The following is a 228,697-nucleotide window of genomic DNA, read 5'->3' as shown; positions in this document are numbered from 1 at the left end:
AGGGTCCCGGTCTCACCCTCCACCCACAGCAGCGTCCCCCGGGCGTCGCACACCGCCAGCAGGTGCGCCTCGTGCGCCGCGAACGCCCCCACCAGCTCCCGGAACACCGGCATCACCCGCGCCAGCGGATGCCGCTCCCGGTACGCGCGCAGCTCCGGCTCCGCCAGCTCGACCCGGGCCGTGCACTCCGGGCTGACCCGGGCCCGCGCGCAGCGCCGCCAGGACTTCGCTATCACCGCCCGCACCGGAGCCTCGACCCGCCCGTCCAGCGTGAACGCCTCGTGCGCGCGCCGCAGCACCCGCCCCCGCTCGACCGGATCGGCCCCGCCCGGTAACGCCACCGAAGGGCCGCCCGGCTCGCCCAGTCCGCCCAGCCCACCCGATTCGCCCGGAGCCCCCGGATCACCCAGGTCGCCCGGATCGCCGAGATCGCCCATGTGTCAGCCTCCCCGGTGCAGCGGTACCTGGCGCGCCCCATCGTCGTACCGGCCCGGACCCCCGGCAAGCCGTGCGTCGGCCACTCCCCGGAACGTCAGGGACCCCCGCGGCCGGGAACGAGTGGCCGGACAGCCGCGTTGTAGAGGGAGAAGCAGTCGGAGCACGCGAAGAGAGGGGTCCAGATGTCGACGAGTGGAAAGATCGCCGCTGCCGGAGTCGTGGCAGCGATCATCCTGTTCTTCACGGCCGGATTCTGGGTCGGCCTGCTGGTCCTGGTCGGGGTACCGGCCGCCGCCTATCTGATGCTCGATCCCTCTCAGCGGCGCCGGCTGCGCGGCGTTTCGAAGAACAGGAAGCGAATAGGGCGCTGAAGGCGCCCGAGGGGGGAAGTCCTGATGGGTCACGGCCTGGTCATGGCGGTCAGCAGCAATGACGTCTACTCGTTCACCAAGCCCACGCGCGAGAGCATCACGCTGCTCGCCGGACTCGGTGTCGAGGGGGACGTGCACGCGGGGGTCACCGTCAAACACCGCTCCCGGGTCGCCCAGGACCCGACGCGGCCCAACCTGCGACAGGTCCACCTGATCCACCGCGAACTCTTCGACGAGGTCGCGGAGGAGGGCTTCGAGGTCGCACCGGGCCAGCTCGGGGAGAACGTGACCACCGAGGGCATCGACCTGCTCGGCCTGCCCACCGGCGCGGTCCTGCGCTTCGGCGAGGACGCGGTCGTCGAGGTCACCGGCCTGCGCAACCCCTGCCTGCAGATCGACGGGTTCCAGCAGGGTCTGCTCAAGCAGCTGGTGAGCCGGGACGCGTCGGGGAAGCTGCTGCTCAAGGGCGGCATCATGGGTGTGGTCCGCCAGGGCGGCACGATCCGTCCCGGCGATGCCATCAGTGTCACCCTTCCCCCGGAACCGCACGTCCCGCTCGAACGGGTCTGACGCCGGGGCCGGGGGCCGGCCCGGGCCCGCCCGCTCACACGGGCCCGCTCACACGGGCCGGGTCATCCGGGCCGCGTCACGCGGGCCTGACGGCGACCTCGTCCAGAGCCGCCAGCAGTCCGGGCAGGTCCCTGTCCCCGTCCCCACCTGCGGCCCCGTCCCCGTCCCGGGGCACCGGAATGACCTCGCTCGGCCCCTCGTCCAGCAGGACGAAGGCCATGTCGTCGGTGCGGGCCACCAGCGACCACCCGGGTCCGTCGACCCGCAGGGTCCTGGCGCCGTCGCCCGCGAAGGCGGACCGCACCCGTCCCGGCGGCGGCGGAGCGGCGGTGTAGGCCCGAGCCTCCTCCAGCACCCGGGCCAGTCCGGGATGCAGGACCGGCTGACCGCCGCCGTCGGACGCGAACCGCTCGCGCCACTCGGCCCACTGGCGGGCGATCTGGTCCGCGCCCATCCGCCGCTGCACCGGCCCCCACGCCTCGGCGGACGGCGGAGCGAGCGGTACCCGCCCCGTGCCGTCGGCGCCCTGCTCGGGATCGTGCGGCTCGGGGATGCCGGGCGCGGCGACCGACAGGGCCAGGGGCCAGCCCGCCAGGGAGACCACGATGCTGCGCTCGTCCGGCGAGAGGTCGTACTCCATGCCGCAGTCCCAGGAGGCGATGGCCGTCGCGACGAGCGCGACGTCGTCGACGACCACCGTCCAGCGCGCGCCGTCCTCGTCCTGGCCGAGCACCAGCCCGTACCCCTCCCGGGCGGCGGGCACGCCGAGCAGCGAGCAGGCCTCCGGGTAGTCGTCTCCCAGGATGCTCGGGAACTGGGCCGGGGTCAGCAGTACGGCGGACAGCACGTACAGCGAACCGTCGCCCTCCTCGTCGGACACGTACCCTCCCGGTGGCTCATCTGTCGGCGCACCCTAACCAGCTGGTAACCCGCGCGTCGAGAGCGGGAGTGCACCGATTTCCAAGGCCACTGCCTGCACGTAGAGTTGGGAGCCCGCCACAGAAAGGGTTCCTCGGTGCAGCGTTACGACCGGCTGAAGGAGATCCTCCGGCTCGATCCGGAGCAGGATTTCCTGGCCATCTACCGGCTCACCGCCACCTTCGAGTTCCCCTGGGACTTCGCCCGGGCGCTGGAACTCGCGCTCTACCGGACGTATGCCGTACCCAGCATCGGCCGGCTGCTCGCCGAGACCGGCGAGTTCACCGAGCGCACCCAGAAGCGCTACGACGACACCGCGCTGCTCCTCGACGCGGTGGTCGAGCACGGCTTCGAGAGCGACACCGCGCGCACCGCGATCCGCCGGGTGAACCAGATGCACCGCGCCTACGACATCTCCAACGAGGACATGCGCTATGTCCTGTGCACCTTCGTGGTGATCCCGAAGCGCTGGCTGGACGTCTACGGCTGGCGCTCGATGACCCACCACGAACAGCGGGCGATCGCGCGGTACTACGCCACCCTCGGCCGGCACATGGGCATCACGGACATCCCGGACTCATTCGAGGAGTTCGAGGCCACGCTGAACGCTTACGAGGAAGCCCACTTCGGCTGGGACGAGGGCGGTCGCAAGGTCGCCGACGCCACCCTCGACCTGATGGCCTCCTGGTACCCGGCCCCGATCGCCCCGCTGGTGCGCGGCGCCGGGCGGGCGCTGCTCGACGAGCCGCTGCTGCGGGCGTTCCGGTACGGGCGCCCGCACCCCCGCGTGCGCGGGCTGGTCCGGGGCGCGCTGCGGCTGCGCGGACGCGCGGTCCGGCTGCTGCCGCCCCGCGCGCAGCCGCACTACACCCGGCAGAACCCGGAGATCAAGGGCTACCGCGGGGGCTACGACGTGGGGGAGCTGGGCACCTTCCCGCTGCCGGGCGCGGGTGGCTGCCCCGTCCCGCACCCCCGCCGGCCGCAGGGCGCCGACGTGCCGCCCCCCGGGTAAGGGCGCTCCCGCGGGCTCAGGGGCGGCGTACCGCCAGGGCCAGGAAGCGGGCCTCTTCGTCGGCGTACGAGGTCATGTCCCACCCGGAACCGGCGAGGAGCGGGCCGAGATTGTGCTCGGCCCGCATGTCCCCGGGGGTCAGCTCCCGGCCCTGGCGCGCCGCGAGGGCGGCGCGGCCGATCGGATGGAACAGGGCGAGGCGCCCGCCGGGGCGCACCACGCGGGCGAGTTCGCACAGGTTCGCCCCGGGGTCGGGCAGGTGGGCGATCAGCCCGGCCGCGAACACCGCGTCGAGGCAGGCGTCGCGCAGTGGCAGCCGGGCCACGTCCGCCAGCAGCAGCGCGCCCGCCGACCGGCGCCCGGCCCGCGCGGCCTCGGCGAGCATCTGCGGGGTGAGGTCGGCGCCGAGCACCGTCCCCGAGGGGCCGACGGCCGCACGCAGTTCGGTCAGCGCCCGCCCGGTCCCGCAGCCCGCGTCGAGCACCCGGTCCCCGGGCCGCAGACCGAATTCGGCCACGGCGGTGGCGAAGGCGGGCCCGTCCCCGGGGAACTTCCGGTCCCAGTCGGCCGCTCGCGCTCCGAAGAACTCCTGCACGTGTGTGTGGTCTTCGCTCATGCGCCCATGATCCCCCACCGGCCCATGCCTGCGGACAGTGCGCAGGATGACACCCGGTGTGATCGAAGATGAACGTCTCTCTGTCATATTCCAGCAGTTCCAGCGGCTTTCGAAATGCTCCCCCTGTTCGTGGCCTCACCCGGACTAGCGTCCGGTGGCCATGGGACACCTCGACCACGCGGCCTACGGCTGGCTGACACCCGTACTGTCGTATGTGATGGCATGCATCGGCTCGGCCCTCGGGCTGCGCTGCACCGTCCAGGCGCTCGCCGCCACCGGACGCTCCCGCCGCAACTGGCTGCTCACCGGCGCCTCCGCGATCGCCACCGGCATCTGGACGATGCACTTCGTCGCGATGCTCGGATTCGGCGTCACCGGCACCGAGATCCACTTCAACGTGCCGCTCACCCTCCTCAGCCTGCTCGGCGCCCTCCTGGTCGTCGGCGCCGGGGTCTTCGCCGTCGGCTACGGCCGGGACCGCGGCCGCGCCCTCGTGCTCGGCGGCCTCACCACCGGGCTCGGCGTCGCGAGCATGCACTACCTCGGCATGGCGGCGCTGCGCATGCACGGACGCGTCTCGTACGACCCGCTGACCGTCGGCCTCTCCATCGCCATCGCGGTCGTCGCGGCCACGGCGGCGCTCTGGGCGGCGGTCAACATCAAGTCCCCGGTGGCGGTGGCCGTCGCCTCCCTGGTCATGGGGGCCGCCGTCAGCAGCATGCACTACACCGGGATGCTCGCCGTCTCCGTCCATGTGACCCCCTCGGACGCGCCCCTGCCCGGGGCCCCGCTCCTGCAGTTCGTCTTCCCGCTCGCCGTCGGCCTCGGCTCCTACCTGTTCATCACCTCCGCGTTCGTCGCCCTGTCCCCGACCGCCGATGAGCGCGCGGCATCGGCCTCCGCGCAGAGCCTGGGCGCCCACGCCCCCGCCCACTGACCGGCCCTCCGTACGCCCGTACGTACGCCTGTACGCGCCCCCAGGCACCGCACCGCACCGCACTCACGCACCGCCCCGTCGCACCGCACCATCGCACCGCACCGGAACGAGGACCCCATGCGCAGACCCCGCAGGAAACCGGACGCAGCGGCGCCGCGGCACCCCGCGCCCCCGGCGCGCGGCCGCCGGGCGCACGCCGGGCCTCCGGCCGATGAGCCCCGCCCCGGGCCCCGGGACACGCCACCCGCCCGGAGGCAGGGACGTGCACCGGGCCCGGCGCCCGCCCCGGGGCAGGCGTACGCCCCCGGCGCCCGCTCCTCCCTTCCCCGCCCTGAGCACGCGCCCGCGCAGGGCCCCGCGCCCGCCGCCTTCGCGGTCGGACCCGCCTTCGCCGGAGCCCCCGCACCAGGAGGTCCGGGGCCCACCGCCTACGGCCACGGCACCTCCGGATTCGCCGCCGCGGCCGCGGCCACCACGGGTCCCGCGCCGTTCGTCCGGCGCGGATCGCGGTCCGCGCGCGCCGGCACGGTGCGCGCGAAGGTCGTCTCGCTGCTGATGGTCCCGGTCGTCTCCCTGCTGGCCCTGTGGGCCTTCGCGACGGTCAGCACCGCCCAGGACATCGCCCGGATCGCCCGCGCCCAGCAGCTCGACGACCGGATACGCACCCCCGTCGATCGCGCGATCGCCGCGCTCCAGGCCGAACGGGCCACCGCGGTCCGCTTCCTCGCCGACCCGGCCGCCGCCGACCAGGCGGCGGCCCTGCAGGAACAGGGCCGCAAGACCGGCGCCGCCATCGACGGACTCCGCCTCGGGGACGCGCACACCGTCGCCGACTCGGGCGGCTATCCGGCCGAACTCGCGGGCCGGATGCGGGCCTTCGTGGCCGCCGCCGACGCGCTCGGCACCGCCCGTACCGGGCTCACCGACCGGAAGACCGCCCCGGACGCGGCCTACGCGTCCTACACCCGGGTCGTCGACTCGGCCCTCGCCGTCGGGGGTGCGCTCAGCGGCGGCCAGGACGCCGAACCGGGCGCCGACGCCCGTGTCCTGCTGGAGTTCGGGCGGGCCGCCGAACTCCTCTCCCGGGAGGACGCGCTGCTCGCGCTGCCGGGGCCGCGCAGCGCGGAAACGCTTCGCCAGCTGACCGGCGGGATCGAGACACGCCGGATCCTCACCGATGCCGCCGCCCGGGATCTGCCCGCGGCGCAGCGGGCCGCCTGGCAGACGGTCGCCAAGAGCGCCGTCTACGCCGACCTCACCGCGGCGGAGGACCGGGCGCTCGCCGCCGGGACCGGACGCGACGCGCACGGCGCCCCCACAGGCTGGGAGCCCGCGTACGCCGGAGTGAGCGACTCGATGCGCGCCATCGCGAGCGCCGCGCACGCCGGGTCCACCGACCACACGGCTCCGCTGGCCCAGGGTCTGCTCAGCCCCTCCGGAGCGGCCGTCCTGCTGGGCTTGGCCGCCGTGGCCGCCGCCCTCGTCATCTCCGTGCGCATCGGGCGCGGCCTCGTCGTCGAACTGGTCTCGCTCCGCAACGGCGCCCTGGAGATCGCCCACCGCAAACTCCCGCACGCCATGGACCGGTTGCGCGCCGGAGAGGACATCGACGTCCTCGCCGAGGCGCCGCCCGGGCGCCCGGCGGAGGATGAGATCGCGCAGGTCGGCGAGGCCCTGTCCACCGTCCACCGGGCCGCGCTGAGCGCCGCGGTGGAGCGTGCCGAACTGGCGAGCGGGATCTCCGGGGTGTTCGTCAACCTCGCCCGCCGCAGCCAGGTCCTGGTCCACAAGCAGCTCACGCTGCTCGACTCGATGGAACGGCGCGCCGACGACCCGGGCGAGCTGGGAGACCTCTTCCGCCTCGACCACCTGACCACCCGGATGCGGCGCCACGCGGAAAGCCTGATCATCCTGTCGGGGGCGGCCCCGGGGCGCGCCTGGCGGATGCCGGTCCCGCTGACCAACGTCGTACGGGCCGCCGTCTCCGAGATCGAGGACTACCCGCGCGTGGAGGTGCGCGGGCTCGCGGAGGCCGGCGTCATCGGCGGCGCCGTCGCCGACCTCACGCACCTGCTGGCCGAACTCATCGAGAACGCCGCCCAGTTCTCCCCGCCGCACACCAAGGTCCGGGTCAGCGGCGAACCCGTGGGCGCCGGTTACGTACTGGAGATCGAGGACCGGGGCCTCGGCATGGGCCGGGGGTCCCTCGCCGACGCCAACCGGCGGATCGAACAGTCCGAGTCGCTCGACCTCTTCGACAGCGACCGCCTCGGCCTCTTCGTGGTCAGCCGCCTCTCGGCCCGCCACGGGGTCAAGGTCCATCTGCGGACCTCGCCCTACGGCGGCACCACCGCGGTCGTCCTGATGCCCAACGCGCTGCTCCAGGGGGCGCTCACCGCGGGCGACGACACGGACGGCGGTTCCATCGAGCGCGCGGGCGAGGACGCGGGAACTCCGGGCGAGGAAGCGGGCACCCCGGCCGGGGGTGAGGGCACGCCGGGCGGGGGAGTGGCCGTCTCATCGGCCGCCGCGCAGGCGGACCAGCCCGAGGCCGCGGCGGTTCCCCCGGCCTTGCCGGGCTTCCCGGCTTTCCCGGCCTCCCCGTCGCCCCGGCCGGAACCCGCCGCACCCGCCGCGCCCGCCGTGGAGCGGGACCCCCGCCCCGCGCCGGTGGCCACGCTCCGGCCCGCCCGCGACCCTGCCCGCGAGCCCGTCCACGGGCCCGAGCCCGTCCTGGCCGGGGTGACCGAACTGCCCCGCCGGGTCCGCCAGGCCAGCCTCGTCCCGCAGCTGCGCGAGGCTCCCGCCGCCAAGGCCCCGCCCGGGCCCGGCACCCCGCAGGACCCGCCGGGGCGGAGCCCCGAGGAGGCCCGGGACCGGATGGCGGCGTACCGGGACGGATGGGCCCGCGGCGCCCAAGACATCACCTCCACAGCCAACGAAGGAGCAGAGTGATGATCGAACACCAGCGGATCGACCTCGAGGGCGTCCGCCGGTCCGGCGAGCTGGACTGGCTGCTGGACGACCTCGTGGTCCGGGTCCGGGAGGTCCGGCACGTGGTGGTCCTGTCCAACGACGGCCTGGCGGTGGGTGTTTCCAGTGCGCTCGGCAGGGAGGACGCCGAACACCTGGCGGCGGTGGCCTCCGGCTTCCACAGTCTTGCCAAGGGCGCGGGGCGGCATTTCCACGCCGGGGGCGTGCGCCAGACGATGGTGGAGATGGACGAGGGTTTCCTCTTCGTCGCGGCGGCCGGGGACGGTTCCTGTCTGGCCGTGCTCAGCGGCGCGGGCGCGGACATCGGGCTGATCGCTTACGAGATGGCCCGGCTGGTCAAGCGGGTCGGCGAGCACCTGTACACACCGGCCCGGTTCGCGGCGCACCCGCCGGCCGCGGGTTGAGAGCGGCGGCCCAACGGTGAACGGCCAAAGAGCGAACGGCCAGACGGTGAAAGGCCAGTGGTACGACGCCGAAGCGGGCCCGCTGGTGCGCCCGTACGCCATGACGGGCGGGCGCACCAAACCCGGCCCGCACGGGGTGCGCTTCGACCTGATCGCGCTGGTGGTCGTCGAGCCGGGCGCCGTGGACGCGGCGGAGGAATCGCTGCTCGGACCGGAGCACCGGGCCCTGCTCGGCCTCTGCCGGTCGGAGACCCAGTCGGTCGCGGAACTCGCCGCCGACGCGGACCTGCCGGTCGGCGTGGTCCGGGTGTTGCTGGGGGACCTGCTGGAGGCGGGCCACGTCCGCGTGAGCAGGCCCGTACCGCCTGCCCGGCTGCCGGACGAGCGGATCCTGCGCGAGGTCATCGAAGGACTGCGGGCGCTGTGACGGAACGAGCCGTGACGGCACGAGCCGTGACCGCACTAGCCGTGACGGCACGAGCTGTGACGGCACGAGACTGAGGGGACGACTGTGATGGGACAACACGTCCAGGGGCCGGAAGCGGAAGAGGAACTGGCCGCGCTCGCCCTGAAGATACTCGTGGCCGGTGGCTTCGGGGTCGGCAAGACCACGCTGGTGGGCGCGGTCAGCGAGATCCGTCCGCTGCGGACCGAGGAACTGCTCAGCGAGGCGGGCGAACTGGTCGACGACACGGGAGGGGTGGACCAGAAGACCACCACCACGGTGGCCATGGACTTCGGCCGGATCACCATCCGCGAGGGCCTGGCGCTGTACCTGTTCGGCACGCCGGGGCAGGACCGGTTCTGGTTCCTGTGGGACGAGCTGTCGCAGGGCGCGCTGGGGGCCGTCGTGCTCGCCGACACCCGGCGGCTGCAGGACTGCTTCCCGGCAGTGGACTACTTCGAGCACCGGCGCATCCCGTTCGTGGTGGCCGTGAACTGCTTCTCCGGTGCGCGGGGTTACGGCGCGCACGAGGTGTCACGGGCGCTGGACCTGGAGGCGGGGACCCCGGTGGTGCTGTGCGATGCGCGGGACAAGGACTCGGGGAAGGAAGTGCTGATCAGGCTGGTCGAGTACGCCGGGCGGATGCACACCGCCCGGCTCCTGGACTCGGTGGAGCCGCAGGCGGATTCCGTGTGAGGCCGCGGTGATCCTCGGCCGGTGATGCCGACCGCACCCCGTTCCTCTTGAGTCATCTTGCTCGCCACGGGGACATCCTCCTTGCCGGAAAGCCCCTGGTGGGGAAGGCTGGCGAGACGACGGTGCGGGGGTGGGCGCGGCCGGGTCGGCCGGGTCAACGGGGAGGGGCGGAATATGGCACTGGACAAGCAGCTCGACTGGCTGCTGGATGACCTGACGCGCAGGGTGCAGCAGGTCCGGCACGCGGTGGTGCTCTCCAACGACGGCCTGGTGACGAGCGCCAGTGCGGGTCTGGCGCGGGAGGACGCGGAGCACCTGGCGGCGGTTTCGGCCGGACTGCAGAGCCTGGCGAAGGGCTCAGGGCGGCACTTCCGGGCCGGGGAGGTGCGTCAGACCGTCGTCGAGTACGACGAAGGGGTCCTGCTGGTGATGGCGGCCGGCGCGGGCAGCTCGCTGTGCGTCCTGACCGCGACCGAGGCGGACTACGTGCAGGTCGCGTACGAGATGACCCTGCTGGTCAACCGGGTGGGCGAGCACCTGGGCGTCGCGGAGCGGCGGATCACCGGCGGCTAGACCATGATTCCGTGCGGCGACGACGGCGACGGCGACGGCGACGACGGCGTGGCCGCGGTGGTGGCGGCGGTGGTGGCGGCGGTGGTGGTCCACCGCCGTCCACGGAGACCTCAGCGGGCGCCATCCGACGGCTCGTACCAGAGGCTCGCCATCGGGGAGCGCGTGGTCCAGCCCATCGAGGAGTAGAGCGCCCGGCCGTCGGGCGTGCCGACCAGGAGTCCGGTCCGCGCACCGGCCTCGTACGCGGTGCCCTGGAGCGTGCGCATCACCAGGCCGCCGAGGCCCTTGCGCCGGTGCTCGGGGGCCGTCTCGACCTGGTCGACCACGGCGTGGTCGCCCACCTGGGCGATCTGTCCGCGGGCGGCGAAGTGTCCGTCATGGGTGCGGACCAGCACGCGCCTGACACCGCCGCGGGTCCACTGGGTGAGTGTGTAACCGGCCGGCACCTCAGGGCGCTCGGACGTCAGCCGGCAGGTCATCAGGAAACCGGGGATGTCGCACCGCCAGCCCGGCCCGACCCAGGGCAGGACTTCCTGGTCCTCGGCGAACAGCTTGAGCCACGTCCCGGGCGCGCTCGTCGCAGCGACGATCTTGCGCACATCGCCCTCGGAGGGCTCCGGCAGCACGTGGCGGGCGACGTGTTTGGCCTGCCCGACGTCGATCGTCCACCCCCACGGCTCGTCGATCGGGTCGGAGCCGCCGCGCGAGACGACCCAGCCGTCGATCCACATCCGCACGAGTTCGCTGATCCTGCTGTCGTCCGGGGTCCTGCTGTCGTCCGGCATCGTTGTCCGCCCCCTGGGTGGTAATGGCTGATAGTGCGAAAGGAACCTTACGTGACGGGGGTGTGGTGTGGCCATAGGGCTGATGGGGGTGGGGGGAGAGGGGAGGGGGTGACGGCCGGTCGGACGAACCCGCCAGCCGCCGCCCAAGCCGGTCCGGGTGTCCCGCGCGGATGGCTGCACGGATGGCCGCACGGCGCTTGTGTGCGAGGAGGTGCGGTGCCTCACGCCCCGTCATACAACGGTCGTGGCGGGCGAGGTCCGCAGCGAGTGCAACCGTGAGGAGTTCCATGGCGCGCAAGAGATGGTCCGGCAGGCTCACGTCGTGCGCCGTGGCCGTGGTGCTGGCGGCGGCCGCGCCGGCCGCCGCCCACGAGGGGTCCGAACGGCCGGAGGAGTCGGCGGCCCTCGGCCAGGAGCACGCCCACGAGCATGCGCGCCTCCGTGAGTCGATGGCGGCGTTGAGCGGGTACTCGCAGCTGACCCGGATCGACAGCCTCAAGGACCTCACGAGGTCCCAGCGCCTGGCGAACGCGAAGTTCGGCCCGAAGGAGTACGGGCGGTTCGCCGAGTACTTCCCGTCGCCCGATTTCGCCGCGCACATCGCGATGCTGCCCACCGGGAAGGTGCTGCTGTTCTCCTTCGAACGGATGGAGGACAACCCGACCCAGGAGCCCGCCCCGACCGGGACCATCGGCAAGGCCAACGCGGGGCGGGCGTACCTGTGGGATCCGTCGAAGGGCACCACGGCCCTGGCCTTCAAGAAGGTCACCCCGCCCACGGTCTTCGTCCCGGACGGTACGTACCAGGCGCGCCCGGCGCCCTTCTTCTGTTCCGGGCACGCCTTCCTGCCCAACGGGATGCTCGGCGTGTTCGGCGGCAACCTCGGCTTCGGCGGCGGCGCCGGCGCCAGACTGTCCCTGGTGTTCGACCCGTGGACGGAGACCTGGGCACTCAACAAGGACATGGCGGTGGGCCGCTGGTACCCCTCCGTGGCGACCGCCCCCGACGGTCGGCTGCTGATCATGTCCGGGCACTCCGCCACGGGCTGGGGAACCGCCACCTCCCTCATCGAGCGGTTCCCCGCCAAGACCCACCCCGTCCCCTTCGAGAAGACCGCCATCCCGCGCGGCGTGCCGACGGACAGCCTCCGCGTCGACGCGCCCTTCGGTGCGGAGAGCGACTATCCACACCTGTTCACCTTGCGCGACGGCAAGGTCTACGGGCTCGGCCGCGACTCGGCCAAGCAGTTCGCCTTCGACCCGGTCGCCGAAACCCGCACCGGCCTGCCCGCCCGCCCCGACGGCATCGACCGCGGCTACGGCTCCGCCGTGCCCCTGCCCGCGGGGCTGCACGGCCCGGACTCGGTCCTCGTACTCGGTGGCGACCGCGACGATCCGGACACCTACGAGCTCGCGAACGGCGCGTGGGAGAAGCAGCAGCCGCGCGCTTTCGGCCGGACCCAGGACGACACCCTGCTGATGCCCGACGCGACCCTGCTCACGGTCAACGGCGCCTACGCGATCCGGGACTACGGCAACGGCCCGTACAACCCCGAGGCCGACCTCAAGTACCGGCAGACCGAGACCCGGGACGCGGCCGGCCAGTGGCGGCTCGGCCCGGTCCAGCGGCTGCCGCGCGGCTACCACTCCAACGCCGTCGTCCTGCCCGACGGCCGGATCCTGGTCACCGGCGACGAACTCCAGCAGCTCGCCAACGACCCGAACATCTCCGACAGCATGAACGGCAGCATCGAGATCTTCGAACCCGCCTACCTCCATCAGGGCGGCAGCCGTCCCCAGCTCGGCACGGTGCCCGACAAGGCTGTCGGCTACGCCTCCCCCTTCAGGGTGACGACCTCGACCCCGGAGCAGGTCAAGAAGGCCGTGCTCCTGGCGCCGACGACCGCGACGCACTCCGTGAACACAAGCCAGCGCCACATCGAGCTGTCCATCGTCAAACGCGACGGGGTCACGCTGGACCTCCAGGCCCCGCCCACGTCCGCGGACGCACCGCCCGGCTTCTACATGCTCTTCCTGCTCGATGAGCGAGGCGTGCCCAGCACGGCGAAGTTCGTACAGCTGCGATAGGCGTGTCCGATGGCTCCTGCCTCGGCCGCTGCCCGCCGCCTGCCGCCTGCCGCCTGCCGCCGGAGGGTGGTCGCGGGAGTTATCCACAGGCTTTGCGGGGCCCTGTCGCACCGAGTTACGGTCTTCACGCAGAGTAATCAACGCGTGCGGGGGAGGACCGTCATGGAGGTCAAGAGCAGGGTCGTGACAGCGGTGCCGGGCATGAGGCCGGAGCCCGGGTCGAGGTCGGGGTCGGAGCCCGGGTCGAGGTCGCGGTCGGGGCACGGAGGGGTGTCGGGGGCTGTCGGCGGCGGCCGGGCCGCCGAGGAACTGGGGCTGCGGCGGAGCGAGTTGGCCCGGGCCGTGCAGCTGGGCATGGTCCGGGCCGGGCCGTGCGCGCCGAGCGGGGCCGCGCGGTTCGCGCGGGCCGAGCTGGACCGGGTCAGGGCGGCGGAGGGGTTCCCGGACGCCCTGCGCGAGCGGGTCCGGACGGTGGGCGCCGCGGATGCGGCCGAGCTGCTGGGCATCAGCCCCGGCCGGTTCACCCGGCTCGCGCGCTGCGGGCGGGTCACACCGGTCGGCTACCGGATCAACCGCTACCGGGCCGTCGTCTGGCTCTACCTCGCCGCGGAGCTGGCCGCGTTCGCCGAACGGGAACCGGGGTTGCTGCGCGGGAGCGCGCCCCCGGAGGACCGCGCGCTGGTCGAGGCTCGCGCGGACCTGCGGCCCCGGCGCTGGCGCGGCCGGCATGTGGGGCTCCTGCTGAGACGTACCGCGGATCCCTGGGAGCGGGCGGCGGTACTGGCTTCCGTGCTGCCGGAGGAGGAGCTGGAGCGGGCGGTGCCCGACCGGGCCGAGCGGATCCTGCTCACCGGGCTCGCGCCGCCGCCGCCCTACGGGCACCCGCAGATCCCGGCCGCCGCGGCCGTGGCGAGCGGGTTGCTGTTGGCGGAGCCCCCGGACGAGCTGCGCTGGTACCGGACCAGTCTGGAGTTCGCGCTCGCCGGGGCGCGGGATCAGTCGAAGACGACGGGGGAGAGGGGGCCGACGTAGACCCAGGCACCGCCCTCGCGGGAGAAGGTGCTGTGCTCCAGCAGCGACCCGGTGTGCCCGCCCTCGCGGTAGTGCGCCCGGAACTCGACGGTGCCCTCCGTCTCGAACATCCCGCCGCGCTCGGTACGCAGGATCTCCAGCCGTTCCCAGCGCTGGCCGGGATCCAGGTCGAGCCGCCCCGGGCGGGTCGAAGGATGCCAGGAGCGCAGCAGATAGGCGGTGTCGCCAACGGCGAAGGCGCTGAACCGGGACCGCATCAGCAGCTCCGCCGTGGGGGCCTGCCGTGTGCCGGAGTGGAAGCGCCCACAGCAGTCGGGGTAGGCGGCGGGCAGCCCGCAGGGGCAGGGGAGGGCCGGGGTCGGCATGGGCGCACTCAGCTCTTCGGTGACGGTTCGGAAGGCCGGGGGTAGGGACGGAACAGTCCCTCCTGCACGACGGAGACCAGCAGGCGGCCCTCCACATCGTAGATCCGGCCACGGGCCAGCCCCCGGCCACCGTGGGCGATGGGGGACTCCTGGTCGTAGAGGAACCACTCGTCCGCCCGGAACGGGCGGTGGAACCACATGGCGTGGTCCAGGCTCGCCATGTCGAAACCGCGCATGCCCCACAGCGGCTCCACGGGAATGCGCACGGCATCGAGGAGGGTCATGTCGCTGGCGTAGGTCAGGGCGCAGGTGTGCACGAGGGGGTCGTCGCCCAGCGGGCCGACCGCGCGCATCCACACGGCGCTGCGGGGATCGGCGTCCTTGAGGTCCTCGGGGGTCCAGCGGAGCCGGTCCACGTACCGGATGTCGAAGGGCTGGCGGCGGGCCATCCGCTCCAGGGCCTCGGGCAGCGCCCCCAGGTGCGCGCGGATCTCGTCCGCGACCTTCGGCAGCGTGTCGGGGTGCGGAAAGTCCAGACGAGGAGGCAGCTGGTGCTCGATGCTGCCGTCCTCCGGCTGATGGAAGGAGGCGGTGAGGTTGAAGATCGTCTTGCCCTGCTGGACCGCGGTGACGCGGCGGGTGGTGAAGGAGCGCCCGTCCCGCACCCGCTCCACCTGGTACACGATCGGCACTCCGGGGATACCGGGGCGCAGGAAGTACGCGTGCAGCGAGTGGACCGGGCGGCCGCCCTCAGTGGTCCGGCCGGCCGCCACCAGCGCCTGGCCGGCCACCTGGCCGCCGAAGACCCGCTGGAGGGACTCCTGCGGACTGCGGCCGCGGAAGATGTTGACCTCGATCTGCTCCAGGTCGAGCAGGTCGACCAGTCTCTCGGCGGGGTTCGTCATCAGGGGTTCTCCACTGAGGTCGGGGGCGGCGGTGCCGGTGGCGTCGAGGGCGCCGGACGGATACGGGCCGGACGGATGCGGGCTGAACCCATACGGGCCGGACGGGTGCGCGGCCGGACGGGGCCGGGGACGGTCAGAGTTCGCCGACGGCGGTGACCCGGACGACCGCCCGGCCCTCCTCGTCGGAGGCGGCGAGGTCGACCTCGGCGCTGATGCCCCAGCCATGGTCGCCGTTCGGGTCGGCGAAGGCCTGGCGGACGCGCCACAGGCCGTGCTCCGCGTCCTCCTCGATCATCAGCAGCTTGGGGCCGCGCGCGTCCGGGCCGGTGCCGAGGTCGTCGTACTCGTCCCAGTACGCGTCCATCGCATCGCCCCACGCGTCGGCGTTCCAGCCGGACTCGGAGTCCAGCTCGCCCAGCTCGTGCAGGTTGTCCAGGGCGGCCAGTTCCACCCGGCGGAACATGGCGTTGCGGACGAGGACGCGGAAGGCGCGGGCGTTCGCCGTGACCGGCTTGACCTGGTCGGCCTTCTCCTGGGCCTGCTCCGCCGTCTCCACCTCCGGGTTCGCCAGCTGCTCCCACTCGTCGAGGAGGCTGGAGTCGACCTGGCGGACCAGTTCGCCGAGCCAGGCGATGAGGTCCTGGAGGTCCTCGGACTTCAGGTCGTCCGGGATGGTGTGGTCGAGCGCCTTGTACGCGCCCGCCAGATAGCGCAGCACGATGCCCTCGGTGCGGGCCAGCTCGTAGAAGGAGGTGAATTCGGTGAAGGTCATCGCGCGCTCGTACATGTCGCGGATGATCGACTTCGGGGAGACCGGGTGGTCACGGACCCACGGGTGGCTCTTGCTGTACACGTCGTAGGCGTGCAGGAGCAGCTCTTCGAGCGGCTTGGGATAGGTGACGTCCTGGAGCCGCTCCATCCGCTCCTCGTACTCGATCCCGTCGGCCTTCATCGCGCCCACGGCGATGCCGCGCTCCTTGTTCTGCTGCGCGGCGAGGATCTGGCGCGGGTCGTCCAGCGTGGACTCCACCACCGAGACCATGTCCAGCGCGTAGGAGGGCGACTCCGGGTCCAGCAGGTCGAAGGAAGCCAGCGCGAAGGTGGACAGCGGCTGGTTCAGCGCGAAGTCCTGCTGGAGGTCGACGGTGAGCCGGATGGTGCGGCCCTCGGCGTCGGGGGTGTCGAGCTTCTCGACCACGCCGCCGTCCAGCAGCGAGCGGTAGATCGCGATGGCCCGGCGGATGTGGCGCAGCTGGTTCTTGCGCGGCTCGTGGTTGTCCTCAAGGAGGTGGCGCATCGCCTTGAAGGCATCCCCGGGCCGGGCGATGACCGACAGCAGCATGATGTTGGTGACCTTGAAGCGCGAGGTCAGCGGCTCCGGGTCGGCGCCGATCAGCTTCTCGAAGGTGATGTCGGACCAGGCGACGAAGCCCTCGGGGGCCTTCTTGCGGACCACCTTGCGGCGCTTCTTCGGGTCGTCGCCCGCCTTCGCGAGCGCCTTCTCGTTCTCGATCACGTGCTCGGGCGCCTGGGCGACCACATAGCCCGCGGTGTCGAAGCCCGCGCGCCCCGCGCGGCCGGCGATCTGGTGGAACTCGCGGGCGCGCAGCGTGCGGACCCGGTTGCCGTCGTATTTGGTGAGGGCGGTGAAGAGCACGGTGCGGATCGGGACGTTCACGCCGACGCCGAGGGTGTCGGTACCGCAGATGACCTTGAGCAGACCGGCCTGGGCCAGCTTCTCGACCAGGCGCCGGTACTTCGGCAGCATGCCCGCGTGGTGGACGCCGATGCCGTGGCGGACGTAGCGCGAGAGGTTCTGGCCGAACTTGGTGGTGAAGCGGAAGTGGCCGATCAGCTCGGCGATCTTGTCCTTCTCCTCGCGCGTGCACATGTTGATGCTCATCAGCGACTGCGCCCGCTCGACCGCCTGCGCCTGCGTGAAGTGCACCACGTACACCGGTGCCTGCCGGGTCTCCAGCAGCTCGGTGATGGTGTCGGTGATCGGCGTGGTGACGTATTCGTACGACAGCGGGACGGGCCGGGTCGCGGAGCGGACCACCGAGGTCGGGCGCCCGGTGCGCCGGGTCAGGTCCTCCTCGAACCGCTTCATGTCACCGAGGGTGGCCGACATCAGGACGAACTGGGCCTGGGGGAGTTCCAGCAGCGGGATCTGCCAGGCCCAGCCGCGGTCCGGCTCGGCATAGAAGTGGAACTCGTCCATCACGACCTGGCCGATGTCGGCGTTCCGGCCGTCGCGCAGGGCGATGGAGGCCAGCACCTCGGCCGTGCAGCAGATCACGGGGGCGTCCGAGTTCACCGAGGCGTCGCCGGTCAGCATGCCGACGTTCTCGGTGCCGAAGAGCTTGCACAGCTCGAAGAACTTCTCCGACACCAGGGCCTTGATCGGCGCGGTGTAGAAGGTGACCTTGTCCTGGGCCAGCGCGGTGAAGTGCGCTCCGGCGGCCACCAGGCTCTTGCCGGAGCCGGTCGGGGTCGAGAGGACCACGTTCGCCCCGGAGACGACCTCGATCAGAGCCTCCTCCTGCGCCGGGTACAGGGTGATGCCCTGGTCCTCCGCCCACGAGGAGAAAGCCTCGAAGAGGGCGTCGGGGTCGGCGTTCGGCGGGAGCTGATCAATGAGGGTCACACCCCCCATCTTGCCTGGCTTCGCGCCGGATGAGGGAACCGGCGGCGGGAAAGAAGATCATCGACGGTACGCTGTGCCGTCGACCGGGTCCGAACGAAACCGTCAACTGGGCCCGACTTCCACAGCACTGGGGCGAGAACGAGCATGATGGGTCCGGCGCACTCACTCTCCGGGGCAGCGGCCTGGCTGGGGGTGGGCGCGGCGACCGCGGCCGCCGGTTACCCCATGCCCTGGCCCGTCCTCGTCGTCGGGGCGCTCATCTGCGCGGGCGCGGCCCTGGCCCCCGACCTCGACCACAAGTCGGCGACGATCTCGCGCGCCTTCGGACCGCTCTCCCGCGGCCTGTGCGAGGTGGTCGACAAGATCTCCTACGCCGTATACAAGGCGACCCGCGCCCCGCGCGACGCCCGCCGGACCGGGGGGCACCGCACCCTCACCCACACCTGGCTGTGGGCCGTCCTGATCGGCGGCGGTTCCTCGGCGCTGGCGGTCACCACCGACCGCTGGGGCGTCCTCGTCCTGCTCTTCGTCCACCTGGTGCTCGCCGTCGAAGGCCTGCTCTGGCGGGCCGCCCGGATGTCCAGCGACGTCCTCGTCTGGCTGCTCGGCGCCACCAGCGCCTGGATACTGGCCGGGGTGCTGGACCAGCCCGGCAACGGAGCGAACTGGCTGTTCACCGGCCCCGGCCAGGAGTACCTGTGGCTGGGCCTGCCGATCGTGCTCGGCGCGCTGGTCCACGACATCGGGGACGCGCTGACCGTGTCGGGCTGCCCCGTCCTGTGGCCCATTCCGATCGCGGGCAAGCGTTGGTACCCGATCGGCCCGCCCAAGATGATGCGCTTCCGCGCGGGCAGCTGGGTCGAGCTGAAGGTCCTCATGCCGGTGTTCATGCTGCTCGGCGGCGTGGGTGGCGCCGCGGCCATGGGCTTCATCTAGCCAGTCGGTCGGCTACGCGGTCGGCTACGCGGTCCGTCGCGTATCGCCTCCCTTTCCCTCCCGGCGTCACGTCAGCCGACGGGCCGCCGCAGCGATCGGACGTGCCGTCCGGTCGGACAGTCTCACGGCGACTCCCGGCCATTGCGGCCGCATCCGATCCCCGAACTCCGTTACGCCTGGGTAACGTCGGCTGGGGCGCCGCCCGCTGACGCGGCGGCGGGAACAGGGGGGACCGTGAGCGGGATCGTCATCTATCTGCCGCAGGGGAGCGACGGCGTCGGCGAGGAGCCGTTCGGCGACGCGGTGACGCTGCGGCTCGGGCCGGGCGAGGCGGCCCGCTTCGGACGGGGCTGCCCGACGGCTCCGGTCGAACTCCGGCTCAACGACCCGGCGATCTCCCGGCTGGCGGGGGAGATCCGGGTGACCGACGACCACTGGCAGCTCAGCAACCACAGTACGGACCAGAGCTATCTGGTGGAGAACCCGGAAGGTGCGGGGGAGTACCTGCGGGTACCGCCCCGCCGGGCCGGGGCGCCCATCCCCTTCGAGTTCTCCCGGGTGGTGCTGCCGACGCGCGGCACCGCCACTGTCTCCTTCCAGGTGTTCGCGCCCGACCACGTCTACCTGGATCCGGACGTCATGGGAGCCATGGCGGGCCGGGGCGGCCACGGAGGGAGCCGTACCGTCACCGCCTACTCCCTGGACGAGACGGCCACGTACTTCCTCGTACTGGTCGCGCTCTGCGAACCGCGCCTGCGGGACGAGTCCCCGGTCGCGGTGCCGACCACCCCGGAGATCGTCGAGCGGCTGGGCGGGCACGCGGCCTGCGCACCGTTGACGGCCCGGGCGGTCAGCTCCCACATCGACTACCTCGCCGAGGAGAAGATGAGGATCAGCGTTCCGGCCGAGTCGGACCCCCGCAGGAGTGCCCGGCGCAACGGCAAGCGGGAGGCGATCGTCGGACTCGCGCTGCGGTTCGGGCTCGTACGCGAGGAGCACCTCGCCCTGCTGCCGCCCCGGTTCGCCGCGGGTGCGCGCAAGCGGGAGGCGGTGCGATGACGGGCCTGCCCACGGCGGGCGGCGGTTCCCCGGACGGCGGACCGTCAGATGGCCACACGGACCGACAGGGCCCCCGGGCCGGAGGAGCCGACGGTGCGCGTCTCGGCCGACACACCCGGAAGTGAGTACGCGCAGGTCCTCCCGCGCGGCTACCGCGTCGGCGGCTGGGAGGTCACCGAGCCGATCGCGACGGGCGGCCGGGCGACCGTCTACGCGGGACGGCGGGTCGGCGGGAGCCCGGGCGCCCCGGGCATCACCGGCACGCCGGGCACCCCGGGCATCCCGGGCGAAGGAGGCGGCGGCCGGATCGGCCCCGACGACGTCGCGCTCAAGTTCCTGCCCACCGCCGGGCTGTCCCCGCGCCAGGCCCGCGACTTCGCGGACGCCGCGCGCCGCGAGGCCGAACTCTGCGGCAGGTTCCACCATCCGAGGCTGATCCGGCTCCTGGACACCGTCGTGCTCAGCGAACCGGACCGGCCGTTGCTGGACGGCGCGATCGTCCTGGTGATGGAACGGGCCCGGTGCAGCCTGCGCGACCTGCTCGACGGTCCGGTGAGCGAGGCCGAGGGAGCCAGGCTGATCGCCGAGGTCTGCGAGGGCCTGGCCCATCTGCACCGCACGGGCTGGGTGCACGGGGACCTCAAACCGGACAACGTGCTGATCATGGCGGACGGTTCGGTCAAGCTCGCGGACTTCGGGATCGCCACGGAACTGACCGACGACGACGGCACCTGCGGCTACGCGCCCCCGATGGGCACCTTCGACTACCTTCCGCCCGAACGGTGGAAGGCCCCGCTCGGCGAGCACGGAGTGGAGGTCCGCCCGAGCGCCGACATCTGGGCCCTGGGCATCGTGATCCACGAGGTGTTCGCCTCCGGCTCCTCGCCCTTCCCCGGTGCCACGCCGATGGCGCGCGGCGCCGGAGCGCAGGAATACGCCGACGGGCGCATGCCGTTGCGCCTGGACACCGCGGTGCCGGCGTTCTGGCGGGCGCTCGCCGTCGACTGCCTGGCCCCGACCCATGCCGCGCGCGCCGCGCACACCGCGGGGAGCCTGCACACGCGCATCGCGGCCCGGACGGTCGCCGATCACGTTGTGGTCGAGCCTGCCGCGCCGCGGCGGCGCGGCAGGGCCCTCGCCGTCCTCGCGGCCTTCGCCGTGTGCGGGACGGTCGCGGCCGGCTGGGCGTACGCCGTGCACGGGGACGCCGGGCCCGCGGCGCCCGGCGGATCCGGCACGCCGACGACCGCCCGGGTGACCGATGTCGCCGACCGGGTGCGGGTGTTCAACGCCGAGCAGGGCTGCCGGGCGCGGACGGACCGCGACGCGCAGTGCAGCCTCGGCCTGGCGATCGACCCGCTGCGGCCCTACACCGCCGAGAACGTCGTGGCGACACGGGTCTGGCACGGGGACGTCCTCGACGCCGACTGCCAGCTCCCCGAAGGGATGCCCATCATCGACGAGTCGGGTGAGCTGTCCACCCGGTGGTTCCACGTCCGGCTCGCCCCCGGCTCGGCGCGCCCCGACGCCTGGCTGCCCGCCGTACGCACCCAGGACCGCCCCGCGCTGCCGCCGTGCCCGCGGCCCGCGCCCACGAGCTGATCCGGCACCCGGCTCCGACTCCCGGCTCCGGCACCCGGATTCGGCCGCGGGCCGTCGGTCCACCCGGCGGCCCGGCCCGCCCCGGCCGCCCCGGTAGCGGAGCCCGTCGGGCGCTGTCACTCCGGATCGTTCCGGATGAGGAACCGCCCCGCCCCGGCCGTACGTTGTGGCCCGTCGGTCCGCGGACCGCACTCATCCCCCACACGACCGCCGCCGCGAGGCGGAGCGGAACGAAGGAGCAGGCTGGTGCGTGGCGTAACGGCACGACGCACGAGAACGACGACCATGGCCGTGCTGGTCTTGACGGCCGTGTCCGCCCTGGGCTTCCCGGCCCGGGCCCAAGGGGTGAAGGACGTTCCCGGTCCCCTCGGCCACACCGCGACCGCCGAGTTGTACTGCGACATACCCGCGCAGCGGGACATCGCGGTGACCCGCAAGGTGTACGAGGTCGGCCAGCGCATGAACGTGTCCGCGAAGGTGATGCTCGCCGGTTTCGAGACGGGCTGGGTCGAGTCCCGCATGAACAACCTCAATTGCGGGGACCGGGACTCGCTCGGCGTCTTCCAGCAGCGGCCCTCGCAGGGGTGGGGCTCGCCGGAGCAGATCCTCGACGTCGACTACGCGGCGGGCAAGTTCTTCGAGGTGGCCCTGCAGATGGAGCCCGGCATGGAGGGCAGCAGCGCCGGTCAGCTCGCGCAGGCCGTCCAGCGCTCCGCCTATCCGGACCGCTATGACGCGGCGGAGGGCACCGCCCGGGCGCAGCGGGACGAGGCCTTCCAGCCGTACGGGGCGATCGGGGCGAAGTACGACGGCACGGGCGGCCACGACGGCCCGCTGGGCTGGCCGGTACGCGCCGAGGAGGCGGCCCTGATGGGCGGCCGCTTCCAGGGGTTCCAGAACGGGATCATCCTCTGGCACCCGGACGCGGCCTACGCGGTCTACGGCGACATCCTGGCCAAGTTCTGGGCGACCGACGCGGAACGGCGCTGGGGCTTCCCGACGATGGACGAGGCGGCCGCGGCCGCGGCACCCGACGGGACGCGCGGCCGGTACCAGTTCTTCGAGCAGGGGCTGTTCATGTGGTCCCCGCAGACCGGCGCGCACGTGGTGCACGGCGCGATCTACCAGGCCTTCCACACGGGCGGCCACGAGGCCGCGCTGGGCTACCCGGTGACCGACGAGGTGGACGAAGCGGGCGGCAAGGCCCAGCGGTTCCAGAAGGTCACGATCCACTGGAACCCCGACCGGGGCACCTGGACCACCGCCAACTGACCGGCGGACAGCGGGCAGAGCACACATCTGACATCTGACGGGAGACAGCCATGAGACCGCTGATCCTTCGACGTGCTATCGGGGCGCTGACGCTGGTGCTGGCGGCCACCGCGGTCACGTTCACCACGGCGCCGGCCGCGACCGCCTCGGACCGGGGCGGGTCGATCGGGCGCGGTGAGGCGATGGACCGCGCGTGGTCGTGGATCGCCGAACAGGTGCCGTACAGCCAGAGCGGCTGCCACGAGAACCAGTTCGGGTGCTACCGCCCCGACTGCTCGGGCTTCGTCTCGATGGCCTGGCACCTGGACTCGTCCCTGACCACCTGGTCCCTGTGGAACGTGACCTTCGACATTCCGGCGGGCGATCTGCAGCCCGGGGACATCCTGCTCAAGGACTCGGGCGGCACCGACCACGTGGCGCTGTTCGTCCGCTGGGCGGACCCGGGGCACACCCAGCCGGTGGTCCGCGAGGAGTACGACTTCGGGCACGTGGCCGAGGAGCGGGTGTGGGGCGACGGGCTGCGCGGGTTCACGCCCCGCCGCTACAACCTGCTGGACGACCTGATGCCGTACGGCGCGATCGGCGCGAAGTACGACGGCTTGGGCGGTCCCGGCGGCGCGCTGGGCCGGCCGACCACGGGGGAGCGGGACTCCATGATGGGCGGCCGTTTCCAGGCCTTCCAGAACGGGATCATCCTCTGGCACCCGGACGCGGCCTTCGCGGTCTACGGCGACATCCGGGACAAGTTCTGGGCGACGGACGCCGAGCGGCGCTGGGGCTTCCCGACGATGGACGAGGCGGACGGCGCGCAGGCACCGGGCGGGACGCGCGGCCGTTACCAGTTCTTCGAGCAGGGGTTGTTCATGTGGTCCCCGCAGACGGGAACGCACACGGTCCACGGCGCGATCTACCAGGCCTTCCACGCGGGCGGCCACGAGGCCGCGTTCGGCTATCCCGTGAACGACGAGGTGGACGAGGCGGGCGGCAAGGCCCAGCGGTTCCAGAAGGTCACGATCCACTGGAGCCCCGACCGGGGCACCTGGATCACCAACAACTGACGATTCCCCCTTGCTATGTGATCAGGAGATCATGGTGAACGAGCACCGTCCCACCCGCAGGAACGTCCTCAAGACCGTCGGCGGTCTCTCCGCCGCGGTGGCCCTGGGCGCCGGAGGCGTCCTCGCGTCGGCCTCGGCGGCCGCCGCCGTCGGCGACGCGGGCGGCCTGCACATCGTGGACCGTGGCGAGGGCGACCCCCGCATGTGGTACTACCGCTTCCAGACCGACGCGATCGGCTGGCAGCCCGCCGTCAACGTGCTGCTCCCGGACGACTACCACTGGAGCGGGCGCACCTACCCCGTCCTCTACCTGTTCCACGGCGGCGGCACCGACCAGGACTTCATCACCTTCGACCGCCTCCGCATCCGCGAATTGACCCAGGGCAAGCCGATCATCGTCGTCATGCCCGACGGCGGGCACGCGGGCTGGTACTCCAACCCCGTCACCTCCAACGTCGGCCCCCGCAACTGGGAGACCTTCCACATCGGGCAGTTGATCCCCTGGGTCGAGGCGAACTTCCGGACCTTCGCCGAATACGACGGCCGCGCCGTCGGCGGGTTCTCGATGGGCGGCTTCGGCGCCCTGAAGTACGCCGCAAAGTACTGGGGCCACTTCGCCTCGGTGAGCTCCCACTCCGGCCCGGCCAGCGTGCGCCGCGACGGCGGCGCCGTCGTGCACTGGGCCAACCTGTCCTCCGCGGCCCTGGACCTGGGCGGGGGCACCGTCTACGGCGTGCCGTGGGACGAGGCCAGGGTCACCGCGGACAACCCGATGGAACGCATCGAGAGCTACCGCAACAAGCGGGTCTTCCTCGTCGCGGGCACCAGCCCCGACCGGACGAACGCCTTCGACACCTTCAACGAGACCCAGGTGCTCGCCGGTCAGCGCGAGTTCCGCGGGGCGCTCGACCGGGCCGGGATCCCGCACGAGTGGCACGAGGAGCCGGGCGGCCACTTCGTCCGCGACTACATGTTGACCCGCGACCTCGACGGGATCATCGACCGGCTCCGCAAGGCCTGAACCAACCGTTCGTGACGAACCGTGCCCCCACCGCCCGTGAAGGCGGTGGGGGCACGGCCGCGCTCAACCGTTCGGTCGTCCGGTCCCGGCTCAGCCGTGCCAGGAGCGCCACAGCGCCGCGTACGCGCCGTCCGCCGCGACCAGTTCGTCGTGCGAGCCCAGCTCACTGATCCGGCCCGCCTCGACCACCGCGATCACGTCCGCGTCGTGCGCGGTGTGCAGCCGGTGGGCGATCGCCACGACCGTACGGCCCTCCAGCACCCGGGCCAGCGAACGCTCCAGGTGCCGGGCCGCCCGCGGATCGAGCAGCGAGGTCGCCTCGTCCAGGACCAGCGTGTGCGGATCGGCCAGCACCAGCCGGGCCAGCGCGATCTGCTGCGCCTGCGCCGGGGTGAGCGCCGCGGCGCCCGAGCCGACCTCGGTGTCCAGCCCGCTCTCCAGCGCCCTGGCCCAGCCGTCCGCGTCCACCGCGCCCAGCGCCGCCCACAGCTCCGCGTCCTCGGCGCCCGAGCGGGCGAGCCGCAGGTTGTCGCGCAGGCTCCCCACGAACACGTGGTGTTCCTGGTTGACCAGCGCCACGTGTTCGCGCACCCGCTCCGCGGGCATCCGTGACAGCCGCGCCCCGCCGAGCGTGATCTCGCCCGACCGTGGTGCGTAGATGCCCGCGAGGAGCCTGCCCAGCGTGGACTTGCCCGCTCCCGAGGGCCCGACCAGCGCCATCCGGGTGCCCGGCGGCACCGACAGGGACACCTGGTGCAGTACGTCGACCCCCTCGCGGTAGCCGAACCGGACCCCGTCGGCCCGTACGTCGCGGCCGTCGGGCACCACGTGCTCGTCGCCCGCGTCGGGCTCGATCTCCCGCACCCCGACCAGCCGGGCCAGGGAGACCTGGGCGATCTGGAGTTCGTCGTACCAGCGCAGGATCAGCCCGATCGGGTCGACCATCATCTGTGCCAGCAGTGCGCCGGTGGTCATCTGGCCCACCGACATCCAGCCCTGGAGGACGCAGTAGCCGCCGATCAGCAGCACCGAGCCGAGGATCGTCACGTAGGTGACGTTGATGACCGGGAAGAGGACCGACCGCAGGAACAGCGTGTAGCGCTCCCAGGCGGTCCACTCCTTGATGCGCTGCTCGGACAGGGCGATCCGGCGCCCGCCGAGGCGGTGCGCCTCGACCGTGCGGCCCGCGTCCACCGTCTCGGTGAGCGCTGCGGCGACGGCCGCGTAGCCCGCCGCCTCCGACCGGTACGCCGAGGGCGCCCGCTTGAAGTACCAGCGGCAGCCGAGCACCAGTACCGGCAGCGCCACCAGGGCGGCCAGCGCCAGCGGCGGCGCGGTCACGGCGAGCGCTCCGAAGAGCAGCCCCGCCCACACCACCCCGATCGCCAGCTGGGGCACGGCCTCGCGCATCGCGTTGGCGAGCCGGTCGATGTCGGTGGTGATCCGGGACAGCAGGTCACCGGTGCCCGCGCGTTCCAGCACGCCCGGCGGCAGACCCACCGACCGGACCAGGAAGTCCTCGCGCAGGTCGGCCAGCATCTCCTCGCCGAGCATGGCCCCGCGCAGCCGGACCATCCGCACGAAGAGCGTCTGGACGAGCAGGGCCAGCGCGAAGAGCAGCGCGACGCGCCCCAGGTGCAGTTCGCGCGCCCCCGCCGAGAGATCGTCCACCACCCGGCCGAGCAGGTAGGGGCCGATCATGGAGGCGACCACCGCGACCGCATTGACCGTGATCAGGACGACGAACGCCCGTCGGTGCCGCCGCAGCAGCCCGCGCACATAGCCCCGTACCGTCGTCGACGTGCCCACCGGAAGGGTGGCGACGGTCTCGGGGGCGGCCGGATCGTACTCCGGCGCCGCCACGCCGATCATGCCGATTCCTCGATCTCTGTGAGTTCCCGCAACGTGTCGAGCCCCCGGGCCGCCCCGAGCAGCTGTTCCTCTTCCGTGTCGCGCGTGACGACCGCGCGGTAGCGCGGTTCGCCGTGCAGCAGTTCGCGGTGTGTACCGACCGCCGCGACGGTGCCCCCGACGACCAGGACGACCCGGTCGGCGCGGTCCAGCAGCAGCGGCGACGAGGCCAGGACGACCGTCGTGCGCCCCGCGCGCAGCGCCGCGACGCCCTGCGCGATGCGGTCCTCGGTGTGCGAGTCGACCGCCGAGGTCGGCTCGTCCAGCACCAGCACCTCCGGGTCGGTGACCAGCGAGCGCGCGAGCGCGAGCCGCTGGCGCTGGCCGCCCGACAGCGAGCGTCCGCGCTCGGTGATCCGCGCGTCCATCGGGTCGTCCACTCCGTCCGGCGCGGACTGCGTCAGCGCGTCCAGTACGTCCGCGCACTGGGCCGCCGCCAGGGCCGCCGGGGCCTCGACCGCGGCGGACGCCGGTACGTCGAGCAGCTCGCGCAGCGTGCCGGACAGCAGCACCGGGTCCTTGTCCTGGACGAGCACCAGCGTGCGTGCCGTGTCCAGTTCCAGTTCGTCGAGCGCGACCCCGCCCAGCAGCACCGACGGGCCGCCGACGGCGTCGGCCGGATGCCCGCCGAGCCGCTCCGCCAGCCGCCCCGCCAGGTCCGGGTCACCGCAGACCACGGCCGTGAACAGGCCCGCGGGGGCAAGCAGTCCGGTCTCCGGGTCGTACAGGTCGCCGCCGGGGGTCGGAGCCGTGGGCGGCTCCTTCACCGCCGCTTCCGGTTCCGATTCCGGTTCTGGCTCCGTTCCCGGTCCGGCGCCCGGTCCGGCTTCGGCGCCGGGGTCCGTGCGGGTCAGCGACAGCACCCGGGCGGCCCGCTTGGCCGAGGGCCGCGAGAAGGAGTACGCCATGGCGATCTCCTCGAAGTGCCGCAGCGGGTACAGCATCAGGGCCACCGCGCTGAACACGGCGACGAGTTCACCCACCGTGATCCGCGCGTCCAGGACGAGCATGGCGCCGTACCAGACCACCGTGATCAGCAGCAGACCCGGCAGCAGTACCTGGATCGCCGAGATCAGGGCCCACATCCGGGCGCTGCGCACGGCCGCCTTGCGGACCTCCTGCGAGGCCTCGCGGTAGCGGCCGAGGAAGAGTTCCTCGCCGCCGATCCCGCGCAGCACGCGCAGTCCGGCGACCGTGTCCGAGGCCAGTTCGGTGGCCTTGCCCGCCTTCTCGCGCTGGATGTCGGCACGTTTGGTGGCGCGCGGAAGCAACGGCAGGACGGCCAGGGCCAGTACGGGTACCCCGACGGCCACGACCACGCCGAGCGCGGGCGCGTAGAGGACGAGGCCCACACAGATCACGACGACGGCGAAGGCGGCGGCGAGGAAGCGGGAGACCGCCTCGACGAACCAGCCGATCTTCTCGACGTCCCCGGTGGAGACGGCCACCACCTCGCCGGCCGCGACCCGCCGGGTGAGGGCGGCGCCCAGCTCGGCGGTCTTGCGGGCGAGCAGTTGCTGGACGCGGGCGGCGGCGGTGATCCAGTTGGTCACGGCCGTCCGGTGCAGCATGGTGTCACCGAGCGAGATGGCGATGCCGAGCAGCAGGACGAGCCCGCCGACCAGGATCAGCCGGGTGCCGTCGCGGTCCACGACCGCTTCGACGCCGAGGCCGACGGCGAAGGGCAGGCCCGCGATGCCGCAGTGGTGCAGCAGCCCCCAGCACAGGCTCTTGAACTGTCCGGCGAGCTGATTGCGCCCCAGCCACCACAGGAACCGGGGACCTGACCGAGCGTCGGGTACCCCTGGGTCCGGATACGGAAGATCGCTGATCTGCATGACGCCCCATGACTCGGTAGTGGTTCAAACCGGGTGCAAGGTTCGCCTTTGAACAGCATGCGGGGCAATCGGTTTTCCGTTGTTCCGACGAGAACCGGCCATGGTCGGCTTGGGCCTGCCGGGTCGTGTCAGGGGCGCGTGGCCCGTTCCAGTTCGAGCAGCGCCGAGTGGTACTCCTGTCCGGTGGCCCGGTCCATGCCCACCTCGCACATCCGGTTCGCGGACAGGTGGACGTCGTAGGACCGGGCGGTGACCTCCGCCGCCTCGCGCGCCGTCGCGGAGTCCGTCAGCTTCGGATGCAGCATCCCGCGGTCGCCCGCGAAGGCGCAGCACCCCGCGTCGTCCGGCACGACCACCTCCCGTGCGCAGGCCTCGGCCACCGCACGCAGTTGCGCTTCATCACCCAGATGGCGCATCGAGCAGGTCGGATGCAACACCGCCGAACCGACCGTGCGCAGCACCTCCAGCCGCGGCAGCAGTTCCTCCGCCGCCCAGACGACGGAGTCGACCACGGTCAGTTCGGCGTGCAGTTCGCGGTTGTCCGGGGTCAGGTACGGGACCACCTCGTGCGCGATGCCGAGGGTGCAGGAGGAGGCGTCGACGACCAGGGGCAGCCGCCCGCCCGCCGTCCAGCCCCAGGCGGCCGCCACGATCCGGTTGGCCATCAGCCGGTTCCCCGCGTCGTAGCCCTTGGAGTGCCAGATCGTCGCGCAGCAGGTCCCCGTCACGTCCTTCGGGATCCACACCGGCCTGCCCGCCCGCTCGGACAGCGCGACGACGGCCTCGGGCAGCGACGGGCCGTACGGACCGCCCGCACCCTTGGTGTCCTTCGGGCCGCTCGGGCCGCCGAAGATCCGGTTGACGCAGGCCGGGTAGTACACGGCCGAGGCCCCCACCCGTCGGGTGACGGGCAGGGCGCGGGCGGCCGCGCCCGGGATCTGGGGCAGCCACTCCGGGACCAGGTCCGGCCGTACGGCCTTGCGCGCGACCCCCGTGACCAGCCGCAGCGGACCGTCCCCGAGCCGGCCGGTGATCCGGTCGGCGGCGGCGACCGCGAGCCGGGCCGCCGCCTCCACCGCGCCGAACCGTTTCGCGACGACCGCGGCCGTCCGCTCCTCGCGCGGGCTGTGCCGTCGGTGGCGGAAGTCCTTCATCAGGGCCCCGGTGTCGATCCCGACGGGACAGGCGAGCTTGCAGGTGGCATCGCCCGCGCAGGTGTCCACCGCGTCGTAGCCGTAGGCGTCGAGCAGCCCGTCCAGCACCGGGGAACCGGGCTGCTGGCGCATCATCTCGCGGCGCAGCACGATCCGCTGGCGGGGCGTGGTCGTCAGGTCCTTGCTCGGGCAGGTCGGCTCGCAGAACCCGCATTCGATGCAGGGGTCGGCGACCGCCTCCACCCGGGGGATCGTCTTGAGTCCGCGCAGGTGGGCCCGCGGATCGCGGTCGAGCAGGATCCGCGGCGCGAGCACCAGGTCGGGGTCGACGACCCGCTTGGTGCGCCACATCAGCTCGGTGGCCGCGGTGCCCCATTCGAGTTCCAGGAAGGGGGCCATGTTGCGGCCCGTGGAGTGCTCGGCCTTCAGCGATCCGTCGAACCGTTCGACGGTCAGCCGGCAGAAGGCGTCCATGAACGCCCCGTACCGCTCGACGTCGGCGGGCAGCGCCGCGTCGAAGGCCAGCAGGAAGTGCAGGTTGCCGTGGGCCGCGTGACCGGCGACGGCGGCGTCGAAGCCGTGCTCCGCCTGGAGTTCCAGCAGCGCCTCGCAGGCCTCGGCGAGGCGGGAGGGCGGGACGGCGAAGTCCTCGGTGATCAGTGTGGTGCCCGACGCGCGGGCTCCGCCGACGGCGGTGACGAAGGCCTTGCGGGCCTTCCAGTACCCGGCGATGGTCCCCGCGTCGGTGGTGAAGGCGTTCGTCACCGAGGCCACCGGCGCGACCAGGTCCAGCCCCGCGACCACCTCGGCCGCGAGCCGCTCGTACGCCTCCCGGCCCGCGGCGTCCGGCGCGCGGAACTCCACGAGCAGGGCGGTCGTGTGCCTGGGCAGCGCGGCCCAGTCGGCGGGTACGCCCGCCACGCTGACCGAGGCGCGCAGCGTGTTGCCGTCCATCAGCTCGACGGCGATCGCGCCCGCCGCGTTGAAGAGCGGCACGGCGGCCGCGGCGGCGGGCAGCGAGGGGAAGAAGAGCAGGGCGCTGGACAGCTCGCGGTCCAGCGGCAGGGTGTCGAACACCACCTCGGAGATGAAGCCGAGGGTGCCCTCGGACCCGACCATCAGCCCGCGCAGGATCTCCACCGGGGTGTTGCCGTCGAGGTAGGCGTCCAGCCGGTACCCGGTGGTGTTCTTGATCTCGTACTTGGCACGGATCCGGGCGGTCAGCCGGTGATCGGCCTCGATCTCCCGCTTGATCTCCATCAGCCCGTGGCACAGGGCCGGCTCGGCGCGCGCCAGCTCCTCGTCGGCCAGCGGGTCGGCGGTGTCCACGACGGTCCCGCCGGGCAGCACGAAGGTGAGCGAGGACAGGGTGCGGTACGAGTTCCTCGTGGTCCCCGCGGTCATCCCCGAGGCGTTGTTCGCGACCACCCCGCCGAGCGTGCAGGCGATCGCGCTGGCCGGGTCGGGGCCGAGCACCCGGCCGTGCCGGGCGAGCGCGGCATTGGCGCGCAGGACCGTGGTGCCGGGGCGGATCCGGGCGCGCAGCCCCTCCTCCAGCACCTCGATCCCGGCCCAGTGGCGGCGTACGTCGACGAGGATGTCCTCGCCCTGCGACTGGCCGTTGAGCGAGGTCCCGGCGGCCCGGAAGACCACCTCGCGCTGCTTCCCGTGGGCGTAGGACAGCACGGCGGAGACGTCGTCGATGTCCTCGGCGACCACGACGACCTGCGGCACGAAGCGGTAGGGGGAGGCGTCCGAGGCGTAGCGGACCAGGTCGGAGACCTTCCACAGCACCTTCTCGGCGCCCAGCAGGGCGATCAGCTCGGAACGCAACGGCTCGGGGGTCCCGGCCGCCAGCCGCTCGGGCACCCGGTCGGGGGCCGGACCGCTGACGGTGCGCGGGCGCAGGGCCCCCGGTTTCGGCTCCAGCAGCGGCATGGGTGCCCCCTCGGCTGGGCGGAACCGTTCAGCAGCCGCGCCGCGCCGTACCGTCGGCCGGTCCGTCCGCCGGTCCGTCGGCCAGGGCGTTGAGCAGCCCGCCGAGCAGTCCGCGCTGATCGGTGGTCAATGGAGCCAGGATCTCCTCTGCGGCGCCCGTTCGCGCGTTGCGCAGCCTGCGCAGCGTGGCGCGGCCGGTCTCGGTCAGCTCGATCCGGATGACCCGGCGGTTGGCGGTGTCCGGCACCCGCCGCACGCACTCGGCCGCCTCCAGGCCGTCGACCAGGGTGGTCACCGCCCGGGGCACGACCTCCAGGCGGGCGGCGAGATCCGCCATTCGGGGGGGCTCCACCTCGGGATAGTGGGCGACCGTGCGCAGCAGCCGCGACTGGGCCGGGGTGATCCCGAGCGGCTCCAGATGGCGCTTCTGGATGCGGTGCAGCCGACGGGTCAGGCGCAGCAGCTGCTCGGCAAGGACGCCGTCCGAACTGTCCGGGCTGTCGGTCTCGGAAGCGGTGCTCATACTGGGAAGGGTATCAGGACCAGATTCATTGTGAGTATAGGTAACAATGAGCTATGCTCATTCGAGTCTGTCAGGGTTGTCCTGTCAGGAGTCTTCAAAAGTCTTCGAAGGAGGCGCATGCGCCCCGAAGGAAAAGAACCGAACTGGACGCCATCGAAGGAAGCCCTCGACCCCAGTCGTCCCGCCCCCGCCGACCAGCCGCGTGAGCTGCGCCGGATCGCCCGCCTGTTCCGCCCCTACCGAGGCCGGCTCGGCGTTGTCGGCCTGCTCGTCGGCGCCTCGTCGCTGGTCGGCGTCGCCTCGCCGTTCCTGCTGAAGGAGATCCTGGACGTCGCGATCCCCCAGGGACGCACGGGGCTGCTCAGCCTGCTCGCGCTCGGCATGATCCTCACCGCGGTCGTGACCAGCGTCTTCGGCGTGCTCCAGACCCTGATCTCCACCACGGTCGGACAGCGTGTCATGCACGACCTGCGCACCGCCGTCTACGCGCAGCTCCAGCGGATGCCGCTGGCGTTCTTCACCCGGACCCGCACCGGAGAGGTGCAGTCCCGGATAGCCAACGACATCGGCGGGATGCAGGCCACCGTCACCTCGACGGCGACCTCCCTCGTCTCCAACCTGACGGCCGTGGTCGCCTCCGTGGTCGCCATGCTCGCCCTCGACTGGCGGCTCACCCTCGTCTCGCTGCTCCTGCTGCCGGTGTTCGTGTGGATCAGCCGCCGGGTCGGCCGCGAGCGCAAGAAGATCACCACCCAGCGCCAGAAGCAGATGGCGGCGATGGCCGCCACGGTCACCGAATCGCTGTCCGTCAGCGGCATCCTGCTGGGCCGCACCATGGGCCGGGCCGACTCGCTCACCCGCTCGTTCTCCGAGGAGTCCGAGAAGCTCGTCGGGCTCGAAGTCCGCTCCAGCATGGCCGGCCGCTGGCGCATGTCGACCATCGGCATCGTCATGGCCGCGATGCCCGCGCTGATCTACTGGGCGGCGGGCATAGCCCTGCAGTCCGGCGCACCCTCCCTCTCCGTCGGCACCCTCGTCGCCTTCGTCACCCTCCAGCAGGGCCTGTTCCGGCCGGCCGTGAGCCTGCTGTCGACCGGTGTGCAGATGCAGACCTCGCTCGCCCTGTTCGCCCGCGTCTTCGAGTACCTCGACCTGCCGGTGGACATCACCGAGCGCGAGGACGCCGTCCGGCTGGAGCAGGCCAAGGGCGAAATCCGTCTGGAGGGCGTGGACTTCGCCTACGACGCCAAGCACGGCCCCACCCTGACCGGCATCGACATCACGGTCCCCGCGGGCGGATCCCTCGCGGTGGTCGGCCCGACCGGCTCCGGCAAGAGCACGCTGAGCTATCTGGTGCCCCGGCTGTACGACGTCACGGGCGGCCGCGTCGCGCTGGACGGCATCGATGTCCGCGACCTGGACTTCGACTCCCTGGCCCGCTCGATCGGAGTGGTCAGCCAGGAGACCTACCTCTTCCACGCCTCGGTGGCCGACAACCTCCGCTTCGCCAAGCCGGACGCCACCGACGAGGAGATAGCCCAGGCGGCCAGGGCGGCGCAGATCCACGACCACATCGAGTCCCTGCCCGATGGGTACGACACCCTGGTCGGCGAGCGCGGCTACCGGTTCTCCGGCGGCGAGAAGCAGCGCCTGGCCATCGCCCGCACCATCCTGCGCGACCCGCCGGTGCTGATCCTGGACGAGGCCACCAGCGCACTGGACACGCGCACCGAACACGCCGTGCAGAAGGCCATCGACGCGCTCTCCGAAGGCCGCACCACCATCACCATCGCGCACCGGCTCTCCACCGTCCGCGATGCCGATCAGATCGTGGTCCTCGACGGAGGAACGATCGCCGAGCGGGGTACGCACGAGGAGCTGCTGGAGGCTGACGGGCGGTATGCGGCCCTGGTCCGCAGGGACAGTGAGCTGGCTCCGGCCGCCGTGGCGGTGGAGACACCGACCGTGCCCGTCAGCGTGTGATCGTATGACCGCAACACGGGTCGGGTGCCCGGATTACGACAGTTTGCGGGTTAGCGTTTCTTCATGCGTCAAGAGCACCGGCCGCCGAAGCGGCCCGGGACCCGCGTCACCCGCCGGGGCCGACTGGCGATCTTCATTGGTCTGCTGGTCGCGACCGGAGCGGCGGCCCTCGTCCCGTTACTGCTGAACGGCGGCGCCCCGGAAGCGCCCCCGAAGCCGCGCCGACTGGTGATTCCCGAAGGCTGGCGGGCCGCACAGGTGTACACGGCGGTCGACCGTGAGCTGAAGCTCCCCGCGGGCTCGGCCAAAGCGGCGGTCGCCGGAGCGGGACTGGCCCTGCCCGCCGAGGCCAAGGGCAACCCGGAGGGCTTCCTCTTCCCGGCGACGTACCCCGTGTCCCAAGGGACCACCCCTGCCTCGCTCCTCGCGTACATGGTGCAGACGGCCAATCAGAAACTGGCCGCCAAGCCGGTCGCCACCGCGGCCAGGGCCCAGGGCATGACCCCCTACCAGACGGCCACCCTGGCGAGCATCATCCAGGCGGAGGCCGACACCCCGGCCGACATGGGCAAGGTCGCGCGGGTGGTCTACAACCGCCTCGCCAAGTCGATGCCGCTCCAGATGGACTCGACGATCAACTACGCGCTGAACCGCGCCACCGTGGACACCGCCCTGCGCGACACCCGGATCGACAGCCCCTTCAACACCTACGAACGCCAGGGCCTGCCCCCGACCCCGATCGACAGCCCGGGCGCGGCGGCCGTGGCGGCCGCGGTGGCCCCGACGCCGGGTGACTGGCTGTTCTTCGTCACGGTGAAGCCGGGAGACACCCGCTTCTCGGCGACCTACGAGGAACACAAGCGTCATGTGGCCGAGTTCAACAAACACCGCGCAGTCGCCCGCAAGGCCTGACGCCGGTCCTGCTGCCCCCGCTCCGGCCCGGCCCTACCCGACGGCGACCGGGGCCGGCCGGAGCAGGCGGCGCAGTTCGCGGGTGGCGGCGGCGCCCGCGCGGTTGGCGCCTATGGTGCTGGCGGAGGGGCCGTAGCCGACGAGGTGGACGCGCGGGTCCCGGGCCGCCCTGGTGCCCTCCAGGCGGATCCCGCCGCCCGGTTCGCGCAGCCGCAGCGGGGCCAGGTGGTCGATCGCGGGCCGGAAGCCGGTGGCCCACAGGATCACATCGGCGTCCACGCGCCGGCCGTCGTCCCAGGCCACGCCCGAGGGGGTGATCCGGTCGAACACGGGCAGGCGGTCCAGGACCCCGGAGGCCAGCCCGGCCCGCACGGCCTCGTTCAGCGGCAGGCCGGTCACGCTGACCACGCTCTGCGGGGGCAGCCCCCGGCGGACCCGCTGCTCCACCAGCGCCACCGCGGCCCGCCCCTCGGCCTCGCCGAAGGAGCCGTCGCGGAACACCGGGGGCCGCCGGGTCACCCAGGTGGTCCCGGCGGCGACCTCGGCGATCTCCAGCAGGTGCTGCACCCCGGAGGCGCCGCCGCCGACGACGATCACCCGGGCTCCGGCGAACTCCCGCGGCCCCGGGTAGTCCGCCGTGTGCAACTGGCGCCCCCGGAAGGTCTCCTGGCCGGGGTAGCGCGGCCAGAACGGCCGGTCCCAGGTCCCGGTGGCGTTGATCAGGGCCCGCGCCGACCAGTTTCCGGACGGGGACTCCACCAGCAGCCGCCCGGCGGCCCCCTCGCGCACCGCCGTCACGTCCACGGGGCGCCGTACGCGCAGCGCGAAACGCTCCTCGTAGGTGGCGAAGTACTCCCCGACCACCTCGGAGGACGGGCGCCGCGGGTCGGCGCCGGTCAGTTCCATCCCCGGCAGCGCGTACATGCCGTGCACTTTCCCGTAGGTCAGCGAGGGCCAGCGGAACTGCCAGGCGCCGCCGGGCCGGGGCGCGTGGTCCAGGACCACGTGGTCCAGTCCCGCCCGCCCCAGGTGGTAGGCGCTGGACAGGCCCGCCTGCCCGGCACCGATGACCACCACGTCCACGTTCACGGCCGCGTCCACGGCATTCAGCGAATCGTTCACGGTTGTACCAACTGGCGGAGGGTCCGGGATCTTCCCGCCCGTAGCCCGTAGCCCGTAGCCCGTAGCCCGTAGTCCGCCGTCCGCCGTCCGCCGTGAGCCGGACCGTCGGGTCCCTCAGCTTCCGGCCGCGCGCAGCACCCCCGGGACCGGCCCGGTCGGCTGGAGGGTGAGCCCGGGGAACACCTTCGCCCGCTCGCCCCCGGTGTCCAGATGGAACCGCTGCCCCAGCACCGCCAGCACCAGCGCCGCCTCGACCAGCGCGAACCGGGCGCCCAGACAAGCCCGCGGGCCACCGCCGAAGGGGAACCAGGCGTGTTCCGCCACCGCGGGCACCGCCCCCGCGTCCCACCGCTCCGGGCGGAAGGCCGTCGGTTCGGGGAACCACCGCGGGTCACGGTGCACGGACCACGGGCTCGCCCACACCAGCGTTCCGGCGGGCACCTCGCGCCCGCCGATCGTCGCGCCCCGCGTCGCCACCGCGGAGATCAGCCAGATCGGCGGGTAGATCCGCAGCGCCTCCTTCACGATCTGCTGCGTCCACACCAGCCGCGGATAGTCGTCGTGGGTCGGCAGCCGCCCGCCGAGCACCCGGTCCAGCTCCTCCGACAGCCGGGCGCGCGCCTCCGGCGCCTCCGACAGCAGCTGCCACGCCCAGGTCAAGGTGGTCGAGGTGGTCTCGTGCCCGCCGATGTACAGCGTGATCGACTCGTCCCGCAGCTCCTCGCGCGAGAGCGGCCCGCCGTTCTCGTCACGGGCCGCGAGCAGCCGGCTGAGCAGGTCGTCCCGCTCCTCGCCCGCCGCCGAGGCCGCCTCGTGCTCCCGTATGACGTGCGCGATCTCCCGGTCGAGGACCGCCACGGCCGCCCGCATCCGGCGTCGCCCGGGCGTCCGTACCCAGGGTGGCAGGAACAGGGTCAATCCACGGAATTCCGCCCCCAGTTCCCGCTGGGCCGTGGCCATCGCCGCACTGATGGGCGCCTCGCGCCCCGCGGCGTCGCCGCCGAACAGGGTCCGCACCGCGATCCGCTGGGTCAGCCCGGCCATCTCCCGGTGCACGTCGATCCGCTCGCCCTCCCGCCAGCCGCGGGCCAGCGCGTCCGCGCACTCCACCATCGTGGCGGCGTACGTACGGACCTGGCGCGGCCGGACGGCGGGCTGCACCAGCGCGCGCTTGCGCCGCCAGTCCTCGCCGGTGGCCACCACCACGCCGTTGCCCAGCAACTGGCGGAACGCCCAGCCCAGTTCGGAGGGCTTGAAGCTGCCCTCAACGGCACCGAGCAGCTCACCGGCGTGCTCGGGGCGGGAGACCAGCACATTGCGCTGCGGCCCCAGCGTCCAGGGCGCCCAGTCGCCGTAGTCGTCCCGCAGGGACTCGAAGAAGGCCAGCGGATCGCGTGCGAAGGCGGGAAGGTTCCCGAGCAGGGGCCACCGGCGCGGTCCGCGCTCGGCTCCCACGGGCGGCAGGGTGGCGGTCACGCGGGCATGGTGGCAGCGCCCCCGCCAAGGCGCCAGAGCCGGGAACAGTGGACGCCGTCGTTCCGGCCCCGCGTACGCCGTCGTTCAGGCCGCGCGGCGGGCGCTGAGCCAGTCGTGCGCCGCGTCCGCCGAGAATTCCGCCTGCCCGGACGGGAACAGCAGCGCCGCCGTCGCGAAGGCCGGGTCACCGGCCGTCTCCGCCACGTACGGGATCGCCACACAGGCCATCCCGGCAGCGTGCGCGGCCCGCGCGCCCGGGGCGGCGTCCTCCATCACCACACAGTCGGCCGGCGGTGCGCCGAGCTGCCGCGCCGCCTCCAGGAAGACGTCCGGCGCGGGCTTGCCGTGCGGTACCTCTTCGGCGGAGACGACGGTGGTGAGCAAGGTGTCGAGCCCGGTCCCGGCGAGGACGGCGTCGATCGCCTCGCGCGAGGAGCCGGAGGCCACCGCCATCGGAATGCCCTCGCCGTGCAGCCGTTCCACGAACGTCCGCATCTGGGGGAAGGCCTCGGTCCGGGCGCGGGCCAGCTCCAGGTAGGCCGCGTTCTGCTCGGCGAGCAGCTGCTCCACCGGGGCCCGCAGGGCGTACCGCTCGCGCAGGATCTCCAGCGTCTCCAGGGTGCCGATGCCGATGAAACGCGCGTGCTCGTCCCAGGTGAAATCGGGGACGCCGTGCCGCTCCAGGGTGAGGCGGCCGGACTCGTAGTAGTTCGGCTCGCTGTCCACGAGGGTGCCGTCGAGATCGAATATGACGGAAATCATCCGTTGTGCCCGTCCTGCCGGTCGTGTGCGTATCCCTTCCATCCTGTCAGGGTTTGCGCGCGGACCGGCCCACGGCCTCGACCAGCGGCAGCAGCCGGTGCGGCACCCGCTCGCGCAGTGCCACCTCGGTACGGGTGCGCACCACGCCCGGCAGCCGGATCAGGCCCTGGATCACGTCCTCCAGGTGCGCGTTGTCCCGGGCCGCCACCCGGGTCAGCAGGTCCCCGCCACCGGTGATGGAGAAGGCCTCGATGATCTCCGGCACGGCGGCCAGCGCCTCGCCCACCTCGTCCAGGTGCCCCTGCGTGACCTCGATGTGCACGAACGCCAGCACCGGGTGCCCGAGCGCCGCGGGGGAGAGCACGGGACCCGTGCCGGTGATCACCCCGGTCCGCTCCAGCCGGTCGAGGCGCGCCTGCAGGGTGCCGCGCGCCACGCCGAGGCGGCGCGCGTACTCGCGCAGGCTGGTGCGCGGCTCCTCGATCAGCAGCCGCAGGATCCGGGTGTCCAGCTCGTCCACGGCCATGGTCCACGGGCCTTCCGTCGGCAGTCAGGAGTGCCCCCGGACTGTACCAATGGCCCACAAACCGACCCTTCATCGGACAGGGCCGCCCACGTCGCATCCGTCCTCCCCCTGCGCCGCGAATTACCGTGAGAGGGTCCGACCGACAGGGGATCCGGGGCGGGGGCCGGAAGGGAGAGAGCCATGGACGACCACGCGACCACGACCGGCGGCGCGGCGGCCGCACCCACCACCGGCGGGCTGACCTGCCTGGTCACCGGCGCCACCGGATACATCGGCGGCCGCCTGGTGCCCGAACTCCTCGACGCGGGCCACCGGGTCCGCTGCCTGGCCCGCTCGCCCGAGCGACTGCGCGACCACCCCTGGGCCGACCGGGCCGAGGTGATGCGCGGGGACGTCACCGACCCGGACGCGGTGGCGGCCGCCCTGCGCGGAACCGACGTCGCCTACTACCTCGTGCACGCGCTCGGCACCGGCGCGGGATTCGAGGAACGCGACCGGTCCGCCGCCCGGATCTTCGCCGGACGGGCCCGCGCGGCCGGGGTCCGCCGGATCGTCTACCTCGGCGGCCTGACCCCGGCCGGGGTCCCGCCACAGGACCTCTCCCCGCACCTGCGCTCGCGGGCCGAGGTCGGCGAGATCCTCCTCGGTTCGGGCGTGCCCACCGCCGTACTGCGCGCCGCGGTCATCATCGGTTCCGGTTCCGCGTCCTTCGAGATGCTGCGCTACCTCACCGAACGGCTCCCGGTCATGGTCACCCCGAGCTGGGTCGGCACCCGCATCCAGCCGATCGCCGTCCGCGACGTGCTGCGCTACCTCGTCGGCGCCGCCACCCTGCCCGCCGGGGTCAGCCGCGCCTTCGACATCGGCGGGCCGGACGTGGTCACCTACGAGCAGATGATGCGCCGCTACGCCGCCGTCGCCGCCCTGCCGCACCGGCTGATCCTGCGCGTCCCGATGCTCACCCCGCGCCTGTCCAGCCACTGGATCGGCCTGGTCACGCCCGTACCACGGGCGCTGGCCCGGCCGCTGGCCGAGTCCCTGCGCCACGAGGTGGTCTGCCACGAGCACGACATCGCGCGGTACGTGCCCGATCCCCCGGGCGCCCCGATCGGCTTCGACCGGGCCCTGGAACTGGCCCTGCGGCGAGTGCGCGAGGCGGACGTCAGCACCCGCTGGTCCTCGGCCTCGCTGCCCGGCGCCCCCAGTGACCCGCTGCCCACCGACCCCGACTGGGCGGGCGGCAGCCTCTACACCGACTCCCGGGAGCGGGCGGTGGACGCCTCGCCGCAGGCGCTCTGGCGGGTGGTGGAGGGGATCGGCGGGGCGAACGGCTGGTACTCCTTCCCGCTCGCCTGGGCGGTACGGGGCTGGCTCGACCGGCTCGTCGGCGGAGCCGGGATCCGGCGCGGCCGGCGCGACGCGGCCCTGCTGCGGGTGGGGGACTCCCTCGACTTCTGGCGCGTGGAGGAGATCGAACCGGGGCGGCTGCTCCGGCTGCGAGCCGAGATGCGGCTGCCGGGGCTCGCCTGGCTGGAGATGTACGTCGAGCCGGGCACCGGCGGGGCCCGCGGGTCCGGAGCCCGGTACCGCCAGCGCGCCCTGTTCCATCCGCACGGGCTGCTCGGACACCTCTACTGGTGGAGCGTGTCCCCCTTCCACGCGGTGGTCTTCGGCGGCATGGCCCGCAACATCGCCCGCGCGGCCGCCGCCCTGCCGGCAGCCCCGGACCCCGCGCGGGATGCCACTCCCTGAGCCGTGACCCGGGCCGGACGCTGGACCCCGGCCGGACGCCGGGACTCGGACCGGACGCCGGGCCCGGAGCCGGGGGCGCCCCCGCATCCGAACCGCGGGTCCGGGGCGAAGTACCGCACGACAGCAGTCCCCGCCCCCCACCCTGACACGGAGCCCGTCCATGAACGTCGCGGTCGTCCTCTACACCTCGGACCTGCGCCTGCACGACCATCCGCCGATGCGGGCCGCGCTCTCCTCCTCCACCGAGGTGGTGCCGCTGTTCGTCCGCGACCGGGGCGTCGAAGCGGCCGGCTTCGCCGCCCCCAACCGGCTGGCCTTCCTCGCCGACTGCCTGGCCGCCCTCGACACCGGGCTGCGCGAGCGCGGCGGCCGCCTCGTCGTCCGCTCCGGGGACACCGTCGCGCAGGTGTGCGCGGTGGTCCGGGAGGCCGACGCCGACGAGGTACACATGGCGGCCGGGGTCAGTGCCTACGCCCACGGACGCGAGGAGCGGCTGCGCGCCGCGCTGGAGCGGGAGGGGCGGCGGCTCCACGTGCACGACGCGGTGGTGACGGTCCTCGCCCCCGGCGCCGTGGCCCCGGCGGGATCGGACCACTTCGCGGTCTTCACCCCGTACTTCCGCCGCTGGTCCGAGCAGCCCCCGCGGACCCCGGCGGTCGCCCCACGCGCGGTCCGGGTGCCCGCGGCCGTCGGCTCGGAGCCGCTGCCCGACCGGGGCGCCGTACGGGGACTCTCGCCGGGCCTCGCGCGCGGCGGCGAGCCCGAGGCCCGGGCCCGGCTCACCGGCTGGCTGCGCGACGGCGTCGCGCGCTACGAGGACACCCACGACGACCTGGCCGGGGACGCCACCTCCCGGCTCTCCCCCCACCTGCACTTCGGCACCCTCTCGCCCGCCGAATGCGTCCACCGGGCGCGGGCGGCGGGCGGTCCCGGCGCGGCGGCCTTCGTCCGGCAGCTGTGCTGGCGGGACTTCCACCACCAGGTGCTCGCCGCCCGCCCCGCCACGGCGCACGAGGACTACCGGGCCCGCCACGATCTCTGGCGCACCGACGCGGCGGCCGCCGAGGAGACCGAGGCGTGGAAGGCGGGCCGCACCGGCTATCCGCTGGTCGACGCGGCGATGCGCCAGCTGCGGCACGAGGGCTGGATGCACAACCGGGGACGGCTGCTCGCCGCGAGCTTCCTCACCAAGACCCTCTACGTCGACTGGCGGACCGGCGCCCGGCACTTCCTGGACCTTCTCGTCGACGGGGACCTCGCGAACAACCAGCTCAACTGGCAATGGGCGGCCGGGACCGGCACCGACACCCGGCCCAACCGGGTCCTCAACCCGGTCCGGCAGGCCCGGCGGTACGACCCGCACGGCCACTACGTCCACCGGTGGGTGCCGGAGCTGGCCGGCTTGCCCGCGCCGGACGTCTTCGAGCCCTGGCGGCTGTCCGGGCTGGAGCGGGCCCGGTACGACTATCCGGATCCGGTGGTGGACCTCGCCGACGCGCTGGGCCGGTTCAAGCGGGCCCGCGACGCATCGTGACCGGCCGCGCGGCGACGGGCCGCATCGTGACCGGCCGCCCCGCGCGGGGTGCTCCGCTCCGGGTGCTCCGGGTCCCGCCGCGTCGGCCCGTATCGTGACGGGGGTGGACCGTGCGCATTCCGCCCCGGAGCCGCCGGCCGCGGCTACGGCGTGGCCGCTGAGCACCGGCGCCGTCGCCCGGCGCGTCTCGCCCACCACCCTGCGCTCCTGGGAACGCCGTTACGCCATCGGCCCGGCCCGCCGCGAGGACGGCAGGCACCGCCGCTGGACCCCGGACGACGTCGCCCGCCTGGAACTGATGTGCCGGCTCACGTCCCAGGGGGTGCCCCCCGCCGGATCGGCCCGCGCGCCGTCGTGCTCTGGTCCCAGGTCCGGACGACCGCGGACCGTGCGCTGGTCCGGTCGGTCTCGGGCATCGAATGGTGGCTGCGCGGGGCCCGCGCCCACCCCCGGGTGCTGCTCGCGGGCCCCGGCTGGGGCGCGGCCGGCGCGCCCGCGCCGCGCGCGGAACGGCTGTACGCGCTGCGTTCGGCGGTCGACGTCATCGAGTCGCTGACAGCGGCTGGCCCTGCGGCTGGGCCTGCGCCCGCAGGGAGTACCGCAGGCGGTACAGGGCGCGCCGCATGTGGCTCTTGACGGTCCCCAGCGGCATCCCCGTGCACGCCGCGATCTGGGTCTGGGTCAGGTCCCCGTAGTACGCCAGCCGCAGGATCCGCTGCTGCGCCGACGGCAGCCGGGCCAGCTCGCCGAGGACGAGCACCCGGTCCAGGGCGCACTCCGGTTCCGCCGTGGCCCCGGGCGGCCACGTGACGTCGTACTGCGCTCCGGCGGCGGCCACCGCGCGGGCCCGCCGGGCGCGCGCGGCCAGCGCGTCCGCCACCTTGTGACGGGTGATGCCGACCAGCCAGCCGCCCAGGTCACCGCTGCCGGGCCGGTAGCCGCGGCGGCCCCGCCAGGCGGCGAGGAACACCTGCTGGGTGACGTCCTCGGCCTCCCGGTCGTCGCCCAGCCGGCGGCGGGCGAAGGTGTGCACGAGGGGCCGCCAGCGGAGGTAGACGGCCGTCATGCCGTCCTCGTCGCCGCCCAGGAAGAGCGCCACGACGCGTGCGTCGGCCATTCCGTCACCGCCGGCGGTGTCTGCCGGGCCGGGGTCCACAGGGTCCGTGAGGTCCATGGCCCCAGCCTCGTGAGCACCACCGCCCCACTCAACGCGCAGCGTTTCCGCATCGAATTCCCGGGTTCCGGACGGCGGAGGTCAGCCCGACCGTCCCGGTGTCACCACCGCATGAGCGAGCTCGCGCTCTCCGGCCGCCCGCAGGCCGTCGTCCTCGCCCACGCGCACGGCCCCGCCGCCCGGACCGGCTGATCCGTCCTGCGGCGTACGGTCCGCCACGGGCCGGGGGACCACCAGCAGGGCGACGCCGAGCAGCGCGGTCGCGACGGCGGCGTCGAGCCAGTAGTGGTTGGCCGTGCCGACTATCACGGTCAGGGTCAGCAGCGGGTGCAGCAGCCACAGGTACCGCAGGCGCCCGCGGGTGGCCGCGATCATGCCGATCGCCAGCATGAGCGCCCAGCCGAAGTGGAGCGAGGGCATCGCCGCGAACTGGTTGGCCATGGTGTCCGCCGCGGGCGCCGCGCCGTAGACCGTGGGCCCGTAGACCTGCCCGGTGTCGACCAGGTGCGCGGCCCCGAGCAGCCGCGGCGGGGCCAGCGGGAAGCCGAGGTGCACGACCAGCCCGACGGCGGTGAGCGCCGCGAGGACCCGGCGGGCCCACAGGTAGTGGCCGGGGCGGCGCAGGTACAGCCAGATCAGGAAGGCCGCGGTGGCCGGGAAGTGCACGGCCGCGTAGTAGGTGTTCGCGAGGTGGACGACGGTGTCGCTGTGCAGGAGCAGGTCCTGGACCAGGCCCTCGCCCGGCAGGTGCAGGGCGCGCTCGGCGTCCCAGACGCGGCCCGCGTTGCGGAAGGCGTCGTCGGTGTGGCCCGCCGTCAGCATCCGGCCGCCCTTGTACACGGCGAAGAGGACCGCGACGAGCAGCAGCTCGGGTATCGCCCGGGGCCGCCCGACGGCCGTGGTGCGCTGGGTCATGCCGCGGTTCTCTTTCCTCTGCGACTACCGATACGACAATGTATCGATACGAGAGTGTACCGATACGCCTGCGTTCCGGTACGCTTCCGTATCGAGAACCACTCGAAGACCGCCACCGCCGGAGGGGAGAGCCGCCCATGACGACATCGGCATCGCCGTCGCCGGCCGCCGCCGCGCGCCGCTCCAAGATCACCCCGGAGCGGGAGCAGGAGTTCTACGACGCGGTCCTCGAACAGCTCCGCGAACACGGCTACGAGGCCCTGACCATGGAGGGCGTCGCGGCCCGCGCCAACTGCGGGAAGTCCACGCTCTACCGGCAGTGGAAGACCAAGCCCCAGCTGGTCGCCGCGGCCCTGCGCTCGGCCCGGAGCGGCCGCACCCTCGCCGCCGTCGACACCGGCACCCTCGCCGGAGACCTCCGCGCGGCCGCCCGGATCGCGGCCGGCACCTCGGGCCGCGACACCCGCCTCACCCAGGCCCTCGGTCACGCCGTCATGAACGACGAGGAACTCCAGGGGGCCCTGCGCGAGGCGCTGGTCGAACCCGAACTGGCCGCCTTCGACGCGATGGTCGCGCGGGGCGTCGCGCGGGGCGAGATCGCCGCGGGCCACCCCGCCGTGGAATTCCTCCCGGCGCAGCTGATGGGCGTCCTGCGGATCCGGCCCGTTCTGGAGGGCCGCTACGCCGACGCCGACTACCTGGTCCGCTTCGTCGACGCCGCGCTGCTGCCCGCACTGGGCCTGGCTCCGGGCCCGGCTCCGGGCCCCTGAAGACCGGCGGGCGGCCGTCTCCGATGACCGGACGGACCGCCTGCCCGCGCTGCCTCGTGGGGACGGTGGCAGCGCACCCCCGCGGACCGGGTGGCGGACGCTCCAGCAGGAGCGGCCGCCATCCGGTCCGCGTCTTTTCAGGAGGGGCCGGCGGCGGGGGTGTCGCCCATGATCCGGAGGTATTCCTCCGGTCCGGCGTCCACACCGTGCACGGCCGGGTCCAGGGACCACGCGCCCGCGGCGTCCCGCGTGAACACCGCGACCGTGGCCGCCGCGACGCCCGCCACGCCCGCGACCGGACCCTCGGCCACGAGGTCGGTGTACCCCTCGCGGATCCGCAGGGCCATGCCGCCGATGTCACCGAAGGTCCGCGTGCCGTCGTCGCTCTGGACGACCACGCCCACGACCACCCGCCGCAGCCGCTCCGACATCCGGTCGAGTTCGAGGGTCATCACCTCGTCGAAGCCGAACCCCTGACCGGTGCGGCTGTCCCGGTTCAGGGTGATGGTGCCGTCGGGAGCCCGATGGTCGAAGTACACGACATATTCGGGCGTTCCCCGCACATCACCCTCCGCGTACACCGCCGCGATGATGTCGAGGTCATTGGCGGGCGAACCGGGCGCGCTGGGATCCCATTTCAGCGCCACCTCCACCCGGGCCAGGCTCTTGCGTACTCCGCTCACCGAACTCCCCCTCCAGGTCACGTGCGTTGCCCCCGTACCCCGTCATGCTGCCATGAGGATCTTCGGGCCCGCCCGGATCGTTATCCTCAATTTTTCCTCAGATGTAGTGACGCTGCGCTCATGGCTTTCTAGCTTCTCCAAGCAAGCCGTTTCCATCGGAGAGAGTCCAGCATGAAGGTTTCCCAGGCCGGTGCGGTCGCCGCAACGATCGCTCTAGCCCTGACCACCTCCGGGTGCGGCGCGAACGATGACGCCAAGCACACGATCCCGATCGGGATCAAGTTCGACCAGCCCGGCCTCGGGTACCGGGCGGCGGACGGCACGTTCTCCGGGTTCGACGTGGACGTCGCCCGCTACGTGGCCAAGGAGCTGGGCTACAAGCCCAGCGAGATCGAGTTCAAGCAGGTCTACAGCGCCGACCGGGAACTGCTCATCCAGTTCAACGAGGTCAAGTTCGTCGCCGCGAGCTACTCGATCAACGACAAGCGCAAGACCAAGGTCGACTTCGCCGGACCGTACTTCCTGGCCCACCAGGACCTGCTGCTCCGCGCCTCCCAGACCGACATCACCAAGCCCGAGGACCTCAACAGCAAGCGGCTGTGCTCGGTGACCGGCTCGACCTCGGCCGAGAACATCAAGAAGAGCCTCGCCCCCAAGGCGGACCTGCTGGAGCTCCCGGGCTACTCGGAGTGCCTCATCGCCCTCCAGGACAGCCAGCTCGACGCGCTGACCACGGACAACACGATCCTCGCCGGGTACGCCGCCCAGGAGGGCAACCAGGGCAAGTTCAAGCTCGCCGGGCTGAACCTGAGCAAGGAGAACTACGGCATCGGGCTCAAGAAGGGCGACAAGGCCCTTCAGAAGAAGATCAACGACGCCCTGCGCAAGATGGTCCAGGACGGTTCCTGGGCGAAGTTCGTCAAGAGCAACTTCGGCGCGGCGAACTACAAGAACGAGCCGGCCCCGGCGATCACCGAGGGTGGCTGACCCGCGGCGCACCGGCCGGTCGGCTCCCCCCGGCCCGACCGACCCGGCCCCCGGTCCCGCCGCCGTTACGCGGTCGGGACCGGTCCCCGCATGTGCCGGCTGATCCACTGGATCAGTCCGCCGTTGTACATGCCGGGGACGTAGCTGTAGGCGTCGTGGCCGCCGCCCTGGTCGACCTGGAACCTCGTCTTGACGGGCCCCTTCCCGTACTCCTTGATGAAGTTCTCGATGGGCGGCCGGTTCTTGACGTCGCTGCCCTTGGTGCCGACCTGGAAGCCCAGGTAGACCTCGGGGCCGTTGCGGTCGAGCAGTTTCCGCGCGAGTTCCGGCGGGCTGTTCTCGGCCTTCTCCCTGGGGTGCCCGTTCCACAGCCGTGAGTCGGGAACGATGTCGGGTCCTCCGGCGATCACGGCCTTGAACTGGTCCGGCTTCTGCAGCACCGCCTTCAGTCCGGCGAAGCCCCCGGAGGAACTGCCCATGAAGGCCCATCCGTCGCGCGAGCCGATGGTCCGGAAGGTGGAGCGGACGAGGTCGGGGACGTCTTCGGTCAGCCAGGTGCCCATCTTGGGCTGGCCGGGGATGTCGCTCCCGTCCCAGTACAGCCCGCCCTTGTCGGTGTCGGGGTTCAGGACCGGCATGGCGAGGATGAAGGGCAGGCTGCTGCCCTCCCGGGACCACTTGGAGATGCTGGACTCCAGCTTGAGGTGCGGGTCCATCCAGTAGTTGTTGGGGTACCCCGGGCCGCCGGGCAGGGCGATCATGACGGGGAACCCGCTGTGCGCGTACCGGGGGTCCTTGTACTGCGGCGGCACCCAGAGCCAGACCTTGCCGGTGAACCCGGACTTCTTCCCCACCAGGGTCGTGACCATGACCTTGGTGCCGTCCTCGGGGACGGTGGAGGCGATCCGCAGCTCGGGCTGCGGGCCGGTCGGCATCCGGGTCAGCGGATCGGCCGGGGCCTTGCCCGGGGTGCCCGCCTGGGCCGGTGACTGCTCCTGGTCGAAGCGTACGACGTCACCCGTGTCCGAGAAGACGTCGTAGTAGGAGAGCGCGCACCCGGTCGCGACCCCGGCCACCACGACGGCGGCCACGGCCCCCGTCCAGCGGCGCCGGGACGCCCCGCGCCGTGCCTGCCCGGGCTCCGCGGGCTCCTGCCGTCGCTCTGTGCGGTGCTTCATCCTGTGCCACTCCCGATACCCGCCATACCCGCTGTTCCGAGCCGACCGGTCAGGCCGTCACGGTCCTCAGGGTCGTCACGGTAGGAGAGTGACGGCCGAATGCCGTGGTTCGCCACCAAGAGGTATGTACAGGGCGAACGGTGAGTCAGATTCCGGCCAGGGGTGACGTGCTCGAAGCTGCGCGATAACACGTCACTTCGAGCAGCTTCCTTCACGTGAACCCTGTGAGCGCGCTATGTTGCCGGGTGCATGCCAAAGAGCTGTGTCCGTGTCCCGGACCGCAGAGGAGCTGCCCCATGAGACTCACCCCCCACCTCCTGCCACCGCTCCCACCCCTCTTCCGGCGCTCCCCGCGCCCCCGGCGCCCCGGCCGCCGCACCCCGCTCGCCGCGCTGCTGGCCGGCGCCCTCGCCGTGGCGGGCCTGGCCGCCGCCGGACCGGCGGCCTCCCTGGCCGAGGCCGCGTCCGCCGCCGTGCCCGCCGCCGCGGCGGCTTCCACGGCGGGCAACGCCACCGGGCTGAGCCAGTCCGGGAACACCTTCACCGTGACCTCGACCAGCGGCGCCAAGGTCCGCGTGGTGGTCGCGCGGGCCGACGTCTTCCGGCTCTGGCTCTCCCCGGACGGGGCCTTCACCAATGACCCGGCGGGCTCCGACCTGGCCCCCACCACCGACTTCGGCCCGGTGAGCACCGGATACACCGACGCGGGCAGCTACTACAAGATCACCACCGGCTCCGTGTCGATCCGGGTCAACAAGGCGCCGTTGCAGTTCTCCGTCTACCGCGCCGACGACTCCACCCTCGTCTGGCAGGAGACCCAGCCGACCAGCTGGACCGGCAGCCAGACCACCCAGTACCTGGCCCGCGGCGCCGACGAACAGTTCTACGGAACCGGCCTGCGGCTGGGGGAGTGGGCGCTGCGCGGCAAGACCGTACCCGTCGCGGTCGACAACAAGTGGCGGGAGAACAACAACGCCAGCCCCGCGCCCTTCTACATGTCGACCAACAACTACGGCGTCATGCGCAACACCTGGGCCCCGGGCTCGTACTCCTTCAACGCCCCCAGCACCCTGACCCACAACGAGAACCGCTTCGACGCCTGGTACTTCACCGGTGACTCCCTCAAGTCCGTGCTCGACGCCTACACCGATGTCAGCGGCAAACCGTTCATGGCACCGATGTGGGGCTTCGAACTCGGCAACGCCGACTGTTTCAACGCCTCCAACCCCGCATACCAGGGCGACCACAACCGGCTGCGCCACCAGACCACCCCGGACGTCGTCGGCTACGCGACCGACGCCCGCGCCGCCGACATGCCCTCCGGCTGGTTCCTGCCCAACGACGGCTACGGCTGCGGCTACACCGCGCCGCTGAAGTCCACCGTCGACGCGCTGAAGGCCAAGGGCTTCCAGACCGGCCTGTGGACCTCCACCGGACTCGGCTCCATCACCGACGAGGTGTCCGTGGCCGGAACCCGCGGGGTCAAGACGGACGTCGCCTGGATCGGCGGCGGCTACAAAACGGCCTTCTCCGGCGTCCAGCAGGCCGTGGACGGCATCGAGAAGAACTCCGACGCCCGCCGCTACGTGTGGACCGTCGACGGCTGGGCGGGCACCCAGCGCAACGCCGTCGTCTGGACCGGCGACACCAACGGCACCTGGGACGACATGCGCTGGCACGTCCCCGCCATCGCGGGCGCGGGCCTCTCCGGCCTGAACTACGCCTCGGGCGACATCGACGGCATCTTCGGCGGCAGCCCCAAGACCTACGTCCGCGACCTCCAGTGGAAGGCCTTCACCCCGGCCTTCATGACCATGTCCGGCTGGGGCGCGACCAACCCGGCCGCGGGCTACCAGGACAAGCAGCCCTGGCGGTTCGCCGAGCCCTACCTGTCCATCAACCGCAAGTACCTCCAGCTCAAGATGCGGCTGATGCCGTACCTCTACACGATGAGCTCCATCGCCCACGACACCGGCGTGCCCAGCACCCGCGCCATGGTCCTGGACTACCCGGACGACCCGGTGGCGCGCGGCAACCTCACCAGCGGCCAGTTCATGGCCGGGGACTCCTTCCTCGTCGCCCCGGTCGTCTCCGACACCGCCGTCCGTGACGGGATATACCTCCCCGCCGGCACCTGGACCGACTACTGGACCGGAAAGACCTACGCCGGGCCGGGCTGGCTGAACAACTACGCCGCCCCCCTCGACACCCTGCCCCTGTTCGTCAAGGGCGGCGCCATCGTGCCCATGTGGCCCCAGATGAACTACGCGGGCGAGAAGCCGCTCTCCACCCTTACCTACGACATCACCCCGCGCGGCGACTCCGCCTTCTCCCTCTACGAGGACGACGGCCTCACCCGCGCCTACCAGAACGGCGCCTCCGCCCACCAGCAGGTCAATGTCAGCGCCCCCACCACCGGTTCGGGCAAGGTCACCGTCTCCGTCGGGGCCTCCACGGGCGACTACACCGGCAAACCCGCCTCCCGCGGCTACGAGTTCACCCTCCACGTCGCCTCGGCCCCCGCCGCCGTCACGGTGGACGGCGCCGCCCTCACCCGGCTCGGTTCCAAGAGCGCCTACGACACGGCCGCCACCGGCTGGTTCTTCGACCCGGCCGACCGCGCGGGCGTGCTGTGGGTCAAGACCAGTGCGAAGTCCGGCGCGTTCACCGTCTCCGCCACCGGTACGACGATCCCCGCGGCCCAGCCGATCCCGTCCTCCGGCGCCCCGATCCCGCAGACCGGCTGGTCCCTGGTCTCCGCGGACAGCCAGGAGACGAGCGCCGAGAACGGCGCCGCCACCAACGCCTTCGACGGCAACCCGGCCACCCTCTGGCACACCGCCTGGTCCTCCGGCACCCCGGCGGCCCTGCCGCACGAGATCAGCATCGACCTCGGCGCCCGGTACGCGGTGGACGGTCTCGGCTACCTGCCCCGCCAGGACGGCGGCAGCAACGGCCGGATCGGCGGCTACGAGGTGTACGTCTCCGACAGCAGCACCGACTGGGGCTCCCCGGTGGCCACCGGCACCCTCCCCGACACCGCGGCGGCCAAGACCGTACCGCTGGCCGCGAAGACCGGGCGCTACCTGCGGCTGAGGGCGCTCACCGAGGCGGGCGGCCGGGGGCCCTGGACCAGCGCGGCCGAAATCACCCTGACCGGGCGGCCCGCACCGCTGCCCACCGACGCCACCCTCGTCAACGGCGCCTCGGGAACCTGCGCGGACCTGCCGCACAGCGCCACCGCCCCGGGCACCGAACCCACCCTGTACACCTGCCACGGCGGGCCCAACCAGCGCTGGACCCTCCAGAGCGACGGCCGGATCACCGGTCTCGGCGGGGTCTGCCTCGACGCCACGGCCGGGGCCACCGGCGCCGTGACGGTACGGGCCTGCGCCACCGCGCCGGTCCCGGCCGCCCAGAACTGGCAGCAGGGAGCGGACGGCAGCCTGCGCAGCGGCGGCCAGTGCCTGGTCCCGACGGGCTCGGGCACCGCCAACGGCACCACGCTGGGCCGGGCCGTGTGCACCGGCTCCGCCGCGCAACGCTGGACCTTCACTCCCTGACGGACACCGTGTGCGCGGCGGCCGGGGCGGGATCCACCGCCCCGGCCGCCGCCGCGTCCGGCCTCCCGCCCTCGCCCGCGTCCGCCTGCGCACCCGCCTCGGCGACCAGCTCCCCGGTCAGCGCCTCGACGTACGGCTGCGGCGCGCGCCGGCGCACCGCGATCACCCCGATGTACCGGGCGGGCCGCGGCGGTTCCACCTCCACGGCCACCGCGCCCGGCCCCGGCGCCAGCGAGATCCGGGGCACGAGCGAGACGCCCACACCCGCCGCGACCAGCGACTGCGCGAAGAAGTAGTCGGTCGAGGAGGCGGCGACCCGCAGTTCGAAACCGGCCTGGGCCGCGTACCGCCGCAGGTACGCCTCCGTCTTCATGCAGCCCAGCACCCAGCGCTCGGCGGCCAGCTCGCGGAGCCCGAGCGAGGCACGGTCCGCGAACCGGTGACCGCGCGGCAGCACCACCGACAGCGGGTCGTCCATCAGCGGCGTCCAGTCGAGTGCCGGACGCGCCCCGGAGCCCGCGACCGCCGGAGCGTCGAAGCGGTAGGCCAGCGCCAGATCGGCCGCGCCCCGGCGGACCATCGCCACCGCCTCCTCCGGCTCGGCCTCCAGCACGGTCAGCTCGACCTCGGGCCACGCGGCCACGAACCGCGTCAGCGCCGCGGGCAGCAGGTGACGGCCGCCGCTGGTGAAGGTGGCGAGGGTCAGCCGGGGGCGGGGCGAGCCGAGCCGGTCGATCCGCCGCCGGACCTGTTCGAGCTCGTCGGAGATCGTCTCCGCCGTCTCGACCAGCAGCCGCCCGGGCTCGGTGAGCGTGACCCCGCGGGTGCTGCGCACCGCCACCGGGTGACCGAGGGTCCGCTCCAGCGCCGCGATGTGCTGTGAGACCGCCGACGGGGTCAGCAGCAGCGCTCCGGCCGCCTTGTTGAAGCTGCCGTGCTCGGCGACGGCCCGCAGCACGCGCAGCCGCTGCACATCGATCATCAGTTTTCCTTACGACGGGTTCAGCAAGTGGCCGGTTCCGCTGGGGACCGGACGGCGGCAGAGTCGGCGGCATGCGAAACATATGCGTCATCGGCGGAAGCCGGTACTTCGGCAAGCACCTGGTCGAGCTGGAGCGGGAGGCCGGGAACAAGGTCACCGTCATCAACCGCGGCTCCACCCCGCGACTGCCCGGAACCACCCGTCTCGTCGCCGACCGGGACGACGAGCGGCAACTGCGCGAGGCCCTCGGCGCGCGCACCTTCGACGTGGTCTTCGACCAGGTCGCCTACACCCCGGAGCAGGCCGCGACCGCCCGCCGCGTCTTCGAGGGCCGCACCGGGCGGTACGTGATGACCTCGACGATGGAGGTGTACGACCCGGCCACCTTCGCCGCCCTGCCCACCGGCCCCGAGGGGCCCCTGCTCGCCGAGGACCGCCTCGACCTCGCCGCCCTGCCCCCGGCGCGGGAGCCGTCCCGCGCCGGGGACGCGCCGGATCCCGCGACCGCCTACGCCGAGGGCAAGCGCCGGGCCGAGGCCGTCCTCCTCACCGACCCGGCCTTCGACACCGTGACCGTCCGGACGGCCCACGTGCTCGGCGGGGGGTCCGCGGACTTCACCGGACGGCTCGCCCACTACGTCGAGCGGATCGCCGCGGGCCGGCCCGTCGACATCCACGCCGACCCCCGCCCGACCTCCTTCGTCCACCACGAGGAGATCGCCCGCTTCCTGCACTGGACGGGGTCCGGGACCTTCACCGGACCCGTCAACGCGGCCTCCCACGGAGCGCTCACCGTGACCGAGCTCTGCGACCTGATCGCGGCCGGGACCGGCCGGCGCCCCCGCTACCGCACGGTGCCCGGCGGCGGCGCCGCCTCCCCGTTCTCCTTCGACCGCTCCTACGCCATGGACAACGGGCGGGCCGCCCGCCTCGGCTTCGGCTTCGGCCGGGTCGAGGACTGGCTGCCGGGCGCCGCTGCCGAGGCCCGCGCGGACGCCCTCGTACGGACCGGCTGAGAAGCTGGACCGTCGGCCCGCCCCTGGCCACCCGGAGCGCCTCCCGGCTGTGCCAATGGCCCAGTCGACGGACCCTGAGTTGAGCCAGTGGGCCTCAGGGTGGTTATCTGTGCCGTATCCATGTACTTACGGCGCCGTGCTGCGCCGGACGGCGACGAGGCCGCTCCGGACCACGGTGCCTTCGCCGTGTCCGCCCACGCCCACCACCCCGGGCCGTCGCGGGACCGGCGAGCGCACCATCGCAAGGGGGGCGGCACACCGCCGTGAAGAGGATGTTCGTGGCTCCGGATCCGGGGCGTCTGAGACTGCGCAACTCACTGCGCGCGGTGACCGGGATCGGCCTCGCCGTCACCGCCGCCGAACTGTGCGGCCTGTCGCTCACCGCCTCCATCACCGGGGGCCTGACCGCACTGCTCGCCCTGTTCACCGTCACCGACCCGAGCGTGCGCGCCCAGCGGGTGACCACGGCCCTGCTGCCGGTGGCCGGATTCCCGGTGCTGGCCCTGGCCACGTCCCTGCACGGGGTCCCGCTCGCCCGCGACGCGGCCTTCCTCGCCGTCGTCCTCGGCGGGGTCTACGCCCGCCGCTGGGGTCCGCGCGGCCACGCGCTCGGCATCTTCGCCTTCATGAGCTTCTTCATCACCCAGTTCCTGCACGCCGTCCCCGCCCAGCTGCCCGAGCTGTACGCCGCCGTGGCGCTGGCCCTGCTCGCCGCGGGCACCGTGCGGTTCGTGCTGTGGCCCCTCGAACGCCGCTACCCGCCCGCCGCCGTGCCCCCCGGGCTGCCCGGGCGCGGCCTCGCCCGCACCACCACGCGCCAGGCGTTCCAGGCCACGGCCGCCTGCGCGGTCGCCCTGTCCCTGGGCCAGTTCTTCTCCGAGGACCGCTGGTACTGGGCCGTCGGCACCACCTGGTGGATCTTCGTCAACACCACCTCCCGGGGCGAGACGCTGGTCCGCGGGTTCCGCCGGGTCCTCGGTACGGTCATCGGCATCGTCGTCGGGCTGCTGATCGCGATCCCGCTGCACGGCGCCCCCGCGCCCACCGCCGCGCTGGTCGCCGTGTGCGTCTTCGGGATCTTCTACACGGCCCCCGTGTCCTACAGCTGGATGATGCTCGCCGTCACCGTCATGGCCGGGCTGCTCTACGGCCTGCTCGGCGTCCTGAGCCCGGCCCTGCTGGTGCTGCGCCTGGTGGAGACCGGGGTCGGGGCGGTGTGCGCCGCGCTCGCCGTGGTCCTCGTCCTGCCCGTCACCACCCACGCCACCAACGACGCCTGGATCCAGCGCGCCCTGCGCTGCGTGCACGCCGCCACCGCGGCCGCCGCGGCCCGCCTCGCGGGGTCGCCCACCGCGGACCCGGCCCCGCACGCCGCGGAGCTGGAACTGCTGCTGGCGCGGGTACGGATGGCGCTCGCGCCCCTCGTGCATCCCCTGAGCCCCTTCCGCGACCGGCGGGCCCGGGCCCGCCGGGTCATCGCCCTGCTGGACGACTGCGCCCGCGAGGTGCGCGGCCTCGCCGCCGTCGCGGCCGACCCCTCCGCCTCCCACGACGCCCGGCTCGCCGCCGCCTGCTGGCGGGTGGAGGCCGCGGTGGAAGCGCTCACCGCACCCATCACCGGCCTCGGCCACGACCGGGAGCCCGCGGCGGCCGCCATCCCCCCGGCCCCCGCCGGGCCCGCGCTCGCCCACCTGCACGGGCTGGAGCGGGCGCTCGCCGAACTGGCCCACCCGCTGCGCTCGGACCGCCCCTCCCCGCTGGTCAGCGCCGGCTGAAGGCCATCGTCCGGTCGTACGATCTCGGCGCGCGGCGCGGCGGTCCTGGAGGGGGCCGCGGCCGCCGCCCTGGCCGAAACCGGAATCCCCGAAGGGGGCGGCGCTACGGACCGTGGCCGGAAAGCACCGGTTGACCCGGGGTTTTGCCGCGGATCCTACGTCGGCACCCGTGCTTGCGCAGCCATTCGAGGAGGTTTCACTCGAACGAGTGTTCCGGGCTCACCTGTCGTACGCCGCTGACCTGCGGCCCGTACAAAGAGTGAGCGCTCATCGCACATTCATCTGGCATGTACAGGGTGGATCTGTCCGGACAGGGGGTAACCGCACGAAATGGAAATTCTGCATCCGACGTCGACGGTCCATCAGGTGTGGCAAGAGGCGCGGGAATTCATCCGGCTGTTCCACCGGGAGAATCCGGAGGCCGGTGATCCGGCCGCCCGGCTCGACGCCGTACGGACCCAGCTGGCGGAGACCGGAACCTACCGGCACACCCATGACGAGGTCGTCCACGGGGCCCGCGTCGCCTGGCGCAACAGTAACCGGTGCATAGGCAGGCTGTACTGGAACTCGCTGCGCGTGCGCGACCGCAGGGGCCTCGCCGGCGCCGACGAGATCGCCGCGGAGTGCTTCGAGCACCTGCGGGACGCCACCAACGGCGGCCGGGTGCGGCCCACGATCACCGTCTTCGCCCCGGACGCCCCGGACCGCCCCGGACCGCTCATCTGGAGCGAGCAGCTGATCCGTTACGCCGGATACGGCGACGAGGACTCGATACCCGTCGGCGACCCGCGCAACGCCTCGCTGACCCGGACCCTGTGCCGGCTCGGCTGGACCGGCGGCCGCGGCACCGCGTTCGACCTGCTGCCCCTGGTCGTGCAGGGCCGCGACGACAAGCCCCGCTGGTTCGAACTCCCCGCGGACGCGGTGCTGGAAGTGCCGATCGAGCACCCGGAGGGCGACCACTGGGCGGACTGGGGGCTGCGCTGGCACGCGGTCCCGGCGATCTCCAACATGTGCCTGGAGATCGGCGGCATCCACTACCCGGCCGCCCCCTTCAACGGCTGGTACATGGGGACCGAGATCGGCTCCCGCAACCTCGGCGACGAGGACCGCTACAACCTGCTGCCCGAGGTGGCCCGCAGGATGCGCCTGGACACCTCCAGCGACCGCTCGCTGTGGAAGGACCGGGCGATGGTCGAGCTGAACCGGGCGGTGCTCGACTCCTTCGACCGGGCCGGGGTCACCATCGCCGACCACCACACCGAGTCCCGCCGCTTCCTCTCCCACATCGACCGGGAGGAGCGCAAGGGGCGTGACGTGGGGGCGGACTGGTCCTGGATCGTGCCCCCGATGTCGGGTTCCGCGACCCCCGTCTTCCACCGCACCTACGAGGACCGGCGCCAGAGCCCGGCGTACGTCCAACACGCCGGTGCGCGGGAACGGGCCCTGGGGCGGGATTTGGTCTAGACCCCTCTGTTACCGTCGGCCCGGACGAACCGGCGGAGAGGGGAAGACCGTGGCGAGTGCGGACCGGGACAGCGGGCACGCGGAGACGGACGGGCACGGCGGTGCGGACGATCCGGCGGGCGGACTCCCGGGGGCCGGGCCCGGACGCGGACGGCGTGCGTACATCGGCTCGTTCACCTCGACGGGCGGCCGCGGCATCACCACCGCCGACGTCGACCCGGCGACCGGCGCCCTGACCCCCGTCGGCGCCACCGACGCCCTCGCCGACCCCTCCTACCTCGCGCTCGCCGTGGACGCAGCGGACGCCCCGGTGCTCTACGCGGTCAGCGAGACCAAGCGCGGCGCCGTCGGCGCCTTCCGGCCGTCCGGCGCGGCCGGGCTGGTCCCGCTGGGCTCCCCGGTCGCCGTCGACGCCTCCGGCCCCACCCACCTCAGCGTCAGCGGGAACCGGCTGCTCACCGCGAACTACACCTCGGGCAGCGTGAGTACGCTCGCCCGCGCCGCCGACGGCCGCCCCACCGGCCCGGCTTCGGTGCTGCGCCACCACGGGTCCGGCCCCGACGCCGACCGTCAGGGGGAGCCGCACGCCCACCAGGTGCTGCCGGATCCGGGCGGGCGCTGGGTGCTCAGCGTGGACCTCGGCACCGACTCGGTGCGGGTGTGCGCCCTCGACGCGGCCAGCGGCGCACTGCGGGTGCACTCCGAAGCCGCGCTGGCGCCGGGCAACGGTCCCCGCCACCTCGCCTTCCACCCCGGCGGCGCGCTGCTCTACGTACTGAACGAGCTGCGGCCGCTGCTGACCGTCTGCCGGTGGGACGCGGCCGCCGGGACAGTGGAACCGGTCGCGGAGGTTCCGGTCGCCCCAGAGGGCGGCTCAGGGGCCGTACGGGCCTACCCCTCGGCCCTCGTGGTCTCGCCCGACGGCCGGTTCCTCTGGGCGGCCGTCCGCGGCCTCGACCTGATCGCCGCCCTCGCCCTGCCCGGCGACGGCGCGAAGCCGCTGGTCACGGGCAGCGTCCCGTGCGGTGGCCGGTGGCCGCGGGACCTGGCCCTCGACCCGGCCGGACGGCGGCTGTACGCGGCCAACGAGCACTCCGGGGACGTCACCTGGTTCGACGTGGACCCGCTGACCGGGCTGCCGCGCCGCGCCGGATCCGCCGCGGTGCCCGCCGCCACCTGCGTCGTCTTCGGCTGAACCGCCCCTGGAACGCGCGAGGGCCCGCCGCCGGATCATCCGATCCGGGGGCGGGCCCTCGCCGTGTTCACGGGCGGGTCAGTGCACCGGGGCGTCCAGGGAGATCCCCGCGGCGCGGCTGTACTGCGCCACGGCGAGCTTGCCGAGCGCCGGGTAGGCACCGAGCGCGTCGGCCGCGGCGCAGCCGGCCTCCTTGCACGCGGTGTCGAGCAGCCCGTCGGCGGCTTCCGGGCCGATCAGGTACGGGGCCAGCGCCAGCTGGACGGCGCCGGAGGACTGGCGCAGCTCATCGGCGACGGCGGCCACGGAACCCTCCTGGTCCAGGGCGGCGGCCATCACGGGCACGGCGAGGCGGGCGGCGAGCAGCATGCCGGTGATCCCCGCGGCCTGGACGGCCTCCGGGCCACCGGTGGTGGCCAGGATGATGCCGTCGGCGGCCGTGGTCACGGTGAACAGCCGGGCGCGGTCGGCGCGGGCCAGGCCCGCCTCGGAGAGCCGTACGTGCACGGCCTCCGCCAGCAGCGGGTGCGGTCCGAGGACATCGGCGAGTTCGACGGCGGCGGAGCAGTCCATCATGGCCCGGCGGATCCGGCGCAGCAGGTCGCCGTCGGGGCCGACCAGCAGCGGGACCACCACGGCGTCCGGGCCGCTCGGCGGGGGCACGTCCTGGCCGTTCGCGCGGGCGAACTCGGCGCGCGCGGCGCGCTGCTGCCCGATCGCGGTCAGGACGGCCGAAAGGCCGGGGAACTCGGCGGCCGCGGTGTCATCGCCGGCATCGCCTTCGACGAAACCGATGTGCGCGTCCAGGCCGGGCAGCTCGGAGCGGCCGATGCTCAGGATCTCCTCCGCGTACCCGCGCGAGGCGGCCGAAGGGGCACCGGGCACGGCGAGTACCAGCGCGGGCGCGCCCTCGGGCGCCACCGCGGGCTCGGGCCGGCGGTGCCGTCCGGTCTGGCGGGGTCGCGGCATTCGTACGGGCAGGCCATTCGCGGGCCCAGTGGGGGAGCTCATGGCGCCGCATGCTACTGGCTTTCCCGGACCGGCTGTTCGGGCAGGGCCCACTCGGGCGGCATCTGTCCGCATTTATCCGGTGAAGTTCAGATACGATCAACTGACGGACGGCAAGCGCCAGTCCACAGGCTGTGATCCCTGCCGGACCAGCAGGTCGTTCGCCCTGCTGAAAGGCCTGGAGCCGAAGAACCCGCGGTCGGCGGACATGGGGGAGGGGTGCGCCGCCTCCAGGGCCGGAAGCTCCCCGAGGAGGGGCCGCAGATTACGGGCGTCCCGCCCCCAGAGCACCGACACCAGCGGCTTGCCGCGCGCCACCAGGGCCCGGATCGCCTGTTCCGTCACCGCTTCCCAGCCCTTGCCCCGATGGGCGGCGGGCTTGCGCGGGGCCGTGGTCAGCGCCCGGTTGAGCAGCAGGACGCCCTGCCGGGTCCAGGGGGTCAGATCGCCGTTGGCGGGCCGGGGCACACCGAGATCGCTGTGCAGCTCCCGGAAGATGTTGTCGAGGCTGCCGGGCACCGGGCGCACCTCCGGGGCCACCGAGAAGGACAGCCCGACCGCGTGCCCCGGGGTGGGGTACGGGTCCTGCCCGACGATGAGCACCTTCACCTCGTCGAAGGGCTGCTGGAAGGCGCGCAGGACGTTCGCCCCGCTCGGCAGGTACGTCCGGCCCGCCGCTATCTCGGCGCGCAGGAAGTCGCCCATCGCGGCGATCTGTTCCGCCACCGGTTCCAGAGCGCGGGCCCAGCCCGGCTCGACGATCTCGTTCAAAGGTCGTGCTGCCACGCTGCGTCACTCTAGTTGATGCGGGACTCCGGGCGGTTCAGCCGGGTTGGGCCCCCGGCCGATCACCGCGGCCCGCACGCACAGCACGTCCGGCAGGTGCCCGGCCAGCAGGCTCCAGCTGTCCCCGTCGTCGGCGCTCGCGTACAACTCGCCGTTGCGGTTGCCGAAGTAGATGCCCGCGGGGTCGGCGTCGTCCGTGCAGAGCGCGTCGCGCAGCACCGTCCCGTAGTGGTCGCCGGAGGGCAGCCCGGCGCTGAGCGGCTCCCAGGTGGTCCCCGCGTCCTGGGTGCGGAAGACCCGGCAGCGGTGGTCGGCCGGGACCCGGTCGGAGTCGGCGTTCAGGGGGAAGACGTAGGCGGTGTCCGGCCGGTGGGGATGGGCGGCCACCGTGAACCCGAAGTCGGACGGCAGGCCGCCGCCGATGTCCGTCCAGCGCGTGCCCGCGTCGTCGCTGCGGTAGACGCCCCAGTGGTTCTGCAGGTAGAGGCGGTCCCGGTCGCCCGCGTCCTGGGCGATCTTGTGGACGCACTGGCCGAATTCGGGCTGCGGATCGGGCAGGAAGACCGCGGAGACGCCCTGGTTGGACGGCGCCCAGCTCCGCCCGCCGTCCTCGGTGCGGAAGACCCCGGCCGTGGAGACCGCGACGGTCACCGCATCCGGGCGGGCCGGGTCGGTGATCACGGTGTGCACGGCCTCCCCGCCGCCGCCGGGCACCCAGGCCGAGCGGGTGGGGTGCTCCCACAGCGGCCGGACCAGCTCGAAGGTCTCGCCCCGGTCGGCGGAGCGGAACAACGCCGCCGGTTCGGTCCCGGCGTACACCACGTCCGGGGCCTCGGGCCCGGCCGGATGCAGCTGCCAGACCCGCTCCAGGGAGGCGCCGGTGTCCTGGGGGAACCGGACCGCGGGGGCGGCCGGTTCGTGCCAGGTCGCCCCGAGGTCGTCGGAGCGGAAGACGGAGGGCCCCCAGTGCAGGCTGTCCGCGCCGACCAGCAGCCGGGGCGCGGGGCCGCGCCGGTCGATGGCCACGGCGTAGACGGCCTGGGCGTTGAAGTGCGGCGCGTCGAACGCCCAGCGGCCGTCGGCCCCCCGGCGGCCGATGAAGAGCCCCTTGCGTGTTCCCGCGAGCAATAGCACGTCGGACATGGCCGACACCTCCCGGACGTCGTCGTCCCTCGGACGATCCCTTTCCGGTCAGTCTGCACCCGGCCACTGACAGCGGCCCGGCAGGCACTTCGGGGCGCGCGGGCATGCTGACCTGCTGATCGATAGTGACCGACGAGCGGATCGAGCCAGCTGGTTACTTGATCGTACGGGGCCGGAAAGGGTTCACTTCTGCCTTCTGCTGCCCTGTGAGAGGCGATCCGTGGCCACCGAGCACCTCCCTCCGCTCGACCTCGCCTTCTGGCGGATCGAATCCGCCTCCCATCCCATGCACCTCGGCGCCCTCGGCGTGTTCGAGGCCGCCGGTCCGGACGCGGCCGCGCGGGCCGCGGAGCTGATCGCCGAGCGCTGCGCCGACGTGCCCCGGCTGCGCCGCCGGATCCACGACGTCCTGCTGCCGGTGGGCGCGGCCGCCTGGTCGCCCGCCCAGGACTTCGACCCGGCCCGGCACGTGTTCCTCGTACCGCACGCGGACGCCGATCCGCACGCCGCCGCCGGACCGCTCATGGCCAGGCCGCTGGAGCGGGGGCTGCCGCCGTGGGAGGCCCATGTGCTGGCCGGGCCGGACCCGGACACCTTCGCGGTGCTGTTCAAGTTCCACCACGCCCTGTCCGACGGGCTCGGCGTGCTCGCGCTGGCCGCCGGGCTGTTCGACGAGGGACTGCCGGTACGGGGCTCCGCGCGCCCGGCGGACCGGGCGCCGCGGCGGGGCGCCGGCGGCCCAGTGCCCGCGCCCGCACCCGGCTCGGCCCTGCGGCGGCTGCCCGGAACGCTGGCGGCGCGGGCCCAGGACGTGGGCCAGGCCCTGGAGATCGGCGCCGCCGTGGCCCGGTCGGGGCTGCCCTTCGGCGTGCCCGACGGGCTGAGCGCCGAAGGCGGCGCGGCGGCCGGGACCCGGGCGCTGGCCGGGGTCGCGCTCGACCTCGATGACGTGAACCGGGTCCGCAAGGTCGCCGGGGGCACCGTCAACGACGTGCTGATCGCCCTGGTCGCGGGCGCCCTGCGGCGCTGGCTGGCCGGGCGCGGGGAACCGGTGGGCGACGCGTCCGGGCCGCGCGCCCTGATCCCCGTCGCGCGCCGCCGCGCCCCGGGCGGCTCCGGCGCTTCCACCGGCTCCGGCGCGGGGAACCGGCTCTCCGGCTATCTGCTGCGGCTCCCGGTCGCCGAGAGCGAGCCGCTGCGCCGCCTGGGCGCCGTACGGCTCGCGATGGACCGGAACAAGGAGGCCGGACCGGCCCGGGGCGCGGGGGCCGTCGCCCTGCTCGCCGACCACGTGCACCCGCTCGGTCACCGGCTCGGCGGGCCGCTGCTGGCCCAGGCGGCGCGGCTGCTCTTCGACATCCTGGTCACCAGCGTGCCGCTGCCCGGACTCACCTTCTCGCTCGGCGGCAGCGCGGTCCGTGAGATCTACCCCCTGGCACCGCTGGCCCAGGGGCACGCGCTGGCCGTCGCGGTCTCCAGCTACCGGGGCACGGTCCACTACGGGCTGGTCGCCGACGGGGCCGCCGTACCGGACCTGGACGCGCTGGCGGGGGCGTTGCGGACCGAACTCGAAGAACTTGTACGAGAGGTCTCGTAGTACGAGGGATTCCGTAGTACGGTGTACCTCGTACTTAGTTGTCGTGCCCGGCTCCCTCGGTCGCCGGGCGCGGCTCCCGTCGGCCGCATCCCGTGGAGAATCCAGATGAGTACCAGCCTGTTCGAGCCCTACACCCTCCGCTCGGTGACCGCGCCGAACCGTGTGTGGATGGCTCCGATGTGCCAGTACAGCGCCGAGCCCGCGGGTCCGGAGGCGGGTGTGGCCCATGACTGGCACTTCGCGCACTACGCGGCCCGTGCGGTCGGCGGCACCGGTCTGATCCTCCAGGAGGCCACCGCCGTCTCCCCGGAGGGCCGGATCTCGCCCTACGACCTCGGCATCTGGAACGACACCCAGGTCGAGGCGCTGCGCCGGATCACGTCCTTCCTCAAGGCGCAGGGCACCGTTCCGGGCGTCCAGATAGCTCACGCGGGGCGCAAGGCGTCGACCGACGCCCCCTGGAAGGGTGGCGCCCCGGTCGGTCCGGAGGGGCACGGCTGGCAGCCGAGCGCCCCGAGCCCGGTGGCCTTCGCGGAGAACCACCCCGTGCCCCACGAGCTGACGGTGGAGGAGATCCGGGAGGTCGTCGGGCAGTTCGCGGCCGCCGCCCGGCGCACGCTGTCCGCCGGTTACCAGGTCGTGGAGATCCATGGCGCCCACGGCTATCTGATCGGTGAGTTCCTCTCCCCGCACAGCAACCGGCGCACCGACGCCTACGGCGGCTCCTTCGAGAACCGGATCCGCTTCGCCGTCGAGGTGGTGGACGCGGTGCGGGCCGAATGGCCCGAGGAACTCCCGCTGTTCTTCCGAATATCCGCCACCGACTGGCTCGAAGAGGACGGGTGGACCGCCGACGAGACGGTCCGGCTGGCCTCCGTGCTCCGGGAGCACGGGGTGGACCTGCTCGACGTCTCCACCGGTGGGCTCGCCCCGCACGCCCGGATACCCGTCGGCCCGGGATACCAGGTGCCGTTCGCCGCCCGGGTCAAGGCGGAGGCCGGATTCCCGGCGGCCGCCGTGGGTCTGATCACCGAGCCGACGCAGGCCGCGAAGATCGTGGCCAACGGCGAGGCGGACGCGGTGCTGCTGGGACGCGAACTCCTGCGCGACCCGCACTGGGCCCGTCGCGCGGCCGGGGAGCTGGGGGCCGAGATCCGCCGTCCGAACCAGTACCACCGGTCCTGATCGGCGCCGGTTGTGATCGGCACCGGTCCTGATCGTTCATCGCTCCGCGCGAGGGCGGATGTACTACGATGGTTCTCGTACCTTCGTGGTGTCCAGCGAGTGGAGGAGTACACATGACGGAGCCCAGTGCCACCGCCCGTTCCCTCGACCACCCCACTCCCGCCGAGATCCGGCTGGAAAGCGTGCTGCACGCCCTCTCGGATCCGGTGCGGCTGTCCATCGTCCGCGAACTGGCGCAGGGCAGCGGGGAGCTGGCCTGCTCGTACTTCGAGTTGCCGGTGACCAAGTCGACGACCACGCACCACTTCCGGGTGCTGCGCGAGAGCGGTGTCGTGCGTCAGACCTACCGCGGCACCACCAAGCTCAACGACCTGCGCCGCGATGACCTGGACGCCCTTTTTCCGGGCCTCCTGGACGGCATCCTGACGGCCGCCTCCGCCGAGGCCGGACGCGCGGGCAGCTGATCGCGCGGCCCGGTCCCCCGTGCGCGGGGAGCCGGGCCGCGGTGCCTCATCGCCACTCGTTCGGGTCGGATCCGCCGGAAGCGGTGGACCGGCTACCCCCTGATCGGCTACCAACAGGGCCATAAGGGGGGAAAATTGAGCGCAAACACCCAGGAGCAGGACGGCAGCCGGGATGGTGGGCCGTTCCTCCTCGCGAAGGTCCTGGCGGACACCCTGGTGACGACCATCGGACGACAGCGGCGGCCGGAGGCGGGGGGCGCGCCCGGTGCCGGGGCCGGTGCGGCCCGGCCCGCGACCTGCCGGGACTGCGGGCAGGCCGCGTACTGGCACCGCACGGTCCGGGGCAAGTGGATCCTCATCGAGCCCGGCACCCGCCCCACCCACACGGTCCCGGCCGGGCAGCGCTGGCGCGTCGCCCCGGACGGCTCCGCCGTCAACCTCGGGGCGGCCTCACCGACGGACACCTGCCGGATCAGTCACTTCGCCGTCTGCCCGGGGCGCGAGGGCTGAGCCGGGCCGGAATCCCTTGACGATCAGCCACCCGGCCAGCCCCAGCTCCCAGGCGAACACCGGGAGCGCGGCGGCCGACCCCGCCACGGAGAGCTGCGCGTAGGCCCCGAACATCACGGCGACGGCCGAAGCGCAGATCAACGGCCCGCCGACCAGCCCGAGCACGGCGATGAAGCGCGGCACGAGCCGTGCGCGGTACGCCAGGTAGGCGAGCAGGACCGTGTTCAGGCCGAGCGCGATGTTGGGTCCGAGCAGGAACGTCCAGTCGTGCACGGCCACCAGCGCGGCATCCGCGCCGCCCGCACCGGCCGCCGCCCCCGCGTCCCGCCGCAGGGTGACGAGCGCCAGGACCGAGACGATCCCGAGGGCGATGACGGCCGCCTCCAGCAGCCGCCCGAAGGCGTACCCGAGCGCGAGCCCCTCGCTGTGGCGCCGCAGGACGGGGAACAGCGCCGCCCCGGTACCGGCCACCGCCACCACCAGCACCACCTCGCACAGCACCCCGAGCAGGGCCCGTGTGTCGGCGCCCTGCGCGAGCCGGCCGTCCGCCGCGCCCAGCAGGGGGCGGTACAGCACCGCCCCGGCTATCGCGGCGACCTCGGTCAGCAGGAACAGCGACCCGGTGGCCACCGCGGTTCTCCGGTCCGGACTCATCTTCTCGCTACCCCTCGCTCGGTGGAGGTGTACGCCGTACACCTGGCAGTGACCATAGGCGTACGGCGTACACTCGTCAAGGAGAGGACGCTGTCGAGAGCGAACGAGAGGGAAGGGGCCGCACCGGAATGACCCGGCAGGAAGCCACGCACACGCAACGGATCCCCCTGAACAGGGACCGCGTCCTGCGCGCCGCCGTCGCGCTCGCCGACGCCATCGGCATCGAGGCGCTCAGCATGCGCAGGCTCGCGCAGGAGCTGGACGTCGTACCGATGGCCCTCTACAAGCACGTCGCGAACAAGGAGGAGTTGCTCGACGGCATGGTCGACGCCGTCGTCGGCGAGGTCGACCCGCCGGGCGCGGACCCCGACTGGCAGCGCGTGGTCCGCGACCGGATCCTTTCGGCCCGGCGGGTCCTGCTGCGCCACCCCTGGGCGGCCCGGGTCATCGAGTCGCGGTCCGGCCCCACCCCGGCCGTGCTGGCGTACCTGGACTCGATGGCCGGGACCTTCCGGGGCGGCGGTCTCTCCGCCGACCTCACGCACCACGTCATGCACGCGATGGGCAGCCGCCTGCTCGGCTTCAGCCAGGAACTGTTCGACACCTCGGCCTCCTCGGGCCCTCCGGACCCCGCCCTGGCGGCCGTCTATCCGCACATCGCGGAACTGGCCGCGACGGCCGCACACGACGGCGGCCCCACGGTCGGCGGAGGCTGCGACGACCAGTTCGAGTTCGCATTCGCCCTGGACCTCCTCCTGAACGGCTTCGAAGCCCTCCGCCGCCAGGGCTGGACCTCCACCCGGACGACGTAGCGGAGGTGGGTGCGGGGGGCCGGAGCGGCCGATCGGCCGGTGCGCGAAATCGATCCGGAAACCCGCCCGGGCGGCGCTCGCAAAGGCCCCGCGACGGCCACTGGCGACCCCTGGGATGATCTTCCACCCGAGGGCCGGGGTGGGGGGTCCGGTCCCCCCGGGACAGCTCGCCGGAAGGGCGTCAACCGCCTCGCCGCACACCGCCTGACCTGGCCTTTCATCATGATCCGGCCTACCGTTTCAACTGACGGAAAGGGGGGACCGGATGGACCGGCACATCCGCACCATCGACGACGTACTCCAGCTCATGGACGGCCTGTTCGCGCCCGAATCCGACCGCTGGACGGCGGACGCGGGCGACTGGTGGGACGGGTTCTACGCGGACCGGACCAAGTCCGTGCCGTTCTTCGTGGCGAAACCGGACGAGCACCTCGCCTCGGCCCTCGACCGCGGCCTGATCGCACCCGGCCGCGCGCTCGAACTCGGCTGCGGGCCGGGGCGCAACGCCCTGCACCTCGCCTCGCTCGGCTTCGAGGTGGACGCGGTCGACCTCTCCCCGGCGGCCCTCGCCTGGGCCGGGGAACGCGCGGCGGAGGCCGGCCTGGACGTCCGCTTCCACCACGGCGACAACTTCGACCCGGTCGCGGCGGCCGCCTGGAGCGGCCCCTACGACCTGATCCTCGACTCCGGCTGCTTCCACCACCTGCCGCCGCACCGCCGGATCAGCTACCTCGCCCTGCTGGAACGGTCGTTGGCCCCCGGCGGCCATTTCTCGCTCACCTGCTTCGCCGCCGGTGAGGCGGGCATGGGTTCCGAACTCCCCGACGCCGACTTCTATCGCGAGGCCCGCCTCCACGGCGGCCTCGCCTACACCGCGGAGTCACTCCGCGCGGTCTTCGCCGACCTCACGGAGGTCGAACTGCGGCGGATGAACGACGAACCGCCCGAGTCCCCGCGCTTCGGCGAACCCTTCCTCTGGGCCGGCCTGTTCCGCAAGGCGTGAGCCCGCCCTAGCGCGCCCGAGCGCCCCCTAGGGGGTGTCTGGTGGATCTCCGTGCCGGACGTCGCGACGCCGCGGAGATCCACCAGACACCCCCTAGTCCGCCGTGGCCGCCGCCGCGAGGAGGCCCGGCCAGTCCGGGATCTTCACCGAGCGGCGGCCCAGGGTGCGCCCCAGGGCGGACTCCGCCGCCTCGATCGCCAGCCAGCCCGGCCACAGCACCGGGTTCAGGCCCGCCGCGCGCAGGGCGTCCAGGGGGTCCCCGGGCAGCTCGCGGCGGGCCAGTGCGCCCGCGTCCTGGAGCAGTGAGGACGCGCTCTCCTTCGCGCAGGGGCGGTTGGTGCCGATCACCCCGGTCGGGCCGCGCTTGATCCAGCCCGCCACGTATTCGCCGACCGAGGCCCGGCCGTCGCGCAGCACCCGGCCCGCCGCGTGCGGGACCGTACCGCGCGCCGGGTCGAAGGGCAGCCCGGGCAGCGGCACGCCCTGGTAGCCGACCGACCGCAGCACCAGCTGGGCGTCGACGTCCTCGTACGTCCCCGTTCCCGACACCCCGCCGCGCCCGTCCGGGACGGTCCGTTCGAAGCGCACGCCCGTCACCTGCCCGTCCGCCCCGCCGAGCAGTTCCACGGGCCGCAGGAAGAACCGCAGGGTGATCCGCCGGGCCCCGGCCTCCGGCCGGTGCGCCGTCCAGTCCCGCAGCACCTCGACGTTGCGCCGGTTCACGGCGGGCAGCGCGGCGGCGGCGCCCGGGTCGGCGTACGCGGGGTCCAGGGCCAGTTCGTCGGCGTGCACGGCGGTGTCCACCCCGGGCAGGGTGCCGAGTTCGCGCAGCTCCTTGGTGGTGAACTTGCCCTGCGAGGGGCCGCGCCGGGCCACCATGGCCACCTCGCGGACCCCGCTGCCGGCCAGTGCGCCGAGGGCCGGTTCCGGCATGTCCGTGGGCCGTAGTTCATCGACGCCCCGGGCCAGGATCCGGGTCACGTCCACCGCGACGTTCCCCGCCCCGATCACCACCGCCGACCGCACCCCCGCGAGCCCGAAGCCCGCCGAGGCGGCGTCCGGATGCGCGCTGTACCAGGAGACGAAGGCGGTCGCGGAGTGCACCCCGGCCAGCTCCTCGCCCGGGATCTCCAGCATCCGGTCCCGGGCGGCGCCCACGCAGTACACCACCGCGTGGTACAGCTCCAGCAGCCGCCCGGTGGTCAGCCGCTCCCCGCCCACCTCGACGTTCCCGAGGAAGCGGATCCGCTCGTCCTCCAGCACGGTCCGCAGGCTGCCCTGGAGCGATTTGATCTTCTCGTGGTCGGGGGCCACGCCGTAGCGCACGAGTCCGTAGGGGCACGGCAGCCGGTCGAGCACGTCGACCCGCACGCCCGGCACCTCGCGCTGCTGGACCAGGGTCTGCGCGGCGTAGACCCCGCTCGGGCCCGAACCGACCACGGCGACACGAAGCACGGAGGGTCTCCTTCCGCAGAGGGATCCAGCATCGCACCGCCGTGCCGGGCCGTCAGCCCATCGCGCGCATCCGGCGGACCTCGGCGCTCTGCTGGGCCACCACCTCGTTCGCCATTTCCTCCACCGCCCCGTTGTTCCCACCGGCGAGGGCCTCGCCCGCCATCGTCACGGCCCCTTCGTGGTGGGCGATCATCAGGCGCAGGAAGAGCCGGTCGAAGTCCGCCCCCGTCGCCTCCGCCAGCTCCTTGAGCTGCTGCTCGGTGGCCATCCCGGGCATGGGCGCCGCGCCGTGGTCGTGGGGGGCCGGACCGCCGGCCGGACCGCCGGCCGGACCGCCGGCCGGACCGCCGGCCGGACCACCGGTCGCCCCGGCCGTCGCGGCGGGGTCCGGGTGCTTGGCCAGCCAGCTTTCCATCACCGCGATCTCAGGCCGCTGCGCGGCGGCGATCCGCTCCGCGAGCCGTTTGACGGGTTCCGCGGAAGCCCGCTGCGGGGCCAGCGCGCTCATGGTCAGGGCCTGCCGGTGGTGCTCGGTCATGCGTCGTACGTAGCTCCGGTCGGCGGCGTTCGGACCGTCGTCGGGCCGTTCCCGGGCCGCCTGGCCGGGGGAGAGGGTGCGGGACTGCTCGCCCGGCCGTCCCGGGGCGATCACCACGGGTCCGGCGGCGGAGCCGTCGTCGTCCCCGCCGACCTCGCAGCCGGTGAGACTGAGGACGAACACGGCGGCCAGTGCCGCCCCGGCGCACCGGCGGAGCACGCATGCCGTCCGGCGCACCGCCGTGATGCGGTCTGTTGTCATGGCCATGCAAAGAACATACTGCCGGAGTCGGGGGTACTGGTTCCGTTCCCGCCGAGAGGGCCCGGAACGCCCCCAAGGGAGGACACATTGACCTCGTCAGCCCCACTGGCCCCATCCGCCCCGGCGCGCGGCACCAGAGCGCGCCCCCGGACCCTGACCGCGGCCGCGGCCTCCGCGTCGGCAGGACTCCTCGTGGCGCTCCTCGCCGTCGCCGCACCCGCCTCCGCCACACCCGACCCGGGGGACCTGACCCCGTTGAGCCCCGGCCGGAGCGCCGCGGGCGCCCCGGCCACCGGAACCGTCTCCGCCGAGATCCCCGGCCGTGACGAGATCGTGCACAGCCGCAACATCACCCCCCTGGCCAACATCCCGAGCGCCAACCCCGCCAGGATCAACACCGACATCGCCTTCCAGGGCCGGTACGCCTACGCGGGCAACTACGACGGCTTCACCATTTACGACATCGGCGACCCGAACGCCCCCAAGACCGTCACCACGGTGCTCTGCCCCGGCGGCCAGAACGACGTCTCCGTCTCCGGGGACCTCCTCTTCCTCTCCACCGACTCCTCGCGCAGCGACGACTCCTGCAACAGCGTCTCGCAGCCGGCGACCGAGAAGTCGTCGTGGGAAGGCATCAAGATCTTCGACATCCGCGACAAGAAGAACCCCAAATACATCAAGTCCGTGGAAACGGCCTGCGGTTCGCACACCCACACCCTGGTGCCGGGCAAGCGCGGGGACATCTACCTCTACGTGTCCTCGTACTCGCCGAGCGAGGCCTTCCCGGACTGTCAGCCGCCGCACGACGGCATCTCCGTGGTCAAGGTGCCGAAGAAGGACCCCCGGCAGTCGGCGGTCGTCGGCTTCCCGGTGCTCTTCCCCGACGGCGGCAACCCGGGCGCGCCCACCAATCCCGGGGTCTCCAAGACCACCGGCTGCCACGACATCACCGTGCTGCCCTCGAAGGACCTCGCGGCGGGCGCCTGCATGGGTGACGGCATCCTCTTCGACATCAGCGAGCCCGAGCGGCCGCGCGTGATCGACCGGGTGCAGGACAACGTGAACTTCTCCTTCTGGCACTCGGCGACCTTCAACGAGCGCGCGGACAAGGTGGTGTTCACCGACGAGCTGGGCGGCGGTGGCGGCGCCACCTGCAACGAGGCCACCGGCCCGAACCGCGGCGCCGACGGCATCTACGACATCACCGGGCGCGGGGACCAGCGCAAGCTCGTCTTCCGCGGCTACTACAAGATCCCCCGCCACCAGGCCGACACCGAGAACTGCGTCGCCCACAACGGCTCACTGGTCCCCGTCGGCGGCGGCCGCGACATCATGGTGCAGGCCTGGTACCAAGGCGGCGTCTCCGTCTGGGACTTCACCGACTCGGCCCGGCCGAAGGAGATCGCCTACTTCGAGCGCGGCCCGCTCAGCACCGACGCGCTGACCCTCGGCGGGTCCTGGTCGGCGTACTACTACAACGGGCACATCTATTCGAACGACATCACCAAGGGCCTCGACGTGCTGCGCCTGGACGACTGGCGCACCGAGAGCGCCAAGTGGGTCTGGACGGACCGGCTGAACGTCCAGTCGCAGCCCGACTACCACTGAGCACCGGAACACCGGAAGGCCTGGGCGCCGGATCTAGAGGAACGTTCCGTCGGGCGGCCCGCCGTCCGGCGGGACCCCCATCTCCCAGTCCAGCCCGTACCGCTGGAACAGCTCCGCCCGCAACCGCGCCGCCGCCATCGGCGCCCCCGGCAGCAGGACGGCGAACACCGCTCCCATCAGCAGGGCCCGCAGCAGCGGATAGTCCCGCTCGGGGTCCACGTCCGGATCGCCCGCGCCGTGCCGGGCCACCGTCTCGCGCAGCAGCTCCGCCAGCCGCCGCTGCTCCGGGCACTGGACGAACCCCTCGTTCGAGAGGATGCCCGCCATGTGCGTCCGCATCAGCAGCGGCTGCTCCTGTGCCAGCCCGAGGATCGCGTCGATCGCCCGGGCCAGCAGCTCCCGCCCCGCCTCCGCTCCCGTGGGCCGCGGCTCGCGCTCCAGCGCCGCGCGCAGGGTGCGGTACATGAGGCGGTGCACCGCCGACTGCAACAGCTGGCGCTTGCCCGGGAAGTAGTACGACACCAGGCCGCGCGCCGTGCCCGCCCGGTCCGCGATGTCCCCGAGGGTCGTGGCCTCGTAACCGCGTTCGCCGACGAGTTCGACGGTGGCCTGGAGCAGCCTCTCCCGGGAACGCCTGCGCAATTCTTCATTGACCGATGCGCTGCGCGGGACCATGCTTACTCCTGCGTTGACTGGCTCAGAGCCAATATACTCAGCGCACGGGCCGACTGGCGGTGGGCGACGCGGGGGATCGCCCACCGTCGGCCGTTCCCGGCCGGATGCCGGCGCAGCGCCACGTGGGGCTACGTGAGGGTGCTGAGCCCGGGTACGAACGCCACCAGCACCGGAACCACCGGCACGAGCGCCGCCAGCGCGGTCAGCCGCAGCCGTCGTACGGCGGAGAGCCGGGGCGTGGCCGCCAGCAGTCGGCGGACCCGCTGGGGGACGTGGCCGTCCGGGGCCGGGCCGGGCCCGAACACCCCGCGGTCCTCGTTCAGCCCGACCAGCGCCAGCGCCACGGTGAGGCGCCCGTACCGCCGCGAGGCCACGTCGTCGGCGGCCAGCTCGACCAGCCGGTGCATCTCCGCCTCGAACGCGGCGAACACCGGGACCTGGCCGAACGCCCCCGACAGCGCCCGCGAGCAGTGCAGCAGCCAGTCGTGCCGGGCCGCCGCGTGCCCCTGCTCGTGCGCGAGTACGGCGTCCAGCTGCTGCCCCTTGAGCCGCCCGAGCGCACCCGTCGTCACGACCAGCTGGGGCGCGGTGCCCGCCAGCCACCAGGCGTCGGGCCGCCGCCCCTCCAGGACGACCAGGCGCCCGCTGTCGGGCTCCTCCCCGGGCAGCAGCGGAGCCCGCACCAGGATGTCGGCCCGCTCGGCGCGCCTGCGCGAGCGCGCCCGCAGCACCTCCGCGGCCAGCATCGCCCCGGTCCACAGCCCGCCGCCCGCGAGCACCAGCGCGGTCCCGGCGGCCCAGCGGCCACCGCCCGCCCCCAGCCCGTACGCGTCGACCACCCCGCGCGGTGCGGAGGCGAAGAGCGGCCCGCGCACCGCGAGCCAGGCGGCGGCCGCGCTCAGCAGCATCGACAGCGCGAAGCACAGGAGCACCGCGGCCACCACGCACTGCCACACCCACAGGGCCACCACGGGCTCGCGCTCGGGCCACTCGGCGCGGGCCAGCAGCCGGGGGGCGAGCAGGGAGATCAGGGCGCCGAGCAGCAGGAGAACGGCGGGGACCATCATGGGCGCATTTTAGGAGGGCGGGGCTACCCACGGGTATGGCCGCGGTTCATTGGTGACGCACGACACGTCGGCGGCCCCGTCCCCGCGGGCGGGTCCTCACATGGTGAGCAGCATGGCCAACATCCCGATCCCCATGGCGAGTCGGCACGCCCGGGTCAGCTCGGCCGTCCCGCGCCCGGCGCCGTCCACCGGCCCTCCCGCGACCGCCGCGGTCACCGGTGCGCCGCCCGCCGTCACCAGCCGCGCCCCGCCCAGCAGCACGTACCCGGCGAAGTAGAGCAGCAGCGCGCCGGTCACCAACGGCAGTCCCTGGACGGCCCCTTGGCCGTGACCCGCGCCGTGGAGCCCGGCGTGCCCGCCCCCCGCTCCCGTGGCCGTCCCCATCGTCACCGTCATGTAGACCATGGCCAGGGAGCCCACCAGGTGGTGGACGTGGTGGGCACCGCCGCGCAGCAGCCAGAGCGCGTGCAGCGCGGCCGCGCAGAAGACGGCCAGCAGCACCGTGGACCCCCATGCCCCGGACCCCCACGCACCGGTTCCCGTCGGCGCGGCCATCACCGCCATGCCGAACCCCATCAGAGCCTCACCGCCCGCCGCCCCGCGCGCGGCGCGCCGCGCTCTGCGGGCCCGCAGCAGGCAGTACGCACCGCTCGCGGCGCACAGTGCCACCAGCAGCCAGGCGGACAGGGAAGCGGAAGCGGAAAGGGGAGCGGAGGCGGAAAGGGAGGTGGAGGCGGAAAGGGAGGTGGAGGCGGAAAGGGACATCGCGGGACCGTGCACGGCGGAACCCCCCGGTTCGTCGGCGTCACGGGAAGAGATGCCCGCGGCGGGCGGGCCGCACGCCGCCCCGGGTTAGGCTCTCCTTGCCGTCACCAGGCTTGTCATATGCCAACTTTTCGAACGGAGCCGCGACGATGTCGACCGCCGATCCCACCCGCACCACGGCCCTCACCTACCGCACCGCCGTCGACACGGACGTGCCGGCTCTGGTGGCGCTCGTGGAGTCGGCGTACCGCGGCGACGCCAGCCGGGTCGGCTGGACGACGGAAGCGGACTACCTCGGCGGACAGCGCACCGACGAGCGGGGCGTGCGCGAGGTCATCGCGACCCCCGACAGCACCCTCCTGGTGGTCGAGCGCGACGGAGACCTCGTCGCCTGCTGCCATCTCGAACACCGCGGCGACCACGCCTACTTCGGGATGTTCGCGGTCCGCCCCGGGCTCCAGGGCGGCGGCCTCGGCAAGCAGATCATGGCCGAGGCCGAACGCCGGGTGCGCGAGCAGTGGGACGCCAAGGAGATGCGCATGACCGTGGTCAGCGTGCGCGAGGAACTCATCGCCTACTACGAACGCCGCGGCTACCGGCGCACCGGCGAGCTGAGCCCCTTCCCGTACGGCGACGAGCGCTTCGGCATCCCGCGCCGCGCAGGCCTGGCCTTCGAGCTGCTGGTCAAGCAGCTCTGAGCCGGCCGCGCGGCCGCGGGAACGCCGTGGTGTGCCTGATCAGGCGGTGAAGCGGCCCGTCCGCCGGATCTCCGGCAGGTCGGTCACCGCACCGTCCAGCTCCAGTGCCCGCGCCAGCTTCAGCCGCTCCTGCGTGTTGACCGTCCAGCCCGTCACCCGCAGACCCGCCGCGTGCGCCGATTCGACGATCTCCAGGGTGAGCCGCCGGATGTCCAGCGAGAGGCTCCCCGCGCCGACGGCCAGCGCCCTCGCCACGACGTCCTCGCCGTAGCGGTCCGCGCTCAGCACCGTCCGTACCCCCGGGACCAGCCCGGCGACAGCGGCGAGCACCGCGTCGTCCGGGGAGGAGACCTCCACCCGGGCGGTCAGGTCCCGTCCCCGCAGCGCCTCCGCCAGCACCCGGGCGCAGCCCGCGTCCCGGACCGAGGCCACCAGCGGCACGGCGACCGCCTCCAGTACCTCGTCGAAGACCGGCACCCGCTCGCCCTGACCGGCGTCGAGCCCGCGCAGTTCCGCGAGGGTCAGATCGGCGACGGCCCCCGAGCCGTCGGTGGTCCGGCCGACCTCGTCGTCGTGCAGGACGACGAGCGCGCCGTCCTTGCTGAGCCGGAGGTCCAGCGCGATCGCGTCCATGCCGCTGCGCTGCGCGCGGACGAAGGACCGCAGGGTGTTCTCCGGCTCGACACCCATGACCCCGCGGTGACCGATGGTGAGGAAAGTCAAGGTTCTCTCGCTTCCGTCGACGGCGGCTCCCCACGCGGTCGCGGTGTCCCGACCGCCCGCGTGGTGAGGACGCATGTTAATGCGCCGACCGTGCGATGGGACCGCCCGTGCAGCGCTCCGGCAGGACCCTCCGGCCGGTTCCCGCCAAGGGTTGTGCACGGGGCGCGCCGTCGTCCGGCGTCACCCTGCCGTGGGCGCGTCCCCATCGCCTTGACCCGGACCCTCGACCTGAGGTCCAGGGTGAGCCCCGGAACCGGCAGTCGAAAGGTCCGGCAGGCTCGCGAGGTCCGCGAGGTCCGCGAGCAGGGCCTCGGTCAGCTCCAGCTCGGCCAGGTGCTGCCGCTCGCTCCAGCGCAGGGCGAGGCGCGGGAAGGCCCACTCCGGTGCGTCCGCGGCGTGGGCGAGGGCCTCCCGTACGGAGTCCAGCTCGCCCCGGGTGCGCTCCAGGTGCTCGCCCACCAGGGCCCGCAGCCGCTCCGGCTCGCCCAGGTGCCCCAGCCAGACCCGCAGCAGCAGCCCGTGCTTGAGCACCGGAGGCCCGGCCTCCGCGGTGTCGCCGGCCCAGTGGGCGAGGGCCTCGCGCCCCGCGGCAGTGATGGAGTACCGCCGCTTGGCGCGGACCTCCTCGGGTCCCGAGCGGGCGGAGGCGGCGTACCCGAGTTCCTCCAGGCGCCGCAGTTCGGCGTAGATCTGGCTGATCGCGGGTGACCAGTAGAAGAAGCGGAGCGAGGAGTCCGCCCACTTCTTCAGCTCGTAGCCGGTCCGCTCGCCGGGGAAGGACAGCAGGCCGAGCACCGCCCAGGCGGTCGGCGGCAGGTCCTGCCGCGCCTCTTGCTTGTTCGACGTCTGACTACTAGTCATATTTCTAATTGAAGTGAGACCGGGCACGGGACGCAACCCTGGAGGCATCGTGAAGTTCTCCGTCATCTTCGAAGCGCAGCTCGCCGACCCGACCGTCGAGCGGGAGCACCAGGTCATCCGGGACTGCGTCGAACAGGCCGTCCTGGCCGAGCGCATGGGCTTCGACCGGATCTGGGCCGTCGAGCACCACTCCTTGAAGTGGTACGCCCACATGTCCGCACCTGAGATCTTCCTGACCTGGGTCGCGGCCAGGACGCACACCATACGCATCGGTCACGGCGTCGTGTGCATGCCCTTCAACTTCAACCATCCGGTCCGGGTCGCGGAGCGGGCCGCGATGCTCGACCTGCTCTCCGGCGGCAGGCTCGACCTGGGCGCGGGCCGCGGCGGCACCGTGCAGGAGACCTCGCTGTGCGGGGTGGACCGGGACCGCACCACCCAGGAGGTCGAGGAAGCGCTGCGGATCATCGGCAAGGCCTGGCAGGAGGACGAGCTGGAGTACCACGGAGAACTCATCGACATCGATCCGCACCCGATCCTGCCCCGCCCGCGGCAGCTGCCGCACCCGCCGCTGTTCCTCGCGTGCAGCCGCGCCGACACCCTGCGCCAGGCGGCCGAACTGGGCGTCGGCGCCCTGGTGATGGGATTCGCCGGGCCGGAGTCGATCGCCGCGATGCGCGCCGCTTACGACGCGGCGATCGCCGGGCGCGACGGCTCCCGCTTCGTGTCGAGCGCGGTCAACGACCACTTCTCGGTGCTCTGTCCCACCATCGTGCTCGACGACCCGGAGGAGGCCCGCCGGACTGGTCTGCGGGGCCAGCGCTTCTTCGCCCAGTCCATCGGCCACTGGTACGGCGGCGCGGGCATCCCGGACGAGGCGGTGGTCGCGGGCGCCGACGAGGGCGCCGAGCTGCGCAGGGCCGCCGAGCAGGTGGTGGCGCGGCTGCACGAGCTGGACATCCCGGTCCGGCCCAGCGCGAGCGCCACATTCCACGCGGACCACGCCTACGGCAGCGCGGACGACGCGATCGCCTACGTCGAACGGCTGCGGGAGGCCGGGGCGGACGAGGTGATGTGCCTGATCCAGATGGGGACCGTGCCGCAGGAGGCGTGCCTGGAGACGCTGCGGCAGTGGGGCGAGAAGGTCATCCCGCACTTCCGGGGGAACTGACGGCGAGGTGTGAGCACGGCGTTCCGGCGGTAGTGACCCCGCGCGATCCCCTCTGGTTTTGGAGGCACCCCTGATGCAGCCCGCCCAGCCACCCCGCCCCGACCGCGGCCCCGCGCCCGGTCCCGACCGGCTCGCTCCGGGCGTACGCCCCTTCGTGGACGCGATGGCCGACGCCTTCCCCGATGTGGGCGGCCGGGTCACCGACGCCGCCGAGGCGCGCCGGATCCTGGCGGCGGCCCCGCACTCCCCGTTCGAGCCGCCCGCCGTCGGCTCCGTCCTGGACCGGGAGATACCCGGGCCCGCCGGGGCGCCCGCGCTGCCCGTACGCGTGTACCGCCCCGACCCGCGGCAGTGGCCCGGGCCCCGCCCGACCGTGGTGTTCTGCCACGGCGGCGGCTGGGTGCTGTGCGACCTCGACACCCACGACACCACCGCGCGGGAACTGTGCCGGGCCGCCGGCGCGGTCGTGGTCTCCGTGGACTACCGGCGGGCCCCCGAGGCCCGCTTCCCCGCCGCCGTCCACGACGCCCACGCCGCGCTGTGCTGGGCGGGCGGGCACCTGGCCGGCCTCGGCGGCGATCCCGGGGCGCTGGTGATCGCCGGGGACAGCGCCGGCGGCAACCTCGCCGCCGCCGCGCTGCTGCTGGCCCGGGCGCGCGGGGGACCGCCGGTCGCCCTCCAGGTGCTGCTCTACCCCGCGCTGGCCGCGCAGGAGGGCGACTCCGTGCGGCGCAACGCCGAGGGGTACTTCCTGACCGCCACCCACCTGCGCTGGTTCTGGGAGCAGTACCTCGGGCCCGCCGGGGACGGTGCGGATCCGCTGGCCTCGCCCCTGCGAGCGGATCTGACCGGGCTGCCGCCCGCCCATGTGGTGACCGCGGGCTGTGATCCGCTCCACGACGAGGGGACGGCGTACGTTCGCGCGCTCCGCGAGGCGGGCACGAGCGCCCACGAGGACCATCACCCGGGGATGTTCCACGGGTTCCTGGCGCTTTCCGGCCTGCTGCCCGAGGCCCGCCGTGCCCTGGACGGAGTAGGCGAAGCGATCGCGCGGACGGTGTCCAGCGGGAAGAATTGCGGCGCCAATGGGGGTGACGCAGGATAATTTCCGGCTTCACCTCTTGAGCGGGAGAGCCTCACATGCATACGCTGTCTTAACGTGAGGTTCTCCTGTGGAGGAAGTGACATGACGGAAACTCTTGTGCCGGGACCGGTCGGTGCCGTGATAACCGCCGGAACGCGGGTGGTGGACCACCCGGCGTGGCCCCAGCTCAAGGCCGCCGTGGAGGAGATCCGCCCCTGGCAGGCCAAGGACGGTTCGATCGACTTCGAGGTCGCGGGCGCGCCCACGCCCTTCGAGGCCGAGGCCGTCGTCGAGCGGATGACCGCCGCGGTGCAGGAGCTGTCGCCGCTGCTGCCGCACGCCCTCGACTACCACCGCGCCCTCGTCGCGGACCTGCGCAAATGGGTCGCGGACGGCTTCAAGGTGCCGGACTTCCTCGACTCGCTGCTCGCCTTCCGCCCGGCCGCCGAGCGCGCCGACGGACTGCAGCACCTCGTGGTGTTCCCCATGTACACGCAGAACGGGAACCCCGACCGCAACTTCGAGGCCGTCGCGCTCAAGATGGTGTGGCCCGAGTGGCTCGCCGAGCTGGAGCGCACCCGGTACGACAACCCGCTCTTCCTCGGCATCACCTTCGAGGACTTCACCGCGGGCTACGACACGCACTCCGCCGTGCTCTTCCCGGAGACCATCGCGGTCCGCGAGGCCCCCGAGCGCTTCACCTGGGGCGGCATCTTCTGCGACCGCGAGGCCGCGCGCTTCCGCAAGGTCACCGAGGCGGCCGTGGACATCCTCGGCATCACCCTGCCGGCCGACATCGCCGCCATGGTCACCGACCAGGAGCGCTGCGAGAAGGCCTTCGTCCTGTGGGACATGGTCCACGACCGCACCCACAGCCACGGCGACCTGCCGTTCGACCCCTTCATGATCAAGCAGCGCCAGCCGTTCTGGATGTACGGCCTGGAGGAGCTGCGCTGCGACCTCACCGCCTTCAAGGAGGCCGTGAAGCTGGAGTCCGAGGGCAACGAGCACGGCCGTGACGTGCAGTACGCCGTCCTCTTCGACCGGATGTTCCGCTTCCCCGTCTCCGGCGACCGCACCCGCAACTACGACGGCCTCGGCGGCCAGCTGCTGTTCGCGTACCTCCACAAGCACGACGTCGTGCGCTGGACGGACAACAAGCTGAAGATCGACTGGATGCGCGCCCCGCAGGTCACCAACCAGCTGTGCGCCGACATCGAGGAGCTCTACCGGGCGGGCATCGACCGCCCGAAGCTGGTGCACTGGTTCAAGGCCTACGAGCTGGTCGCGACCTACCTCGCCCCGCACCCGGGATCCCGCTGGGCCAAGGGCCCGGACGCCCTGGACCTGACACAGCCGCCGCGCAAGCTCGTGGACGACGTGCTCGCGGACGAGTTCCCCCTCAGCATGTTCTATGAGGCCCTCGCCAAGAAGCTCAAGGGCGTCATCGCCTCGACCAAGGGGATCACGGCGCTGAACGCCGGGGACCGTCAGCAGGAAGAGCGGGTCGCCGCGTGAGCGCTCGCGCGGAGGAGGCAGTGCGGATGAACGGCTCCGGGAACGGAAACGGGAAGCTCAGCGGAGCGGTCGTGGCAGTGGCCGGGGCGGGCGGGCCCGCGGGCCGCGCCGCCCTGATCCGCCTGGCCGAGGCGGGTGCCACGGTGATAGCGGCCGACGCGGACCCGGCACGCCTCGCGGAGGCGGTGGACGCGGCCCGCTACGCCCACGGCGGGGCCACCGTCACCGGTGACACCGTCGACCTGCTCGACCTGGACGCCACCAAGGAGTGGGCGGCCAGGACCGAGAAGGAGTTCGGCTCGGTCGACGGCGTGGTGCACCTCGTCGGCGGCTGGCGCGGCAGCAAGACCTTCACGGACACGGACCTCGCGGACTGGGACTTCCTGGAGAAGCTCCTCATCCGCACCGTCCAGCACACCTCGCTCGCCTTCCACGACGCCCTGCTGCGCAGCGGCCGCGGCCGCTACGTCCTGGTGAGCCAGTCCGGCGCGCACAAGCCGGTGGCCAACAACGCCGCGTACAACGCGGGCAAGGCCGCGGCCGAAGCCTGGACCCTGGCCCTCGCCGACTCCTTCCGCAAGGCGGGCGGCGATGACGGCCCGGGCGCGGCGGCTGCGATCCTGGTCATCAAGGCACTGGTGCACGACGCGATGCGCGCCGAGCGACCCACTGCGAAATTCGCGGGCTTCACCGACGTCAAGGAGCTGGCCGAGGCCATCACCGGCGTCTGGGAGCGGCCCGCCACTGAAGTGAACGGACAGCGTCTGTGGCTGACCCCGCAACCCTGAGGACCGATGCCCGCAGGCACCACGACCCGGCGGTGCGCGGCTTCGCGAGCGACAACTACGCGGGAGCGCATCCCGAGGTCCTGGCCGCGATAGCCCTCGCCAACGGCGGCCACCAGGTGGCCTACGGCGACGACGAGTACACCGAACACCTGCAGAAGATCATGCGCAGCCACTTCGGCCCCTACGCCGAGGCCTACCCGGTCTTCAACGGCACCGGCGCCAACGTGACCGCGCTGCAGGCCCTGACCGACCGCTGGGGCGCGGTGGTGTGTGCCGAGACGGCCCACATCAACGTCGACGAGGGCGGCGCCCCCGAGCGGATGGCCGGCCTCAAGCTGCTCACCGTGGCGACGCCGGACGGCAAGCTCACGCCCGAGCTGATCGACCGGCAGGCCTGGGGCTGGGAGGACGAGCACCGGGCGATGCCGCAGGTCGTGTCGATCACCCAGAACACCGAACTGGGCACGGTCTACACCCCGGACGAGATCCGGGCCATCTGCGAGCACGCGCACGCGCGGGGCATGAAGGTCCACCTGGACGGTGCCCGGATATCCAACGCGGCGGCGTCGCTGGACGTACCGATGCGTGCGTTCACCAACGCGGTCGGCGTGGACGTGCTCTCGTACGGCGGCACGAAGAACGGCATGCTCTTCGGCGAGGCCATCGTGGTCCTCAACCCGGACGCCGTCCGGCAGATGAAGCACATCCGCAAGATGTCGATGCAGCTGGCGTCCAAGATGCGGTTCGTCTCGGTGCAGCTCGAAGCGCTGCTCGCGAAGGACCTGTGGCTGCGCAACGCCCGGCACTCCAACGCGATGGCGCAGCGGCTGGCCGCGGGCGTGCGGGAGCTGGACGGGGTGGAGATCCTCTACCCGGTGCAGGCCAACGCGGTGTTCGCGCGGCTGCCGCACGAGGTCTCGCGCCGTCTGCAGAAGCGTTTCCGCTTCTACTTCTGGGACGAGGCGGCGGGCGACGTGCGCTGGATGTGCGGCTTCGACACCCAGGAGGACGACGTGGACGCCTTCCTCCAGGCGCTGAAGGAAGAGCTGGCCCGCTAGGCCGTCTCTTCCTCCCGGCTCGGGACCGAGTGTATGGATATACCCCCCACCGTAAATCTATAGACTTACGGTGGGGGGTATACCTATGCTCCCGATCATGGAACTGATTCAGGAACATCCGGGCCTCCCGCCCTATCTGGCGGCCGATGAGGTCATTGACCATGGCCACCCGCTCGTCCAGGAGACCGCCGCCGACCTCTGGGCCGACACCGGCGACGCATATTCATACGCCGAGGCCGCCTTCGCGTTCGTCCGCGACACCATCCCGCACTCGAACGACGCCGACGACCTCCGCGTCACCTGGCGGGCCTCCGACGTCCTGAGCCTGCGCACCGGCATCTGCTACGCCAAGTCCCACGCCCTGGCCGCCCTGCTGCGCGCCCGGGACATCCCGGCCGGGCTCTGCTACCAGCTCCTCGGCGACGAAGCCGACGGCTCCGGCGCGGTCGTCCACGGCCTGATCGCCCTGCGGCTGCCCGGCCGCGCCGGCTGGTCCCGGCTCGACCCGCGCGGCAACAAGCCGGGCGTGGACGCCCGGTTCTCGCTGGACACCGAGCGCCTCGCCTTCCCCGTCCGCACGGAGCTGGGCGAGACCGACTACCCCACCCTGTACGCTGCCCCGCCCGCGCCCGTGCTGCACGCCCTGCGCACCGCCCCGGACCGCAAGGCCCTCTGGGACCTGCTCCCGAAGGGGCTGTAGGGGGCTCCCCGGCTCTCTACGGCCTGGTGGGGGCGTCCTGCGGGGTGACCGGCGCGACGGCCGGAGCGGACGGCGCGGACGGCGCCGGGACCGGCTTGGCGGCGGGGGTGCGCGGGCCCGCGGTCACCCGGTGCAGGAGCGCGGCAGCCAGCTGGAGGGCGGCGATGCCGAGGACCAGCGTCCAGGGCGGCCAGGCCGCCGCGAGGCCCACCAGGGCGGCCCCGGCGGCCGCGGCGGTGATCTTCAGCCCGGCGCCCAGGGTGAACACCTGGGCCCGCACCGCGTCCGGCGCGTGCTCGGCCCGGATCCGCAGCGTCGCCGTCAGCAGCGGCCCGTCGCACAGCCCGGCCAGGGCGAAGCAAGCCGCGGCCAGCGGCACGGTGGGCGCGAACGCGGCCCCGGTCAGCACGACTCCGGTACCGGCCAGCGCCCAGCGGACCAGCCGCCCCGGATCGTCCGCCCGCCCGGAGGCCCGCCGCCGGGCCAGCAGCAGCGACCCCGAGAGCGCGCCCACGGCGAAGGCCGTCATCAGGGCGCCCCCGGCCCCGGGGGCGCCGAGGCTCACCGTGAGCAGGACCGCGGTGGTGCTCAGCGCGCCGATGCCGACGAAGGCCAGGGTGGTGGCCGCGGAGACCGCCCGCAGCTCGCGGACCCGCCACAGGGCGGCGAACCCGCCGCCCGCGGTGGGCCGGGGCCCGGCGATCTGAGCGCGGGCGCGGGGATCCTCGTACGGAAGCAGGGCGGCCAGCACGGCGGCCACCGCGCCCGAACAGGCCAGCGCGGCCATGGCCGGGCCCGCCGAACCGAGCGCGGCGATCAGGCTCACCACGGCCGGGGCGCTCACGCCCGCCGCGTTGTACGTCGCCGCGTCCCAGGCGTACGCCCGGTCGCGCCCGGCGCCCGCCGGGACCAGCGAGGCCACCAGGCTGGACAGCCCGCCCGTCACCATCGGCCCGCAACTGCCCCCGGCCACCGCCACCGCGATGACCACCGCGACCGGGGCCCGGCCCACCAGCACCGACAGGGCCGCCACGGCCAGCGTGAAGCACACGAGCGCGCCCACGTGGAAGAGCCGGGGACGTGGGGTCCGCGCGGCGGCGGCTCCCGCGAGCGGGGCCGCCAGCACGTGCGGGGCCAGCCAGGCGGTCAGGATGAACGCGCCGTCGGCGGCGCTCCCGGTCCGCTCCAGGGCCAGCAGCACCAGCGCGATCCCCATCCCCTCGGATGCGAACCGTCCGGCCAGTGCCGCGGCCAGGTACCGCTTGAAGCCGCGCATACGGCCACCCCCCGGTCGCGACCGTACCCCGCGGGGGTGGAGGGGGGACAGAGGCAGCCGCGGAGGGCGGCCGGGACCGGGACCGGTCGGTCCCGGGTCGGTCAGCCCGCCTCGCGGACCTGGGCCGGGGTGGGCGCCGTACCGCCGAGGTGCGCCGGCAGCCACCACGAGTCCTCCGCGCCCCTCGGCTTCGCCGGGTACGCCCGCTGGGCCGCCTCCAGCAGCTCCTGCACGCGCTCGCGCAGCCGCCGCGTGATGGCCCCGGCGAACTGGTCGGTCGGAGCCTCCATCGGCTCGCCCACCCGCATCGTCACGGGGATGTGGCTGCGCTTGAGGTCCTTCGGGTGGCCCTTGGTCCACATCCGCTGGGTGCCCCACAGGGCCACCGGGATCAGCGGGACCCCGGCCTCCTGCGCCATCCGGGCCGCACCGGACTTGAAGCTCTTCAGCGTGAAGGACTGCGAGATCGTCGCCTCGGGGAACACCCCGATGATCTCGCCGCCGCGCAGCGAGTCGAGGGCGAGCTGGTAGGCCTGCTCACCCTGCGTACGGTCCACCGGGATGTGCTTCATCGCGCGCATCAGCGGACCGGACACCTTGTGGCGGAACACCGACTCCTTGGCCATGAAGCGGACCAGCCGCTTTGAGGGCCGCGCCGTCAGCCCGGCGAAGATGAAGTCGAGGTACCCGACGTGGTTGGAGACGAGCACCGCGCCGCCCTTGCGGGGGATGTTCTCGGTGCCCTTCATGTCGATGCGGACGTCCAGCGCCTTGAACAGCGTGTGCGCCGCGCCGATCACCGGGGGGTAGACGAACTCAGCCATGTGGGGAGACCCCGCTTTCTGCCTGGGGAGGTTCTCCCGGCCGTAAGTTACGCCATCGTAGGTACGTAGCCATGGGGATCGTGCCCCATACCCGCCCCGGTGGCCAGTCCAGACGCCCCGACCAGGAGAGATTCTTGTCACGCCGGGAATGGGGCGCACCCCGGGGGCGCTCGGATCACCGTACGGTCGGATGATCACGCAGTCGGTCGAGCCGACGATCGGGTCGGCGAACGGGCCGACGATCGACCGATGAACGACCGACGATCGCGCAGACGGGAGTGCACGTGCGGGAGCAGGGCGAAGGGCCGGTGCCGCGGTCCGGCGAGCGGCGGCTGGGGCGCGCCGAGCTGGGCGCCGAACCGGGGGAGCGGGCCACCCTGGTCCAGTTCTCCAGCGCGTTCTGCCAGCCCTGCCGGGCCACCCGCCGCATCCTCGCCGAGGTCGCGGCCATGGTCGAGGGCGTCGCGCACATCGAGATCGACGCCGAGGACCACCTCGCGCTGGTCCGCGAGCTGGCCGTCGAGAAGACCCCGACCGTGCTCGTCCTGGACGCGACGGGCCGGATCGTGCGGCGGGCCGCCGGGATGCCGCGCAAGGCGGACGTGATCGCGGCGCTCGGCGCGGCGGTGTGAACCGGTGCGCGCGCCCCCACGGAGCGTGACGCGCCCGACATCTGGCCGCTGCCGCTTGACTGCGCGCGCCGGAGATCGCCAGTCTGGCGGCATGCGGTACGAACTCCTGCTTTACGGACGGGTCCACGTCGACCTGGTCCGGTACGCGAGCGCGCGCTGTCGGGGCCACTGATCACCCCAACCCCCTCCGGCGACCCGGCCGGGGCAGACGACGCTGCAGAAGGAAGAGACATACCGATGACGGCGCTGACCGCCACCACCGCCACGGACACCACCACGGACGCCGCCAAGGCGGCCCCCGGCCCCGTCCTGCCCGGCTCGCCCGACCTGCTGCGCTCCGTCTTCCGGCAGCACGCCGCCGGAGTCGCGGTGATCACCTCCGTGAGCGGCGGCCGCCCGGCGGGATTCACCGCCACCTCGCTCAACTCCGTCTCCGCCGACCCTCCGCTGCTCTCCTTCACGATCGGCACCGGGTCCTCCAGCTGGCCCGCGATACGCGACTCCGAGCACGTCGGGGTCCACATACTCGGCGAGCACCAGCGGGAGCTCGCCGGACTGTTCTCCCGGACCGGGGCCGACCGTTTCGGTCCGGCCACCGACTGGGCCGCGGGACCGCACGGGGTGCCGCTGCTGGACGGCGTCCTGGCGTGGCTGGTCTGCCGGATCGTGGCCCGCGTACCGGCGGGCGCGCACCGGGTGATCATCGCGGAGGCGGTTGCCGGGGACCCCGCCGGGGAAGGCCGCCCCCTGCTCTACCACCAGGGACGCTTCAACGCGTTGCGGGACTGAATCGTCCCTGCTGGGACGCCTTCGTCCGGCGTTGGCAAGGTCACAGTTCACCGGCCTTGCAACCGGGGGAAACCCAGGGTGTACTGACGAGTAACATTCCCATCGGAGCGCGGGCCGCCCCGACCGGGATCGGCCCGACAAGGCGCCTATGCTGCCTGCATCAAGGCAGCACCAGAAAAGACGATGCAGTAGGAGAGCCGGCGTGAGCTTGAGGATCGTTGTCTGTGTGAAGTACGTGCCCGACGCCACCGGCGACCGGCACTTCGCCGATGACCTGACCGTCGACCGCGACGACGTCGACGGGCTGCTGTCGGAGCTCGACGAGTACGCCGTCGAGCAGGCGCTGCAGATCGCCGACGAGGCCGACGACGCGGAGATCACCGTCCTGACGGTGGGCCCCGAGGACGCCAAGGACGCGCTGCGCAAGGCGCTGTCCATGGGCGCTGACAAGGCGATCCACGTCGAGGACGACGATCTGCACGGCACCGACGTGATGGGCACCTCGCTGGTGCTCGCCAAGGCCATCGAGAAGGCCGGTTACGACCTGGTCATCACGGGCATGGCCTCCACCGACGGCACCATGGCCGTCCTCCCGGCGATCCTGGCCGAGCGCCTGGGCGTCCCGCAGGTCACCCTGCTCTCGGAGGTCAAGGTCGAGGACGGCACCGTGACGGGCCGCCGCGACGGCGACACCGCGAGCGAGCAGCTCGAAGCCTCCCTGCCGGCCCTCGTGTCCGTGACGGACCAGTCGGGCGAGGCCCGCTACCCGTCCTTCAAGGGCATCATGGCCGCCAAGAAGAAGCCGGTCGAGGCCTGGGACCTGTCCGACCTGGAGATCGAGGCGGACGAGGTCGGCCTGGAGGGCTCCTGGACCACGGTCGACTCCGCGGCGCAGCGCCCGGCCCGCACCGCCGGCACGATCGTCAAGGACGAGGGCGAGGGCGGCAAGCAGCTGGCCGGCTTCCTCGCGGAGCAGAAGTTCATCTAAGAGCTTCGGCCGCACCTCACGGTCACGCCCCACCTCCCCTGACTACTTCGCTTTCGCAGGAGCTAACCCCATGGCTGAAGTCCTCGTCTACGTCGACCACGTGGACGGCGCCGTCCGCAAGCCCACCCTCGAACTGCTGACGCTGGCCCGCCGCATCGGCGAGCCCGTCGCCGTCGCCCTGGGCGCCGGCGCCGCCGACACCGCCGCCGTGCTCGCCGAGCACGGTGCGGTCAAGGTCCTCACCGCCGACGCCCCCGAGTTCACCGAGTACCTCGTCGTACCGAAGGTGGACGCGCTCCAGGCTGCTTACGACGCCGTTTCCCCGGTGGCCGTGCTCGTCCCCTCCTCCGCCGAGGGCAAGGAGATCGCGGCCCGCCTGGCCGTCCGCATCGGCTCCGGCATCATCACGGACGCCGTCGACCTGGAGGCGGGTGACGAGGGTCCGGTCGCGACGCAGGCCGCTTTCGCCGCGTCCTTCACCACCAAGTCCCGTGTCTCCAAGGGCACTCCGGTCATCACCGTCAAGCCGAACTCGGCTCCGGTCGAGGCCGCCCCGGCCGCGGGCGCCGTCGAGGCGCTCGCCGTCACCTTCGGTGCGCTGGCCACCGGCACCAAGGTCGTCTCCCGCACCCCGCGCGAGTCGACCGGCCGCCCGGAGCTGACCGAGGCCGCGATCGTGGTCTCCGGCGGCCGCGGCGTCAACGGCGCCGAGAACTTCCACATCATCGAGGCGCTCGCCGACTCGCTCGGTGCGGCCGTCGGTGCCTCCCGCGCCGCCGTGGACGCCGGCTGGTACCCGCACTCCAACCAGGTCGGCCAGACCGGCAAGTCGGTCTCCCCGCAGCTGTACATCGCCTCGGGCATCTCCGGCGCGATCCAGCACCGCGCCGGCATGCAGACCTCGAAGACCATCGTGGCCATCAACAAGGACTCCGAGGCCCCGATCTTCGACCTGGTCGACTACGGCGTGGTCGGCGACCTCTTCGCCGTCGTCCCGCAGCTGACCGAAGAGATCCAGGCCCGCAAGGGCTGAACCCGGGTCCCGGTCTCCGACCGGACCTGACCTGCGTAGACGTTGTGCCCCGGGGCCGCGTGGTGACTCTCGCCACGCGGCCCCGTGCTGTTTCCGGCAACCATTGACGGAGCGGAATGTGCTGACTAAATTCTGCTATGCGGATCAATGCTTCCGTGTAGCGGAAAAGAGGAGAGTGCACGATGGGTCAGCAGGAGAAGGTGGCGACAAGCCTCGCAGGCGCGGTCAGCGAGGGCATCAGCGCCTCCCTCGCGCCGGTGGACGCGGAACTCGCGCGCCACTACCCGGGCGACCCCGGCACCCGCCAGCCCATCCACACGGTCTACGTCCCCGGTGACGTCTTCGCCGCGGACACCATCCGCTCCTGGGGCGACCAGGCCCTCGCCGCGCTCGACGAGCACGCCCCGGACGCGGCCACCTTCGCCAAGGTACTCGGCATCAGCGACGAACTGGCCCTGCCGGTCTACGACCGCGTGCGCGCCAAGCTCCTCAGCGAGCCCATCGAGGACCTCCGCGTCGACTTCGAGGACGGCTTCGGCGTCCGCTCCGACGAGGAGGAGGACCAGGCCGCGGCCCGCGCCGCCCGCCTCGTCTCGGAAGCCTTCTCCAACGGCACCAACGCGCCCTACATGGGCATCCGCATGAAGTGCATGGAGTCCAACGTCCGCGACCGCGGCATCCGCACCACCGACATCTTCCTCTCGGGCCTGCTGGAGCACGGCGGCCTGCCCGACGGGCTCGTCCTCACCCTCCCCAAGGTGACCTACGCCGAGCAGGTCAGCGCCTTCGTCAAGCTGCTCGAAGCCTTCGAGACCGCCCGCGGCCTGCGCCCGGGCCGGATCGGCTTCGAGATCCAGATCGAGACCAGCCAGTCCATCCTCGCCTCCGACGGCACCGCCACCGTGGCCCGGATGATCGAGGCCTCGAAGGGCCGCGCCACCGGCCTGCACTACGGCACCTTCGACTACAGCGCCTGCGTCGGCGTCTCCGCCGCCTACCAGTCCAGCGACCACCCGGCCGCCGACCACGCCAAGGCGATCATGCAGGTCGCGGCCGCGGGCACCGGCGTACGCGTCTCGGACGGCTCGACCAACGTGCTGCCGATCGGCACCACCGAGCACGTGCACGAGGCGTGGAAGCTGCACTACGGCCTCACCCGCCGCGCCCTGGCCCGCGCCTACTACCAGGGCTGGGACATGCACCCGGCGCACCTGCCGACCCGCTACGCGGCCGTCTTCACCTTCTACCGCGAGGGCCTGGAAGCCGCCGCCGCGCGTCTGAAGGCCTACGTCGCCAAGATCGAGGGCGACGTGATGGACGAGCCCGCCACCGCCAAGGCCCTGGCCGGCTACCTGGTCCGCGGCCTGGACTGCGGCGCGGTCGGCGCCGAGGAGGTCACCGCCCTGACCGGCCTGACCCGCGCCGAGCTGGACGCCTTCGCGATCCCGCGCCGCTCGGCGACCCTGCACGCCTGAGCCACGACGCCACGACCCGCGGGGCCCGGCCGGATCCACTCCGGCCGGGCCCCGCGGCCGTTTCACCCGTCCCCGACGATCCAGCGCCGCAGGGTGCCGTCGCGCCCGGCCGTGGCCAGCAGACTGCTGTCGGGGGAGAAGGCGAGGCCGTTGACGGCGGCGGCGTGGCCGGGGAGGGCGTAGCCGACGCAGGCGCCGGTGGCTAGGTCCCACAGCAGGACCGCGCCGTCCTCCCCGGCCGAGGCCAGCACCTCCCCGTCTGGTGAGAAGGCCACGTCGTAGGCGGCGCCGGTGTGGGCGGTGGTGCTGACGTCGAGGGGTTCACCTGTCAGCGGTTCCCAGAGCCGCACACTGCCGTCCGCCAGGGCCGCGGCGAGCCGGGTGCCGTCGGGCGAGAAAGCCACGGACCAGGCTGTGCCCGAGCCGATGTCGAGGAGACGGGGCACGAGGGTCCGCCGGTGTGGGCTCCACAGCAGGATCTGTCCGTCCACGCCCGCACTGGCCAGATGCGAGCCGTCGGGTGAGAAGGCCAGCCCGACGACTTCGTTCGTGTGCCCGGTCAGCGGGGTGCCGAAGGGGCGTCCGGTGGCCGGGTCCCACAGCCGGATGGTGGCGTCGGCGCTGGCGGTCGCCATCATCTGCCCGTCCGGCGAGAACGCGATCTTCTTCACCGCGGCGGTATGCCCCGTCCCGACGGTCCGGTGCGACACCGGCCAGTGCGGATCGCGCAGGCACAGCGACCGGTCGGCGGACGCGGTGGCCAGGAGCGAGCCGTCCGGTGAGAAGGCCAAGGCCCAGGGCAGGGTGGGCGGGTCGGTGAGCGGGGAACCGAGGGCATGCCCGGAGACCGGATCCCACAGGAGCACGGACCGCTCGCTCGTGGTTGTGGCCAGGATCTGGCCGGAGGGCGCGAAGGCCGCCCGGACGATGGCCGCTCCGGCATCCACGATCGGCAACTGGGCCGGACGTCGGGCACGCAGCGCAGTGGTCAGCGCGCGGGCGGCGAGCGTGGACGCCGGGGCGGTGGCCACCCGTTCGTACAGGACCACCGTCCGGTCGTCCGAAGCGGTGGCGAGCAACCGCCCGTCGGGCGAGAAGGTCACCCCGTTGACGGCGCCGGAGTGCTCGGTGAGCGGCGGGGCGGCCGGGAGGCCGGTACGGGCGTCCCAGAGCCGGACCGTTCCGTCGGCGGAGGTACTGGCGAGCAGTCGGCTGTCGGGCGAGAAGGCCAGCGCGTTGACCGAGTCCCGGTGACCGGTGAGGGGGCGGACCGGGGCGCCGGGCCGTGTGCCCAGCAGGCCCGCGCTGCCGTCGGGGCGGCCGAAGGCGACCATCCGGCCGTCAGGCGAGAGGGCCATCACCCCCGCCCCCTCCACGGGCGGGACAAGGGGCTCCTCGACCCTGGGTCGCTCCTGGAACAGATCCCACACCCCGCCGCCGGGCCCGGCGGCGAGGAGACGTCCGTCGACGGTGCGGGTGAGCGCGCGCGGCCCATCGGGGCCGGGTTGGAACGGGATGCTGTGGTCGCCGATCGCCGGGTTCCAGAGCAGTACGCCCCCGCCGAAGCCGAGCAGGACCACTCCGCCCGAGTCGGGTTGGTGGACCATCGCACGGATCGGCGGGACTCCTCGGGTCAGGGCGGGCCCGTCCTGGCGCAGGGTCGCGACGTCGTAGGGCCGGACCGCCGAGCGGTCCCCGGCGTCCACCACCAGGATCCGGCCCTCCGGGGTGAACACGACGGGGAAGGTCCCGGGGAGCGGCTCGCCGGACTCCTTCCCCGTAGCGGTGTTCCAGAGCCGTACCCGGTCGTCCTCGCAGGTGGTGGCGATCAGGCTGCCGTCCGCGGAGAAGGCCACGCTCCAGGTGGTGTCGGGGTGTTCGGCCAAGCGACGGACCGGGGTGAACAAGGCTTCGGGGGAGGGTGCTTCGCGTCCCTCGGAGTCCGGGGAGGGCTCATGCACGGGATGGGGCGCGGGCCCGGACATGGGACGGGGCGCGGTCTTCGGCCTGCCCGGGGCCGTCGGCTGCCGTGCGGCCAGGGCGCGCCAGTCGCGGCGCCACCGCTCCAACTCCGGGGCGGAGTGCGGCGGTACCGCGATCTCCTGGCCGTACTCGTCGTAGGAGTACAGGATCCGTACGAGCCCCATCAGTGTGTCGAAGCCCAGCATCCGCTTGCCGCGGAAGGCGTCGCTCTGGGTCGCCACCGGCAGCCGGATGGCGGTGCCGGAGCGCGCGGCACGGGCCGCGAGTTCCCGGTAGGAGCGCTTCCCGCGTTCGAGGCGCAGGGCGCGCAACCGGGCGGCGAAGGTCTGGAGTTCCTCGTCGAACGTGCTCTGTGGATCCATCGCGCACCAGGCTAGAACGGCTCCGGCCGTCCGGTCCCGGACTTCGCCGAACAGAACGGAACACCCGCGCCGTTCGCGGGGGTTCGGGGTCGATCCGAAGTCGTCCGGCTTCGTTCGGTACCGACGCTTTGGGGACGCGCGGGCTGCTGACATCGGACCATGACGAACTCGCCGACGGACCCGTCGCTCCCCGAACCCTTCCTGACCCTGCACACCGCTTTCGTCCTCGTGACCGCCGCACTGATCGGCTGCGCGGTGGGCGTACTGACCCACCTCGGCGGCACTCACACGGCGCTGGCCGTCCTGGCGGGGCTCACCGCCGCGGGCGGCGCGGTGCCGGTCCTGCGCGGCCTCATCCGGTGAGGCTCACGGGGCGTCAGGGACGGATCTCGCCCGAGCCGCGGGCGATCAGGCGGGTCGGGAGTTCGATCCGGGCCGGCGGCAGGTCCGCACCGGCCAGGCGCTGGAAGAGGCGTTCGGTCGCGACCCGGCCCAGGGCCGCCGCGTCCTGGGCGACCACGGTGACGGCGGGGCGGATCAGGTCCGCGAGTTCGAAGTCGTCGAAGCCCACCAGCGCCACCGGGCGCGCTCCCGCGGCGGCGGCCGAGGCCAGGACCCGTACCAGCGTCACCGTCACCCGGTTGTTGCCCGCGAAGACGGCGGTGACCGGGTCCGGGCCCGCGAGCATGGCCGTGGCCGCCGCGGTGACCCGCTCCGGGGTGGTCGAGCCGAGGGACTCCCAGGCCCCGTCCACCGCGAGCCCGGCCGCCGCCATGGCCGCCCGGTAGCCGCGCAGCCGCTCCGTGGCCGTGTGGATGCGGGGGTGGTCGCCGATGAAACCGATCCGGCGGTGGCCGTGCGCGATCAGGTGGGCCACTCCGTCGCGGGCGCCGCCGAAGCTGTCCGAGAGCACCACGTCCGCGTCGATCCGGCCCGCCGGGCGGTCCACGAACACCGTCGCCACCCCGGCCCGGATCTCCGGCTCCAGATAGCGGTGGTCGTCCCCGGCCGGGATGACGATCAGCCCGTCCACCCGGCGCGCGCACAGGGCGAGCGCCAACTCCCGCTCCCGGTCCGGGTCCTCGGCGCTGGAACCGTTGATGAGCAGGGCGCCGTTGGCCCGTGCGACCTCCTCCACCGCCCGGTTCAGCGGCCCGTAGAACGGGTCGGCGAGATCCTCCAGGACCAGCCCGACCGTCGCCGTACGCCCCTTGCGGAGCACCCGCGCACTGTCGTTGCGCCGGAACCCCAGCTCCTCGATGGCGTCGTGGACCCGCTTCTCGGTGTCGGGGGTGACCCCGGGCTCGTCGTTGACGACCCGGGACACGGTCTTCAGACCGACCCCCGCCCGGGTCGCCACGTCCTTCATCGTCGGCCGCCGGCCGTAGCGGGGCTCGGGCGAAGGGCGGGAGTGCGGCACGGCGGGGAACCTCCGGTGGTGGCGGGCACGGCGGTCGCGCGCCCTGGCACGACGCGCTGACCTTGAGGATAAGCACCTCGGCCGATTACCGGGTTTCCGCGACGGGCTGGTGCGGGCAAGCCACTGGGGGTTCGGACGAGCCGAGGGTGTCTCGGGAAGAGGGGTAATCGTGATTGTCTGGATCAACGGCACTTTCGGGGCCGGGAAGACCAGCACGGCCCGTGAACTGACCGGGCTGCTGCCGGACGCCACCCTGTACGACCCCGAGACCGTCGGTGACGCCCTCCGGCTCCTGCTGCCGCGCGAGCGGCTCGACGAGGTGTCCGACTACCAGGACCTGCCGAGCTGGCGGCGCCTGGTCGTGGACACGGCCGCCGCGCTGCTGGCCGAGGTGGGCGGGGTGCTCGTGGTGCCCATGACTCTGCTGCGCCAGGAGTACCGCGACGAGATCTTCGGCGCGCTCGCCGCCCGTCGGATCGCGGTCCGGCACGTGCTGCTGGCCCCTGAGGAAACGATCCTGCGTCAGCGGATCGCCGCCCGCGGCGAAGCCCGGGAGTGGGCGTACGCGCACCTCGCGCCCTACCGCCAGGCGCTCGGCTGGCTCACCGCCGACGCGCACGTCGTCGACAACGGCGCCCTGACGCCCCGGGAGACCGCGCGCCGCATCGCCGAGGCGCTGCGCTCCGACGAGGTCGCGCTCTGCGACATCGTGCAGACACCGGAACCCACCGCCGAGACCGTCGCCGCCGGGGTGCTGCTCTTCGACGAGCACGACCGGGTGCTCCTGGTGGATCCGACGTACAAGCCCGGCTGGGAGTTCCCCGGCGGAGTGGTCGAGGCCGGGGAGGCGCCCGCCCGGGCGGGGGTGCGGGAGGTCGCCGAGGAACTGGGCGTCGTACTCGACCACCCGCCCGGGCTACTGGTCATCGACTGGGAACCGCCCTGCTCCCCGGCCTACGGCGGGCTGCGGCTGATCTTCGACGGGGGCCGGCTGTCCCCGGAGGCGGCGGCGCGGGTCCGGCTGCCGGGTCCCGAGCTGCGGGCCTGGCGGTTCGTCACCGAGGCGGAGGCGGCCGGGCTGCTCCCGAAGAACCGTTTCGAACGGCTGCGCTGGGCGCTGCGGGCGCGGGAGCGGGCGACCGTCCTGAACCTGGAGGCGGGGGTCCCGGTCGGCACGCCGTGACGGCCTGACCCGTCACCCCCTGACGGCCCGCCTCCGGGGGACTGTCCCAAGCTCAGCCGGAGGTCTCTTCCGCGGCTGCCTTCAGGGCGGCCGCGGTGTGCTCGGTGACCGGATCGCCGTGCCCGAAGCAGGCCACCGACGGGGCGAGGGAGGCCAGCCGCCGCAGCGACTCCAGGGCGCGGGCCCGGTCCACGTTGAACACCCCGAGCATCACCTGTCCCACCGCCGCCACGGCGTCACCGGTGAACAGCACGCCGTGGCGCGGGAGATGGACGCCGATGCTGCCGTCGGTGTGCCCGGGCGCGTGCACGACGTACGCCCCGTCCCCGAAGTCCAGCGCCTCGCCGTCCTCCACCTCCCGGTCCACCGGGGTCGGCGGCGCCTCGGGGACGGTGAGCCCGTGCTCGTACAACGGGACCTCCCAGTCGAGGAGCACCGGCTCCGGCACCGGCAGCTCGCCGCGGATCACCGGTGCGTCGAGGCGGTGCGCCACCACCGAAGCGCCCCAGCGGGCGGCCAGTTCACCCGCGCCGCCGACGTGGTCGCGGTGACAGTGCGTCAGCACGATCCGCTCCAGGCGTTCGGGGCGCAGCCCCAGGGAGCGGATCGCCTCCTCGGTCCCGGCGGCGGAGCCCGCCGGGCCGGAGTCGATCAGGGTCAGCGCCTCACCGTCGCGCCACAAGTAGGCCTGGCCGATGGGGTGGCGGAGCATGTACAGCCGCCGCGGGATGACGTCCACGAGATCCATGGAGCGAACGTACGCTCCACCACGCCCCCGGAGCGGGCCGCTTCACCCGCAGCGGACTCCGCCCAGAGCGCAGTGCGCCCTGGGCGGATACGAGCGGATACGAGCGGATGCGGGCGGGAGACCGGGACGGTCTCAGCCGCGCCTGGACTCCGCGTAGTTCACCAGGAACAGCGCCTCGGTGACCGAGAGCCGCTCCAGCTCCTCCGGCGACACGCTCTCGTTGACCGCGTGGATCTGCGCCTCCGGCTCGCTCAGCCCGATCAGCAGCATCTCGGCCTCGGGGTAGAGCGAGGTCAGCGTGTTGCACAGCGGAATCGATCCGCCCATGCCGCTGATCTGCATCTCCTGGCCGGGGTACGCCACCTGCATGGCGGCGCGCATCGACGCGTACGCCGGGCTGTCGGTCTTCGCCTGGAACGGCTGGCCCTGGCCGACGACTTCGAGTTCGAGGCGCGCCTGCCACGGGGTGTGCGCCACCAGGTGCGCCTCCAGCAGCTTGATCGCATCGGCGACGTCCACGCCCGGCGGCACGCGCAGGCTGATCAGCGCGCCCGCACCGGCGTGCACCGACGGGGTGGCGCCCACCACCGGCGGGCAGTCGATGCCCAGCACGGTCACGGCCGGACGGGCCCACAGCCGGTCGGCGACCGTGCCGTCGCCGATCAGCTCGACCCCGTCCAGTACCCGCGCGTCGGCGCGGAAGTCCGCCTCCGGGTACTGCAGGCCCTCCCACACGGCGTCCGCGGCGAGACCGTCCACCGTGGTCGAACCGTCGGCGGCGCGCAGCGAGTCCAGCACCCGGATCAGCGCGGCCAGCGCGTCCGGGGCGGCGCCGCCGAACATCCCGGAGTGCAGGTTCCCGCCCAGGGTGTCGATCTTGACCTTGATGAGGGTCATCCCGCGCAGGGTCGCGGTCACCGTCGGCAGACCCAGACGGAAGTTGCCCGCGTCACCGATGACGATGGCATCGGCGGTCAGCAGCTCCGGGTGCGCCTCGGCGTACCGCTGGAGGCCGCCGGTGCCCTGCTCCTCGGAGCCCTCGACGATGACCTTCACGCTGACGGGGACCCCGCCGTTGGCCTTGAGCGCGCGCAGCGCCAGCAGGTGCATGATGAACCCGCCCTTGCAGTCGGCCGAGCCGCGCCCGTACCAGCGGCCGTCGCGCTCGGTCAGCTCGAAGGCGGGGGAGATCCAGGCCGCGTCGTCGAGCGGCGGCTGGACGTCGTAGTGGGCGTAGAGCAGAACGGTGGGGGCGTCCGCCGGACCGGGCAGGAAGCCGTACACCGACTGGGTGCCGTCCGGGGTGTCGAGCAGCGCCACGTCCTGGAAGCCCTCGGCGCGCAGCGCGTCGGCCACCCAGTTCGCGGCGCCCTCGCTCTCGCTCTTGGGGAACTGCGCCCAGTCCGCAACCGACTGGAAGGCCACCAGCTCGGCAAGCTCCTGCTTGGCGCGGGGCATCAGCGAGGCGACGGTCTCGACGATCGGATCGGTCGACATGGGCACGCTCCTTTTGGGTGCGACGTTTGTTGTGCGTACGGGCGGGGATACGGGCATGCGTGCGTACGCCGGATTACGGCGTATGACGGTCCGATCCTCCCACAGCGGGGTGAGCCGGACTCGCGCCGTAGGATTTCCCCGGCATCGGGACCCCGGGACCGTCGGGACCAACGGGACCAACGCGTGATCAGGAGCAGCAGCACATCGTGAGCAGCGACGACGTACACGGCGCGGGCAATGAAGGCGGCGCGGGCGACGCAGGCAATGCGGGCAGCGCGGGCGACGCGGGCGACGCAGGGCAGGACGCGCAGGGGGCGGGCGAAGTGGCGGAGGTGACCGACGGGCCGCAGGTGACCGACGGGGCGCAGGTACCGGACGACGTCTGGGACGTGATCGTGGTCGGCGCCGGACCGGCCGGAGCCTCGGCCGCGCACGCCGCGGCCGCCGCCGGGCGACGGGTGCTGCTGCTGGAGAAGGCCGAACTGCCCCGCTACAAGACCTGCGGCGGCGGGATCATCGGGCCCTCGCGGGACGCGCTGCCGCCGGGCTTCGTGCTGCCGCTGGAGGACCGCATCCACGCGGTCACCTTCTCCCTCAACGGCAGACTGACCCGGACCCGCCGCTCCAAGACCATGCTGTTCGGCCTCGTCAACCGCGCCGGGTTCGACGCCGGGCTGGTCGCCGAGGCCGAGAAGGCGGGCGCGACCGTACGCACCGGCACAGCCGTCTCGCGCGTCGAGCAGCACGGTCCGGCGGTGCCCGACCGGCGCACGGTCGCCGTGGTGCTGGCGGACGGGGAGACCGTCCTGGGCCGCGCCGTCATCGGCGCGGACGGCAGCGCGAGCCGGATCGGTGCCCACGTCGGGGTCGAGATGGACCAGGTCGACCTGGGCCTGGAAGCGGAGATCCCGGTCCCGCCGACCGTGGCCGAGGACTGGAAGGGCCGGGTCCTGATCGACTGGGGCCCCCTGCCCGGCAGTTACGGCTGGGTCTTCCCCAAGGGCGACACCCTCACCGTCGGAGTGATCTCGGCGAAGGGCGAGGGCGCGGCGACCAAGCGCTACCTGGAGGACTTCATCGCCCGGCTGGGGCTGGCCGGTTTCGAAGCCTCCGTCTCCTCCGGGCACCTGACCCGCTGCCGCACGCCGCATTCGCCGCTCTCGCGCGGCCGGGTGCTGGTCGCGGGCGACGCGGCCGGGCTGCTGGAACCGTGGACCCGCGAGGGCATCTCCTTCGCGCTGCGCTCCGGACGGCTCGCGGGGGAGTGGGCCGTGAAGATCTCCGAGGCGCCGGACGCGGTGGACGCGCGGCGCCAGGCCCTCAACTACGCCTTCGCCGTCAAGGCCGGGCTCGGCGTGGAGATGGGCGTCGGCAAGCGGATGCTGGGCGTGTTCGTGGCACGGCCGGGTGTGCTGCACACCGCGCTCATCGGGTTCGGGCCGGCCTGGCGGGCGTTCGCCCGGATCACCCGCGGCTCGACGAACCTGGCCGACCTGGTGCGTACGTACCCGCTGGCCCGGAAGGCGCTGCACGCGCTGGACCGCGGGCAGGGGCAGGGGCGGGAGCAGGTTTAACCCCGGAGCAGGTTCAACCCCGTCGGCCCAGCACTCCGTCAGTCCGACACCGTGATGCGGAAGACGGGGTGGTCCGCGGCGGCCGCGCGCAGTTCCTCCTCGGAGGACCGTGCGGTCACGCCCTGGAAGAACCGGTTGACCTCCCAGCCCCACTTGACGAGGTAGCCGCGCAGGACGACGGCCTTCTCGGCGGGGTCGGTCAGCTCGACCGCGGTGAAGGTGCGGACCTTGCGGCCCAGGCGGAGTTCGCCACCGCCCGCGGCCCGCATGTTGCGCACCCACTGGGAGTGGCCGCGGGCGGACACCAGGTACTGGGCGCCGTGGTCGGTGTAGGGGTTGACCGGGATGCGCTGCATCCGGCCGGAGGTCCGGCCACGGACGGACATCTCGGCGGTTCCGGCGAGGCTGATGCCCAGCCGGGCCAGCCTGCCGAACAGGGCGTTGAAGCGGATGCCGAAGGCGCCGCCCTTCCGGTAGTACGGGGCGGGGGTGGCGGCGGACGCGGACGCGGGCACGGGGGCGGGCGTGCTCATGGTGACCTCCGGGAGACTTCATTTTCGAGAGCGGTGCTCTCGCTTGAGATCAGTGTCCATGGATCGCTGCGCCAATGCAAGAGCAGTGCTCTCGAAATGGATCGACGATCTCATTCTTGGGCGGTGCTCCACCCTCGTGCCACACTGATCCCCATGAGCACCGTGCGAGGGGCCAGGGAACGCGCCCGTACCGAGATCACCGCCGCCATCAAGGACGAGGCGCGCCGCCGGCTGGCCGCCGAGGGGGCCGCCAAGCTCTCGCTGCGCGCCGTCGCCCGCGAGCTGGGCATGGTCTCCTCGGCCCTGTACCGCTACTTCCCCAGCCGTGACGACCTGCTCACCGCGCTCATCGTGGACGCCTACGACAGCCTCGGCGCCGCCGCCGAGGCCGCGCACGCCCGTACCGCCACCGCCCCGCCCCGCGAGCGCTGGCTCGCGGTCTGCCGGGCGGTCCGCACCTGGGCCCTCGCGCACCCGCACGAGTACGCGCTGATCTACGGGTCGCCCGTCCCCGGTTACGCCGCTCCCGAATCCACCGTCGTCCCCGCCTCCCGCGTCGGCAACGCCCTCATCGCGATCGTCCGTGCCGCCTATGAGGGGCCCGGCCTGGCCCTGCCCCCGGTCGCGCCGGTGCTGCGCCCCGAGGCGGAGCGGATGGCCGCGGACTTCGCCCCCGGGCTGCCGGCCGAGGCCGCGCCCGCACTGGTCGTCGCCTGGGCGCAGCTGGTGGGCCTGATCTCCTTCGAGCTGTTCGGCCAGTTCCACCGGGTGGTCGAGGAGCGGGAGTTGTTCTTCGAGCACGCCGCGGGGCGGCTCGCGTACGAGGTGGGGCTGCCGGTGCCGCCCGCGCCGTAAGGGCGATGTGACGGCCGTCCGGGAAGATGAGATGACGAGGTGACAGGTCGCTTGTCTGTTCCTCACACGAAGCGAACCGGTTCCGCCACCCCCGGCCCCCGGCGCGTCTAGTCTTCCTCGCGTCGGTGCCCAGTCGCCCAGACGCCTGCCGGAGGAAGAAATCATGGCCACGACTCGCGCATCGAGGGCTCTCTACGCCGTCCTGACGGTCGCCGTCCTCGCCGCGCCCGCGCCGGCGCTCCCCTCCTCCGCCCCGGGCTCCGCGGCCGCGTCGCGGCAGGCCCCGCCGACGTCCGGGCCCGCACCCGCCCCCGGGCCGAGCGAGCCGGTCCGGGCCCGGATACCCGGGGTGCGGGGCCTGGACATCGCGGTCCCGGCGTACGTCTGGGCGGACGATCCGATGCTGGACGAGCTGACCGCCACCGGCCCGGCCGCCGCCGTGGTCGTCCTCAACCCCGGCAACGGCGACGCCCCCTTCGATGCCCCCTGGCAGGCCCGGGCCGATGTCTTACGTGGCGGGACCACGGCCAACGGCGAGCGGACCAGGGTGCTCGGCTACGTCCACACCGACCACGGCAACCGGCCCCCGGCCGAGGTCAAGGCCTCCGTGGACCACTACCTCAAGACGGCGGACCGCCGCCTCCATGTCGACGGCATCTTCTTCGACGTCGTCAGCCGCGACTGCGGCCCGGCGAACGCGACGCGCGACCTCTACGCCGACTACCACCGCTACGTCCAGGACGCGATGCAGGCCGTCGACCCGGCCGCCCCCGACCTGGTGGTCGACAACCCCGGCACGGCCATCGCCGACTGCTACCTCGAACCGGGCCACCGCACCGCCGACATCTTCGTGACCTTCGAGGACACCTACGCCGCCTACCGCGGCAGCGGCTGGCTCGGCGGCAACGTCTTCAGCGAGCGGACGGGCTACCGGGCGGGCGCCGAACTCGACCCGAGCGGAACCGCCTTCTGGCACCTGGTCCACGACGTCCCGGACGCCGCGGCGATGCGCACGACCCTGAGCACGGCCTTCACCCGCGGCGCGGGCTACGCCTACGCGACCAGCACGGCCATGCCCAACCCCTGGAACGCCACCCCGGACTGGGAATTCCGCCCCCAGACCACCTACGCGGCCACCCTCGGCTGACGGGCCGCCGGCCCGGGCCCGCCGGTCCGGTCTCCGCCGGTTCAGGGCGCCCCGGTTCAGTCCGCCAGCCCGAAGCGGCGCGCGGCCTGCTGCTCCTGGGCCAGGCGGCGCAGGCCCAGCAGGACCGGTTCGAACAGGACGGCCGACGCCACCGCGGACTCCACCTGTTCCATGGCGCCGTCCAGCCGTTCCATCCGGTCGAGGTCGTGGATCGCCGTCTGTTCCATCTGGAGGGCGTACGGCGTGAGGTCCGCCGCGTCGAGCGGGTAGCCGAGGCGGTTCAGCGAGGCCACCGAGGCGACCAGCTCCCGGTAGACGGGCGAGAGCCAGCCGATCTCCGCCGTGTCGCTCCAGCCGAGCCCCGTGAGCATCCGGTCGACCTCCGTGCGGGCCGCGGCCACGTCCGGGTCGTCCGGCTCGGGCTCGGCCGCCCGGGGCAGGGCCCAGAGCGCGGCGCCGAGGCGGAGGGTCCGGCCGAGCGACCCGTCGTCGACCCGCGCCAGCACCTCGCGCACGGTGGCCACGGGCATCCGCCCGACCTGGATCATCGCCCGCACCAGCCGCAGCCGCCGCAGGTGCGAATCGTCGTACTCGGCCTGCGTGGCATTGATCCGGCGCCCCGGCGCCAACAGGCCCTCGCGCAGGTAGTACTTGATGGTCGCGAGCGAGACCTGGCTCTGCTCGCTCAGGTCCGCGAGGCGCATCGGCCGTCCTTCCCCCGGGCTTCCCCGGAATGGGCTTGTGGGCGTCATTGAATAGTGTAACTATCCCATCCAAGGGGATAGTTGAGCTATCCAATGCGGGACGGGTGGCCTGGGCCCTGATCAACCGGTTCGAGCGCGGCTCCCGGCAGCACGTGGGGCTGTGGCACGAGACCTACATCGTCCCGGCCGGTTCGTACGAGTCGATCTACGGGGACATGCCGCCCTACGGGCTGGCCGCCGCCACCGGAGTGCTCCCCGTCGAGCAGCGCGGCGTCACCGCCCGCGAGCGGCTAGGTGGTGTCTGACGGATCCCCGCGGCCGCCGACGCCCCTCCCTGCGCCGCCGGCCCCCGCGCCCTCAGATCCCCGCCGTCTCCCGCCACAGCCGGGCCAGTGACGCGTCACCGCTCACCCCGGCGCCGTCCAGCGGGGTGCGGTTCCACAGTGCCGTGTACAGCCACGCCGCCGTGCCCGTCACCTCGCAGTCCGCCGGACCCGCCTCGCCCCGGACCGTGCGGGCGGGATCGGCCGACAGGTGTACGGTCCAGGCCCCGCCGGTGTCGCAGGCGCGCAGCCGCAGCACCCGCGGCTCGGGCGTGCGGACCCGGCTCTTCGGCCGCGCGTGGAAACCGGTGAGCACCTCGTCCACCCCGTCGGCCGCGAACTCCGCCTCCACCGGGGAGAACGCGACGCCGAGCGCGCCCTGCGCGTCCATCCGGTGCACCGCGGTCTCGTGCGCCTGGCGGCGCGCCCAGAAGGCCAGCGGGGAGGGCGGGTCCGTCGGCAGGAAGGTCCAGCACCGCACATCGGCCGGAGCGTCGGTCAGCGTCCGCACCAAAGCCGCGTGCCCCTCGCGGAACCAGGCCAGCAGCGGGGCGCCGGTCAGCTCCGGAGCCTCGGGGAAGGGCCCGGGCTCGGCCAGGGCGCCCGCGACGAATCCTGCCGCCCACCGGTGGACCGCCCCCGTGTGCCGCAGCAGGTCGGCCACCCGCCACTCGGGACAGGACGGCACCAGGGCGTCGGGGCCCGCCTGTTCGGCCGCGTCGGCCAGCAACCGGCCTTCGAGGTCAAGTGTCTTCACGTACTCGATGATCTCCATGCGGCGAGTCTGCCAGCGGGCACCGACAATGGGGACATGGAGCGGCCACTCCCCCCTTCCGGACCGGCCCCGGAACTCTTCCCGCGCGAGCGGACCGAGATCGCGCCCGGCGCGGTCCACGTGCCGGACTGGCTCGGCCCGGAGCGCCAGCTCGCCCTGCTGGCCGCCTGCCGCGACTGGGCCCGCCCGCCCGCCGGGCTGCGCACGGTCCACACCCCGGGCGGCGGCGCGATGACCGCGCGGCAGGTCTGCCTGGGGCTGCACTGGTACCCGTACGGCTACGCCCGCACCGTGGTCGACGGGGACGGGGCGCCGGTCAAGCCGATGCCCGGGTGGCTCGCGGAGCTGGGCCGGGAGGCCGTGGCCGCGGCCGCGGTGGAGCCCGCGGTGCCGGGCGGCCCGGCGGCGTACGACATCGCGCTGATCAACTTCTACGGCGCCGACGCCCGCATGGGCATGCACCGCGACGCGGAGGAACGCTCCCCGGCGCCGGTGGTCTCGCTCAGCCTCGGTGACAGCTGCGTCTTCCGCTTCGGCAACACCGCCTCGCGCGGCCGCCCGTACCGGGACGTGGAGCTGCGCAGCGGCGACCTGTTCGTCTTCGGCGGTCCGGCCCGAAGGGCCTTTCATTCGGTGCCCAAGGTCCTCCCGGGGACGGCTCCGCCCTTCCTGGGCCTGACCGGGCGGCTGAACATCACCCTGCGCGTCGGCGGGCTCGGCTGAGGGCGGCGCCCTTGACCTGCCGATCATGCGAGGATCGCTGTCATGAACGGCAACACGACCCCGCGGCGGGCCGCCGACGTGACCACGGACGTGACCACGGGAGCGACCGCGGGAGCGACCGCGGACATGCCTGCGGACGTGCGGGGGGACGCGGCCACGGCGGCCACGCGGACCCGGCTGGAGCGGGGCCGCGGCGCGCTCGGTCCGGCGCTGGAGCTGGTGCACACGGGGCGGGCGCCGACCCGCGCGGTCCTCACGGCCGAGCTGGGAGTGACCCGTGCCACCGCCGGGGCCGTCGCGGCCGAGCTGGAGGCACTCGGCCTGATCCGCGTCGATTCCCGCCCCGGCGGCGCGGGCGGCACCCAGGGCCGTCCCTCGCACCGGCTGTCGGTGGACGAGAACGGCCCGGTCGTCCTGGCCGCCCAGGTCCACCCCGACGGTTTCCGGGCCGCGCTCGTCGGCCTCGGCGGGCGCATCGTGGCCACCACCCCCGGCAAGGTGAAGGTGTCCGCGGACCCGGCCCAGGTGCTGGGCGCGGTCGTCGAAGCGGGCGCCGCGCTGCTCGCCGGGAGCGGCCGCCGGTGTGTGGGCGCGGGCCTCGCCGTGCCCTCGGCGGTCGCGGAACCGGACGGCACGGCGCTCAACCCGCTGCACCTGGCCTGGCCCGCCGGTGCGCCGGTACGGTCCATCTTCGCGCGGTGCGTCCGCGCGGCCGGGATCGAGGGCCCCGCCCTGACCGGCAACGACGTCAACCTCGCCGCCCTGGCCGAGCACCGCCACGGCGCCGGGCGCAGCGCCCAGCACCTGCTCTGCGTGGCCACCGGCCACCGCGGCGTCGGCGGCGCGCTGGTCCTGGACGGGCGTCTGCACAGCGGGAGTTCGGGCCTGGCCCTGGAGGTCGGCCACCTCACGGTGAACCCGGAGGGCCGGGCCTGCCACTGCGGCAGCCGCGGCTGCCTGGACGTGGAAGCGGACCCGCTGGCCTTCCTGACGGCGGCGGGCCGCATCCCGGGCCCCGAGGTCTCGCTGCTCCAGCAGGCCCGTGACCTGCTGCGCGCGGAGTACGCCGACCCCTCGGTACGGGCGGCCGCGGAGGAACTGATCGACCGGCTCGGGCTCGGGCTGGCCGGGCTGGTGAACATCCTCAACCCGGACCGGATCATCCTGGGCGGGCTGCACCGCGAGCTGCTGCAGGCGGACCCGGAGCGGCTGCGCGCGGTGGTCGCGGACCGCAGCCTCTGGGGCCGCAGCGGCGGCGTACCGATCCTGCCGTGCACCCTGGACCACAACAGCCTGGTCGGCGCGGCCGAGCTGGCGTGGCAGCCCGTCCTGGACGATCCGCTCGGCGCCCTGGGGGCGGCGGCCTGATCCGGCCACCGGCCCACCCCGGCGGGGCGCTCATCCCGGTACGGGACCGAGGGCGCCCACCCGCGCGGGTTCCGCCACCGGGACCACCGGGACCACCGGGCGCGCGAGCGGGTCCGCGAGCGGCTCGGCGGGCGGCTCGGGGCGGATCCGGACCGGGTGCGCGGGCGCGGCGGGCGCCGGCGCCGCGCGGAGCGAGAACCAGACCACCTTGCCCCGGCTGTCCGGCTGCGGCCGGGCGCCCCAGGACTCGCTGACCGCCGCTATGAGCGCGAGTCCGCGCCCACAGGTCTCCAGCGGGTCCGCGTCCCTGGCCACGGGCAGTCTGGGGTCGTTGTCGTGGACCGAGACCGTGAGTCTGCCGAGCCGCAGCTCGATCTCGACCCGGCACGCCTTGTCCGGCTGCGCGTGGCGGTGGACGTTGCTGAGCAGTTCCGTCACGCCGAGCGCAGCCCGGTCTATGAGCGGGTCGAGCTGCCAGTGGCGCAATTGTGCTGAAACGATGCGGCGGACCTGGCCGATCCGCGGTGGCAGGGCCTGCAGTGCGACGACGCAGTGCCTGCGTGGATGACTGATCACGGCTGCGACTCCCCGACATGAGTGTTACGGGTGCTGCACCCTCTGTGACGCCCCACCAGAGTCACCCACCGTGCGCCGCCATGCAACCGAAGGCAACCAAAAGGCATTCGCATGGAACCCCAAAGTGACTGTTTGCGCAGGTGAGGGGGGTACATTGCGAAAGCAGGGGGGAGACGGAAACAGCACGCACAGAGGAGCAAGGCGCATGAGCACCACCGGTAAGACGGTCACCACCGTCGACATCGACCGCAGCGACGCCGACTACCGGGCCTGGCTGAAAGAAGCCGTCCGCAAGGTCCAGGCGGACGCCAACCGCTCCGCCGACACGCACCTGCTGCGGTTCCCGCTCCCGGAGGAGTGGGGCATCGACCTCTACCTCAAGGACGAGTCCACCCACCCGACCGGCTCGCTCAAGCACCGCCTCGCCCGGTCGCTGTTCCTCTACGCGCTGTGCAACGGCTGGATCCGGCCCGGCCGCCCGGTGATCGAGGCCTCCTCCGGCTCCACCGCCGTCTCCGAGGCGTACTTCGCCAAGCTGATCGGGGTCCCGTTCATCGCCGTGATGCCGCGCACGACCAGCCCGGAGAAGTGCCGGCTGATCGAATTCCACGGCGGTGAATGCCACTTCGTCGACGACTCGATGAAGATGTACGAGGAGTCGGCGGTCCTGGCGGCGCAGACCGGCGGCCACTACATGGACCAGTTCACTTATGCCGAGCGCGCCACCGACTGGCGGGGCAACAACAACATCGCAGAATCGATTTACCAGCAGCTGCGCCTGGAGCGGTACCCCGAGCCCGCCTGGATCGTGGCCACCGCGGGCACCGGCGGCACCTCCGCGACCATCGCCCGCTACGTGCACTACATGCAGCACGACACCCGCATCTGCGTCCCGGACCCCGAGAACTCCTGCTTCTTCGACGGCTGGACGCACCACGACCCGGACGCGAGCAGCGACTGCGGCTCGCGCATCGAGGGCATCGGCCGCCCGCGCATGGAGCCGAGCTTCGTGCCCGGCGCGATCGACCGGATGATGAAGGTGCCGGACGCGGCGAGCGTCGCGGCCTGCCGCGCGCTGGAACGGGCCATCGGCCGCAAGGCGGGCGGCTCGACCGGCACCGGCCTGTGGAGCGCCCTGAAGATCATCGCGGAGATGGTGACGGAAGGCCGCACGGGCAGCGTCGTGACCCTGCTGTGCGACCCGGGCGACCGCTACCTCGACAAGTACTACTCGGACGAGTGGGTGGCCGCGCAGGGCCTCGACCTGGCCCCCTACACCAAGACCATCGAGACCCTGCTGGCCTCGGGCAGCTGGTACGAACCCGTGGCCTGACCGGGGCGGGACCGGGACGAACGGACTCTGGGCGGTGGCGGATTCGCTGGCTAGGCTGGGCGGACGCATGATCACGCCGAGCCCCGGGGGAGCCATGGCGGGTACGGACGGTACGGCGGGTACGAGCGACGGCCATGGCGGCCACGGCGGCGCGGCGCCCGGGACGCTGTGCTGCCCGCGGTGCGGACGCGAGGACCAGGTGACGGCGGTCCCCGCCGCCTACCTCGCCGCCAAGTCCACCATCCGCGACGAGTGGAGCGACGAGGACAACAACCGCAGGACGTCCGTCCGCGAGGCGAATTCGGCGCTGGCCAACGCCCTCGCCCCGGCGCCGAAGGAACCGGACACCGGTTCCGTCGGATGCTGGGGAGCCACCCTCGTCCTCGTCTCGATCGGCACGTTCGTGTGGGGCGCGATCGCGGGCGGCTGGTTCGGGCGCGAGTCCGGCGGCTGGTGGGTCGAACAGGACGGCGGCGACCGGCGGTTCGTGACCGAACTGCCCATGGCGTACCTCGCCTGGATCTCCGGGATCGCGATCCTGGCGGCCGTGGCGCTGTTCTGCGCCATGCTCCGCGTCGAGACCGCCCACCGCAGGCGGACCGCCGCGGGCCGGACCGCCGCCGAACGACTCTGGTCCGAGGGGTGGTTCTGCGCCCGGTGTGCGGGCGTGTACTTCGGCCGCACCGGCGAGGACCGCGGCCCCTCCCTGAACCTGCGGGACTTCCGGATCCGGGTGTGGGAGGCGGGCGGATACGGCGACCTGGTCGCCCGGCACCCGACGACCTGAAGCCCGCCGGGGCGTACGGACCCCCACTCACCCGCACGCACCTCCTGGGGGCTTACTTCCCCGCGGACCGCTCCGCCGCGGCCAGCCGGGCGTCCAGGGTCCGGACCGCCGTGCGGAACGAGTGCCCCAGCCCGGGCCGGGCGGCGGTCAGCCCTAGCCGGAACGGGGTGGAGCCGTCCGCCGCGAAGGTCCACTGGACCCGGGTGCCGGAGCCGGACGCGGTCAGCAGCCACTCCTCCAACAGGGCCCGCACACCGGGGACGTTGGTCCGGTCGACCCGGTAGGCGTACCGGCGCTCCGCGTCCGCCGCCATGATCGTCTCCTGGAAGCGCACCCCGCCCATCAGCTTGATCTCCCGCCCCGCCCCGCCGTGCGTCGGCCGCGCGAGGGACACCGCCCTGAACCAGGACGGCCAGCCCGTCACGTCCTCCGCCAGTGCCCGGTACACCGACTCCGGTGCGGCGGCCACCTCGGCCGTGAACACCAGGCGTATCGGGGCGGTTTCGGTGAAGTCCAGCCCCACGGGGCGCAGTCGTCGAGCCATGACGGAACTCCCAAGGTGGTGAGGGGAACGCTCGTGCGCGTCACCATATCTGTCTCATCGTCAGATGTCTGCGTCAGCCGTCCGGGTGCTGGGCAGCGCGCCCCGCGCGCGGGATGCTGGCGGGGTGACCGGGGCCGCTGCCGCCCCGAGAGTGGAGGCCACCGTGCCGGACATCCCCACGCCCCGTCCCCGCCCCGCCGCCCCGCCCGTCCCCGCGTCCGCATCCGTCCCCGCCACCACCGTCCCCATCCCGGTCCCCGCGCCCGAGTCGGCCGCCGCGCCGCCGCTCGCGCTCGAACTGCTGGTCCACGGGGTCGCGGGCGCCGCCCCCGGGGAACTCCTCGGCGATCCGCGCACCGTCCGCGTCACCGGGGACTCCACCGCCGCCGTCTTCCGGCGCACCGACGACGCGGACGCCGAGGCCCACCCCGAGCGCCACACCGGCCGCCCGGTGCCCGAGGTCTACTGCTGGTCCCGGCTCACCTCCGGGAACGGGGCCCGCGCGCTGTGGCTGCTGCTCCTGCCGTTCATGGTGGCCAACCTCGCCCACTGGGCCCGGCCGCCCGCGCCCGTTGGGGCCGTCCGCGCGGTGCGGGCGTACGGGGTGCTCGTACGGATCGTCGCGCTGAGCCTCACCGTGCTGCTGATCGCCGCCGCCTGCGAGGTCTCCCTGGACCTGTTCGCCTGGCAGTGCGCGGGCTCGGCGCGGTGCGCCGCGTCCCGCTCCTGGCTCGCGTTCCTCTCGCCCGGGCACGGCGGCTGGTGGTCGCAGCCCGGACGGCGCCTGGCCCTGGGCGCGCTGGTCCCGGCCGGACTGACCTGGCTCCTGTGGTACCTCTCGAACCGTACGTGGAGCGCCTACGAATCCCAGCCGCCGCCCCCGGCCGCACCCGAGCCGGACGAGGCCGAGGACGGCGTGGAGGGCGGCGCCCCCGCGCTCGGCCGCCCCGGATTCTGGTACGGACGACGGCTCGTGGCCCGGCTGCGCGCCGCCCACACCGCCGCCGGGCTGCTCACGGTGGCGGCGGCCGTCGCCGTCCCGACCCTGCGCCACGACGCGGCCGCGGGCGCGCTGCCCGCCGCGCCCGGGCGGACCGCGCAGGTCCTGCTCGTGGCCGGGGGCGTCGTCGTGCTCTGGGTGGTCTGCCGACGCGGGCGCACCGAATCCCGGGCCGACCACCGGCTCGACCGCGCCGTGGTCACCCTGCTGCCGGGCTGCGCGCTGGCCCTGCTGGCCGCCGTGCTCTGCTACGCCTGCTGGTCCCGGCCGGGCTGGACCTCTGCCGGGCGGCTCCCGGGGGACTTCGTCTTCGGGGCGCTCGCGCTGGCCCAGGGCGGCTGTGTGCTGGTCCTGTCGGCGGTCGCCGCGCACCTGCACCGCCGGGGCACCGGAGGCGCCCTGCGCGGGCTCGGCGGCCCCGCCGTGGCGATGCTCGGGTGCGCGCTCGGCGGGGTGATGTCCGGCGGGGTCGCGCAATGGGTGGGCGACTGGCTGGGGGCCACCGGCGGGACCGGCACCGGTACGGGGACCGCGGACGGCGCGGGCGCGGCGGGCGTGGCGGGCGGGACAGGTGCGGCGGGCGCGGCGGGGAGCGCCCCGGCGGGGGCCGCGGCGCTGGCCGGCCGGCTGGCCGACCCGGTGGCGGGGCCGGCGGCGGGCCCGATGGCCGGGCCGCCCGTGCTGCTGTCCTGGCAGGCCGCCGTACTGCCGCCGCTGCTCCTCGTGCTGCTGCTGGCCGCCTGCTGGTTCGGGGTGCGCGGCGCCCGCGCCCGGCGCGCGATGGCCGCGACCATCGCCGCCGAGTACCCCGGGGCCCGGCCCGACCGGGCGCGCAGCCGCCACATCGCGGGCGCCCGGGCCGCCGCCGCGCTCACCGACTCGGCGCCCTGGTTCGTCGGCGCGGTTTCCACCGTCACGCTGCTCCTCGGCGCGGGCGCCGTCGCCGGGGCCTGGCTCAGCGGGCAGGTCCCGGGCGAGGCCGCCCGGCACGCCACACCCGTCCTGGAGAGCGCCGCCCGGGGCGCGCAGGACGCCGGATCCTGGCTGGTCGGCTTCGGGTTCGTCCTCTTCGTCACCCTGGGCCGTCGCGCCTACAAGGACCCCTCCGCCCGCCGGACCATCGGCATCCTCTGGGACGTGGGCACCTTCTGGCCCCGCGCGGCGCACCCCTTCGCCCCGCCCTGCTACGCCGAGCGCGCCGTGCCCGACCTGACCTGGCGGATGACCACCTGGACCGACCGGACCGGCGGCCGACTGGTCATCTCCGGTCACTCCCAGGGCAGTGTGCTCGCGGCCGCCGCCGTCTGGCAGCTGCCGCCGCAGGTCCGCCGCCGGGTCGCGCTGCTGACCTACGGCTCACCGCTGGCCAGGCTCTACGGGCGCTGGTTCCCCGCCTACTTCGGGCCCGGCCCGCTCACCGCCCTGCACCGCGAGGTGGAGTGCTGGCGCAACCTCTGGCGCGCCACCGACCCGATCGGTGGCCCGGTCCTGGCGGCGGGGGAGCGGGCCACGGACGGGGGCGGACGGGACGTGGACCGCGCCGGACGGGACGTGGACCGGGGGCCGCTGGCCGACCCGGTCGCGTACGGACGTACCGCCCTGCACCCGCTGCCCGCACCGGTCCTCGGCCACTCCGACTACCAGGCGGACCCGGCCTTCGCCGCCGAACGTGCCGCCCTGCTGGCCCGGCTGGCCCTCGCGGACCTACCGGGCCAGGGGTTCAGCAAGGAGCCGACAGCAGCGGAAGGTCCGCCGCGAACAGCAGGGTGAGGTCGTCCGTGGTCGGTTCGGCCAGCTGGGCCACCCGCCCCGCGTGCCGCTCGACCATCGACTCGAAGGTCTGGCGGGCGGTGCGGCCGTTGCCGAAGGCCGGGCCCTTCGGCAGCTCCGTGAAATACGCCAGCAGGGCCTCGGTCGTGCCCTCTCCGAGGCGGTACTCGTGCTCCTCCGCCTGCTGTTCCACGATCCGCAGCAGCTCTCCCGGGCCGTAGTCCCCGAAGGTGATGGTCCGGGAGAACCGCGAGGCCACCCCGGGGTTGACGGTCAGGAAGCGGTCCATCTCCGCCGTGTACCCGGCGACGATGACCACCACCGCCTCCCGGTGGTCCTCCATCAGCTTCACCAGGGTGTCGATCGCCTCGCGCCCGAAGTCCCGGCCCGAGTCCTCCGGGGCCAGCGCATACGCCTCGTCGATGAAGAGCACCCCGCCCCGGGCCCGGTCGAAGGCCTCCTGGGTACGGATCGCAGTGGAACCGATGTGCTCGCCGACCAGGTCCACCCGGGACACCTCGACCAGGTGGCCGCGCTCCAGCACGCCGAGCGAGGCCAGGATCTCCCCGTACAGCCGGGCGACGGTGGTCTTGCCCGTGCCGGGGGAGCCGGTGAAGACCAGGTGGCGGCGCACGGAGGCGGCCTTGAGGCCCGCCCGCTGGCGCCGGCGGCCCACCTCGATCATGTCGGTCAGGGCGCGGACCTCGCGCTTGACGCTGTCCAGGCCCACGAGGGCGTCGAGCTGCCCGAGCACCTCACCGGAACCGCGGCCCGCGGCGTCGGGCTGGCCCTCGCCGTCCCCGGCCCGCTGGCCCGGAACCGCGGCCTCCGGGTGGGCCGCGCGAGCCCCCGCGGCCCCCGCGCCCGCCGCAACCGCCGCTGCCGCCGTGGTCGTTGTCGCCGCCGGTACGCCGCCCCGCGCGCCCGCGCCGGCCCCGGCTCCCGCGCCGCCGCTCGCCGAGGACGCCGTGCCCAGGACCCCGGCGCGCACACCGGCCTCGTCGCTCGTGCAGCCCTCGGCGAGAGGGCCGTCCTCGGCGAACTCGTAGCCCCCGCGCGCGCACCGCTCGGTGTGGCAGCGGGTCAGCGAGGTCCGGCAGCCGTCGAGGACGTGGAAGCCGAAGCCCGAGCTGCCGCTCACCCGGCAGGCGTGGAAGGTGCCCCGGCCGCCCGCCGACACGTAGAACCCGGCCTCGGTGGCGGAACTGACGGTGCACCGCTCCAGCGCGGGATCGGCGCCCTTGGTGACGATCACGCCCGTCTGCACCGAGTCGATGGTGCAGTTGGCCAGGGTGCCGCCGCTCCCGTGGTCGCGGAACCAGGCCCCGGTCGCCGCCTCCCGGATCCGGCAGTCGTCGAGCTGCGCGGTGGCGCCGTCGCTGACCGACACGGCGGTGTTGCGCACCTGGGACAGATCGCTGTCGACCACATCGGCGCGCGAGCCCCGGTCCAGCACGAAGAGCGCGTCCGGCACGTCGTGTACCCGGCACGAGTCGAGGGAAGCGCTCGCCCCGTCGCTGATCCAGACCGCCGGATAGTCGCCCGTACTGTCATGGATCTCGCAGGAGTCGGCGTCCACCCGGGTCCCCGGATCCCACACCGACAGGCCGTTGCGCCCGAACCGGCGCACGGTGGTGCGGCTCAGCGTCAGCACCGAACGGGAGCGCAGGTCCACCGCGTTCTCGGGGATGTCGTGGATGTCGCAGCCCGCGAGGGTCAGCACGGCGTCGGTGTCCAGGGTGACCCCGTCCGCCGAGGTGCGGTGCACCGAGCAGTCGGTGAGCCGCGCCGTGGCCCGGGCGGCGATCTGCACGCCGGTGCCCTTGATCTCGTACACCTCGCAGCCCAGCGCGTCCAGGCCCGAGCCCTCGCCGGTGACGCCGATGCCCGCGCCGGTGCTGTGGTGGATCCGGCAGCGCTCCAGACGGGGATGGCCGCCGCCGCGCACCGAGACGCCGGTCTGCCCGGCGGCCACCACCTCGCACTCCTCGAACACCCCGCCGCCGCCGTCGATCACGGAGATGCCGACGCCCGTCGGGTTCTCGACGGTGCACCGGCGCACCACCGGCCGGGCCCCGCCGCGCACTTCGATGCCGGCCGCGGACCGGGTGCTCACCCGCAGGTCGGTCAGTTCCGGGGCGCCGTCCTCGACGAGCAGCGCGGGCGCGGCCCGGTCCTGCCCCTCCAGGTGCAGATCCTGGACGATCGCCGAGGCCCGGACGGTCAGCGCCACCCCGTCGGGCGGGGCGATGCGCACCGACCCCAGACCGCCCTCGGGCCCGCGCAGGGTGACGGCATGGTGCAGCACCAGGTTCTCGCGGTAGGTGCCGGGGGCGATGGACAGGACGTCGCCGTCACCCGCGGCGGCGAGCGCGGCGGTCAGCGTCGGATACTCACCGGAGCGGCGCCGCCATCGAGAAGGCCCGCCGTGCGTCACCTGGACCGTGCCCTGTGCCATCGTGCTGCCGTGCCCCCACCCTCGTGCTCGTGCCGAAGCGACTGAACCGGCCGTGGACGGCCCGCGTTCGCGACCGTGTCCGCACCGGCCGGTCCACCGTAGCGCGCGCGGGCCCGGTGAGTTGCCAGGTCAGCTGCCCGCGCCCGCCCGGCCCCAGTCGGGTCCGGCCGCCGCCCAGGCCCTGTCCAGCCGCGTGTACCGCCGATGCATGAGGCGGCGTACGACCATGCGCCGGAGCGTTTCCACCAGCGCGGCCGCGCCGATCGCGGCGGCCAGGCCCGCCAGCCCGGCGTGCACGGCGGCCGTGGAGGGGTCCAGCGGACGCCCCACGACCCGGCCCTGGGTGTCGGTCCATATCCGGAACCGATCGCCCGGGTGCGGTGGTTCCTGCGCGGCCGGGACGGTCCCCTGGTGACTGGTGCCGTCGGGCGCGGTCCACGCGGCGACGATCTGGGTCCGCTGCGGTGACTGCCGCTGCGCGGCGGGGTCGGCGGACGCCCCGCCGAGGGAATCAGCGGCGGGCCGGACCACGACCGCGGGGATCAGATACCGGTCCTGCCGCTGTTCGCGCACGGCGCGCTGCAAGGTCACGTCCACCCGCAGTCCGGCCGTCCAGCCGACGGCCGGAACCACCACCAGCACACACACGAGGGCGGCGAACGCCACCCACGCCTCGATCAGATCCGTCGGCCGGCGCAGCGGATTGCGCCGCCAACGCCAGACTCCCATTGCCGTCCACACGGTCGGGCACCCCCTTGCCTCCGTCTGCCTGCGCGTCCAAGCCTCGCCCATGTCCCGTGGACGCGCATTCCGGGACTCGCGAGACGTGTGTCACCCGATCCGGTGGTCAGCCGGACGACGGGTGGGCACGCGTCCCATTCGGCACAACGGCACCGCGGGGCCGCTCGGTTCCCGATCCCGCCGGGAGCCGCCCGAAGGTGTCAGTCCGGATCCGGCCGGGCCGGCCCGGTCCCCTCCGGGCGGGTCGGCCCAGCCTCGTTCCGGAGGCTCGGGCCCGCCTGGTGTGCCGCTCGCGTGTGCCTCGCGTGTGCCGCTCGTGCGGGCGGTCAGTCGAGGATCCGGACCTCGTCGCCGACCCGGACCGTCCCGGTGCGGACGGGCACCAGCAGCCGTCCGAAGGCCAGCGACTTCCCGATCCGCCGGTGCCGGGCCAGGGTCTTGAGCGGTTCCTTGCCGCGCTCGGCCGTCAGCTGGTCGGTGGTGGTGATCACGCACCGGCCGCACTCGCGGACCCCGCGGAAGACCGCGTCCCCGATCTCGATGCGCTGCCACCCGTCCTCGGCCCAGGCCGCTGCCCCGGACACCACCACATTGGGGCGGAAACGATTCATCGGGAGCGGGCCCTCATCCGGGTGATCGCCCTGGGCGATCAGGTCGTTGAGCGCGTCCAGCGACGCGAGGGTGGCCACCAGCAGCGGGTATCCGTCGGCGAGGCTCACCGTCTCGCCCGGCAGTGCGTGGTCCGGGTCCACGGGCCGCCGTACGGCCGGGTCGTCGAGGTGCACCAGCCGGGCCGGGAAGCCGAGGTACTCGCTGAACCAGGCGTGCCCGGCCCCGTCCGCGACGACGGTGTCGATCTTCTTCCCGAACAGCACGACGGGCTCCAGCGGCCCCGGCGCGGGCGGTTCCACCACCGTCGTCGCCAGTCCGGGAGCCGACAGCGCGACCCCGCCGCTCCCCAGCGGGCGGGCCGCGGCCAACGCCAGGCGCGGCTGCTGGCGTTGGGTGATGACATTGCCCTCGGTGTCGATCACCGCCCAGCGCCGGTCTCCGGAAAGACCCCAGGGCTCCACGGCCACCTCATCAGGAGAGGTCCCCGCTACCGATTTGACGGGATGGACGTGGAGCGCCTGGACGCGCAAGGAGGTCATGGGGGCCATCATTCCAGCCGCCCCCGGAGGCTTACCAGCGGGTATCCGCCGCGGGCGCCCTCAGTATCCGCGCCCCTGGTACGGGCGGCCGTACTGGTCCTCGTACCCGGAGGGCATGCCGGACGGAACCGGCGCCGCCGCCTGCATCGGCCGCGGTGCGGCCGGGCGCATGGCCTCGTAACCGGAAGCCGTGGCGACCGGCCGGGGCTGCTGCTGCGGCGCGTACCCGCTGCGGGCGCCGGGCTGCTGCTGCGGGATGTACGGCGCGGGCGCGTGGTGCAGCGGCATGGGCTGCGGAGCGCCCTGCTGCTGGTACGGGTAGCCGTAGGCGGGCTGCTGCGGCGAGGGGGCCGCGGGCAGGGCGGGCAGGGCCGACGGCAGCGCGGGCAGGTAACCGCCCGAGTAGCCGCCGTTGTTGCCCTGGGGGGCGTTGTGCCCCTGGTAGCCGCCGCCCATGGAGTCATAGGCGGCCGGTACCCGGATGGGCGCGATCTGGGGGGTGCCGCGTTCGGCGACGAGCGAGTCGTAGATGGGGGTGTCCGTGAAGGAGGGCGCGGAGTAGTAACCGCCGCCATAAGTGGAGCGGGGGGAGGTCATGGCACATAAGTTAAGCCCACGACTTCACGGGGTCCATAGCGAGGGCCCGTCAACACCGCGCTGACCTGCATCTTCGCAGGTCAGCGCCCCAGCTTTCACTTGACGTTCACGTGCACGATTCGTCGCTTCCACCCCAGCTTGTTCGTACTCGTGCACTCCTGACGGGGAGTCGGGTGAAACCGCGTCACATCGCTGTGACCTCGGATGACGCGGGTTCAGGCCAGGGCCGGGCGCGTTTCAGGCGTCGCTGGGGCGGGCATAGGTGCGGCCCTTCCACGCGGCGCCGCGCCCGCGGTAGTGCTGGACGGCCGAGTCGACCGTCATCAGCAGGTAGAGCAGGGCCGTCAGCGGCAGAAGCGGAGCGAGCACCGCCGACTGCCGGTAGTAGCGCAGCATCGGCAGATACGTACCGGCCATCAGCAGCCAGGCCGCGGCGCCCGCCCACGCCGCCACGGGCCGCCCCGTCAGCAGACCCGCGCAGCAGGTCACCGGGGGCGCGAGGTACACGAGCGCCAGCCCCGCCACCGTCCCGGCCAGCAGCAGGGGCTGGTGGCGCAGCTGCGCGTAGGCGCTGCGCGAGACCATCCGCCACAGGTCCCCGAGCCCCGAGTACGGGCGTACGCTGTCCACCCGCTCCGCCAGCCCCAGCCAGATCCGGCCACCGCTGCGCCGCACGGCGCGGGCGAGGGACACGTCGTCGATCACCGCCTGGCGGATCGACTCCGGTACGCCCGCCCGTACGGCCGCCTCCGTGCGCAGCAGCACGCACCCGCCCGCCGCGGCGGCGGTCCGCCCCGCCGGGCGGTTGATCCAGCGGAAGGGGTACAGCTGGGCGAAGAAGTAGACGAAGGCCGGTACGACCAGACGCTCCCAGAAGCTGACGACCCGCAGCCGCGCCATCAGCGACACCAGGTCGAGGTCCGCCGAGACCGCGGCCGAGACCAGCTCGCGCAGGCTGTCGGGCTCGTGCGCGATGTCCGCGTCGGTGAGCAGCAGGTACTCCGGCGCCCCGGCCGGCGCGCCGCGGGCCAGGCCGATCCCGTGGCGCACCGCCCACAGCTTGCCCGTCCACCCGGCCCCGGGCTCGCCGGGGGAGCAGACGGTGAGCGGCAGCCCGGGGTGCTCGCGGGCGAGGGCCAGCGCGAGCGCGCCCGTACCGTCGGTGCTCCCGTCGTCGACGAGGAACACCTCGGCCTCGCCGGGGTAGTCCTGCGCGAGCAGCGACGGCAGGCTCAGCGGCAGCACCCCCGCCTCGTCCCGGGCGGGCACGACGACGGCCACGGAGGGCCACCGGGCGGGCGGGGTGCGCGGCGGCAGGCGGACGTCGGTCCGCCAGAACATGCCCTGGCCGAAGGTGAGCCAGAGCCAGACGGCGAGCGATGCGCAGGCGGCGATGCCGAGGGGGCCCATCCCCGCAGTGTGCCGAAAGTCGCCGCGCCTGTCGCGCACCGACGCCGGTCCGCCGCGGCCCGGGGCCGGCCCGGGGCCCGGGACGTGGCCCACGGCGCCCGGCGCACGGGCTCCGGCGTCCGGAAAGGGGGCGTGGCGGGTGGGCCGGGGGCGGGGGTCGATTAAGGTGACCAAGTGAAGATCGCGCTCATGGACTCCGGCATCGGCCTCCTCGCGGCGGCCGCCGCGATGCGACGGCTGCGGCCGGACGCCGACCTGGTCCTCTCCTCCGACCCCGACGGCATGCCCTGGGGTCCCCGTACCCCCGCCGACCTCACCGGCCGGGCGCTGGAGGTCGCGCGCGCCGCGGCCGAGCTGCGCCCACGTGCGCTGATCGTCGCCTGCAACACCGCCTCCGTGCACTCCCTGCCCACCCTGCGGGCGGCGCTGGAGCCCGGCATTCCCGTCGTCGGCACGGTCCCCGCGATCAAGCCCGCCGCGGCCCGCGGCGGCAAGGTCGCCATCTGGGCCACCCCGGCCACCACCGGCAGCCCCTACCAGCGAGGCCTGATCCGCGACTTCGCCGCGGGCGTCCGGGTCACCGAGGTGCCCTGCCCCGGACTGGCCGACGCGGTCGAGCACGGGGACGAGGAGGCCGTCGTACGGGCCGTCGCCGCGGCCGCCGCGCTGACCCCGCCGGACGTCACCGACGTGGTCCTCGGCTGCACGCACTACGAACTCGTCGAGGCCCCCATCCGGGCCGCGCTCGCCGCCCGCACCGGCGGCGCCGCACTCGTCTACCACGGCTCGGCCGAGCCCGTCGCCGCGCAGGCGCTGCGCCGCATCGGCGCCCGCCCCGAGCCGGGCCTGCCGCGCACCGGCACCCTGACGGTGCTGCACAGCGGCCGCCCCGGGGATCTCCCCGCCGCCGCCCTCGGGTACGCGGAAGGGCGACTGCTCGCAGCGGCGGCCCAGGACGCGCCCGCCGGCCGCTGACGCGGGTCGCCGACGCGGGCCGCCGACGCGGGCCGGGCGTGCGGCCACAGCGCTAGGCCGCGGGCGGCCCGGCGGCGAGCGCCGTCGCGAGGTCCCGCAGCGCGCGGGCGTCCAGCACCCGGCCGCCGTATCCGGGCAGCGGTACGTGCAGCGGGCCGGTCCACCGCTCGGGGATCGCCCCGGCCCCGTGGACCGCGCCCGCCAGGATCCCCGTCACCGCGGCCACCGTGTCCGTGTCCCCGCCGACGTCCACGGCCGCCCGTAGCGCCTCCTCGAACCCGCCGGTCGTCCGCAACGCCCACACCGCCGTCCCCAGACACGGCCACACCGCTCCGTTGAACTCAGTGGCCAGGCCGGGGTACCAGTCGGGTGCGAGGACCCGGGCGTAACGCTCCCGGTGGGCCGGGGCCACCTCGGCGAGCACCCCTGGGAGGGCCGCGAGCGGATCGGCGCCCGCCAGGGCGGTCCGCACCAGCTCGTGCAGCACCGCCGTGCCCTCCCAGGCCGCCCCGTCGCCGTGCGTGAGCCCCGCGATCCGCCGGGCGGCGTCCATCGTGGCGCTCCGTCCGGCCCGGGCGAAGTACACCGCGGAGGTCGAGGCCCGCATCAGGGAACCATTGCCCGCGGCCCGGGCGTTGATCTGGAAGTGCAGCGCAGCGGCGAGATCCCAGGGCTCGCCGTTGGTCAGCACGTCCTCCGTCTGCAGTCCGATGTCCTTCGGTTCGCCCGCCGCCCACCGCTGGAACCGGCCGAAGACGTCGGGCAGTTGGAGCCCGCCGTGCTCCAGCAGCGATTCGCCGACGAGGACGGCCATCTGGGTGTCATCGGTCGCCTCGCCCGGATCCCAGCCGCCGCCTCCGCACATCTCCCCGCCCCCGCCGGGCGTCGGGAAGCGTGCCGAGAACGCGCCCTCGGGCCCGAACTCGAAAGGCGCTCCCAACGCGTCCCCGACCGCCGAGCCGAGGACCGCACCCACCGCCCGGTCGGTGCGGGGCGTCGCGCTCACGGGGTGGGTTCCGTCCGCGCGGGCGGGCATACGGCGTCCAGCACGCCCCGGGCGAAACCGTCCAGGTCGTCCAGCCCGGCGGCGGTCAGCGTCTGCGGCGCGCCCGCCAGTAGCTGCGGGACCGCCCCGTGCAGGGCGAGCGTGAGCGCCCGGGCCCGCTCCGCCGTCGCGGGCAGCCCCGCCGTGCGCAGCAACGCGGCGTGGGCCGCGAAGTCGGCAGTGGCGATCGGGTCCAGCAGCGCCGCCAGCCAGGGCCGCCGGGCGGCCTCGGTCCGCAGTTCCAGGTACGCGAGCACGCGCGGGCGTCCGGGGCCCGCCGCATCGCGCAGCAGCCCGGCGAACAGTGCGGCCAGCCCGGCCCGGTCGGTGGGCCCGGGCCCCGCCCCCGCCAGGGCGTCCGCCAGCTCGCGGTACCGCTCCAGGCACCGCTCGGCCACGGCCCGCAGCAGCGCGTCCCGGGTCGGGAAGTAGTTCTTGGCCGTGCCGAGCGGCACCCCCGCGACCGCGTCGACGGCCCGGTGCGTCAGCCCGCGCCCGCCCGCCTCCGCCAGCACGTCGATCGCCGCGTCCCGCAGCAGGTCTCTCCGGTCCTGATTCACCGTGACAGCTTAACCACACCTGTGGTACCGCAGATGTGGCACTACCGGCTCCGCGCCTGGCCGCACCAACTGGTACGCGACCTTCCCCGGGGCCCCGTTCCCACCGCCCGGCGCCCGGCCCTGCGCGCCGCGCTGATCCGGCCGCTGCCGGGGTGAGCCGCACGTTTGCCCGGTGCGGGGGCGGACAGACGCCGTACGCGGACCGGTCGTCCGCCAAAGGGCCGAGAGGCGGTGGCGCGCGTGCGGAACGTGAGTACGCTGCTACACATGACGGACCACCCTCCGGGCCCGCTCTGGACCGGCCGGGCCTCCAACCGCGTGCAGTGGCTGATCGCCGCCGCCGGCGCGGCCTGCCTGGCGCTCGGCATCGAACTCGCCGTCGACTCCGCGTGGACCGCCGGGATCATCCCGCTGGTGATGTCGGTGGTCGGCTGTCTCGCGGTCGGGCTGCTGATCCTCTACGGCACCCTCGCCTTCGTCCACGTCGCCGTCACCGTCGACTCCGAGAACATGGACGTGCGCTGCGGCCACATAGGGCTGCCGCGCCGCCGGATCCGGCTCTCCGAGGTGACCGCGGCCGAGTTCGTGCCCCGGATCACCCCGCAGCAGTGGGGCGGCTGGGGCTACCGCTGGCGGCCCGACAAGGGCACGGCCGTCGTCGTCCGGCGCGGCGAGGGCGTCGAACTGCGGCTCGGGGACGGCAAGCTCTTCACCGTCACGGTCGACGACGCGGAGAACGCGGTCCGGGTCATCCGTACGCACCTGCGCGCCCTCACGCGCTGAGCGGCCTCGGGCCAGGTCCCCGCCCGCTGCCCCGCGCGCCCTCGCGGGCTCCCGCTCAGCCGGGCGACGTACACTCCGCCAGATGAGCAGCAGCGCCACCCGTGCGGTCGAGAACGAACCCCCCGTCGAGTCCTCCGGGGACCAGGTGTCCCCACGGGCGCGCCGGATCGCCTGGCTGCTGCGGGCCGGCGGCTCGGTGGCCGCCGGGGTGCTCCTGTACCTGAGCTTCCCGCCCCGGCCCCTGTGGTGGCTGGCCCCCTTCGCCTTCGCCCTGCTCGGCTGGTGCCTCCAGGTCCGTCGGGCGCGCGCCGGATTCGGGTACGGGCTGCTTGCCGGGCTCGGGTTCATGCTGCCGCTGCTCCACTGGACCGGGGAGGAGGTCGGCCCGGTCCCGTGGCTGGCCCTCGCGGTGCTGGAGGCGCTGTTCGTCGGGCTCACCGGGCTCGGGATCACTCTGGTCCGGCGGCTCCCCGGATGGCCCCTGTGGGCCGCCGCGGTCTGGGTCGCGGGCGAGGCGGTCCGGGCCCGCATCCCGTTCGGCGGTTTCCCCTGGGGCAAGATCGCCTTCGGGCAGGCCGACGGGTTCTTCCTGCCCCTCGCGGCCCTCGGCGGCACCCCGCTGGTCGGCTTCGCCGTGGCCCTGTGCGGATTCGGGCTGTACGAGGCCCTGCGCATCGCCCGGCACCGCCCGAAGGCTTCCGGGGCCGCCATCACCGCGTCCGTCGCCGCGCTGAGCGTCGTCGTACCGCTCGCCCTGGCCCTCGCCGCGAAACCGCTGGTCTCCGACGCGGCCGAGGACGGCACCGCCGTGGCCGCCGTCATCCAGGGCAACGTCCCGACCATAGGGCTCGATTTCAACTCCCAGCGCCGCGCGGTCCTCGACAACCACGCCAAGCGCACGCTCCAGCTCGCCGCCGACGTCCGGGCGGGCCGGGTGCCGAAGCCCGACTTCGTGGTCTGGCCGGAGAACTCCTCCGACCTCGACCCCTTCGCGGAGGCCGACGCCTACGCGGTGATCGACAACGCGGTCAAGGCCATCGGGGTGCCCGTGGCCATCGGCTCGGTGCTGGCCCCGGAGACCGGCCCGCTGCGCAACACCATGATCCTCTGGGACCCGGTCAAGGGCCCCACCTCCACCTACGACAAGCGCAAGATCCAGCCTTTCGGCGAACGCATGCCGATGCGCTCCTTCGTACGGATCTTCAGCTCCGACGTGGACCGCGTCCGGCGCGACTTCGGCCCCGGCAAGGAGCCGGGCGTCTTCGACATGGCGGGCAGCGGGGTCGGCATGGTCACCTGCTTCGAGGCCGCCTTCGACGACGCCGTGCGCTCCACCGTCCAGGCGGGCGCCCAGGTCATCGCCGTACCCAGCAACAACGCCACCTTCGGGCGCAGCGAGATGACCTACCAGCAGCTCGCCATGGACCGGGTCCGGGCCGTCGAGCACAGCCGGACCGTCCTCGTCCCCGTCACCAGCGGCGTCAGCGCCGTGATCCGCCCCGACGGCAAGGTCGTCCAGCAGACGAAGATGTTCACCGCGGACGCGCTGGTCGCCACCATCCCGCTGCGCTCTTCGCAGACCCCCGCCACCCGCTTCGGCCCGCTGCCGGAGTACGTCCTGCTCGCGATCGCGGCGGGCGGTTTCGGCTGGGTCCTGCTGCGCCGGATCAAGGCGCGGCGCGACGCGTCGTAGGGTCGGGGGATGAGTACCCCCGAGTTCATCCGCAGGATCCGCGAACACGCCGGGCACCGGCTGCTCCTGCTGCCCGGTGTGACCGCCATCGTCATCGACGATCTCGGGCGGGTGCTGCTCGGGCGGCGCACCGACACCGGGAACTGGTCCGTCATCGGCGGCATCTGCGAGCCGGGGGAGCAGCCCGCGCTGACCGCGGTCCGCGAGGTGTACGAGGAGACGGCGGTGCGGTGCGTACCGGAGCGGGTCGTCCTGGTCCAGCAGCTGTCGCCGATGGTCTATCCCAACGGGGACGAGTGCCAGTTCACCGACATCACCTTCCGCTGCCGCGCGACCGGCGGCGAGGCCCGGGTGAACGACGCGGAGTCGCTGGAGGTGGCCTGGTTCACCATCGACGCGCTGCCGCCGCTGGAACCCTTCGCCCTCGACCGCATCCACCGGGCCCTGTCCGACGAGGAGCGGGCCTGGTTCGAGATCCCCGACGAGGCGTCGGCCTTCCCGTCCGAAGACACCGAAACGGCCTGAGGGCACCCGGGGCGGGTCAGGTGGCCGGGCGGGTCAGAACCACCAGGTGTCCCGGGTCCAGTGGTGGACCCCCTGGTCCGCCGAGCGGCCCGCCGCCTCGCGGTACAGCTCCTGCGCGCTGTCGCCCATGACCGCGCTGTAGGAGATCTCCGGGACGTCGCCGCCTTGCTCGTAGCCGCCCAGTACGCCCACCAGCGCACCGTCCGCCAGCCAGGGGCTGCCGCTGGTGCCGCCGGTCAGGTCCGGGCAGCCGATCCGCCGCTGGGTGCCGCTCAGCATCGTGGTGTCGTTGGAGCAGAGCAGCGGGGTCTCCTCGCCCGCCGGGTACCCGACGATCGTCACCGTCACGTCGTCGGGCTGCTCGGCGATCACCGGGAAGCCGCCGACGACGTCCTCGATCTGGCGGCCGTCCAGCGGGGCGACCGTCGCGAAGGAGATGTCCGCGTCCGGGTCCTGCGCGCTCTGCCAGCTCGGATCGACGTACTGACCGGTGAGCTTCCACACCCCGTACGGCGCGGAGCCGTCCCGGTAGCCGGGCACGAACACGGCGTCCTGCACCTCGCCCAGGCAGTGCGCGGCGGTCGCGATCACGTCGTGGCCGTCGCTGCGGACCACGGAGGCGGTGCAGTAGTGCCCGCCGTCGAGTCCGCCCGCGAAGAGGGCGCCGACCCGCTGCGCCGAACCGTCCGTCGGAGCCAGGACGGTCACCCCCAGCCGGGGCGTGGCCGAGGCGTCCGGAATGCCCACCGTGAGCAGGGCGGACGTCGCGGCGAGCGCCAGCACGACACGGGCTGCGCGGCGGGCGCGGTGGGCCTGTCGGGGGAAGATGCGCTGGATCATGCGTAGAGCGTGTAGCGCGAACCTTTGCCCGGAGCCTCGAATTCCATAAGAATCCGCTGTGAATTCGTGACCCGGCGGAGGGAACCCGTACGCCCTAACGACCGTCAGGCACCTGTTCGTACACCGTCACCCGGCGCCCCCGCACCTGCCGGTCGGCCACCGCCACGAAGCGCTCCCCCAGCACCGCGGCCTTCACCCGGTCGCGCTGCGCGCCCGAGGGCTTCGCCACCTTCGCCGCGTCCGTGACCAGCAGGATCCGCCGGTGCGCGAGCATCGCGGCGCGCAGCCGGGCCGGGTCCTCCTCCTCGACGCCCTTGAGCGTGCCGGACGCCGCCGGGGACTGCGCGAGCGCGATGTCGGCCAGACCCGCGAAGCTCCCGGGCGAGACGAGCGCCGTGTCCCGGCGCGCGGCCGGTACGAAGAGCACCGCGTCCCCGGCGCCCCCCAGCCGGGCCACCTCGTCCGCCACCGCGAGCACGTCGTCCACCCGGCTGGCCGGGGCCCGCCTGGCCAGCTCCATCGGCAGCATCGCCAGCAGCGCCGCCGTGACCGCCACCGGGACGAGCAGCGCGGCCGCCCGTGGTGACCGGCGCGCGGTGGCCCGTACGCCCGCGCCCAGGGCGGCGCCGATCAGCAGCGCCAGCCCCAGCATCGAGAAGAGCACGTACCGGTCGAGGAACAGCGGCTGGACCAGTGACAGCCCGGCCAGCGCCGCGAAGGGCACCACGAGCAGCGGCAGCCCGACGGCGGCCACCGACAGCCGCCCGGCGCGCGGCCGGTCCAGCAGCGCGCCGACGCCGCCGATGGCCAGCAGGATCGCGGGCCCGGTCAGCATGGGCCAGGTCAGCGGCGGTATCCAGGAGACCTGACCGGACTGGGTCCGGCTGAACAGGATCAGCGGCAGCGCCCCCAGCACCGCCCCCGCCGAGGCCAGGGCCCACCGGCCGAGGAGCCCGCGCCGGGCCCGTACCCACCACAGGGTGGCCGCGTGGGCGGGCAGCACCAGCAGCGACAGCCAGTTCAGCAGCGCGCACACCAGCACGGTCAGCCCGTACGCCGTCCAGCGCGGCCACGTACGCCGCTCGACCGGCGGGGCCGCCAGCCGCCGCACCAGCAACAGCGTGGAGAGCCCGGCCCCGGCCAGCACGAGGGCGTACGGCCGGCCCTCCTGGAGCTGGAACTGCACCGCCGGCAGCAGCCCGAGGGCCATGCCGCCGCCGGTCCCGGCCCAGAATCCGGCCCGCCCCGGGGTCAGCCGCCGCGCGATGACCGCCACACAGCCCGCCGCGGCCGCCCCGGCCAGCACCGAGGGCAGCCGCAGGGTGGCCGTGCCCGGCCCGAAGACCTCGAAGAGGCCGTGCATCAGCAGGTAGTACAGCCCGTGCACGGCGTCGACATTGCCGAGCATGTGCCAGATCTCACCGGTCGAGCGCCGGGCCACCTGCCAGGTCGCCGCCTCGTCGCGCCAGACGCTGTCCTGCCGGGAGAGCCCCCACAGGCCGAGCCCCAGCGTCCACAGGACGGGTACCGGCCACACCGCGGCGCGGCGCCCGTGCGCGGACGTTCGGAGCCTGTGGGATATACGGGACTTGCAGGATATGCCGGATGTGCCGGGGTTCATGAGAGTGCTGGGTCCTCGGTCGGCTGTTTCGGGCGCAAACATCCAGTCTATGGACGTGGCGGAGGGTTCCCGACCGCTTGTTGTGCACCGCGGTACGTGATCGCCCGCGGCCCCGGCCCCTAGCCTCGCCGCAAGGAGTACGCAGGAGCAGTACGTACGAGGGGCGGCACCCGGTGAACTGGCTCATCCACGACTACCGCGAGAGCGATCTCGCGGCGGTCGTCCACCTGATCGACACCACCGCCGAACTGGGCCAGGAGTCCGTCTTCTCCCTCGCCGAGTGCATCAGCGCCCTCACCGGGCGCCAGCCCGCCGTGGTCGCCGTCCACCAGGGCGTCCCGATCGGCGCGGCCCTGGCCTGTGTCGCGGGGGAGCGGGCCTGGGTGATGCGGATCGCGATCTCCGCGGGCTGGCGCGGCCGGGGCCTGGCCAGCGCCCTGCTGGTCGAGCTGGAGCGGCGGCTGATCGCGGCCCGGGTCGGCCGGATCGCCTACGTCCTGCCCGAGGAGGACCTGCTCGGCGAGGGGCTCCTCAACGCCGGGTACACGCGCCAGCCCGCCGTCGCCTACTTCGAGAAGACCGAGCCCCTGCACGGACCGGCGGCCGGGCTCCTCGACGAACTCGGGGGCCGCTTCCTGCCCGCCGACCTGTGGGACGCGGTCGCGGGCATGGAGACGGAGAAGGACCTCATCGAGCGGCGCGTGGTCCTGCCGCTCGCCGAACCCGAACGGGCCGCGCAGCATGGGGTGCGGCCGCCGCGCGCCATCACCCTGTTCGGGCCGCCCGGCACCGGTAAGACCACCTTCGCCCGTGCGATCGCCTCCCGTCTCGGCTGGCCCTTCGTGGAACTCCTGCCGTCCCGGCTCGCCGACGAGGGCAATCTGGCCACCGCCCTGCGCGGGGCCTTCACCCGGATCGCCGAACTGGAACGGGTCCTGGTCTTCATCGACGAGGTCGAGGAGATCGCGCCCGTGCGCACCGAGCCCGCGCAGCCCGGCGGGATCCACGGGGTCACCAACGAGCTGCTCAAGCTGATACCCGGCTTCCGGGAGGGCGGGGAGCGGCTGCTGGTCTGCGCGACCAACTCGATCCGCTCGCTGGACCCGGCCTTCCTGCGGCCCGGCCGCTTCGACTACCTCATCCCCATCGGAACCCCGGACGCCGGGGCGCGCGCCGCGATCTGGGCCCGCTACACGGCGGGGCGCGCGGACGTCGACGTGACGGCGCTGGTCGGGGCGAGCGAGCTGTTCACGCCCGCGGACATCGAGCACGCGGCGCGGATCGCGGCGCAGGTGTCCTTCGAGCGGGACCTGGAGGGGGCCGGGATCCGCGGGGCACTGGCCGCGCCGCCGGGCGCGAGCACCGAGGACTACCTGGCGGCCGTGGCCCAGTGCCGGCCGACCGTGACCCCGGCGCTGACCGGCCAGTTCGAGGCGGACATCACGGCGCACGCCCGGTTCTGACCGGCGACGCGGATGGTGCCCCGCGCAACGAAGCGGCCCGCAGCCACTCCCCAAAGCGGCTGCGGGCCTCCCCGCGCGGACGTGGCATCCGTGCGGGACGGCCACGTTCCGGTTGGGGTGTTCGCCGGCTGGAACGTGACACGCAGGGTGCCGGGAAGGCGTCCTGAGCGCCTTCCGTCAACACCCACGAGTCAACCAGCGGACCCTCGCCGGGGGCTTCGGCCGGACGGCCACGGCCGCATGGGCCGAAGGAGGGAGCGGCGGCCTCCGCCGCCGCTGCCGCTACCCGGGACAGCGGTAGCCGAAGTCCACGGCCGCCGTGTGCCGCCCCGGTTCCTCGATCTGCACCTCGGCCCGCGCCGGATAGCTGCCCGTGCCGTGGAAGGTCCACAGCAGGTGCAGCCGCGCCTCCCGCTGCCCGCGCGGCACCCGCTCGGTCAGCCGGTCCGAGCGGCTGCCGTCGCTGCGGACCCACCGGTAGGTGATCGTTCCCGGGCGCCCGTCGGTCCGTACGAGGGCCACCACATCGGCGGCCGAGTCGCACGCCGGACCCCGCGCGTCGGTGCTCACGCTGACGTCCCGCACCGCCACGGCGGGCCCGTACCGCTGCCAGCCCAGGTATGCGAGCACGGCCGCCAGCACCACCACCGCGAGCGTGTAGCGGCGCAGCCCCGCGCCCCGGCGGCGGCGCCGGGCCGGCGCGTCGGGCGGCCCGGCGGTCACCGGGAAGGGCGCGGCCAGCGCGGCCGTCACCCCGGGCCCGAAGCGCAGGACGGAACCCTCGACCCGGTCGGGCACGGCCTCGGGGCCGTCGAAGCGCCGGGTCGGCGCGAGGCCGTCGGGGTGCTCCGGCGGGCCGCTGATCCAGTGGCTGCCGAGCACGGTCGCGCTGTAGTCGTCGCCATCGGGGGCGGGTGCGGGGACGCGGGGACCGTTCATCGCGGCACCTGCTGCACCTGGCACCTCGGGATGTACTGGGTGGCGGTCGCCGACTTGTTCCCCGCGGCCGGCACGGTGGTGACGCGCACGCTCAGGTAGCAGCCGCGGCCCCGGGTGAAGGCGTGCGTCTGCGGGGGCACCGCACCGCCCTGGGTCGTGACGGAACTCGAACCGTCCGCCACCCGGAGGTCGCCCTCGGAGTCGCCCAGGAACCACTCCAGCACCACGGTCGCCTCGCCGCCGGTGACCTTGAGGGACACCGTCGCCTGCCCGGCGCTCGTCCCGGCGCGCAGCGCGACCGACAGGGAGTCGACGGCCACGGTCGGCTTCGGGGACGGGGTCTTGGACGGCGGGGGCGTCGGGGTCGGCGGGGTCGTCGTCGGGGGCACCGACGCACTCGGGCTCGCGCTCGTACCCGTACTCGGGCTCGGGCTCGGTGAGACGGACGCGGAGGGCGAGACGGACGCCGAAGGGGACGGCGAGGCCGAGGCCGACGGCGAGGGGCCCGCCGCGGGCGAGGCGGATCCGGGCGGTCCCGCGCTGGTCGTCGCGAAGGCGCTCACCGCCGAACTCGCCCCCGGGGAGGCCCCGATCGCCTCGGCCGTGAACACCAGCACGGTGCCCAGCACCAGCGCGGTCCCCGCCGCGATCCAGCCGCGCCTGCCCGGCCGCCAGGAGGGCGGCGGCGGGGGCGGCGGCGGAAGCACGGTCGTGGCCAGCGCCGTGGTCCCGGAGGCCGGGGCTCCCGCCGAAGGGAACAGCAGCGGCAGCAGCGCGGCGAGCGCCGCCAGCTTGCGCTGCCCGCGCTCCTCCCAGTCGGGCCCGTACGCCGCGCGGGCCACGCCCTCCAGCTCCACGACGAAGGCGTCCGCGTTCTCCGGGCGCTGCTCCGGCTGCTTCGCCAATCCCCGCCGGATCAGCGGACGGACCGGCTCCGGTGCCTCGGACTCGGGCACCGGTGCCTCGATGTGCTGGACGGCCAGCTCGGCGAAGTTCTCCCCGGCGAAGGGCTTGTGCCCGGTCAGGCACTCGAAGAAGGTCGCCGTCGCCGCGTACACGTCGGCCGCGGGGGAGGCGGGCTCGCCCTGCCACTGCTCCGGGGCCATGTAGGCGGGAGTGCCCGCCACCCCGGGCCGGGCGCCGCGCCCCGCCGCGATCCCGAAGTCCACCAGCTTGGACGAACCGTCCTGGGCGACCAGGACGTTCTCCGGCTTGTAGTCGCGGTGCACGACCCCGGCGCGGTGCGCCTCGGCCAGCCCCAGCAGGGATCCCTTGAGCACCACCAGCGCCGCTTCGGCGTCGGTGGCGCCCGAGCGCTTGAGGACGGCGCGCAGCGAGATCCCGTCCACCAGTTCCATGACGATGGCGGCGCCACCGGGCGCCTCCACGTACTCGTACAGCCCCACCACGTACGGCGAGTGCAGCCCGCCCAGCAGCCGGGCCTCGGCCCGGAACTCCCGGACGAAGGCCGGGTCGCGGCGCAGCCGGTCGGCGAGGTACTTGACGGCGACCGCCGTGCCCGTCGCGTCGTGCACGGCGAGCACCACGCGGCCGCTGCCGCCCGCGCCGAGTTCCCTGCTCTCCGTGTAACCGGGGACCGTCCACGTGTTCATCGTTCGCCCCCTGCCATGGCGTCGCCGCGTCCTGGACCCTCTCCTGGACCCAACTGCTGTGGACGTGGATTGTGCCGTGGCCGGTTCCCGGCCGGAAACGTGTCTCACCCACTGGTTCTCGGCCAGCGCCAATCAGCCAGTGTCCGTCGGCCGCGAGGGCCTGGTTCAGGCAGCCGCCTGCCGGACCCCGATCATGTCGTGCAGCCGGTCGGCCGCCGCCCGTCCGAAGGCCGGGTCGTTGATGTGGGTGTCGTAGTCGTAGAGCCGGGCGGCACTGCCCCGAAGCCCCTCGCGCAGCGCCGAGAACAGCGCCCGGTCGGCCCCCGGATCGTGGTACGGGCCCCCGGGCGCCCCCAGGGTGGACAGCCCGCGCAGCGGCAGGCACACGGCGGTGGGCCCGGTCGCCACCCGGAGTTTGGCCGCGACCCGGCGGCCCAGCTCGGCGCATTCGGCCTGGGTCGTGCGGATCACCGTGATCGAGGGATTGTGCACGCGGACCCGCCGGTAGCGGGCGTGCTCGGGCAGGCTCTCCAGCGGCCCGAACTTGACCATGTCCAGCGCGCCCAGGCTCACCACCTGCGGGATCCCGGCCCGCCCGGCCGCGCTGAGCCGGTCGGGCCCGGCCGTCAGGATGCCGCCGCACAGGTCGTCGGCGAGTTCGCTGAGGGTGAGGTCGAGCACGCCCGCGAAGAGGCCCTGACCGGCCAGGGTCTCCAGGGTGCGGCCGCCCGCGCCGCTGGTGTGGAACACGAGCACCTCGTAGCCGAGTTCGGTCAGCCGCTCGCGCGCCGAGTCCACCCCGGGGGTGGTCACTCCGGCCATGCTGGCCGCGATCAGCGGCCGCCCGCCCGTCCCGAGCCGGGCCGGGCGGGTCTCGCGGGAGGCGCGCGCGAAGCCCTTGGCCATCCCGGCGATGGCCTCGGCGGCATTCGCCAGGACGGGCGCGGAGACGCTGTTGATCCCCGCGATGTCCACCACGCTGTACATCATCGTGATGTCCGACGATCCGACGTACGGTGCCACGTCACCGGACGCCATCGAGGACACCATCAGCTTCGGCACCCCGAGGGGCAGGGCCCGCATCGCCCGGGTGGCGATCGAGGTGCCCCCGCTGCCGCCTATCGCCAGCACGCCGTCGAGCCGTCCCTCGGCGTGCAGGCGTAAGAGGGTCACCTCGGCGCCCCGGGCCATCGTGGTCACGGCCGCGCCCCGGTCGGCGGCCGCGCGCAGTTCCGTCAGTTCCGTTCCCGCCGCCCGGGCCACCGCTTCTCGCGGTATGTCGGCGGGCACCCGGGGATCGCCCATGATTCCTGTGTCGACCAGGACCACCTCGACGCCGGTGCGCGCGATCCGCTCGCGCAACCAGCCGTACTCGACACCCTTGGTGTCCAGGGTTCCCACCAGCACGACGCTCGTCATGAATTGTAATGTCCACGCAGTCGGGCCCGCTGGCAAGTCAAGGTCGAGTCAATCGTTCAATAGCATCAATAGCCGTTCCAGGAAAGGGACTTGGGACACGACCATGCTGCCGCGCGCCGACGCGGGGGCGAACCAGGCCACCCGGTCCAGTTCCGGGAACTCCTCCGTCCGCCCCGACCCCGGCGGCCACTCCATCGTGAAGGTCCCGGGTCGCATCAGCGCGGGGTCGAGGTCCGCCTCGACCGCCCAGACCGTCACGAGCTTCCCGCTCGCCTGACGGACCTCGCCCAGCGGGAGGTACGCGCCCTCCGGCGGCGGCAGCCCGATCTCCTCCGTGAACTCCCGGCGGGCCGCGTCCCGCGCCGGTTCGTCCGGCAGGTACTCGCCCTTGGGGATCGACCAGGACCCGGCGTCACGCCGTTCCCACAACGGCCCGCCCATGTGGCCGAGCAGCACCTCGATCGCGGAGTCACCGCCTCCGCCACCGCCACCGTCGCCTCCGCCACCGCCTCCGGTGGCCCGGCGGAACAGGAACAGGCCTGCGCTGCGCTTCTGCGTCATGGACCCATTCATGCCCCGCGCGGGCACCGCTCAGTGCTGGTCGGCACCGGCGGTGTCAGTGATCGTGCGGACCCTCGCGGTGCACCGGGCCGTGGGCGTCCGCGCAGTGCCCGTCCGGATCCTGCGGCTGCTCGCCCGGTCGGCCCACCGACAGCAGGGTGTCCTGCACGTGGTCCACCTGGAGGGTCGTGTGGGTGATCCCGTACTCCGTCCGCAGCAACTTCTCCAGGTCACGGCGTACGGCGTGGCAGTCGCCCGCCGGTTCCACCAGGACGTGCGCCGAGAGCGCCGCCTGTCCGGAGGTGATCGTCCAGATGTGCAGGTCGTGCACCTCGGTCACCGGCCCGTGGGCGACCAGCCGGTCGCCGACCGCGTCCGGGTCCACATGGGCGGGCGCGGCTTCCAGGAAGATCCGGCCGGACTCGCGGACCAGCCCGTAGCCCGCCTTGACCATCAGCACCACCACGATCAGCGTGGCGATCGCGTCCGCCTGCACGAAGCCGGTGGTGAGCACGATCAGACCGGCCACGGCCGTCCCGATGAAGGCGAACAGGTCGTTGAGGATGTGCTGGTACGCCCCCTCGACCGCCAGCGAGGACCGGTTGGCCTTGGAGATGCACCAGGCGCAGACGACATTGACGACGATCCCCGCCAGCGCGGTGACCAGGACCAGCCCGCCCTGCACCGCGGGCGGGTCCAGCAGCCGCCGTACCGCCTCGTACGCCAGCCAGAGCGCCAGCAGCAGCAGGGTGAGCCCGTTGGCCTGGGCGGAAAGGATCTCCGCGCGCTTGAGCCCGTAGGTGAACCCGCCGCGCGCGGGCCGGGCGGCCAGCCGCATGGCTATCAGCGCCAGCACGATCGAGACCGCGTCGGTCAGCATGTGCGCGGCGTCGGAGATCAGGGCCAGCGAGGAGGCCAGGACACCGATGACGACCTCGACCGCCATGAACGCGCCGATCAGGCCGAGCGCGATCGCCAGCCAGCGGCGGTCGGCGTTCTCCACGACCCCGTGCGTATGCCCGGCGTGCCCGCCGGTCCCGCCCGGCCCGTGGTCGTGTGCGTGGTCGTGCGCACTCATCGCTGGTCCCCCGTCTGTGTGGTCTGTTCGGTCGTGGTCTGTTCGGTCTGTTCGGATCCGACGCGTGAAGTGAAGCGCACCCGGCGAGGAACGGCAAAGGCTGCAACGGGGACCGTTGTCATTACCCATAAGACCGCTCTGACCTGCGGCGATGCCAACGAGTGGCCGAACGGGCCCGATCGGCCGCGCCGTGGGAAAATCAGCTCATGGTCCAGCGCCACGGTGTGCCGACCGCCCCCGAACTGGTCATGGAAACCGACAGGGGCGCCACGGTGATGACCCCCGGCCGGACCTACCACGTCGGCCGCGACCCCGACTGCGAGATCTGCCTCGAAGACGCCCGCGTCTCCTGGCACCACGCGGTGCTGCGCCCCGAGGGCGACCACTGGACCGTCGAGGACGAAGGCAGTACGAACGGCACCTGGGCCGACGGCCACCGCGTCCAGGAGTGGAGCGTGGGCCCCGGCAGCGAACTGCGCTTCGGCCACTCGGCCGACGGCCCCCGCGCCGTCTTCGCCGCGCCCGCCCCGCCTCCGCCCGTCCCGCCCGCCCCGCCCGGACGCCCCGCCCCCGCCGCGCGCCCCTCCTCCGTCACGAACCCGGCCTTCACCGGCACCTTCCACCGCCCCACCTCCGTCCGCGCGCTCCCGGCCCACGCCGAGGGCGTGCCCCGCACCGTCCTGGCCATCGGCCGCGACCCCGGCAACGACCTCGTCCTCGACGACCTCGTGGTCTCGCGGCGCCACGCCGAACTGCGGTCGCGCCCGGACGGCGGCTACGAGATCGCCGACCTCGGCAGCCACAACGGCACCTACCTCAACGGTGCCCGCGTGGCCCGGGCCGCGGCCATCGCGGAAGGCGACATCGTCGGCATCGGGCACACCGCCTTCTGCCTCATCGGCAACCAGCTCCAGGAGTACGTCGACACCGGCGAGGTCTCCCTCGACGTCCAGGACCTCGGCGTCGCCGTCGACCACGGCCGCAAGACCCTCCTCGACCACGTCTCCTTCCCCGTCGGCGCCACCTCCCTGCTCGCGGTGGTGGGCCCCAGCGGCGCCGGAAAGTCCACCCTCCTCGGCGCGCTGACCGGCCTGCGCCCCGCCGACCACGGCACCGTCCTCTACGACGGCCGCGACCTCTACCGCGACTACGCCGAACTGCGCAGCCGCATCGGCCTCGTCCCGCAGGACGACATCCTGCACGCGCAGCTCACCGTCCGCCGCGCCCTCGCCTACGCGGCCGAGCTGCGCTTCCCGCAGGACACCGCCAAGGCCGAACGCGAGGCCCGCGTCGACGAGGTGATCGGCGAACTCGGCCTCCAGCAGCGCGCGGACCAGCCCATCCACAGCCTCTCCGGCGGCCAGCGCAAACGGGTCTCCGTCGCCCTGGAACTGCTGACCAAGCCCTCCCTGCTCTTCCTGGACGAGCCCACCTCAGGGCTCGACCCGGGGATGGACCGCTCGGTGATGCACATGCTGCGCGGTCTCGCCGACGACGGCCGCACGGTCATCGTCGTCACCCACAGCGTGCTCAACCTGGCCGTCTGCGACCGCCTCCTGGTCCTCGCGCCCGGCGGGCGCATCGCCTACTACGGCCCGCCCGACGAGGCGCTGGGATTCTTCGGCTTCGAACAGTGGCCCGAGGCCTTCGAAGCCTTCGAGAACGAACGCGACCGCGACTGGGCCGGGGAGCACCGGGCCTCACCGCAGCAGCGCCGCTACGTCGAAGGCGCCGCCGGCCGGCTCCCGCTCGCGGGGCAGACCGAACGGGCCGCCGACGCCGTGCCCAAGCCGCCGCCCAAGGCCCAGAGCTGGGGCTCCCAGCTCTCCACTCTGATCCGCCGGTACGCCGCCGTGCTCAGCGCCGACCGCACCTTCCTGATCATCATGGTCGCGCTGCCGTTCGTCATGGGCGCGATGACCCGCGCACTGGCCGGCAGCGTCCTCACGGTCGAGACGGCGCTGAACGCCCTGTTCATCCTGTGCGTGGGCGGGGTGCTGACCGGGGCGGCCAACGCGGTGCGCGAACTCGTCAAGGAACGCGTCATCTACCAGCGCGAGCGCGCCGTGGGCCTGTCCCGGTCGGCCTACGTGATGTCCAAGGTGGTGGTCCTCGGCGCGATCACCGTCGCGCAGGCCGTGGTCCTCACCTTGGTCGGCCTCGCAGGAGTCAAAACCAACGCCCCGGGCGGCAAGGGCGTCTTCATGCCGCCGCTGATCGAGATCACCCTCGTCGTCGCCCTCCTGTCCGTCACCGCCATGATGCTCGGACTGCTGATCTCCGCCCTGGTGAGCAAGGAGGAGGTCACCATGCCGCTGCTGGTCCTGCTCACCATCGTCCAGGTCGTCTTCTGCGGCTCCCTGCTGAAACTCACCGGGGTCCCGGTCATCGAACAGCTGTCCTGGTTCGTGCCGGCGCGATGGTCCATGGGCGCGATGTCGGCCACCATCGACCTCCGCGCCATCATGCCCACCAAGATCACCCAGGACCCGCTGTTCCGTCACGAGGCCCGCGTGTGGCTCCTCGAAGTGGGGATGCTGGCCTGCCTGTCCCTCCTGTTCGGCGTGCTGGTGGCCCGGGTGCTGCGCCACCACGAGCCGGCCATCATGCGGAAGTAGCCGCCATGACCAGCCCGGTACACGTCGCGGACTTCAAGCCGACCCACATCGTTCCGCAGGAGGGGCTGCCCGCCTGGGAGGCCCCGGACCTCTCGCTGGCCACCACCCCGCTGGATGCGTTCCTCCCCGTACAACTGCTGTCCCGGCGGGGGGAATGGGGGGAGGTCCTCTGTTCCAACGGCTGGTCCGCCTGGGTGGACGGGCGGCTCCTGGTGGCGGTCCCGCAGCCGCCGCCCACCGCCGGACGCCCGCTGACCCGTACGGAGGATCCGCGCGGGCTGCTGGCACGCTCGGGCGACGCCCTGGAACGCTACCGGCGCGCCGTGGAGGACCTCGCCGCCGGGCGCGCGGACACCGAATCGTTCCGGCGCGGGACCCGCGGGCTGCGCGCCGGGGTGGTCCTGGACGGCGAGGCCGCCTGGGTCTACGACGAGAGCGACGGGCGCTGGATGTACTGCGACGGGACGCGGCTGACGACGTACGCCGTCCCGGCCGCCCCCGGCGCCCGCCCCGGCAGCGGGGCGGGCGCGCCGGGCGGCGGTCCAGAGGCCGGGTCGCGGGGGGCCGGGTCGCAGCGGGCCGGGGAGACGGCGGCCGTACGGGACCCCGGGACGCCGGACGGCGGACCCGCGTCCCACGCGCCGACCAGGCTCGTGGGCCTGCCCGACCAGGACCCTGACCAGGAACCGGAGGCGCGATGACCGCCGGGGGCGGACCGGGCGACGGACCGGGGGGAAGCGGCGCCGACGAGGGCCCCGACGAGGGGCCCGCGGCCGTCTCGGCCGCCGTCCCCGCAGCCGACGCGGAGCCGGTCCGGGGGCGGCCCTCCGACCTCCGGGGCAAACGGATCGCGGGCTACCAGGTCGTGGACGAACTCGGCCGCGGCGGCATGGCGGTGGTCTACCGCGCCCTCGACCTGCGCCTGGACCGCACGGTCGCACTCAAACTGCTGGCCCCCGAACTCGCCCGCAACGACACCTTCCGGGCCCGCTTCGCCCACGAATCGAAGGTCGCGGCGGCCATCGACCACCCGCACATCGTGCCCGTCTTCGAGGCGGGCGAGACGGACGGGCTGCTGTACATCGCCATGCGCTACGTCCCCGGGCAGGACCTGCGGGCCATGCTGGACCGCACCGGCCCGCTCCCGGTGGAGGCGGTCGCGCGCATCGCGGGCCAGGTCGCCTCGGCCCTGGACGCCGCCCACGCGCACGACCTGGTCCACCGCGACGTCAAACCCGGCAACATCCTGGTCGCGGGCGGCACGGACAGCGAGCACCCCGAGCACGTCTACCTGACGGACTTCGGCCTGACGAAGAAATCCCTGTCGCTGACGGGTTTCACCAGCGTCGGCCAGTTCGTCGGCACCCTCGACTACGTCGCCCCCGAACAGATCTCCGGCAAACCGGTGGACGGCCGCTGCGACGTGTACAGCCTGGGCTGCGTGGTCCACGAGATGCTGACCGGCGGTCCGCCCTTCCAGCGCGACGACGACATGGCCCTGCTCTGGGCCCACCAGTACGATCCCCCGCCCCCGCCGTCCTCCCTGCGCCCGGAACTCCCGCCCGCCGTGGACGACGTACTCGCGCGGGCCCTGGCGAAGTCCCCGGAGGACCGCTGGCCGAGCTGCCTGTCCTTCACCGCGGCCCTGCGGAGCGCGGGCGCCGGCGCGTCCGCCGCCCGCCGCGTCCCGACCCTCCCGCCGTCACCCTCGGCCCCGCCCCCGCCCCCGCCCGCCTGGGCCCTGCCGGTCTTCCGGCGACGGGCCGAACCGGGCGGGGGTGTCTGACGGGGGCGGATCGCCTCAAGAAGGCGGCTCTGCCTCAACCTCAAGAAGGCGGGCTCTGCCTCAAGAAGGCGGGCTCTGGGTGGTTCGGCGGCGGCGGACCGGGGCGGCCAGGAGGGCGCCGAGGAAACCGGCGACCGCGCCGCACAGCAGGGCGAGGGGGACCGTACGCCAGAGCACGGGGAGCAGCCGTACCTTCCCGCCGAGGCCGTCCTCGTCTCCGATGCCGAGCAGGGACAGGCCGAACCGGGCCTCCACGCCCGCCAGGAGGCAGACCACGAGGGTCCCCAGGGCCAGGGCGACGCCCAGGTGCAGGGCGTGCTGCCAGGGGCGTACCCGCGCCGAGGACCGCGCGGCCATCAGGAAGCCCGCACCCAGCAGCAGTACCGCCGCCACGGCCACCAGCCACCAGGCCCTGGCGTCCTGCCGGGCCAGCGAGCCCACGTCCACGGTGGACAGGTCGGGGGTGCGGAGCACCTGGTCCAGGACATGGGGCATCGGCAGCCCGAAGGGCCCTTCCACATGGCCCTGCCAGGCTCCGCCGAGACCCAGGGTGAGGGCGGGCCAGGCGAGGTTCGGCAGCCCGAGGAGGACCACCGCCAGGGTCTCCCGGGCATGGCCCCGGGTCGCGGCGACGACCAGGCCGATGACGACGCCGAGCACGGCGTACGACAGCAGCAGTGCGACGACGGCGAACGCGGCCGGACGCACCGCCTCGTGGAAGCGGACCAGCCGGGCCGGCAGCGGCGCGCGCCGCGACACCAGCAACGAGATCAGCAACAGGCCCAGGATCCACAGGAGTCCGAAGAACAGCGTGGCGGGCAGCGCGGCCTCGAAGCCCACCGTCGGTGTGGAGTCCAGGAGTTCACTGATCTCGCCGATCGGTGAACCTCCGGTGGAGAGGCCGAAGGTGTGCCGGGCGTAGAGGGCGAAGGCCGTGAGCGCGAGCAGCCAGAGCAGCACCAAGGGGGCCGCGCGGAGCAGGAGTTCACGGGGCCGGGCCACCGCGTGGTGGCGCAGGGGGCGCAGGAAGCAGAAGGCGGCGGTCAGTGCCCCGGCCAGACTCACGGACAGCGGCATGACCGAGAGCCCGGCCTGGGCGTCCGCGAGGAACCCGGCCCCGCCCGTCACGTCCACCGTTCCGCCCGCCGCCATCACGACCACGGCGGCCACCACGTGCGGGAAGGCCCCGCCCGGCAGGCCGTCGGCGCCCGCACAGGCCAGGCCCGCCGCCGCGACCACGGTCATCGCGACGAACCCGGCCAGGACCGCGACCAGCGCGTCCCGCCACACCCGCTCGGGGCCCCGAGATGTACGGCTCACACGCAACGGTAGGCACCCTCGGCTTGCGGGCACCACCTGAACGGCGCACACAATGGTCGGCAGGAGCACATGAAATCCGGAGATTTCCGTGGAAATGCGGAACATCCATATGGGTACCGGAACTCCTCCGTCTGGGAAGAAGAGCCCGTGACCACGCAACCTTCCGGCCAGTCGCCGTCCGAGCGCCCCACTGGACCTCCTTCGGGATCTCCCTCCGGGGCGCCGTCAGGTCCCCCCTCCGGTCCGTTGTCGGGAGGGCGCCAGGGCCCACCGCCCCCGCCCCCGCCCGGCGCACCTCCCGGGGCCGGGCCGCCCGGATCCGCCGGGCCGCCTCCCCCTCAGCCACATTGGTGGCGGTCCGTACCCCGGCTCGTCACCGCGTTCGTCGCGGTCGCGGCCGCCATCACGCTCGCGGTGGTCCTCACCCGGCCCTCCGGCCCCTCCGGCAACCAGGGGGAGGTCTTCCTCCAGACCACCTCCGCGCAGGGGCCCGACCCGTTCACGGAGTCGACGGCCGCGGAAACCACGGCGCAGGAGATCCAGCCGACGCACACGGTGACGCCGCCCGTCCCGGTCCCGGACAAGACGCGGACGGTCGCCCCCACGGGTCCCACCGAACCCACCAGACCCACGGGTCCCACGGGTCCCACGGGTCCCACGCAGGGCGGCGCGACGGTCACCCGTAGCGTCAGCGGCTCGGCCCCCGGCCTGTACGGCGGCACGAAGGACGTCGCCAGCTGCGACGTGGAGAAGCAGATCAGGGTGCTGTCGGCCGATCCGGCCAGGAACAGCGCCTTCGCCTCGGGCGCCGGGATCCAGCCCGGCGCCGTCCCCGACTTCCTGCGCTCGCTCACACCCGTGCAGTTGCGCTCGGACACCAGGGTCACCAACCACGGCTACCGGAACGGCAGCGTGACCAGCTACCAGGCGGTCCTCCAGGCGGGGACGGCCGTCCTCGTGGACGACCGCGGTGTGCCGCGGGTGCGGTGCGCCTGCGGGAACCCGCTGGGGCCGCCGGTGGCGCTGCAGGCCGAACCGAAGCGGTACGGGCAGCCGTGGGCCACGTACCACCCGGCGAACGTGGTGGTCATCGCGCCGTCCGTGACGATCATCAACAAGTTCGTGATCTACGACCACCAGAACCGGCACTGGTACGAGCGGGACCGCGGTGACAGGCCGCGGCACGACAGGCCGGTGCCGCCGCCGGTGATCCCGAAGGAGCCGGTGTCCCCGTCCCCGTCGGTGTCCTCCTCGGTGTCCCGGTCGACGTCGCCTTCGACCTCGCCGTCGGTGTCGCCGTCCGTGTCGCCCTCGGAATCGACGTCGCCTTCCACCTCGCCGTCGAGGTCACCGCTGGTGTCGCCTTCGGAGTCCCCGTCGACCTCGGCCTCGTCTTCGGAGTCGCCCTCGGCTTCGTCTTCGGCCTCGTCTTCGGAGTCGGCTTCGTCTTCGGCCTCGGTGTCGCCGTCCGATTCGACCTCGGCATCCGCGTCGTCCCGGTCGGCGTCCGAGTCACCCTCCGTGTCGGGTTCGGCGTCGCCGTCCCCGTCCGGATCGGTTTCGGCGTCGCCGTCCCGCGAGCGGTCTGCCTCGGCGTCCGTGTCCCCGAGCGAATCCCGCTCGCCTTCCCCGTCCGTGTCGCGGTCCCCGTCGGTGGCGCCGTCTCCGTCTCCGTCTCCGTCTCCGTCTCCGTCCCCGTCCAGGTCGGCCGCCCGGTCCCTGTCCCCCTTGCCGACCCCGTCCCCCACCCATTCCGTGAGGCGTTCTTCGGAGCCCCCGGCGACGGTGACGGTGACCCCGGTGGAACCAACGCCTCCGGCGCGGCCGACCGCGCCGGAGCCCGTGCCGCGGGTGACCTCCCCGGCCGCTGAGCTGCCCCCGGCACCGACCGTTCCGCCGGTGGCTTCCCAGCCGGCCCCGCCGCCTCGGCCGACCCCGCCGCCCGTACGGCCGGAGCCGTCAGCACCGGCCCAGCCGCTCCCGACGCAGGGAGGCGGCGGCGAGAACGGAGGATCCACCGGGTAGCGCGGCGGAAGGAGCGCACCCAGCACAGAGGTTGGACCGGCCTCCCCCGTCCGGGGGAGGCCGGTCCAGTCTTGCGGGCGACGTCCCGCGCCCCGGCCCTGGCGAGGCTGTGGGCATGACCAGTTCACTCCCGACGCGGCGTCTCCGACCACTCCGCCCAGCACGGCGATTTTGGCCATCCCGGGGTCCCCGGCACCCGGCTCGTCCCACGGAACGGCCGGTGCCGCGCTGGGCCGAGCGCGTCGCCGGTGCCATACCGCTGCTGATGCTTCCCGTGTGCCTGTGGCGGCTGCCCTTCGGCTTCGGGTTCACCATGGGCTTCGTCATGGGAGAGGCCGTGCAGCCCCCGCTCTGGATCACCATCCCCTATGTGCTCGCGCTGAGTTGTCTGTCGGAACTCGCCGCGTTCCTGTGTTTCGGGCTGGTCCGCGGGTGGGGCGAGGTGCTGCCGGACCGGGTCCCGTTCTTCGGCGGCCGACGGCTGCGGCCCGTCGAGGTGCTGGTGCCCGCCTCGGTCGTGGCCCTGGGCGCGAACCTCCTGCTGGTCGACTGGGTGATGACCGTGTTCCGGATCGCCGGACGCGCCGGGCCCGAGACGGAGAACGCGGCGTGGGCCCTGCTGGCCCACGTGGTGAGCGGGCTGTTCGTCCTGTGGGGACCCCTCCTGACCAGCCTGATCTGGGCCTACTACGTGCGCCGTTGCCGCTAGGCCGTCCTTCCCTGATCCGTCGTACCTGAGGGGGAGGGGACTACGGGCGGACGCACGGGTTCGCCCCCGACGGCCTGGGGAGGCGGAGGGGATGGGGGCGAATACCAGCCAACTGGCTGGATAGCGCGTGGTACGCGAGAGGGACGTGAGGTCGGCTCTTCCGGGGGATTCGCCCAGGTTCGCCCATCCAACACAGTGGAGGCGCAAGGGAATTCACCGGAAGAGGGAACGGCATCATGCGCACGAAACGCCTCGCACCGCTGCTCGCCACGGTCGGCCTCATGGCCACCGCGTTGCCAGGGCTGGGCGCGACCCCGGCATCCGCCGCTCAGACTCCCGAGTACCTGCGCCAGAAACCGGCGTGGCACCGCTGCAGCCCCGACAGGCCAGCGGCGTACGAATGCGCGACCCTCAAGGTGCCGCTCGACTACCAGCGGCCCGAGGGACGCAAGCTCGACCTCGCGATATCCCGTATGAAGAGCGAGAACCCGGCCAAGCGGCGCGGTGTGCTGCTCCTCAACCCGGGCGGCCCCGGGACCCCCGGGCTCTTCCGGCCGATGCGTGCGAACGCGGAGATGGCCAAGGACGTCCGGGACCGCTACGACCTCATCGGCTTCGACCCGCGCGGAGTCGGCGAGAGCAGCCCGATCGGCTGCGGTGGGCTGAAGCCAGAGGAAAAGGGCGACGGCGGGGCGTACCGGCCTGAGACCTTCGCCGCGGACGTGGCCTGGGCGCGCGGAGTCGCCGACAAGTGCCGTGAGAAGTCCGGCGATGTGATCCCGTACATCACCACCCGCAACACGGCGCGCGACATGGACGTCATCCGCACGGTGCTGGGGGAGCGGACGATCTCGTACCTGGGCTACTCGTACGGGACGTACCTCGGCGCGGTGTACTCCCAGATGTTCCCGCAGCGAACCGACCGGTTCGTCCTGGACAGTGGTGTGGACCCGGAGCGCGTCTGGCGCGGCATGATGCAGGTGTGGAGCACCGGGGCCGAGCCCGCCTTCGCGCGGTGGACCCGGTGGGCGGCGGAGCGCTCGGAGACCTACGGGCTCGGCGCGACGCCCGAGGCGGTGTCCGCCACCTTCTGGGCCCTGGTGGCCCGGGCCGACCGGGAGCCGTTCCTCCACCAGGGGGAGAAGGTCACAGGTGACTCGATCAGGTCCGACCCGTCGCTCTACTTCTCGCCCCGGGCGGCCTCGGTGGTCATCAGGGGGATGAAGGCCTCGGCCGACAAGGCGCCGCAGCCGGCGGGCGGGGGCGAACCGGCCGCGAAGGCGCCGCTCGGGACCGTCCGGGGCGCCGGGCCGCGCGCCGACGAGCCCGCTCCCTCATCCGCTCCGGGGGCCACCGAGGTGGATGTCCCCAGTGACAACGCCGACGCCGCGCACTGGGCCGTGGTGTGCGGGGACACGGACAACTGGCCGCGCGATCCCGCGCAGTACGCGCGGGACGCGGAGCGGGACAAGGCGCAGCACCCGTTGTACGGGGACTTCGCGTCCAACATCAAGCCGTGCGCCTTCTGGCAGCGGCCGCTCGAAGCCGCGACGCCGATGAAGACCCGGGCCGCCGTGCTGACCGTGCAGAACGAGTGGGATCCGATGACCCCGCTCGCCAGCGGTGAGGGAATGCACCGGGCCCTCATCGGCTCGCGGATGGTGCTGGCCCGGGGTGCCGAGGGGCACGGTGCGTACCTCTCCAACCCCACGGCCTGCGTCAACATAACCGTCGACGCGTACCTGTCCACGGGCCGGCTGCCCGCGGCGGACGTGACCTGCGAGAACCCGCCGCCCGCCCCCGACCCGGAGGGGTCCGGGACCCGCTGACGGCAGGCCCGGCGGCAGTCCGGCAGACCCGGCGGAGCCGGGCGCCGTCTGCCGGGTCGTCTGCCGGGCGCCGTCAACTCGGGGCCGCCGCCGAGTCGTTTCTCCGGTGAACGCGGGCACCCGCGAGGGTGAGTCCGTGGGGTCGCGGCTCGCTGTGGAGCGGACGGTTCCGCTAGAACCCTTGGCATGATCACCAGTCTGACGCGCGCCTGCGCCGCGCTCGCCCTCGCCGCCCTGCCCCTGCTCTCCCCGACCTCGGCGGCCGCCGCGCCCGCCGCGGCGGCTCCGTGCCCCTCCGGGTCGGTCTGCTTCTACACGGCCGCGGACTACGGCGGGCAGAGCTGGGAGTGGTCGCCGCGCAGCGGGTACCGGGACATGCCCCCGCAGTTCCACGACCACGTGGGCTCCTTCGTGGCCAATGTGGACGCCTGTTTCATCGACTGGCAGCCGAAGGCGACCCGCCAGGTCCGCAGTGGTGACTGGCGGCGCAGTTACCTCGGCGACTTCGGCGGCCGCATCGACGCCGTGAACGGCGGGAACTGCTGAGTCACGCTGGGTGACCGGCCCGGTGCGCGGCGGTCCTTGCCGCCGCGCGCCGGGCCGATGGGTGAGACCCTGGCTGCATGGCCGAAAGGGACGAATCCCTCGCGGTCGACTGGCCTGCCCGCCCGGACCTGAGCCTCGCGCTCAACCGGATGGGCACCTTCGACTGGGACCTCGACAGCGGGCAGATGCATCTGGACCCGACCGCTCTCAAGGTCTTCGAACTGCGCCCGGAGGAGTTCGAAGGGACCCCCGGCGGGCTCCGCGTTCGGATCCCGCCCGGTGAGGAGGCCCGGCTGGACGCGCGGGTCGCCCAGGCGCTCAAGGACGGGCGCAGCCACTACGGCGCCTACTTCCGGATCCGCCGCCGTGACGGCTCCTTCAGCTGGACCCACATCCAGGGCCACATCCTGCGCGACCCCACGGGGCGCCCGTACCGGATCATCGGGATCGTCCGGGACGCGGACCTCGATCCCGGCGAGCCCGGGGCCCGGAGCGAGCGGGACGAGGGGAGTCGGCGGCTGACGGGGGTGGTGGAACGGACCACCGCCATCCTGGCCCACGCCCGCACCGTCAACGACGTCACCGACATCCTCAAGGACCCCGCCGCGCTCGGTCACCTGGGCGCGGTCAGCGTGATGCTCGGGGTGGTGGACGGGGGCCGGGTCCACCTGGTGGCGGAGGGGCAGCTGGGCACGTACGTCCCCGAGATCGAATACACGCGGCTCGACGCCGACCTCCCGATGAGCGAGGCCGTACGCACGCTGCAACCGGTGTACGTCACCTCCCGCGACGAGTTCCAGCGCCGCTACCCGCTGCTCTGGCGGTACATCGAGCCGCTCTCCGTGCGCAGCGGGGTCTACCTCCCGCTGATCGCCCAGGGCCGCCCGATCGGCACGATCGGGCTGCTGTACGCGCGGGAGGGCGATTTCACCGCCGAGGAGAGCAACCTGCTGGTCGCCCTCGGCAGCGGCATCGCGCAGAGCCTCCAGCGGGCCATCCTCTTCGAACAGGAACACGACCTCGCCGAGGGCCTCCAGCGGGCCATGCTGCCCCGCAGCATCCCCGAGGTGCCGGGCGCGCTGATCGCCGTGCGCTACCGGGCGGCCCGGATGGGACGGGACATCGGCGGGGACTGGTACGACGTGATCCCGCTCGGCGAGGGCCGGGTCGGCGTGATGATCGGCGACGTCGAGGGACACGACACGGACGCGGCCGCGGTCATGGGGCAGCTGCGGATCGTCCTGCGCGCGTACATCGCGGAAGGACACACCCCGGGCACCGCGATGGCGCGGGCCTCCACGTTCCTGCGCGAGCTGGAGACGGAACGCTTCGCGACCTGTACGTACGCGGAGATCGACCTGAACAGCGGCATGCTGCAGATCGTCCGGGCCGGGCACCTCGACCCGGTCGTGCGGCGCGGGGACGGCAGCTGCCACCGGGTGTCCGCGGCCGGCGGCCTGCCGCTGGGCCTGCCGCCGCGCGACCGGTCCGGGGCGGGCTCCGGGTACCCGGTCACCACGATGGAGCTGCATCCCGGGGACACTCTGCTGCTCTTCACGGACGGGCTGATCGAGCGGCCGGGAGCGGACACGGACAGCGGGATGCGGGAGTTCATGGAAGCGGTGCGCGGCGGCCCGGTCGAGGTGGAGGAACTGGCCGACACGCTGTGCGATCTGGTCGGTGACTCCGGTACGGGCGACGACATGGCCCTGCTCCTGCTGCGCCGCCGGGGCACCCCCGCCCCGCGCGGCGGCGGTCCGCTGCGGCAGCGGCTGGAGCCGGGGGACGCGGAGGGCCCGACGCTGGCCCGGCACCTGATCAGGGCCGCCGTGGCGGCCTGGGGTGCCCGGGACCTGGCGGACGAGATCGAGCTGGCCGCCGACGAGCTGATGACCAATGCCCTGGTGCACACCGACGGGGGCGGCCAGGTGAACCTGCGGCTCACGGTCGAGGGCCGGATCAGGATCGAGGTCGAGGACTCCTCCAGCGCCCTGCCCCGGCGCCGCGAGGCGGGCGACTGGGCGGTGTCGGGCCGCGGGCTGATGCTCGTGGACCGGCTGGCCGACGAGTGGGGGGTCGAGCCGAAGGGCGCGGGCAAATGCGTCTGGTGCGAATTCGCCCTGCCCGTCGTTTCCGTCTCCGCCGCCGTCACGGCTCCCGCCGACCCGACCCCCGCCGCCCCGGCCCCCGACGCGCCTGTGTGAGCGGCGGTCAGACCAGGGCGTTCGGCCCCTGCGTGGCCTTCGCGTGCTGCATCGCGGTCAGTGTCCGGACGAACCGGACGGCCAGCACGCCCGAGGCGAGGAACAGCAGGTCGGCGGTGAGCGAGACCGTCGCGGAGGTGCGCAGGCCGGTCACCGAGTCGGACCCGGCGAGCCGGTTCGCGGCGAAGGAGAGGAGCTTGGAGCCGGTCCAGGTGGCCCACCAGGCCAGGACGGGGCCGTAGGAGACGCGCCGCCACGAACCGTCGGGCGCCGCCTGCGCACTGGCTCCCCAGATCTCCGTGGCCGTTTTGAACGGCAGCCACAGCTGACCGATCGGGATGAACCAGCAGCCCACCGCCCAGCGGGTGCCCCGGGCGAAGCCGTCGGGGGCGAACACCGCGGCGTTGACCCGGACCCGGTGGAACCAGACGAGGAAGACGACGGCGGTGGGCAGTTCCACGAACGCCTGGGCGCTCGCCGTCACGCTGCCGAGCCGGTCGGCGGAGGCGAACCCCTCCAGCGTCGCCTGCGTCGCACCGCCGTCGATGAAGGCGCTGACCGCCTCGTAGGCCCGGTAGTCGGCGAAGAGGCCGGCCAGACCGGCCAGCGTGGCCAGTGCGAGGAGCACGGTCAGCGCGGTCGCCAGGCCCGCGGGCGGGCCGGAAGGAGAAGCGGACGGCGCGGATGACTCGGACGACTCGGGCGGCGCGGTTGGATTGACGGATGACATGAAGAAAAGACCCCCCACGGGTACGGATGACGATGAAGGCCGGGCTCAGGACGCGGCGTACGGTCCCTGCGTCGCCTTCGTGACCTGCAGCGCCGTCAGCTTGCGGACGAAGAGGACGGCGAACACGGCGGAAACGGCCGACAGCAGGTCGCCCGCGGACGCGCTGCCGCGGCTGACCAGGTTCGAGCCCACGAAGGTCATCCACCACAGGGTGATGGGCGTGACGGAGAGGGCGCGGGCGGAGCCGTCGGGCCCGGCCTGGACGCTGGCCGCCCAGATCTCCTTGGCGATCCGGAACGGGCGGACGAGATTCAGGAACGGCACGAACCAGGCCCCGATGGCCCACCCGGGCCCCTGGCTGAAGAGGTCGGGCCGGAACGCCCCGCCGTTCACCCGCACCCGGTGGAACCAGATGATGAAGACGACTCCGGTGGCCACCAGGAGCGCGAGCTGGACGAGTGCGACGGAGCCGAGCAGCAGCGTTTCCCGGGTCAGCGGGTCATCGGCGCCGAAACCGGCCCCCGCGCCGTCCTCCGTGCCGAAGCCGATCAGGCCTGCCGCGAGGTCGACCGCGCCCGCCACGGCGAGCAGGACCGTGAGAGCGGTGGCCAGGCCGCTCGGCGAGCGCAGGGCCCAGGAGACGGGTGCGGGTACGGGCGGACTGGTGGCGTCGTAGGACATGAAGAAGGACCCCCCACGGGTACATGTGATGCATATAAAGAAACCCGCCGAGGGCGGGACCTGCGCGAACATATGCCAGAGATCGACTCCTGTCCAAGGGTTTCGACGGCAGGTGACGGACTGGGGACGGCGAATGGCTGAACCGGCCGAGTAGCGGTGGTTTTATCTGCTTGTTTCCCCGTTGACCGGCTCATCCTGCCAAGGTGTCCACACACCGCCCGCTGCTGACGCTCCTTCTCGCCACGGCCGTTCTGCTGGGCCCCGCCCCCACCGCGGCCGCCGATGCCGATGACGGCACCGAGACCGCCCGGACCAGTCGCCCGCTCGCCCCCGGCATCCGGCTCGAGTCCTACGACCGCCTGGAGCGCGACCGCTGGCTGCGCGTCGACGAACTCGCCGTCGACCTGGGCGCCCCCGGCGTACGGGCCGAGTACCTGGGCGGGGACGGCCCGGCGACCGTCGCCGACGCCGCGGCCCGCCACCCCGCGGGCCCGGGCCGCCGGGTGGCCGCGGCCGTCAACGGGGACTTCTTCGACATCGGGGCCACGGGCGCCCCCCTCGGGCCCGGCGTCCGCGGCGGCCGCCTGCTGCACGCTCCCGCCCCGGGCGCGGGAGCCGCCGTCGGCTTCGGCGCCGACGGCGCGGGCCGGGTACTGACCCTCGGGCTCGACGGCAGCGTCACCCTGCCCGGCGGTCCCCGCCCGCTCGCCGGGTACAACACCGCCCGGCCGCCCGCCGAGGGGTACTTCGCCTACACCGCCGACTGGACCTGGGGCCCCCTCCCGGCCCCCGGACCGGGCCCGGCCGCCGAAGCCGACGTACGGGACGGGCGGGTCACGGCGGTACGTTCGCCCGCGCGTGGCACACCGCCCGCACCCGGCGTCACCGTGCTGGTCGGCCGGGGCCGGGCGGCGGCCCGGGTCGCGGCCCTGCGCTCGGGGGACCCGGTGTCCCTCTCGGCGCGGCTCCGGGGCGGCGACGGCGGTGCGCCCCTGGTGTCCGCCCTCGGCGGGCGCGCGGCCCTGGTGGTGGCCGGAGTACCGCAGGACCACGAGGGCGAACCGAACGACACCGCGGCCCCGCGCACCGCGGTGGGCCTCTCCCGGGACGGCCGCGCGCTCCGCGTCGTCACCGTCGACGGCCGCCGGCGCGACAGCGGAGGCCTCACCCTCACCGGGCTCGGGCGGCTGATGCACGGCCTCGGGGCGCACGACGCCCTCAACCTCGACGGCGGCGGTTCCACCACCCTGCTCGCCGGACGCAGCGGGACCACCGCCCTCGACCTGGAGAACTCCCCGTCCGACGGGAGCCCGCGCAAGGTCGCCAACGGGCTGGTGCTCACCGTCCCCACCGGCTCCGGCCGTGCCGTCGGTTACCGCGTCGAAGCACTAGGCGGCGCCACCGGGGTCTTCCCGGGCCTGACCCGTGCTCTCACCGCCACCGGCTACGACGCCACCCTCGGCCCGGTGGCTCCCGGCTCCGCCGCGGACGGCCCCCAGTGGTCGGTGGACCCGGGCGGATCCGGCCGGGTGGATTCCGGCGGGGTCTTCCACGGAGTGCGCCCCGGGAGCGCGTCCGTGCGCGCGCGCCGCGCGGAAGCCGGGGGAGCGCTCCACCTGGACGTGCTCGGCCCGCTCACCGGCATCCGGCCGAGCACACGCCGGCTCGGCCTCGCGGACCCCGCCGAGAAGGGCGCCTTCGGGCTCACCGGTCTCGACGCACAGGGCCGGGCCGCCCCGGTCGAGGGCCGTGACGTGCGGTGGGAGTACGACCGTACGCGCTGGCGGGTCGGCGAGGACGGGCGCGGCGGCTTCACGATGACCGCGCTCGTGCCGCGGGCCACGGGGCGGATCCGGGCCACGGTCGCACCGCCCGGTGCCGCGGCCGTGACCACCGAACTCGCCGTGGGGGTCGGCCTGGTGGAGGAGGGCCTGGCGGACCTGAGCGACGCGGAGCGGTGGCGCGGGCCGGGCGCGAGCGCGGCCCCCGGGCACACCGGGACCGGCCTGCGCCTCACGGTCACCGCCGGGCGCGGACGGGAGCCGCGGCCAGCCCCGCTCCGGGCTGCGGCGGCTGCCGCGGAGCCGCCGCGGCCCGTACCGCTGCCGGACCTGGCACGGTCCCTCGCCCTCTGGGTCGAGGGCGACGGCTCCGGCGGCCGGGTCGAGGCCCGGCTGCGCCAGGGGGACGGTGAGCGGGTGGTGCTGCGCGGGCCCGTAGTCGACTGGAAGGGCTGGCGCCGGATCACCCTGCCCGTACCGGCGTTGGCCGAGCGCCCGCTCGCCCTAGACCGGCTCTCGGCGAGCGCCGGTCCGCGCCCGGGCACGCTGGTGCTGGACACCCTGACCGCGCAGGGCCCGCAGGCCGCTGCGGCGCCGCCCGTCCCCGTGGTCCGTGACCCGGCCCTCGCGGCGACGCCCGCCGAAGTACGGGCCCGCCCCTGGCGGTTCGCGCTGCTGGCCGGCGGTCAGTCGGCGGCGGACCTGCGCCGGGCCCGGGAGGAGATCCGCGCCGAACGCCCCGAGCTGGTGCTCGCCTCCGGCGACGCGCCCTCGTCGTCCGTGCACCGGGGCGTACGGTTCCTGCGCCTCGACGGCGCTCACCGGACCCTCGACGGGGGCGGGCTGGAGCGGCTGCGGGCGCTGCGCGAGGGGATCGCCGCGGCGGGCCGGGAGGCCGCCACCGGCGCGCTGGTCGTCGTACAGGACGACGGGGCCGGGCCGTCAGCCGTCGACCGGAAGGAGGCCGCGCTGCGGGAGCGGCTGCTCGCAGAGTTCCGGCGGGCCACCGGCAAGGGCGCCGCGGTGGTGACCCTCGGCGGACCCGTGACCGGGGTGGGCCGGGCCGAGGGCGTGCTGTCGGTGACGGCGGGACGCTCCGGCTGGGTCCTGGTGGGGACCGACGGCGCCGCGGGCGGGGGCGGGAGCGTGGGACGGGAGCACGAGTGGGTCTCCGTGGAACCGCGTCCGGGGCCCGCGCCCGCGCCCGTCGCCGTCGTGGCTCCCGCGCCCGTGGCCGGGCAGGCGGCGGGGATCAGAGGGCCACGAGGGTGACCTCGGTCGCCTTGACGCTGGTCCACACGGGGGCGCCGTCGGCGAGGCCCAGTTCGGCGGCGGCCTGCGGGGTGATCTCGGCGACCAGGTCGGGGGCCTCGGGCGAGGCGATCAGGATCCGGAGCCTGCTGCCGGCGGCGGTGATCTCGCGGACGGTGCCGGGCCACACGTTGCGGGGGCTGCCGCCGGGCCGGTCCCGGTGGACCGAGACGGCCTCGGGGGCGATGATCGCGAGCGCCGGGGCGCCGTCCGGCAGGGCGTCCGCGACCACCAGCCGACCGCCGCCGGGCAGCGCGAGACCCTCTGCTGACGCGGTCCCCGCCCAGGCGTTGCGGCCGAGCATGCGGGCCACCCACGGGGAGCGTGGGTGGCGGGTGACTTCGGCGGGGGTGGCGTCCTGGAGGGTGCGGCCGTCGGCCAGGACGAGGACCCGGTCGGCGAGGGAGACGGCTTCGACGGGGTCGTGGGTGACGATCAGGCAGACCCCGCCGAAGCCGGCGAGATGGGTGCGCAGGGTGTGCCGCACCCGCGCGCGGGTGGTCTGGTCGAGGGCGGCGAGGGGTTCGTCGAGGAGGAGCAGGCGGGGGCGGGCGGCCAGGGCGCGGGCCAGAGCGACGCGCTGGGCCTGGCCGCCGGAGAGCTGGGCGGGCTTGCGGTGGGCGAGGTGGCCGACGCCGAGCCGGTCGAGCCAGGCCTGTGCCTCGGCGCGGGCCTCGGTGCGTGGAACTCCGCGGGCGCGCAGTCCGTAGGCGGTGTTGGCGAGGGCGGTTTGGTGGGGGAAGAGGGCGCCGTCCTGGGGGACCCAGGCGACCTGGCGTTTGTGCGGGGGCAGGGTGGTGACGTCGAGGTCGCCCAGCTTCAATGCGGCGTGGGCGCGGGGGGTGAGGCCGAGGAGGGCGCGCAGGAGGGTGGTCTTGCCGGCGCCGTTCTCGCCGACGACGGCGATGGTGGTGCCGGGTTCCGCGTCCAGGGTCAGTTCGTTGAAGCCGGTGACGGTGGCGTGCAGCGGCCAGGGATCGGTGGCCTTCGAGGGGGTGGGGGCTGCGCCGGGCCCGTCGGGAGCGGGTGCGGGAGCGGTCGCGGAGCCCGGGCCGGTGGTGTCGGCGGTGGCGCCGGGGGGCTCCGTACGGTCGGCGGAGAGCGGGGCTCCGGTCCACCGTCCGCGCAGCCCGATCAGTACGGCCATGGCGATCGCGAGCAGCAGCAGCGACAGCGAGGTGGCCGCCTCGGGCTGGTCCTGGAGCAGCAGGTAGACCTGGAGCGGGAGGGTTTGGGTGGTGCCGGGCAGGTTGCCCGCGAAGGTGATCGTCGCGCCGAACTCACCGAGGGCCCGGGCCCAGGTCAGCGCGGCTCCGGCGATCAGGCCGGGGGCCACCATGGGCAGCGTGACCGTGAAGAACACCCGGACCGGCGAGGCCCCGAGGGAGGAGGCGGTCTCCTCGTAGCTCTGCTTGAGGCCGCCGAGCGCCCCCTCCAGGCTGATCACCAGGAACGGCATCGCGACGAAGGTCGCGGCGATGACCGCGCCCGAGGTGTGGAAGGGGAAGGTGATGCCGAAGGTGCCCTCCAGCCAGGGGCCGAGCAGTCCGCGCCGCCCGAAGCCGAGCAGCAGGGCGACACCGCCCACGGTCGGCGGGAGCACCATCGGCAGCAGCACGAGGGAGCGGACGACGGGCTTCCCGGGGAACCGCACCCGGGCTAGCAGCCAGGCCAGCGGCACCCCGAGGAGGAGGGAGAGCCCGAGCGCCCAGAACGAGACGTAGAGGGAGAGCTTGAGCGCCTCCACCACGCCCGGCGTGGTGAGGTGCGTGCCCAGTCGGCTCCACTGGGTGCGCACGAGGATGCCGAGGAGCGGGAGGAACAGGAAGGCGACGGCGAGCAGCGCGGGCAGCGCGAGGGCGAACGGCGGCCGGGTGCGGGTACCGGTGCGGGCGCGCGTACCCGTGGGGGTACGGGTGCCGTCACGGTCGGCGGGGCCGCCGCGGCGGCTTCGGGATATGGCCATCTGCTCTGCCTGCTCCGGCTCTTGTGCCCGCTCGGGACGTGGAGGTGGACGTGGACGCCGGAAAGGAGGAGGGGGCTGCCTGTTCCCCCCGGACCAGGCAGTCCCTCTCCTCCTCAACCCGCCGTGGTGCCCCGCCGGAGCGGGGCGCCGTGGGCTACGCCTGCTGGAAACCGGCGTCCTGCAGGATCTTCTGTGCCTCGGGGGTGCTCAGCCACGCCACGAACGCGGCCGCGGCCTCGGCGTTCTTGGAGCCCTTGAGGGAGGCGGCGGGGTAGGACGCGACGGCGTTCTGCTCGTCCGGGATGTCGACGGTCGTGACCTTGTCCCCGGACTTGATGGAGTCCGTCTTGTAGACGAGACCGGCGTCGGCTTCGCCCAGCTCGACCTTGCTCAGCACGGCGCGGACGTTCGGCTCCTGGGAGACCGGCTTCACCTCGATCTTCTGGGCGTCGAGGATCTGCTTGCTGTAGCGGCCGACCGGGACCTCGGGGGCCGCGAGGACCACCTTGATCTTGGTGTTGGCGAGGTCCTTGAGGGACCCGATCTTGAAGGGGTTGCCCTTGCCCGCCGCGATGACCAGGCGGTTCTTCGCGATGACCTTGGGCGCGTTGGCCTCGGCGCTGAGCCCGTCCATGGTCTTGGTGTCGGCGGTGACCAGGGCGTCGGCCGGGGCGCCCTGCTTGACCTGGGCGGCCAGCTCCTGCGAACCGGCGAAGGAGAAGGTGATCTTCGTACCGGGGTTGGCCTTCTCGTACGCGGCGCCGGCCGTCTTGAAGACGTCGGTGAGCGAGGAGGCGGCGAGGACCGTCAGGCTGGCGGCCTTCGGCGCGGCGGCCGACGGGGAGGCGGACGCGGCGGCGCTCGCGCCGTCGGCGGCCGGCTTCTTCGCGTCGTCCTTGCCGCAGGCGGTCAGCGGGACGAGCAGGGCGGCGCCCAGGACGGCGGCGGCCGCGCGGCGGCGGTTGATGCTGGTGGAGAACATGTGGATACGGCTCCTCGGGTCTGGCAAGGACCCGCGCCGGTGACGGGCGGAGCGGGTGGGGACGGGCGTACAGGTGGTGCGTACGAGCGGTACGGAGGTACGGGCCGACCGGTGGGGCGGTCCGTACCGGGTGCGGCTAGGCGCGGTCTATGTGGACGCTGGTCGACTTCACGCGGGCGGTGGCCTGCATGCCGACCTCCAGGCCCAGTTCCTCGACGGCCTCGCGGGTGAGCAGGGAGACGAGGCGGTGGGGACCCGCCTGGATCTCGACCTGGGCGGCCACGTCGCCGAGCTTGACGGCGGTGACGATCCCGGGGAAGGCGTTGCGGGCCGAGGTGTACGGCTCACCGTCCTCGGTGTGGGCGCCCTGGCCCACTTCCACGGAGAAGGCGGCGAGGGCCCGGCCGTCGATGAGCCGACGGCCGCTCTCGTCCCGATGGGTCGAGACCCGGCCGGCATCGGCCCAGCGACGGGCGGTGTCGGGGCTGACGCCGAGCAGGCGTGCCGCCTGGCCGATGGTGTAGGACTGCATGTGCGACAAGGTAGGGGCACATCTGCCGCATTTGCAATTCCATTGGGATGATGTACATGGCAGGTGCCGTGGCCTTTGTCGCATCCGCCAAAGTCGATTCCATTTCCCGGTGGCCGGAGCCCCGGTTGCGGGAGCCCCGATGGATAGAGTCGGGGCATGGCTGATGAGGGAACGGCAACGGCAACGGGAACGGCGCGGGTGGACAGCTGGATCTGGTCGGTACGGCTGACCAAGACCCGCTCGCTCGCGGCCGCCGCCTGCCGGGCGGGACACGTGAAGGTCAACGGCGAGCGGGCCAAACCGGCCCAGCCGGTCGGCCCGGGCGACGAGGTGCGGCTCTTCCACGCGGGGCGCGAGCGGATCGTCGTGGTCCGGCGGGCCGTGACGAAGCGGGTCGGCGCACCGGTCGCGGCCGAGTGCCTGACCGACAACAGCCCGCCCCCGCCGACCCCCGTCGAGGCGGCCGTCGTCGGCATCCGCGAGCGGGGCGCGGGCCGTCCGACCAAGCGCGAACGCCGGGACATCGAGAACCTGCGGGGCCGCTGAACGGTGGGCCCGGGGGGCGGAAGGGCGGCGGGGCCGGTCAGACCTTCCGGTAGGCGTAGGCCTCGCCCGCCGCCAGGGCCACGGCGTCCAGCGGGGCGCCGGTCGAGGCGGTCACCACCGCGGCCACCGCGCCCTCCAGGAACGGCGCGTCGAGCAGGCGCGATCCGGGCGGCAGTTCCTCGTCCAGCAGGAGCGACTTGACGGTCAGCACCGAACTGCCGAGGTCCGCGATCAGTGCCACCCCCGCGCCCCGGTCCACCGAGCGGGCCGCCGCCACGATCAGCTCGGCGCTCGTGCCCAGCGCACCGTCGGGCGTGCCACCCGCGACGGCCACCAGGGCGGCGGGACCTCCCGCCACCATCGCGGACGCCAGCTCCGACACGGACCGGGCGACCGCCGCGCTGTGTGAGACCAGCACGATCCCGACGAGCGCCGCGCCCTCCTCCACGCTTCCGGTCCCGCTCACTCCCCGTCCTCCGCCGGAGCGGCCGCATCGGCGCTGTCCGCCGTGTCGGCGAGCGCTCCGAGCAGCAGGGCCGCCGAGGTGGCCCCCGGGTCCTGGTGTCCGATGCTGCGCTCGCCCAGGTAGCTCGCCCGTCCCTTGCGGGCCTGGAGCGGTACGGTCGCCAGCGCCCCGTTCAGCGCCGCCTCCGCCGCCGCGCGGTACGACGTACTCAGCGCCGCGACCCCCGGAACCAGTGCGTCCAGCATGGTCTTGTCGCCCGGCGCGGCCCCGCCCAGCTGGGCGACCGCGCCCACCCCCGCGTACAGGGCCTTGCGCAGCGCGTCGTCGGAGACCTCCGGGGCGTCGCCGAGTTCCTTCCCGGTGCGCCGCAGCAGGGTTCCGTAGAGCGGGCCGGAGGCGCCGCCCACCGCGCCGATCAGGGTCCGCCCGGCCAGCTGGAGCACGGCGCCGGGCGACGGGGGCACCCCGGCGTCGAGTGCGGCCCGTACCGCCAGGAAACCGCGCAGCAGATTGCTCCCGTGGTCGGCGTCGCCGATGGGCGAGTCCAGCTCCGTCAACCGGTCCGCCTCGCGCTCCACCGAGACGGCCACGGCGGCCATCCAGCGCCCGAAGAACTCCGCGTCCCGCACCGCGTCCCGCACCGGATCTCCTCGCAGTTGATCACCCGTCACCCTGCCCGCTCCCCAGCCTACTTCCCGTCGGCCACCCCCCGTTGGTCAGCGGCCCCAGCGCAGCGCGGTGGTCTGCACGGGCGCGTCCCACAGCCGCAGCAGCTCGTCGTCGGCGCGGCACAGGGTCACCGAACACCCGGCCATGTCCAGCGCGGTGACGTAGTTCCCGACCAGGGCGCGCGCCACGGGAACGCCCCGCTCCGCGAGCACCCGCGCGACCTCGGCGTGGAACCCGTACAGCTCCAGCAGCGGGGTCGCGCCCATCCCGTTGACCAGGGCCAGGACCGGTCCGTCGGCCGGACCCACCTCGTCCAGTTCCTGCAGGACGGCCCCCACGGCGACCTCCGCGATCTCCCGCGCGGTCATCATCGGGCGCCGCTCCCGGCCCGGCTCGCCGTGGATGCCGATGCCCAGTTCCAGCTCGCCCTCCGGCAGGTCGAAGGTGGGGCTGCCCTTGGCGGGGGTGGTGCACGGGCCGAGCGCGACCCCGAAGCTGCGGGAGGCGGCGTTCACGCGCCGGGCGAGGGCCGCGACCCGGTCCAGCGGCGCGCCTTCCTCGGCGGCCGCCCCGGCGATCTTCTCGACGAAGAGGGTGGCGCCGGTGCCGCGCCGTCCGGCCGTGTGGAGGCTGTCGGTGACCGCGACGTCGTCGTTGACCAGCACCCGCTCGATCCGGATGCCGTCCTCGTCGGCGAGTTCGGCGGCCATCTCGAAGTTGAGGACGTCCCCCGTGTAGTTCTTGAGGATGAACAGCACCCCCTGCCCGCTGTCCACGGCGGTCGCGGCCCGCAGCATCTGATCGGGCACGGGCGAGGTGAACACCTCTCCGGGGCAGGCCGCCGACAGCATGCCGTACCCCACGAACCCGGCGTGCAGCGGCTCGTGCCCGGACCCGCCGCCGGACACCACCCCGACCCGGCCACCCCCGCGCACGTCCCGGCGTACGACGATCCGCCGCTCCACGTCCACGTCCAGCTCGGGATGCGCGGCTGCCATCCCCCGCAGCGCGTCGGCGACGACGGTCTCCGGACTGTTGATCAGCATCCTCATGCGCATCTCCCGGTGGGGTGGGCGGACGATTCTGGGGCCAGTGTTCCGCATGGCGGAGGAATCAGCCCCGCGGCGTGTGAGGCGCCCCCGGCGGGACGTCGCCCTGCTGACCCAGGTAGTCGGCGTAGGCGTGCTCCACGGCCCGCGGCATCGCGGCGCCGAAGGCCTCCAGGGTGGTCAGCCCGTGGGCGGCCCGGCCGAGGGCGACGCCCGACCGGTGCGTCAGTCCGGGGAAGGCGCTCTCCAGCGAGTACAGGCTGACCTGCATGTCCAGGCGGTGCCGGGCGCACAGGACGATCGTCCCCGGTTCCCGGGCCGCGTCCAGGGCGGCCAGCCCGGCCCGCAGTTCCGGCACCCGCAGCGCCCAGGCGTCCACGAGCAGGATCAGCGGTCCACTGGAGGCGACGCCGCGCACGACCCGTGTGACCTCGTCGGCGAGGGTGGAGACGTCCACCTGCTCGTTGAGCTGGAAGGCGAGGCCGGTGGCCACGTCCGCGAGGGGCCGCGCGGATTCGGGGTGGTACGGGTTCCAGTCGTCCGGGGTGTCGCCGTAGTAGCGCGGATCGCGCCCTTCGGGCAGGTTCCGCAGCGTCGGCGCGACGACGGCGATCCGCAGGCTCTCCTCGGACCGGGTGGCGGCCCGGAAGGCGCTTGGGACGTTCAGGTAGTCGACGGTCCGGCGGGAAGGGAGGGGCGCGCTCTCGCCCACTTCGACGATCCTCGTCGCCAGCGCGTGGACCGCCTGGCGGTATTCCTGGGCGAACGCCCGGAGCCTCATCAGCGCGTACAGGCCTTCGCTCGTGTAGTCCTCCCCGAAGGGGCGGGAGTCGAACTGCACGCGCCGGGCGACCCGCGGCATCTGTTCGGGCAGGGTCAGAACCCAGAGCGCGGGCACGATCGCCTCGACCGGTTCGACCCCGCGTGCACGCTCGTAGAGGGAGCGCTGGGCGAACGCGAACCACTCCTTGCCGCACGTCTCGCTGGCGAAGTAGCGGGGCGAGTAGAGCGGGACGAACACCCGGCAGGTGGCCAGTACGTGGCCCAGCCGGTCCGACCACCCCTCACCGAGCCCGATCTGCCGGTCCATGAACCCCGCGGCGGCCCCCTCGGGCAGGTCCGCCAGGGCCATCACCTCATCACACAGGTCGCGGAAGAAGCGCTCGACCGACTCGTTCACGTCCGGCCCGGTCGTGCCCAGGCGGGGCGTGTGGGCGTAACTGAGGAAGAAGTAGGGCCGGTCGTCGGCCGGAGCGCGCACCCGGCCCGACACGGCGGGCGGCGGCTCCGGTCGCGGTTGCCCGGACGGGGCCGCCAGTCGCGGTCGGGGCCCCGCTTCCAGGCCCTGGAGCGTACGGTCCGACGCCCGGGCGAAGGGCACCGCCGCGGCGGAGATCCCCGCGGCCCCCGCCGGGTCGGGGACCAGGGCCGGGAAGCCGCCCGGGGCTCCGGCGTGCCCCGCGATGAACCGGCTCACCGCCTCCCGGGTGCGCAGCGCGTCGCGCGCGCCGAGCCTCGGCGCCAGCCGCTCGCGCACGCCCTCCCGGAAGCTCAGCACCGGCCCGCCGTCCGCGGTCCCGCCGTCTGCCACTGCGCCGTCCGGCGTTTCGATGAAGACCAGCCCGCCGACGACCACTTCGGCCAGGTCGGCCGCCGTCGCCTCCGGGACGAGTTCCTGCCGGATCACATGGAGGAGGCCGGTGTGCAGTCGCGCGTACGAGGAGCAGAGCACCGCGAGCCGGACGGCGGGCGTCGACGCCCGGTGCAGGAACGCCTCGGCCAGCTGCCCGGCGTCGGCGGGCGGCTCCGCGGGGGCGGGGGCGGGCCCGGGCAGGCCCGGCCCGCGCACCAGCACCGCCTCGCAGCCCTCCGGGTCCCCGCGCATCAGGGTGCGGGCCCAGCGGGAGACGGCGCGCGGCGACAGGCCGACGACGGGCAGCGGGAGCCAGGCGTCCCGGAGGCCCTCCGGCGGCGGGTACAGCTGCTGCGCCAGGGTGTGGGCGGTGAACCGCAGCGCGGAGTTGCGCGCGCCCGGCGCGCCGGGCGGGGTGACCCGCACCGCCGGGAGGTCGAGGCCGGAATGCCGCCAGATCCGTGGCGGGAGCGGGTTGACCAGCACGGTGGGGGTGGCCGCGGCCCAGCCGTGCAGCCGGTCCCAGAACGCGCCCCCGCCCCCGCCCCCGCCCCCGGCGCCGGACACGCAGTCCGAGAAGACGAGCACCAGCCGCCGCGGCCGCGCCGACCGCGCGCCGGTGCCCCCGAGGCCGCCCGGGACCGGGCCCGCACCCGTGCCGGGGCCCGGGCCCCAGGAGCCGGTCTCGCGGACCCGCAGCGTACGGAAAGCACCCGTCGAGGCCAGCACCTTCACCAGCTCGGCGCCCGCGTCCTCCCACACGGCCATGGTCGGCGACCGGTCGAGGACCACGGTCAGGTCGAACCAGCGTTCCGGGGCCGGGCGGAACGCGGGCAGCAGTTCCCCGCTGCGGGCGTACGCCGCGACCGTCGCCCCGATGTCCAGGCGCGTACTGCGCCCCGCGGTCCAGGCCCGGCGCAGCGGCCGCAGGGCGCGGGCGATCTCCCGGGCGCGCGGGAGCGCGGCGGCCCGGGGCACGGAGACCTCCCGGGCGGGGAGCGCCTCGCCGCCCGGCGCCGACGGACCGTACACATCGCGGCCCGGGCGCCACGGCCCGATCCGCTCCCGCGGATCGGCGGCGCCGGGGGAGCCCGCGCCCTCCGCGACTCCCGTGTCCCCGGCGGCAGTTGCCCGCTCCCGCCGCAGCGCGGCCAGCCAGAGCAGCTCGGCGATCGCGAGCCCGTCCAGCTCCCGGCCGAGCCCGTGCAGGGCCGGGACGACGGCCGCCAGCGGGCCGCCGCCCCCGGCCCGCACCGGCTCGCCCGGGGGCCGCGGCGGCGGCGCGGGGGACTCAGGCACCCGAGAGGTCCCTCATGAGCAGGGCGATCAGTTTCTCCCGCTCGGCGCCCGGGGAACGGGCCGGACCGTCCAAGAGGTGCAGGGTGCCCAGCAGTTGGTCGATCGCCACGCTCTCGCCCGCCGCCACGCGCCGTACGAAGTCGTCCACCAGCTCGGCCGCCGGTCCCGCCTCGCCGACCTCCAGGCACAGGTGGCCGCGTACGACGTCACGGATCAGCTCGGCGGTCGGCTTGGGCATGGTGTAGCGCACGCAGCGCCGCAAGAAGGGCGCGGGCAGCTCCTGTTCGCCGTTGCTCGTCATCACGATGAACGGGAACTCGGTGCACTGCACGTGCCCGTGCTGCACCAGGTGCCGCTCCGGGCTCTCCCAGACCCGCACCCACGCCTCGTCCTGCTCCTCGCGCATCAGCTCGGTCACCCGGAACTCCCCGCGTTCCAGGACGTCGAGGAGGTCTCCGGGAAGGTCCAGGTCGGCCTTGTCGATCTCGTCGACGAGCAGCGCGCGGGGGCGCGGCGACGGCAACAGCGCCGTGCCCAGGGGCCCGAGGGTCAGGAAGGCGGCGATGTCGTCCACGCCCGCCGCACCGCCCGCCCGCGCCTTCTCCTGCTGGAGCCGGTGCGCGTGGATGCGGCCGAGCGCGTCGTAGCGGTACAGGGCGTCCGCGAGCGAGCTGCGCGAGGTGACGTGCCAGCGCAGTACGGGCCCCAGCGCCAGCTCCGCGGCCACCTGCTCGATCACCGTGGACTTCCCGGTGCCCGGCCCGCCGGTGATCAGCAGGGGGCGGCGCAGCGCCAGGGCCGCGTTCACGGCGTCGGACAGCCCCTCCGGCGGCCGGAACACCTCGGCCGACGACGGGATGGGGAAGGTCCGCCACGGTGGCGGTTCGGGCAGTGCGGCGGCGGGCCTCGGCACGCCGTCGCCCCGGTAGTACGCGTCCCAGGTCATGGGGTCCCCTCGGATCGGTCGCGGATACGGGGAGCCGCCGTCCACAGGAGGCGGCAGAAGCGCAGCCAGTCCTCGTCGTCCCAGACGGCGCGGAGGTCGGCGAGGTCCGCGCGGCCCTCGCCGAGCCAGCGCTCGCGGTAGGCGCGCGCCAGGGCGCCCGGCATGGCCCACCAGTCCTGGTCGAGGCTGGCGTGGCGCTCCTCGGGGAAGCCCTCCGCCGTGTGCGGCCACAGCAGGACCGGGGTGTAGGCGAGCAGCAGCTCCATCAGCGGGGCATCGGCGCCGGGATGCCGGGTGAGGCCGATCCCACGGGCGTAGCGCCCGACCCGCAGGTGCCCGCGCAGCGTCCGCGCGTCGACGAGGTCCTCGTGCGCCAGCCAGTCCACCGGCGTGCTCCCCTGGCACCGGGCGATGGCTTCCCAGCGGGCGGCGACCACGGGCTCGATGCTGCGCAGCGCGGCGTCGGGGGTCAGCCGGCTGCTCCAGTGCAGGCGTACGTCGTACCGGATGCCCAGGAGCATGGCGGCGCCCGCCTCTTCGGGCCGCCAGGACAGGAGCAGCCCGCTCGGGACGGCCAAGTCAAGCCGTTTCAGGGGGAGTTCCAGGGTCCTGGCGTGTTCCTCCGCCCACAGCGCTGCCTCTTCGACGGCGCTCTCGGCGCCCTTGCGGTCCGCGGTGTCGCAGGGGAACTGCTCGTGGTGGATGACCGAACCGTCCAGCAGCAGCCAGCCGTCGAGCACCTCGGGCCAGTCCCCGATCAGGGAGGAGTGCAGGCTGACGACGAGGCCGAGCCGCTGGCCCTCGGTGCGCCGGGCGGTGTGCTCGATGGCGTCGTTGACCTCGACGGGCGCCTCGATCCGGGCGGCCCAGGACCGCAGTTCGGGGTCGGCCAGGTCCTTCCCGCAGGCCTGGGCGAGGAGGGTGACGAACCGGGCGACGACCCGCCTGCCGTCCCGGTCGGTGGCCGGGTGGTTGAAGGTCAGCTCGTCGATGATGCCGACGTCGGTGAGGTGCGCGGCGCCGTCGGGCAGCCGTCCCTCGGCCGCCAGCATGCTGTACAGCGCGTGCCGCAGCCGGGCGCTGGTCAGGCCGGCGCCGATCCAGTTCCGGATGAACCCGACCGTACGGACCGCGACGAGCAGGCCGTCGACGGCGCGCAGGGCCCGCTCGCGGTGCGGGCCCGGCGGGAGGCGGAGCAGGTCGTCGCGGCAGCGCAGCGCCGCCCGCAGGTCCGGCGCGCCGTCCGGCACGGGCACCGGGGGATCCAGGGCGGCGAGCGCCTCGGTGAGTTCCTCGCCCGCCAGACGGCCACCGAAACCGCCCAACAGCCCCTCGCGGCACCGTGCGTTGCGGGCGATCCACAGCGGCGCGTCGGCCGCCCCGTCCGCGTCCCAGTCGAATCCGGCGACGTCCTGGCCGACGAGGACCCCGCGCAGCGCCTCGCGGGCGTCGGACACGCCGAGGGTGGCGCCGGTGCCGGGGAGTCCCTCCCGCAGCAGGGCGGTCAGGTGCCGGGAGAAGGAGAGGCCGACGGCGGGCTGGCCGAGGGAGGAGGCCATCAGCAGCCCCAGCCGGGTCCGGCCGCCCCGGGCGCCCCCGGCCAGGTCCGCCATGGCCGGGGGCGCCCCGGCGGCGTTGCAGGTGTCGACGATGCCGAGCACGCCGTTCACCCCGGGGTGGTCCACGGCCCGGACCAGCAGCTCGGCCACGTTCACCGCGCCGTGGCGCAGGTCCTCGGTGGAGTCGGCGCACATGAGGTGCAGGGTGCTGGTGCGCCCGGCGGCGAAGCCGTGCCCGAGGAAGGCCAGGACGAGCGTCGCGCGGTGCTCGGCCGCGTGCCCGATGGCCTCGTCCACCGTGTCCAGGAGGGCCCGGCTGGTCAGGCCGTCACCGGCGACCAGGGCGGCGCGCCCGTCCGGCAGCCCCGGCTCGCAGGCGCCGAGCGAGGCGTCGGCGAGCGCCGCGTACAGCCCGGCCGCCGCCTCCTCCAGCCGGATCAGCGGGCCCATCGGCGGGCACTGCGGCGCGAGCACCAGGACGTGACGGCGCCCGGTCCGGCGGTGTCTCACCTGGGGTACCCGCCCGCCAGCCGGGCCAGTGTCTGAGCGACGGGTCCCGCGACGGCCGGCTGCGCGAGGTACTTCCCGGCGGAGTGCACCCAGGCGCCGTCCGAGTCGACCCGCCGGGACTTCGGCGCGACGCCGCGCGCGTTCGCCCGTACGTCCCGTTCCAGCAGGGGGCGCACGGCGAGGATGTCGTCGCGGTCCCAGAAGTTCAGCCAGCCGCCGACGCCCTCGGGCACGGCCGGAGGGCGCGGGACGAGCCGCGGCCACACGGCCGTCCGCATGCCGATCGGCGAGCCGATCGTGACGAACAGCGGTACGGGGGAGGCGAGTTCATGCAGGGCCTCCAGAGCGACCACGGACCCCAGGGAGTGCGCCACCACCACCGCAGGACCGTCCCCGACGGCCTCGGCGATCCGGGCACGGATCCGGCGGTCCAGGCCGGAGCCGTCCGCCCCGGGCTCGCCTCGCGCCAAGTACCGGGCCACTTGGGAGAGGTGACCGACCATCACCTTGGGGGTGATCCACCGGGCGGCGCCGTCCCACGGCCGCAGCGACAGCAGCGTGGTCGCCACATTGAGCGCGCGGCGCACGACCTGGCCGCTGCCCTGCTCCTGGTCCCGGGGCGCGGCCTGCGCCCGGGCATGGTCGAGGACCCGGGCGTGGCCGGGGGTCCAGTGCTCGTCCTCGTCGGCCTCCTCCGCGAGGCCCTCCACCCAGGCGACGAGCAGCTCCGCCAGGGCCGCGTCCACCGCGGCCGACGCCTCGCCGGGGGCGGCGCCGGGCCCGCCGTAGGGGTCTTCGGCGCCCTGCGCCTGGGCCGGGCCGAAGAGGTCCCCGTAATGCGCGAAAGTACACCGGGCCCCTTCGCCGGAGACCAGGGCGCGCGCCGCTCCCGCGTGCCCGGCCTCCCGCATGCCCTCGGCCAACCACCGTGTCCAGTCGCCGAGTTCACGGGCCGGGTCGCGCGGGCCGCCGATTCCGTGGACGAACACCAGCCGTGGCCGCATCGGACCCCTCCCCGTGGCACAGCGCCGTGTGCTGGCAGGTTAGCAACGCCCCCGCGGGCCCGCGCCCGGATCACCGAGTTCGTGCAGTGGCAGCCCGTTCAGCCCGCGTGGACGTGCGGGCGGCGGGCCCGGTCGGGTTCCGCCTCCCGGATGACCTCGCGGGTGACCGGGGCGACCTCGCCCTGCCCGAAGAGGAAGAAGCGCAGGAAATGGGCGAAGGGGTTGCCCTCGGTCCATTCGAAGTAGATGTGCGGCCGCTTCCCGGTCTCGTCGCGCACGTGCAGGAGCAGCGCGGCGAGCGCGTTCGGTACGGTCGAACTCTCCAGGGTCAGCACCCGGTAGCGGCCGTGGAGCACCTCGCCCCGCACCCGCAGCCCGGATTCGAACTCGGACGGGTCGAGGACCGTCACCTCGACGAACAGCACGTCGTCCGCGGCCGGGATGTCGTTGTCGGCGCGGATCTGCTGGACCTTGTCGCGGTATTCGGCGAGGTCGCGGCTGTCGGGCTCGTTGGCGATGAACCGGATGGTGCGGTTGGCCGTGTCGCGCACGAACCGCTGGGCCATGTCGTCGAGTTCCACGTCGGTGACGCGCAGCTCGAAGACGCGGGCGAGGCGGGACAGCAGCGAGAGCGCCATGATGCCCGCGATGAAACAGGCACCGATCTTCACGCCGTCGGGCCGCTCGACCACGTTGACCGCCGTCGTGTAGACGAAGACGACGGAGATCAGGCCGAAGGCGAGGGTCCAGCCGCGCTGCCGGGCCCGCCGGGCGGCGATCGTGACGGCGACCGCCGCCGAGGTGATCAGGACCAGCACTCCCGTGGCGTACGCGCCGCCCTGCGCGTCGACATCGGCGTCGAAGAGCCACGTGACCAGGAAGGCGACCAGGGTGAACACGATGACCATCGGGCGCAGCGCGCGGGCCCAGTGCGGGGCCATCCCGTAGCGGGGCAGGTAGCGCGGCATGAGGTTGAGCAGACCGGCCATCGCGGAGGAACCGGCGAACCAGAGGATGAGGATGGTCGCGACGTCGTAGACGGTGCCGAAGGTGGAACCCAGGTGCTCGTGCGCGAGGTAGGCGAGCGCGCGCCCGTTGGCCGCGCCGCCCGGCTTGAACTCGTCGGCCGGGATCAGCAGGGTGGTGATGAAACTGCTGGTGATGAGGAAGACGCTCATGATCACGGCAGCCGTGGTCAGCAGCTTCTTGGCCCCGCGGATCCGCCCCGCGGGCTTGTCGGGAGTGTCGTCCGGGTCGCCCTGGACGTGCGGCATGACCGCGACACCGGTCTCGAACCCGGACAGGCCGAGGGCGAGTTTGGGGAAGACGACGAGGGCGATGGCGATCATCATGAACGGGTTGCCGTGCTGGGTGGTCAGCGCCGCCGACCAGTCGGTGATGACGTGCGGCTCACTGATCACCTGCCACAGACCCACCGCCATCACCACCACGTTCAGCGTGAGGTAGGCGCCCACCAGGACGACGGCCACCCCGATCGCCTCGCTGAACCCCTTGAGGAACACCGCGCCCAGCAACGCGATCATGATCAGGGTGATGACCAGCTGGTGCCCGCTCAGCACGCTGGTGAGGTGCGGGTTCTCCACCAGGTGCGCGGTCGCGTCCGCGGCGGAGAGGGTGATGGTGATGAGGAAGTCGGTGGCCGCGAACCCCAGCAGGGTCAGCACGAACAGCTTGCCCTTCCAGAAGGACAGCAGCCGCTCCAGCATCGCGATCGAGCCCTCGCCGTGCGGGCTCTCCTCGGCCACCCGGCGGTAGACGGGCAGCGCGCCGAGCAGGGTCAGGACGACGAGCACGATCGTGGCGAGCGGCGAGAGCAGGCCCGCGGCGAGCGCCGCGATCCCGGGCTGGTAGCCGAGCGTGGAGAAGTAGTCCAGGCCGGTCAGGCACATCACGCGCCACCAGGGACGCCCGTGCTGACCCTGCTCGCCGCCCTCCTGCCCCTGGCCCCGCTCCTGCTTCATCTGATCGGTGAGGCCTTCCAGCATCCAGGCGCGCAGGCGCGTGGAGCGGGTGGAGATGGCCATCGTGGTGCTCCTGTCGTACAGCTCGAATCCGGCCACAGCGCTAGGGCCGCGACGATTGAGCGTACGGAAATCGTTCGGATGTGCACGTCCGTGGAGTGATCCTGACGCGTCCTTAACGCGCCAGGTCACGGGCCCTGCGGCGGCGCGGGCAGCGGGACGGCCGCCACCCGGTGCACGCGCAGCGCGAGCTGGATCTCCAGGGCGCGGGACGGCGTGTTCCAGCTGTCGCCCAGGAGCCGGCCGATCCGGTCCAGACGCTGCACGACGGTGTTGACGTGCACGTGCAGCGCGTCCTTGGCCCTGGCCAGGCTGGCGCCGTGCGCGTAGTACGCCTCCAGGGTCCGGACCAGCTCGGTCCCGCGCCTGCGGTCGTAGTCCAGGACGGGACCGAGTACGAGTTCCACGTAGCCGCCCACGTCGGTGCGCTCGCCCAGCAGGATCCCGAGGAACCCCAGGTCGGGCAGGGCGGCGCCGTGCCCGGTGTGGCCCAGGGCGTGCAGCGCCTCCAGGCAGCGGAGCGCCTCGGCGTGCGCGCCGGGCAGGGCGGCGGGGCCGGTCGCCGGACCGGCCGCGCCCACGGTGACCGGGGCGCCGAGGACCTGCCCCAGGTCCTCGGCGAGCGACCGGGCCAGCGGACCGGGCGCCCCGGTCGGCGCGAGGAGCACCACCCGGCCCTCGTACAGTCCGGCGAGCCCCGCCAGCGCCCTGGCCCGGCGGGCCCCCTCCGCGGCCAGCCGGGCCCGGGGCGCCGCGTCGCAGTGCAGCACCAGCACCGCGTGCGGCCGGGTCAGGTCGACGCCCAGCTTGCGGGCCCGCAGGGACTGACCGGCGGGATCACGGACCCGGCCGTCCGGCCCGGCGGCCAGCAGATCGCCGAGCAGCTCGCCGCGGACCCGGTCCTCGGCCTGCGCCGTGGACCGGCGCAGCAGCAGGAGCAGCGCCGTCACCAGCGCCGTGCGTTCGAAGAGCCGCCGGTCCGAGTCGGCGAGGCCGGGGCGGCCGGTCAGGCTGATGCTGCCCAGGAGTTCGGGCCCCGCCAGGACCGCGCAGACCCAGACCCCGTCCACGCGGACGGCCCGGCCACCGGAACGGGAGGCCGCGATGCCCTGCTCCCGCTGTGCCCGCTGGTCCCGTTGCTCCCGTTGCTCCCGGGCGGCGGCGGACTGCCGGGGCACGCCCGGCTGCTCGGGCGCGTCCGGCCCGGCGGCACTCGGCGCCGCGGCCACCCGGGCCAGCTCGCTCCCGTCGGAGTCGTGCACCACCAGGCCCCCGCCCAGCAGGGCGGCGACCTCGCGGGCCAGGCCGGCCGTGTCGGCGCCGCGCAGCACCAGTTCGGTCAGCCGGTCGTGGGTCTCGGTGGCCAGCCGCATCGCCTCGCTGTGCGCCCGGACCGTCGCGTTCGCCACGCCCAGGTCGACGAGGGCCGCACGGGTCTCCTCCAGCAGCCGGGCGCTGTCGATGGCGACGGCCGCGTGATCGGCGAGCGAGGAGAGCAGGGCGACGGCCCCGGGCGCGAAGTCACGGACCGCGCGGTCGGCGGCGTACAGCACCCCGATGACCCGGTTGCCCACGCGCAGCGGTACGCCGAGGATCCCGCGCAGGCCCTCCTCGCGCACCCCGCTGTCGATGGCCGGGGTGTGTTTGAAGCGGCTGTCCGCACGGTAGTCGGCGGAGGCGTACGGGCGGGCGCTCTGCGCGACCAGACCGCCGAGCCCCTCGCCCATGCCCAGGCGCAGCTGCTGGAAGGCGGCCGAGACAGAACCGTCGGTGACCCGCATGTACGTGTCCCCGGCCACCGGGTCGTTGAGGGTGAGGTAGGCGAGGTCCGTACCGAGCAGCATCCTGGCGCGGTGCACGATGGCCCGCAGCACCGCGTCCAGGTCGCGCAGGGCGGCCAGGTCGCCCGCGGTGTCGAACAGGGCGGTGAGTTCCGCCTCGCGGCGCCGGTGCTGGTCGAGGGTGTGGCGGATGTCCAGGGCGACCCGGGTCGCCTCCTCCACCAGAGCCTGCTCCCCGGCCCCGGCCCCGGCCGCGCGGGCGTCCGCCGCGGGCCGGGCGAAGTGTTCGAGCGGAGCCCCGTCGTCCAGCAGGGCGAGCAGTTCCCGCAACGCCCCCGCCGCCGGGCCGCCCGCCACCGCCGCGCCGTCGTCTTCCCCACTGAGGTCAACCGAGGTCATACGGGAGCCCTTTCAGCTTCGGCCCCGGATCAGGCGGCCCGCTGTGCCTGCCGGGCCTTGCGGCCCGTCCGTCCGGACGGCCCGGGCGCCGAGGTGTCGCTCACGGTACGCGCCAGGTCGCGGCCGCGGGTCTCCTTCGCGAAGGCCACGGTGAGGGTGGTGACGACGGCGGCCGCGCAGAGGTAGACCGACACCGGTACGGAGGACCCGTAGTCCTTGAGCAGTTCGACGGCGATGATCGGCGCCAGGGCCCCGGCGACGATCGAGGCGAGCTGGGAGCCCATGGAGGCCCCGGAATAGCGGACCTTGGTGTCGAACATCTCGGAGATGAAGGCCGCCTGCGGCCCGTACATCGCGCCGTGCAGCAGCAGACCGACGGTGACGGCCACCGCGATCACCGGGAACGATTCCGTGTCGAGCAGGGCGAAGAAGCCGAACGCCCACAGCGCCATGCCGCACGAGCCGATCAGGGTCACCGGGCGGCGCCCGATCCGGTCGGAGAGCGCACCCCAGGCCGGAATGGTGACGAAGTGGACGGCGGAGCCGATCAGGACCGCGTCCAGCGCGGTGGTCTTGGGCAGCCCCAGGTGCGCGGTGACGTACACGAGGAGGAAGGAGGTGAGGACGTAGTAGGAGATGTTCTCGCCGAACCGGGTGCCGATGGCGGTCAGCACCTGACGCCAGTCCCGGCGGAACACCTGGACGACGGGAGCCCGTTCCTTGACCCCGCGGGCCGCCTCCGCGTCGGCCTTCGCCCGGGCGGCGAGGAAGAGGGGGGACTCGGACACCGAGAGCCGGATCCACAGCCCGACGATCACCAGCACACCGGAGAGCAGGAACGGGATCCGCCAGCCCCAGGCCAGGAACTCGGCGTCCGACTGGAGGGAGGCGAGCAGCGCGAGCACACCGGTCGCCAGCAGGTTCCCGCCCGGCGCACCGGACTGGGGCCAGGAGGCCCAGAACCCGCGGTGCTCCTCCCCGCCGTGCTCGGACACGATCAGCACGGCCCCGCCCCACTCACCGCCCAGCGCGAACCCCTGGATCAGCCGCAGCAGCGTGAGCAGTACGGGCGCACCGACCCCGATGCTCGCGTGCGTGGGCAGCAGCCCCATCGCGAACGTCGCCCCGCCCATCATCAGCAGACTGAGCACCAGCAGCTTCTTGCGCCCGACCTTGTCACCGAAGTGCCCGAACACCACCCCGCCCAGCGGCCGCGCCAGGAACCCGATCGCGTAGGTGAGGAAGGCGATCAGCGTCCCGGTCAGCGGATCGGCCGTGGGAAAGAACAGCTTGTTGAAGACGAGCGCGGCGGCGGTGCCGTAGAGGAAGAAGTCGTACCACTCGATGGTGGTCCCGATCAGGCTGGCGGCGACGATCCGTCTGATGCCGGACGAAGCCTTCGGGGCGGCTGCGGAGGAGACCATGTGCACCACTTCCAGGGTGTCTGCGGGGACGTCGGGTGTGGCCACAACGTAGAAGTCCGCAGGTCACCGGCATATGTGGCCGGTCATCACATTCAGGCCCGCTCCTATGTGCCCCACGGCCACACCCGCGTGGGCGGCGTGCTCCACAGCCTCGAACACCCCACCGAGAGCCCTCGACGAAATTGCCGAGTTGCGCCCGTTTTGGAAGGCCGGTGCCGGCTCCCGTGCTGGTTTGGTGCTGACCCGAAAGCCCACGTCAGCACCCCTCGCAACCTGACCCGTGCTGGTTCGGTGCTGGTTACGCTGCGTTGAGCGCGACGTGTTTGTGGTCGAGGCGGGGCAAAGCGGAGGGAGCGGGGATGTGGGATTTGGCCTCTCAGGTCTACTTGGCGCCGCCGAATCCGTATGCCGGTGCAGATACTGGCCGCCAGCAGGTTCTTCGACACCGCTCCTGACCAGGCAAAACGACGCGATCGGCCTTCGGAGGTGCGTTGCTGGCCCGCAACTGGCCCGGATCTTGGTCGTGCGGGAGTGCGGGCGCAGTGGCGTTCCGTGGCCAGGGCCCGAGCCGATGGCCGTCGTTGGAGGGCCTCAGAGCTTGGGCTGTGCCGATGGCGCGCTTGTGAGCGGAGGCAAGTCTTTGCTGGCCCAGCGCCGACGGTGGTGGTGAACATACCGGGCGTCGATGAAATGCCACCGGTGGAGTTGGATTTTTTCCCGTGTTGGCCCGTCACGGTGTCGACGATCGTGAGGTCGTCGGTCAGGACCCGTGCTCCCGCGTCGAAGAGGACGTGGCAGGTCGGGCAGAGGCATAGGAGGTTCTCGACGATGTCGGGTCCGTTGTCCTCTCTGGCTCGGATGTGGGCTGCTTCGCTGTATCGATGGCGTGGTGAGGGCAGGGCCAGGACTGTGGCGCACATCTGGCAACGGTCCTGGTACCACTGCTTGAGCTTGCGTACAGCGCTGCTGCCGGTCTGTGGCTGACTCCTGTGCATGACTCTGCCGTGCGGCCGCCACTGTTCGGACTCGGGCCCGTCTGCGTGAAAGGGCTTCGACTTCCTCGACAGCCAGGTGATCGAGAACCGGACCGGTTACCCGATCCGCTCTGCCTGGCGCTCACCGGGCGATGCGCGGTCGTACCCGCGGGCCGACGCCATCGCAGTCGCACCAGCCACGTTCAACACGGGTGTGATGTTCGGCAGCTACATGCCGCACCGCCCGAAGTCCGGGGGCGGTGCGGACCGTTTCCTCTGGGAGGAGGCGGTTGACCTCTTTGCCTCGCACTTCCCGCACTTGGAAGCGCGCGGGTTCGTAGAATCCTGAACGCGCCGGGCCCGGAACCCGCGTGCCGGTTGGCGGTTCTTCCCGCTCCAGGAAGCGGGTTCCAGCTGGCACCGCTGCGTCGATCGCCCGGTTCCGCAACTCCTGGGCTGACGCAGCGGCGATTCGCAACGTGTCGACTACGCCACCCGGTTCCGCTGCGAACTCGGAGCTCCTTATCAGGGTCAGAGCTACACGTACCCCGTCCTTGGCGCCGCGAGTCCGGAAGGCTTCCAGACCGCAGGTCCCGACGAGGCGCTCGAAGATACCGCAGGGCACCGCGCCGGATCGATGCGCGGGTGTCCGCGTCGAAGCGGTGCCACATCGCGGGATTACGGACCAGGAGGGTCGGATCGATCTCGGCCCGGCTTCCCTCCGTGTCGCGGAGGATCATCCGTTGTGCCACCCCGTCGGACCGCCCTTCGTGCGCTGCTTCGCCTGCCGCTCTGTCAGGTGACCGCCGAGGTCGGGAGTTCCGCGGTGACCGGTGGGGCGCTGCCCGCTATGGGGAGGGTGATGACCATGGTGAGTCCGCCGCCCGGGGTGTCCTCGGCGGTGAGGGTGCCGCCGATGGCCTCGGTGAAGCCGCGGGCGACGGCGAGGCCGAGGCCGACTCCGGCGCCGCGCGGGGCGTCGCCGTGGCGCTGGAAGGGTTCGAAGATGCGGTCCTTGGCCTCGTCGGGGACGCCGGGGCCGCGGTCGACGACGCGCAGTTCGACGCGGCTGGCGAGGGCGCTGGCCGAGACGTTGACCGGCTGGCCGGCGGGGCTGTACTTGACGGCGTTCTCGACGATGTTGGCGACGGCCCGTTCCAGCAGTCCGCGGTCGACGGCGATCATCGGCAGGGTTTCGGGGATGTCCAGGACGACGCTGTCCTCCGGTACGCCGCCCAGCGCCATCGGGACGACCTCGTCGAGGTCGGTCTCGCGGATCAGGGGAACGACGGTGCCGGTGTTGAGGCGGGACATGTCGAGGAGGTTCCCGATCAGCGCGGCGAGGCGGTCGGCGCCGTCCTCGATGCCTTCGAGGAGTTCGGCTTTGTCCTCCTCGGACCATTCGACGTCGTCGGAGCGCAGGGAGCTGACGGAGGCCTTGATCCCGGCGAGTGGGGTGCGCAGGTCGTGGCTGACGGCGGCGAGCAGTGCGGTGCGGATGCGGTTGGCTTCGGCGAGCTCGCGGGATTTCTCGGCCTGGTCGACGAGGCGCTGGCGGTCGAGTACGACGGCTGCCTGGGCGGCGAAGGCGCCGAGTACACGGCGGTCCTCGGCCGGGAGTACCCGGCCCGTCAGGGCGAGGGCCATGTTGTCGCCGATGGGCAGGTCGACGTCCGCGTCCTCGGGGCGGCTGACGGCGCCGGTGCCGACGGATGCGGCCGTGATCCAGGGGTCGACTTCGCTCGTGCGTTCCAGGAGGACGACCGACTGCATGGCGAAAGTCTCGCGCAGCCGTTCCAGGAGGGCGTCGAGGGAGTTCTCGCCGCGCAGGACGCTGCCGGCGAGGAAGGAGAGGATCTCGGACTCGGCGCGCAGCCGGGCGGCCTGGTGGGTGCGCCGGGCGGCGAGGTCGACCACGGAGGCCACCGACACCGCGACGCCCACGAAGATCGCGATGGCGACGATGTTCTTGGGGTCGGAGATGGTGAACTCGTGCAGCGGCGGGGTGAACCAGTAGTTCAGCAGTAGGGAGCCGAAGGCCGCCGAGGCCAGGGCGGGCAGCAGCCCGCCGAGCAGCGCCGCCGCCACCGTGAAGGTGAGGAAGAGCAGCATGTCGTTGGCGAGCCCGAGGTCGGGGACGACCTGGTTCAGCAGGACGGTCAGCAGCGCCGGCCCGGCGATGCCGGCCAGCCAGCCCCGGATGATGCGCGACCGCCCCAGCCGCGCTCCTCGGGCGACCGGCAGGCCCCGGCCTTTGGCGGCCTCGTCGTGCGTGACGATGTGGACGTCGAGGTCGGGGCCCGATTCGCGGGCCACGGTCGCGCTGACGCCCGGTCGGAAGACCGACTGCCACGAGCGGCGGCGGCTGACGCCGAGCACGATCTGGGTGGCGTTGCAGCCGCGGGCGAACTCCAGCAGCGCGTCGGGGACGTTGTCGCCTATGACGTGGTGGAAGGTACCGCCGAGATCCTCCACCAGGGTGCGCTGGACGGCGAGTTCCTTGGGAGAAGCGGACGTCAGCCCGTCGCTGGCGGCGATGTAGACGGCCAGGACCTCGCCGCCGGAACCCTTCTCGGCGAGCCGGGCTGCGCGGCGGATGAGCGTACGGCCTTCCGGTCCGCCGGTGAGACCGACGACGATGCGTTCACGGGCCTGCCAGGTGGAGCGGATGTTGTGCTCGCCGCGGTACTCCTGGAGGTACTCGTCGACCCGGTCCGCGACCCAGAGCAGGGCCAGTTCGCGCAGGGCGGTCAGATTGCCGGGCCGGAAGTAGTTGGAGAGGGCCGCGTCGACCTTGTCGGACTTGTAGACGTTGCCGTGGGCCATGCGCCGCCGCAGGGCCTGCGGGGACATGTCGACCAGCTCGATCTGGTCGGCCCGCCGGGCGACTTCATCGGGGACCGTCTCGCGCTGGCGTACGCCGGTGATCGTCTCGACCACGTCGCCCAGCGATTCGAGGTGCTGGATGTTGACGGTGGAGACCACGTCGATACCGGCCTGGAGGAGTTCCTCGACGTCCTGCCAGCGTTTGGCGTTGCGCGAGCCGGGGACGTTGGTGTGCGCGAGTTCGTCGACCAGCGCCACGGCGGGGCGGCGGGAGAGGATCGCGTCGACGTCCATCTCCGTGAAGGTGGTGCCCCGGTACTCGATCTCGCGCCGCTCGATGAGTTCCAGGCCGTGCAGCATGACCTCGGTGCGCGGACGGTGGTGGTGCTCGACGAAGCCGACGACGCAGTCGGTGCCCCGCTCGGTCCGGCGGTGCGCCTCGGAGAGCATCGCGTACGTCTTGCCGACGCCCGGTGCCGCGCCGAGGTAGATGCGGAGCTTGCCGCGTCCCATGTTCCGACTTCTTCTCTGCTGGTGGTGTGGGGCTCTGCCGTGAATCTTCGTGCGGGTGATCAGGGTTCGAAGCGGTATCCCATGCCCGGCTCGGTGATCAGATAGCGCGGGTGTGACGGGTCCGCCTCCAGTTTGCGCCGTAGCTGAGCCATGTACACACGCAGGTAGTTGGTGTTCTCCCCGTAGGTCGGGCCCCAGACTTCCAGCAGGAGCTGCCCCTGGGTGATCAGCCGGCCCGGGTGGGTGATGAGGATCTCCAGCAGGTGCCACTCGGTCGGCGTCAGCCGCACGGTGCGCTCGCCCCGGCGCACCTTCTTCGCGATCAGATCGATGCTGAACTCGTCGGTCGTGACGACGGAGACCTTGGCCACCTGGGAGGTCTCGGGGGACGCCTGTCTACGGCTGGCCGCCCGCAGGCGGGCCAGGAGCTCGTCCATGCTGAACGGTTTCGTCACGTAGTCGTCCGCGCCGGCGTCCAGGGCCCGGATCTTGTCCTCCGAGGTGTGCCGTGCGGAGAGGACCAGGATGGGGACCTTGCTCCACTCGCGCACACCCTTGATGACTTCGATCCCGTCCATGTCGGGCAGTCCGAGGTCGAGCACTATGACGTCCGGCTTGTGGGCGGCGGCGAGCCGCAGCGCCGTGGCGCCGTCGGCGGCCTCCTCGACCTCGAACTTGCGCGCCTGGAGATTGATCTTCAGCGCGCGGACGAGCTGCGGATCGTCCTCCACCACCAGCACCCGGGTCATCGGCGTGCAGCCTTTCCTTCGTAACGGGCACGGCAAGAAGCCGGCGGGGCACTGGGGCCCTCCCAGCGGTAGCTGGGGGAGCTTCGGCGCCCCGCCGGCTTCTTTACCGTGCGATGGGGGAACATCAGCTCTTGGACAGAGTCTTCAGGGCGATGTTGAGTTCGAGGACGTTGACGCGGGGTTCGCCCATGAAGCCGAGGGTGCGGCCGGCGGTGTGGTCCGCGACGAGCTTTTCGACCTGCTTGACGTCGAGCTTGTTCTGCTCGGCTACCCGGTGGACTTGGAGCTTGGCGTACTCGGGGGAGATCTCCGGGTCGAGGCCGGAGCCGGAGGAGGTGACGGCGTCGGCCGGCACGTCCTCGGGCTTGACCTTGTAGCCGGCCGTGGAGTTGTCGGCGACGACGGCGTCCTTGGCGGCGATGACCTGGGCGCAGAGGGTGCCCTCCTCCGCCTGGTCGGTGCACTTGCCGTTCACCGCGCCGTTGTCGGCGGAGCGGTTGGTGGCGCCGGAGAGGATCAGCGAGTACTGGGTGTTGACGCTGTTGCTGCCGAGGCCGTTGGAGGGGCGCGGCTGGAACCACTTGAGGTCCGGCTTGACGGCCTCTTCGGCGTCGTCCGGGTTTTTCTTCGGCAGGTTGTAGCTCTGGCCGATGAGGGAGGAGCCGACGACCTGGCCGCTCTGGTCCTTGATCTCGGAGCCGTTGGCCTTGTTGTTGAAGGCGGCCTGGGCGATGCCGGTGACGGCGAGGGGGTAGAGGACCCCGCAGACCACGGTCAGAACGAGGAGCGCTCGGAGGCCCGCGCCGATGAGGCGCACGGTGTTCCCTACAGAGGTGTTCATGAGGGTCAGCACGTTCCTAATTCAGTGGAGCCCGGGGATGAGGGAGATGAGCAGGTCGATGAGCTTGATGCCGATGAACGGGGCGATGAGGCCGCCGAGTCCGTAGATGCCGAGGTTGCGGCGGAGCATCTTGTCGGCGCTGGTGGGCCGGTAGCGGACGCCCTTGAGGGCGAGCGGGACCAGGGCGATGATGATCAGGGCGTTGAAGATGACCGCGGACAGGATCGCCGACTGGGGCGAGTGCAGGCCCATGATGTTGAGCTTGTCCAGGCCCGGGTAGACCACCGCGAACATCGCGGGGATGATCGCGAAGTACTTCGCCACGTCGTTGGCGATGGAGAACGTGGTGAGCGCTCCCCGGGTGATCAGGAGCTGCTTGCCGATCTCCACGATCTCGATGAGTTTGGTCGGGTTGGAGTCCAGGTCCACCATGTTCCCGGCCTCCTTGGCGGCCGAGGTGCCGGTGTTCATGGCGACGCCGACATCGGCCTGGGCGAGCGCGGGGGCGTCGTTGGTGCCGTCGCCGGTCATCGCGACGAGCTTGCCGCCCGCCTGCTCCCGCTTGATGAGGGCCATCTTGTCCTCGGGCGTCGCTTCGGCGAGGAAGTCGTCGACGCCCGCCTCCTCGGCGATGGCCTTCGCGGTCAGCGGGTTGTCGCCCGTGATCATGATGGTCTTGATGCCCATGCGGCGCAGCTCGTCGAACCGCTCGCGCATGCCTTCCTTGACCACGTCCTTGAGGTGGATGACCCCCAGAACGCGGGCGCCCTTCTCATCCTCGACCGCCACGAGCAGCGGGGTGCCACCGGCCTCGGAGATGCGGTTCGCGAGGAGGTCGGCGTCCTCGGAGACCTGGCCGCCCTGCTCCTTGACCCAGGTGATGACCGAACCGGCGGCGCCCTTGCGGGTCTTCTTGCCGTCGACGTCGACACCCGACATGCGGGTCTGGGCGGTGAAGGGGATCCATTCGGCGTGCGCGAGTTCGCCCTGGTGGCGTTCGCGGAGCCCGTACTTCTCCTTCGCGAGGACGACGATGGAGCGGCCCTCGGGGGTCTCGTCCGCGAGGGACGACAGCTGCGCGGCGTCGGCCAGTTCGGCCTCGGTGGTGCCCTTGACCGGGATGAACTCGGAGGCCTGGCGGTTGCCGAGGGTGATGGTGCCGGTCTTGTCGAGCAGCAGGGTCGAGACATCGCCCGCCGCTTCGACCGCACGGCCCGACATGGCGAGGACGTTGCGCTGGACGAGGCGGTCCATGCCCGCGATGCCGATCGCGGAGAGCAGGGCCCCGATCGTCGTCGGGATCAGGCAGACCAGCAGCGCGGTCAGCACGATCATCGACTGCTCGGCGCCCGCGTAGATCGCGAAGGGCTGGAGGGTGACCACCGCCAGCAGGAAGACAATGGTGAGCGAGGCGAGGAGGATGTTGAGGGCGATCTCGTTCGGGGTCTTCTGCCGGGCAGCGCCCTCGACCAGGGCGATCATGCGGTCGATGAAGGTTTCGCCGGGCTTGGTCGTGATCTTGATGACCACCCGGTCGGAGAGCACCTTCGTGCCGCCGGTGACCGCGCTGCGGTCGCCACCGGACTCGCGGATCACCGGCGCGGACTCACCCGTGATGGCGGACTCGTCCACGGACGCGACGCCTTCGACGACGTCCCCGTCGCCGGGGATGATGTCCCCGGCCTCGCAGACCACCCGGTCGCCGATACGGAGTTCCGTGCCGGGGACCTGCTCCTCACCCTTGCCGTCCTCGGTCAGACGGCGGGCGATGGAGTCGGTCTTGGCCTTGCGCAGGGTGTCGGCCTGGGCTTTGCCGCGGCCTTCCGCGACGGCCTCCGCGAGGTTGGCGAAGATGGTGGTCAGCCAGAGCCAGACGGTGATGGCCCAGCCGAACCAGTCCGTCGGGTCCTTGATCGCGAGGACGGTCGTGACGACCGAGCCGATCAGGACGACGAACATGACCGGGGACTTGATCATGATGCGCGGGTCGAGCTTGCGGACGGCGTCCGGGAAGGACTTCAGCAGCTGCTTGGCGTCGAAGAGGCCGCCGCCCACGCGCCCGGCGTCCGGCTTGTGGCCGCTGGGTACGTCCTGGTGCGGAGCCCTGGTGGGTGTGGCGGTGCTCATGATGCGAGCCCTTCGGCGAGCGGACCCAGTGCCAGGGCCGGGAAGTAGGTCAGACCGGTGACGATGAGGATTGTGCCGACGAGGAGGCCCGTGTAGAGGGGCTTGTCGGTACGGAGGGTGCCCGCCGTCTCCGGTACGGGCTTCTGCTCGGCGAGCGATCCGGCCAGGGCCAGGACGAACACCATGGGCAGGAAGCGGCCGAGGAGCATGGCGAGGCCGATGGTGGTGTTGAACCACGGGGTGTCGGCGCTCAGGCCGCCGAAGGCCGAGCCGTTGTTGTTCGCGCCCGAGGTGTAGGCGTAGAGGACTTCGGAGAAACCGTGCGCGCCCGAGTTCAGCATCGACTGCGGCGGCGTGGGCAGGGCCATCGCGGCGGCGGTGAAGCAGAGCACCAGGGTGGGGGTGATGAGGATGTAGCAGGCGGCGAGTTTGATCTCGCGGGTGCCGATCTTCTTGCCCAGGTATTCGGGGGTGCGGCCGACCATCAGGCCCGCGATGAACACCGCGATGATCGCCATGATCAGCATGCCGTAGAGGCCGGAGCCGACACCGCCGGGCGCGATTTCGCCCAGCTGCATGCCCAGCAGCTGGATGCCGCCGCCGAGGCCGGTGTAGGAGGAGTGGAAGGAGTTGACCGCGCCGGTCGAGGTGAGCGTGGTGGCGACCGAGAAGATGGAGGAAGCGGCGATGCCGTACCGGGTCTCCTTGCCCTCCATCGCACCGCCCGCGGCCTGCAACGCCGGGCCGTGGTGGGCGAATTCGGTCCACATCATCAGCGCGGTGAAACCGAGCCAGATCGTGGCCATCGTCGCGAGGATCGCGTAACCCTGGCGCAGGTTGCCGACCATGCGGCCGAAGGTGCGGGTCATCGCGAACGGGATGACCAGGATCAGGAAGATCTCGAAGAGGTTGGAGAAGGGCGTGGGGTTCTCGAAGGGGTGGGCGGAGTTGGCGTTGAAGTAGCCGCCCCCGTTGGTCCCGAGTTCCTTGATGACCTCCTGCGAGGCGACCGCGCCGCCGTTCCACTGCTGGGTCCCGCCCAGGAATTGCCCGACCTCGTGGATCCCGGAGAAGTTCTGGATGACACCGCAGGCGACCAGGATGACCGCGCCGATCACCGACAGCGGGAGCAGGATCCGTACGGTGCCGCGCACCAGGTCGGACCAGAAGTTGCCCAGTTCACCGGTGCGGGAGCGGGCGAAGCCGCGGACGAGGGCCACCGCGACGGCCATGCCGACCGCCGCCGAGACGAAGTTCTGCACGGCCAGCCCGCCGGTCTGCACGACGTGGCCCATGGCCTGCTCGCCGGAGTACGACTGCCAGTTCGTGTTCGCGACGAACGACGCGGCGGTGTTGAAGGCCTGGTCGGGGTCGATCGAGGCGAAGCCGAGCGAGCCGGGCAGCACGCCCTGGAGGCGCTGGAGACCGTAGAGGAAGAGGACGGACGCCGCGGAGAAGGCGAGGACACCGCGCAGGTAGGCGGGCCAGCGCATCTCGGCCGACGGGTTGGCCCCGATGGCCTTGTAGATCCACTTCTCCGGCTTGTAGTGCTTCTCCGAGGAGTAGACGCGGGCCATGTAGTCGCCCAGGGGGCGGTAGGCCAGTGCGAGCGCGGCGGTCAGCGCGAGGAGCTGGAGCACACCAGCGAGAACGGGACTCATCGGTGGCTAGAACCTCTCCGGGTACACAAGGGCGAGGATGAGGTATCCGAGCAGGGAGACGGCCACGACGAGGCCGACGATGTTTTCGGCGTTCACAGCTTGGTCACCCCCCGGGCGATAAGGGCCACCAGCGCGAAGACCGCGACCGTGGTGACGACGAAGGCCAGATCGGCCACCGTGAGCTCCTGATGAAGAGGGAAGAAAAGAATCGGCCAGACGGCCGATGACGAGATAACCGTGTCTTTGTCCCGGCGTTAAGACGCCTTGACGGGGTCCATACGGACGCACGGGAACTCTTAACGCCACGCTTACGCCCGGGGCCTGCCCCGCCGGTCAGCGCTGGTGGGACAGGTTGGCCCTGCCCAATGCGGCGCCTGCCGCGCGGCCAGTCCCGATACGACTTTCCGGCCCCGGCGCAAGGAGTGCGTGAAGAGTGAGGCGGCGGTCGTATGGATCGCGCAAAGACCACTGGTCATCTGGCCGTACCGTTCGGACGCTGTCTTCACTTTGTCCAACGGAGGAACAAGCGAGATGTCCATGCACATGGAAAAGTCGACGACGGCAGGACGCACGCCGGGCACGGAGGAACCTCCTGATACCGGCGCACGGACGCGGGAGGCAGGGGAGCAGCACCGCCTGACCGCTCTCCAGGGCCTGGCCGCGCTGTCGCTCGACGCGATGGCTTCCGTCGCGTACGGACCCGAGTCGATCGTGCTGGTCCTGGCGGCGGCCGGTGGTTACGGGCTCGGTTTCACCCTTCCCGTCACCCTGGCGATCGCCGCGCTCCTGGCCGTGCTGGTGGCCTCGTACCGGCAGGTGATCGCGGCGTTCCCGGACGGCGGGGGCTCGTACGCCGTCGCGAAGAGGCACCTCGGCCGACGTACGAGCCTGGTGGCGGCAGCCTCGCTGATCCTCGACTACGTCCTGAACGTGGCCGTCTCCGTCACGGCCGGCGTGGCAGCTCTGACCTCGGCCTTCCCGGAGCTGTACCCGGAGCGGGTGTGGATCTGCCTCGGGGTCCTCGTTCTGGTCACGGCGGTGAACCTACGGGGGGTCGTGGAATCGGCCAAGGCCTTCCTCGTCCCCACCGCCGTGTTCGTGGGTTCGATCCTGGCCATGGTCGTGGTCGGCCTGTTCCGTGACGGGCCGGTGAGCACCGCCTCAGCGGCCGGGCACGCCTCCGCCCTGGGGGAAGGAGCCACCGCGGTCGGTGCGCTCCTGTTGCTGAAGGCCTTCGCGGCCGGCTGCTCCGCCCTGACCGGCGTCGAAGCGGTCGCCAATGCCGTGCCGTCCTTCCGTGCCCCGGCCGCTCGCCGTGCCCAGCGCACCGAGGTGGCGCTCGGCGCCCTGCTGGGTGTGATGCTGATCGGCCTGTCGGTCCTGATCGGACGTTTCCACCTCCAGCCCGTCGAAGGCGTCACCGTCCTCGCCCAGCTCGCGGATGCCTCGTTCGGGCACAACTGGGCTTTCTATGTGGTCCAGTTCGCCACCATGGTGCTCCTGGCGCTCGCCGCGAACACCTCCTTCGGCGGGCTGCCGGTCCTGATGAGCCTGCTGGCCCGCGACAACTTCCTGCCGCACCTCTTCGCGCTCAAGGCCGACCGCCAGGTGCACCGTCACGGAGTGGTGTGGCTGGCGCTCGTCTCCGCCGTCCTGCTCGTCTTCTCCGGCGGTGACACCAACACCCTCGTGCCGCTCTTCGCCATCGGCGTCTTCGTCGGCTTCACCCTCTGCCAGGTCGGCATGGTCCGCCACTGGAACGGCGAACGCCCCAAGGGGTGGCGGGCCAAAGCGGCCCTGAACGGCTTCGGCGCGCTGCTCACCGGGGTGTCGGCGGTCGTGGTCACCGCCACCAAATTCACCGAGGGCGCCTGGCTGATCGTCCTGGCCCTGCCGCTGATCGTCCTCGGATTCGAGAAGATCCACCGAACCTACGCCCAGATCGGCGAACGCCTGGAACTCGGCCGCATCCCGCAGCCGCCCCGGCGCTCCCGTTCCCTGGTCGTCGTACCCGTTTCCGGACTGTCCCAACTGACCTGCCAGGCCCTGACCGCCGCACGCTCACTCGGTGACGAGGTCCTCGCCGTGACGGTGACCCACCCGGCTCCGGAAGACCGGCAGAGCGCCGAAGCCCTGCGCCGGGACTGGGAGTTGTGGAAGCCCGGGGTCGAGCTGATCGAGCTCTCCTCGGACACCCGCTCACTCGGCCGTCCGGTATCGGCATACGTCCGCGAACTGACGCAGACGCATCCGGACGCCCAGGTGACCGTACTCATCCCGGAGACCGAACCCGCCCGTCTGTGGCAGCGGATGCTCCAGAACCAGCGTGGCTCCGTCGTCGCCCACGCGGTGCGCCGTGACACCGACGCGGTCATCTGCCGACTGCGTTTCCGCATCACCGGTGACGTGCGTTGACGTGCCCTTGGCGGCGGCTTGACGCTTCCCGTGCGCCGCCGTCAAGACGACGCCAATTCCCGCGCGCACAGGCGTGCCGGGCAGGGAACGGGCAGTAGTTTCCTGCCTGTTGCGCCGCCGGGGACCCCGCACGCTCACATGACGGCCGAGGGGGTCCATGGAGTGCGGTCCCCGGCGGCGACACCCCACTCCCGTACCGTCAGAAGGTCCCGCCATGCCTCCCGCCGCCGCGCAGCACGTCCCTCCGGGTCTCGGCACTCCTCCCGGGGCCCCGGCCAACAGGCCCTCCCGGAGACGTTCCGGTCAGGTGAACCTCGCGGACCCCGAACTCCTCGCGGCCTCGGCGCGGGAGGCTTTCGGCAAGCTCCATCCGCGCGAACTGGTCAAGAAGCCGGTGCTGTTCGTCGTCGCGGTCGGATCCGTCCTGACCACGCTCTCGGCGCTCGTCCACCCGGCCGTCTTCACCTGGGTGATCAGCGGCTGGCTCTGGCTCACCGTCCTGTTCGCCAACCTGGCCGAGGCGGTCGCCGAAGGCCGGGGCCGCGCCCAGGCCGAGTCCCTGCGCAAGGCGCGTACGGACACGGTCGCGGTGCGCCTGAACCACTGGACGTACGGGGCGAACCTGAACCGGGCGGAGACCGAGGTGGTCGCCCCGGCGGAGCTCCAGCCCTTCGACTTCGTCCTCGTCGAAGCGGGGGAGCCGGTCCCGGCCGACGGAGACGTGGTCGACGGTGCCGCGATGGTGGACGAGTCGGCCGTCACCGGCGAATCGGCCCCCGTCCTGCGGGAGTCGGGCGGTGACCGCTGCGGTGTCACCGGCGGTACGACCGTCCTGTCCGACGCGGTCGTCGTACGGGTCACCTCCCGCCCGGGACACAGCTTCATCGACCGGATGATCGCCCTGGTCGAGGGCGCCACCCGGCAGAAGACCCCGAACGAGACGGCGCTGAACATCCTGCTGGCCGCGCTGACGATCATCTTCGTCCTCGTGGTCGTCGCCATCCAGCCGATGGCCGCCTACGCGCACGCCGCGCAGTCCACGACCGTCCTGGTCGCCCTCCTCGTCACCCTCATCCCCACCACCATCGGCGCCCTGCTGTCCGCGATCGGCATCGCGGGCATGGACCGGCTCGTCCAGCGCAACGTCATCGCGATGAGCGGCCGCGCCGTCGAGGCGGCCGGTGACGTCAACACCCTCCTCCTCGACAAGACCGGCACCATCACCCTGGGCAACCGCGAGGCGGCGGCCTTCATCCCGCTGCCCGGCGTGGACCACGGCCGACTCGCCGACGCCGCCCAGCTGTCCTCCCTGGCCGACGAGACCCCCGAGGGCAGGTCGGTCATCGCGCTGGCCCGGCGGTACGGGCTGGAGCCGGTGGCCGCGCACGAGCTGAGCAACCCGCGCTTCACCGAGTTCAGCGCCCGTACCCGGATGAGCGGCGTCAACCTGAGCTGGGCGGGCGGCGCCGGCTGCGCGATCCGCAAGGGTGCGGTGACCCAGGTCCGCGACTGGGTGGTGGCGCGCGGTGGGACCGTACCGCCGGAAGCCGAGACCTGGTCGGCCACCGTGTCCGGGTCCGGGGGCACGCCCCTGCTGGTGGCGGTCCACGACTGGGACGGCCCGCGGGTGCTGGGCATCGTCCACCTCAAGGACGTGGTCAAGGAGGGCATCCGCGAGCGCTTCGCGGAGCTGCGCAGCATGGGGATCCGTACGGTCATGGTCACCGGGGACAACGAGCTGACGGCCCGCGCCATCGCCGCCGAGGCGGGCGTCGACGAATACCTCGCGGAGGCCACCCCCGAGGACAAGCTCGCGCTCATCAAGCGGGAGCAGGCGGGCGGCAAGCTCGTCGCGATGACCGGCGACGGCACCAACGACGCCCCCGCCCTCGCCCAGGCCGATGTCGGCGTGGCGATGAACACCGGCACCTCGGCCGCCAAGGAGGCCGGGAACATGGTGGACCTGGACTCCAACCCCACCAAACTCATCGACATCGTCGAGATCGGCAAGCAGCTCCTGATCACCCGGGGAGCGCTCACCACCTTCTCGATCACGAACGACGTGGCGAAGTACTTCGCGATCATCCCGGCCATGTTCACCGCGGCCTACCCGGGACTCGAAGCCCTCAATGTCATGGGCCTGAGCAGCCCGACCTCCGCGATCACCTCGGCGATCATCTTCAACGCCCTGATCATCGTCGCCCTGATCCCCCTCGCCCTGCGCGGCGTCCGCTACCGGCCCGCCTCCGCCCACGACCTGCTCCGGCGCAACCTCGGCGTCTACGGCCTCGGCGGGCTGATCCTGCCCTTCGTCGGCATCAAGCTCATCGACCTGCTGGTGTCCGCGATCCCCGGCCTCGGCTGAAGCCCTGGCGTCCCCCGCTCCGCTGTTTGCACCCTGGATGGCCCATCCGCGTTAAGGAAACGTCAGGATCAGCCCCCGGGCGCGCATGAATGATCGGGCTGCGTACGCTGGCCCAGCCGTCGACGCCGATGGCTGATTTCATGCCGTACGACAGGAGCCCCCCACGATGGCCACCCCTGCCCGCACCTCGCGCCTGCGCGCGTGGTTGCTGGAAGGTCTGACCGACCGCCCCAAGCAGCAAGCGCATGCCGAGCACGAGGGCCGCCCCTGGTGGCGGGTCATGTGCCTGACGGGTCTCGATTACTTCTCCACCCTCGGCTACCAGCCCGGTATCGCGGCACTCGCGGCCGGACTCCTGTCTCCGGTCGCGACGATCGTGCTGGTCCTGCTCACCCTGTTCGGCGCACTGCCCGTGTACCGGCGGGTGGCGGAGGAGAGCCCGCACGGCGAGGGCTCGATCGCGATGCTGGAGCGGCTGCTGTCCTTCTGGAAGGGCAAGCTGTTCGTGCTGACCCTGCTGGGGTTCGCGGCGACCGACTTCCTCATCACCATCACCCTCTCGGCGGCCGACGCCACCGCGCACATGGTGGAGAACCCGCACCTCACCTCGACCCTGCACGGGCACGAGGTCATCATCACCCTGATCCTCGTCGCCCTGCTCGGGGCGGTCTTCCTCAAGGGCTTCAGCGAGGCGATCGGCGTCGCGGTGGTGCTGGTGGCCACCTATCTCAGCCTCAACGTCGTCGTCATGGTCGTCGGCGTGTGGCAGGTGATGACCGAGCCGCACGTGATCGCCGACTGGTCGGACGCGCTGACCACCGAGCACGGCAACCCGTTCATGATGATCGCCATCGCGCTCGTCGTCTTCCCCAAGCTCGCGCTGGGCATGTCCGGCTTCGAGACCGGCGTCGCGGTCATGCCGCACGTCCAGGGCGATCCGGACGACACCCCCGACAAGCCGGCGGGCCGGATCCGAGGCACGAAGAAGCTGCTCACCACCGCCGCCGTCATCATGAGCGTCTTCCTGATCGTCTCCAGCTTCGTCACGACCCTGCTGATCCCCGCCGATGCGTTCAAGGCGGGCGGCGAGGCCAACGGCCGCGCCCTGGCCTACCTCGCCCACGAACACCTGGGCTCGGCCTTCGGGACGGTCTACGACGTCTCCACGATCCTGATCCTGTGGTTCGCGGGAGCCTCAGCCATGGCCGGCCTGCTCAACCTGATGCCGCGCTACCTGCCCCGTTACGGCATGGCCCCGCACTGGGCCCGCGCCGTGCGCCCGATGATCATCGTGTTCACCCTGATCGCGTTCCTGGTCACCTGGCTCTTCAACGCCGACGTCGACGCGCAGGGCGGCGCGTACGCCACCGGTGTCCTCGTCCTGATCACCTCGGCCGCCGTCGCGGTCACCATCGCCGCCCAGCGCGCCGGTCAGCGGGGCTGGACGATCGGCTTCGCCGTCATCTCCGTCGTCCTCCTCTACACGACCGCGATCAATGTCGTGGAGCGCCCCGACGGCGTGAAGATCGGCGCCTGCTTCATCGCCGGCATCATGGCCCTCTCCCTGCTCTCCCGCCTCGCCCGCGTCTTCGAGCTCCGCGTCACCGACGTCGAACTCGACGACATGGCGCAGCGGTTCGTCCGGGACACCGCCAACCGCACGATCCGCTTCATCGCCAACGAGCCGGACAACCGGGACAAGACCGAGTACCGCGAGAAGGTGGAGCAGATCCGCCGGGACAATGACATCCCTCCCGGCGACGACGTCATGTTCGTCGAGGTCACCGTCCTGGACGCGTCCGAGTTCGAATCCGGCATGCGGGTCCGCGGCGAGGTGCTCCACGACCGCTACCGCGTCCTGACCCTGGAGAGCTCCAGCATCCCCAACGCCCTGGCCGCCCTCCTCCTGCACGTTCGCGACGAGACCGGCCAGCGCCCCCACATCTACTTCGAGTGGACCGAGGGCAACCCGATGGCCAACTTCTTCCGGTTCTTCCTCTTCGGCCAGGGTGAGGTGGCCCCGGTCACCCGCGAGGTCATCCGCGAGGCCGAACCGGACCGGGCCCGCCGCCCCCACGTCCACGCCGGCTGACGTCCGCCGCCAGGAAGCCGAGGCGGGCGCCTTGCGCAGGCCGGTCGTCAGAGGTCGGACAGCCGGGCTTCTTCCAGGTCCAGCGAGCGCTGGAGGCGGCGGCGGGTGGTGTCGCTGATGCGGTGGTCGTCGTACAGGCGCTGGAGCTCGGCGGCCTCCTTCCCGATCAGGTCGCGGCGCAGTTGGCGGTAGACCTGGTCGGCGGACTCGTGGGGCCCGTCGTCGTCGCCGAGCCGGTCCTGCGCGTGGTCGCGGCGGGCCTGGAGGGCTCGGCGGAGCCGTTCGAGGACGGCCTCGGGCGCGGCTTCGAGTCCGGACAGTTCGTCCAGGCGGCGCAGTCCCGCTTCGGCAAGGCTCAGCCGTGCGCCGGTCTCCTCGCGTTCGGTGTGGTCCGGTTCGAGGGCTATCCCCGAGCGGCGGACGACCGCGGCGAGGGTGAAGCCCTGGACGACGAGCGTGACGACCACGACGGAGGAGGTCAGCACCAGGACCAGCGGACGCTGGGCCAGTGGGGTGCCGTCGGCCGCGGCGACGGGGATGGACAGGGCCGCGGCCAGCGGCATGACCCCCCGGGTGCCCGCCCACGACAGGACGGCGGGAACCCGCCAGTCCGTCCTGTCCCGTCCGCCCTTGCGCTGGAGCAGGGCGGACAGCGGATAGACCCACAGCACCCGTACGGCGATGAGCGTGCAGGCCAGGGCGAGTGCGTAGAGCGGCCAGAGCCGGTTCTCGTCTCCCAGTTCGTGGATCAGGCCCGGCAGTGACAGGCCGATCAGGCTGAACACGACGCTTTCCAGCAGGAACACCACGGTGCCGTAGACGGCGTGCAACTGGAGGCGGATGCGCGCACTGGTCAGGCGGTCCCCGCTGCCGCCCATGACGACGCCCGCCACGACCACGGAGGTGACGCCGGAGGTGTGCGCCGTCTCGGCCAGGACGTAGGCGGCGTACGGGGTGACGAGCGCGATCACGGTTTCCAGGACCGGGTCCTGGGTGCGGCGCCGGATGACCACGACCACACCTGAGACCGCGGCCCCGATCAGGGTGCCGCCGCCCGCGAGGAGGGCGAACTCGCCGCCCGCGCTTTCCCACGACACGGCGGAGGAGGCGACCGCGACGCTCACCGCCACCCGGAAGAGGACGAGGGAGGTGGCGTCGTTGAACAGGCTCTCGGCCTGCACCATCACCTGGACCCTGGGCGGCAGTGCGAGGCGCCGACCCAGCGCGGTGACCGCCACGGGGTCGGTGCTGGCGAGCACCGACCCGAGCACCAGCGCCATCTGCCAGGACAGCGGGGTCACGGCGGAGGCCACGTAGCCGACCACCGCGGCCGAGGCCAGTACGAGGCCCACCGCGAGCACGGACACCGGCTTCCACACGGCGCGCAGCTCGCGCCAGGACATCTCCTCAGCGCTGGCGTACAGCAGCGGCGGCAGCACGACGAGGCCGATGACCTCCGGCGTGACGCGTATCCCGGGGGCGCCGGGGAGCAGGGCGACGGCCAGGCCCGCGACGACGAGCAGCGAGGGCGCCGGGATGCGCCAGCGGCGGGCACCGGTCGCCACGAGGGTGGCGAGGACAACAAGAAACAAGACCGTACCGACGCTGCGCATGCCGCCCCTTGGACCCCTGGAATCGAGATCGGGGCCACGTGACCCGTCACGCCGACCAGACTTCCCGGCACACCGCCTTCACCCTATCCCGCATGGAGTGCGTCAGGGCAGCGTCAATGTCTTCGCACTCTGTCGTGAACCGGCTGATTTCCGCCCGATGATGACCGGCAGCAGCACTTGTGTGCCTCTGCCGGCCGGGGAAGCCCGCTGTGCGGATCGGGGCGTGTTCTGGCGTGAGGAGGCGTGTGTCGTGGTGGAGGCGGTTGCCAGACCCGGGAGACTGAAGGTCTTTCTCGGGGCGGCTCCCGGTGTGGGGAAGACGTACCGGATGCTCGACGAGGGCCGACGGCGGGCCGACCGGGGGACGGACGTGGTCGTCGCCTTCGTGGAGTGCCACGGACGCCGTCTGACCGAGGAGAAGCTCGCCGGTCTCCCGGTCCTGCCGCGCACGCAACGCACGTACCGGGGAAGCCGGTTTCCCGAGATGGACCTGGAGGCTGTCCTGGAACGGCGGCCCGAGGTGGCCCTCGTCGACGAGCTGGCCCACTCCGTCGTCCCGGGCGGCAGCGCCGCGAAGCGCTGGCAGGAGGTGGAGGCGCTGCTCGCGGCCGGGATCGACGTGGTGACGACCCTGAACATCCAGCACCTGGAATCCCTCAACGACGTGGTCGAGAAGATCACCAGGGTGCCGCAGCATGAAACCGTGCCGGACGAAGTGGTGCGCAGGGCGGATGAGATCGAGCTGGTGGACCTCCCGCCCGAGGCGCTGCGGCGGCGGATGGCGCACGGGAACATCTACGCTCCGGAGAAGGTCGACGCGGCGCTGTCCCACTACTTCCGGGTGGGGAACCTCACCGCCCTGCGGGAGTTGGCCCTGCTGTGGCTGGCGGGGCGGGTGGACGAGGCGCTGCAGAAGTATCGTGCCGAGCACGGCATCGGAGGGGTGTGGGAGACCCGGGAACGGGTGGTCGTCGCGATCACCGGCGGACCCGAGGGGGAGACGCTCATCCGGCGGGCGGCCAGGATCGCCGCCCGCTCGGCGGGCGGTGACCTCCTCGCCGTGCACATCGCGCGCAGCGATGGCCTGGCCGCGGGCGCTTCGGCCGCCGCGCTGCTGCGCCAGCGGGCGCTCGTGGAGAGCCTCGGCGGCAGTTACCACTCCCTGGTCGGCGACGACGTGGCCACGGCGCTCACCGAGTTCGCCCGCGCGGAGAACGCCACCCAGCTGGTCCTCGGCACGAGCAGGCGCGGCCGGGTGGAGCGGTTCCTCACCGGACGGGGCACGGGCGAGACGATCGTCGGGCTGTCCGGGGACATCGACGTCCACATGGTCACCCACGAACGGGCGGGCAGCGGACGGCTGTTGCCGTCGAGACGACGGACGCTGCCGACCTCCCGGATGATCGCCGGCCCGGTCCTGGGGCTCGTGCTCCCGCTCGTGCTCACGTTTCTGCTCGACCAGACCCGAGGCAACCTCAACCTCACCAGCGAGGCACTCCTGTTCTTGCTGGCGGTGGTCGGGGTCGCCTGCGTCGGCGGTGTGTCGTCGGCCCTGGTCGCCTCGGTGACCGCCTCGCTCCTGCTGAACTACTGGTTCATCCCGCCGGTCGGCGAGTTCACCATCGCCGAGCCGAACAACATCCTCGCCCTGGTGGTGTTCGCCGTGGTGGCGGGGACCGTGGCCGCGGCCGTCGACCGTTCGCTGAGGCTGTCGCGCCGGGCCGCCCGGGCGACGGCGGAGGCGGAGACGCTTTCCTCGCTCGCCGGATCCATCGTGCGCGGGGACCGGGCCCTGCCGGCGCTCCTCGAACGGACGAGGGAGACCTTCGGCATGGACTCGGCCGAACTGAGCGACGACCCGGACGCGAACGACCCCTCCACCGTCATGGTCCCCGTCGGCCCCGGCACGCACCTCGTGCTGCGGGGGCGCCCGCTGCCCGGCTCCGACCGGCGCGTCCTGGCGGCCTTCGCCGCGCACGTCACCGTCGCCGTCGAGCGCGCCCGGCTGGCGGAGGCGGCCGCCGAGATCGAACCCGTCAAGGCGGCCGACCGGATGCGTACGGCACTGCTCGCCGCGGTCAGCCACGACCTGCGGACCCCCCTCGCGGCGGGCTGGGCCGCCATCGAATCGCTGCGTGCCAGCGACGTGGAATTCAGCGAGGAGGACCGCGGCGAACTCCTCGCCACCGCCGACGAGTCGATGGCCCGCCTCAGCCGCCTCGTCGAGAACCTCCTGGACATGAGCCGCCTCCAGGCCGGAGCGCTGACGCTCCGGCTGCGGGCCACCGACCTGATGGAAGTGCTTCCCGCCGCACTGGACGGGCTGCCGTCCGACGCGCCCGCCGTCGACCTCCGCAGCGTCGAACGGGCCCCGGCCGTGTTGGCCGATCCACCGTTGCTGGAGCGCGTGGTCGCCAATCTGCTGAACAACGCCGCCCGGCACACCCCGCCCGGACGGCAGGTGCTGCTGACGGCGAGCGCTCTCGACGACCGGGTCGAGATCCGGGTCGTGGACCGCGGGCCCGGCATCCCGGAGGCGGACCGGGAGAGTGCCTTCGTACCCTTCCAGCGCCTCGGTGACACCGACAACACCACGGGCGTCGGGCTGGGACTCGCCCTCTCCCGGGGCCTGGCCGAGGCGATGGGCGGCACCCTGACCCCCGAGGACACCCCGGGCGGCGGCCTGACCATGACCCTGTCGCTGGCGGCCGCTCCGGCCCTCTCCGCAGCCGTCTCCGCTCCGTCGCATACGCAACATTGACGGGTGAACTCCCGTACGAATGCAACGGTGTTGACCGAACACGCTCTGATCAGATGTGACTTCAGCCCTCCCCCTCCTGCCGCATGGGGCGGCACGCACGCAGCACATGGCGATCTGTGGGGACGACGGTCTCGCCCGTCGGCTCGCGGCTGAAGTCCGTCAAGACGGCGTCAGAGGGTCGTCACGGCGCTTGAGACGTGAGCCGTGGACCAGTTGGATGGACGACGTGAACATTCGTGAGCGCCACGACGACCGGCCGCCGCCACCGCGGTGCCGTGCCGGTATCACGCTGGGCGCCGCCCTGCGTGAGCGGCGTTCACTTCCGCCGGCGTAGCGCCCGCTGACCTGGCGGCGACTGCCTCCGGTCGTGCCGCGGCCCGCCGTGCGACTGCGGCCGCCCCACCCGTACGCGATGCGATGCGGGATCACACGTCACCGCATGGCTGCGCCCCGGCTTCTTCGGCTGTCGGCCGCCGTGCCCGTCCACTGGACCCTTCATGTCTTCGTTCCTGTCCGGCCGCACCATCATGGTCACCGGCGCCACCTCAGGCATCGGCTACGAGACCGCCCGCCTGCTCGCCGAGCGCGGCGCCACCGTCCTGCTCCACGGCCGCACCCCGGACGAGGCCCGGGCGGCCGTCAAGCGGCTCCTCGCCACCGCTGATGTCGACGCGGAACTCCTGCGTCCGTGCGCCGCGGACTTCGCACGGCTCGACGAGGTCGAGCGGCTGGCCAACCGGGTCATCACGGGGCACCCCTGCCTCGACGTCCTGGTCAACAACGCCGCTGTCGCCGCCCCCGAGCGGCACACGGTCACCCCCGACGGCAACGAGCTGGCCTTCCAGGTCAACTTCCTCGCCCACTACCTGCTGACGCACCGGTTGGAGCCGGCGCTCACCACCGACCCGGGCGGCCGCGTCGTGAACGTCTCCTCCTCGATGCACCGCACCGCGTCGATCATGTGGAACGACCCCAACCGGACCCGCCGTTACTCGCGCCTCGCGGCCTACGCGCAGTCCCGGCTCGCGCTCACCGTGTTCGCCGCCGACCCCCGCGTCACCGCCGTGTCCGTCGACCCGGGCATCTGCGAGACCGCGCTGAGGCCGCTGTACGGACCCGAGGGCGCGGCGCCCGCCGCGGGCGCCGCCCACATCGCGCGGCTGTGCGACCCGGCCGTCGAGATCGTCAACGGCGCCTACTACGACGGCGGCGAGCGCATGGAGCCCGCCGCCGGAGCGACCGAGGAGCGCACGGTCAAGCGGCTGAACAGGCTCGCCGACCAGCTCGTCGGCCATTGCGTCTGACGAGTCCGACGAGGTCCGCACACGAGTCCAACCCCGGCCGCAAGGCCGGCCGGCGCCGATGCCCACCGGCGCCGTCCCGCCGCGGGGGCGGCCCCTTCCCCGGGCCGCCCCCGCCCCTCTTCCCTCTCTCAGACCTAGGCGGCGTCCGTCGTGATCGAGCTCCTTCCCTCCCACATCCCCGCTCTGGCCCGCTGGTTCCCCGGTGGGGTCCCCGGCATCGCGGCTCTCCCCGAGCACGTGCTGACCACCGGCAGCGGCCACTGGTGGGCCGACCGTGCCGTGGACCCGAGGGCGGTCGCCGTCTCCAGCGGGGACCATGTCCTGCTGCGCGGAGAACCGGGCGTGCTCGCTCCCGACGCCCTCGTGCGGTTCGCAGGCAGCTACATCGAGGCTCCGGCTCGTTTCCTGCCCGTCCTCGGCGGCGGGTTCCAGCGCCTCGACCCGTGGGAGCGCATGGTCTACGTACACCAGGCGCCCGCCCTGGCTGCCCGTCCGGCATCCGGCGTCACGGTGCGTCGGCTGACTCCCCAGGACGCGTCGGCCGTCGTCGCCCTGGGACCCGGGGCGGCCTGGATCCACAAGACCTGGGGCGGCCCCGAGCAACTCGCGGCCTCGGGCCTAGGCTGGGGTGCCTTCCACCGGAGCCGCCTCCTCTCGCTGGCCTGCACGTACGTCCTCGGCAGCCGGTACGAAGACGTCGCGGCCCTGGCCGACCCCGGCCACCGCAGGCAGCACCTCGCCCTCGCCTGCGTCACCGCCTTGTGCCGGGACATCGCCGCTCGTGGCCGTACACCGAGCTGGACCTGCTCCCGCGACAACCGTCCCAGCCGTCTCCTGGCCTGGTCGGCCGGGTTCCGGCTGACCCGCGAGTACGTCCATTACGCGTCCGGTCCCGCCCGCCGCCCCGGCTTCAGCAGCACGGCGGAGGCGGCGTGAGGTGCTCCCGTGGTCCCGCGGTCCGGCCACCACTCACTGGAGGCCGGACACCTTGAAGACCGTGCGGGCCGTCTCGCGCTCGATGCGCCCCGCCAGCTGGCGCAGCGCGGTCTCACCGCACAGCAGCGTTCCGCGCCGGACGGAAGTGCGGGTGTCGGTGTCGAGACGCCGCCACATCGCGGGATTGCGGACGAGGACGGCCGGGTCGATCTCGACCCGGCCGCCCTCCGTGTCTCGGAGAACCATCCGCTGAGCCACACCGTCGGACCAGCGGACCGAGGCGAGGGAGTCCGTGCGGACGCTGCGCTCCACCAGCAGTCCGCGGGCGCTCAGCAGACCGGGCCGGGTGGAGACCCGGGGTGGCAGCAGGATCACGAAGACGAGGACGGCCAGGCCGGTCCAGAGGGCGCCGCGGGTCACGTCGAGCCGCCCCGCGCCCGCGTCCAGCACGAACAGGGCCGTGCCGAGCAGGGAAGCGACTCCGATCGCCGATCGCCTCTCGCTGCCCCAGTGGATGTCGTGTGCCAGCAGTCCAGGAGGCCCGGAGTGTCCGGCTCGTGAGCCGGTCGCGGACCGAGTGATACGTCGTCCCATGCGAGCGACGTTAGGACGCGGCAGGCCCGCGGCGGTGGACCCTGATGGACTGCTGACGCCGTGGCGACGACATTTTTACGGGATTCTGACGGCAGCGGGTCCCGGCAGGCCGTCGTGTCCTACGGGCCACGGTGCGGGCGTGCCGTATGCGGGTCGTCAAGGTCGAGCCCCGCACCGTATGGACGTTGTCAAGGCTGGTGAAGGCTGGCCGGGGCGGCGGGGGGACCGCTGTTTCATCGGGTCGACCGTTCCATCGGAACACCGCTCTCCCACACGATGTATGACAGGAAGGCCCCACGCACATGACCCGGGTGCTCTTGGTGGATGACGAACCGCAGCTGCTGCGGTCCCTGGTCATCAGCCTGAAGGCGCGGACGTACGACGTGGACTCCGCTCAGGACGGGGCGGCGGCCCTGGACGCCGTGGCGGCGTACCGCCCGGACGTGGTCCTGCGAGAAGTCCGTGCCCTCGACGGGGGCGCCGACGACTACATCACGAAGCCCTTCAGCATGACCGAACTCCTCGCCCGGCTGGGAGCCGTCGCCCGCCGCGCCCTGCCGCCGGGACCGGACGGGTCCGGTCCGCACGGAGCGGTCATCGAGACCGAGGAGTTCAGCGTCGACCTCCTGGCCAAGAAGGACCGGCGCGGAGGGGGGAACGTCCCGGAAGCCCGTCAAGGCCCCGTCAATTCAGGGCTTCCCGCGTATGAAGACCATCAATGTTCCTGGTGAGCCGAACTGTTGAGCCAGATGCTGGCGTGCACACGGACGTATGAACGGCCGGGTGTGAGGCTGGAGGGCGAGTGACGATCACCGCCGGTACGGAACAGGGCCAGGGGGCGGGGGCTCCCGCGGCTGTAGTGGAGAGCCCCGCCCCGGACCCCCGCAGCGGGGCGGGCCCGGAGGTGCGGGCCGCAGGACCGCGAGGAGGAGCGTCACGGCCGCGCCCGTCCCACACCGGCGCCCGGTTGATCCGGCTGGTCGCTGACCGGTACTGGGCCGACCTGCCCGGCCGGCTGCGCCTCGCGCGCGCGGCCTGCGTGCTCCTCGCCACCGGGCTGCTGATCCTGCTGGCCGTCGCCGCGACCGGGGCGGCCGCCATCTGGGACGAGACGGCCCGGCGTGAAGCGCCCCGCACCATATCCGCGACCCAACTCAACCTGGCGCTCAATGACATGGATGCACAGGCCGCCAACATCCTCCTCTCCAGCGGTGATTCGGGCACCGGAAAGGGGCGCCTGGACGAGTCGTACACCAAGGCGAACGGCTTTTACCGGGGCGCGCAGGAGACCATCAGCCGGTCATTGCGCACGCTCGGCGCGGCCTCCGAGGGCGACTCCGCCACCGAGGCGACCGTCGTGACCCTCACCGACGACTTCGCGCACTACCAGGAGCTGATCGGGCGGGCCCTGGAGAACGACAGCCGCCCCGGCGGCAAGGACGCCGCCCGCGAGGACTACCGGAGCGCGACCGACCTCCTCACCGATCGGCTGCTGCCGGAGGCGCGCAAGCTGGTCGACGCCAACAACACGGTGTACGAGCGGCAGTACGACGCGGCGCGCGGCGACCTCGACGCACAGCGGACCGCCGAAGCCGTCGTCGGCGTGCTGCTGATCGCCGCGCTCGTACTGCTCCAGATCCACCTCACCCGTCGCTTCAACCGGGTTTTCAACCCGGCACTGGTCGCCGCCACCCTCTGCGCGGTGGTCGCGGTCGGGTGCGGCGCCCAGCTGCTCTCGACCACCGACGACCGGATGAAGGTCGCCCGCCGGGACTCGTTCGACTCCGTCATCGCGCTGTCGCGGTCCAAGGCGATCGGCTACGACGCCAACGCCGACGAGAGCCGCTACCTCCTGGACCCCGAGCGCCGCGCCACGTACGAGCGGTACTTCCTCGACAAGTCGCACCAGTTGTACGGGATCGTGGGCGCCGGACACGACACGTACGACGGGAAGCTCGACGAGACGTGGTCCGCGTACCGGAAGGACCACGACGACAAGCGGTTCACCGGCGAGTACCGGCGCGAACTGGACAACATCACCTTCGCGGGGGAGCGGGACGCCGCCGAGAAGACCGTCGAGGCGTACGCCGTGTACCAGCGCGACGACCGCACTCTCCGGCGGCTGGTGGCCGATGGCAAGACGCAAGAGGCCACGGTGTTCTGCGTCGGCTGGGCACCGGACACCTCCAACGCCCACTTCGGAGAGTGGATGAAGGCCCTGGACGAGGTGACCGCCATCAATCAGCGGCACTTCGACCTCGCCGTCCGGGACGGCCGCGGAGCGCTGACCACGCAGGTTCCGCTGGCCGTCGCCGCGCTGTTGCTCGCGGCCGGACTGACCGCGCTCGGACTGCGCCGCCGACTGGCCGAGTTCCGGTGAGGACCGGAGTGCCCGGCGGGCCCGGTCACACGATGGATGCGGGGCGGCCCTGGTCGGGGGGCCGCCCCGCAGGGTGGGTCGTGGATCAGCAGTTCGGCTTGCTGCCGTGGTTGGAACCGCGTTTGCGGCGGGCCCTCTTCTTGCGTGCGCGCTTGGACATGTGCGGGTATCCCTTCAGGCGGTGTGGCCGACGAGGAGGTCGGCGAGCTTGTTGAGGCGCTTGACCATGCGGTCGTCGGTGGCGGCCGCGGCCGGTGCGACGCGTTCGCCGCGGTCGTAGTAGGCGCCGTTGACGATCTCGGTGGCCGGGTCGCAGAGCCGTACGACGTGGGCCGCGCCCTCGGCGGCGCGGACGCCCTCGTTCGCGTAGAGGGAGAGCAGACCGGTGTCGCAGATCCCGGGGTGGACCGAGACGGCGGTGACGCGCGGGTCGGCGGCGAAGACGGTGAGCGCCAGCTGCGACTGTGCGTAGGCGGCGAGCCGGGAGTAACGGCGCATGCGCTGCGGGTCGTTCCACTGGATGGCGGCGGTGCGGTGGAGCGAGGAGGAGACGTTGACGACCCGGCCACCGGGGTCGGTGGTGAGGGCGGCCGCCAGGAGGTCGGTGAGGAGGTAGTGGGCGAGGAAGTTGACCTGGAAGGCGATCTCGTTCCCGTCGGCGGTGAGGGTGTGGCGCTCGGGTGCGGCGATGGCCGCGTTGTTGACGAGCACGTCGAGGCGCGGGTGGTCGCGAAGGACGGCCTGGGCGAGGTTCTCGACCTCTTCGAGGCGGGCGAAGTCGGCGGCGAGCGGGCGCACGAGGGTGCCGTCGATGCCGGTGGTGCTGATGAGCCGGTCGGCGGCGGCCCGGGCCTCCTCGGGCGTGCGGCCGTGGAGGAGGACGGTCGCGCCGCGCTCGGCGAGCTGGCGGGCGCTCTCGTAGCCGATGCCGGAGGTGGCGCCGGTGACGAGGACGATACGTCCGGACAGGGATGAAGGCATGTCGGATTCCTGGATCATGGAAGAGGGCAGGGCTGACGCCCCCGGCAGCCCGCCGGAGGGCAGGTGCGGGTTCAGCTCATGCGGGTGGTGGTGATGGTGCGTACCGAGCCCGGTCGGTCCCTTGGCGGGACGACGGCAGGTACGTCGATGACGCGCGGCCGGTGTCAGCAGGCCGGGCGGACAGCGGGCACTGTCGGCTGCACCTGATGCGGTGGCCGATCGTCGTAGTGCGGACCGCTGTTCATGACTCCATCACAGCGGATCCGGGACGCGCGGGCAAGGTGTCGGACGGGTCCCTGACGGTCTTCTGACGTTCGCCCGGTGGCGGATCGAAGCCGCGTTCGCCCAGGTCATCAGGGCCGCGTCAAAGATCGACGGCCACGCGGAAAGAACGCGTCAGGACGTGTTGTCGCGCCCTTCGGCCGCCCACAAACTGGTGCTGCGACGGAGCCGGGTGACGGTCCGGTGGCGCGCGGCTGGAGGGCGGTGACCTGAACACCGCCGAGGAAGCGCATGGTCCGGCCCGTGGGGGGTCCTGGCCGATGCGACCGCGCGCCGGTCCCCCGTCGCACAGCACATGAGCCGTCCGGCGTCCGGTGGGGGGACCGGCGCCGGGCGGCTCGCGTGTACTGACCGCAGGGCCCTCCCCCGCACCCCATCTTCGGCCGGGCGGGGCGACGTACCCGTGAGTGAGCCGGTCCGTCCGGCAGACGGGTCTGCGGCAGGCCGGAGTACGTCCACTACGCCACGGGGAGCGAGTGCGGTGTGGATGCGTCAGAAGTGGCTCACGCGCGGGATGAGTGATCAGGCTGAGTACGCCTCGGGGATCTCCGGTTCCTGGTGTACAGAGTGTGACGGAGGTCGTGCTGCCGATGTCCTTGGCGGAGCCGTCGGCCTGGTGTCGGGATGAAGGGCGAGCGGCCCGCTTCGGATCCCGTGCTGGTTCGGTGCTGACCACGCTGCGTTGAGCGCGAACTGTTTGCGGTCGAGGCGGCACAGAACGGAGGAGCGGGGAAGCGGGATTTCGCCTCGCAGGTCTACTTGGCGCTGCCGAATCCGTATGCCGGTGCAGAGACCGGCAGCCAGGAGGTTGTTCCCGGCGCGGGCCCTGCCGCGCGGCGGAGCGCGGAGGCGGCCGTCGGACCGTATCGAGGCCGCCCTCACCCACTACTTCCGCGTCGGCAACCTCGCCGCCCTGCGTGAACTCGCCCTGCTGTGGCTCGCCGACCGCGTCGAGGAGGGCTGGCAGCGCTACCGGGCCGAGCACGGCATCCCCACCCCCTGGGAGACCCGCGAGCGCATCATGGTCGGTCTGACCGGGGGCCGGAGGGAGACACCTTGATCCGCCGCGCCGCCCGGGTCACCGCCCGCATTCCCGGCAGTGAGCTGCTGGCACTGCACGTCGTACCGAGCGACGGCCTCACCCACGGGCATCCGGCGCCCCCACGCGGCGGCCCTGTTCGCGTGGCGGCCGAAGGGTCGATCTCCTGGGCGACTCGGCGACTCGGGACGGTGAGGAGGTGGCCGGTCAGCGGGCGAGTATGTGGCCGTCGTGGGGGCGGTGGTCGCGGGAGCGGCGCAGGTCGGTGGTGACGTAGGTGCGTTGCAGCCAGCGGTCCGCGCCGTCGTAACGGGGGTGAAAGGCGGTGCGGCCGTGGACGGTGACGCGGTTGTCGATGACGACCAGGTCGCCCGGTGTCAGACGCAGGGTGCGGGCGGTCGCCTCGCAGGCGCGGCCGAATTCGGTGAGCGCCGCAGTGGCCCGGGGCGTGAGCGGGGTGGTGACGAGCTGGGCCATGCGTATGTCGGGATCCTCGGCTGCTCCCGACAGCACCGGTCGGGGCTCGACGCCGGGCTCACTCGTGGCGGCGTCGGGGCCGAAGGAGGGTGGCGGTGTGGTGATGAACTCCGGTGCGAACAGGGCCTGGCGGCCGGCTGGGGTGAGGAGCGGCAGTGCTTGGCGGATGCCGGCGACGCGCATGCCTGCGCGTCGGTCGTGGTCGGCGCGCAGGCACAGGAAGACCACATAGTCGGGCGGGTGGGGGTGGAAGCCGTTCTCGGTGTGGAAGGACAGCGGCACCGATCCGGCATTGCCGTGGAACGTCTCCTGCCCGGGCACGGGCACGACGTCCTGCACGAGGGCCCCGGATTTCTCCGCCAGGTAGGCGAGAGGCTCGCCGAGCCCGCAGGCCACCATGGTGAGCACCGCCGCCGAGATGGTGGCCTGGCGCTGGACCGAGCCGGATGTGGTCGGTGTCGCCGGCAGGGCCGCCTGATCGACGGGCAGGCCGCCGATCACCAGTGTGCCGTGCGGGCCGGAATGCCTTCGGAACCGGCGCACCTCACGGCGCAGCAGCAGCGGAAGGTCGTCCCAGGCGTCCCGGGCCCGAGCCACCCACTCGGGGCTGTCGACCTGGTCGTGCCCGCCGGTGCACAGGGTGCGGGCCAGCCGCTCGCACGCGCCGGCATCGGCCGGATCCAGTTCCCGATCGGCGGCGACGGTGCTTCGGGTGGTGGCGGGCGTCGTCTCGGACATCAGGTCTCCTGCCGGGGGTGCGGGCGGCGGACGTGCGGACTCACGAGTGGCGCAGGCCGGCCACGGCGTCGGCGACGTAGTGGTCCCCGAACCGGATCAGGGAGGCGTACTGGGCCGCGCGGCGATGGCGCATGAGCCGTAGTTCGGCGACGGCGTTGTCGGGGCCTTCGGTCTTCTGGGCGATGGAACGACGCAGATGCACCATCGAATAGGCGAGCGTGACGTGCCGTTCACCGTCCACGATGTCGGCTTCCAGGAGCGCGCCCCGGGCCTCGGCCAGCTCCGGGGCGCGGGCCGCCAAGTGCTCGTAGGAGTCGGGGACCACGGACAGCAGGTCCTTCATCGCCGCCCGGAACAGCTTGTATCCGCGATGCTGGCGCCCGCTCAGCGGTACGTCCACCGACGGAGGCGCCATGGTGTGGCGTATCGCCGCCATGTAGTAGTCGGCCGGGATCGTACTGGCGTGGGTCATCGCCGCCGGGAAACCACGTACGTACACCGTCGCATCGGCCAGCCGCACCAGCGCGGCATCACCGTCTCCGTCCCGCAGATGGCGGGTGGCGTCGGCCACGGCGACCGCGGCGCAGACGTTGAACAGGACATGGACCTGGTGACCGATGAGCCACCGGGCACTCCACACACTCTCCAACGACGTCCCCGCACCGGGCGCGGGGACGGCCACCGGCGGTACGTCGCCACCGCCGCCCGGCGCCGCGCCGGTGAGGTCGAGCACCGACTGCCGCATCCCGGCCACCTCCAGCGCCAGGTCGGAACCTGACAGCGGAGCATCACACAGATCCTCCAGACCGCGGTGGATGACCAGGACGCCGTGCAGGGCAGCCTGTTGATCCGACAGCTCTTCCTCGCGGACCCGGAAGTACGACTGACTGGTCGACTCCGCCGGCAGTCCCTCGCCGACCACGGCCGGAGCCAGATCCGACAGCGCGGCCGCCAACTCGCCGGCAACCGCAGTGGCCTGCCGCAGCGCGAGGGTCCGCTCGACAGGTCCCGCATGGGTCGACACCGCGGACAGCACGCGTGCGGTCCGCTGTACCTCAGCATCGACCCGCGAGCCCAACGCCTGCACGGGCCGCCCACCTCGGGGCTCACGGAAGACAGCGACAGCAGGATGACCGGCAACCGGTGATAAGCCCATGGTTGAAGTGTTTAGCCAAGAACACTCCACACGAAACCCTGATGGGCAGAACCGTTTCTGTGCGGCGCACCGGACCAGGCGGCCGACACGGCCGCACAAGCCCACCGGCCGGCTTTGCGTCATTCGCCGCGCAGGAGACGGAGCCTCCGTGTTCAGGTGCTGCTGTGAAGCTGTCGGAGGAACTGCTGGAAGGCGTGTACCTCGCGGCCGGCAAGGGGGGCGCCATGGGCGAAGCCGACGGCCTTCACGTCCTGTGGGATGCGGGCGAGGCTGCCCGGCCGTAGATCCGGGTCTGCGGCCAGAGCCGACGGGCCCAGCGCGAACGTGCCGCGGTTGAACGCCGCGTCGCCCATGAGCACGGTGCGGCTGGGTTCGTGGAGGAGGACGACGTGCCCGGGGGAGTGGCCGGGGGTGTGGACGACGCGCAGCCCGCCGCTGCCCTCCACCACGTCACGGTCGGCAACCGTGCCATCGGGGGCGGTGGGGTTCCAGTGGAGCTTGGGCAGTCGGTCGATGAGGCGTCCCACCGGGCCGGAGCGGCCCGCGGCGGGGACGCGTCCGGCCTCCAGCCATGCCCGGTCCGCGGCATGGATGAGGATCTGCGCGCCCGTGTGACGGCGCAGTTCGGCCGCGCCCTGGACGTGGTCGGGGTGGGCATGGGTGAGGACGACGCGTCGGATGTCGGAGGGTTTGCGGCCCAGGTCGGCCACCGCGTTCAGCAGGACGCGCGGGGCCTTGGACCAGCCGACGTCGATCAGGGTGAAGCCGTCGTCGCCGTCGACGAGGAAGGCGTTGTCGCGCTTGCTGGTGGCGATACGGGTGACGCCGGGGGCGAGCTGGCTGTGCATCGAGGGGTTCCTAGGGTCGTGGAGTGCGGGAGTGCGGGAGTGCGGCCGGGTGGGTCGCGAAGCGGGCGGGGAGAGTTGGCGGGGTGGCACTTGGACACCCGGCACCGGCCTCAGCGGCCCGAGCCTGCTGGGAGGGGTACGTAGCCTTCGCGGGCGAGTTTCGGCACTATGCCGCCCGCCGCGAGGATGTCGAGGACCAGAGACGGCAGCGGACCTCCCGCCAGACGGGTTCCGGACCCGAGGTTCTCGGCCCAGCCCTCGGCGAAGTCGAGGCGGGCTGTATCACCGTCCGTGAAGGACCGGGCGACGCCGGGCAGGGTGAGCGCGGGGAGCCCGTGGTTGATGCAGTTGCGAAGGAACAGGGAGTTGAACTCCTCCGCCATCAGTGCGGCGACGCCCAGTTCGCGGAAGAGAGCCGCGACGGGGCGGGAGGAGCCGAGCCCGAAGTTGCGGCCGGCCACCACGATGTCGCCGGGCCGGACTTGGTCCGTCCAGCCGGGCCGCAGCTCGTAGAAGACGTGGCGCGCGGCCTCGGCCACGGGCAGTTTCATGGCGAAGGCGGGGTACATCGCGTCGGTGGTGACCGAGTCGCCGACGACCCATACGCGGCCGGTGACGAGGGTGTCCATCAGCTCAGCTCCGCTCGGGGGTCGGTGATGTGGCCGGTGAGGGCAGAGGCGGCGACGGTGGCGGGTGAGGCCATGTAGATCTCGGCGTCGGGGCTGCCCATGCGGCCGGTGAAGTTGCGGGTGGAGGAGGTGAGACACACCTCGCCGGGGGCGAGCAGGCCCATGTGGTAGCCGAAGCAGGCGCCGCAGGTGGAGTTGGTGACCACCGCTCCGGCATCCGCGAGGTCCTGGAGGTACCCGGCGCGCATCGCGTCCTTGTAGACCTCCTGCGAAGCGGGTGTGATCAGCAACCGGACGCCGGGGGCGACCCTGCGGCCGCGCACGATGTCCGCGGCGATCCTCAGGTCCTCCAGCTGTCCGTTGGCGCAGGAACCGATGAAGCACTGGTCGACCGGACGCTTCCCGATGGCCGACACCGGCAGGGAGTTGTGGCTGACGGTGCCGGGACGGGCGACGTAGGGCTCCAGCGAGGACAGGTCCACCGTGCGCACCGCCGCGTACTCGGCGTCCGGGTCGGCGTCGGCCGCCCGGTACGTGGCGGGGGCGGCGCCGTGGTCGGCGAGGAAGCCGCGGGCCAGGTCGTCGATGGGGAAGGTGGAGAAGTCCGCGGAGACCTCAGCGCCTTGGGTGGCGATGGTGCGCCGGTCGTTCATCGGTACCGAGGCCAGGCCGGTCCCGCCGTACTCGATGTTGTGGTTGGTCGCGTCGCCGTAGGTACCGGCGATGTACAGGAAGATGTCTTTGCCGGACACGGCGGTGGGCTTGGTGCCGGTGAACTCGTAGCGGATCGTGGGAGCGGCCTGGAACCAGGTCTTGCCGGTGCACAGGATCGAGTACACCTCGGCCGGGCCGAGGCCGCGGGCGGCGGTGTTGTACGCCCCGGCCGCGCAGGTGTGGGAGTCGGTGCACGCGAGGATCTCGCCGGGGCGGGCGAGCCCGTTCTCGGCGATGACCTGGTGGCAGATGCCGTGGCGGCCGATGTCGTAGAACTTCTCGATGCCGAAGTCGCGGGCGAAGGCCCGGGCGTGGGTGCCGCCCATCGCGTCGTGCACGTTCGGTGCGGGAACCGCGTGGTCCATGATGACCGCGACCTTGTCCGGGTCGTTGATCTTCAGGGGCTGGACCCAGCCGGTGGCGAACTGAAGGTCGATCATGACCGTCATGTCGACGTCGCAGACGACTGTGTCGCCGGGCCTCACGTGTTCCACGCCGGCCTTCCGGGCGAGGATCTTCTCCATCATGGTCATGCCCATCAGGCGCCGTCCTTCGAGCGATCGCGGTGGCGCTCGCCGATCGCTGCCCAATCGCGCAGGCCGACGAGTTCGAACAGGCCCTGCGGGCCGGGTGTGACCTCGGGAGCGGTGCCGCCGAGACGGCCCAGAGCGTCAAGCCCGTGCAGTGCGTAGGGGGCGAGGAGCGCGCCGGGGTGGATGGCGATGCGGTAGCCGAGTTCGGCCAACCGGTCGGGCGCGGTGTCGGGCGTGAGTCCGCCCTGCACCATGTTGATCAGCAGGGGGACGCCGACCTCGGCGGCGATCCGTTCGATCTCCTCGGCGCTCCGCGGGGCCTCGACGAAGATGACGTCGGCCCCCGCCTCCGCGTAACGGCACGCCCGGTCGATCGCCTCGGTCAGCCCCAGCGGACCGCGGGCGTCGGTCCGGGCGATGACGACGAGATCGGGGTCGGTACGGGCCTGCAGCGCGGCGTCGAGCCTGTCCGTGAACTCCGCAGCACTGAGCAGTTCCTTGTCCGGGAGGTGTCCGCACTTCTTGGGGAACGCCTGATCTTCGAGGTGGAGGGCGGCCACGCCGGCCCTCTCGTACTCGCGCACGGTGCGGGCCACGTTCACCGGTGCTCCGTAGCCGGTGTCCGCGTCCGCGATGAGCGGGATGCCGTCGAGTACGGAGGCGACGGCGCGGGCCCGGTCGGTCATCTCGGTCTGGGTGAGCAGCCCGATGTCGGGCAGCCCGTACCCGGCGACGGACACGCCCGCGCCGCTCAGATAGGCGGCCTTGAAACCGGTGCGCGCGACGAGGTGGGCCGAGAGGCCGTCGAAGACCCCGGGAGCGGTGATCAGGCCGTCCTGGGCCAGCAGCGAACGCAACCGGCCGCCGGCGGTGAGAGGATGACTGGGCTGGGGCATGAGGAGTCCTTTGGGGTGAATGGCGTTCAGCCGAGGGCGCCGCGCGCCGGGGCGGCGAGGAGTTCCACCAGGGGGCCGAGGTCGGTCTGGCCTTCGAGGTCCAGCACGATCTGCTCGATCCGTGCCGCCCGGCCGGGATCGACGACCTGGGCGGTCAGCGCCCGGTACTTCTCGCGGATCTCGGCGTTGGTGAGCGGGTCGTCGGGGCCGCCGTGCGGCTGGTTGAGGGCCAGGGTGAGCACCTCCCCACCGCGCAGGGTGAGGGTGAGGCGGGTGTTGTAGCCGGGCTGCTCCCAGGCCGGTTCGTGCTGTTCGTCGACCTGGTGGACCTCGGTGCGGCCGATCAGTTCCCACAGGTCGTCGGCGTCCAGCCGCGAGGGCGTGAACTGTTCGGGGCGCACGTGACCGTCCAGAAGGGCGGCGGCGGTGGCGTAGGCGATGTTCATCTGGCCGCCGATGGCGGTCAGCGGGCGCTCCGGGGTCCACCAGCCGTGGTGGTAGATGGCGTGTGGCACCTCGATGCGGATCGTCTCGATGCCCCCGGCGGTCAGTCCGCGTCCGTCCGTGAGCGCGATCGCGGCGTCGATCGCGGGGTGCAGGCCGCCCATCGCCGCGTGGATCTTCACGGTGATCTTCTCGGTGTTCCACTCCGACCCCAGGTTCTTGGTGATCTGGGAGGCGTCAGGGTCGTGGCCCTCGCCGAAGGTCGAGAGGAACCCGCCGTACTCGCGTTCGAAGACCCGCTTGATGCCGGTGTATCCGCCGTGTGCGAGCCCGGCGGCGTAGAAGCCGTTGCGGGAGGCGAAGCCGTGGTGCATGCGCTTGGACATGGCCTCGTACTGGGCGGCCATCAGGCCGGCTGACTGGGTGCCCGCGAGGCCCAGCGCGTCCTCGAACTGTGCGGCGTTCAGGCCGCGGAGCACGCCCGAGGCGGCGGCCGCCGCGTGGGTGCCGAACACGGATCCGGAATGCCACCCCCGCGAGAGCATCTCGGGGCCGCCCAGGGCGAGACCGACCCGGGTGCCCGTCTCGAAGCCCAGGACCGTCGCCCGGAGGAAGTCCGCGCCGCGTACCAGGACGCCCTGGGAGACGGTGGACAGCAGGGCGGGGAGCACCAGGGAGGTGCTGTGCAGTGGGGCCGCCGGGTAGTAGTCGTCGAGTTCGAAGCCCTGGATGAAGGTGCCGTTGAGTACGGCGGCAGCCGGGCCGCTGGTGGTGCGGCCCCAGCCGATCACCGGGGTGTTCCCGCTTCCTTCCAGGGAGAGGACTGCCTCCACGGCGGTCCTCGACCAGGGCAGCTGGGCCCCGATCAGCGCGCAGCCCAGTCCGTCGAGGATCAGGTGCGCGGCTCTCTCCCGCACCTGTGCGGGGATCCGCTCCAGTGTGGTTTCCGCGAGCCACGTGGCCAGCCGGCCGGTGGGGCCTTCGGGGTCGGTGGGGTGTCGTGTGGTCGTCGGCGTCGGTGCGGGCACCGCGCTCACCTCCAAGGTCGTGCGGCGGGTGGACCGGGCTGTTGCGGTCCACGGTAACCTCTAAAATTAGAATTTATAACATCTAGTTTCGCGGGGATGCTGGGTAGCATGAGCGCGTGGCACTGAAACGAACCTCTCTCCCGCGCACGGCCGAGGCCGTGGCCCTCGCCGAGCTGCGCGATGCGATCGTCCGCGGCGATCTGCCCGCCGGCGCTCCGATCCGCCAGTCCGCGGCCGCGGAGGAGCTGGGGCTGAGCGTCATCCCCGTGCGCGAGGCCCTCAAGACGCTGGCGGGCGAAGGCATCGTGACCTATGTTCCGCAGCGCGGGTACACGGTCACCGAGCTCAGTCCGCGCGGCGTGGACGACATCTTCCGCATGCGGGAGCTCCTGGAGGGCGAGGCGGAGCGGAACGCCTCAGGTCAGCTGCGTCCCGAGGACGTCGCCGCCATGCGCGTCGCGCTGGACGACCAGCGCGCCGCCGTCGCGGCCGTCGACGTGCCGGGCGTCATCGCCGGTAACCGGCGATTCCACTTCGCGTTGCTCGACCACTGTGACAACGAATGGCTCCTGCGCTTCGTGCGCCAGCTCTGGGAAGCCCTGGAGCCCCACCGCGCCCTGTCCTACCGGCGCGCGGCCGTCGCCGGAGACCTCGCCCGGGCCGAGGCGATCCTCGCCGAGCACGACGGCATCGTCACCGCCTTCGAGGGCGGCGATACCGCTCTGGCGCTGAGACTTCTGGCCGACCACCGATCCGGGGGCCTCATGGACTTCCACCGGCTGCTGGCCTCCGCCGGGAACTGACGGCCGCCGAACGGGGGAAACGGGTCAGCGCCACCAGTGGGCGCGGGTGCATGCCCGGCGCTCACGGCTCGGATGCCTTCGAGCCCCACGGCATTGCTTCCGCGGCCGAGGTCCGCGACGGCCGGGCTCACGCAGGCGGCGCGCCCGGGCCCCTGCTGACGTTGACGACGACTGTGGCGTCGCCCGCCTCCAGGAACGGCAGGGAGGCGTGCGTGACGCGGACGGCGCCGAAGGTGTTCGTGTCGTAGGCGGTCTGCATGTCGGCCCCGGTGACCTCGCTGACCGGTGTGCCGGCGCGTCATTCGGAACGTGCGGCATTCCGCAGCGGCTGGTCGCCCGGAGTCCCGCCCGATACCGATGACGTCCTCCAACGGATCCCCGACCGGCAGTGTCGAATAGGTTCAAATCCTGTCTCCGCTACCAACGCAACAGCCCCCTCGACCACCAGGTCGAGGGGGCTGTTCGCATTCAGGGCCCGCCGGTGGCTACGGACGCCCGGTCTCACACACCGCGGTCGCGGGTTCCTGTGGCGTAGCGGCCCGTGGTGGCGTGCCATTCGTGGTTCCCGCCGAGCCATGAGTGGAGTCCGGTGAGGTAGCGCCAGAGGTGTGGCGAGGGGATCGTGGTGGTGAGTTCGCGGTGTGCGGTTTCGAATTCGCGGACGAGTTCGTCGTGGTACGCGGCGCTCAGGCGGACCGCTTCATGGGTGGTGCAGCCTTGTTCGGCGGCGATGACGTCGGGTAGTCCGCCGTCGCCGATGCCGGGTTCGGACTCCTTGGCCATCGAGTAGAGGTCGTTGAGGATGATGCTCGCGCTGGCCGCCAGCATGGTTGCCCGGCGTACCGGCGGGTGGTTGTAGAGGGTGGCGGGCAGTTCGTATCCGCCGATCACGTCGATGAGCGTCATGCACGGCAGGAAGCTGTTGACCTGCCGTGCCGCCAGGTACTCCCACACCGCGGGGGTCGTCTTCGTGGTCCGCCAGCCGGCTTCGCCGTTCATGGCCACGAACATGGCCACGGTCTCGTGGCGGACCCTGCCCACCTGGGCGGGGGTGGCGATGCTCGCGACGTTGTCGATGTAGGAACGCAGCGCGACCAGGACGGGATCCGAGGTGAGTGCCCGCTCAAGCTGCTCCTGGTATTCCCAGCCGCCCACCAGGTGAGCGGGGTCCAGGGCGCTCTGGGCGAGAGTGAGACGGTTTCCCACCAGGGCGGTGTCCGATCCGGTGCGCTCGTCGTCGCAGTAGTAGTCGTCCACCGCGAACAGGGCCGCCATGCACTGCGCGGCCAGCAGGAGCCGGTCGGGATCGTCGCAGTCGGGATGGATGAGCATGGCGTAGCGCCCGTAGTTGCACGCGCGGACCGCGTCAAGGCGGCCGGGGAAGATCCCCACGCGCCGCACCCACGTGAGGAGCCGTTCGTTGACCTCGGCTCCCAGAGGCTCGTCCACCCGCACCGGCCTCGGGCAGTACAGCGACACCCCCAGGGGCGTGGAAGCCTCCGTCGCCGCAGGCCCGGGCGCCGGCGCCGGCGCCGAAGCAGTCCAGTGCCCTGTCCAACGGCGTACTGCCGTGGGCCGAGATGGGGGTGGGACGCTGATGTCCTGGGGTTCCGTCGGCGCGTTTTGAACGATACGAGCGGCCGAAGTCCCCAGCCCCCGGGGGCCCAGCGGGAACGACCCTCCACCCTGCCCGGTCGGTAACGCCCCAGCCACCGAATCCATCATCCACAGCCTCCTCGCATCTTCGAGGGACGGCCGCCAGGACCACGCTGCCAAACACAGGGCCGACGGCGGATCAGGGCAACATCCACCCCCACTCGCCCGCGCTCACCACAGGCCGGGACCCAGCACAGCAGAGCACCAGAGCTCGCCGCAGGAGATACCGCCGATCCCACCCGCTTCAGCGACAGTCAGCAGACAACCGGCGCGGAAGGCACAGCCTCGAAGGGGATGCGAGCAGGAAGGGCGGCGTGATGTCCGGCGCGTCTGCTTCGGTTACAGGGGGCCGAGGAGCCAGTTGCCCGGGGCTTGCGGGTCCTCGCTGGTGCCGTACTCCTCGGTGGCCCGGCGGATCTCCTCGCGGTCCAGGGTGCCGTTGCCGTCCCGGTCCAGCTTCGCGAAGGCCACCTTCAGGTCCGCCGGTGAGGCACCCACGGTCTTGGAGAACATGGTGACGTACTCGTCTTCGTCGATGAGGCCGTTGCCGTCGGTGTCGGCGATGTCCATCCATCCGGCCACCATCGCGGTCAGCCGCTCCAGGACACCCGCGCGGTCGTTGCCCAGGGCCTTGGGCATGCCGGCGACGAATTCCGAGACATTCACCGAGCCGCTGCCGTCGGCGGCCATGATCGCCAGGTCCTTGCGCCAGAAGTCGCTCAGCGCGCTGCGAAGCCGGGTGATCTTCGCGGTGTCCTGGACGTCGAAGGCGGCGGCGAGCCGGTCGGCGATGGCGAGGGCATCGTCCTCGGTCAGGCGGCCGTCTCCGTCGAGGTCCAGCATCGCGAAGAAACGGCGCAGCTTCTGTTCCAGAACCCCTGTCGTGCCATTCATCGTGTCTTCTCCTCGGTATGCCGTTTGGCGTGGTTCAGGGATCACCGGGTCGTGATCACGTGAGGAGGAACGAGCGGGGTGTGCCGTGGGCACGGCTCTGGGCGGCAGCACAGGGGAGCGGGTGTGACAGCGAAGGTGGCGTGGCCCCGGGCGTGCGCAGGCTCGCGTCGAGTGCGGACCCGTAGCGACAGGTGGGCGGCATCCGTGCTGTGGATTGCCCGGTGGGGGCGGTGGTTCTACTGTTCGGTGTCGATCAGGGTGATGACTTCGTCGAGGTGGCGGACCGTCGCCCAGGCGTGCGCGCTGTGGCGGGTGGAGGTGGTGGTCGTGACGAGGACTCCGCGGCGGGTGGCGTCGAACAGGAGGAGGTCGTTGCTCCCGTTGCCCACGGCGATGACCTCGGTCGGCTCCAGATCATGATCGGTGGTGAACTGGGCGAGCTGGAGGAGTTTGAGGTCCGCGGTATCCCGGGTGAAATCGACGTCTTCGAGGTTGCCTGCGGTGTCGAAGAGGAGCCGGCCGTTTCCGTATCCGCAGGCGGCGTCAAGGCGGCGGGTCATGATGTCGGCGTAAAGCTGTGCGGAGCTGGTGATCAGGCACAGGGGCAGGCCGCGCGCGGCGAGGGCTGCGGCCAGGCGAAGGGCGTCGTCCTTGATCGGCAGCTGATGGAAGACGGTCTCGACGGTGATACGGCTCGCAAGGCCGCCGCGGGTCCACAGTTCCAGGAGCCGGGTGCGGGTCTCTTCGTGGGTGAGTTGTCCGCACTGGTATCCGCGGTAGAGGGCGGTTACTTCACCGATGGGCGCGGCGAGGGCGCGGCTGAGTTCGACGACGGAACTCTTCGGGGTGAGGGTGTGGTCGACGTCGCAGACGACAGCCCGCACCGGCGGCAGCCGGGTGGTCCCGGCGGCGGGGGGCGCAGGGCGGCGCGGACCGGGATCGGCTGGGGGCATCGGTGAGTGCTCCGTGGTCAACGGTCGTTGACCGGGTGGGGTGCGGGGACGGCCACACGGAAACGCGGTGACTGCAAGGCGATCCGGGTGGTGGTTCTGCTCAGAGTGGGGAGCGCCGCGGGCCAGTCGGTGAGGGACAGCTGTGTGGGGCCGGCGTGCAGGCGCACCGGGGCGAGGGCGTAGGTGAGCTGCCCGCGTCGCGGGGCGAAGGCCGGCAGGGGCATCAGCAGGGGCAGCGTGGCGCGTCGCCCGGGGTGGGCTGCCATCGTGACCCGTAGGCCCTGGTCGCTGGTGATGCGCACCTGCTGGTCGGTCCACTGGAAGTTGGCCAGCTGTTTGTCCAGCCCCCAGATGTGGCGGCCGCCCTCCTGGGAGATGGCGTTGTCGACCCAGATGTGATGGATGAAGGCGCCCACCCGGAAGCCGGAGCGCACCGCGCTCGCGATGACGAACTCGTTGTAGCGCAGGTCCCCGTCGAGGTAGCGGATCGCGGCGACCAGGAGGTGTCGGGGCAGGACTACGGAAAGCCCGCCGGGCACCGGGGGAAGGCGGGGCACGGGGAAAAGGCCCATCCACATCCTGCCGGACATGCGCCACGGGGCCGGCGGGAAGCTCGGGGGGCTCGGAAGGCTCTGCTGCTCGTCCTGCGGCAGGGTCATGTGGTGGTCCTGCTCGTGGGCGACGGCTGGGGCATGCCGGATCGCCGGGGACGGGGTGCGTGCGGGTGTCCGAAGTCGCGGCGGGCGGGCCCGCCGAGAGCGGCCAGCCGGCGGAACGCGCGCGGGCTCATCTGGTGGAGGCCGTACGAGAGGGGCAGCCAGGCCGGGATGTCGACGGTGTCCGTGCCCTTGGCCAGGGCCCGTCCGATGGCTGCGGCCACTTGCTCGGGGGTGCACGGGGGCAGGTGGTCGGCGAAGCGCGGCAGGCGGTCGGAGGGGACATGACGGCGGAAGAAGTCCGTCCCCGCGACGAGCCCCGGGCGTACCAGGGTGACCCTGATCCCGTGGTCGGCCAGTTCCAGGCGGGTCACTTCGGTGAAGGCTTCCACGGCGGCCTTCGTCGCCACGTAGGCCGCCGCCGGCCCTTTCGCGCGCACTCGGCTGAGCGAGGACCCCATGTTCACGATGTGCCCGCCGCGCTGCTCACGCAGGTACGGGAGTACGGCGGCCACGGTGTGGACCATCGCGTCGTATCCGGTACGCATCATCAGCAGTGCGTCCTGGGAGTTCGACTCGTGGAAGTCCTGCCAGCGGACGAACGCCGCGTTGTTGACCAACACGTCGATGCGCCCGTGGTCCTGTACGGCCTGGGTCGTCCAGTCCCGCACCTGGTCCTGGTCGGTGACATCGACCCGGGCGAGGCGGATTCGGTCACCGCCCGGGCAGCCGGCGAGCCGCTGCCGGGCCTCGTGAAGATTCCGCTCGCAGATGTCGGCGACGTAGACGTGCGCGCCCGCCCTGGCCAGCAGCCGTGTGACGGCCCAGCCGATTCCCTGGGCGCCGCCCGTCACCAGACAGACCCGCCCCCGCGGATGCCAGGACCCCGCCCGGCCTCGCCGGGCCTTCACGAGAGGGCCCAGCTGCGCAGGCAGGACGCGAACTCCGCACGGGCGACCGGATCGACGACCGCGTCGGGCAGCCGGTGCAGAGCCCGGGCGAGATGCGCGTCGAGCCGCTCCCGCAGCCACGTCAGCGCTCCGCACTCCTCGACGAGGTCCCGCGCCTGAAGAAGTCCCGCGTTGTCCGGGGCGGCGGAGTCGTGGAAGTAGGCGAGCAGCTTCTCGCGGGCCGGCCCCTGGCTTTGAAGCGCGTACGCCACGGAGGGGACGATCCTGCGCTGGCGCAGATCCGCCAGCCGGTCCACCGCCGCAGCCGCGTCACCGGCCGCGTACTCCTCCAGTTCGTCCCACAGCGCCCACGCCTTGCCGAACTCCGAGCCGACCTCGGCCGCGGCCTCCACCTGAGCGGGCGACGCACCAGCGCACAGCGCGCCCGCCGCGCAGGCGAACGCCGTGCCGGGAGCGATCTTCGCCGCAGACACCGTCAGCGCCTCTTGGAGCGTCACCGTCTGCGAGCCCCCGAACCGTACGTCCAGAATCTGACAGTTCGCGATCTCCCGCACCACCTCGGCGAGCCGTCTGCCCAGCTCCCCCGCCAGTTGGGAAGGCTCTTCCGCCAGCAGCTCGGAAGCCAGCCCGACGAGCGCATTGCCGACGTAGAGGGCAGCCGGCACACCGAAGACGGCATGCACCGTCGGGCGGCCGTTGCGCACCGGCTCCTCGTCGATGATGTCATCGTGGACCGCCACACTCGCGAGCAGCAGCGTTCCCGCGGCCGCCGCGTTACGCGCCCGCTCCCACCCCTGCTCCCCGCCACCGGCCGCAAGGAGGAACAGGCTCCCGTACCGGCGTCGCGTACTCGCCACCACCGGACACCGCACCCCCTCGGCGTCCACCCACCGGAAGTAGTACTCCGCCATCCCGCGCAGCGGCTGTTCCAACCGGCCCACCGCCGCCCGCAGAGGCGGATCCAGGAAGGCGACCACATCCCGGCTCACCTGCCGTCCATCCCGCGGGGCCACCCCTGCTGCCTGCCTCAACGTCTCTCCCAGCCTTCAGAACAACCATCCGTGTGGAGAACGCCTTGACGTCAGGAGAGCCCCGGCATCGCAGCGGGCACTCCGGGTAAACGCTCTGCACGCCGCCCTGGACACCCTCGGCAACGTTTTCGAGCAGGGCTGCCGATCTGGCCGGCCGCGGCTCTTGTGCGCGCGAGGTGGCGGCGCTTGTAGTGGTCTCAGTGTTCCAACTGGACAACGCGCACCCAACCCGAAACAGCCCTGGCCACCGCCCCCCACTGCACCCACAGCCCTCCCGCCCTGACGCAGGGCCTCCCGCAGGCAGGCTCTCAATGGCGTGCAACCCTGGCCCCCTGATCCGCCGCTCTCCTGATGGCCATCGCAGCCTCGTGGACAAGCACCCCTGGAGGCGGCGGCCACGCTTGGTGGGCACGAGGACAGGGCCGGGGGGCATGAGGCTTTCCCAGACCCGCTCGCTACCTCGGCTCCCGCCCTCGCCCTGCCCGCCCACGCCCGCGAGCCGGCCCCGCCCTGGATCACACCCACCACAAGGCCCGCGCACGGACGACACGGGGGGCTGCGGGGCGGAGCCACGTGGCGTCAGCTGACGTCAGGCTCCTTTCCGGCCGCCGGATTGCCGGCGTCCTGGGGCCAGTCGCAGACCGCCAGGACCGGGTTGAAGTGAAGCGGGTCCGGACACTTCTTCATGTGCGCCACCCCCCACGCGCAGTGGAAGAAGATGGTCGGGTCGTCATGGTCCGCCAGGAGGGCGCCGTGCGGTTCGCAGGGCGCCCCGTCGGCAAGATCAGCCGCCGAATCAGCTGGGGCAGCTGAGGGGCGCACAGGATGCGGCCCTCCGCCCTATGTCCCCGCACTCCGTATCTGTCAAGAATGGTGGTGTGGTGACGAACCGTCATGACAAGGTCCACGAAGGGTCGGCAGGGAGTCGGCCCGGGAGGGGACACGGCCATGGCCGACGAGCACCTGACACCCGAGGTAACGGACCTGGGCGCCATCCCGTCAGGCGAGCCCAGCCCGAGGACGTAGGCACCCTGTCCCTGCGCTCCGTGGACGGCCAGCCCGTTCTCGTTGTCACCGGCGGGGCATCGGCGCCTGCCGCTCTCACTGCCGTCGACGCGTCCGGCAACCCCGTCGCCGTGTACACGGCCGGGCCCGCTCCCGCAGGTGAGGTCGTCATCGGAGCCCGGGTATCGAGTTTCGCCGACTGGGCTGCCAGCGGGCAGCGGCTTCGCGAGCCGGGGCACCTTCGTGAAGCGACCTGTGTGGTAGGTGCCGGCGACCGCCCCGGAGCGCGAGCGGCACGGTGATCCGGGCTGGGCGGAGCAGCGCGGGCACGGGTGGCGCTCGACGTGGTCCGCTTCGGACGCGAGTGCGGTTTGAGGGTCCGTCATGACCCGGGTGCTGTCACAAACCACGACGCGGCGCAGGCCGACACGGCGGCAGTACCCACACGCTCCGGCTGGCCGCGCACCCCGACGCCATCGAGGTCGCCGTCGAGGACTCCAGTCCCCACCGGCCGTGCATGCGCACGCCCGACCTGGTCGACGGCACCGGCGGGTTCGGCTGGCACATGGTCAACGACCTCGCCCACGCCACCGTTGTCACGCCCACGCCCACGCCCGAAGGCTGCAAGACCGTACGTGCATTCCTTCCCCTACGGGCCCACGGATGATCGCGGCCCGCGGGCGGGCGGCCGGCTCAGCGTCGTTCCGCACGGTGTCCTGGCGGTCAGGGCTCGGTGCCGGGCAGTAGGCGGAAGACCTGGTCCAGCCCGATCACGCGCAGGACGCGCAGAGTGTGGGCGGGACGGCGGCGAGTGCGATGTCGGTTTGGGTGGCCTGTACGTGGTCGCGGGCGGCGATCAGCACGCTGATGCCGCTGGAGTCGCAGCATTCCATGTGGGCGAGGTCCGGTGTAGTCGTCGAGGCCGTCGCCGAAGCCGTCCAGCAGACCGGCCAGGGCCTCGATGATCTCGCTCAGGGACCCGGCCCTCGGATGTAGCGACCTGTACCCCGTGATGCCTTGAGCACCTCGACAATCAGCCGCTCGATCCGCTTGCGGCCGACCGCCTCGTCCTCGCGTTTCAGGACCGCGTGCACCCGCGGGGATCCGTAGACCCCGCCGGACTCCGTGTGGATCTCCCTGATCCGCCCGGTCAGCCCGGCATCGCGGCGGCGCCGTTCGCACGGCTCCCGCTCGGCCGCTCGCCGGCGTCGGCCTCGGCCTCGGCCTGCCGGATCCAGTTCCGCAGGGCCTCGTGGTGCACACCGAGATCCTCGGCCATACGGCGGATGACCGGCTCCGGCTCGGCAGTCCGGTACATCCGCACCATCTCGGGGGACCTCAAATGAAGAACAAGGGGAGTGCCTGTTTTTGAACCGGCAGGTCGGCGCGACTGTATCTGGCAAGATCAGCTTGTGGCTCGACATTCGGTGACCTTGAGCAGAATCGAGCTCGCAGACTGGCGGGCTGTCCACTCCTGGGCTTGCCTCGCCGAGGTCTGCCGCTTCCAGACCTGGGGACCGAACACCGAAGAGCAGACACGCGCCTTCGTGATGACCGCGGTCGAGGCCTGGTCGCACACACCTCAGCAGCGGTTCGCCTATGTAGCGCGTATCGATGGCGACGTAGTCGGCATGGGGGAGCTCCACCTCCGGAGCAGAGGACAGCGTCAAGGCGAGATCACCTATGCGGTGCATCCGCGGGTTTGGGGACAGGGCGTCGGAACGGCGATCGGCAAGGAACTACTGGCGCGAGGGTTCGAGGATCTTGAGCTCCACCGCATCCATGCCACCTGTGACCCGCGGAACCTTGGGTCGGCACGGGTTCTCGGCAAGCTCGGCATGACACGGGAAGGACGTCATCGTCACACCGCTCTGATCCGGGATGGTTGGCGAGACTCCGAAATGTTCAGCATCCTCGAAGACGAGTGGCGTGCGGTCAGTTCCTGTGCTCAATCTTCCGGGCAGTGTTTCCCCAGGTCATGATTCGGACAGGCGGCCGGCCCATCAGCCACGACACCGACCTCTACAAGGAACGGAACACCGTCGAAGGCCCCCCGGCCCCCCCGGCGGCCGCCCGCCCCGCGGCACGCCCCCGGGCAGCACCCCATCCCGCCCCCCATCCAGACGTATCCCCCCATCCCGTAATTCAGCGGTGCCCCGCGGCGGCTCCGGCAGCGCGCCTCGTCCCGGCGGCCCGGCGGGCGGCGCCCCCGCCGGGCCGCCCGTAAGTCCCGGCTCCACAACCGCAGCCGGCGCGGCGGCCGGTGCGCAACTCCCCCGAGCGGCCGTACCGCCTCCCGGGACGCAATTCCTGGCAGCGCCCCCCGGCATGCTGCCGCCACCGCAGGCTGTGCCACCAGCCGCCCGGTCGGCGGCTGAACCACCCCCACCGCCCAACACCCCGACGTCCGCCTCGACCGCCACGCGACGGCCTCCGGACGCAGCGCTGTCCGACCGCACCGCTCAGCCGCGACGCGAACCGCTCGTGGACAGCCTGGACTGGGCCGTGGTGACCCTCTTGATCGTGCGGGGATCGGTGAGCGATAGCCCCAACCGGTTCACCTTCAATCCCTCCCACTCCGTACCGGGAAGCCAGGGCGGGGTGGTGCTTGCCTCGTACACATGGGCGGATGACGCAATGCGCTGGGACTCCTTCGACGACGACGCCCGCTACCCCCACGCCCTGTCCGGGCTGCAGGAGATCTACGGCCAGCGCATCGAGGTCTTCTACACCGGCGCCGGCCGTACCCAGAGCTGGGCGCGCGACCCCTATGCCTACGGCGAGGCGTCCGTCCTGTTTCCCGGCCAGCACACCGAACTGTTCCCCGACATCGCCACCCCCGAAGGCCCCCTGCATGTCGCCGGCGACCACACCTCCCTCAAACCTGCCTGGATCGAGGGAGCAGTGGAATCAGCGGTACGCGTGGCCCTTCAGATCCACGCGGCTCCGGCCCTCGGCCGTAGCTGAGCGACGCACCTCCGCCCACCCCCGTCACGAGGAGAGACGATGGCCTGCGCACCCGTCCGAAGGGGACGACGGGCCACAACCACGTGGTGCGTCGTGAACCATTGCTGCCGTAAGAAGCCGTATCTCAACCGATCACGGAACGTGCGGTTCGAACAGGCTTCCCAATGGGCGATCTTCCCGATGTACGCGCATGAAGGCAGGGCCTCTCAGTAGCTCGGGGATGCGAATCTGACCGAGCAGCGCTGGGAGGCCCTGGTGTCCTTGTTGTGCGTGTCCGGGCCCGTCCAGTTCAACTCGGCCGCACCATCGTGTGACCGCCTCGTGCGTGTGTGCGACGCTTCGCCTCCTGCTGCCGCTACGGCGACATCCTGCGGACGGGGCTCACCACCAAGCGCCGGCGGACAGTGGGCCGACCGGTTGCCTGGCCAGGGAGCCGATATCGGAAATGCGCGCCCCGCCTTCGCTCTCCCAGGCGTCTTCCCGGTTCCGGAGGTCGGGCTTTCGGCCGATGACGGCTTCGGCGGCGATCAATTCGCGGGCGGTCAGGATGCTGCCGGGGAGGGCGGCGGCGGCCATCAGCCGGGCTGCGGCGGCGGGTTCGGTCTGGGGCGGGATGACGAGGAGGTCCCAGCGGCCGACGGTGTAGGAGAGCAGGATCAGCTTGTCGGGGTCCTGCTCGGTGAACCAGCCCACGTGCACGGCGTGCTCGGCCACGGAGACCTTGTGTGGGACGACGGGCCAGCGCGTGGGGTTCACGGTGACGCGGGTGATGCGTCCCCAGGGCTCGGCCAAGGCGGCGACGAGAACGGGGAGTTCGGCTGCGAGGTCACGGGAGCGGGGCCACCAGGCGCCGTCCAGCTGCCCGGCGAGGGCGGTCTTCGGCGTGAGCGTGAGGCGAGCGGGGCAAGGAGGCGCGGCAGTGGGTGACGCGGCAGATGTGGTGCGTTCCAGGGTGACGGTCATGGTGGAGACCTGTCCCCGGGCTGCCCGCGGTTCGACGGCCCGGCGTATTGATCGCCGGAAATGACACCTGAGTTGCATCCGATGCGCGACATACTCCCGGTATCTCCATCTTACTCCGGTGCGGAGATCAAAAGTGGTTCTGACCAGGTGTTTCCGTTGAGGCAGAGGGTCTACGCTCCGGCCGTCTGCGCAGCCGACGTGGTCAGGGCGCAGTTGACGTCGACCACGCCTTCCACGGCGCGTGCGAGACGTGCTGCCACCGGAATGAGTGATGCGTCGAGGATGCCGCCGGAGAGGGTGGCCACGCCGTGGTGGACATCGACCCGCACCCTGTGCTGCGCGAGGGGGAACAGTCGGCCGACCACCTCGCGCCGTATCTCGTCGGCGAGTTCACTGTCCGGGCGCAGGAACACCTTGAGCAAATCGGCGCGGCTGACGATGCCCTGGAGGGTGCCGGCCGGGTCGACGACCAGCAGTCGTTTGATGTGCCGTTCCGCCATGAGCCGAGCCGCCTGGGACAGGGGGGTGTCGGGTCGAACGGTAACGGCGGGGGTCGTCATCAGGTCCTTGGCCAGGGTCGATCCGGCCTTCAACGTGTCACCCAGCCGACGCATCTGCTCGATGAGACCGGGGTCATGGTCGCGGAACTCCTCCTTCGGAAGCAGATCGGCTTCCGAGACCACACCGATGACCCTGCTCGCACCCTCGCCTCCGATGACCGGTACGGCCGTCACTCGCCACTGGTTCATGACGGCGACGATCTCCTTGAACTCGGCGAGGGGCGTGACGCTGACGACGGTTCTCGTCATCACGTCGCGGACGAGATGTGGACTGGAGGTCATGGCGCGGGTCCTCAATGAGAAGGCGAAAGGCTCCCCGGGTTGTCCCGGAGATCGACGGCCGGCCCCCCGGTGAAGGGACCCCGCCATCCACCATCGCACGTTCATGGCACGGGCCGGACGGGCCTGTCGGGCCCCGGTGCGGGACCGTCCGGCCCTGTCCGGGAACCGGGCGGCGGGGACAGCCTGAGGTGACCTGTGCCGGAGCACGGGAGACATGGAGAGGTGGCGTCACGAAGGCACTCGTTTTCCAGGGACCGGGGCGCACCGCGTGGCAGGAGGTGCCGGATCCGGGCATCAAGGATCCGTCCGACGTGATCGTGCGCGTCGATGCCGTGACCATCTGCGGTATGGACCTGCACATCGTCAAGGGTGACCTGCCGGAGGTGACTCCCGGCCGGGTGCTCGGGCACGAGGCCGTGGGCACGGTGGTGGAGATGGGCGGTGACGTCCGTTCGGTGCGGCCGGGCGACCATGTCCTGGTCTCCTGCATCTCCTCGTGCGGCCGGTGCCGGTTCTGCCGGGAGAGCCGCTACGGGCAGTGCCGCGGGGGCGGTGGCCGGGTACTCGGCCACACCATCGACGGAACCCAGGCCGAGTACGTCCGCGTGCCGTTCGCCGACCTTTCCGTGTACCCGCTGCCATCGCCACGGCCCGGTTGTACTCGCCGGTCCGCGTCATCGCCGTCGATCTCGCGCCGTCCCGGCTGGCGACGGCGCGCGAGCTGGGGGCGGACGCGGTCGTGAGCGCGTCCGAGGAGCCGGAACAGCTCGTGGGCGACCTGACCGACGGCCTCGGCGCTGATGTCGTCTCGTTTCGAGCTGGGACGGATGGAAGAGGCGTACGAGGTGTTCTCCCGCGCCGGCGAGACGGGCGCGCTGAAGATCGTGCTGGGCGGGCCGAGCCACGACGATCTGGCCGTATCGAACCCGTCACGCGTCCAGAAGGCGTGAGGGCCCCGGTGCGCCGCGTCGCCGGTGCTGACGTGGGGGCCCACGGTGCTGACGTGGGGGCCGGTCGGCCCCCACGTCTGTCCCCGTCGACCCCGCCAAGCGATCGTCCCACCGGGTGGGTCTGGAGTGCGGACCTGTTCCGCGTCCCGCTCCCGAAGAGGTGATCCACCATGCCTCGGATCCAGATCTCGGCACCTCGGCCACGGCTGCACCGCCCCCCGCCCCTCGACCTGCGTACGCCGTCGGGGCGTGTCCTGCCGTATTGAGAAGGCAGGGAGGAGGCGGGCCCACGAGCGCACAGCGGGTACTGGTCGCTTACGGCAGCAAGCACGGTGCGACCGCCGGCATCGCGGAAGAGATCGGCAGGTCGCTGGGACCTGACACCCGTACGGGGCGCCGCCCGGGCGATGGAGAGTCTGAGCGGATCCGCGCCTGGGCCCGTCGGATCGGCGCCGAACTCGCCGCGACCCACTGAACGCGCCCCACAGCAGTCGGCGCCGCCGTGCGGAGAACGTCCTCCGCACGGCGGCGCCGACCTTCGGTCACACGGTCTTGACCGCTCGCGCTCCGTTCGGCGCGGACGGGCTGTGGAGCGGAGTGGTGATCTCCGGGGCACGCGGTGTCTGGAGTGTCGCGGCCGCTGTCTCGCGGGCGAGGAAGGCGCCGAGTTCACCGATGGTGCTCATGAGCGGTGCGGGGAAGACGACGGTGGTGTTCTTGTCGACGCCGATCTCCACGAGGCTCTGCAGGTTGCGCAGTTGCAGGGCGAGGGGGTGGGCCATCATCGTGTCGGAGGCGTCGCCGAGCGCGGCGGCTGCCATCGATTCGCCCTCCGCGTTGATGATCTTGGCCCTCTTCTCCCGTTCGGCCTCGGCCTGGCGGGCCATCGCGCGCTTCATGCTGTCGGGCAGCTGGATGTCCTTCAGTTCGACCAGGGTGACCTCGACGCCCCATTCGGCGGTGGTGACATCGAGGATCTCGCGGATGCCGAGATTGATGCGGTCGGTCTCCGAGAGGGTTTCGTCGAGGGTGTGCTGGCCGACGACCTTGCGCAGGGTGGTCTGGGCGATCTGGTTGATGGCCGCGCCCACGTTCTCGATCGCGATGACCGATTTCACGGCGTCGACGACGCGGAAGTAGGCGACAGCGGAGACGTCGACGCTGACGTTGTCACGGGTGATGATGCCCTGGGACTGGATGGGCATGGTCACGATCCGCAAGGACACCCGGTGCAGGACGTCAGCGAACGGCACGATGAGCCGCAGGCCCGGCGCGCGGGTCCCGGTGAGCCGGCCGAAGCGGAACAGCACGCCCTGCTCGTACTGCTTGACGATCTTCAGGGCCATCGGCAGCCCTATCAGGGCAACCACGGCCATGGCGATCAGCGCGAAGATCAGGACTTCCATGAAGATGCTCCTCACGAAGTGCGGTGGCGGAGCAAGGGATGACCCGGGTCCGTCTGCAGGGCTCCGCACCGGTGTGACCGGGGGCGGCGAGCCTGCCTCGCTTCCATGGTCGCGCGGCGCGGGTGGGGCGGGCAGGGGCCGAACGGTCCACATCCCGCGTCAGCGGGGAACGTCTTCGGCGCTGTGATCCGGCGGAGCGGTGCGGGTGCGGGTGTCGTTGGATTGGGCCGTGAGCCGGTCGATGACCGTGACCACACCGTCCAACTGTCCGGCGAGCCGGAGCGCGACGGGAATCTGGCTGCTCCTGGGCAGTCGGCCGTCCAAGGTGACGACCCCGTCCACGACACGCACGCTCACGGCGTCGGCGCCGATACCCATCGTGTCCGCCGGCACCTCCTCGACGAGCACCCGGCGTATCTCGTGGTCGGGGCGCAGGAACACGCGCAGCAGGTCCCGTCGCGTCACGATGCCGACCAGACGGTCTTCCTCGTCGACGACCGCCAGCCGCGTCACACCGCGTCGGGTAATGAGGCGGGCGGCCTCGGCGACGGTCTGTTCGGCGTGGACCGTGACGGCGGGCGTGGTCATCAAGTCTCCAGCGGTGAGGTGGTCTTGGACAAGCAGGTCGGTCCGCGAGATGACCCCGAGGACGCGCTCGTCCGCGTCCAAGACCGGCACGCCGCTGATCTCGTGTTCGACGAGCAGCGTGGCCACGTCCGCGGATGGAGCCCTCCCGAGGACCGAGATGACCTCGTCGGTCATCAGGAAGCCGACCTTGGCGTGCTTCATCTGTGGCCCTCCTGTCGGCTTCGGCCGGCGAGCGCACTTTGCGGAGCGCCCTCACTAGCCACCATCCGCCGCGTTCGTCCGTGGTGCGAGGACCGAACGGGCCTGTACGGGGACTGGCCGGTCTTCGGCGGTGTGCCGTTGACGAAGTGGCGCGCGGCGTGGCGGGCAAGGGACCTCAAGGTCCCTTGTCTGACCCCTGCGGCCCGATCCTCCCGCTGGTCCGGGTGGGAGTGTGCATGCACCCCGACGCGGTTCGACAGAGGCGGAAGCCATGGAAGGCTCCGCCCGGCCGTCCGGACCTCGACTCGGTCGTCGTCGGTGTCGACGGATCGAGCACCGCGCTGACAGTGGCATCCTGGGCAGCCGACGAGGCGCACCGCCGCAATGTACGGCTCCGGCTCGTCCTGGCCGTGCCCTCGTCCCACGGCACCGAGCACGTCATCGACGACACGTCATGCCCGTCACCCCTGGTTCCGACCGTGACCGGCCGGCGGGCGGAGGACTACGCTGAAGTCCGGGCGGGTGCGCAGAGCCCCTCGACGCCGCCGGAGGTGTCCATGGTCGGGGACGATCGAGACGCGTCGGCGAGCCGGATTCCGCAGCCGAGGCTGGACGCGCTCCAGGCACAGATCACCGACGCGCGGGATACCCGTGACCGGCTGACGGGCCTGCTGGAGGCGGTCACGTCGCTGGGGCAGGAACTGGACCTTGCCCAGGTGCTGCGCGGCATCGTGGAGGCTGCGGTCGTCCTCGTGGACGCGGAGTACGGTGCGCTGGGCGGGAAGGGCTTCGACGCGCAGGACGAGGGAGTCTTGTCCACCCTCGCCGTTGCCGCGGGCGTTGCCGTGGACAACGCCCGCCTGTACGAGGAGGTCCGGCTCCGGGAGCGCTGGCTGGCGGCGAGTTCCGATTTCACGAGCGCGCTGCTGTCGGGCTCATCCGAGATCGAGGTGCTGGAGGGCATGCTGGAGCGGGCCCGGGACATCATCTCGGCCGAGATGTGCGTCTTCTACCAGGTGGGGCCCAGCGGCGAGCTGCGCGGCTCGCTCGCCCTGGGCTAGGGGGCCGAAGCGCACCGCGGGATCGTGCTGCCCGGCAGCGAGGGGATCCTGGCCGCGGTCGTCCGGGCGCGGGACGGGCTGATGCTCGCACGGCGTACCGGGCGGCCGACGTTCGACGCGGCCGAGGTCGCACCCCCTGCCCCGGCTTCGGGGGGCAGGCGGCCCTGGCGCTGGAGCTGGCCGACCGGCGCCGGGACACCGAGCAGGTGAGCCTGCTCGCGGACCGCGACCGGATCGCCCGCGACCTGCACGACCTGGCGATCCAGCGGCTCTTCGCGACGGGGATGACACTGCAGAGCGCCCAGCGCTTCGTGGAGCATCCGGAGGCCTCCGAGCGGCTGGACCGTGCGATCGACGACCTGGACGAGACGATCAAGATCATCCGTACGGCCATCTTCGGGCTCCGCGACCACGAGGTGACGGGCGGTACCCCGAGACTCCGGGTCCGCGCGGTGCGGGCCGTGGGTGAGGCGGCGGTGCTGCTCGGGTTCGCGCCCGCCCTGCGCATGGAGGGGCTGATCGACACGGATGTGCCGGTGCCGGTCGCCGACGATGTGGTGGCCGTGCTCGGAGAGGCCCTGACCAACGTGGCCCGGCGCGCGCGGGCGGCGCGGGCGGAGGTCGCGATCGTCCTGGCGGACGGCGTGCTCGCCGTTACGGTGAGTGATGACGGTGTGGGTGTCGCGGAGGGTGGCCGTCGGAGCGGGCCGCGCAACCTCGCGGAGCGCGCCGAAGCCTGCGGAGGCGGGCTGTCCACCTCGCCGCGCCCGGACGGTGGCGGAACCCGACTGGAGTGGCGGATCCCGATCGGACCTTCCCGGTGAACTCGGGCCTCAGCGGCCGGTTTCGTCATGCTCGCGCACCTCGGCGGAGATCACGGCGGCCTGCACACGGCGTTCGACACCCAGCTTGGCGAGCAGCCGCGAGATGTGGTTCTTTACCGTCTTCTCGGACAGGAAGAGCCGTTTTGCCGATCTGGCGGTTGGTGAGGCCCTCGCCGATCAGTTCGAGTACGGCGCGCTCACGCTCGGAGAGCACCGTCAACCGCTTGTCCCCGGGCGGCTTCCCGGCGGTCGGGTCCCGGAGGGAACTCATCAGGCGGGCGGTGGTCGCAGGGTCGAGAATCGACTGGCCCGTTGCCACCGTCCGGACTGCGGCGACCAGGTCGGAGCCCTTGATCTGCTTCAGTACGTACCCGGCCGCTCCAGCCATGATCGCGTCGAGGAGGGCCTCCTCGTCGTCGAAGGACGTCAGCATGGGGCAGGCGAGGCCCGGCATGCGCGAGCGCAGCTCACGGCAGACGGTAATGCCGTCGCTGTCGGGCAGTCGGACATCGAGCACGGCCACGTCGGGCCGCAGGGCGGGCCCCCGGGCCAGGGCCTGGGCAGCCGTCGTCGCCTCGCCCACCACCTCGATGTCCGGCTCGGAGTCCAGCAGGTCGTGCAGCCCGCGCCGGACGACCTCGTGATCGTCAAGGAGGAACACCCGGATGGGCGCCGGGGCGGCAGCTGGTGCATCGGACACCCACGCCACACCCTCGGGTCGGATACATCTGGGAATAATTGTCTCAGATGCGGCTTCCGCTGCCGTGGGGTGCGTACAGGTCGAGCAGCCGGATCTGGGCGGAGACGAGCCGGTGGGCGAGCACCTGCCCCACCCACTGCCACATCGCGGAGGCGAGCGCGGGGTCGGCGTCCATCAGCTCGCGCACGGCGGCGGCATCGAACTCGTCGGTCCGCACCGGCGTCATGGTCTCGGCGCCGAAGTGCCAGGTGTGGGGAGGGAACAGCCAGGACCAGCCGACGAGCTCGCCGGGGCCGACGGTCTCGACCACCGCGGCCTGCCTGCCGGGTACGTGCACGTCCATGCCCACGTTGCCCGACCGGAGGACCCAGAACCGGGCGGCGTGTCCGCCCTGGTTGAACAGGCGCGCGCCGACGGGGAAGTCCACCTCGTGAGCCAGGGCCGACAGGCTGCGGCGGTGCTCCTGGGAGAAGGCGCGAGAGTAGACGTTGGGGGAGGAGGTGAGCCGGTGGAAGGAAGAGGTGCTCATGGCGGTTCTCCGTTCGGGTCCGCCTCCACCCTCGGCCCATGGCGGCCGGCCCGGGAAGGGCCGTTCGGTACCTTCCCCGACCCACACGGCCCACCCGTACCGCCCCGTGCGGGCGATCAGTAGGGCCAGGACCAGTCGGCGACCTCCGGCAGGTCGGTTCCGTGGGCGCGGATCCAGTCGTGGTGGCGGATCCGCAGGTCGCACATGCTCTGGCGCAGGGCCGCCGCCCGGCCGGCGAGTCCGGGGACGCGGTCGATGACGTCCATCACGAGCCGGTACCGGTCGAGGTCGTTGCGCACGACCATGTCGAAGGGGGTCGTCGTCGTACCGGAACGCGGCACCGTCCGCATGCTCGCCGGCCTGGCCGGGCTACCCGACACGACGGGCGGAGTCCTGACCAGCGGAGGCTCCATGGCCAACTTGCTCGCCCTGGCCACCGCCCGCACCAGGTTCCTCACCCGCCGCGGTTCCGGCGACGGCCCCGCCTACGACCGCGACCACGCCCGCCTCGCCCTCTACTACAGCGCCCAGGCACACATGTCCGTCACCAAGGCCGCCGCCTGCATCGGCCTGCCGGCCCACCGACTCCGTCCCGTCCCCACCGACGCGTACGACCGCCTGGATCCCGCCGCGCTGCGCACCACGGTCACCGCCGACTTGGACGCGGGCCTGTTGCCCTTCTGCACCATCACCACACTCGGCACCACCGCCACCGGTGCCGTCGATCCCCTCGGGCCTGTCACCGACCTGTGCCGGAACACCGGGATGTGGCACCACGCCGACGGCGCCCGGGCGGCCTCGGCGCCGCCGTCCCCGCCTTGGCCCCCCTCTACCGGGGCATCGGAGGCGTCACCACCCTGATCGAGCACTACCTCACGCTCGCCGACCAGCTGCGAGACAAGACCTCCGCTGAACCCCGGCTCCAACTCCTGGCCGGCGGTCCCTGGCCGGTCGTCTGCTTCCGCATCGCCGACCCAGACGAGGGAGACCCGGACACCCTCCACGCCGGCGTCGCCCGCCACGTACAGGACAACGGACGCGCCCACCTCGCCACCGTCGCCGTGCGAGGCCGCACTGTGCTGCGTGCATGCATGTGCAACTACCGGACCACGACCGATGACCTCGACCTCCTGATCAGCGAAGTCCTCCACGCCGCCGACGCCCAGGACCGCGCACTGACGAGGGCGAACGGTCGGCCGACGCACGGGTGGTCGCCAAACGCATCCACCGGCGGCCCGGGGTAGAGCCTGGAAAGGGTGCCGTGTTGGTGGTGGCCGGGGTGCGCGGAGAGGGAACAGGTGTTTAGAGGTCGTTTTCGTCCGATGTTCCATCCCGGAATCGGGGGTTCTGTGGTCTTCTTTGGGTCGCGCCAGGAGATGGTGTTCTCGCGGGCTTGCGGGCGGTGATTTCCATGTCGATGCCGAGGGTGGCGGCGTGCTCGACGAGGTGCTGGCGGTAGCCTCCGTCGACCCACACCTTGCGGATTGTGGGGTGGTCGGCGGCGACCTGGTCGAGCAGCGCGGTGCCGGCCACGGAGTCCTGCACGCTCGCCGCGGTCACCGGCACCGCGAGGAGGAGTCCGAGTGTGTCGGTGACGATGCTCCGCTTCCTGCCGACGATCTTCTTGGCCGCATCGACGCCCTGCCCGGCGGCGGGAACGCTGGTGGAGGTCTTGACGCTCTGAGCGTCGATCACACACGCCGTCGGCTCCGGGTCCCGCCCTTCCTTCTCCCGCAGAAGCTGCCGGAACAAGCCGTTGAGCTGGGCGAACACGCCCTCGTCAGCCCACTTGCCCCGCAGGCATCCACCTCATCCACGACCTCTTTTGGCGAGGTGACGGTCGCAGATGGGGCCAGCTCTGCGCGGTGACCGGTCCACCAGCGCAACAGCGCCTCATCGGCGAGGACCAGGCCGTCGCCGGTAGATCATCCTGTTCTTCTCGCCGGGTTTGTAGCAGCACAGCGCGGCGACCGAGATGCGGCGGCGGGAGCGCCCCGGACGCGGACCCAGCGTGTGTCCGCGCCGGCCCCAGGTTCGGGAGCGCGGCGGCGTCATCGCGAGTCCGGCCTCGTCCTCGAAGGGGCAGGCCCCGAGCGCCGAGGAACCCCAGCCGATGCGCGGCCGGGGTTCCTCGGCGCGGTGAGTATCGGTCAGCAGATGGAGTTGCCCACGCACTAGACAGCTCGTCTACGCGTCGGCGGACCGCACCCCATCGCGATCACCGTGGATCAGGCGGGTCAGCGCTGCAGGGTGAGCAGGCCCGGCCGGTACGGCAGTTTCAGGTAGTCGGTGCCCGCCGGTGTGTTGGTGGGGAGGCCCTGGTAGAGGAACTGCAGGTTGCAGGGATCGATGGTCTTGGTCTGGTCGGGGTTGTCGCGGACCAGGTCACCGTGGCTGACGCCCTTGGCCCAGGTGGAACCGCTGTTGGCCTGGCCCGCGAAGGGGCTGCTCTCGCTGCCGGCCTGGACGGTCCACGGACCGTTCAGGCTGGGGGCGGTGAACGAGCGGAAGTAGCGGTTCGTACCCTGCGCCTCAACGATCATGAGGTACTGGTTCTGGCCCTGGACCTTGTAGACCTCCGGCGCCTCGAACAGAAGGTCCGTTGTGTCGCTCATGACCGTCGTGTACGAGGAGCCGAAGCTGCTGGGGAAGTTCCCGATCGGCATGCTGGCCCGGTAGATCTTGCCGTTGTCAGCGCCGAAGAACAGGTACATGTTCTGGTCATCGGCGATCATGGTCGGGTCGATCGGGGCGTCCTTCTGGCCCTGGGGGCCGGCGGGGAGGCTGCCGGTGAACAGCGGCTGCGAGGCGGACCAGCCGTTGGGGTTGGTGGGGTCGCTGGACGTGCGGTAATAGAGCGGCCACTGACTCCACTGGGACACCATCACCCAGACGTTCTTGGGCGCGAAGTAGAACACTTCGGGCGCCACCGCGGGATCGTTCATCCCGGTCTGGGTGGCCGTCGCCATGTCCGGCCAGTTCGTGAAGGGACTGAACCCCGTCGAGCCCCACGACGTTCCGTTGGAGGTCGTCCCGTAGACCAGGTGCTTGCCGTTGTACGTGGTGGTGCTGAAGTCCTTCAATGCGACCTGCCCGTTCGCCGGCTCCGCCAGCGGACCCGTCGATGTCCAGCGGTAGGTCGACGGAAGAGCGCACGTGCCGGTGCCGATGTCGGCGACGGGGACGATCTGCCACTGCTGGTTGCTGCCGCCCCAGTCGGCGTACTGGACGATCTTGCCGCCGTCGGCGGTGGAGGCGCTCTGGACCTCAAGAGCCTTGCTGCTGTGGCGGTTCAGGAGGCGGACGTAGCCGCCGGCGGAGTCGGCGAGGCGGAACTGCTGGTTGGTCGCGTTGAGGTCGCTCCACTGGACGACGTCGGTGCCGTCGGCCGAGGACCAGTTGTAGTCGTCCAGGACCTTGCCGGAGTTACGGTTCTGCAGGCGGTAGTAGCCGCTGCCGGAGTCCAGGAAGCGCCACTGCTGGGCTTCGTTGTTGGAGCGGGTCCACTGGACGACGGGCGAACCGTCGGCGGTGGCGAAGTTGTAGTCGTCCAGCGCCTTGCCGCTGTTGCGGTTCACCAGCACGTACCACTTGCCGGTGTCGACCGAGGCGGCCGAGGCGGACGACGGGTTCACCATCGCCAGGAAGCCGGCCACGAAGACCATCGAGAGCAGGGCGGCCATCCGCGGCCGCCATCCTCGCCGTGTCGAGGTTCGTGGAGCTGTACCGAGAGCGTTCATCTGCACCCTCCTGGGGGCGACTTGGGCAGGGGCCGGTCCTTCTCGGTGCGTGCGTGCGTGCGTGCGTGCGTGCGTGCGTGCGGACCGGGCACGGCACGTCCGAGGCGGCGGCTAGGTGTGACCCCTGCGGGGTGGGGGGTACCGGGGGTACCGGGTCTCCGGTGCATTGTTAGCGCTAACAATTTGAAAGTCGAACATTCGCCGTGTTGCAGGGACGAAACCATGGGACATGAGAGGTCGTCAAGTACCGTGGCGTAACCTGTCCGTTACTGAGGCGTCATCAGGATCTCGTCCCGTCGGAGTTGTTGACGGGGCTGACGTGAGCGCTCACACTCAGCCCGCCACTTCGTCCAGTGCGCCCGGTTCCTCGAAGAGGTGCGTGGCGCCGGGGATGACGTCGAGCCGGTTCTCGCACCGGAGCTCGCGCTGGGCCTGGCGGTTCAGGCCGATCACCGTCGTGTCGAGGCCGCCCACGATGAGGAGTGTCGGCGCCCGTACGTCGGCGAGCCGGGGCCCGGCGAGGTCGGGGCGGCCGCCGCGGGAGACGACGGCTCCGATGTGCGCGTCGGCGGATCCGGCGGCCCACAGCGCCGCGGCGGCTCCGGTGCTCGCTCCGAAATAGCCGATCGGGAGGGAGGGCAGGGACGGAGGGTGTTCCAGCCGGCGGGTGGCGTCCGCCAGACGTCGGCCGAGGGTTTCGATGTCGAAGACGTTCGCGCGGTCGGCTTCCTCGGCCGGTGTGAGCAGGTCGAAGAGCAGGGTGCCCAGGCCCGCCCGGTTCAAGGCCGCGGCCACCGACCGGTTGCGCGGGCTGTGGCGGCTGCTGCCGGAGCCGTGGGCGAAGACGACGACCGCGCCGGCACCCACCGGTACGGTGAGGTCTCCGGCCAGTGCGAGGCCGCCGGCGTCCACTTCGACCTCTTCCACTTCGACCGCTTCCACCACGCCCTCGGCTGCCCGGGCCCGCGTGAGCAGGGCGAGGACTTCTTCGTCGGGGGTCTGGGAAAAGTCCTGGTACCACTCGCCGACGGCGCGGAAGACGTGCGGGGCGGACAGGCACACCACTTCGTCGGCCTGGGTGCGCAGGCGGGCCACCGCATCCGGCGCCGCCACCGGAACCGCCAGCACCACACGGGCCGCGCCCTGCGCCCGTACGACCTCGCACGCGGCCGCGGCGGTGGAGCCGGTCGCGATGCCGTCGTCCACCACGATCACCGACCGTCCGTCGAGCGGCACGCGCGGGCGGCCGCCGCGGAAGCGCCGCGCCTGACTGGCGAGCGCCGCCGTCTCGGCGCGCTCGACCTCTGCGAGATCCTCCGGCCCGACCCCGCTCATGCGGACGATGTCGTCGCTGATGACCCGTACACCGCCCTCGCCGATGGCGCCGAAACCCAGCTCACGGTGGGAGGAGACGCCGAGCTTGCGCACGACGATCACGTCGAGCGGGGCGCCCAGCGCCCGCGCCACCTGGAAGGCCACCGGAACGCCGCCACGGGGCAGGCCCAGGACGACGGGATCCTCCCTCGCCAGGTGGCGGAGCGCTTCGGCGAGACGCTGTCCTGCGTCCGTGCGATCGGTGAACGTCACGGCGGTTCACTCCCTACGCGGGGGAGAGGGAAACCTCGTACTTCGTACCCACCTCCTTCGACGCAAGCCCGTTTGCGGCTTCCGCGCAAGTCGGGAACGGTCGGCCCGGACCTCCGCCGGCGCTGGTCGTACTCCTTCGCCGACCTTCCCGCGCTGCTGGAGCGCCCCGGGCTCAGCCCAGCCCGGGAGCACCCCACACCGGGAACCAGCGGCCCAGGTCCGGCTCGATCGGCAGGTCCTCCGCGAGCAGCGCCCTGACCTGCAGTTCCGTGAGGTTGTCACGCTTCCCGGCCGGTCCCGTTCCTTCCGGAAGCGGCGCGAACGGGTAGAACGTGCCGCGCTTGTAGAGGTAGACCAGGACCAGCGGGCGCTGCCCCGCGGCCTCGCGGAAGCCCATCAGGGAACAGAGCAGCTGCGGACCGAAGCCGGCGTCCTGGAGCAGCGTGTTGACGGCGTGCAGGT

Annotated in this window: 191 protein-coding genes and 17 pseudogenes (2 of these 208 running past the window's edge); 95 read left to right on the top strand and 113 right to left on the bottom strand. The window is 72.8% G+C overall.

Annotated features, from left to right (window positions below; translation table 11 throughout):
- Positions 1-437, bottom strand: partial view of a GAF domain-containing protein gene (locus tag OHS33_RS04620; RefSeq protein ID WP_330329086.1) — the beginning only. It extends 1,060 nt beyond the left edge of the window; 437 of the gene's 1,497 nt are visible here — the first part of the coding sequence; its start codon is at positions 435-437; the stop codon falls past the left edge of the window.
- 183 nt (positions 438-620) lie between these two features.
- On the opposite strand from OHS33_RS04620, the gene OHS33_RS04615 reads away from it, so the two are divergent.
- On the top strand, positions 621-809 hold the full coding sequence (locus tag OHS33_RS04615; protein ID WP_330329085.1) for a hypothetical protein: 189 nt from the start codon (positions 621-623) through the stop codon (positions 807-809).
- A 24-nt stretch (positions 810-833) separates the two neighbouring features.
- Positions 834-1,379, top strand: coding sequence for an MOSC domain-containing protein (locus OHS33_RS04610; protein WP_330329084.1), 546 nt, complete (start codon positions 834-836; stop codon positions 1,377-1,379).
- A 76-nt stretch (positions 1,380-1,455) separates the two neighbouring features.
- On the opposite strand, the gene OHS33_RS04605 is transcribed toward OHS33_RS04610, so the two are convergent.
- Positions 1,456-2,259, bottom strand: a complete 804-nt coding sequence (locus OHS33_RS04605) for a hypothetical protein (RefSeq protein WP_330329083.1) — start codon at positions 2,257-2,259, stop codon at positions 1,456-1,458.
- A gap of 135 nt (positions 2,260-2,394) precedes the next feature.
- On the opposite strand from OHS33_RS04605, the gene OHS33_RS04600 reads away from it, so the two are divergent.
- Complete coding sequence (locus tag OHS33_RS04600; RefSeq protein WP_330329082.1) at positions 2,395-3,309, top strand: oxygenase MpaB family protein; 915 nt, start codon at positions 2,395-2,397, stop codon at positions 3,307-3,309.
- Positions 3,310-3,325: 16 nt separating this feature from the next.
- Here OHS33_RS04600 and OHS33_RS04595 read toward each other — a convergent pair whose 3' ends face one another.
- Positions 3,326-3,925 (bottom strand): class I SAM-dependent methyltransferase, encoded by a 600-nt coding sequence (locus tag OHS33_RS04595; protein ID WP_330329081.1) that lies wholly within the window; start codon positions 3,923-3,925, stop codon positions 3,326-3,328.
- A gap of 160 nt (positions 3,926-4,085) precedes the next feature.
- Between OHS33_RS04595 and OHS33_RS04590 the strand changes: the two genes are divergently transcribed.
- From OHS33_RS04590 to OHS33_RS04565, 6 genes are all read left to right on the top strand, one after another.
- Complete coding sequence (locus OHS33_RS04590; RefSeq protein WP_330329080.1) at positions 4,086-4,862, top strand: MHYT domain-containing protein; 777 nt, start codon at positions 4,086-4,088, stop codon at positions 4,860-4,862.
- Positions 4,863-4,979: 117 nt separating this feature from the next.
- A complete protein-coding gene (locus OHS33_RS04585) occupies positions 4,980-7,817 on the top strand; it encodes a sensor histidine kinase (RefSeq protein WP_330329079.1) in 2,838 nt (945 codons plus the stop codon).
- A complete protein-coding gene (locus tag OHS33_RS04580) occupies positions 7,817-8,260 on the top strand; it encodes a roadblock/LC7 domain-containing protein (RefSeq protein ID WP_330329078.1) in 444 nt (147 codons plus the stop codon). The genes OHS33_RS04585 and OHS33_RS04580 overlap by 1 nt, the downstream gene beginning before the upstream one ends.
- A 46-nt stretch (positions 8,261-8,306) precedes the next feature.
- Positions 8,307-8,687: a DUF742 domain-containing protein gene (locus OHS33_RS04575; RefSeq protein ID WP_330329077.1), complete on the top strand. Its 381-nt coding sequence runs from the start codon at positions 8,307-8,309 to the stop codon at positions 8,685-8,687.
- 87 nt (positions 8,688-8,774) lie between these two features.
- The gene (locus OHS33_RS04570; protein ID WP_330329076.1) at positions 8,775-9,401 is read left to right on the top strand and encodes a GTP-binding protein; all 627 of its coding nucleotides are present in this window, start codon (positions 8,775-8,777) and stop codon (positions 9,399-9,401) included.
- Positions 9,402-9,575: 174 nt separating this feature from the next.
- Positions 9,576-9,974, top strand: a complete 399-nt coding sequence (locus OHS33_RS04565; protein ID WP_330329075.1) for a roadblock/LC7 domain-containing protein — start codon at positions 9,576-9,578, stop codon at positions 9,972-9,974.
- 110 nt (positions 9,975-10,084) lie between these two features.
- Here OHS33_RS04565 and OHS33_RS04560 read toward each other — a convergent pair whose 3' ends face one another.
- Positions 10,085-10,759, bottom strand: coding sequence for a GNAT family N-acetyltransferase (locus OHS33_RS04560; protein ID WP_330329074.1), 675 nt, complete (start codon positions 10,757-10,759; stop codon positions 10,085-10,087).
- Between the two features lie 287 nt (positions 10,760-11,046).
- Between OHS33_RS04560 and OHS33_RS04555 the strand changes: the two genes are divergently transcribed.
- Together OHS33_RS04555 and OHS33_RS04550 are read left to right on the top strand one after the other, a co-directional pair.
- Entirely contained in the window at positions 11,047-12,846 is a 1,800-nt protein-coding gene (locus OHS33_RS04555; protein ID WP_330329073.1) for a galactose oxidase-like domain-containing protein, read from the top strand.
- Positions 12,847-13,116: 270 nt separating this feature from the next.
- Positions 13,117-13,878 (top strand): DUF6397 family protein, encoded by a 762-nt coding sequence (locus OHS33_RS04550; protein WP_330329072.1) that lies wholly within the window; start codon positions 13,117-13,119, stop codon positions 13,876-13,878.
- Here the strand turns inward: OHS33_RS04550 and OHS33_RS04545 are convergent.
- The 3 genes from OHS33_RS04545 to OHS33_RS04535 form a co-directional block, all read right to left on the bottom strand.
- Positions 13,842-14,243 (bottom strand): YchJ family protein, encoded by a 402-nt coding sequence (locus OHS33_RS04545; RefSeq protein ID WP_330329071.1) that lies wholly within the window; start codon positions 14,241-14,243, stop codon positions 13,842-13,844. The two genes, OHS33_RS04550 and OHS33_RS04545, sit on opposite strands and share 37 nt — an antisense overlap.
- Positions 14,244-14,251: 8 nt before the next feature.
- Entirely contained in the window at positions 14,252-15,148 is an 897-nt protein-coding gene (locus OHS33_RS04540; protein WP_330329070.1) for an acyl-CoA thioesterase, read from the bottom strand.
- A 133-nt stretch (positions 15,149-15,281) separates the two neighbouring features.
- A complete protein-coding gene (locus OHS33_RS04535) occupies positions 15,282-17,795 on the bottom strand; it encodes a DEAD/DEAH box helicase (protein WP_330329069.1) in 2,514 nt (837 codons plus the stop codon).
- A gap of 144 nt (positions 17,796-17,939) precedes the next feature.
- On the opposite strand from OHS33_RS04535, the gene OHS33_RS04530 reads away from it, so the two are divergent.
- From OHS33_RS04530 to OHS33_RS04505, 6 genes are all read left to right on the top strand, one after another.
- Positions 17,940-18,731, top strand: coding sequence for a metal-dependent hydrolase (locus OHS33_RS04530; protein ID WP_330329068.1), 792 nt, complete (start codon positions 17,940-17,942; stop codon positions 18,729-18,731).
- Between the two features lie 234 nt (positions 18,732-18,965).
- The gene (locus OHS33_RS04525) at positions 18,966-19,790 is read left to right on the top strand and encodes a serine/threonine protein kinase (RefSeq protein WP_330329067.1); all 825 of its coding nucleotides are present in this window, start codon (positions 18,966-18,968) and stop codon (positions 19,788-19,790) included.
- A 48-nt stretch (positions 19,791-19,838) separates the two neighbouring features.
- Positions 19,839-21,392 carry a serine/threonine-protein kinase gene (locus OHS33_RS04520; RefSeq protein WP_330329066.1) on the top strand — a complete coding sequence of 518 codons (1,554 nt, stop codon included), beginning with the start codon at positions 19,839-19,841 and terminating at the stop codon, positions 21,390-21,392.
- Positions 21,393-21,677: 285 nt separating this feature from the next.
- Complete coding sequence (locus OHS33_RS04515) at positions 21,678-22,664, top strand: LGFP repeat-containing protein (RefSeq protein WP_330329065.1); 987 nt, start codon at positions 21,678-21,680, stop codon at positions 22,662-22,664.
- Positions 22,665-22,714: 50 nt separating this feature from the next.
- Positions 22,715-23,722: a hypothetical protein gene (locus OHS33_RS04510; RefSeq protein ID WP_330329064.1), complete on the top strand. Its 1,008-nt coding sequence runs from the start codon at positions 22,715-22,717 to the stop codon at positions 23,720-23,722.
- Positions 23,723-23,753: 31 nt separating this feature from the next.
- On the top strand, positions 23,754-24,743 hold the full coding sequence (locus tag OHS33_RS04505; protein WP_330329063.1) for an alpha/beta hydrolase: 990 nt from the start codon (positions 23,754-23,756) through the stop codon (positions 24,741-24,743).
- A 90-nt stretch (positions 24,744-24,833) separates the two neighbouring features.
- On the opposite strand, the gene OHS33_RS04500 is transcribed toward OHS33_RS04505, so the two are convergent.
- The 4 genes from OHS33_RS04500 to OHS33_RS04485 all read right to left on the bottom strand — a co-directional run bounded on the left by OHS33_RS04500 (position 24,834) and on the right by OHS33_RS04485 (position 32,107).
- Entirely contained in the window at positions 24,834-26,615 is a 1,782-nt protein-coding gene (locus OHS33_RS04500) for an ABC transporter ATP-binding protein (RefSeq protein ID WP_330329062.1), read from the bottom strand.
- On the bottom strand, positions 26,612-28,492 hold the full coding sequence (locus tag OHS33_RS04495) for an ABC transporter ATP-binding protein (RefSeq protein WP_330329061.1): 1,881 nt from the start codon (positions 28,490-28,492) through the stop codon (positions 26,612-26,614). Before OHS33_RS04495 ends, OHS33_RS04500 begins: the two co-directional genes overlap by 4 nt.
- Positions 28,493-28,620: 128 nt before the next feature.
- The gene (locus OHS33_RS04490) at positions 28,621-31,584 is read right to left on the bottom strand and encodes an FAD-binding and (Fe-S)-binding domain-containing protein (RefSeq protein WP_330329060.1); all 2,964 of its coding nucleotides are present in this window, start codon (positions 31,582-31,584) and stop codon (positions 28,621-28,623) included.
- Between the two features lie 28 nt (positions 31,585-31,612).
- A complete protein-coding gene (locus tag OHS33_RS04485; protein WP_330329059.1) occupies positions 31,613-32,107 on the bottom strand; it encodes a MarR family winged helix-turn-helix transcriptional regulator in 495 nt (164 codons plus the stop codon).
- 117 nt (positions 32,108-32,224) lie between these two features.
- Here OHS33_RS04485 and OHS33_RS04480 point away from each other — a divergent pair, with 117 nt between their 5' ends.
- Together OHS33_RS04480 and mltG are read left to right on the top strand one after the other, a co-directional pair.
- On the top strand, positions 32,225-34,090 hold the full coding sequence (locus OHS33_RS04480; protein WP_330329058.1) for an ABC transporter ATP-binding protein: 1,866 nt from the start codon (positions 32,225-32,227) through the stop codon (positions 34,088-34,090).
- Positions 34,091-34,153: 63 nt separating this feature from the next.
- Positions 34,154-35,002, top strand: a complete 849-nt coding sequence (gene mltG, locus OHS33_RS04475) for an endolytic transglycosylase MltG (protein ID WP_330329057.1) — start codon at positions 34,154-34,156, stop codon at positions 35,000-35,002.
- A gap of 33 nt (positions 35,003-35,035) precedes the next feature.
- On the opposite strand, the gene OHS33_RS04470 is transcribed toward mltG, so the two are convergent.
- The 4 genes from OHS33_RS04470 to OHS33_RS04455 all read right to left on the bottom strand — a co-directional run bounded on the left by OHS33_RS04470 (position 35,036) and on the right by OHS33_RS04455 (position 38,888).
- Positions 35,036-36,124 carry an FAD-dependent oxidoreductase gene (locus tag OHS33_RS04470; protein WP_330329056.1) on the bottom strand — a complete coding sequence of 363 codons (1,089 nt, stop codon included), beginning with the start codon at positions 36,122-36,124 and terminating at the stop codon, positions 35,036-35,038.
- Positions 36,125-36,238: 114 nt separating this feature from the next.
- Positions 36,239-37,600, bottom strand: a complete 1,362-nt coding sequence (locus OHS33_RS04465; RefSeq protein WP_330329055.1) for a cytochrome P450 — start codon at positions 37,598-37,600, stop codon at positions 36,239-36,241.
- 84 nt (positions 37,601-37,684) lie between these two features.
- Positions 37,685-38,362, bottom strand: coding sequence for an HAD family hydrolase (locus OHS33_RS04460; protein WP_330329054.1), 678 nt, complete (start codon positions 38,360-38,362; stop codon positions 37,685-37,687).
- A 46-nt stretch (positions 38,363-38,408) separates the two neighbouring features.
- Positions 38,409-38,888, bottom strand: coding sequence for an Lrp/AsnC family transcriptional regulator (locus OHS33_RS04455; protein WP_330329053.1), 480 nt, complete (start codon positions 38,886-38,888; stop codon positions 38,409-38,411).
- 180 nt (positions 38,889-39,068) lie between these two features.
- Between OHS33_RS04455 and OHS33_RS04450 the strand changes: the two genes are divergently transcribed.
- From OHS33_RS04450 to OHS33_RS04440, 3 genes and pseudogenes are all read left to right on the top strand, one after another.
- Positions 39,069-40,640, top strand: a complete 1,572-nt coding sequence (locus OHS33_RS04450) for an SDR family oxidoreductase (protein ID WP_330329052.1) — start codon at positions 39,069-39,071, stop codon at positions 40,638-40,640.
- Between the two features lie 160 nt (positions 40,641-40,800).
- Positions 40,801-42,174: a cryptochrome/photolyase family protein gene (locus OHS33_RS04445; RefSeq protein WP_330329051.1), complete on the top strand. Its 1,374-nt coding sequence runs from the start codon at positions 40,801-40,803 to the stop codon at positions 42,172-42,174.
- Positions 42,175-42,277: 103 nt separating this feature from the next.
- Positions 42,278-42,524: pseudogene (locus OHS33_RS04440) on the top strand (MerR family transcriptional regulator); the annotation flags it as partial.
- A gap of 191 nt (positions 42,525-42,715) precedes the next feature.
- Here OHS33_RS04440 and OHS33_RS04435 read toward each other — a convergent pair.
- Both OHS33_RS04435 and OHS33_RS04430 read right to left on the bottom strand, forming a co-directional pair.
- Positions 42,716-43,348 carry an RNA polymerase sigma factor gene (locus OHS33_RS04435; RefSeq protein ID WP_443065219.1) on the bottom strand — a complete coding sequence of 211 codons (633 nt, stop codon included), beginning with the start codon at positions 43,346-43,348 and terminating at the stop codon, positions 42,716-42,718.
- 81 nt (positions 43,349-43,429) lie between these two features.
- Positions 43,430-44,263, bottom strand: a complete 834-nt coding sequence (locus OHS33_RS04430) for a phosphatase PAP2 family protein (protein ID WP_330329050.1) — start codon at positions 44,261-44,263, stop codon at positions 43,430-43,432.
- 137 nt (positions 44,264-44,400) lie between these two features.
- Here OHS33_RS04430 and OHS33_RS04425 point away from each other — a divergent pair, with 137 nt between their 5' ends.
- The gene (locus OHS33_RS04425; RefSeq protein ID WP_330329049.1) at positions 44,401-45,033 is read left to right on the top strand and encodes a TetR/AcrR family transcriptional regulator; all 633 of its coding nucleotides are present in this window, start codon (positions 44,401-44,403) and stop codon (positions 45,031-45,033) included.
- A 137-nt stretch (positions 45,034-45,170) separates the two neighbouring features.
- Here the strand turns inward: OHS33_RS04425 and OHS33_RS04420 are convergent, their stop codons facing one another.
- A complete protein-coding gene (locus OHS33_RS04420; protein WP_330329048.1) occupies positions 45,171-45,716 on the bottom strand; it encodes a TerD family protein in 546 nt (181 codons plus the stop codon).
- Positions 45,717-45,887: 171 nt separating this feature from the next.
- Between OHS33_RS04420 and OHS33_RS04415 the strand changes: the two genes are divergently transcribed.
- Positions 45,888-46,703: a glutamate ABC transporter substrate-binding protein gene (locus OHS33_RS04415; RefSeq protein ID WP_330329047.1), complete on the top strand. Its 816-nt coding sequence runs from the start codon at positions 45,888-45,890 to the stop codon at positions 46,701-46,703.
- A 65-nt stretch (positions 46,704-46,768) separates the two neighbouring features.
- Here the strand turns inward: OHS33_RS04415 and OHS33_RS04410 are convergent, their stop codons facing one another.
- Complete coding sequence (locus tag OHS33_RS04410; protein ID WP_330329046.1) at positions 46,769-47,881, bottom strand: alpha/beta hydrolase; 1,113 nt, start codon at positions 47,879-47,881, stop codon at positions 46,769-46,771.
- Positions 47,882-48,177: 296 nt separating this feature from the next.
- On the opposite strand from OHS33_RS04410, the gene OHS33_RS04405 reads away from it, so the two are divergent.
- Positions 48,178-51,444, top strand: coding sequence for a TIM-barrel domain-containing protein (locus OHS33_RS04405; RefSeq protein WP_330329045.1), 3,267 nt, complete (start codon positions 48,178-48,180; stop codon positions 51,442-51,444).
- Here the strand turns inward: OHS33_RS04405 and OHS33_RS04400 are convergent.
- On the bottom strand, positions 51,434-52,426 hold the full coding sequence (locus OHS33_RS04400) for a LysR family transcriptional regulator (protein WP_330329044.1): 993 nt from the start codon (positions 52,424-52,426) through the stop codon (positions 51,434-51,436). The genes OHS33_RS04405 and OHS33_RS04400 overlap by 11 nt on opposite strands.
- 71 nt (positions 52,427-52,497) lie before the next feature.
- Here OHS33_RS04400 and OHS33_RS04395 point away from each other — a divergent pair, with 71 nt between their 5' ends.
- The 4 genes from OHS33_RS04395 to OHS33_RS04380 all read left to right on the top strand — a co-directional run bounded on the left by OHS33_RS04395 (position 52,498) and on the right by OHS33_RS04380 (position 57,879).
- Positions 52,498-53,442 (top strand): NAD-dependent epimerase/dehydratase family protein, encoded by a 945-nt coding sequence (locus tag OHS33_RS04395; protein WP_330329043.1) that lies wholly within the window; start codon positions 52,498-52,500, stop codon positions 53,440-53,442.
- 272 nt (positions 53,443-53,714) lie between these two features.
- The gene (locus OHS33_RS04390; protein ID WP_330334905.1) at positions 53,715-55,217 is read left to right on the top strand and encodes an FUSC family protein; all 1,503 of its coding nucleotides are present in this window, start codon (positions 53,715-53,717) and stop codon (positions 55,215-55,217) included.
- Positions 55,218-55,547: 330 nt separating this feature from the next.
- Positions 55,548-56,684 (top strand): nitric oxide synthase oxygenase, encoded by a 1,137-nt coding sequence (locus OHS33_RS04385; protein ID WP_330329042.1) that lies wholly within the window; start codon positions 55,548-55,550, stop codon positions 56,682-56,684.
- Positions 56,685-56,847: 163 nt separating this feature from the next.
- Positions 56,848-57,879, top strand: a complete 1,032-nt coding sequence (locus tag OHS33_RS04380; protein WP_330334904.1) for a lactonase family protein — start codon at positions 56,848-56,850, stop codon at positions 57,877-57,879.
- A 78-nt stretch (positions 57,880-57,957) separates the two neighbouring features.
- Here OHS33_RS04380 and OHS33_RS04375 read toward each other — a convergent pair whose 3' ends face one another.
- The 3 genes from OHS33_RS04375 to OHS33_RS04365 all read right to left on the bottom strand — a co-directional run bounded on the left by OHS33_RS04375 (position 57,958) and on the right by OHS33_RS04365 (position 60,816).
- Positions 57,958-58,890, bottom strand: a complete 933-nt coding sequence (locus tag OHS33_RS04375; RefSeq protein ID WP_330329041.1) for a sirohydrochlorin chelatase — start codon at positions 58,888-58,890, stop codon at positions 57,958-57,960.
- A gap of 96 nt (positions 58,891-58,986) precedes the next feature.
- The gene (locus OHS33_RS04370) at positions 58,987-59,673 is read right to left on the bottom strand and encodes a uracil-DNA glycosylase (RefSeq protein ID WP_330329040.1); all 687 of its coding nucleotides are present in this window, start codon (positions 59,671-59,673) and stop codon (positions 58,987-58,989) included.
- Between the two features lie 6 nt (positions 59,674-59,679).
- Positions 59,680-60,816, bottom strand: coding sequence for a WD40/YVTN/BNR-like repeat-containing protein (locus tag OHS33_RS04365; protein WP_330329039.1), 1,137 nt, complete (start codon positions 60,814-60,816; stop codon positions 59,680-59,682).
- Between the two features lie 220 nt (positions 60,817-61,036).
- Between OHS33_RS04365 and OHS33_RS04360 the strand changes: the two genes are divergently transcribed.
- The 4 genes from OHS33_RS04360 (at position 61,037) to OHS33_RS04345 (ending at position 64,572) form a co-directional block, all read left to right on the top strand.
- Entirely contained in the window at positions 61,037-62,413 is a 1,377-nt protein-coding gene (locus OHS33_RS04360) for a wax ester/triacylglycerol synthase family O-acyltransferase (RefSeq protein ID WP_330329038.1), read from the top strand.
- A gap of 105 nt (positions 62,414-62,518) precedes the next feature.
- Entirely contained in the window at positions 62,519-63,598 is a 1,080-nt protein-coding gene (locus tag OHS33_RS04355) for an NADH:flavin oxidoreductase/NADH oxidase (RefSeq protein ID WP_330329037.1), read from the top strand.
- A 113-nt stretch (positions 63,599-63,711) separates the two neighbouring features.
- Positions 63,712-64,062 (top strand): ArsR/SmtB family transcription factor, encoded by a 351-nt coding sequence (locus tag OHS33_RS04350; RefSeq protein WP_330329036.1) that lies wholly within the window; start codon positions 63,712-63,714, stop codon positions 64,060-64,062.
- Between the two features lie 135 nt (positions 64,063-64,197).
- A complete protein-coding gene (locus OHS33_RS04345; protein ID WP_330329035.1) occupies positions 64,198-64,572 on the top strand; it encodes a DUF6083 domain-containing protein in 375 nt (124 codons plus the stop codon).
- Here OHS33_RS04345 and OHS33_RS04340 read toward each other — a convergent pair.
- Positions 64,513-65,202 carry a DUF4386 domain-containing protein gene (locus tag OHS33_RS04340; protein WP_330329034.1) on the bottom strand — a complete coding sequence of 230 codons (690 nt, stop codon included), beginning with the start codon at positions 65,200-65,202 and terminating at the stop codon, positions 64,513-64,515. The two genes, OHS33_RS04345 and OHS33_RS04340, sit on opposite strands and share 60 nt — an antisense overlap.
- 152 nt (positions 65,203-65,354) lie before the next feature.
- On the opposite strand from OHS33_RS04340, the gene OHS33_RS04335 reads away from it, so the two are divergent.
- Positions 65,355-66,038, top strand: coding sequence for a TetR/AcrR family transcriptional regulator (locus OHS33_RS04335; RefSeq protein WP_330329033.1), 684 nt, complete (start codon positions 65,355-65,357; stop codon positions 66,036-66,038).
- A gap of 265 nt (positions 66,039-66,303) precedes the next feature.
- Positions 66,304-67,041, top strand: a complete 738-nt coding sequence (locus OHS33_RS04330; RefSeq protein ID WP_330329032.1) for a class I SAM-dependent methyltransferase — start codon at positions 66,304-66,306, stop codon at positions 67,039-67,041.
- Between the two features lie 93 nt (positions 67,042-67,134).
- On the opposite strand, the gene OHS33_RS04325 is transcribed toward OHS33_RS04330, so the two are convergent.
- Complete coding sequence (locus OHS33_RS04325; protein ID WP_330329031.1) at positions 67,135-68,496, bottom strand: FAD-dependent oxidoreductase; 1,362 nt, start codon at positions 68,494-68,496, stop codon at positions 67,135-67,137.
- Positions 68,497-68,548: 52 nt separating this feature from the next.
- Complete coding sequence (locus OHS33_RS04320) at positions 68,549-69,295, bottom strand: DUF305 domain-containing protein (protein WP_330334903.1); 747 nt, start codon at positions 69,293-69,295, stop codon at positions 68,549-68,551.
- A 105-nt stretch (positions 69,296-69,400) separates the two neighbouring features.
- Between OHS33_RS04320 and OHS33_RS04315 the strand changes: the two genes are divergently transcribed.
- The gene (locus OHS33_RS04315) at positions 69,401-70,903 is read left to right on the top strand and encodes an LVIVD repeat-containing protein (RefSeq protein WP_443065413.1); all 1,503 of its coding nucleotides are present in this window, start codon (positions 69,401-69,403) and stop codon (positions 70,901-70,903) included.
- Between the two features lie 33 nt (positions 70,904-70,936).
- Here the strand turns inward: OHS33_RS04315 and OHS33_RS04310 are convergent, their stop codons facing one another.
- The 3 genes from OHS33_RS04310 to OHS33_RS04300 all read right to left on the bottom strand — a co-directional run bounded on the left by OHS33_RS04310 (position 70,937) and on the right by OHS33_RS04300 (position 73,410).
- Entirely contained in the window at positions 70,937-71,578 is a 642-nt protein-coding gene (locus OHS33_RS04310; RefSeq protein ID WP_330329030.1) for a TetR/AcrR family transcriptional regulator, read from the bottom strand.
- 128 nt (positions 71,579-71,706) lie between these two features.
- Entirely contained in the window at positions 71,707-72,645 is a 939-nt protein-coding gene (locus OHS33_RS04305; protein WP_330329029.1) for a M56 family metallopeptidase, read from the bottom strand.
- A 96-nt stretch (positions 72,646-72,741) separates the two neighbouring features.
- Positions 72,742-73,410 (bottom strand): DUF5134 domain-containing protein, encoded by a 669-nt coding sequence (locus OHS33_RS04300; RefSeq protein WP_330329028.1) that lies wholly within the window; start codon positions 73,408-73,410, stop codon positions 72,742-72,744.
- A 149-nt stretch (positions 73,411-73,559) separates the two neighbouring features.
- On the opposite strand from OHS33_RS04300, the gene OHS33_RS04295 reads away from it, so the two are divergent.
- Positions 73,560-74,108: a GNAT family N-acetyltransferase gene (locus OHS33_RS04295; protein ID WP_330329027.1), complete on the top strand. Its 549-nt coding sequence runs from the start codon at positions 73,560-73,562 to the stop codon at positions 74,106-74,108.
- A 39-nt stretch (positions 74,109-74,147) separates the two neighbouring features.
- Here the strand turns inward: OHS33_RS04295 and OHS33_RS04290 are convergent, their stop codons facing one another.
- On the bottom strand, positions 74,148-74,831 hold the full coding sequence (locus tag OHS33_RS04290; protein WP_330329026.1) for a glycerophosphodiester phosphodiesterase: 684 nt from the start codon (positions 74,829-74,831) through the stop codon (positions 74,148-74,150).
- Between the two features lie 180 nt (positions 74,832-75,011).
- Entirely contained in the window at positions 75,012-75,692 is a 681-nt protein-coding gene (locus OHS33_RS04285) for a PadR family transcriptional regulator (protein WP_330329025.1), read from the bottom strand.
- A gap of 49 nt (positions 75,693-75,741) precedes the next feature.
- Here OHS33_RS04285 and OHS33_RS04280 point away from each other — a divergent pair, with 49 nt between their 5' ends.
- The 6 genes from OHS33_RS04280 to OHS33_RS04255 all read left to right on the top strand — a co-directional run bounded on the left by OHS33_RS04280 (position 75,742) and on the right by OHS33_RS04255 (position 82,011).
- Positions 75,742-76,863: an LLM class flavin-dependent oxidoreductase gene (locus OHS33_RS04280; protein WP_330329024.1), complete on the top strand. Its 1,122-nt coding sequence runs from the start codon at positions 75,742-75,744 to the stop codon at positions 76,861-76,863.
- 73 nt (positions 76,864-76,936) lie between these two features.
- Positions 76,937-77,968 (top strand): alpha/beta hydrolase, encoded by a 1,032-nt coding sequence (locus OHS33_RS04275; protein WP_330329023.1) that lies wholly within the window; start codon positions 76,937-76,939, stop codon positions 77,966-77,968.
- An 81-nt stretch (positions 77,969-78,049) separates the two neighbouring features.
- Positions 78,050-79,465, top strand: a complete 1,416-nt coding sequence (locus OHS33_RS04270) for a DUF6421 family protein (RefSeq protein ID WP_330329022.1) — start codon at positions 78,050-78,052, stop codon at positions 79,463-79,465.
- A 26-nt stretch (positions 79,466-79,491) separates the two neighbouring features.
- Positions 79,492-80,253, top strand: coding sequence for an SDR family oxidoreductase (locus OHS33_RS04265; protein ID WP_330329021.1), 762 nt, complete (start codon positions 79,492-79,494; stop codon positions 80,251-80,253).
- Positions 80,250-81,311: a threonine aldolase family protein gene (locus tag OHS33_RS04260; RefSeq protein WP_330334901.1), complete on the top strand. Its 1,062-nt coding sequence runs from the start codon at positions 80,250-80,252 to the stop codon at positions 81,309-81,311. Before OHS33_RS04265 ends, OHS33_RS04260 begins: the two co-directional genes overlap by 4 nt.
- A 97-nt stretch (positions 81,312-81,408) precedes the next feature.
- Positions 81,409-82,011: a transglutaminase-like domain-containing protein gene (locus OHS33_RS04255; RefSeq protein WP_330329020.1), complete on the top strand. Its 603-nt coding sequence runs from the start codon at positions 81,409-81,411 to the stop codon at positions 82,009-82,011.
- 16 nt (positions 82,012-82,027) lie between these two features.
- Here OHS33_RS04255 and OHS33_RS04250 read toward each other — a convergent pair whose 3' ends face one another.
- The gene (locus tag OHS33_RS04250) at positions 82,028-83,287 is read right to left on the bottom strand and encodes an MFS transporter (protein WP_330329019.1); all 1,260 of its coding nucleotides are present in this window, start codon (positions 83,285-83,287) and stop codon (positions 82,028-82,030) included.
- A gap of 101 nt (positions 83,288-83,388) precedes the next feature.
- Positions 83,389-84,111 (bottom strand): lysophospholipid acyltransferase family protein, encoded by a 723-nt coding sequence (locus OHS33_RS04245; protein ID WP_330329018.1) that lies wholly within the window; start codon positions 84,109-84,111, stop codon positions 83,389-83,391.
- 284 nt (positions 84,112-84,395) lie between these two features.
- On the opposite strand from OHS33_RS04245, the gene OHS33_RS04240 reads away from it, so the two are divergent.
- From OHS33_RS04240 to OHS33_RS04220, 6 genes are all read left to right on the top strand, one after another.
- The gene (locus tag OHS33_RS04240; protein ID WP_330329017.1) at positions 84,396-84,743 is read left to right on the top strand and encodes a TlpA family protein disulfide reductase; all 348 of its coding nucleotides are present in this window, start codon (positions 84,396-84,398) and stop codon (positions 84,741-84,743) included.
- Between the two features lie 91 nt (positions 84,744-84,834).
- Positions 84,835-84,915, top strand: coding sequence for a putative leader peptide (locus OHS33_RS39810; protein WP_351040880.1), 81 nt, complete (start codon positions 84,835-84,837; stop codon positions 84,913-84,915).
- Between the two features lie 65 nt (positions 84,916-84,980).
- Positions 84,981-85,532, top strand: coding sequence for a flavin reductase family protein (locus OHS33_RS04235; RefSeq protein WP_330329016.1), 552 nt, complete (start codon positions 84,981-84,983; stop codon positions 85,530-85,532).
- A 202-nt stretch (positions 85,533-85,734) separates the two neighbouring features.
- Positions 85,735-86,520, top strand: a complete 786-nt coding sequence (locus tag OHS33_RS04230; protein WP_330329015.1) for an electron transfer flavoprotein subunit beta/FixA family protein — start codon at positions 85,735-85,737, stop codon at positions 86,518-86,520.
- 70 nt (positions 86,521-86,590) lie between these two features.
- Positions 86,591-87,553, top strand: coding sequence for an electron transfer flavoprotein subunit alpha/FixB family protein (locus tag OHS33_RS04225; RefSeq protein ID WP_330329014.1), 963 nt, complete (start codon positions 86,591-86,593; stop codon positions 87,551-87,553).
- A gap of 182 nt (positions 87,554-87,735) precedes the next feature.
- Positions 87,736-89,028 carry a DUF6986 family protein gene (locus tag OHS33_RS04220; RefSeq protein WP_330329013.1) on the top strand — a complete coding sequence of 431 codons (1,293 nt, stop codon included), beginning with the start codon at positions 87,736-87,738 and terminating at the stop codon, positions 89,026-89,028.
- Between the two features lie 62 nt (positions 89,029-89,090).
- On the opposite strand, the gene OHS33_RS04215 is transcribed toward OHS33_RS04220, so the two are convergent.
- Positions 89,091-91,373 (bottom strand): hypothetical protein, encoded by a 2,283-nt coding sequence (locus OHS33_RS04215; RefSeq protein WP_330329012.1) that lies wholly within the window; start codon positions 91,371-91,373, stop codon positions 89,091-89,093.
- A gap of 159 nt (positions 91,374-91,532) precedes the next feature.
- Here OHS33_RS04215 and OHS33_RS04210 point away from each other — a divergent pair, with 159 nt between their 5' ends.
- Positions 91,533-91,736 carry a hypothetical protein gene (locus tag OHS33_RS04210; protein WP_330329011.1) on the top strand — a complete coding sequence of 68 codons (204 nt, stop codon included), beginning with the start codon at positions 91,533-91,535 and terminating at the stop codon, positions 91,734-91,736.
- A gap of 13 nt (positions 91,737-91,749) precedes the next feature.
- Here OHS33_RS04210 and OHS33_RS04205 read toward each other — a convergent pair whose 3' ends face one another.
- Positions 91,750-92,742, bottom strand: a complete 993-nt coding sequence (locus OHS33_RS04205) for a LacI family DNA-binding transcriptional regulator (RefSeq protein WP_330334900.1) — start codon at positions 92,740-92,742, stop codon at positions 91,750-91,752.
- Between the two features lie 220 nt (positions 92,743-92,962).
- Between OHS33_RS04205 and OHS33_RS04200 the strand changes: the two genes are divergently transcribed.
- The gene (locus OHS33_RS04200) at positions 92,963-93,976 is read left to right on the top strand and encodes an NUDIX hydrolase (protein WP_330329010.1); all 1,014 of its coding nucleotides are present in this window, start codon (positions 92,963-92,965) and stop codon (positions 93,974-93,976) included.
- 52 nt (positions 93,977-94,028) lie between these two features.
- Here OHS33_RS04200 and OHS33_RS04195 read toward each other — a convergent pair whose 3' ends face one another.
- Positions 94,029-94,724 carry an MBL fold metallo-hydrolase gene (locus OHS33_RS04195; RefSeq protein WP_330329009.1) on the bottom strand — a complete coding sequence of 232 codons (696 nt, stop codon included), beginning with the start codon at positions 94,722-94,724 and terminating at the stop codon, positions 94,029-94,031.
- Between the two features lie 132 nt (positions 94,725-94,856).
- A complete protein-coding gene (locus OHS33_RS04190; RefSeq protein ID WP_330329008.1) occupies positions 94,857-96,221 on the bottom strand; it encodes a dipeptidase in 1,365 nt (454 codons plus the stop codon).
- Positions 96,222-96,553: 332 nt separating this feature from the next.
- On the opposite strand from OHS33_RS04190, the gene OHS33_RS04185 reads away from it, so the two are divergent.
- A complete protein-coding gene (locus OHS33_RS04185) occupies positions 96,554-97,795 on the top strand; it encodes a geranylgeranyl reductase family protein (protein ID WP_443065412.1) in 1,242 nt (413 codons plus the stop codon).
- A 38-nt stretch (positions 97,796-97,833) separates the two neighbouring features.
- On the opposite strand, the gene OHS33_RS04180 is transcribed toward OHS33_RS04185, so the two are convergent.
- The gene (locus OHS33_RS04180) at positions 97,834-98,328 is read right to left on the bottom strand and encodes a nitroreductase/quinone reductase family protein (RefSeq protein WP_330329007.1); all 495 of its coding nucleotides are present in this window, start codon (positions 98,326-98,328) and stop codon (positions 97,834-97,836) included.
- Between the two features lie 153 nt (positions 98,329-98,481).
- On the opposite strand from OHS33_RS04180, the gene OHS33_RS04175 reads away from it, so the two are divergent.
- Together OHS33_RS04175 and OHS33_RS04170 are read left to right on the top strand one after the other, a co-directional pair.
- The gene (locus OHS33_RS04175) at positions 98,482-99,183 is read left to right on the top strand and encodes a TetR/AcrR family transcriptional regulator (protein WP_330329006.1); all 702 of its coding nucleotides are present in this window, start codon (positions 98,482-98,484) and stop codon (positions 99,181-99,183) included.
- 163 nt (positions 99,184-99,346) lie between these two features.
- A complete protein-coding gene (locus OHS33_RS04170; protein ID WP_330329005.1) occupies positions 99,347-100,330 on the top strand; it encodes a spherulation-specific family 4 protein in 984 nt (327 codons plus the stop codon).
- A gap of 56 nt (positions 100,331-100,386) precedes the next feature.
- Here the strand turns inward: OHS33_RS04170 and OHS33_RS04165 are convergent, their stop codons facing one another.
- Positions 100,387-101,034, bottom strand: coding sequence for a MerR family transcriptional regulator (locus OHS33_RS04165; protein ID WP_330329004.1), 648 nt, complete (start codon positions 101,032-101,034; stop codon positions 100,387-100,389).
- A gap of 101 nt (positions 101,035-101,135) precedes the next feature.
- Between OHS33_RS04165 and OHS33_RS04160 the strand changes: the two are divergent.
- A pseudogene (locus tag OHS33_RS04160) lies at positions 101,136-101,339 on the top strand (monooxygenase family protein); the annotation flags it as partial.
- Between the two features lie 52 nt (positions 101,340-101,391).
- On the opposite strand, the gene OHS33_RS04155 reads toward OHS33_RS04160, so the two are convergent.
- Positions 101,392-102,132 carry a maleylpyruvate isomerase family mycothiol-dependent enzyme gene (locus OHS33_RS04155; protein ID WP_330329003.1) on the bottom strand — a complete coding sequence of 247 codons (741 nt, stop codon included), beginning with the start codon at positions 102,130-102,132 and terminating at the stop codon, positions 101,392-101,394.
- Between the two features lie 36 nt (positions 102,133-102,168).
- Between OHS33_RS04155 and OHS33_RS04150 the strand changes: the two genes are divergently transcribed.
- Positions 102,169-102,855 (top strand): alpha-ketoglutarate-dependent dioxygenase AlkB family protein, encoded by a 687-nt coding sequence (locus tag OHS33_RS04150; RefSeq protein WP_330329002.1) that lies wholly within the window; start codon positions 102,169-102,171, stop codon positions 102,853-102,855.
- A gap of 126 nt (positions 102,856-102,981) precedes the next feature.
- Positions 102,982-104,223: an ROK family protein gene (locus OHS33_RS04145; protein ID WP_330334898.1), complete on the top strand. Its 1,242-nt coding sequence runs from the start codon at positions 102,982-102,984 to the stop codon at positions 104,221-104,223.
- Positions 104,224-104,253: 30 nt separating this feature from the next.
- On the opposite strand, the gene OHS33_RS04140 is transcribed toward OHS33_RS04145, so the two are convergent.
- A complete protein-coding gene (locus tag OHS33_RS04140; RefSeq protein ID WP_330329001.1) occupies positions 104,254-104,799 on the bottom strand; it encodes an ATP-binding protein in 546 nt (181 codons plus the stop codon).
- Positions 104,800-105,004: 205 nt separating this feature from the next.
- On the opposite strand from OHS33_RS04140, the gene OHS33_RS04135 reads away from it, so the two are divergent.
- A complete protein-coding gene (locus OHS33_RS04135; RefSeq protein WP_330329000.1) occupies positions 105,005-106,132 on the top strand; it encodes a PLP-dependent cysteine synthase family protein in 1,128 nt (375 codons plus the stop codon).
- 67 nt (positions 106,133-106,199) lie between these two features.
- Positions 106,200-106,919, top strand: coding sequence for a hypothetical protein (locus OHS33_RS04130; protein WP_330328999.1), 720 nt, complete (start codon positions 106,200-106,202; stop codon positions 106,917-106,919).
- A 52-nt stretch (positions 106,920-106,971) separates the two neighbouring features.
- Here OHS33_RS04130 and OHS33_RS04125 read toward each other — a convergent pair whose 3' ends face one another.
- Positions 106,972-107,463, bottom strand: a complete 492-nt coding sequence (locus tag OHS33_RS04125; protein ID WP_330328998.1) for an SRPBCC family protein — start codon at positions 107,461-107,463, stop codon at positions 106,972-106,974.
- A gap of 64 nt (positions 107,464-107,527) precedes the next feature.
- On the opposite strand from OHS33_RS04125, the gene OHS33_RS04120 reads away from it, so the two are divergent.
- Positions 107,528-110,233 carry a hypothetical protein gene (locus OHS33_RS04120; protein ID WP_330328997.1) on the top strand — a complete coding sequence of 902 codons (2,706 nt, stop codon included), beginning with the start codon at positions 107,528-107,530 and terminating at the stop codon, positions 110,231-110,233.
- Here the strand turns inward: OHS33_RS04120 and OHS33_RS04115 are convergent.
- From OHS33_RS04115 to OHS33_RS04095, 5 genes are all read right to left on the bottom strand, one after another.
- Positions 110,184-112,691 carry a right-handed parallel beta-helix repeat-containing protein gene (locus OHS33_RS04115; RefSeq protein ID WP_330328996.1) on the bottom strand — a complete coding sequence of 836 codons (2,508 nt, stop codon included), beginning with the start codon at positions 112,689-112,691 and terminating at the stop codon, positions 110,184-110,186. The two genes, OHS33_RS04120 and OHS33_RS04115, sit on opposite strands and share 50 nt — an antisense overlap.
- A gap of 129 nt (positions 112,692-112,820) precedes the next feature.
- On the bottom strand, positions 112,821-113,420 hold the full coding sequence (locus OHS33_RS04110) for an Rv1733c family protein (RefSeq protein ID WP_330328995.1): 600 nt from the start codon (positions 113,418-113,420) through the stop codon (positions 112,821-112,823).
- Positions 113,421-113,758: 338 nt separating this feature from the next.
- Entirely contained in the window at positions 113,759-114,583 is an 825-nt protein-coding gene (locus OHS33_RS04105; RefSeq protein ID WP_330328994.1) for an MOSC domain-containing protein, read from the bottom strand.
- Positions 114,584-114,643: 60 nt separating this feature from the next.
- Positions 114,644-115,180, bottom strand: coding sequence for a DUF6643 family protein (locus OHS33_RS04100; RefSeq protein ID WP_330328993.1), 537 nt, complete (start codon positions 115,178-115,180; stop codon positions 114,644-114,646).
- A 237-nt stretch (positions 115,181-115,417) separates the two neighbouring features.
- Positions 115,418-116,590 carry a glycosyltransferase gene (locus tag OHS33_RS04095; protein WP_330328992.1) on the bottom strand — a complete coding sequence of 391 codons (1,173 nt, stop codon included), beginning with the start codon at positions 116,588-116,590 and terminating at the stop codon, positions 115,418-115,420.
- Between the two features lie 174 nt (positions 116,591-116,764).
- Between OHS33_RS04095 and OHS33_RS04090 the strand changes: the two genes are divergently transcribed.
- On the top strand, positions 116,765-117,565 hold the full coding sequence (locus OHS33_RS04090) for a glutamate racemase (RefSeq protein ID WP_330328991.1): 801 nt from the start codon (positions 116,765-116,767) through the stop codon (positions 117,563-117,565).
- Between the two features lie 52 nt (positions 117,566-117,617).
- Here the strand turns inward: OHS33_RS04090 and OHS33_RS04085 are convergent, their stop codons facing one another.
- Together OHS33_RS04085 and OHS33_RS04080 are read right to left on the bottom strand one after the other, a co-directional pair.
- Positions 117,618-118,601, bottom strand: coding sequence for an ADP-ribosylglycohydrolase family protein (locus OHS33_RS04085; protein WP_443065212.1), 984 nt, complete (start codon positions 118,599-118,601; stop codon positions 117,618-117,620).
- Positions 118,568-119,170 (bottom strand): TetR/AcrR family transcriptional regulator, encoded by a 603-nt coding sequence (locus tag OHS33_RS04080; protein ID WP_330328989.1) that lies wholly within the window; start codon positions 119,168-119,170, stop codon positions 118,568-118,570. Before OHS33_RS04080 ends, OHS33_RS04085 begins: the two co-directional genes overlap by 34 nt.
- Before the next feature lie 267 nt (positions 119,171-119,437).
- Here OHS33_RS04080 and OHS33_RS04075 point away from each other — a divergent pair, with 267 nt between their 5' ends.
- The 3 genes from OHS33_RS04075 to OHS33_RS04065 all read left to right on the top strand — a co-directional run bounded on the left by OHS33_RS04075 (position 119,438) and on the right by OHS33_RS04065 (position 122,171).
- Positions 119,438-119,953, top strand: coding sequence for a hypothetical protein (locus OHS33_RS04075; RefSeq protein ID WP_330328988.1), 516 nt, complete (start codon positions 119,438-119,440; stop codon positions 119,951-119,953).
- Positions 119,954-120,035: 82 nt separating this feature from the next.
- Entirely contained in the window at positions 120,036-121,646 is a 1,611-nt protein-coding gene (gene lnt, locus OHS33_RS04070) for an apolipoprotein N-acyltransferase (protein WP_330328987.1), read from the top strand.
- 9 nt (positions 121,647-121,655) lie between these two features.
- Positions 121,656-122,171 (top strand): NUDIX hydrolase, encoded by a 516-nt coding sequence (locus OHS33_RS04065; RefSeq protein WP_330328986.1) that lies wholly within the window; start codon positions 121,656-121,658, stop codon positions 122,169-122,171.
- Positions 122,172-122,204: 33 nt separating this feature from the next.
- On the opposite strand, the gene OHS33_RS04060 is transcribed toward OHS33_RS04065, so the two are convergent.
- Positions 122,205-123,011: a trypsin-like serine peptidase gene (locus tag OHS33_RS04060; protein WP_330328985.1), complete on the bottom strand. Its 807-nt coding sequence runs from the start codon at positions 123,009-123,011 to the stop codon at positions 122,205-122,207.
- 94 nt (positions 123,012-123,105) lie between these two features.
- Positions 123,106-124,632: a glycosyltransferase family 39 protein gene (locus OHS33_RS04055; RefSeq protein ID WP_330328984.1), complete on the bottom strand. Its 1,527-nt coding sequence runs from the start codon at positions 124,630-124,632 to the stop codon at positions 123,106-123,108.
- A gap of 173 nt (positions 124,633-124,805) precedes the next feature.
- Between OHS33_RS04055 and OHS33_RS04050 the strand changes: the two genes are divergently transcribed.
- On the top strand, positions 124,806-126,095 hold the full coding sequence (locus tag OHS33_RS04050) for an ATP-binding protein (protein ID WP_330328983.1): 1,290 nt from the start codon (positions 124,806-124,808) through the stop codon (positions 126,093-126,095).
- 282 nt (positions 126,096-126,377) lie between these two features.
- Here OHS33_RS04050 and OHS33_RS04045 read toward each other — a convergent pair whose 3' ends face one another.
- From OHS33_RS04045 to OHS33_RS04025, 5 genes are all read right to left on the bottom strand, one after another.
- Positions 126,378-127,034: a hypothetical protein gene (locus OHS33_RS04045; RefSeq protein WP_330328982.1), complete on the bottom strand. Its 657-nt coding sequence runs from the start codon at positions 127,032-127,034 to the stop codon at positions 126,378-126,380.
- Positions 127,031-128,647, bottom strand: coding sequence for a serine/threonine-protein kinase (locus OHS33_RS04040; protein ID WP_330328981.1), 1,617 nt, complete (start codon positions 128,645-128,647; stop codon positions 127,031-127,033). The genes OHS33_RS04045 and OHS33_RS04040 overlap by 4 nt, the downstream gene beginning before the upstream one ends.
- A gap of 165 nt (positions 128,648-128,812) precedes the next feature.
- Positions 128,813-130,066 carry a Tm-1-like ATP-binding domain-containing protein gene (locus tag OHS33_RS04035; protein WP_330328980.1) on the bottom strand — a complete coding sequence of 418 codons (1,254 nt, stop codon included), beginning with the start codon at positions 130,064-130,066 and terminating at the stop codon, positions 128,813-128,815.
- 48 nt (positions 130,067-130,114) lie between these two features.
- Positions 130,115-130,627, bottom strand: coding sequence for an NUDIX domain-containing protein (locus OHS33_RS04030; RefSeq protein WP_330328979.1), 513 nt, complete (start codon positions 130,625-130,627; stop codon positions 130,115-130,117).
- A 55-nt stretch (positions 130,628-130,682) separates the two neighbouring features.
- Complete coding sequence (locus OHS33_RS04025; RefSeq protein WP_330328978.1) at positions 130,683-131,705, bottom strand: cation diffusion facilitator family transporter; 1,023 nt, start codon at positions 131,703-131,705, stop codon at positions 130,683-130,685.
- 206 nt (positions 131,706-131,911) lie between these two features.
- On the opposite strand from OHS33_RS04025, the gene OHS33_RS04020 reads away from it, so the two are divergent.
- From OHS33_RS04020 to OHS33_RS04010, 3 genes are read left to right on the top strand one after another with little or no spacing between them, the layout of a single operon-like run.
- Positions 131,912-134,323, top strand: coding sequence for an ABC transporter ATP-binding protein/permease (locus OHS33_RS04020; protein WP_330328977.1), 2,412 nt, complete (start codon positions 131,912-131,914; stop codon positions 134,321-134,323).
- Positions 134,324-134,328: 5 nt separating this feature from the next.
- Positions 134,329-135,024: a hypothetical protein gene (locus OHS33_RS04015; protein WP_330328976.1), complete on the top strand. Its 696-nt coding sequence runs from the start codon at positions 134,329-134,331 to the stop codon at positions 135,022-135,024.
- A complete protein-coding gene (locus OHS33_RS04010; protein WP_330328975.1) occupies positions 135,021-136,109 on the top strand; it encodes a serine/threonine-protein kinase in 1,089 nt (362 codons plus the stop codon). Before OHS33_RS04015 ends, OHS33_RS04010 begins: the two co-directional genes overlap by 4 nt.
- Positions 136,110-136,169: 60 nt before the next feature.
- Here the strand turns inward: OHS33_RS04010 and OHS33_RS04005 are convergent, their stop codons facing one another.
- Positions 136,170-137,429 (bottom strand): streptophobe family protein, encoded by a 1,260-nt coding sequence (locus OHS33_RS04005; protein ID WP_330328974.1) that lies wholly within the window; start codon positions 137,427-137,429, stop codon positions 136,170-136,172.
- A 246-nt stretch (positions 137,430-137,675) separates the two neighbouring features.
- On the opposite strand from OHS33_RS04005, the pseudogene OHS33_RS04000 reads away from it, so the two are divergent.
- The 5 genes and pseudogenes from OHS33_RS04000 to OHS33_RS03980 form a co-directional block, all read left to right on the top strand.
- Positions 137,676-138,842: pseudogene (locus tag OHS33_RS04000) on the top strand (DUF6777 domain-containing protein); the annotation flags it as partial.
- An 832-nt stretch (positions 138,843-139,674) separates the two neighbouring features.
- Positions 139,675-140,163, top strand: a complete 489-nt coding sequence (locus OHS33_RS03995) for a hypothetical protein (RefSeq protein WP_330328973.1) — start codon at positions 139,675-139,677, stop codon at positions 140,161-140,163.
- A gap of 236 nt (positions 140,164-140,399) precedes the next feature.
- On the top strand, positions 140,400-141,992 hold the full coding sequence (locus OHS33_RS03990; protein ID WP_330328972.1) for an alpha/beta hydrolase: 1,593 nt from the start codon (positions 140,400-140,402) through the stop codon (positions 141,990-141,992).
- Between the two features lie 186 nt (positions 141,993-142,178).
- A complete protein-coding gene (locus OHS33_RS03985) occupies positions 142,179-142,538 on the top strand; it encodes a peptidase inhibitor family I36 protein (RefSeq protein WP_330328971.1) in 360 nt (119 codons plus the stop codon).
- Positions 142,539-142,615: 77 nt separating this feature from the next.
- The gene (locus OHS33_RS03980) at positions 142,616-144,742 is read left to right on the top strand and encodes a SpoIIE family protein phosphatase (RefSeq protein WP_330328970.1); all 2,127 of its coding nucleotides are present in this window, start codon (positions 142,616-142,618) and stop codon (positions 144,740-144,742) included.
- A gap of 7 nt (positions 144,743-144,749) precedes the next feature.
- On the opposite strand, the gene OHS33_RS03975 is transcribed toward OHS33_RS03980, so the two are convergent.
- Both OHS33_RS03975 and OHS33_RS03970 read right to left on the bottom strand, forming a co-directional pair.
- Positions 144,750-145,472 carry a DUF4328 domain-containing protein gene (locus OHS33_RS03975; RefSeq protein WP_330328969.1) on the bottom strand — a complete coding sequence of 241 codons (723 nt, stop codon included), beginning with the start codon at positions 145,470-145,472 and terminating at the stop codon, positions 144,750-144,752.
- Positions 145,473-145,517: 45 nt separating this feature from the next.
- Positions 145,518-146,153, bottom strand: a complete 636-nt coding sequence (locus OHS33_RS03970) for a DUF4328 domain-containing protein (protein ID WP_330328968.1) — start codon at positions 146,151-146,153, stop codon at positions 145,518-145,520.
- A gap of 203 nt (positions 146,154-146,356) precedes the next feature.
- Between OHS33_RS03970 and OHS33_RS03965 the strand changes: the two genes are divergently transcribed.
- The gene (locus OHS33_RS03965) at positions 146,357-149,206 is read left to right on the top strand and encodes a phosphodiester glycosidase family protein (protein ID WP_330328967.1); all 2,850 of its coding nucleotides are present in this window, start codon (positions 146,357-146,359) and stop codon (positions 149,204-149,206) included.
- Here the strand turns inward: OHS33_RS03965 and OHS33_RS03960 are convergent.
- The 3 genes from OHS33_RS03960 to OHS33_RS03950 all read right to left on the bottom strand — a co-directional run bounded on the left by OHS33_RS03960 (position 149,187) and on the right by OHS33_RS03950 (position 152,725).
- The gene (locus OHS33_RS03960; protein WP_330328966.1) at positions 149,187-151,211 is read right to left on the bottom strand and encodes an ABC transporter permease; all 2,025 of its coding nucleotides are present in this window, start codon (positions 151,209-151,211) and stop codon (positions 149,187-149,189) included. The genes OHS33_RS03965 and OHS33_RS03960 overlap by 20 nt on opposite strands.
- Positions 151,212-151,365: 154 nt before the next feature.
- On the bottom strand, positions 151,366-152,193 hold the full coding sequence (gene modA, locus OHS33_RS03955; RefSeq protein ID WP_330328965.1) for a molybdate ABC transporter substrate-binding protein: 828 nt from the start codon (positions 152,191-152,193) through the stop codon (positions 151,366-151,368).
- Between the two features lie 136 nt (positions 152,194-152,329).
- A complete protein-coding gene (locus tag OHS33_RS03950) occupies positions 152,330-152,725 on the bottom strand; it encodes a TOBE domain-containing protein (protein ID WP_330328964.1) in 396 nt (131 codons plus the stop codon).
- A gap of 156 nt (positions 152,726-152,881) precedes the next feature.
- On the opposite strand from OHS33_RS03950, the gene OHS33_RS03945 reads away from it, so the two are divergent.
- The gene (locus OHS33_RS03945; RefSeq protein ID WP_330328963.1) at positions 152,882-153,271 is read left to right on the top strand and encodes an RNA-binding S4 domain-containing protein; all 390 of its coding nucleotides are present in this window, start codon (positions 152,882-152,884) and stop codon (positions 153,269-153,271) included.
- A 37-nt stretch (positions 153,272-153,308) separates the two neighbouring features.
- Here OHS33_RS03945 and OHS33_RS03940 read toward each other — a convergent pair whose 3' ends face one another.
- The 11 genes from OHS33_RS03940 to OHS33_RS03890 form a co-directional block, all read right to left on the bottom strand.
- Entirely contained in the window at positions 153,309-153,737 is a 429-nt protein-coding gene (locus OHS33_RS03940; RefSeq protein WP_330328962.1) for a PTS-dependent dihydroxyacetone kinase phosphotransferase subunit DhaM, read from the bottom strand.
- Positions 153,734-154,366, bottom strand: coding sequence for a dihydroxyacetone kinase subunit DhaL (gene dhaL / locus OHS33_RS03935; protein WP_330334897.1), 633 nt, complete (start codon positions 154,364-154,366; stop codon positions 153,734-153,736). Before dhaL ends, OHS33_RS03940 begins: the two co-directional genes overlap by 4 nt.
- Positions 154,367-154,453: 87 nt before the next feature.
- Positions 154,454-155,458 carry a dihydroxyacetone kinase subunit DhaK gene (gene dhaK / locus OHS33_RS03930; protein ID WP_330328961.1) on the bottom strand — a complete coding sequence of 335 codons (1,005 nt, stop codon included), beginning with the start codon at positions 155,456-155,458 and terminating at the stop codon, positions 154,454-154,456.
- A gap of 61 nt (positions 155,459-155,519) precedes the next feature.
- Positions 155,520-158,387: a TIR-like protein FxsC gene (locus OHS33_RS03925; protein ID WP_330328960.1), complete on the bottom strand. Its 2,868-nt coding sequence runs from the start codon at positions 158,385-158,387 to the stop codon at positions 155,520-155,522.
- Complete coding sequence (locus tag OHS33_RS03920; RefSeq protein WP_330328959.1) at positions 158,380-159,333, bottom strand: AAA family ATPase; 954 nt, start codon at positions 159,331-159,333, stop codon at positions 158,380-158,382. The genes OHS33_RS03925 and OHS33_RS03920 overlap by 8 nt, the downstream gene beginning before the upstream one ends.
- Complete coding sequence (locus OHS33_RS03915) at positions 159,330-161,402, bottom strand: hypothetical protein (protein ID WP_330328958.1); 2,073 nt, start codon at positions 161,400-161,402, stop codon at positions 159,330-159,332. Before OHS33_RS03915 ends, OHS33_RS03920 begins: the two co-directional genes overlap by 4 nt.
- On the bottom strand, positions 161,399-162,406 hold the full coding sequence (locus tag OHS33_RS03910) for a hypothetical protein (protein WP_330328957.1): 1,008 nt from the start codon (positions 162,404-162,406) through the stop codon (positions 161,399-161,401). Before OHS33_RS03910 ends, OHS33_RS03915 begins: the two co-directional genes overlap by 4 nt.
- A 98-nt stretch (positions 162,407-162,504) precedes the next feature.
- Entirely contained in the window at positions 162,505-164,451 is a 1,947-nt protein-coding gene (locus tag OHS33_RS03905) for an amino acid transporter (RefSeq protein WP_330328956.1), read from the bottom strand.
- 125 nt (positions 164,452-164,576) lie between these two features.
- On the bottom strand, positions 164,577-166,628 hold the full coding sequence (locus OHS33_RS03900; protein ID WP_330328955.1) for a helix-turn-helix domain-containing protein: 2,052 nt from the start codon (positions 166,626-166,628) through the stop codon (positions 164,577-164,579).
- A gap of 29 nt (positions 166,629-166,657) precedes the next feature.
- The gene (locus OHS33_RS03895) at positions 166,658-168,052 is read right to left on the bottom strand and encodes an MFS transporter (RefSeq protein WP_330334896.1); all 1,395 of its coding nucleotides are present in this window, start codon (positions 168,050-168,052) and stop codon (positions 166,658-166,660) included.
- Positions 168,053-168,156: 104 nt separating this feature from the next.
- Positions 168,157-168,972 carry an HNH endonuclease gene (locus tag OHS33_RS03890; protein ID WP_330334895.1) on the bottom strand — a complete coding sequence of 272 codons (816 nt, stop codon included), beginning with the start codon at positions 168,970-168,972 and terminating at the stop codon, positions 168,157-168,159.
- A gap of 124 nt (positions 168,973-169,096) precedes the next feature.
- Between OHS33_RS03890 and OHS33_RS03885 the strand changes: the two are divergent.
- Positions 169,097-169,375 (top strand): annotated as a pseudogene (locus OHS33_RS03885) (flavoprotein); the annotation flags it as partial.
- Between the two features lie 446 nt (positions 169,376-169,821).
- Here the strand turns inward: OHS33_RS03885 and OHS33_RS03880 are convergent.
- From OHS33_RS03880 to kdpF, 6 genes are all read right to left on the bottom strand, one after another.
- Complete coding sequence (locus OHS33_RS03880; RefSeq protein WP_330328954.1) at positions 169,822-172,365, bottom strand: sensor histidine kinase KdpD; 2,544 nt, start codon at positions 172,363-172,365, stop codon at positions 169,822-169,824.
- A 59-nt stretch (positions 172,366-172,424) separates the two neighbouring features.
- Positions 172,425-173,114, bottom strand: a complete 690-nt coding sequence (locus tag OHS33_RS03875; RefSeq protein WP_330328953.1) for a response regulator — start codon at positions 173,112-173,114, stop codon at positions 172,425-172,427.
- 124 nt (positions 173,115-173,238) lie between these two features.
- Positions 173,239-173,955, bottom strand: coding sequence for a potassium-transporting ATPase subunit C (locus OHS33_RS03870; protein WP_330328952.1), 717 nt, complete (start codon positions 173,953-173,955; stop codon positions 173,239-173,241).
- 21 nt (positions 173,956-173,976) lie between these two features.
- Entirely contained in the window at positions 173,977-176,082 is a 2,106-nt protein-coding gene (gene kdpB / locus OHS33_RS03865) for a potassium-transporting ATPase subunit KdpB (protein ID WP_330328951.1), read from the bottom strand.
- On the bottom strand, positions 176,079-177,743 hold the full coding sequence (kdpA, locus tag OHS33_RS03860) for a potassium-transporting ATPase subunit KdpA (RefSeq protein ID WP_330328950.1): 1,665 nt from the start codon (positions 177,741-177,743) through the stop codon (positions 176,079-176,081). The genes kdpB (OHS33_RS03865) and kdpA overlap by 4 nt, the downstream gene beginning before the upstream one ends.
- A gap of 6 nt (positions 177,744-177,749) precedes the next feature.
- The gene (gene kdpF / locus OHS33_RS03855; RefSeq protein WP_037690508.1) at positions 177,750-177,839 is read right to left on the bottom strand and encodes a K(+)-transporting ATPase subunit F; all 90 of its coding nucleotides are present in this window, start codon (positions 177,837-177,839) and stop codon (positions 177,750-177,752) included.
- Positions 177,840-178,274: 435 nt separating this feature from the next.
- On the opposite strand from kdpF, the gene OHS33_RS03850 reads away from it, so the two are divergent.
- The 3 genes from OHS33_RS03850 to OHS33_RS03840 all read left to right on the top strand — a co-directional run bounded on the left by OHS33_RS03850 (position 178,275) and on the right by OHS33_RS03840 (position 184,615).
- Entirely contained in the window at positions 178,275-180,158 is a 1,884-nt protein-coding gene (locus OHS33_RS03850) for an APC family permease (protein ID WP_330328949.1), read from the top strand.
- 214 nt (positions 180,159-180,372) lie between these two features.
- The gene (kdpB, locus tag OHS33_RS03845; protein ID WP_330328948.1) at positions 180,373-182,523 is read left to right on the top strand and encodes a potassium-transporting ATPase subunit KdpB; all 2,151 of its coding nucleotides are present in this window, start codon (positions 180,373-180,375) and stop codon (positions 182,521-182,523) included.
- Between the two features lie 166 nt (positions 182,524-182,689).
- Complete coding sequence (locus OHS33_RS03840) at positions 182,690-184,615, top strand: amino acid transporter (protein WP_330328947.1); 1,926 nt, start codon at positions 182,690-182,692, stop codon at positions 184,613-184,615.
- 47 nt (positions 184,616-184,662) lie between these two features.
- Here the strand turns inward: OHS33_RS03840 and OHS33_RS03835 are convergent, their stop codons facing one another.
- Positions 184,663-186,228, bottom strand: a complete 1,566-nt coding sequence (locus OHS33_RS03835; protein WP_330328946.1) for a Na+/H+ antiporter — start codon at positions 186,226-186,228, stop codon at positions 184,663-184,665.
- Between the two features lie 253 nt (positions 186,229-186,481).
- Here OHS33_RS03835 and OHS33_RS03830 point away from each other — a divergent pair, with 253 nt between their 5' ends.
- The 3 genes from OHS33_RS03830 (at position 186,482) to OHS33_RS03820 (ending at position 191,229) form a co-directional block, all read left to right on the top strand.
- Complete coding sequence (locus OHS33_RS03830; RefSeq protein WP_330334894.1) at positions 186,482-188,989, top strand: sensor histidine kinase; 2,508 nt, start codon at positions 186,482-186,484, stop codon at positions 188,987-188,989.
- Between the two features lie 497 nt (positions 188,990-189,486).
- Positions 189,487-190,293, top strand: coding sequence for an SDR family NAD(P)-dependent oxidoreductase (locus tag OHS33_RS03825; protein ID WP_330328945.1), 807 nt, complete (start codon positions 189,487-189,489; stop codon positions 190,291-190,293).
- A 150-nt stretch (positions 190,294-190,443) separates the two neighbouring features.
- Positions 190,444-191,229: a GNAT family N-acetyltransferase gene (locus OHS33_RS03820; protein ID WP_330328944.1), complete on the top strand. Its 786-nt coding sequence runs from the start codon at positions 190,444-190,446 to the stop codon at positions 191,227-191,229.
- A 33-nt stretch (positions 191,230-191,262) separates the two neighbouring features.
- On the opposite strand, the gene OHS33_RS03815 is transcribed toward OHS33_RS03820, so the two are convergent.
- The gene (locus OHS33_RS03815) at positions 191,263-191,823 is read right to left on the bottom strand and encodes a hypothetical protein (protein WP_330328943.1); all 561 of its coding nucleotides are present in this window, start codon (positions 191,821-191,823) and stop codon (positions 191,263-191,265) included.
- 302 nt (positions 191,824-192,125) lie between these two features.
- On the opposite strand from OHS33_RS03815, the pseudogene OHS33_RS03810 reads away from it, so the two are divergent.
- Positions 192,126-192,485 (top strand): annotated as a pseudogene (locus tag OHS33_RS03810) (response regulator); the annotation flags it as partial.
- Between the two features lie 140 nt (positions 192,486-192,625).
- On the top strand, positions 192,626-194,203 hold the full coding sequence (locus OHS33_RS03805) for a hypothetical protein (RefSeq protein ID WP_330328942.1): 1,578 nt from the start codon (positions 192,626-192,628) through the stop codon (positions 194,201-194,203).
- A gap of 174 nt (positions 194,204-194,377) precedes the next feature.
- Here OHS33_RS03805 and OHS33_RS03800 read toward each other — a convergent pair whose 3' ends face one another.
- Entirely contained in the window at positions 194,378-195,184 is an 807-nt protein-coding gene (locus OHS33_RS03800; protein ID WP_330328941.1) for an SDR family NAD(P)-dependent oxidoreductase, read from the bottom strand.
- Between the two features lie 1,135 nt (positions 195,185-196,319).
- Here OHS33_RS03800 and OHS33_RS03795 point away from each other — a divergent pair.
- A pseudogene (locus OHS33_RS03795) lies at positions 196,320-196,621 on the top strand (sensor histidine kinase KdpD); the annotation flags it as partial.
- A 91-nt stretch (positions 196,622-196,712) separates the two neighbouring features.
- Here OHS33_RS03795 and OHS33_RS03790 read toward each other — a convergent pair.
- The 7 genes from OHS33_RS03790 to OHS33_RS03760 form a co-directional block, all read right to left on the bottom strand.
- The gene (locus OHS33_RS03790; RefSeq protein WP_330328940.1) at positions 196,713-197,720 is read right to left on the bottom strand and encodes a clavaminate synthase family protein; all 1,008 of its coding nucleotides are present in this window, start codon (positions 197,718-197,720) and stop codon (positions 196,713-196,715) included.
- A 40-nt stretch (positions 197,721-197,760) separates the two neighbouring features.
- Positions 197,761-198,807: a hypothetical protein gene (locus OHS33_RS03785; protein ID WP_330328939.1), complete on the bottom strand. Its 1,047-nt coding sequence runs from the start codon at positions 198,805-198,807 to the stop codon at positions 197,761-197,763.
- Between the two features lie 221 nt (positions 198,808-199,028).
- The gene (locus OHS33_RS03780) at positions 199,029-199,724 is read right to left on the bottom strand and encodes an MBL fold metallo-hydrolase (RefSeq protein ID WP_330328938.1); all 696 of its coding nucleotides are present in this window, start codon (positions 199,722-199,724) and stop codon (positions 199,029-199,031) included.
- A 110-nt stretch (positions 199,725-199,834) separates the two neighbouring features.
- Positions 199,835-200,353, bottom strand: a complete 519-nt coding sequence (locus tag OHS33_RS03775; protein ID WP_330328937.1) for a LeuD/DmdB family oxidoreductase small subunit — start codon at positions 200,351-200,353, stop codon at positions 199,835-199,837.
- Positions 200,353-201,606, bottom strand: a complete 1,254-nt coding sequence (locus tag OHS33_RS03770) for a 3-isopropylmalate dehydratase large subunit (RefSeq protein ID WP_330328936.1) — start codon at positions 201,604-201,606, stop codon at positions 200,353-200,355. The genes OHS33_RS03775 and OHS33_RS03770 overlap by 1 nt, the downstream gene beginning before the upstream one ends.
- On the bottom strand, positions 201,606-202,496 hold the full coding sequence (locus OHS33_RS03765) for an isocitrate lyase/PEP mutase family protein (protein ID WP_330328935.1): 891 nt from the start codon (positions 202,494-202,496) through the stop codon (positions 201,606-201,608). The genes OHS33_RS03770 and OHS33_RS03765 overlap by 1 nt, the downstream gene beginning before the upstream one ends.
- A 26-nt stretch (positions 202,497-202,522) precedes the next feature.
- Complete coding sequence (locus OHS33_RS03760) at positions 202,523-203,968, bottom strand: MmgE/PrpD family protein (RefSeq protein WP_330328934.1); 1,446 nt, start codon at positions 203,966-203,968, stop codon at positions 202,523-202,525.
- A gap of 116 nt (positions 203,969-204,084) precedes the next feature.
- Here OHS33_RS03760 and OHS33_RS03755 point away from each other — a divergent pair, with 116 nt between their 5' ends.
- A complete protein-coding gene (locus OHS33_RS03755; RefSeq protein WP_330328933.1) occupies positions 204,085-204,771 on the top strand; it encodes a GntR family transcriptional regulator in 687 nt (228 codons plus the stop codon).
- A gap of 127 nt (positions 204,772-204,898) precedes the next feature.
- Here OHS33_RS03755 and OHS33_RS03750 read toward each other — a convergent pair whose 3' ends face one another.
- From OHS33_RS03750 to OHS33_RS39800, 9 genes and pseudogenes are all read right to left on the bottom strand, one after another.
- A complete protein-coding gene (locus OHS33_RS03750; RefSeq protein ID WP_330328932.1) occupies positions 204,899-205,030 on the bottom strand; it encodes a hypothetical protein in 132 nt (43 codons plus the stop codon).
- 242 nt (positions 205,031-205,272) lie between these two features.
- Complete coding sequence (locus OHS33_RS03745) at positions 205,273-206,493, bottom strand: family 2 encapsulin nanocompartment cargo protein terpene cyclase (RefSeq protein WP_330334893.1); 1,221 nt, start codon at positions 206,491-206,493, stop codon at positions 205,273-205,275.
- Positions 206,494-206,766: 273 nt separating this feature from the next.
- A complete protein-coding gene (locus OHS33_RS03740) occupies positions 206,767-207,321 on the bottom strand; it encodes an EF-hand domain-containing protein (protein ID WP_330328931.1) in 555 nt (184 codons plus the stop codon).
- A gap of 236 nt (positions 207,322-207,557) precedes the next feature.
- A complete protein-coding gene (locus tag OHS33_RS03735) occupies positions 207,558-208,274 on the bottom strand; it encodes an HAD-IB family phosphatase (RefSeq protein ID WP_330328930.1) in 717 nt (238 codons plus the stop codon).
- A 17-nt stretch (positions 208,275-208,291) separates the two neighbouring features.
- Positions 208,292-208,933 carry an acetoacetate decarboxylase family protein gene (locus OHS33_RS03730; RefSeq protein ID WP_330328929.1) on the bottom strand — a complete coding sequence of 214 codons (642 nt, stop codon included), beginning with the start codon at positions 208,931-208,933 and terminating at the stop codon, positions 208,292-208,294.
- The gene (locus OHS33_RS03725; protein WP_330328928.1) at positions 208,930-209,784 is read right to left on the bottom strand and encodes an SDR family NAD(P)-dependent oxidoreductase; all 855 of its coding nucleotides are present in this window, start codon (positions 209,782-209,784) and stop codon (positions 208,930-208,932) included. The genes OHS33_RS03730 and OHS33_RS03725 overlap by 4 nt, the downstream gene beginning before the upstream one ends.
- Before the next feature lie 53 nt (positions 209,785-209,837).
- Positions 209,838-210,830 (bottom strand): polyprenyl synthetase family protein, encoded by a 993-nt coding sequence (locus OHS33_RS03720; protein WP_330328927.1) that lies wholly within the window; start codon positions 210,828-210,830, stop codon positions 209,838-209,840.
- 621 nt (positions 210,831-211,451) lie between these two features.
- Complete coding sequence (locus OHS33_RS39805) at positions 211,452-211,694, bottom strand: chitin binding peritrophin-A domain-containing protein (protein WP_443065205.1); 243 nt, start codon at positions 211,692-211,694, stop codon at positions 211,452-211,454.
- A 401-nt stretch (positions 211,695-212,095) separates the two neighbouring features.
- Positions 212,096-212,263 (bottom strand): annotated as a pseudogene (locus tag OHS33_RS39800) (zinc finger domain-containing protein); the annotation flags it as partial.
- A 38-nt stretch (positions 212,264-212,301) separates the two neighbouring features.
- Here OHS33_RS39800 and OHS33_RS03715 point away from each other — a divergent pair.
- Positions 212,302-212,544 (top strand): annotated as a pseudogene (locus OHS33_RS03715) (ATP-binding protein); the annotation flags it as partial.
- A gap of 103 nt (positions 212,545-212,647) precedes the next feature.
- Here the strand turns inward: OHS33_RS03715 and OHS33_RS03710 are convergent.
- The 3 genes and pseudogenes from OHS33_RS03710 to OHS33_RS03700 form a co-directional block, all read right to left on the bottom strand.
- Positions 212,648-212,770: a hypothetical protein gene (locus OHS33_RS03710; RefSeq protein ID WP_330328926.1), complete on the bottom strand. Its 123-nt coding sequence runs from the start codon at positions 212,768-212,770 to the stop codon at positions 212,648-212,650.
- A 138-nt stretch (positions 212,771-212,908) separates the two neighbouring features.
- Positions 212,909-213,025, bottom strand: a pseudogene (locus OHS33_RS03705) (IS3 family transposase); the annotation flags it as partial.
- Positions 213,026-213,027: 2 nt separating this feature from the next.
- A complete protein-coding gene (locus OHS33_RS03700; RefSeq protein WP_330328925.1) occupies positions 213,028-213,195 on the bottom strand; it encodes a transposase in 168 nt (55 codons plus the stop codon).
- 109 nt (positions 213,196-213,304) lie between these two features.
- On the opposite strand from OHS33_RS03700, the gene OHS33_RS03695 reads away from it, so the two are divergent.
- Positions 213,305-213,859: a GNAT family N-acetyltransferase gene (locus OHS33_RS03695; protein WP_330334892.1), complete on the top strand. Its 555-nt coding sequence runs from the start codon at positions 213,305-213,307 to the stop codon at positions 213,857-213,859.
- Between the two features lie 547 nt (positions 213,860-214,406).
- A pseudogene (locus OHS33_RS03690) lies at positions 214,407-214,844 on the top strand (flavin monoamine oxidase family protein); the annotation flags it as partial.
- A gap of 381 nt (positions 214,845-215,225) precedes the next feature.
- On the opposite strand, the gene OHS33_RS03685 reads toward OHS33_RS03690, so the two are convergent.
- Positions 215,226-215,807, bottom strand: a complete 582-nt coding sequence (locus OHS33_RS03685) for a DUF5994 family protein (protein WP_330328924.1) — start codon at positions 215,805-215,807, stop codon at positions 215,226-215,228.
- A 170-nt stretch (positions 215,808-215,977) separates the two neighbouring features.
- On the bottom strand, positions 215,978-216,649 hold the full coding sequence (locus tag OHS33_RS03680) for a CBS domain-containing protein (protein ID WP_330328923.1): 672 nt from the start codon (positions 216,647-216,649) through the stop codon (positions 215,978-215,980).
- A gap of 188 nt (positions 216,650-216,837) precedes the next feature.
- On the opposite strand from OHS33_RS03680, the pseudogene OHS33_RS03675 reads away from it, so the two are divergent.
- Both OHS33_RS03675 and OHS33_RS39795 read left to right on the top strand, forming a co-directional pair.
- Positions 216,838-217,457: pseudogene (locus OHS33_RS03675) on the top strand (alcohol dehydrogenase catalytic domain-containing protein); the annotation flags it as partial.
- A complete protein-coding gene (locus OHS33_RS39795; RefSeq protein WP_443065500.1) occupies positions 217,450-217,599 on the top strand; it encodes a hypothetical protein in 150 nt (49 codons plus the stop codon). The pseudogene OHS33_RS03675 and the gene OHS33_RS39795, both read left to right, overlap by 8 nt.
- Before the next feature lie 542 nt (positions 217,600-218,141).
- Here the strand turns inward: OHS33_RS39795 and OHS33_RS03670 are convergent.
- Both OHS33_RS03670 and OHS33_RS03665 read right to left on the bottom strand, forming a co-directional pair.
- Complete coding sequence (locus OHS33_RS03670; protein ID WP_330328922.1) at positions 218,142-219,005, bottom strand: slipin family protein; 864 nt, start codon at positions 219,003-219,005, stop codon at positions 218,142-218,144.
- Positions 219,006-219,164: 159 nt separating this feature from the next.
- A complete protein-coding gene (locus tag OHS33_RS03665) occupies positions 219,165-219,794 on the bottom strand; it encodes a CBS domain-containing protein (protein WP_330328921.1) in 630 nt (209 codons plus the stop codon).
- Between the two features lie 236 nt (positions 219,795-220,030).
- Between OHS33_RS03665 and OHS33_RS03660 the strand changes: the two are divergent.
- Positions 220,031-220,207 (top strand): annotated as a pseudogene (locus tag OHS33_RS03660) (universal stress protein); the annotation flags it as partial.
- Positions 220,208-220,351: 144 nt separating this feature from the next.
- A pseudogene (locus OHS33_RS03655) lies at positions 220,352-221,679 on the top strand (sensor histidine kinase).
- A gap of 9 nt (positions 221,680-221,688) precedes the next feature.
- On the opposite strand, the pseudogene OHS33_RS03650 reads toward OHS33_RS03655, so the two are convergent.
- The 3 genes and pseudogenes from OHS33_RS03650 to OHS33_RS03640 all read right to left on the bottom strand — a co-directional run.
- Positions 221,689-222,379, bottom strand: a pseudogene (locus OHS33_RS03650) (response regulator).
- A 43-nt stretch (positions 222,380-222,422) separates the two neighbouring features.
- Positions 222,423-222,908: a Crp/Fnr family transcriptional regulator gene (locus tag OHS33_RS03645; protein WP_330328920.1), complete on the bottom strand. Its 486-nt coding sequence runs from the start codon at positions 222,906-222,908 to the stop codon at positions 222,423-222,425.
- Positions 222,909-223,024: 116 nt separating this feature from the next.
- A pseudogene (locus OHS33_RS03640) lies at positions 223,025-223,237 on the bottom strand (hypothetical protein); the annotation flags it as partial.
- On the opposite strand from OHS33_RS03640, the gene OHS33_RS03635 reads away from it, so the two are divergent.
- Both OHS33_RS03635 and OHS33_RS03630 read left to right on the top strand, forming a co-directional pair.
- Positions 223,164-223,769 (top strand): pyridoxal-dependent decarboxylase, encoded by a 606-nt coding sequence (locus tag OHS33_RS03635; RefSeq protein WP_330328919.1) that lies wholly within the window; start codon positions 223,164-223,166, stop codon positions 223,767-223,769. The pseudogene OHS33_RS03640 and the gene OHS33_RS03635 sit on opposite strands and share 74 nt — an antisense overlap.
- A complete protein-coding gene (locus OHS33_RS03630) occupies positions 223,727-224,152 on the top strand; it encodes a hypothetical protein (RefSeq protein WP_330328918.1) in 426 nt (141 codons plus the stop codon). The genes OHS33_RS03635 and OHS33_RS03630 overlap by 43 nt, the downstream gene beginning before the upstream one ends.
- Positions 224,153-224,294: 142 nt before the next feature.
- Here the strand turns inward: OHS33_RS03630 and OHS33_RS03625 are convergent.
- The 5 genes and pseudogenes from OHS33_RS03625 to pspAB form a co-directional block, all read right to left on the bottom strand.
- Positions 224,295-224,699: pseudogene (locus tag OHS33_RS03625) on the bottom strand (transposase); the annotation flags it as partial.
- Between the two features lie 120 nt (positions 224,700-224,819).
- Positions 224,820-224,990: pseudogene (locus tag OHS33_RS39790) on the bottom strand (IS630 family transposase); the annotation flags it as partial.
- Between the two features lie 155 nt (positions 224,991-225,145).
- Complete coding sequence (locus tag OHS33_RS03620) at positions 225,146-226,591, bottom strand: non-reducing end alpha-L-arabinofuranosidase family hydrolase (protein WP_330328917.1); 1,446 nt, start codon at positions 226,589-226,591, stop codon at positions 225,146-225,148.
- Between the two features lie 390 nt (positions 226,592-226,981).
- A complete protein-coding gene (locus tag OHS33_RS03615) occupies positions 226,982-228,235 on the bottom strand; it encodes a phosphoribosyltransferase (protein WP_330328916.1) in 1,254 nt (417 codons plus the stop codon).
- A gap of 172 nt (positions 228,236-228,407) precedes the next feature.
- Positions 228,408-228,697, bottom strand: the end of a protein-coding gene (gene pspAB, locus OHS33_RS03610; protein WP_330328915.1) for a PspA-associated protein PspAB. Its footprint extends 316 nt past the window's final position; only the last 290 of its 606 coding nucleotides appear in the window; the start codon falls outside the window, past its right edge; its stop codon occupies positions 228,408-228,410.

This window comes from Streptomyces sp. NBC_00536 (assembly GCF_036346295.1).
Classification (GTDB): Bacteria; Actinomycetota; Actinomycetes; order Streptomycetales; family Streptomycetaceae; genus Streptomyces.
This window is presented reverse-complemented; position numbering and strand designations above follow the sequence as displayed.

Bases quoted from the DNA above. Each gene is read 5' to 3' on its own strand.
- OHS33_RS04155 (WP_330329003.1), bottom strand. From the start codon at position 102,132: ATGGAGATCATCGAGTACGTGAAGACACTTGACCTCGAAGGCCGGTTG.
- OHS33_RS04430 (WP_330329050.1), bottom strand. From the start codon at position 44,263: ATGACCCAGCGCACCACGGCCGTCGGGCGGCCCCGGGCGATACCCGAG.
- OHS33_RS03815 (WP_330328943.1), bottom strand. From the start codon at position 191,823: ATGGGACGACGTATCACTCGGTCCGCGACCGGCTCACGAGCCGGACAC.
- OHS33_RS04065 (WP_330328986.1), top strand. From the start codon at position 121,656: ATGAGTACCCCCGAGTTCATCCGCAGGATCCGCGAACACGCCGGGCAC.
- OHS33_RS04205 (WP_330334900.1), bottom strand. From the start codon at position 92,742: ATGAAGGACGTGGCGACCCGGGCGGGGGTCGGTCTGAAGACCGTGTCC.
- OHS33_RS04195 (WP_330329009.1), bottom strand. From the start codon at position 94,724: ATGGATCTCGTGGACGTCATCCCGCGGCGGCTGTACATGCTCCGCCAC.
- OHS33_RS04595 (WP_330329081.1), bottom strand. From the start codon at position 3,925: ATGAGCGAAGACCACACACACGTGCAGGAGTTCTTCGGAGCGCGAGCG.
- OHS33_RS04190 (WP_330329008.1), bottom strand. From the start codon at position 96,221: ATGTCGACCGATCCGATCGTCGAGACCGTCGCCTCGCTGATGCCCCGC.
- OHS33_RS04490 (WP_330329060.1), bottom strand. From the start codon at position 31,584: ATGCCGCTGCTGGAGCCGAAACCGGGGGCCCTGCGCCCGCGCACCGTC.
- OHS33_RS04170 (WP_330329005.1), top strand. From the start codon at position 99,347: ATGGCCACGACTCGCGCATCGAGGGCTCTCTACGCCGTCCTGACGGTC.
- OHS33_RS03665 (WP_330328921.1), bottom strand. From the start codon at position 219,794: ATGAAGCACGCCAAGGTCGGCTTCCTGATGACCGACGAGGTCATCTCG.
- OHS33_RS04275 (WP_330329023.1), top strand. From the start codon at position 76,937: ATGCAGCCCGCCCAGCCACCCCGCCCCGACCGCGGCCCCGCGCCCGGT.
- OHS33_RS04220 (WP_330329013.1), top strand. From the start codon at position 87,736: ATGGGTCAGCAGGAGAAGGTGGCGACAAGCCTCGCAGGCGCGGTCAGC.
- OHS33_RS04165 (WP_330329004.1), bottom strand. From the start codon at position 101,034: ATGCGCCTCGCGGACCTGAGCGAGCAGAGCCAGGTCTCGCTCGCGACC.
- OHS33_RS04540 (WP_330329070.1), bottom strand. From the start codon at position 15,148: ATGACGAACCCCGCCGAGAGACTGGTCGACCTGCTCGACCTGGAGCAG.
- OHS33_RS04035 (WP_330328980.1), bottom strand. From the start codon at position 130,066: ATGACGAGCGTCGTGCTGGTGGGAACCCTGGACACCAAGGGTGTCGAG.
- OHS33_RS04095 (WP_330328992.1), bottom strand. From the start codon at position 116,590: ATGGGCCCCCTCGGCATCGCCGCCTGCGCATCGCTCGCCGTCTGGCTC.
- OHS33_RS04100 (WP_330328993.1), bottom strand. From the start codon at position 115,180: ATGACCTCCCCCCGCTCCACTTATGGCGGCGGTTACTACTCCGCGCCC.
- OHS33_RS04075 (WP_330328988.1), top strand. From the start codon at position 119,438: ATGACGGACCACCCTCCGGGCCCGCTCTGGACCGGCCGGGCCTCCAAC.
- OHS33_RS03750 (WP_330328932.1), bottom strand. From the start codon at position 205,030: ATGCAGACCGCCTACGACACGAACACCTTCGGCGCCGTCCGCGTCACG.
- OHS33_RS04500 (WP_330329062.1), bottom strand. From the start codon at position 26,615: ATGATCGGCGTGGCGGCGCCGGAGTACGATCCGGCCGCCCCCGAGACC.
- OHS33_RS03670 (WP_330328922.1), bottom strand. From the start codon at position 219,005: ATGGAAGTCCTGATCTTCGCGCTGATCGCCATGGCCGTGGTTGCCCTG.
- OHS33_RS04330 (WP_330329032.1), top strand. From the start codon at position 66,304: ATGGACCGGCACATCCGCACCATCGACGACGTACTCCAGCTCATGGAC.
- OHS33_RS04270 (WP_330329022.1), top strand. From the start codon at position 78,050: ATGACGGAAACTCTTGTGCCGGGACCGGTCGGTGCCGTGATAACCGCC.
- OHS33_RS03780 (WP_330328938.1), bottom strand. From the start codon at position 199,724: ATGCACAGCCAGCTCGCCCCCGGCGTCACCCGTATCGCCACCAGCAAG.
- OHS33_RS04510 (WP_330329064.1), top strand. From the start codon at position 22,715: ATGAGACCGCTGATCCTTCGACGTGCTATCGGGGCGCTGACGCTGGTG.
- OHS33_RS03745 (WP_330334893.1), bottom strand. From the start codon at position 206,493: ATGGATTCGGTGGCTGGGGCGTTACCGACCGGGCAGGGTGGAGGGTCG.
- lnt (WP_330328987.1), top strand. From the start codon at position 120,036: ATGAGCAGCAGCGCCACCCGTGCGGTCGAGAACGAACCCCCCGTCGAG.
- OHS33_RS03875 (WP_330328953.1), bottom strand. From the start codon at position 173,114: ATGACCCGGGTGCTGGTGGTGGAGGACGATCCGCAGCTCGTCCGCGCG.
- OHS33_RS03680 (WP_330328923.1), bottom strand. From the start codon at position 216,649: ATGACCTCCAGTCCACATCTCGTCCGCGACGTGATGACGAGAACCGTC.
- OHS33_RS04585 (WP_330329079.1), top strand. From the start codon at position 4,980: ATGCGCAGACCCCGCAGGAAACCGGACGCAGCGGCGCCGCGGCACCCC.
- OHS33_RS04385 (WP_330329042.1), top strand. From the start codon at position 55,548: ATGGAAATTCTGCATCCGACGTCGACGGTCCATCAGGTGTGGCAAGAG.
- OHS33_RS03740 (WP_330328931.1), bottom strand. From the start codon at position 207,321: ATGAATGGCACGACAGGGGTTCTGGAACAGAAGCTGCGCCGTTTCTTC.
- OHS33_RS04135 (WP_330329000.1), top strand. From the start codon at position 105,005: ATGAGCACCACCGGTAAGACGGTCACCACCGTCGACATCGACCGCAGC.
- OHS33_RS04175 (WP_330329006.1), top strand. From the start codon at position 98,482: ATGAGCACCGTGCGAGGGGCCAGGGAACGCGCCCGTACCGAGATCACC.
- OHS33_RS04415 (WP_330329047.1), top strand. From the start codon at position 45,888: ATGAAGGTTTCCCAGGCCGGTGCGGTCGCCGCAACGATCGCTCTAGCC.
- OHS33_RS04615 (WP_330329085.1), top strand. From the start codon at position 621: ATGTCGACGAGTGGAAAGATCGCCGCTGCCGGAGTCGTGGCAGCGATC.
- OHS33_RS04020 (WP_330328977.1), top strand. From the start codon at position 131,912: ATGGTCCAGCGCCACGGTGTGCCGACCGCCCCCGAACTGGTCATGGAA.
- OHS33_RS04025 (WP_330328978.1), bottom strand. From the start codon at position 131,705: ATGAGTGCGCACGACCACGCACACGACCACGGGCCGGGCGGGACCGGC.
- OHS33_RS04215 (WP_330329012.1), bottom strand. From the start codon at position 91,373: ATGGATCCACAGAGCACGTTCGACGAGGAACTCCAGACCTTCGCCGCC.
- OHS33_RS04150 (WP_330329002.1), top strand. From the start codon at position 102,169: ATGGAGCGGCCACTCCCCCCTTCCGGACCGGCCCCGGAACTCTTCCCG.
- OHS33_RS04045 (WP_330328982.1), bottom strand. From the start codon at position 127,034: ATGAACGGTCCCCGCGTCCCCGCACCCGCCCCCGATGGCGACGACTAC.
- kdpB (WP_330328948.1), top strand. From the start codon at position 180,373: ATGCCTCCCGCCGCCGCGCAGCACGTCCCTCCGGGTCTCGGCACTCCT.
- OHS33_RS03850 (WP_330328949.1), top strand. From the start codon at position 178,275: ATGTCCATGCACATGGAAAAGTCGACGACGGCAGGACGCACGCCGGGC.
- OHS33_RS04365 (WP_330329039.1), bottom strand. From the start codon at position 60,816: ATGTCCGACGTGCTATTGCTCGCGGGAACACGCAAGGGGCTCTTCATC.
- OHS33_RS04495 (WP_330329061.1), bottom strand. From the start codon at position 28,492: ATGCAGATCAGCGATCTTCCGTATCCGGACCCAGGGGTACCCGACGCT.
- OHS33_RS04390 (WP_330334905.1), top strand. From the start codon at position 53,715: ATGTTCGTGGCTCCGGATCCGGGGCGTCTGAGACTGCGCAACTCACTG.
- OHS33_RS04255 (WP_330329020.1), top strand. From the start codon at position 81,409: ATGGAACTGATTCAGGAACATCCGGGCCTCCCGCCCTATCTGGCGGCC.
- OHS33_RS03835 (WP_330328946.1), bottom strand. From the start codon at position 186,228: ATGCGCAGCGTCGGTACGGTCTTGTTTCTTGTTGTCCTCGCCACCCTC.
- OHS33_RS03645 (WP_330328920.1), bottom strand. From the start codon at position 222,908: ATGAGCACCTCTTCCTTCCACCGGCTCACCTCCTCCCCCAACGTCTAC.
- OHS33_RS04455 (WP_330329053.1), bottom strand. From the start codon at position 38,888: ATGGCCGTGGACGAGCTGGACACCCGGATCCTGCGGCTGCTGATCGAG.
- OHS33_RS03840 (WP_330328947.1), top strand. From the start codon at position 182,690: ATGGCCACCCCTGCCCGCACCTCGCGCCTGCGCGCGTGGTTGCTGGAA.
- OHS33_RS04210 (WP_330329011.1), top strand. From the start codon at position 91,533: ATGACGAACTCGCCGACGGACCCGTCGCTCCCCGAACCCTTCCTGACC.
- OHS33_RS04505 (WP_330329063.1), top strand. From the start codon at position 23,754: ATGGTGAACGAGCACCGTCCCACCCGCAGGAACGTCCTCAAGACCGTC.
- OHS33_RS04485 (WP_330329059.1), bottom strand. From the start codon at position 32,107: ATGAGCACCGCTTCCGAGACCGACAGCCCGGACAGTTCGGACGGCGTC.
- OHS33_RS04410 (WP_330329046.1), bottom strand. From the start codon at position 47,881: ATGAAGCACCGCACAGAGCGACGGCAGGAGCCCGCGGAGCCCGGGCAG.
- OHS33_RS03735 (WP_330328930.1), bottom strand. From the start codon at position 208,274: ATGCCCCCAGCCGATCCCGGTCCGCGCCGCCCTGCGCCCCCCGCCGCC.
- OHS33_RS04555 (WP_330329073.1), top strand. From the start codon at position 11,047: ATGGCGCGCAAGAGATGGTCCGGCAGGCTCACGTCGTGCGCCGTGGCC.
- OHS33_RS04110 (WP_330328995.1), bottom strand. From the start codon at position 113,420: ATGGGAGTCTGGCGTTGGCGGCGCAATCCGCTGCGCCGGCCGACGGAT.
- OHS33_RS04115 (WP_330328996.1), bottom strand. From the start codon at position 112,691: ATGGCACAGGGCACGGTCCAGGTGACGCACGGCGGGCCTTCTCGATGG.
- OHS33_RS03960 (WP_330328966.1), bottom strand. From the start codon at position 151,211: ATGGCCATATCCCGAAGCCGCCGCGGCGGCCCCGCCGACCGTGACGGC.
- OHS33_RS03980 (WP_330328970.1), top strand. From the start codon at position 142,616: ATGGCCGAAAGGGACGAATCCCTCGCGGTCGACTGGCCTGCCCGCCCG.
- OHS33_RS04285 (WP_330329025.1), bottom strand. From the start codon at position 75,692: ATGACTAGTAGTCAGACGTCGAACAAGCAAGAGGCGCGGCAGGACCTG.
- OHS33_RS04445 (WP_330329051.1), top strand. From the start codon at position 40,801: ATGAACGTCGCGGTCGTCCTCTACACCTCGGACCTGCGCCTGCACGAC.
- OHS33_RS04040 (WP_330328981.1), bottom strand. From the start codon at position 128,647: ATGAACACGTGGACGGTCCCCGGTTACACGGAGAGCAGGGAACTCGGC.
- OHS33_RS03920 (WP_330328959.1), bottom strand. From the start codon at position 159,333: ATGACCTGGGACGCGTACTACCGGGGCGACGGCGTGCCGAGGCCCGCC.
- OHS33_RS03775 (WP_330328937.1), bottom strand. From the start codon at position 200,353: ATGGACACCCTCGTCACCGGCCGCGTATGGGTCGTCGGCGACTCGGTC.
- OHS33_RS39810 (WP_351040880.1), top strand. From the start codon at position 84,835: ATGCGGTACGAACTCCTGCTTTACGGACGGGTCCACGTCGACCTGGTC.
- OHS33_RS03905 (WP_330328956.1), bottom strand. From the start codon at position 164,451: ATGGCCATCTCCACCCGCTCCACGCGCCTGCGCGCCTGGATGCTGGAA.
- OHS33_RS04610 (WP_330329084.1), top strand. From the start codon at position 834: ATGGGTCACGGCCTGGTCATGGCGGTCAGCAGCAATGACGTCTACTCG.
- OHS33_RS04580 (WP_330329078.1), top strand. From the start codon at position 7,817: ATGATCGAACACCAGCGGATCGACCTCGAGGGCGTCCGCCGGTCCGGC.
- OHS33_RS03970 (WP_330328968.1), bottom strand. From the start codon at position 146,153: ATGTCCTACGACGCCACCAGTCCGCCCGTACCCGCACCCGTCTCCTGG.
- OHS33_RS04180 (WP_330329007.1), bottom strand. From the start codon at position 98,328: ATGAGCACGCCCGCCCCCGTGCCCGCGTCCGCGTCCGCCGCCACCCCC.
- OHS33_RS39795 (WP_443065500.1), top strand. From the start codon at position 217,450: ATGTCGTCTCGTTTCGAGCTGGGACGGATGGAAGAGGCGTACGAGGTG.
- OHS33_RS03700 (WP_330328925.1), bottom strand. From the start codon at position 213,195: ATGTACCGGACTGCCGAGCCGGAGCCGGTCATCCGCCGTATGGCCGAG.
- OHS33_RS04120 (WP_330328997.1), top strand. From the start codon at position 107,528: ATGTCTGCGTCAGCCGTCCGGGTGCTGGGCAGCGCGCCCCGCGCGCGG.
- OHS33_RS03685 (WP_330328924.1), bottom strand. From the start codon at position 215,807: ATGACCGTCACCCTGGAACGCACCACATCTGCCGCGTCACCCACTGCC.
- OHS33_RS03800 (WP_330328941.1), bottom strand. From the start codon at position 195,184: ATGCCTTCATCCCTGTCCGGACGTATCGTCCTCGTCACCGGCGCCACC.
- OHS33_RS04125 (WP_330328998.1), bottom strand. From the start codon at position 107,463: ATGGCTCGACGACTGCGCCCCGTGGGGCTGGACTTCACCGAAACCGCC.
- OHS33_RS03765 (WP_330328935.1), bottom strand. From the start codon at position 202,496: ATGCCCCAGCCCAGTCATCCTCTCACCGCCGGCGGCCGGTTGCGTTCG.
- modA (WP_330328965.1), bottom strand. From the start codon at position 152,193: ATGTTCTCCACCAGCATCAACCGCCGCCGCGCGGCCGCCGCCGTCCTG.
- OHS33_RS04145 (WP_330334898.1), top strand. From the start codon at position 102,982: ATGCCTGCGGACGTGCGGGGGGACGCGGCCACGGCGGCCACGCGGACC.
- OHS33_RS04375 (WP_330329041.1), bottom strand. From the start codon at position 58,890: ATGAGCTCCCCCACTGGGCCCGCGAATGGCCTGCCCGTACGAATGCCG.
- OHS33_RS04235 (WP_330329016.1), top strand. From the start codon at position 84,981: ATGACGGCGCTGACCGCCACCACCGCCACGGACACCACCACGGACGCC.
- OHS33_RS04105 (WP_330328994.1), bottom strand. From the start codon at position 114,583: ATGACCTCCTTGCGCGTCCAGGCGCTCCACGTCCATCCCGTCAAATCG.
- OHS33_RS04085 (WP_443065212.1), bottom strand. From the start codon at position 118,601: ATGCCCGCCCGCGCGGACGGAACCCACCCCGTGAGCGCGACGCCCCGC.
- OHS33_RS03910 (WP_330328957.1), bottom strand. From the start codon at position 162,406: ATGCGGCCACGGCTGGTGTTCGTCCACGGAATCGGCGGCCCGCGCGAC.
- OHS33_RS04450 (WP_330329052.1), top strand. From the start codon at position 39,069: ATGGACGACCACGCGACCACGACCGGCGGCGCGGCGGCCGCACCCACC.
- OHS33_RS04395 (WP_330329043.1), top strand. From the start codon at position 52,498: ATGCGAAACATATGCGTCATCGGCGGAAGCCGGTACTTCGGCAAGCAC.
- OHS33_RS04460 (WP_330329054.1), bottom strand. From the start codon at position 38,362: ATGATTTCCGTCATATTCGATCTCGACGGCACCCTCGTGGACAGCGAG.
- OHS33_RS04435 (WP_443065219.1), bottom strand. From the start codon at position 43,348: ATGGACCTCACGGACCCTGTGGACCCCGGCCCGGCAGACACCGCCGGC.
- OHS33_RS03880 (WP_330328954.1), bottom strand. From the start codon at position 172,365: ATGGGACGCGGCAAGCTCCGCATCTACCTCGGCGCGGCACCGGGCGTC.
- OHS33_RS04405 (WP_330329045.1), top strand. From the start codon at position 48,178: ATGAGACTCACCCCCCACCTCCTGCCACCGCTCCCACCCCTCTTCCGG.
- OHS33_RS04515 (WP_330329065.1), top strand. From the start codon at position 21,678: ATGGCCGTGCTGGTCTTGACGGCCGTGTCCGCCCTGGGCTTCCCGGCC.
- OHS33_RS04295 (WP_330329027.1), top strand. From the start codon at position 73,560: ATGTCGACCGCCGATCCCACCCGCACCACGGCCCTCACCTACCGCACC.
- OHS33_RS04545 (WP_330329071.1), bottom strand. From the start codon at position 14,243: ATGCCGACCCCGGCCCTCCCCTGCCCCTGCGGGCTGCCCGCCGCCTAC.
- OHS33_RS04530 (WP_330329068.1), top strand. From the start codon at position 17,940: ATGATGGGTCCGGCGCACTCACTCTCCGGGGCAGCGGCCTGGCTGGGG.
- OHS33_RS04560 (WP_330329074.1), bottom strand. From the start codon at position 10,759: ATGCCGGACGACAGCAGGACCCCGGACGACAGCAGGATCAGCGAACTC.
- OHS33_RS03790 (WP_330328940.1), bottom strand. From the start codon at position 197,720: ATGTCCGAGACGACGCCCGCCACCACCCGAAGCACCGTCGCCGCCGAT.
- OHS33_RS03975 (WP_330328969.1), bottom strand. From the start codon at position 145,472: ATGTCATCCGTCAATCCAACCGCGCCGCCCGAGTCGTCCGAGTCATCC.
- kdpA (WP_330328950.1), bottom strand. From the start codon at position 177,743: ATGAGTCCCGTTCTCGCTGGTGTGCTCCAGCTCCTCGCGCTGACCGCC.
- OHS33_RS04355 (WP_330329037.1), top strand. From the start codon at position 62,519: ATGAGTACCAGCCTGTTCGAGCCCTACACCCTCCGCTCGGTGACCGCG.
- OHS33_RS04310 (WP_330329030.1), bottom strand. From the start codon at position 71,578: ATGGTCCCGCGCAGCGCATCGGTCAATGAAGAATTGCGCAGGCGTTCC.
- OHS33_RS04570 (WP_330329076.1), top strand. From the start codon at position 8,775: ATGGGACAACACGTCCAGGGGCCGGAAGCGGAAGAGGAACTGGCCGCG.
- OHS33_RS04015 (WP_330328976.1), top strand. From the start codon at position 134,329: ATGACCAGCCCGGTACACGTCGCGGACTTCAAGCCGACCCACATCGTT.
- OHS33_RS03870 (WP_330328952.1), bottom strand. From the start codon at position 173,955: ATGAACACCTCTGTAGGGAACACCGTGCGCCTCATCGGCGCGGGCCTC.
- OHS33_RS04010 (WP_330328975.1), top strand. From the start codon at position 135,021: ATGACCGCCGGGGGCGGACCGGGCGACGGACCGGGGGGAAGCGGCGCC.
- kdpB (WP_330328951.1), bottom strand. From the start codon at position 176,082: ATGAGCACCGCCACACCCACCAGGGCTCCGCACCAGGACGTACCCAGC.
- OHS33_RS03770 (WP_330328936.1), bottom strand. From the start codon at position 201,606: ATGGGCATGACCATGATGGAGAAGATCCTCGCCCGGAAGGCCGGCGTG.
- OHS33_RS04425 (WP_330329049.1), top strand. From the start codon at position 44,401: ATGACGACATCGGCATCGCCGTCGCCGGCCGCCGCCGCGCGCCGCTCC.
- OHS33_RS04480 (WP_330329058.1), top strand. From the start codon at position 32,225: ATGCGCCCCGAAGGAAAAGAACCGAACTGGACGCCATCGAAGGAAGCC.
- OHS33_RS04565 (WP_330329075.1), top strand. From the start codon at position 9,576: ATGGCACTGGACAAGCAGCTCGACTGGCTGCTGGATGACCTGACGCGC.
- OHS33_RS03635 (WP_330328919.1), top strand. From the start codon at position 223,164: ATGACGTCCATCACGAGCCGGTACCGGTCGAGGTCGTTGCGCACGACC.
- OHS33_RS04030 (WP_330328979.1), bottom strand. From the start codon at position 130,627: ATGACGCAGAAGCGCAGCGCAGGCCTGTTCCTGTTCCGCCGGGCCACC.
- OHS33_RS03825 (WP_330328945.1), top strand. From the start codon at position 189,487: ATGTCTTCGTTCCTGTCCGGCCGCACCATCATGGTCACCGGCGCCACC.
- mltG (WP_330329057.1), top strand. From the start codon at position 34,154: ATGCGTCAAGAGCACCGGCCGCCGAAGCGGCCCGGGACCCGCGTCACC.
- OHS33_RS04335 (WP_330329033.1), top strand. From the start codon at position 65,355: ATGACCCGGCAGGAAGCCACGCACACGCAACGGATCCCCCTGAACAGG.
- OHS33_RS03620 (WP_330328917.1), bottom strand. From the start codon at position 226,591: ATGGCCGCCCTGCTCTCGATGGTCTTCGTGGCCGGCTTCCTGGCGATG.
- OHS33_RS03900 (WP_330328955.1), bottom strand. From the start codon at position 166,628: ATGACCTCGGTTGACCTCAGTGGGGAAGACGACGGCGCGGCGGTGGCG.
- OHS33_RS04060 (WP_330328985.1), bottom strand. From the start codon at position 123,011: ATGATCCAGCGCATCTTCCCCCGACAGGCCCACCGCGCCCGCCGCGCA.
- OHS33_RS04350 (WP_330329036.1), top strand. From the start codon at position 63,712: ATGACGGAGCCCAGTGCCACCGCCCGTTCCCTCGACCACCCCACTCCC.
- OHS33_RS03990 (WP_330328972.1), top strand. From the start codon at position 140,400: ATGCGCACGAAACGCCTCGCACCGCTGCTCGCCACGGTCGGCCTCATG.
- OHS33_RS04520 (WP_330329066.1), top strand. From the start codon at position 19,839: ATGGCCACACGGACCGACAGGGCCCCCGGGCCGGAGGAGCCGACGGTG.
- OHS33_RS03945 (WP_330328963.1), top strand. From the start codon at position 152,882: ATGGCTGATGAGGGAACGGCAACGGCAACGGGAACGGCGCGGGTGGAC.
- OHS33_RS03890 (WP_330334895.1), bottom strand. From the start codon at position 168,972: ATGTGCGCCACAGTCCTGGCCCTGCCCTCACCACGCCATCGATACAGC.
- OHS33_RS04225 (WP_330329014.1), top strand. From the start codon at position 86,591: ATGGCTGAAGTCCTCGTCTACGTCGACCACGTGGACGGCGCCGTCCGC.
- OHS33_RS04590 (WP_330329080.1), top strand. From the start codon at position 4,086: ATGGGACACCTCGACCACGCGGCCTACGGCTGGCTGACACCCGTACTG.
- OHS33_RS03730 (WP_330328929.1), bottom strand. From the start codon at position 208,933: ATGACCCTGCCGCAGGACGAGCAGCAGAGCCTTCCGAGCCCCCCGAGC.
- OHS33_RS03895 (WP_330334896.1), bottom strand. From the start codon at position 168,052: ATGGTCTCCTCCGCAGCCGCCCCGAAGGCTTCGTCCGGCATCAGACGG.
- OHS33_RS04055 (WP_330328984.1), bottom strand. From the start codon at position 124,632: ATGAACCCCGGCACATCCGGCATATCCTGCAAGTCCCGTATATCCCAC.
- OHS33_RS04305 (WP_330329029.1), bottom strand. From the start codon at position 72,645: ATGATGGTCCCCGCCGTTCTCCTGCTGCTCGGCGCCCTGATCTCCCTG.
- OHS33_RS04130 (WP_330328999.1), top strand. From the start codon at position 106,200: ATGATCACGCCGAGCCCCGGGGGAGCCATGGCGGGTACGGACGGTACG.
- OHS33_RS03710 (WP_330328926.1), bottom strand. From the start codon at position 212,770: ATGGAATGCTGCGACTCCAGCGGCATCAGCGTGCTGATCGCCGCCCGC.
- OHS33_RS04400 (WP_330329044.1), bottom strand. From the start codon at position 52,426: ATGATCGATGTGCAGCGGCTGCGCGTGCTGCGGGCCGTCGCCGAGCAC.
- OHS33_RS04250 (WP_330329019.1), bottom strand. From the start codon at position 83,287: ATGCGCGGCTTCAAGCGGTACCTGGCCGCGGCACTGGCCGGACGGTTC.
- OHS33_RS03950 (WP_330328964.1), bottom strand. From the start codon at position 152,725: ATGCAGTCCTACACCATCGGCCAGGCGGCACGCCTGCTCGGCGTCAGC.
- OHS33_RS04300 (WP_330329028.1), bottom strand. From the start codon at position 73,410: ATGTCCCTTTCCGCCTCCACCTCCCTTTCCGCCTCCACCTCCCTTTCC.
- OHS33_RS04265 (WP_330329021.1), top strand. From the start codon at position 79,492: ATGAACGGCTCCGGGAACGGAAACGGGAAGCTCAGCGGAGCGGTCGTG.
- OHS33_RS04320 (WP_330334903.1), bottom strand. From the start codon at position 69,295: ATGACAACAGACCGCATCACGGCGGTGCGCCGGACGGCATGCGTGCTC.
- dhaK (WP_330328961.1), bottom strand. From the start codon at position 155,458: ATGAGGATGCTGATCAACAGTCCGGAGACCGTCGTCGCCGACGCGCTG.
- OHS33_RS04245 (WP_330329018.1), bottom strand. From the start codon at position 84,111: ATGGCTGAGTTCGTCTACCCCCCGGTGATCGGCGCGGCGCACACGCTG.
- OHS33_RS03985 (WP_330328971.1), top strand. From the start codon at position 142,179: ATGATCACCAGTCTGACGCGCGCCTGCGCCGCGCTCGCCCTCGCCGCC.